The 230,686-nt window shown below is 27.7% G+C and carries 225 protein-coding genes, 1 tRNA gene, 4 pseudogenes, 2 riboswitches and 2 other annotated features (1 of these 234 cut by a window edge); of the genes and pseudogenes, 193 read left to right on the top strand and 37 right to left on the bottom strand.

What is annotated here, in order from left to right:
* Position 1 precedes the first annotated feature (1 nt).
* The gene (locus CLSA_RS13500) at positions 2 to 661 is read left to right on the top strand and encodes a DUF6483 family protein (protein ID WP_022746914.1); all 660 of its coding nucleotides are present in this window, start codon (positions 2 to 4) and stop codon (positions 659 to 661) included.
* Positions 662 to 842: 181 nt separating this feature from the next.
* Here the strand turns inward: CLSA_RS13500 and CLSA_RS13495 are convergent, their stop codons facing one another.
* Both CLSA_RS13495 and CLSA_RS13490 read right to left on the bottom strand, forming a co-directional pair.
* The gene (locus tag CLSA_RS13495; RefSeq protein WP_022746913.1) at positions 843 to 1,292 is read right to left on the bottom strand and encodes a threonine/serine exporter family protein; all 450 of its coding nucleotides are present in this window, start codon (positions 1,290 to 1,292) and stop codon (positions 843 to 845) included.
* Between the two features lie 69 nt (positions 1,293 to 1,361).
* Positions 1,362 to 2,132, bottom strand: a complete 771-nt coding sequence (locus tag CLSA_RS13490) for a threonine/serine exporter family protein (protein ID WP_022746912.1) — start codon at positions 2,130 to 2,132, stop codon at positions 1,362 to 1,364.
* 459 nt (positions 2,133 to 2,591) lie between these two features.
* On the opposite strand from CLSA_RS13490, the gene glyA reads away from it, so the two are divergent.
* From glyA to CLSA_RS13465, 5 genes are all read left to right on the top strand, one after another.
* The gene (gene glyA / locus CLSA_RS13485; protein ID WP_022746911.1) at positions 2,592 to 3,827 is read left to right on the top strand and encodes a serine hydroxymethyltransferase; all 1,236 of its coding nucleotides are present in this window, start codon (positions 2,592 to 2,594) and stop codon (positions 3,825 to 3,827) included.
* A 196-nt stretch (positions 3,828 to 4,023) separates the two neighbouring features.
* On the top strand, positions 4,024 to 4,950 hold the full coding sequence (locus tag CLSA_RS13480) for a metallophosphoesterase (protein WP_022746910.1): 927 nt from the start codon (positions 4,024 to 4,026) through the stop codon (positions 4,948 to 4,950).
* A gap of 327 nt (positions 4,951 to 5,277) precedes the next feature.
* Positions 5,278 to 6,210, top strand: coding sequence for a dipeptidase (locus CLSA_RS13475; RefSeq protein ID WP_022746909.1), 933 nt, complete (start codon positions 5,278 to 5,280; stop codon positions 6,208 to 6,210).
* Between the two features lie 197 nt (positions 6,211 to 6,407).
* Complete coding sequence (gene ymfI, locus CLSA_RS13470; RefSeq protein WP_022746908.1) at positions 6,408 to 7,151, top strand: elongation factor P 5-aminopentanone reductase; 744 nt, start codon at positions 6,408 to 6,410, stop codon at positions 7,149 to 7,151.
* Between the two features lie 357 nt (positions 7,152 to 7,508).
* Positions 7,509 to 8,504 carry an asparaginase gene (locus CLSA_RS13465; protein ID WP_022746907.1) on the top strand — a complete coding sequence of 332 codons (996 nt, stop codon included), beginning with the start codon at positions 7,509 to 7,511 and terminating at the stop codon, positions 8,502 to 8,504.
* A gap of 63 nt (positions 8,505 to 8,567) precedes the next feature.
* On the opposite strand, the gene CLSA_RS13460 is transcribed toward CLSA_RS13465, so the two are convergent.
* Positions 8,568 to 10,076 (bottom strand): sensor histidine kinase, encoded by a 1,509-nt coding sequence (locus CLSA_RS13460; RefSeq protein WP_022746906.1) that lies wholly within the window; start codon positions 10,074 to 10,076, stop codon positions 8,568 to 8,570.
* Positions 10,076 to 10,747, bottom strand: a complete 672-nt coding sequence (locus CLSA_RS13455; protein WP_022746905.1) for a response regulator transcription factor — start codon at positions 10,745 to 10,747, stop codon at positions 10,076 to 10,078. Before CLSA_RS13455 ends, CLSA_RS13460 begins: the two co-directional genes overlap by 1 nt.
* Before the next feature lie 291 nt (positions 10,748 to 11,038).
* Here CLSA_RS13455 and CLSA_RS13450 point away from each other — a divergent pair, with 291 nt between their 5' ends.
* From CLSA_RS13450 to CLSA_RS13440, 3 genes are all read left to right on the top strand, one after another.
* Complete coding sequence (locus CLSA_RS13450; RefSeq protein ID WP_022746904.1) at positions 11,039 to 12,280, top strand: M16 family metallopeptidase; 1,242 nt, start codon at positions 11,039 to 11,041, stop codon at positions 12,278 to 12,280.
* A 55-nt stretch (positions 12,281 to 12,335) separates the two neighbouring features.
* A complete protein-coding gene (gene recX, locus CLSA_RS13445; RefSeq protein WP_022746903.1) occupies positions 12,336 to 12,974 on the top strand; it encodes a recombination regulator RecX in 639 nt (212 codons plus the stop codon).
* 367 nt (positions 12,975 to 13,341) lie between these two features.
* A complete protein-coding gene (locus tag CLSA_RS13440) occupies positions 13,342 to 14,061 on the top strand; it encodes a transglutaminase-like domain-containing protein (protein WP_041716276.1) in 720 nt (239 codons plus the stop codon).
* 34 nt (positions 14,062 to 14,095) lie between these two features.
* Here the strand turns inward: CLSA_RS13440 and CLSA_RS13435 are convergent, their stop codons facing one another.
* Positions 14,096 to 14,446: a tetratricopeptide repeat protein gene (locus CLSA_RS13435; RefSeq protein WP_022746901.1), complete on the bottom strand. Its 351-nt coding sequence runs from the start codon at positions 14,444 to 14,446 to the stop codon at positions 14,096 to 14,098.
* Between the two features lie 120 nt (positions 14,447 to 14,566).
* Between CLSA_RS13435 and CLSA_RS13430 the strand changes: the two genes are divergently transcribed.
* From CLSA_RS13430 to CLSA_RS13400, 9 genes are all read left to right on the top strand, one after another.
* Entirely contained in the window at positions 14,567 to 18,865 is a 4,299-nt protein-coding gene (locus CLSA_RS13430; RefSeq protein WP_022746900.1) for a 2-hydroxyacyl-CoA dehydratase, read from the top strand.
* Between the two features lie 255 nt (positions 18,866 to 19,120).
* Positions 19,121 to 20,161, top strand: a complete 1,041-nt coding sequence (locus CLSA_RS13425; protein ID WP_022746899.1) for a phosphodiester glycosidase family protein — start codon at positions 19,121 to 19,123, stop codon at positions 20,159 to 20,161.
* A gap of 61 nt (positions 20,162 to 20,222) precedes the next feature.
* On the top strand, positions 20,223 to 21,290 hold the full coding sequence (locus CLSA_RS13420) for a hypothetical protein (RefSeq protein WP_022746898.1): 1,068 nt from the start codon (positions 20,223 to 20,225) through the stop codon (positions 21,288 to 21,290).
* Positions 21,291 to 21,641: 351 nt separating this feature from the next.
* The gene (locus CLSA_RS13415) at positions 21,642 to 22,988 is read left to right on the top strand and encodes an MATE family efflux transporter (RefSeq protein ID WP_041716616.1); all 1,347 of its coding nucleotides are present in this window, start codon (positions 21,642 to 21,644) and stop codon (positions 22,986 to 22,988) included.
* Between the two features lie 122 nt (positions 22,989 to 23,110).
* On the top strand, positions 23,111 to 23,257 hold the full coding sequence (locus CLSA_RS23480; RefSeq protein WP_022746896.1) for a hypothetical protein: 147 nt from the start codon (positions 23,111 to 23,113) through the stop codon (positions 23,255 to 23,257).
* 226 nt (positions 23,258 to 23,483) lie between these two features.
* Positions 23,484 to 24,536: a phosphodiester glycosidase family protein gene (locus CLSA_RS13410; protein ID WP_022746895.1), complete on the top strand. Its 1,053-nt coding sequence runs from the start codon at positions 23,484 to 23,486 to the stop codon at positions 24,534 to 24,536.
* Between the two features lie 29 nt (positions 24,537 to 24,565).
* Complete coding sequence (locus CLSA_RS13405; protein WP_022746894.1) at positions 24,566 to 25,597, top strand: NHL repeat-containing protein; 1,032 nt, start codon at positions 24,566 to 24,568, stop codon at positions 25,595 to 25,597.
* 166 nt (positions 25,598 to 25,763) lie between these two features.
* Positions 25,764 to 25,901 carry a CPC_1213 family protein gene (locus tag CLSA_RS23475; protein ID WP_022746893.1) on the top strand — a complete coding sequence of 46 codons (138 nt, stop codon included), beginning with the start codon at positions 25,764 to 25,766 and terminating at the stop codon, positions 25,899 to 25,901.
* A gap of 325 nt (positions 25,902 to 26,226) precedes the next feature.
* Positions 26,227 to 26,679 (top strand): staygreen family protein, encoded by a 453-nt coding sequence (locus CLSA_RS13400; protein ID WP_022746892.1) that lies wholly within the window; start codon positions 26,227 to 26,229, stop codon positions 26,677 to 26,679.
* Between the two features lie 70 nt (positions 26,680 to 26,749).
* Here the strand turns inward: CLSA_RS13400 and CLSA_RS13395 are convergent, their stop codons facing one another.
* Complete coding sequence (locus CLSA_RS13395; protein WP_022746891.1) at positions 26,750 to 27,652, bottom strand: cation diffusion facilitator family transporter; 903 nt, start codon at positions 27,650 to 27,652, stop codon at positions 26,750 to 26,752.
* A 688-nt stretch (positions 27,653 to 28,340) separates the two neighbouring features.
* Between CLSA_RS13395 and CLSA_RS13390 the strand changes: the two genes are divergently transcribed.
* The 14 genes from CLSA_RS13390 (at position 28,341) to CLSA_RS13330 (ending at position 46,387) form a co-directional block, all read left to right on the top strand.
* Positions 28,341 to 28,766 (top strand): hypothetical protein, encoded by a 426-nt coding sequence (locus tag CLSA_RS13390; RefSeq protein WP_022746890.1) that lies wholly within the window; start codon positions 28,341 to 28,343, stop codon positions 28,764 to 28,766.
* A 168-nt stretch (positions 28,767 to 28,934) separates the two neighbouring features.
* Positions 28,935 to 29,897, top strand: a complete 963-nt coding sequence (gene uvsE, locus CLSA_RS13385) for a UV DNA damage repair endonuclease UvsE (RefSeq protein WP_022746889.1) — start codon at positions 28,935 to 28,937, stop codon at positions 29,895 to 29,897.
* Positions 29,898 to 30,114: 217 nt separating this feature from the next.
* Positions 30,115 to 30,696 carry a cell wall-binding protein gene (locus CLSA_RS13380; protein ID WP_022746888.1) on the top strand — a complete coding sequence of 194 codons (582 nt, stop codon included), beginning with the start codon at positions 30,115 to 30,117 and terminating at the stop codon, positions 30,694 to 30,696.
* Positions 30,697 to 31,231: 535 nt separating this feature from the next.
* Positions 31,232 to 32,782, top strand: a complete 1,551-nt coding sequence (locus tag CLSA_RS13375; RefSeq protein WP_022746887.1) for an acyl CoA:acetate/3-ketoacid CoA transferase — start codon at positions 31,232 to 31,234, stop codon at positions 32,780 to 32,782.
* A gap of 146 nt (positions 32,783 to 32,928) precedes the next feature.
* The gene (locus CLSA_RS13370) at positions 32,929 to 33,546 is read left to right on the top strand and encodes a class II aldolase/adducin family protein (RefSeq protein WP_022746886.1); all 618 of its coding nucleotides are present in this window, start codon (positions 32,929 to 32,931) and stop codon (positions 33,544 to 33,546) included.
* Between the two features lie 297 nt (positions 33,547 to 33,843).
* A complete protein-coding gene (locus tag CLSA_RS13365) occupies positions 33,844 to 34,746 on the top strand; it encodes a S66 family peptidase (protein ID WP_022746885.1) in 903 nt (300 codons plus the stop codon).
* A 146-nt stretch (positions 34,747 to 34,892) separates the two neighbouring features.
* Complete coding sequence (locus CLSA_RS13360; protein WP_022746884.1) at positions 34,893 to 36,056, top strand: SLC13 family permease; 1,164 nt, start codon at positions 34,893 to 34,895, stop codon at positions 36,054 to 36,056.
* Positions 36,057 to 36,282: 226 nt separating this feature from the next.
* A complete protein-coding gene (locus tag CLSA_RS24040; protein WP_236903248.1) occupies positions 36,283 to 37,041 on the top strand; it encodes a MalY/PatB family protein in 759 nt (252 codons plus the stop codon).
* 14 nt (positions 37,042 to 37,055) lie between these two features.
* Entirely contained in the window at positions 37,056 to 37,409 is a 354-nt protein-coding gene (locus tag CLSA_RS24035) for a beta C-S lyase family protein (RefSeq protein ID WP_236903245.1), read from the top strand.
* Between the two features lie 77 nt (positions 37,410 to 37,486).
* A complete protein-coding gene (locus tag CLSA_RS13350) occupies positions 37,487 to 38,002 on the top strand; it encodes a DUF1648 domain-containing protein (RefSeq protein WP_022746883.1) in 516 nt (171 codons plus the stop codon).
* 131 nt (positions 38,003 to 38,133) lie between these two features.
* Positions 38,134 to 38,430, top strand: a binding site (T-box leader).
* Between the two features lie 214 nt (positions 38,431 to 38,644).
* Positions 38,645 to 41,287, top strand: a complete 2,643-nt coding sequence (locus CLSA_RS13345) for a valine--tRNA ligase (RefSeq protein WP_022746882.1) — start codon at positions 38,645 to 38,647, stop codon at positions 41,285 to 41,287.
* Between the two features lie 507 nt (positions 41,288 to 41,794).
* Positions 41,795 to 42,646, top strand: coding sequence for a TerC/Alx family metal homeostasis membrane protein (locus CLSA_RS13340; protein WP_022746881.1), 852 nt, complete (start codon positions 41,795 to 41,797; stop codon positions 42,644 to 42,646).
* A 288-nt stretch (positions 42,647 to 42,934) separates the two neighbouring features.
* Positions 42,935 to 44,242 carry a bifunctional folylpolyglutamate synthase/dihydrofolate synthase gene (locus CLSA_RS13335; protein WP_022746880.1) on the top strand — a complete coding sequence of 436 codons (1,308 nt, stop codon included), beginning with the start codon at positions 42,935 to 42,937 and terminating at the stop codon, positions 44,240 to 44,242.
* A gap of 171 nt (positions 44,243 to 44,413) precedes the next feature.
* Positions 44,414 to 46,387, top strand: coding sequence for an HIRAN domain-containing protein (locus tag CLSA_RS13330; protein ID WP_022746879.1), 1,974 nt, complete (start codon positions 44,414 to 44,416; stop codon positions 46,385 to 46,387).
* A 306-nt stretch (positions 46,388 to 46,693) separates the two neighbouring features.
* Here the strand turns inward: CLSA_RS13330 and CLSA_RS13325 are convergent, their stop codons facing one another.
* Positions 46,694 to 46,942 carry a TIGR03905 family TSCPD domain-containing protein gene (locus CLSA_RS13325; protein ID WP_022746878.1) on the bottom strand — a complete coding sequence of 83 codons (249 nt, stop codon included), beginning with the start codon at positions 46,940 to 46,942 and terminating at the stop codon, positions 46,694 to 46,696.
* A 389-nt stretch (positions 46,943 to 47,331) separates the two neighbouring features.
* Here CLSA_RS13325 and CLSA_RS13320 point away from each other — a divergent pair, with 389 nt between their 5' ends.
* On the top strand, positions 47,332 to 48,216 hold the full coding sequence (locus tag CLSA_RS13320; RefSeq protein WP_022746877.1) for a YncE family protein: 885 nt from the start codon (positions 47,332 to 47,334) through the stop codon (positions 48,214 to 48,216).
* A 210-nt stretch (positions 48,217 to 48,426) separates the two neighbouring features.
* Here CLSA_RS13320 and CLSA_RS13315 read toward each other — a convergent pair whose 3' ends face one another.
* Positions 48,427 to 48,951, bottom strand: a complete 525-nt coding sequence (locus CLSA_RS13315) for a DUF4364 family protein (protein WP_022746876.1) — start codon at positions 48,949 to 48,951, stop codon at positions 48,427 to 48,429.
* Positions 48,952 to 49,162: 211 nt separating this feature from the next.
* Between CLSA_RS13315 and CLSA_RS13310 the strand changes: the two genes are divergently transcribed.
* The gene (locus CLSA_RS13310; RefSeq protein WP_022746875.1) at positions 49,163 to 49,924 is read left to right on the top strand and encodes a polysaccharide deacetylase family protein; all 762 of its coding nucleotides are present in this window, start codon (positions 49,163 to 49,165) and stop codon (positions 49,922 to 49,924) included.
* A gap of 126 nt (positions 49,925 to 50,050) precedes the next feature.
* Positions 50,051 to 50,701 (top strand): single-stranded DNA-binding protein, encoded by a 651-nt coding sequence (locus CLSA_RS13305; protein WP_022746874.1) that lies wholly within the window; start codon positions 50,051 to 50,053, stop codon positions 50,699 to 50,701.
* A gap of 356 nt (positions 50,702 to 51,057) precedes the next feature.
* Here CLSA_RS13305 and dapD read toward each other — a convergent pair whose 3' ends face one another.
* Positions 51,058 to 51,768: a 2,3,4,5-tetrahydropyridine-2,6-dicarboxylate N-acetyltransferase gene (gene dapD, locus CLSA_RS13300; RefSeq protein WP_022746873.1), complete on the bottom strand. Its 711-nt coding sequence runs from the start codon at positions 51,766 to 51,768 to the stop codon at positions 51,058 to 51,060.
* A 343-nt stretch (positions 51,769 to 52,111) separates the two neighbouring features.
* Here dapD and CLSA_RS13295 point away from each other — a divergent pair, with 343 nt between their 5' ends.
* The 3 genes from CLSA_RS13295 (at position 52,112) to CLSA_RS13285 (ending at position 54,400) form a co-directional block, all read left to right on the top strand.
* The gene (locus tag CLSA_RS13295) at positions 52,112 to 53,257 is read left to right on the top strand and encodes a pyridoxal phosphate-dependent aminotransferase (RefSeq protein WP_022746872.1); all 1,146 of its coding nucleotides are present in this window, start codon (positions 52,112 to 52,114) and stop codon (positions 53,255 to 53,257) included.
* Positions 53,258 to 53,289: 32 nt separating this feature from the next.
* Complete coding sequence (ppnP, locus tag CLSA_RS13290) at positions 53,290 to 53,607, top strand: pyrimidine/purine nucleoside phosphorylase (protein WP_022746871.1); 318 nt, start codon at positions 53,290 to 53,292, stop codon at positions 53,605 to 53,607.
* A gap of 220 nt (positions 53,608 to 53,827) precedes the next feature.
* Entirely contained in the window at positions 53,828 to 54,400 is a 573-nt protein-coding gene (locus CLSA_RS13285; protein WP_022746870.1) for a hypothetical protein, read from the top strand.
* A gap of 292 nt (positions 54,401 to 54,692) precedes the next feature.
* Here the strand turns inward: CLSA_RS13285 and dapB are convergent, their stop codons facing one another.
* From dapB to CLSA_RS13270, 3 genes are all read right to left on the bottom strand, one after another.
* A complete protein-coding gene (gene dapB / locus CLSA_RS13280; RefSeq protein ID WP_022746869.1) occupies positions 54,693 to 55,451 on the bottom strand; it encodes a 4-hydroxy-tetrahydrodipicolinate reductase in 759 nt (252 codons plus the stop codon).
* A gap of 9 nt (positions 55,452 to 55,460) precedes the next feature.
* Complete coding sequence (dapA, locus tag CLSA_RS13275; protein ID WP_022746868.1) at positions 55,461 to 56,339, bottom strand: 4-hydroxy-tetrahydrodipicolinate synthase; 879 nt, start codon at positions 56,337 to 56,339, stop codon at positions 55,461 to 55,463.
* A gap of 252 nt (positions 56,340 to 56,591) precedes the next feature.
* On the bottom strand, positions 56,592 to 57,584 hold the full coding sequence (locus CLSA_RS13270) for an aspartate-semialdehyde dehydrogenase (protein WP_022746867.1): 993 nt from the start codon (positions 57,582 to 57,584) through the stop codon (positions 56,592 to 56,594).
* A gap of 286 nt (positions 57,585 to 57,870) precedes the next feature.
* Here CLSA_RS13270 and CLSA_RS13265 point away from each other — a divergent pair, with 286 nt between their 5' ends.
* The 3 genes from CLSA_RS13265 to hslO all read left to right on the top strand — a co-directional run bounded on the left by CLSA_RS13265 (position 57,871) and on the right by hslO (position 59,903).
* Positions 57,871 to 58,146, top strand: coding sequence for an alpha/beta-type small acid-soluble spore protein (locus CLSA_RS13265; protein WP_022746866.1), 276 nt, complete (start codon positions 57,871 to 57,873; stop codon positions 58,144 to 58,146).
* Between the two features lie 116 nt (positions 58,147 to 58,262).
* Positions 58,263 to 59,000 (top strand): class I SAM-dependent DNA methyltransferase, encoded by a 738-nt coding sequence (locus tag CLSA_RS13260; protein ID WP_022746865.1) that lies wholly within the window; start codon positions 58,263 to 58,265, stop codon positions 58,998 to 59,000.
* Between the two features lie 24 nt (positions 59,001 to 59,024).
* Positions 59,025 to 59,903 carry an Hsp33 family molecular chaperone HslO gene (gene hslO / locus CLSA_RS13255; RefSeq protein ID WP_022746864.1) on the top strand — a complete coding sequence of 293 codons (879 nt, stop codon included), beginning with the start codon at positions 59,025 to 59,027 and terminating at the stop codon, positions 59,901 to 59,903.
* 56 nt (positions 59,904 to 59,959) lie between these two features.
* Here the strand turns inward: hslO and CLSA_RS13250 are convergent.
* A tRNA-Cys gene (locus CLSA_RS13250) sits at positions 59,960 to 60,034 on the bottom strand.
* Positions 60,035 to 60,463: 429 nt separating this feature from the next.
* Here CLSA_RS13250 and CLSA_RS13245 point away from each other — a divergent pair.
* Positions 60,464 to 61,732, top strand: coding sequence for an IS4 family transposase (locus CLSA_RS13245; protein ID WP_022744203.1), 1,269 nt, complete (start codon positions 60,464 to 60,466; stop codon positions 61,730 to 61,732).
* Between the two features lie 313 nt (positions 61,733 to 62,045).
* Here the strand turns inward: CLSA_RS13245 and CLSA_RS13240 are convergent, their stop codons facing one another.
* Entirely contained in the window at positions 62,046 to 62,750 is a 705-nt protein-coding gene (locus CLSA_RS13240) for a DUF6873 family GME fold protein (RefSeq protein ID WP_022746863.1), read from the bottom strand.
* 222 nt (positions 62,751 to 62,972) lie between these two features.
* Between CLSA_RS13240 and ytxC the strand changes: the two genes are divergently transcribed.
* The 29 genes and pseudogenes from ytxC (at position 62,973) to CLSA_RS13100 (ending at position 90,280) form a co-directional block, all read left to right on the top strand.
* A complete protein-coding gene (gene ytxC, locus CLSA_RS13235) occupies positions 62,973 to 63,884 on the top strand; it encodes a putative sporulation protein YtxC (protein ID WP_022746862.1) in 912 nt (303 codons plus the stop codon).
* Positions 63,885 to 64,042: 158 nt separating this feature from the next.
* The gene (infC, locus tag CLSA_RS13230) at positions 64,043 to 64,564 is read left to right on the top strand and encodes a translation initiation factor IF-3 (protein ID WP_022746861.1); all 522 of its coding nucleotides are present in this window, start codon (positions 64,043 to 64,045) and stop codon (positions 64,562 to 64,564) included.
* 20 nt (positions 64,565 to 64,584) lie between these two features.
* Complete coding sequence (gene rpmI / locus CLSA_RS13225; RefSeq protein ID WP_022746860.1) at positions 64,585 to 64,782, top strand: 50S ribosomal protein L35; 198 nt, start codon at positions 64,585 to 64,587, stop codon at positions 64,780 to 64,782.
* Positions 64,783 to 64,809: 27 nt separating this feature from the next.
* Entirely contained in the window at positions 64,810 to 65,169 is a 360-nt protein-coding gene (gene rplT / locus CLSA_RS13220; protein WP_022746859.1) for a 50S ribosomal protein L20, read from the top strand.
* A gap of 79 nt (positions 65,170 to 65,248) precedes the next feature.
* The gene (locus CLSA_RS13215) at positions 65,249 to 66,031 is read left to right on the top strand and encodes a TrmH family RNA methyltransferase (RefSeq protein ID WP_022746858.1); all 783 of its coding nucleotides are present in this window, start codon (positions 65,249 to 65,251) and stop codon (positions 66,029 to 66,031) included.
* A 143-nt stretch (positions 66,032 to 66,174) separates the two neighbouring features.
* Positions 66,175 to 66,399: a binding site (T-box leader), on the top strand.
* A 136-nt stretch (positions 66,400 to 66,535) separates the two neighbouring features.
* Entirely contained in the window at positions 66,536 to 67,555 is a 1,020-nt protein-coding gene (pheS, locus tag CLSA_RS13210; RefSeq protein WP_022746857.1) for a phenylalanine--tRNA ligase subunit alpha, read from the top strand.
* A 111-nt stretch (positions 67,556 to 67,666) separates the two neighbouring features.
* The gene (pheT, locus tag CLSA_RS13205) at positions 67,667 to 70,045 is read left to right on the top strand and encodes a phenylalanine--tRNA ligase subunit beta (protein ID WP_022746856.1); all 2,379 of its coding nucleotides are present in this window, start codon (positions 67,667 to 67,669) and stop codon (positions 70,043 to 70,045) included.
* 207 nt (positions 70,046 to 70,252) lie between these two features.
* On the top strand, positions 70,253 to 70,537 hold the full coding sequence (locus CLSA_RS13200; protein ID WP_041716275.1) for a hypothetical protein: 285 nt from the start codon (positions 70,253 to 70,255) through the stop codon (positions 70,535 to 70,537).
* Positions 70,538 to 70,692: 155 nt separating this feature from the next.
* Positions 70,693 to 70,954: pseudogene (locus CLSA_RS22565) on the top strand (division/cell wall cluster transcriptional repressor MraZ); the annotation flags it as partial.
* Between the two features lie 11 nt (positions 70,955 to 70,965).
* Positions 70,966 to 71,898 carry a 16S rRNA (cytosine(1402)-N(4))-methyltransferase RsmH gene (gene rsmH / locus CLSA_RS13195; RefSeq protein WP_022746854.1) on the top strand — a complete coding sequence of 311 codons (933 nt, stop codon included), beginning with the start codon at positions 70,966 to 70,968 and terminating at the stop codon, positions 71,896 to 71,898.
* A 38-nt stretch (positions 71,899 to 71,936) separates the two neighbouring features.
* The gene (locus tag CLSA_RS13190) at positions 71,937 to 72,449 is read left to right on the top strand and encodes an FtsB/FtsL family cell division protein (protein WP_022746853.1); all 513 of its coding nucleotides are present in this window, start codon (positions 71,937 to 71,939) and stop codon (positions 72,447 to 72,449) included.
* A gap of 138 nt (positions 72,450 to 72,587) precedes the next feature.
* Positions 72,588 to 74,843 (top strand): stage V sporulation protein D, encoded by a 2,256-nt coding sequence (locus CLSA_RS13185; RefSeq protein WP_041716274.1) that lies wholly within the window; start codon positions 72,588 to 72,590, stop codon positions 74,841 to 74,843.
* Positions 74,844 to 75,054: 211 nt separating this feature from the next.
* The gene (locus tag CLSA_RS13180; RefSeq protein ID WP_022746851.1) at positions 75,055 to 76,521 is read left to right on the top strand and encodes a UDP-N-acetylmuramoyl-L-alanyl-D-glutamate--2,6-diaminopimelate ligase; all 1,467 of its coding nucleotides are present in this window, start codon (positions 75,055 to 75,057) and stop codon (positions 76,519 to 76,521) included.
* A 70-nt stretch (positions 76,522 to 76,591) separates the two neighbouring features.
* On the top strand, positions 76,592 to 77,950 hold the full coding sequence (locus CLSA_RS13175) for a UDP-N-acetylmuramoyl-tripeptide--D-alanyl-D-alanine ligase (RefSeq protein WP_022746850.1): 1,359 nt from the start codon (positions 76,592 to 76,594) through the stop codon (positions 77,948 to 77,950).
* A 45-nt stretch (positions 77,951 to 77,995) separates the two neighbouring features.
* Positions 77,996 to 78,976 carry a phospho-N-acetylmuramoyl-pentapeptide-transferase gene (gene mraY, locus CLSA_RS13170; protein ID WP_022746849.1) on the top strand — a complete coding sequence of 327 codons (981 nt, stop codon included), beginning with the start codon at positions 77,996 to 77,998 and terminating at the stop codon, positions 78,974 to 78,976.
* 24 nt (positions 78,977 to 79,000) lie between these two features.
* Positions 79,001 to 80,137, top strand: a complete 1,137-nt coding sequence (spoVE, locus tag CLSA_RS13165; protein WP_022746848.1) for a stage V sporulation protein E — start codon at positions 79,001 to 79,003, stop codon at positions 80,135 to 80,137.
* Between the two features lie 408 nt (positions 80,138 to 80,545).
* Positions 80,546 to 81,298 (top strand): cell division protein FtsQ/DivIB, encoded by a 753-nt coding sequence (locus CLSA_RS13160; protein WP_022746847.1) that lies wholly within the window; start codon positions 80,546 to 80,548, stop codon positions 81,296 to 81,298.
* 16 nt (positions 81,299 to 81,314) lie between these two features.
* Positions 81,315 to 82,043 (top strand): DUF881 domain-containing protein, encoded by a 729-nt coding sequence (locus CLSA_RS13155; protein WP_041716613.1) that lies wholly within the window; start codon positions 81,315 to 81,317, stop codon positions 82,041 to 82,043.
* A gap of 12 nt (positions 82,044 to 82,055) precedes the next feature.
* Positions 82,056 to 82,445: a small basic family protein gene (locus CLSA_RS13150; protein ID WP_022746845.1), complete on the top strand. Its 390-nt coding sequence runs from the start codon at positions 82,056 to 82,058 to the stop codon at positions 82,443 to 82,445.
* A gap of 12 nt (positions 82,446 to 82,457) precedes the next feature.
* Positions 82,458 to 83,192 (top strand): DUF881 domain-containing protein, encoded by a 735-nt coding sequence (locus CLSA_RS13145; protein ID WP_022746844.1) that lies wholly within the window; start codon positions 82,458 to 82,460, stop codon positions 83,190 to 83,192.
* A gap of 96 nt (positions 83,193 to 83,288) precedes the next feature.
* Positions 83,289 to 83,969: a YggS family pyridoxal phosphate-dependent enzyme gene (locus CLSA_RS13140; protein WP_022746843.1), complete on the top strand. Its 681-nt coding sequence runs from the start codon at positions 83,289 to 83,291 to the stop codon at positions 83,967 to 83,969.
* Positions 83,962 to 84,417 carry a cell division protein SepF gene (locus tag CLSA_RS13135; RefSeq protein WP_041716272.1) on the top strand — a complete coding sequence of 152 codons (456 nt, stop codon included), beginning with the start codon at positions 83,962 to 83,964 and terminating at the stop codon, positions 84,415 to 84,417. The genes CLSA_RS13140 and CLSA_RS13135 overlap by 8 nt, the downstream gene beginning before the upstream one ends.
* A 9-nt stretch (positions 84,418 to 84,426) precedes the next feature.
* Entirely contained in the window at positions 84,427 to 84,693 is a 267-nt protein-coding gene (locus CLSA_RS13130; protein WP_022746841.1) for a YggT family protein, read from the top strand.
* A 2-nt stretch (positions 84,694 to 84,695) separates the two neighbouring features.
* Positions 84,696 to 85,460 carry a YlmH family RNA-binding protein gene (locus tag CLSA_RS13125; protein ID WP_022746840.1) on the top strand — a complete coding sequence of 255 codons (765 nt, stop codon included), beginning with the start codon at positions 84,696 to 84,698 and terminating at the stop codon, positions 85,458 to 85,460.
* Positions 85,461 to 85,473: 13 nt separating this feature from the next.
* Positions 85,474 to 86,100, top strand: a complete 627-nt coding sequence (locus tag CLSA_RS13120) for a DivIVA domain-containing protein (RefSeq protein ID WP_022746839.1) — start codon at positions 85,474 to 85,476, stop codon at positions 86,098 to 86,100.
* Between the two features lie 273 nt (positions 86,101 to 86,373).
* On the top strand, positions 86,374 to 87,291 hold the full coding sequence (locus tag CLSA_RS13115) for an RluA family pseudouridine synthase (RefSeq protein WP_022746838.1): 918 nt from the start codon (positions 86,374 to 86,376) through the stop codon (positions 87,289 to 87,291).
* Between the two features lie 85 nt (positions 87,292 to 87,376).
* The gene (pyrR, locus tag CLSA_RS13110) at positions 87,377 to 87,922 is read left to right on the top strand and encodes a bifunctional pyr operon transcriptional regulator/uracil phosphoribosyltransferase PyrR (protein ID WP_022746837.1); all 546 of its coding nucleotides are present in this window, start codon (positions 87,377 to 87,379) and stop codon (positions 87,920 to 87,922) included.
* Positions 87,923 to 87,953: 31 nt separating this feature from the next.
* Positions 87,954 to 89,117, top strand: coding sequence for a THUMP domain-containing class I SAM-dependent RNA methyltransferase (locus CLSA_RS13105; RefSeq protein WP_022746836.1), 1,164 nt, complete (start codon positions 87,954 to 87,956; stop codon positions 89,115 to 89,117).
* 326 nt (positions 89,118 to 89,443) lie between these two features.
* Positions 89,444 to 90,280: a MurR/RpiR family transcriptional regulator gene (locus CLSA_RS13100; protein WP_022746835.1), complete on the top strand. Its 837-nt coding sequence runs from the start codon at positions 89,444 to 89,446 to the stop codon at positions 90,278 to 90,280.
* Between the two features lie 161 nt (positions 90,281 to 90,441).
* Here CLSA_RS13100 and CLSA_RS13095 read toward each other — a convergent pair whose 3' ends face one another.
* Positions 90,442 to 92,181, bottom strand: a complete 1,740-nt coding sequence (locus tag CLSA_RS13095) for an Rqc2 family fibronectin-binding protein (protein ID WP_022746834.1) — start codon at positions 92,179 to 92,181, stop codon at positions 90,442 to 90,444.
* Between the two features lie 285 nt (positions 92,182 to 92,466).
* Here CLSA_RS13095 and dapF point away from each other — a divergent pair, with 285 nt between their 5' ends.
* The 48 genes and pseudogenes from dapF to CLSA_RS22120 all read left to right on the top strand — a co-directional run bounded on the left by dapF (position 92,467) and on the right by CLSA_RS22120 (position 133,559).
* On the top strand, positions 92,467 to 93,294 hold the full coding sequence (dapF, locus tag CLSA_RS13090) for a diaminopimelate epimerase (protein ID WP_022746833.1): 828 nt from the start codon (positions 92,467 to 92,469) through the stop codon (positions 93,292 to 93,294).
* 96 nt (positions 93,295 to 93,390) lie between these two features.
* Positions 93,391 to 94,323 (top strand): hypothetical protein, encoded by a 933-nt coding sequence (locus CLSA_RS13085; RefSeq protein WP_236903244.1) that lies wholly within the window; start codon positions 93,391 to 93,393, stop codon positions 94,321 to 94,323.
* Between the two features lie 133 nt (positions 94,324 to 94,456).
* Positions 94,457 to 95,353 (top strand): glycoside hydrolase family 5 protein, encoded by an 897-nt coding sequence (locus tag CLSA_RS13080; RefSeq protein ID WP_022746831.1) that lies wholly within the window; start codon positions 94,457 to 94,459, stop codon positions 95,351 to 95,353.
* A gap of 389 nt (positions 95,354 to 95,742) precedes the next feature.
* Positions 95,743 to 96,573 carry an ABC transporter substrate-binding protein gene (locus CLSA_RS13075; protein WP_022746830.1) on the top strand — a complete coding sequence of 277 codons (831 nt, stop codon included), beginning with the start codon at positions 95,743 to 95,745 and terminating at the stop codon, positions 96,571 to 96,573.
* 448 nt (positions 96,574 to 97,021) lie between these two features.
* Entirely contained in the window at positions 97,022 to 97,213 is a 192-nt protein-coding gene (locus tag CLSA_RS13070) for a hypothetical protein (protein ID WP_022746829.1), read from the top strand.
* 712 nt (positions 97,214 to 97,925) lie between these two features.
* Positions 97,926 to 99,236, top strand: coding sequence for a GspE/PulE family protein (locus CLSA_RS13065; protein WP_022746828.1), 1,311 nt, complete (start codon positions 97,926 to 97,928; stop codon positions 99,234 to 99,236).
* The gene (locus CLSA_RS13060; RefSeq protein ID WP_022746827.1) at positions 99,229 to 100,263 is read left to right on the top strand and encodes a type II secretion system F family protein; all 1,035 of its coding nucleotides are present in this window, start codon (positions 99,229 to 99,231) and stop codon (positions 100,261 to 100,263) included. Before CLSA_RS13065 ends, CLSA_RS13060 begins: the two co-directional genes overlap by 8 nt.
* Positions 100,264 to 100,710 (top strand): type II secretion system protein, encoded by a 447-nt coding sequence (locus CLSA_RS13055; RefSeq protein ID WP_022746826.1) that lies wholly within the window; start codon positions 100,264 to 100,266, stop codon positions 100,708 to 100,710. It begins immediately after the preceding gene.
* Positions 100,707 to 101,147, top strand: coding sequence for a hypothetical protein (locus tag CLSA_RS13050; protein ID WP_022746825.1), 441 nt, complete (start codon positions 100,707 to 100,709; stop codon positions 101,145 to 101,147). The genes CLSA_RS13055 and CLSA_RS13050 overlap by 4 nt, the downstream gene beginning before the upstream one ends.
* Positions 101,128 to 101,589, top strand: a complete 462-nt coding sequence (locus CLSA_RS13045; protein WP_041716271.1) for a competence type IV pilus minor pilin ComGF — start codon at positions 101,128 to 101,130, stop codon at positions 101,587 to 101,589. The genes CLSA_RS13050 and CLSA_RS13045 overlap by 20 nt, the downstream gene beginning before the upstream one ends.
* Entirely contained in the window at positions 101,580 to 102,020 is a 441-nt protein-coding gene (locus tag CLSA_RS13040; RefSeq protein WP_022746823.1) for a hypothetical protein, read from the top strand. The genes CLSA_RS13045 and CLSA_RS13040 overlap by 10 nt, the downstream gene beginning before the upstream one ends.
* A gap of 38 nt (positions 102,021 to 102,058) precedes the next feature.
* On the top strand, positions 102,059 to 102,697 hold the full coding sequence (locus CLSA_RS13035; RefSeq protein ID WP_022746822.1) for a hypothetical protein: 639 nt from the start codon (positions 102,059 to 102,061) through the stop codon (positions 102,695 to 102,697).
* Positions 102,675 to 103,091 carry a hypothetical protein gene (locus CLSA_RS13030; RefSeq protein WP_022746821.1) on the top strand — a complete coding sequence of 139 codons (417 nt, stop codon included), beginning with the start codon at positions 102,675 to 102,677 and terminating at the stop codon, positions 103,089 to 103,091. The genes CLSA_RS13035 and CLSA_RS13030 overlap by 23 nt, the downstream gene beginning before the upstream one ends.
* Positions 103,084 to 103,443, top strand: a complete 360-nt coding sequence (locus CLSA_RS13025) for a hypothetical protein (protein ID WP_022746820.1) — start codon at positions 103,084 to 103,086, stop codon at positions 103,441 to 103,443. Before CLSA_RS13030 ends, CLSA_RS13025 begins: the two co-directional genes overlap by 8 nt.
* A 174-nt stretch (positions 103,444 to 103,617) precedes the next feature.
* Positions 103,618 to 104,175, top strand: a complete 558-nt coding sequence (gene efp, locus CLSA_RS13020) for an elongation factor P (protein ID WP_022746819.1) — start codon at positions 103,618 to 103,620, stop codon at positions 104,173 to 104,175.
* A gap of 270 nt (positions 104,176 to 104,445) precedes the next feature.
* Positions 104,446 to 104,814: a CD1247 N-terminal domain-containing protein gene (locus CLSA_RS13015; protein ID WP_022746818.1), complete on the top strand. Its 369-nt coding sequence runs from the start codon at positions 104,446 to 104,448 to the stop codon at positions 104,812 to 104,814.
* A 311-nt stretch (positions 104,815 to 105,125) separates the two neighbouring features.
* Positions 105,126 to 106,046: a stage III sporulation protein AA gene (spoIIIAA, locus tag CLSA_RS13010; RefSeq protein WP_022746817.1), complete on the top strand. Its 921-nt coding sequence runs from the start codon at positions 105,126 to 105,128 to the stop codon at positions 106,044 to 106,046.
* Positions 106,034 to 106,552: a stage III sporulation protein SpoIIIAB gene (spoIIIAB, locus tag CLSA_RS13005; protein WP_022746816.1), complete on the top strand. Its 519-nt coding sequence runs from the start codon at positions 106,034 to 106,036 to the stop codon at positions 106,550 to 106,552. The genes spoIIIAA and spoIIIAB overlap by 13 nt, the downstream gene beginning before the upstream one ends.
* Before the next feature lie 90 nt (positions 106,553 to 106,642).
* Positions 106,643 to 106,840, top strand: coding sequence for a stage III sporulation protein AC (gene spoIIIAC, locus CLSA_RS13000; RefSeq protein ID WP_022746815.1), 198 nt, complete (start codon positions 106,643 to 106,645; stop codon positions 106,838 to 106,840).
* A gap of 8 nt (positions 106,841 to 106,848) precedes the next feature.
* Entirely contained in the window at positions 106,849 to 107,232 is a 384-nt protein-coding gene (gene spoIIIAD / locus CLSA_RS12995) for a stage III sporulation protein AD (RefSeq protein WP_022746814.1), read from the top strand.
* Positions 107,233 to 107,241: 9 nt separating this feature from the next.
* Complete coding sequence (gene spoIIIAE, locus CLSA_RS12990) at positions 107,242 to 108,531, top strand: stage III sporulation protein AE (RefSeq protein ID WP_022746813.1); 1,290 nt, start codon at positions 107,242 to 107,244, stop codon at positions 108,529 to 108,531.
* 6 nt (positions 108,532 to 108,537) lie between these two features.
* The gene (gene spoIIIAF, locus CLSA_RS12985) at positions 108,538 to 109,143 is read left to right on the top strand and encodes a stage III sporulation protein AF (RefSeq protein WP_022746812.1); all 606 of its coding nucleotides are present in this window, start codon (positions 108,538 to 108,540) and stop codon (positions 109,141 to 109,143) included.
* A gap of 16 nt (positions 109,144 to 109,159) precedes the next feature.
* The gene (spoIIIAG, locus tag CLSA_RS12980; protein ID WP_022746811.1) at positions 109,160 to 109,780 is read left to right on the top strand and encodes a stage III sporulation protein AG; all 621 of its coding nucleotides are present in this window, start codon (positions 109,160 to 109,162) and stop codon (positions 109,778 to 109,780) included.
* Positions 109,781 to 109,819: 39 nt separating this feature from the next.
* Complete coding sequence (locus CLSA_RS12975; protein WP_022746810.1) at positions 109,820 to 110,356, top strand: SpoIIIAH-like family protein; 537 nt, start codon at positions 109,820 to 109,822, stop codon at positions 110,354 to 110,356.
* Positions 110,357 to 110,456: 100 nt separating this feature from the next.
* Positions 110,457 to 110,837 (top strand): Asp23/Gls24 family envelope stress response protein, encoded by a 381-nt coding sequence (locus tag CLSA_RS12970; protein WP_022746809.1) that lies wholly within the window; start codon positions 110,457 to 110,459, stop codon positions 110,835 to 110,837.
* A 124-nt stretch (positions 110,838 to 110,961) separates the two neighbouring features.
* Positions 110,962 to 111,363: a transcription antitermination factor NusB gene (gene nusB, locus CLSA_RS12965; RefSeq protein WP_022746808.1), complete on the top strand. Its 402-nt coding sequence runs from the start codon at positions 110,962 to 110,964 to the stop codon at positions 111,361 to 111,363.
* Between the two features lie 167 nt (positions 111,364 to 111,530).
* Positions 111,531 to 112,379 (top strand): bifunctional methylenetetrahydrofolate dehydrogenase/methenyltetrahydrofolate cyclohydrolase, encoded by an 849-nt coding sequence (locus CLSA_RS12960; protein ID WP_022746807.1) that lies wholly within the window; start codon positions 111,531 to 111,533, stop codon positions 112,377 to 112,379.
* Entirely contained in the window at positions 112,369 to 113,577 is a 1,209-nt protein-coding gene (gene xseA / locus CLSA_RS12955; RefSeq protein ID WP_022746806.1) for an exodeoxyribonuclease VII large subunit, read from the top strand. The genes CLSA_RS12960 and xseA overlap by 11 nt, the downstream gene beginning before the upstream one ends.
* 138 nt (positions 113,578 to 113,715) lie before the next feature.
* Complete coding sequence (locus CLSA_RS12950) at positions 113,716 to 113,940, top strand: exodeoxyribonuclease VII small subunit (protein WP_022746805.1); 225 nt, start codon at positions 113,716 to 113,718, stop codon at positions 113,938 to 113,940.
* Complete coding sequence (locus CLSA_RS12945; RefSeq protein WP_022746804.1) at positions 113,927 to 114,796, top strand: polyprenyl synthetase family protein; 870 nt, start codon at positions 113,927 to 113,929, stop codon at positions 114,794 to 114,796. Before CLSA_RS12950 ends, CLSA_RS12945 begins: the two co-directional genes overlap by 14 nt.
* 17 nt (positions 114,797 to 114,813) lie before the next feature.
* Positions 114,814 to 116,670 (top strand): 1-deoxy-D-xylulose-5-phosphate synthase, encoded by a 1,857-nt coding sequence (gene dxs, locus CLSA_RS12940; RefSeq protein ID WP_022746803.1) that lies wholly within the window; start codon positions 114,814 to 114,816, stop codon positions 116,668 to 116,670.
* Between the two features lie 12 nt (positions 116,671 to 116,682).
* On the top strand, positions 116,683 to 117,492 hold the full coding sequence (locus CLSA_RS12935) for a TlyA family RNA methyltransferase (RefSeq protein WP_022746802.1): 810 nt from the start codon (positions 116,683 to 116,685) through the stop codon (positions 117,490 to 117,492).
* Positions 117,493 to 117,509: 17 nt separating this feature from the next.
* Positions 117,510 to 118,364: an NAD(+)/NADH kinase gene (locus tag CLSA_RS12930; RefSeq protein ID WP_022746801.1), complete on the top strand. Its 855-nt coding sequence runs from the start codon at positions 117,510 to 117,512 to the stop codon at positions 118,362 to 118,364.
* Complete coding sequence (locus CLSA_RS12925) at positions 118,361 to 118,813, top strand: arginine repressor (RefSeq protein WP_022746800.1); 453 nt, start codon at positions 118,361 to 118,363, stop codon at positions 118,811 to 118,813. The genes CLSA_RS12930 and CLSA_RS12925 overlap by 4 nt, the downstream gene beginning before the upstream one ends.
* Before the next feature lie 18 nt (positions 118,814 to 118,831).
* On the top strand, positions 118,832 to 120,520 hold the full coding sequence (recN, locus tag CLSA_RS12920) for a DNA repair protein RecN (protein WP_022746799.1): 1,689 nt from the start codon (positions 118,832 to 118,834) through the stop codon (positions 120,518 to 120,520).
* Positions 120,521 to 120,804: 284 nt separating this feature from the next.
* A complete protein-coding gene (spoIVB, locus tag CLSA_RS12915; protein WP_022746798.1) occupies positions 120,805 to 121,995 on the top strand; it encodes a SpoIVB peptidase in 1,191 nt (396 codons plus the stop codon).
* Between the two features lie 504 nt (positions 121,996 to 122,499).
* Complete coding sequence (spo0A, locus tag CLSA_RS12910) at positions 122,500 to 123,324, top strand: sporulation transcription factor Spo0A (RefSeq protein WP_022746797.1); 825 nt, start codon at positions 122,500 to 122,502, stop codon at positions 123,322 to 123,324.
* 147 nt (positions 123,325 to 123,471) lie between these two features.
* The gene (locus CLSA_RS12905) at positions 123,472 to 124,485 is read left to right on the top strand and encodes a tyrosine-type recombinase/integrase (protein WP_022746796.1); all 1,014 of its coding nucleotides are present in this window, start codon (positions 123,472 to 123,474) and stop codon (positions 124,483 to 124,485) included.
* Positions 124,486 to 124,666: 181 nt separating this feature from the next.
* Positions 124,667 to 124,966 (top strand): annotated as a pseudogene (locus CLSA_RS24030) (helix-turn-helix domain-containing protein); the annotation flags it as partial.
* Between the two features lie 479 nt (positions 124,967 to 125,445).
* Positions 125,446 to 127,773, top strand: a complete 2,328-nt coding sequence (locus CLSA_RS24025) for a YecA family protein (RefSeq protein WP_041716270.1) — start codon at positions 125,446 to 125,448, stop codon at positions 127,771 to 127,773.
* A gap of 75 nt (positions 127,774 to 127,848) precedes the next feature.
* Positions 127,849 to 128,475: a hypothetical protein gene (locus CLSA_RS12890; RefSeq protein WP_022746793.1), complete on the top strand. Its 627-nt coding sequence runs from the start codon at positions 127,849 to 127,851 to the stop codon at positions 128,473 to 128,475.
* 155 nt (positions 128,476 to 128,630) lie between these two features.
* Positions 128,631 to 129,071 (top strand): annotated as a pseudogene (locus CLSA_RS12885) (transposase zinc-binding domain-containing protein); the annotation flags it as partial.
* A gap of 109 nt (positions 129,072 to 129,180) precedes the next feature.
* Entirely contained in the window at positions 129,181 to 129,312 is a 132-nt protein-coding gene (locus CLSA_RS24345) for a hypothetical protein (RefSeq protein ID WP_022746791.1), read from the top strand.
* 84 nt (positions 129,313 to 129,396) lie between these two features.
* Positions 129,397 to 130,623 (top strand): IS256 family transposase, encoded by a 1,227-nt coding sequence (locus tag CLSA_RS12880; protein ID WP_022746790.1) that lies wholly within the window; start codon positions 129,397 to 129,399, stop codon positions 130,621 to 130,623.
* Positions 130,624 to 130,754: 131 nt separating this feature from the next.
* Positions 130,755 to 131,819: an IS4 family transposase gene (locus CLSA_RS12875; RefSeq protein ID WP_064530701.1), complete on the top strand. Its 1,065-nt coding sequence runs from the start codon at positions 130,755 to 130,757 to the stop codon at positions 131,817 to 131,819.
* A 22-nt stretch (positions 131,820 to 131,841) separates the two neighbouring features.
* Positions 131,842 to 132,422 (top strand): annotated as a pseudogene (locus CLSA_RS24595) (IS91 family transposase); the annotation flags it as partial.
* 15 nt (positions 132,423 to 132,437) lie between these two features.
* A complete protein-coding gene (locus CLSA_RS12865; RefSeq protein ID WP_022746787.1) occupies positions 132,438 to 132,632 on the top strand; it encodes a hypothetical protein in 195 nt (64 codons plus the stop codon).
* A gap of 183 nt (positions 132,633 to 132,815) precedes the next feature.
* Positions 132,816 to 133,559 (top strand): hypothetical protein, encoded by a 744-nt coding sequence (locus CLSA_RS22120; RefSeq protein WP_022746786.1) that lies wholly within the window; start codon positions 132,816 to 132,818, stop codon positions 133,557 to 133,559.
* Positions 133,560 to 133,874: 315 nt separating this feature from the next.
* On the opposite strand, the gene CLSA_RS12855 is transcribed toward CLSA_RS22120, so the two are convergent.
* Positions 133,875 to 134,063: a hypothetical protein gene (locus tag CLSA_RS12855; RefSeq protein WP_022746785.1), complete on the bottom strand. Its 189-nt coding sequence runs from the start codon at positions 134,061 to 134,063 to the stop codon at positions 133,875 to 133,877.
* 430 nt (positions 134,064 to 134,493) lie between these two features.
* Between CLSA_RS12855 and CLSA_RS12850 the strand changes: the two genes are divergently transcribed.
* The 3 genes from CLSA_RS12850 (at position 134,494) to CLSA_RS12840 (ending at position 136,273) form a co-directional block, all read left to right on the top strand.
* Positions 134,494 to 134,805 (top strand): hypothetical protein, encoded by a 312-nt coding sequence (locus CLSA_RS12850; protein WP_022746784.1) that lies wholly within the window; start codon positions 134,494 to 134,496, stop codon positions 134,803 to 134,805.
* A gap of 284 nt (positions 134,806 to 135,089) precedes the next feature.
* Positions 135,090 to 135,293, top strand: coding sequence for a hypothetical protein (locus CLSA_RS12845; protein WP_041716268.1), 204 nt, complete (start codon positions 135,090 to 135,092; stop codon positions 135,291 to 135,293).
* Between the two features lie 371 nt (positions 135,294 to 135,664).
* Positions 135,665 to 136,273, top strand: coding sequence for a thioester domain-containing protein (locus tag CLSA_RS12840; protein ID WP_022746782.1), 609 nt, complete (start codon positions 135,665 to 135,667; stop codon positions 136,271 to 136,273).
* 176 nt (positions 136,274 to 136,449) lie between these two features.
* Here CLSA_RS12840 and CLSA_RS23465 read toward each other — a convergent pair whose 3' ends face one another.
* Positions 136,450 to 136,593, bottom strand: coding sequence for a hypothetical protein (locus CLSA_RS23465; protein WP_169729029.1), 144 nt, complete (start codon positions 136,591 to 136,593; stop codon positions 136,450 to 136,452).
* A 250-nt stretch (positions 136,594 to 136,843) separates the two neighbouring features.
* On the opposite strand from CLSA_RS23465, the gene uraA reads away from it, so the two are divergent.
* From uraA to CLSA_RS12825, 3 genes are all read left to right on the top strand, one after another.
* Entirely contained in the window at positions 136,844 to 138,142 is a 1,299-nt protein-coding gene (gene uraA / locus CLSA_RS12835) for a uracil permease (RefSeq protein ID WP_022746780.1), read from the top strand.
* 604 nt (positions 138,143 to 138,746) lie between these two features.
* Positions 138,747 to 139,379 (top strand): stage II sporulation protein M, encoded by a 633-nt coding sequence (gene spoIIM / locus CLSA_RS12830; protein ID WP_022746779.1) that lies wholly within the window; start codon positions 138,747 to 138,749, stop codon positions 139,377 to 139,379.
* Positions 139,380 to 139,471: 92 nt separating this feature from the next.
* Positions 139,472 to 140,350, top strand: coding sequence for a tyrosine-type recombinase/integrase (locus CLSA_RS12825; RefSeq protein WP_022746778.1), 879 nt, complete (start codon positions 139,472 to 139,474; stop codon positions 140,348 to 140,350).
* A gap of 291 nt (positions 140,351 to 140,641) precedes the next feature.
* On the opposite strand, the gene CLSA_RS12820 is transcribed toward CLSA_RS12825, so the two are convergent.
* Positions 140,642 to 141,943: an MFS transporter gene (locus tag CLSA_RS12820; protein WP_022746777.1), complete on the bottom strand. Its 1,302-nt coding sequence runs from the start codon at positions 141,941 to 141,943 to the stop codon at positions 140,642 to 140,644.
* Between the two features lie 244 nt (positions 141,944 to 142,187).
* Between CLSA_RS12820 and CLSA_RS12815 the strand changes: the two genes are divergently transcribed.
* From CLSA_RS12815 to CLSA_RS12735, 17 genes are all read left to right on the top strand, one after another.
* A complete protein-coding gene (locus CLSA_RS12815; RefSeq protein WP_022746776.1) occupies positions 142,188 to 142,877 on the top strand; it encodes a Crp/Fnr family transcriptional regulator in 690 nt (229 codons plus the stop codon).
* A gap of 269 nt (positions 142,878 to 143,146) precedes the next feature.
* Positions 143,147 to 144,154, top strand: coding sequence for an anaerobic sulfite reductase subunit AsrA (gene asrA / locus CLSA_RS12810; RefSeq protein ID WP_022746775.1), 1,008 nt, complete (start codon positions 143,147 to 143,149; stop codon positions 144,152 to 144,154).
* Positions 144,155 to 144,946, top strand: a complete 792-nt coding sequence (gene asrB / locus CLSA_RS12805; RefSeq protein ID WP_022746774.1) for an anaerobic sulfite reductase subunit AsrB — start codon at positions 144,155 to 144,157, stop codon at positions 144,944 to 144,946. It begins immediately after the preceding gene.
* Positions 144,947 to 144,957: 11 nt separating this feature from the next.
* Positions 144,958 to 145,938, top strand: coding sequence for a sulfite reductase subunit C (gene asrC, locus CLSA_RS12800; protein ID WP_022746773.1), 981 nt, complete (start codon positions 144,958 to 144,960; stop codon positions 145,936 to 145,938).
* A gap of 143 nt (positions 145,939 to 146,081) precedes the next feature.
* On the top strand, positions 146,082 to 148,169 hold the full coding sequence (locus CLSA_RS12795) for a molybdopterin oxidoreductase family protein (protein ID WP_022746772.1): 2,088 nt from the start codon (positions 146,082 to 146,084) through the stop codon (positions 148,167 to 148,169).
* Positions 148,170 to 148,171: 2 nt separating this feature from the next.
* On the top strand, positions 148,172 to 148,588 hold the full coding sequence (locus tag CLSA_RS12790) for a 4Fe-4S dicluster domain-containing protein (protein ID WP_022746771.1): 417 nt from the start codon (positions 148,172 to 148,174) through the stop codon (positions 148,586 to 148,588).
* Between the two features lie 48 nt (positions 148,589 to 148,636).
* Positions 148,637 to 149,863 carry an NAD(P)/FAD-dependent oxidoreductase gene (locus CLSA_RS12785; RefSeq protein WP_022746770.1) on the top strand — a complete coding sequence of 409 codons (1,227 nt, stop codon included), beginning with the start codon at positions 148,637 to 148,639 and terminating at the stop codon, positions 149,861 to 149,863.
* Positions 149,864 to 149,881: 18 nt separating this feature from the next.
* The gene (locus CLSA_RS12780; protein ID WP_022746769.1) at positions 149,882 to 150,835 is read left to right on the top strand and encodes a TDT family transporter; all 954 of its coding nucleotides are present in this window, start codon (positions 149,882 to 149,884) and stop codon (positions 150,833 to 150,835) included.
* Between the two features lie 12 nt (positions 150,836 to 150,847).
* Positions 150,848 to 151,426, top strand: a complete 579-nt coding sequence (gene mobA, locus CLSA_RS12775; RefSeq protein ID WP_022746768.1) for a molybdenum cofactor guanylyltransferase — start codon at positions 150,848 to 150,850, stop codon at positions 151,424 to 151,426.
* Positions 151,425 to 151,585: riboswitch (molybdenum cofactor riboswitch) on the top strand. It overlaps the preceding gene by 2 nt.
* 297 nt (positions 151,586 to 151,882) lie before the next feature.
* The gene (locus tag CLSA_RS12770) at positions 151,883 to 152,908 is read left to right on the top strand and encodes a molybdopterin-binding protein (RefSeq protein ID WP_022746767.1); all 1,026 of its coding nucleotides are present in this window, start codon (positions 151,883 to 151,885) and stop codon (positions 152,906 to 152,908) included.
* Between the two features lie 3 nt (positions 152,909 to 152,911).
* Entirely contained in the window at positions 152,912 to 154,117 is a 1,206-nt protein-coding gene (locus tag CLSA_RS12765; protein ID WP_022746766.1) for a molybdopterin molybdotransferase MoeA, read from the top strand.
* Between the two features lie 181 nt (positions 154,118 to 154,298).
* Positions 154,299 to 154,781: a cyclic pyranopterin monophosphate synthase MoaC gene (moaC, locus tag CLSA_RS12760; RefSeq protein ID WP_022746765.1), complete on the top strand. Its 483-nt coding sequence runs from the start codon at positions 154,299 to 154,301 to the stop codon at positions 154,779 to 154,781.
* The gene (mobB, locus tag CLSA_RS12755; RefSeq protein WP_022746764.1) at positions 154,771 to 155,277 is read left to right on the top strand and encodes a molybdopterin-guanine dinucleotide biosynthesis protein B; all 507 of its coding nucleotides are present in this window, start codon (positions 154,771 to 154,773) and stop codon (positions 155,275 to 155,277) included. The genes moaC and mobB overlap by 11 nt, the downstream gene beginning before the upstream one ends.
* Positions 155,274 to 156,257: a GTP 3',8-cyclase MoaA gene (gene moaA / locus CLSA_RS12750; RefSeq protein WP_335618156.1), complete on the top strand. Its 984-nt coding sequence runs from the start codon at positions 155,274 to 155,276 to the stop codon at positions 156,255 to 156,257. The genes mobB and moaA overlap by 4 nt, the downstream gene beginning before the upstream one ends.
* Before the next feature lie 86 nt (positions 156,258 to 156,343).
* Positions 156,344 to 156,775, top strand: a complete 432-nt coding sequence (locus CLSA_RS12745; protein WP_022746762.1) for an MOSC domain-containing protein — start codon at positions 156,344 to 156,346, stop codon at positions 156,773 to 156,775.
* On the top strand, positions 156,763 to 157,254 hold the full coding sequence (locus tag CLSA_RS12740; RefSeq protein ID WP_022746761.1) for a MogA/MoaB family molybdenum cofactor biosynthesis protein: 492 nt from the start codon (positions 156,763 to 156,765) through the stop codon (positions 157,252 to 157,254). The genes CLSA_RS12745 and CLSA_RS12740 overlap by 13 nt, the downstream gene beginning before the upstream one ends.
* Before the next feature lie 111 nt (positions 157,255 to 157,365).
* A complete protein-coding gene (locus tag CLSA_RS12735) occupies positions 157,366 to 157,881 on the top strand; it encodes an HXXEE domain-containing protein (protein WP_022746760.1) in 516 nt (171 codons plus the stop codon).
* A 228-nt stretch (positions 157,882 to 158,109) separates the two neighbouring features.
* Here CLSA_RS12735 and CLSA_RS12730 read toward each other — a convergent pair whose 3' ends face one another.
* The 3 genes from CLSA_RS12730 to modA form a co-directional block, all read right to left on the bottom strand.
* A complete protein-coding gene (locus tag CLSA_RS12730) occupies positions 158,110 to 159,156 on the bottom strand; it encodes a sulfate/molybdate ABC transporter ATP-binding protein (RefSeq protein WP_022746759.1) in 1,047 nt (348 codons plus the stop codon).
* On the bottom strand, positions 159,156 to 159,833 hold the full coding sequence (gene modB / locus CLSA_RS12725) for a molybdate ABC transporter permease subunit (protein ID WP_022746758.1): 678 nt from the start codon (positions 159,831 to 159,833) through the stop codon (positions 159,156 to 159,158). Before modB ends, CLSA_RS12730 begins: the two co-directional genes overlap by 1 nt.
* Before the next feature lie 564 nt (positions 159,834 to 160,397).
* On the bottom strand, positions 160,398 to 161,201 hold the full coding sequence (gene modA / locus CLSA_RS12720) for a molybdate ABC transporter substrate-binding protein (RefSeq protein ID WP_022746757.1): 804 nt from the start codon (positions 161,199 to 161,201) through the stop codon (positions 160,398 to 160,400).
* 205 nt (positions 161,202 to 161,406) lie between these two features.
* Between modA and CLSA_RS12715 the strand changes: the two genes are divergently transcribed.
* The 4 genes from CLSA_RS12715 to scpB all read left to right on the top strand — a co-directional run bounded on the left by CLSA_RS12715 (position 161,407) and on the right by scpB (position 165,492).
* Complete coding sequence (locus CLSA_RS12715) at positions 161,407 to 162,372, top strand: substrate-binding domain-containing protein (RefSeq protein ID WP_041716267.1); 966 nt, start codon at positions 161,407 to 161,409, stop codon at positions 162,370 to 162,372.
* Between the two features lie 239 nt (positions 162,373 to 162,611).
* A complete protein-coding gene (locus CLSA_RS12710; RefSeq protein ID WP_022746755.1) occupies positions 162,612 to 163,805 on the top strand; it encodes a D-alanyl-D-alanine carboxypeptidase family protein in 1,194 nt (397 codons plus the stop codon).
* A 333-nt stretch (positions 163,806 to 164,138) separates the two neighbouring features.
* Entirely contained in the window at positions 164,139 to 164,885 is a 747-nt protein-coding gene (locus CLSA_RS12705) for a segregation/condensation protein A (RefSeq protein WP_022746754.1), read from the top strand.
* The gene (gene scpB, locus CLSA_RS12700) at positions 164,878 to 165,492 is read left to right on the top strand and encodes an SMC-Scp complex subunit ScpB (protein ID WP_022746753.1); all 615 of its coding nucleotides are present in this window, start codon (positions 164,878 to 164,880) and stop codon (positions 165,490 to 165,492) included. Before CLSA_RS12705 ends, scpB begins: the two co-directional genes overlap by 8 nt.
* Before the next feature lie 82 nt (positions 165,493 to 165,574).
* Here scpB and ytfJ read toward each other — a convergent pair whose 3' ends face one another.
* Both ytfJ and CLSA_RS12690 read right to left on the bottom strand, forming a co-directional pair.
* Positions 165,575 to 166,081: a GerW family sporulation protein gene (ytfJ, locus tag CLSA_RS12695; RefSeq protein ID WP_022746752.1), complete on the bottom strand. Its 507-nt coding sequence runs from the start codon at positions 166,079 to 166,081 to the stop codon at positions 165,575 to 165,577.
* Positions 166,082 to 166,090: 9 nt separating this feature from the next.
* The gene (locus CLSA_RS12690; protein WP_236903382.1) at positions 166,091 to 166,597 is read right to left on the bottom strand and encodes a DUF2953 domain-containing protein; all 507 of its coding nucleotides are present in this window, start codon (positions 166,595 to 166,597) and stop codon (positions 166,091 to 166,093) included.
* Between the two features lie 186 nt (positions 166,598 to 166,783).
* Here CLSA_RS12690 and CLSA_RS12685 point away from each other — a divergent pair, with 186 nt between their 5' ends.
* Entirely contained in the window at positions 166,784 to 167,626 is an 843-nt protein-coding gene (locus CLSA_RS12685; RefSeq protein WP_022746750.1) for a D-alanyl-D-alanine carboxypeptidase family protein, read from the top strand.
* Between the two features lie 204 nt (positions 167,627 to 167,830).
* On the opposite strand, the gene CLSA_RS12680 is transcribed toward CLSA_RS12685, so the two are convergent.
* Positions 167,831 to 169,108 (bottom strand): FAD-dependent oxidoreductase, encoded by a 1,278-nt coding sequence (locus CLSA_RS12680; RefSeq protein ID WP_022746749.1) that lies wholly within the window; start codon positions 169,106 to 169,108, stop codon positions 167,831 to 167,833.
* On the bottom strand, positions 169,105 to 170,094 hold the full coding sequence (locus tag CLSA_RS12675; RefSeq protein ID WP_022746748.1) for a sulfide/dihydroorotate dehydrogenase-like FAD/NAD-binding protein: 990 nt from the start codon (positions 170,092 to 170,094) through the stop codon (positions 169,105 to 169,107). Before CLSA_RS12675 ends, CLSA_RS12680 begins: the two co-directional genes overlap by 4 nt.
* A 201-nt stretch (positions 170,095 to 170,295) precedes the next feature.
* Between CLSA_RS12675 and CLSA_RS22115 the strand changes: the two genes are divergently transcribed.
* The 5 genes from CLSA_RS22115 (at position 170,296) to yjeM (ending at position 174,703) form a co-directional block, all read left to right on the top strand.
* Positions 170,296 to 170,955: a cell wall binding repeat-containing protein gene (locus tag CLSA_RS22115; protein WP_022746747.1), complete on the top strand. Its 660-nt coding sequence runs from the start codon at positions 170,296 to 170,298 to the stop codon at positions 170,953 to 170,955.
* Between the two features lie 379 nt (positions 170,956 to 171,334).
* On the top strand, positions 171,335 to 171,532 hold the full coding sequence (locus tag CLSA_RS12665; RefSeq protein WP_022746746.1) for a hypothetical protein: 198 nt from the start codon (positions 171,335 to 171,337) through the stop codon (positions 171,530 to 171,532).
* A 104-nt stretch (positions 171,533 to 171,636) separates the two neighbouring features.
* Positions 171,637 to 172,245 carry a hypothetical protein gene (locus CLSA_RS12660; RefSeq protein ID WP_022746745.1) on the top strand — a complete coding sequence of 203 codons (609 nt, stop codon included), beginning with the start codon at positions 171,637 to 171,639 and terminating at the stop codon, positions 172,243 to 172,245.
* A gap of 109 nt (positions 172,246 to 172,354) precedes the next feature.
* Positions 172,355 to 172,597 (top strand): hypothetical protein, encoded by a 243-nt coding sequence (locus CLSA_RS12655; protein ID WP_022746744.1) that lies wholly within the window; start codon positions 172,355 to 172,357, stop codon positions 172,595 to 172,597.
* Between the two features lie 618 nt (positions 172,598 to 173,215).
* A complete protein-coding gene (gene yjeM, locus CLSA_RS12650) occupies positions 173,216 to 174,703 on the top strand; it encodes a glutamate/gamma-aminobutyrate family transporter YjeM (RefSeq protein WP_022746743.1) in 1,488 nt (495 codons plus the stop codon).
* A gap of 149 nt (positions 174,704 to 174,852) precedes the next feature.
* Here yjeM and CLSA_RS12645 read toward each other — a convergent pair whose 3' ends face one another.
* Entirely contained in the window at positions 174,853 to 175,560 is a 708-nt protein-coding gene (locus CLSA_RS12645; protein ID WP_022746742.1) for a lysophospholipid acyltransferase family protein, read from the bottom strand.
* A gap of 179 nt (positions 175,561 to 175,739) precedes the next feature.
* Between CLSA_RS12645 and CLSA_RS12640 the strand changes: the two genes are divergently transcribed.
* The 7 genes from CLSA_RS12640 (at position 175,740) to CLSA_RS12610 (ending at position 182,868) form a co-directional block, all read left to right on the top strand.
* The gene (locus tag CLSA_RS12640; protein WP_022746741.1) at positions 175,740 to 176,006 is read left to right on the top strand and encodes a hypothetical protein; all 267 of its coding nucleotides are present in this window, start codon (positions 175,740 to 175,742) and stop codon (positions 176,004 to 176,006) included.
* Positions 176,007 to 176,425: 419 nt separating this feature from the next.
* Complete coding sequence (locus CLSA_RS12635) at positions 176,426 to 177,136, top strand: pseudouridine synthase (protein ID WP_022746740.1); 711 nt, start codon at positions 176,426 to 176,428, stop codon at positions 177,134 to 177,136.
* A gap of 168 nt (positions 177,137 to 177,304) precedes the next feature.
* Positions 177,305 to 178,201, top strand: coding sequence for a MurR/RpiR family transcriptional regulator (locus tag CLSA_RS12630; RefSeq protein ID WP_022746739.1), 897 nt, complete (start codon positions 177,305 to 177,307; stop codon positions 178,199 to 178,201).
* A 248-nt stretch (positions 178,202 to 178,449) separates the two neighbouring features.
* Complete coding sequence (locus CLSA_RS12625; protein ID WP_022746738.1) at positions 178,450 to 179,787, top strand: CCA tRNA nucleotidyltransferase; 1,338 nt, start codon at positions 178,450 to 178,452, stop codon at positions 179,785 to 179,787.
* Positions 179,788 to 179,848: 61 nt separating this feature from the next.
* The gene (locus CLSA_RS12620) at positions 179,849 to 180,127 is read left to right on the top strand and encodes a late competence development ComFB family protein (protein WP_022746737.1); all 279 of its coding nucleotides are present in this window, start codon (positions 179,849 to 179,851) and stop codon (positions 180,125 to 180,127) included.
* Positions 180,128 to 180,207: 80 nt separating this feature from the next.
* Positions 180,208 to 180,588 (top strand): lactoylglutathione lyase, encoded by a 381-nt coding sequence (gene gloA, locus CLSA_RS12615; RefSeq protein ID WP_022746736.1) that lies wholly within the window; start codon positions 180,208 to 180,210, stop codon positions 180,586 to 180,588.
* Between the two features lie 246 nt (positions 180,589 to 180,834).
* Entirely contained in the window at positions 180,835 to 182,868 is a 2,034-nt protein-coding gene (locus CLSA_RS12610) for a penicillin-binding transpeptidase domain-containing protein (RefSeq protein ID WP_022746735.1), read from the top strand.
* 110 nt (positions 182,869 to 182,978) lie between these two features.
* Here the strand turns inward: CLSA_RS12610 and CLSA_RS12605 are convergent, their stop codons facing one another.
* Together CLSA_RS12605 and CLSA_RS12600 are read right to left on the bottom strand one after the other, a co-directional pair.
* Complete coding sequence (locus CLSA_RS12605) at positions 182,979 to 183,161, bottom strand: hypothetical protein (RefSeq protein WP_022746734.1); 183 nt, start codon at positions 183,159 to 183,161, stop codon at positions 182,979 to 182,981.
* 167 nt (positions 183,162 to 183,328) lie between these two features.
* Positions 183,329 to 184,678: a [Fe-Fe] hydrogenase large subunit C-terminal domain-containing protein gene (locus tag CLSA_RS12600; RefSeq protein ID WP_022746733.1), complete on the bottom strand. Its 1,350-nt coding sequence runs from the start codon at positions 184,676 to 184,678 to the stop codon at positions 183,329 to 183,331.
* Positions 184,679 to 184,983: 305 nt separating this feature from the next.
* Here CLSA_RS12600 and CLSA_RS23130 point away from each other — a divergent pair, with 305 nt between their 5' ends.
* Positions 184,984 to 185,160: a hypothetical protein gene (locus CLSA_RS23130; RefSeq protein WP_022746732.1), complete on the top strand. Its 177-nt coding sequence runs from the start codon at positions 184,984 to 184,986 to the stop codon at positions 185,158 to 185,160.
* On the opposite strand, the gene CLSA_RS12595 is transcribed toward CLSA_RS23130, so the two are convergent.
* A complete protein-coding gene (locus CLSA_RS12595) occupies positions 185,157 to 185,432 on the bottom strand; it encodes a hypothetical protein (RefSeq protein ID WP_041716265.1) in 276 nt (91 codons plus the stop codon). The genes CLSA_RS23130 and CLSA_RS12595 overlap by 4 nt on opposite strands.
* 119 nt (positions 185,433 to 185,551) lie before the next feature.
* A complete protein-coding gene (locus CLSA_RS12590) occupies positions 185,552 to 185,761 on the bottom strand; it encodes a cold-shock protein (protein WP_022746730.1) in 210 nt (69 codons plus the stop codon).
* A gap of 177 nt (positions 185,762 to 185,938) precedes the next feature.
* Between CLSA_RS12590 and CLSA_RS12585 the strand changes: the two genes are divergently transcribed.
* The 4 genes from CLSA_RS12585 (at position 185,939) to CLSA_RS12570 (ending at position 188,555) form a co-directional block, all read left to right on the top strand.
* Positions 185,939 to 186,121: a hypothetical protein gene (locus tag CLSA_RS12585; protein ID WP_022746729.1), complete on the top strand. Its 183-nt coding sequence runs from the start codon at positions 185,939 to 185,941 to the stop codon at positions 186,119 to 186,121.
* A gap of 342 nt (positions 186,122 to 186,463) precedes the next feature.
* Positions 186,464 to 187,006 carry an NADAR family protein gene (locus CLSA_RS12580; protein WP_022746728.1) on the top strand — a complete coding sequence of 181 codons (543 nt, stop codon included), beginning with the start codon at positions 186,464 to 186,466 and terminating at the stop codon, positions 187,004 to 187,006.
* Positions 187,007 to 187,170: 164 nt separating this feature from the next.
* A complete protein-coding gene (locus tag CLSA_RS12575; protein ID WP_022746727.1) occupies positions 187,171 to 188,022 on the top strand; it encodes a DUF2971 domain-containing protein in 852 nt (283 codons plus the stop codon).
* A 113-nt stretch (positions 188,023 to 188,135) separates the two neighbouring features.
* Positions 188,136 to 188,555 carry a hypothetical protein gene (locus CLSA_RS12570; RefSeq protein ID WP_022746726.1) on the top strand — a complete coding sequence of 140 codons (420 nt, stop codon included), beginning with the start codon at positions 188,136 to 188,138 and terminating at the stop codon, positions 188,553 to 188,555.
* Between the two features lie 317 nt (positions 188,556 to 188,872).
* Here the strand turns inward: CLSA_RS12570 and CLSA_RS12565 are convergent, their stop codons facing one another.
* Positions 188,873 to 189,787 (bottom strand): LysR family transcriptional regulator, encoded by a 915-nt coding sequence (locus tag CLSA_RS12565; protein ID WP_022746725.1) that lies wholly within the window; start codon positions 189,785 to 189,787, stop codon positions 188,873 to 188,875.
* 175 nt (positions 189,788 to 189,962) lie between these two features.
* On the opposite strand from CLSA_RS12565, the gene CLSA_RS12560 reads away from it, so the two are divergent.
* The 8 genes from CLSA_RS12560 to CLSA_RS12530 all read left to right on the top strand — a co-directional run bounded on the left by CLSA_RS12560 (position 189,963) and on the right by CLSA_RS12530 (position 200,929).
* A complete protein-coding gene (locus CLSA_RS12560) occupies positions 189,963 to 190,877 on the top strand; it encodes a ketopantoate reductase family protein (RefSeq protein WP_022746724.1) in 915 nt (304 codons plus the stop codon).
* Positions 190,878 to 191,156: 279 nt separating this feature from the next.
* On the top strand, positions 191,157 to 193,631 hold the full coding sequence (locus CLSA_RS12555) for a LuxR C-terminal-related transcriptional regulator (RefSeq protein ID WP_022746723.1): 2,475 nt from the start codon (positions 191,157 to 191,159) through the stop codon (positions 193,629 to 193,631).
* A gap of 941 nt (positions 193,632 to 194,572) precedes the next feature.
* Entirely contained in the window at positions 194,573 to 194,941 is a 369-nt protein-coding gene (locus tag CLSA_RS12550; RefSeq protein ID WP_022746722.1) for a cell wall-binding repeat protein, read from the top strand.
* Positions 194,942 to 195,196: 255 nt separating this feature from the next.
* Positions 195,197 to 195,418: a FeoA family protein gene (locus CLSA_RS12545; RefSeq protein WP_022746721.1), complete on the top strand. Its 222-nt coding sequence runs from the start codon at positions 195,197 to 195,199 to the stop codon at positions 195,416 to 195,418.
* A gap of 117 nt (positions 195,419 to 195,535) precedes the next feature.
* Entirely contained in the window at positions 195,536 to 197,299 is a 1,764-nt protein-coding gene (gene feoB, locus CLSA_RS12540; RefSeq protein ID WP_022746720.1) for a ferrous iron transport protein B, read from the top strand.
* 274 nt (positions 197,300 to 197,573) lie between these two features.
* Positions 197,574 to 197,729, top strand: coding sequence for a FeoB-associated Cys-rich membrane protein (locus CLSA_RS22555; RefSeq protein ID WP_140395267.1), 156 nt, complete (start codon positions 197,574 to 197,576; stop codon positions 197,727 to 197,729).
* 384 nt (positions 197,730 to 198,113) lie between these two features.
* Positions 198,114 to 198,635, top strand: a complete 522-nt coding sequence (locus CLSA_RS12535) for a metal-dependent hydrolase (protein ID WP_022746719.1) — start codon at positions 198,114 to 198,116, stop codon at positions 198,633 to 198,635.
* A 104-nt stretch (positions 198,636 to 198,739) separates the two neighbouring features.
* The gene (locus CLSA_RS12530; RefSeq protein WP_022746718.1) at positions 198,740 to 200,929 is read left to right on the top strand and encodes a DNA topoisomerase III; all 2,190 of its coding nucleotides are present in this window, start codon (positions 198,740 to 198,742) and stop codon (positions 200,927 to 200,929) included.
* Between the two features lie 192 nt (positions 200,930 to 201,121).
* On the opposite strand, the gene CLSA_RS12525 is transcribed toward CLSA_RS12530, so the two are convergent.
* Complete coding sequence (locus tag CLSA_RS12525) at positions 201,122 to 201,616, bottom strand: hypothetical protein (RefSeq protein WP_022746717.1); 495 nt, start codon at positions 201,614 to 201,616, stop codon at positions 201,122 to 201,124.
* 353 nt (positions 201,617 to 201,969) lie between these two features.
* On the opposite strand from CLSA_RS12525, the gene CLSA_RS12520 reads away from it, so the two are divergent.
* From CLSA_RS12520 to CLSA_RS12495, 8 genes are all read left to right on the top strand, one after another.
* Positions 201,970 to 202,467: a hypothetical protein gene (locus tag CLSA_RS12520; protein WP_022746716.1), complete on the top strand. Its 498-nt coding sequence runs from the start codon at positions 201,970 to 201,972 to the stop codon at positions 202,465 to 202,467.
* A gap of 225 nt (positions 202,468 to 202,692) precedes the next feature.
* On the top strand, positions 202,693 to 202,917 hold the full coding sequence (locus CLSA_RS12515) for a hypothetical protein (RefSeq protein ID WP_022746715.1): 225 nt from the start codon (positions 202,693 to 202,695) through the stop codon (positions 202,915 to 202,917).
* A gap of 149 nt (positions 202,918 to 203,066) precedes the next feature.
* The gene (locus CLSA_RS23460; RefSeq protein ID WP_022746714.1) at positions 203,067 to 203,240 is read left to right on the top strand and encodes a hypothetical protein; all 174 of its coding nucleotides are present in this window, start codon (positions 203,067 to 203,069) and stop codon (positions 203,238 to 203,240) included.
* Positions 203,241 to 203,638: 398 nt separating this feature from the next.
* Positions 203,639 to 206,566 carry a helicase C-terminal domain-containing protein gene (locus CLSA_RS12510; RefSeq protein ID WP_022746713.1) on the top strand — a complete coding sequence of 976 codons (2,928 nt, stop codon included), beginning with the start codon at positions 203,639 to 203,641 and terminating at the stop codon, positions 206,564 to 206,566.
* Between the two features lie 177 nt (positions 206,567 to 206,743).
* Positions 206,744 to 206,908 carry a hypothetical protein gene (locus CLSA_RS23455; RefSeq protein ID WP_022746712.1) on the top strand — a complete coding sequence of 55 codons (165 nt, stop codon included), beginning with the start codon at positions 206,744 to 206,746 and terminating at the stop codon, positions 206,906 to 206,908.
* Between the two features lie 296 nt (positions 206,909 to 207,204).
* Positions 207,205 to 207,306, top strand: a riboswitch (purine riboswitch).
* Positions 207,307 to 207,416: 110 nt separating this feature from the next.
* Positions 207,417 to 207,989 (top strand): xanthine phosphoribosyltransferase, encoded by a 573-nt coding sequence (locus tag CLSA_RS12505; protein WP_022746711.1) that lies wholly within the window; start codon positions 207,417 to 207,419, stop codon positions 207,987 to 207,989.
* 381 nt (positions 207,990 to 208,370) lie between these two features.
* Entirely contained in the window at positions 208,371 to 208,868 is a 498-nt protein-coding gene (locus CLSA_RS12500) for a QueT transporter family protein (protein ID WP_022746710.1), read from the top strand.
* A gap of 417 nt (positions 208,869 to 209,285) precedes the next feature.
* Positions 209,286 to 209,891: an NUDIX hydrolase gene (locus CLSA_RS12495; RefSeq protein WP_041716264.1), complete on the top strand. Its 606-nt coding sequence runs from the start codon at positions 209,286 to 209,288 to the stop codon at positions 209,889 to 209,891.
* Between the two features lie 198 nt (positions 209,892 to 210,089).
* Here the strand turns inward: CLSA_RS12495 and CLSA_RS12490 are convergent, their stop codons facing one another.
* The gene (locus tag CLSA_RS12490; protein WP_022746708.1) at positions 210,090 to 211,382 is read right to left on the bottom strand and encodes an NCS2 family permease; all 1,293 of its coding nucleotides are present in this window, start codon (positions 211,380 to 211,382) and stop codon (positions 210,090 to 210,092) included.
* A gap of 414 nt (positions 211,383 to 211,796) precedes the next feature.
* Here CLSA_RS12490 and CLSA_RS12485 point away from each other — a divergent pair, with 414 nt between their 5' ends.
* Together CLSA_RS12485 and CLSA_RS12480 are read left to right on the top strand one after the other, a co-directional pair.
* The gene (locus tag CLSA_RS12485; RefSeq protein WP_022746707.1) at positions 211,797 to 213,116 is read left to right on the top strand and encodes an ATP-binding protein; all 1,320 of its coding nucleotides are present in this window, start codon (positions 211,797 to 211,799) and stop codon (positions 213,114 to 213,116) included.
* A 223-nt stretch (positions 213,117 to 213,339) separates the two neighbouring features.
* On the top strand, positions 213,340 to 213,978 hold the full coding sequence (locus CLSA_RS12480) for a pentapeptide repeat-containing protein (protein WP_022746706.1): 639 nt from the start codon (positions 213,340 to 213,342) through the stop codon (positions 213,976 to 213,978).
* A gap of 43 nt (positions 213,979 to 214,021) precedes the next feature.
* On the opposite strand, the gene CLSA_RS12475 is transcribed toward CLSA_RS12480, so the two are convergent.
* Positions 214,022 to 214,309 carry a hypothetical protein gene (locus CLSA_RS12475; RefSeq protein ID WP_022746705.1) on the bottom strand — a complete coding sequence of 96 codons (288 nt, stop codon included), beginning with the start codon at positions 214,307 to 214,309 and terminating at the stop codon, positions 214,022 to 214,024.
* Positions 214,310 to 214,521: 212 nt separating this feature from the next.
* Here CLSA_RS12475 and CLSA_RS12470 point away from each other — a divergent pair, with 212 nt between their 5' ends.
* Both CLSA_RS12470 and CLSA_RS24330 read left to right on the top strand, forming a co-directional pair.
* Positions 214,522 to 215,430, top strand: a complete 909-nt coding sequence (locus CLSA_RS12470) for a DUF5780 domain-containing protein (RefSeq protein WP_022746704.1) — start codon at positions 214,522 to 214,524, stop codon at positions 215,428 to 215,430.
* 348 nt (positions 215,431 to 215,778) lie between these two features.
* The gene (locus CLSA_RS24330) at positions 215,779 to 216,606 is read left to right on the top strand and encodes a methyl-accepting chemotaxis protein (protein ID WP_022746703.1); all 828 of its coding nucleotides are present in this window, start codon (positions 215,779 to 215,781) and stop codon (positions 216,604 to 216,606) included.
* A gap of 150 nt (positions 216,607 to 216,756) precedes the next feature.
* Here the strand turns inward: CLSA_RS24330 and CLSA_RS12460 are convergent, their stop codons facing one another.
* Entirely contained in the window at positions 216,757 to 218,370 is a 1,614-nt protein-coding gene (locus tag CLSA_RS12460; RefSeq protein ID WP_022746702.1) for a Na/Pi cotransporter family protein, read from the bottom strand.
* Between the two features lie 394 nt (positions 218,371 to 218,764).
* Between CLSA_RS12460 and CLSA_RS12455 the strand changes: the two genes are divergently transcribed.
* The 9 genes from CLSA_RS12455 (at position 218,765) to CLSA_RS12420 (ending at position 228,182) form a co-directional block, all read left to right on the top strand.
* On the top strand, positions 218,765 to 220,504 hold the full coding sequence (locus tag CLSA_RS12455) for a FapA family protein (RefSeq protein WP_022746701.1): 1,740 nt from the start codon (positions 218,765 to 218,767) through the stop codon (positions 220,502 to 220,504).
* A 195-nt stretch (positions 220,505 to 220,699) separates the two neighbouring features.
* A complete protein-coding gene (locus tag CLSA_RS12450) occupies positions 220,700 to 221,086 on the top strand; it encodes a hypothetical protein (protein ID WP_022746700.1) in 387 nt (128 codons plus the stop codon).
* Between the two features lie 60 nt (positions 221,087 to 221,146).
* Positions 221,147 to 222,904 (top strand): helicase-related protein, encoded by a 1,758-nt coding sequence (locus CLSA_RS12445; RefSeq protein ID WP_022746699.1) that lies wholly within the window; start codon positions 221,147 to 221,149, stop codon positions 222,902 to 222,904.
* 304 nt (positions 222,905 to 223,208) lie between these two features.
* Complete coding sequence (locus CLSA_RS12440; protein ID WP_022746698.1) at positions 223,209 to 224,300, top strand: ribose-phosphate pyrophosphokinase; 1,092 nt, start codon at positions 223,209 to 223,211, stop codon at positions 224,298 to 224,300.
* A 496-nt stretch (positions 224,301 to 224,796) separates the two neighbouring features.
* Positions 224,797 to 225,792, top strand: a complete 996-nt coding sequence (locus CLSA_RS12435) for a C40 family peptidase (protein ID WP_140395268.1) — start codon at positions 224,797 to 224,799, stop codon at positions 225,790 to 225,792.
* A 100-nt stretch (positions 225,793 to 225,892) separates the two neighbouring features.
* Positions 225,893 to 226,048: a hypothetical protein gene (locus tag CLSA_RS23125; protein ID WP_155738345.1), complete on the top strand. Its 156-nt coding sequence runs from the start codon at positions 225,893 to 225,895 to the stop codon at positions 226,046 to 226,048.
* A gap of 403 nt (positions 226,049 to 226,451) precedes the next feature.
* Complete coding sequence (locus CLSA_RS12430) at positions 226,452 to 226,658, top strand: hypothetical protein (protein ID WP_022746695.1); 207 nt, start codon at positions 226,452 to 226,454, stop codon at positions 226,656 to 226,658.
* Between the two features lie 161 nt (positions 226,659 to 226,819).
* Positions 226,820 to 227,065: a phage holin gene (locus CLSA_RS12425; protein ID WP_236903242.1), complete on the top strand. Its 246-nt coding sequence runs from the start codon at positions 226,820 to 226,822 to the stop codon at positions 227,063 to 227,065.
* A gap of 82 nt (positions 227,066 to 227,147) precedes the next feature.
* Positions 227,148 to 228,182 (top strand): GH25 family lysozyme, encoded by a 1,035-nt coding sequence (locus tag CLSA_RS12420; RefSeq protein WP_022746693.1) that lies wholly within the window; start codon positions 227,148 to 227,150, stop codon positions 228,180 to 228,182.
* Between the two features lie 99 nt (positions 228,183 to 228,281).
* On the opposite strand, the gene CLSA_RS12415 is transcribed toward CLSA_RS12420, so the two are convergent.
* Complete coding sequence (locus CLSA_RS12415; protein WP_022746692.1) at positions 228,282 to 230,153, bottom strand: sensor histidine kinase; 1,872 nt, start codon at positions 230,151 to 230,153, stop codon at positions 228,282 to 228,284.
* 216 nt (positions 230,154 to 230,369) lie between these two features.
* Positions 230,370 to 230,686, bottom strand: the 3' portion of a protein-coding gene (locus tag CLSA_RS12410; RefSeq protein ID WP_022746691.1) for a histidinol-phosphatase HisJ family protein. 472 nt of this gene lie beyond the right edge of the window; only the last 317 of its 789 coding nucleotides appear in the window; its start codon lies off the right edge, out of view; it ends in the stop codon at positions 230,370 to 230,372.

Below are 230,686 nucleotides of genomic sequence, written 5' to 3'. Positions count from 1 at the left end.
AATGTTAAAAAATGATTATATGAAAGAAGTAGAAAATACTTTACAATTAGTAAGAGATGATGTAGATAAAAATATAGCAAATGGAGATATAGATAAAGCTAAAGAAAGAGTTAATAAAGAACTTAAATCATTGATTGGACTTGACATTAAGACAATAGATGTTTTTTCATTTAAGAGTATAGAAGAGCTGCTTTGTAAAGACGTTCAATATAATAGTGAAAAATTTATTGCTTTTGCATGTCTTATGAATCTTGAAGGAATTATTGCTAGTAGAGAAAATAATGATAATGCAAAAGTTTCTTATTATGAGAAATCCTTAGAGGGATTTTATAAGGCATATATAGACGATGACGATATTAACGCTAAGTATCTAGAAGATGCTGTAGAGGCAGCTAATGAATTAAGTAATTATGAGCTTTCATTAGATTTAGATAGAAAAATATTAAGGCTTTATGAAATGGCAAATAAATTAGATAAAGCAGAAGATACTATATTTTATATGCTTAGAAAAACAAATAATGATGGAAGTATAATTTTAGAGGGAATGAAATTTTATAATAGACTTAAGCAAAGAGAAATTGATGAATTAAAAGAAGGAAATTTACCTATAGAAGAAGTTGAAGATGGAATTTTGGAACTTGAAAGAAGACTTGGACTATAATAAAATTTTATAAATAAGTAAGTAATATTATAAGTTGCGGAAATATGTATATATTTTTATATTCAACTTCAGTTAAAGATATTATTAAAGCTCAAAATGCCTAAATTCAATTTATTGAATTTAGGCATTTTTTCTTTACACAAATATAAGTTTTTTAAATATTAAGGAAAGTATAAAAAAATTATTTTTCAAATAATTTTTCTTTAACTTTTTTCAGATTTGTAACCTGTCTTGTTATTGTAGATACAAATATTACGCCAAGAGCTAAAGCACCAGCACTTGCTATTGTTGTCAGTCCAAGAGATACAGCACCATTTACATTTCCAGTTATAGTTTCATACATGGTATAATACATTCCTGCTCCAGGAACCAAAGGAATTAAAGCACAAACTACAATTGTAGTAACTGGAGTTTTTAAATATCTTGCACAAATTTCTGAATATGTACTAAATATTAAAGATGATATAAACATTGATAAAACAACACTAATACCATTTTGTATAAAAGTTAGATAACAAAACCAACTTAAGCCTCCGCCCAAAGCTGCAAAGATTAGATTTTTTCCTTTTATATTAAAAATAATTCCAAATCCCAAAGATGAGATTAACGCTACGAAAATTTGTTCAATCATTTATTATAACCCTCCAAAAATAGTTGTCTCTCTTTTTAGTTGCATAGTGTTAAAATTATTTTAAGACAATTATTTAATAATTTTGCCTAACAAGTTCATAAAGAAACTTAATACAGCACCAGTTCCAACTGCAATTGAAATAGCCACAAGTACAGCTTCAGCGGCCTTAATTATACCAGATAGAAAATCACCGGCAATAGTATCTCGAATTGCATTTGTTATTGCAAGTCCTGGTACTAATAACATTATGGAACCTATAATTGCCTTATCTAAGTTTGTACATAGATTCAATTTTACAAATAGTACAGCTAATAAAGCACATAGACCACCGCCTAATGAATTAATAAAAAATTCGTTTATATCTAGCTTTTGGCATATTGTAACTAATATTTTAATACAACCACCAATTAATGTAGCAGTAAAAAAATCCTTTAAATTTCCACCAAACATTATAGAAAAACAACCAGCAGTAATAGCAGAAGAAATTAAAGTAACTAAAGAAGAATATCTACTACTATTAGATATTTTAAGAAGTTCTAAATTAAAATCAGAAATTTCTATTGTTTTGCATTGAAGCTTTCGAGATAAATCATTGACTTTATCAATTTTATTTAAATTTACTCCTCTGTTGGTAATTCGTCGGACAAGTGTAGACACTTCATTATTATATGTAGCTGTAACGATTATTCCAGTAGGAATTACAAAACTATCAGCACTATCAGCACCAAAAGAAGTACATATTCTTACGATTGTTTCCTCAACTCTATAAGTTTCTGCACCACTTTCAAGCATGATTTTACCAGCAAGAGTGGAAACCTTTAGCAATTCATTTAAGTCCATAATTATTTTTTCCCTCACATTAATCTTTTTTATTCACATGAATTATAGCACAAATTATGTCGTAGTTATAGGGATGAAATTTAATAATATTAAGTAATTTGAATAAACAATTTTAAACTTAAAGTTAAGTGATAATTTACCGAAAGAAGCTGTATTCCTTTTCTCGATTGCTATATTAAGTTGATTATGGATTTTTAATAGCAAAAGTTACACCTATTCTCGCATACGTTTGCTGAATAAGTGATTCACATAAAATATACATCGTATTTTTAGTTTATTATTTTTTTCATGCGACTATATTATGAATATTTCATTAATTATTTATCTCATTTCTACGTTTATATATTAAAAGAAGATTAAAAAATAGTATTATTTATAATAAAATAACAAAAAATAGTTGATAAATATAGTAAGAAACACTATAATTTGAATATAAAATACAATTGGGGTGATAAAAGAATGAATTTTGAAAACATACAAAGAGAAGATAAAGAAATTTATGATTTAATCGAAGAAGAATTAAAAAGACAACAAAAGGGAATTGAATTAATAGCTTCAGAGAATATTGTTAGTCCAGCAGTTATGGAAGCTATGGGTTCATATTTAACTAATAAATATGCTGAAGGATATCCAGGTAAAAGATATTATGGAGGCTGTCATGTAGTTGATAAAATAGAACAAATTGCAATTGATAGAGCTAAACAATTATTTGGAGCAGAACATGCAAATGTTCAACCTCATTCAGGTTCACAAGCTAATATGGCTGTATACTTTACAGTATTAGAACCAGGAGATACTGTACTTGGTATGGATTTAAGCCATGGTGGGCATTTAACTCATGGTTCACCAGTTAACTTTTCAGGAAAATTATTCAACTTCGTTTCTTATGGAGTAGATAAAGAAACTGAAATGATTGATTATGAAAATGTAAGAAAAATCGCGTTAGAATGTAAACCAAAGCTTATAGTAGCAGGTGCTAGTGCATATGCAAGAACTATTGATTTTGCTAAATTTAGAGAAATAGCAGATGAAGTTAATGCATTACTTATGGTAGATATGGCTCATATTGCAGGATTAGTTGCTGCAGGTGTGCATCCATCACCAGTACCATACTGTGACTTTGTGACAACAACAACTCATAAGACTTTAAGAGGTCCAAGAGGTGGATTAATACTTTGTAAGGAGAAATATGCTAAGGATCTAAACAAAAACATATTCCCTGGAATACAAGGTGGTCCATTAGAACATATTATAGCGGCTAAAGCTGTATGTTTTAAAGAAGCTTTAGATCCAAGTTTTAAGACATATGCAACTAATGTAGTTGAAAATTGTAAAGAACTTGCAGCTCAATTGATTTCAAAAGGATTTAAAATTGTTTCAGGTGGAACAGACAATCATGTATTCTTAGTTGATTTAAATAATAAAGATATAACAGGAAAAGAAGCAGAACAATTATTAGACTCAGTTGGAATCACTGCAAATAAGAATACAGTACCAAATGAAACAAGAAGCCCATTTGTAACTTCTGGAATCAGAATAGGTACAGCAGCAATAACAACAAGAGGGTTTGTTAAAGAAGATATGGCTGAAATTGCAGCTATTATAGATGAAGCAATTTCAAATAGAGAAGGAGACTTGTCACAACTTAAAGTTAGAGTAGAAGCTTTATGTGATAAACATCCATTATATAAATAAATATAGATTATTAATATTTTATAAATTTATTTTTTGAAATATTAAATTTTAAGGGACATCAGATAAAGTTGTTTTTAAACAAATGAATCTGTTGTCCCTTAAATTTTATTTAAAATACTATATTGTTTTTTAAAGTTATCATTTAAAGAAATATTTTCATATAATAAGAGAAATAATTTAATTTGAAAGGTATTGTATGAGGATAAATTGCAAAAGGGGAAAAAGTTGTATTGATAAAATACAAAAAACAGGCCAAGTTATTGAATTTGATAATGACTCTAGACTAGTTTTTATTAGTGATGTTCATAGAGGTGATGGAGGATATGCGGATTCTTTAAGAGTAAATGAAAATATTTATAAAGCCGCACTTTGTTTTTATTACGAAAATGATTATACTTTAATTGAACTAGGTGATGGAGATGAGCTATGGAAAAATAAAAATTGTTTGGATATAGCATATACTTATAGCGAAGTTTTTAACATATTAAATAAGTTTGATCAAAATAACAGATTATATTTGATCTATGGGAATCATGATATAGTAAAATCTAATCCTGAATTTATAAAAAAACAACAAAAAATATTTAATAAGATTGGCTATAAATTTGGATACGAAATGTTGAATCTTTATCAAAATGTGAAGTTTTATGAAGGAGCTGTACTTAGATACACACCACTAAATAAGGATATATTGGCGTTTCATGGACATCAAGTTGATTTTATAAATTGTGAGTTATGGAGAGTTAGCAGATTTTTGGTTAGATATGTATGGAGATTCTTAGAAGGCATTGCAGGATTTAAGGCACCAACGAGCCCAGCAAATAATTATGATAAAGGAAGCAAAATTGACGATATTCTTCAGGAGATATCCCAAAAAGCAAAGAAAATGATTATTTGTGGACATACACATAATGATATATTTCCTGAAGTTGGGAAGGGGCTCTACTTTAATGATGGCTGTTGTGTATTTCCTTCAGCAATATCTTGCATTGAAATAACAAAAGGAGAAATATCATTAATTAAGTGGAAGGTAGAAGTAGATGATGAAAATAGTTTATATATTAAAAGAATAACTATGGGAGGACCTGAAAAAATAAATCAATATTTATATTATGCAAAATAAAAATATTAATAAGTATAGATATTCAAACTGTAATCTGGGATTATGTGGTGAAAATCTGAGATTCGATGCATTTGTGCTATACAGAGATATGAAATTTTCGCTGAAAGGTTGTACCCATTTCTGCATGTTTCTAATATAAAATTAGGACAAGCAAAAATGGTATAACCTTGCACTAAGAATTTTTACAGTTCAATTTCAAATGTGTGGTTCACAAAAATGTATGGAATTTCTAATATGGAAACACATTTTAATTATAAATCTAAATCTTAAATTGGATGTTTATATGTTGCAAGATGATTTATTAAAGCCTTTAGGAGGAAATTTGAAATGAAGTTTATTGATTTACATTGTGATACAGCAGGAAGAATTTTTTATGAAAAATTAAGTTTAAAAGAAAGTATATGCAGTGTTGATATTAAGAAATTAAAAAAAGGGCAAAGTTTAGCACAAGTGTTTGCAATATTTGTAGACCAAGAACTAAATGATAATCCATATGATGAATTTTTAAAAATATATAATAACTTTGTAAATGAAGTTTCTAAGAACTCAGATGATATTGAGATAGTTACAAATGTTAAAGAAATGGATGGGTGCAGAAACAACAATAAAATAGGGGCATTTTTATCTATAGAAGAAGGAGAAGTTATTAAAGGAAATATAGAATTACTAAAAGAAGTATATAGAATGGGAATTAGAATTCTAACAATAACGTGGAATTATAAAAACAAATTAGGATATCCCAATTACTTATTTAAATATCAAAATGAAGGATTAACAGATAAAGGTATAGAAGTGATTAATGAGTGCGAAAACTTAGGAATAATTCCAGATGCTTCACATTTATCAGATGGCGGATTTTATGATTTGATTAAAGTGTGTAAAAAGCCTTTTATAGCATCACATTCTAATGCTAGAGCTATAACAAATCATCCTAGAAATTTAAGTGATGAGATGATAAAGCTATTAGCTAATAAGGGCGGAGTAATGGGAATAAATTTTTGTTCGAAATTTTTAGGAAAAGCTCCTATATCATCTATAGAAGAAATTATTGAGCATATAAAACACATAAAACATGTTGGAGGAATTGATATTTTATCTTTAGGAAGTGACTTTGATGGTATAATTAATGATGTAGAAATAAATAATGCTTCAGAATTTAATAAGTTATATGAAGCACTTAAGAAAAGTAATTTTACAGAAGATGATATAGAAAAAATATTCTATAAAAATGTACAAAGGGTTTTTGAAGAAACTTTATAGGTATGTGCTAAATTGATTTTTTGACAAATGGAAATTACATTATCCCAATGTGGGACTATATTATTACCATAAGAAAAATATTTTGTATAAACCTTGTACATCGAGGCTCATTTAATATTTTTATGTGCCTAAAAAGAAAACATGAAAGGGGTGAAATTTTAGTGAGATGTATTTGACATTTTCACTAAAGAAAGCATATGGGCAAATTAGGTGGAAAAGTTGCATTAGTGACAGGTGCTTCAAGGGGGATTGGAAGAGCTATAGCAATAGAATTTGCTAAAGAAGGAGCTAGTGTAGTAATTAATTATTCAAAAGATGATGAAGGAGCAAAAGAAACTTTAGAAGAAATAAAAAGAATAAAAGGATATGGAATATTACTAAAAGAAGATATTGGTTCATTTCAAAAGTCAAAGTTAATGGTAGAAGAAATAATTAAGACTATGGGAAAAATTGATATTTTGGTTAACAATGCGGGAATAAGTAGTGTGGGGTTATTTATGGAAGCTGAAGAGGATGGGATTCAGAAGATAATCAATACTAATTTATTAGGAGCTATGTATCTAACAAAACATGCTCTTGAATATATGATTCCAAGAAAATGTGGTAATATAATAAATATATCTTCAATGTGGGGAGAAGTAGGTGCATCTTGTGAAGTGTTATATTCAACTACTAAAGGTGGAATAAATTCATTTACAAAATCTTTAGCAAAGGAACTTGCACCTTCAAATATAAGAGTAAATGCAATTGCACCAGGTGTAATAGATACAAAGATGAATTCATTTCTTAGAGATGAGGATAGAAAATCTTTAGAGGAAGAAATTCCAATGGGGAGATTTGGATTGTGCAGTGAAATAGGTAAAATAGCTACATTTTTATGTAGTGAAGATTCCTCATATATTACAGGACAAATTATACGAGCTGATGGTGGACTAATTTAATTTTAAACATAAAATATATAATATAAGATTAAAAAAATAAAATAATAATGAAAAAACTTAAAATTGTGAGAAATATAAAAATTAATTAAAATAATAATAGTTTTTTCTGATATAATTCATAGTATAGAAAAAATATAATAGAAATTTCAGAAATAATATTAAATGTTGATATGTAAATGAAATGTGCAATAAGCAATTTATCTAGGTTACATTAAAAAATAATAAATTAATATTTTATCAATTCTGATTTATGCTCAGTAAATAATTTTATTAAGTAATTTTGAAATGATTGGTAAAGTTTGTTTATTGTTTTATTTTATGTGACTAAATCTTAAGAAGAAGGGAACGATTAAGTTTATGAAAAACATTTTGTTATTAAGTACTGGGGGAACTATTGCATCTGCACCAACGGAGAATGGACTTGCACCAGCAATTCATAGTGATAATATTTTATCTTTGCTTGATAGTGTTTTGTATAACTATAAGGTTACTACAAAAGATATCCTTAGTCTTGATAGTTCTAATATTCAACCTGAAGAATGGAAAGTAATAGCTAAGAGCATATATGAAAATTGCAACAAGTATGATGGTATAGTAATTACGCATGGAACTGATACAATGGCATATACAGCCTCAATTTTATCTTTTATGCTACCTAATATACAAATTCCTGTTGTCATTACAGGATCTCAGTTACCATTATTAAACCCGTTAACAGATGGAATTGAAAATTTAAGATGTGCATTTGCTATGGCTGCAAGTGAAACACCTGGAATATTTTTAGCTTTTAACCGTAAGGTTATATTAGGAAGCCGTGCAGTTAAAGTTCGTACAACTGGATTTGATGCATTTGAAAGTGTAAATTCTCCGTATGCAGCAACAATTGATTCAAGCGGCTTGCATATTAACCATCAAGTTATAAAGAAAGTAACAGGTAAGTGCAAACTTGAAGATAAATTGTGCAAGGATATATTTTTAATAAAACTTACACCAGGATTAAATCCAGAGATTTTTGATATGCTTCTTAATATGAATTATAAGGGAATTGTAATAGAAGCTTTCGGTGCAGGAGGACTTCATTTTATAAGAAGAGATTTAATATCTAAGTTAGAAAAGATTGTTCAAAAGGGAATAACAGTTGTTGTTTGCAGTCAATGTTTATACGAACGAAGTGATTTTTCAATTTATGAAACAGGAAAATTAGCGTTGGAAAAGGGTGTATTACAAGGATATGACATGACTACAGAAGCAACGGTTACAAAACTTATGTGGGCACTTGGAAAAACAAATGATGTAGAAGAAATTAAGAAAATATTTCAAACAAGCTTTGTTGGAGAAGTTACAATACTTTAATATAGTAAGTTACAATAAAAAAATGGTATTACGAAATGTTTTTAGTTACGTAATACCATTTTTTTATTCATCTTCTTTATCTTCAAGTGCAACTATTTTTTCCAAATAGAAGTAGAATTCAACACCACCATTAATATTTTGAAGGTTAAATTCACTATTGTGTAATAGTAAAATATTTTTTACTATTGATAATCCAATACCAGTACTGTTTCGTTGAGTTCGTTCTCTTGATTTATCTAATCTATAAAATTTATCAAATAACTTACTGATTTCACCTTCAGGAATAGTTACACCCATATTTTGAACAGTTATTTTAAATTTTTCTAATCCTTCAGTAATATCTATATTTATATTATTACCTGGAGGAGTATACTTGATTGCATTAGTTATTAGATTTGTAAAAACCTGCTCCATTTGAAAGGGATCTGCATAAACGTAACTATATGGATTAGTTGAAGAGAAGTTAACATTAAATTTATGCTCTTCAAAATCAGGGGTATGTTTTTTTAGTATTTTGTTAATAAGTCTATTGATATTAAAACCTTCAAAATTTGGTTTTATGGATCCAGATTCTAATTTTGAAAGTTCTAACATATTAGTGACTAGAACACTCATTTTTTGAGCTTCATCAATAATTGTTTCTAAATACATTTTAGCATCTTCTCCTGATACAATTCCATCTCTAAGACCTTCAGCATATCCTTCAATTATTCCAATAGGAGTTTTGAGTTCGTGGCTTACATTTGCAGTGAAATCTTTTCTCATAGTCTCAAGTTGTCTTTCTTTCTCAATATCATCTTTAAGTTTTTTGTTTTTTTGCTGTAAATCTAATAATGCATTATGAAGATTATTAGATAAAAAGTTAAGTGATCTTGCTAGAATTCCGATTTCATCTTCTCGATCAGTAGCACAAACCACTGAAAAATCCATGTTTGACATTTTATTTGCAACATGAGTTAAACTTACAAGTGGTTTAGAAATTAAATTAGAATAAAATGACGCAAGAATTATAGAGATAATAATTAATCCTAAAAATAAATAAATTAAAAATTCATCTATAACTTGGGAAGCTTCTTCTATTGGCTGAACAGAAGATACACAAAAGATTAGGCTATCATTTTTATGATTTATGGACATAGGACTGACGACACCTATCTTTTTTAGCCCGCTACTTTCGTTGGTAAAAGTTGTATATTCGATTTTAGAATTATTAATAACATCCGTTATTAAGTCATCATTATTTATTAGTTCTGAACAAAAATTAAAACTGTCACTATCACCTTGAATTTTTCTAGATTGATATATAATATGTCTATTTAAAGAGGTAATAACAATTTGAGCATTATTATCATTTTCGAATTTTTGAAGCACTTGATATAAATCTATATCATTGTCAATATGTAAGGAATATAAATCACGAAATTTACCAACTTCATTAATCAAAGAATTAGTTTTCTTATATGAATAAAATCTTTCAAATAAAGTTGATTCTGCAAAGTAAGTTAAAAGCATTAAACCTATAATTAGAGATAAAGTTATACCAAATAATCTTTTTGATAAACTATGTTTCATTATTTACCTTCAAATTTGTATCCGCTTCCACGAACAGTAACAATGTAATTGGATTTATCTAATAACTTTTCTCTAAGTCTTTTGACATTTGTATCTACAGTACGAATATCACCATAATAATCAACACCCCATACATTATCTAAAATATTATCCCTGCTTAAAGCAATACCATCATTTGTGACTAAATAAATTAACAGTTCATACTCCTTTGGCGACAACGTTATTTCTTTGTCATTAATCTTAACTTCGTGTGAAAGTTTGTTTATAGTAAGTCCGTTAAAATCTTGATAACTAGAATCAACATCTTCTCTAGTTCTTTTTAATAATGCCTTTACTTTAGCAATTAAAACTTTTGGACTAAAAGGTTTGGTCACATAATCATCAGCGCCATAATCATAACCTTGAAGTTTATCTTCTTCCTCACCTTTAGCAGTTAATAAAATTACAGGAACGGTTGAAACTTCTCTTAATTTTTCTAACATAGTCAGACCATCCATGATAGGCATCATTATATCCAAGAGGACTAAGTCAATTTTTTGTGTACTAAATACAAATAAACCTTCTTCGCCATTTGAGGCTTCAAAAATATTAAAGTTTTCCTTAATTAAATAATCTCTAAGCAGGAATCTAATTCTAAGTTCATCTTCTACAATTAAAACAGATTTCTTCATTTTATATCATCTCCTTTTATACCTTTAATAAATATTAAGGTAGATTAATAACGTAATTAAGCATTTCAACATTATTTTAACATTTATTAGGTATAATCACTAGTCAAACATTGAAATAATTTTTAAGGTAATAAAAAAGTAATAATTCTAGTATTTCAAATTAGAAAGTTATAAAAAATAGATAAACCAATATGGTTTCTATAAAGTTGTGATATTAGGCACTATATTTTTAGTGTGATTTACAGTATTATAAAATAAGAGAAGAATAGATATATAATAGGAGAATAGTGAATGATAAAATTAAATTTTGATGTAGAAAGACATACACTAAAGAACGGCTTAGAAGTAATAACAATAAATAAAGACACACAAATTGCGTCTATAAATATAGGAATTAAAGTTGGAGCTTTATATGAAAAGTTAGATGAAAAGGGAATAAGTCATTTTATTGAACATATGTTGTTTAAAGGCACGGTTAGTAAAAGTGATGAAGAACTGAATAGGCAATTAGAAGAACTAGGTGGAGAGTATAATGCTTATACTGACTATGATGCTACAGTATATACAATAAGCTGCTTGATGGAGGAATTTCAAAATGGAGTAAATATTTTGGGAGATATGATAATAAATCCAGCATTTGATAAAGAAGAAATTGAAAAAGAGAGAGGGGTAATTTTATCTGAAATAAGAACTAGCAAAGATGATATTGAAGATTTTAGTTTTAAGAATGTAAATAAAATTGCATTTACAAAGAGTGGTCTAAAATATGAAGTGACTGGACTTGAAGAAAATGTTTCAAGATTTACAAGAAAAGAGATATTAAATTATTATAAAAAATATTATACTCCTCAAAATTCGTTAATAACTATGGTCTCATCTTTAAGTCATAAAGACGCTATAAAGTTAATTGAAGAAGCGTTTAATAAATGGAATGGACAAAAGCCAGTGGCAGTTGGAGTAATAAAGGAAAATAATAATGAAGTAACAAAAATTAGTTATAAGAAGGATATAGAACAAAGTACCATAGTTTATTTATACACATTTAATGAATTAGAAAAATGTGATGAACTTCCTCTAAGAATATTGAATCATAGACTTGGAGAAAGTTCGAATTCATTACTTTTTAGAGAAGTTCGAGAAAATCGAGGATTAGCTTATGATATTTATACTCATCTTGAAATAACAAACAACATAAAAACTCTATATATTTATACAGCAGTAGCCGAAGAAAATATAGAAGAAGCAAAAAAGGCTATTGATGAAACTCTTAATAATGTAATAAATGGTAAAATTCAAATTGGAGAAAGAGATCTTAATATAATGAAAAAAGTGCATAAGACAGCAGTAATTTCAACATTAGAAGATTCAGCAGAATTATGTAATTATATGTTACATCAGGCATTAGAAGATGAAGATATATTTGAATTTGTTAAAGATATGGATAGATTAAATAAGTTAGATACGATTAAGATTAATGGTGTAGGTAAAAAAGTTTTAAATAATCCAACAATTCATATATTAAAATCAAATTAATAATGCACATTAAATAAATAACAATTCAACTAAAATAGCAGGGGAAAAAGTAGAAATGGCAAAGATAACAAAAATAGAAATTCAAAAAAGAAACAAAGAAAGAATAAACTTATTTTTAGATGGAGAATATGCATTTTCTCTTTCTTTGGAGTTGATGTATAAAGAAGGACTTAAAGTAAATCAAGAAGTAGATATTAATATACTTAAAACTTTAGCTAAAAAGGAATCTTATATAAGATGTAAGGAGTCTGCACTTAAAATAATTGAGCGAAACTATAAAACAGAAAAGGAAGTAAGAGATAAATTAAAATTAAAGGGATATGAAGAAGATGATATTGATTCTAGTATAGAATTTCTTAAGAATTACAATTTTTTAAATGATTGCAACTATACAAAAGCATTTATAAAGGATAAGATAAATATTCAAGGAAGTCAGAAAATTAAATATAATTTAATTAAAAAGGGAATTTCTAAGGAAATAGTGCAGGAACAATTATCTTCAATAAACAAGGATGATGAAAAAATTACAGCATTAAATCTTGCAAAGAAGAAACTTAATATAATAAAGAAAAGTGAAAATGATGAGTATAAAATAAGTGGTAAACTATACAGATTTTTAATTTCAAAAGGTTATGGGTACGATATTGTAAAGGAAGTTGTAAAAGAAGTTATGGCATTAGATGACTTTGAGTAACAAAATAAGGTACATGAAAGAAAATAACAAGTCAATCAAAATAACCATAGCATTTTTGACTTGCTATTCTCTTTCATGTACCTAAAAAGGAAATATTGACTTACAACAAAATAAAAAATTTTGGTATAATAATAATATCAATGATAATATATGTATATATAAGTAGTAGTAAGATATCTACAAAAATTAATTGTTTTAGTCTTATATTATAGTTTAAGTACATAAAAATAATACATCAATATGCTGAATTTTTTAATACAATACCAGAATGTTAAATTATTGTGGTTTAAGATGTTTATTGTATACAAATACAGTTATTATATCTTTTGTGTGTTATTTTACTTATGTGCTTTGTGGGGGAAAAATTGTGAAAAAAAATAAATTTTTATTAGCTATTACTGCAATAATGTGTGGATGTTTACAAATATCTATAATAATTGCAGTCTTAGTGTGCCCATCAATAATAACTGATTTAATTTCGACTTTTTCTTTTTCTGATAATGGAATCATACAAGATTCTGCATCAAGCAATTCTAATTCGGACAAGAGTGGTAACAATAGATTTTTTAAGAATAGTAATTTACTAGGTTTTTCTAAAGAAGTTGTTATTTATAATGGAATTACAATTGATCAAGGTATAAAATCAAATGATCAGATTAATGATAAAGCTGTTCAATTAACTAAGACTGCTAAAAGTGATAGGGAACGTGCTAAAACATTATATACTTGGGTTGGAAGCAATATAAAATATGATGACAACAAAGCTGAGAAAGTTATATATGGAAAGAATAGTAATGATATGCCTGATGGGGGAGCCATATGTGCATTCAATAGCAAATGTGGAATATGTTTTGATAAAGCTTGTCTTTATGTTGCAATGTGCAGGTCTATAGGGCTTAAGGTAAGATTAATAGGCGGAGAAGCTTATGATGGAGAAAAATATGTGGGACATGCATGGAATCAGGTTTATTTAAGTGATGAAAATAGATGGATAAATGTGGATACTACTTTTTATGATGGTGGAAATTATTTTGATTCAAATTTATTTAAAAAGCATAATGTAGATGAAATTGTTGGTGAATGGTGAAATTATGAAAGGGAGGAACACTCCCTATGCATTATCAGTATTTTATTTTTGAAATAACAAGGTTGACAGCTTTTTCACAGTCATTATCGTTAGGATCAATTGCCCATGCTATATTAAAAAGACGTAAAGCTTTATCAAAACATTCTTTCATAACATAGCAATATGCTAAGTTAAAGAAATATTTACTTTCATGCTTAAGGGAAATGGCTTTATTAAGCATTACGATTGCTTCATCAAAGTTTTTTAATTTAATGAAACAAACACCAGAATTATAATATGAGCAGGCTTTGTTTAAATTTTTGGCAGCAGATTGTTTATAATAGTCAATTGCTTTTAAATAATCTTGCATATTATAAAATTTATTTCCTTCATTAAAATAATTCATTTTTATCCTCCAAAGAACAGATTGTAAATACGATATCAAATACTTTATAATTATAGACAATAATGTAGATTACTATACATAACAATACATTGAAATAACAGAGTAGGTGAATAAGAAAATATGATTAATTATAAAATTGGCGTAGATATAGGATCAACAACAGTTAAACTAGCAGTATTAAATAATGAAAATGTGTTGATTTATAGTAAATATGAAAGACATTTTTCAGATATAAGAAGTACAATAATAGATTTAGTTAAGGAATGCTATGAAACATTAGGTGATATTAATTGTACAATTAGTATCACTGGTTCTGGAGGACTTTCTGTATCAAAATGGCTTGATATTACTTTTGTGCAGGAAGTAATAGCATGTTCTGAAACTGTTGAGAGACTTATTCCACAAACTGATGTTGTAATAGAGCTTGGTGGAGAAGATGCTAAGATAACATATTTCAGAGGCGGCATAGAACAAAGAATGAATGGAAGCTGTGCTGGTGGAACAGGAGCTTTTATAGATCAAATGGCAATATTGTTAAATACAGATGCTGCTGGAATTAATGATTATGCTAAAGATTATAAGGTGTTATATCCTATAGCATCAAGATGTGGAGTTTTTGCAAAAACAGATGTGCAACCTCTTATAAATGAAGGTGCTAAAAAAGAAGACATAGCTGCATCTATATTTCAAGCTGTAGTTAATCAAACTATTGGAGGTCTTGCTTGTGGTAAACCAATTAGAGGCAATGTAGCATTTTTAGGAGGACCTTTATTTTTCTTATCAGAACTTAGAAATAGATTTATTGAAACTCTTAAATTGACAGGGAAACAAATTATTGTGCCTAAAAATTCACAACTTTTTGTAGCTATAGGAGCTGCATTCTTATCTGAAAAAGAAAAATTAACGTCTTTAAAGAAAATAGTTATTAAGGTTAACAGTATTACAAATATAAAAGATGATGAAGCGTTAAGACTACCTCCATTGTTTAAAGATGATGAAGATTATAAAAGATTTAAAGATAGACATAATAAATCTGTTGTTAGAAAAAGAGAGATTTCAAATTATAAAGGAAAAGCATATCTAGGTATAGATGCAGGATCAACAACAACTAAGGCAGCTTTGATTAGTGAAGATTCAGAACTTTTATATTCTTATTATGGAAGTAATGAAGGAAATCCACTAAATAAAGTTGCAGAAATAATGAAAGAATTGTATGAAATACTTCCAAAAGATGTTGAAATATTAAATTCTGCAGTAACAGGATATGGAGAAGCTTTGATTAAAGCAGGATTTCATATAGATATTGGTGAAATTGAAACTATTGCTCATTATAAAGCAGCTGATTATTTTTTACCAGGTGTAGATTTTATTCTAGATATTGGTGGACAAGATATGAAGTGCTTAAAAATAAAAAATGGAGCGATAGATAGCATACTTTTAAATGAAGCTTGTTCAGCAGGATGTGGTTCATTTATTGAAAGTTTTGCAAAAACTTTAAGTATGAGAGTTGAAGATTTTGCAAATGAAGCATTAACATCAAAGGCACCGGTAGATTTAGGATCAAGATGTACAGTATTCATGAACTCAAGAGTTAAACAAGCTCAAAAGGAAGGTGCTGAAGTATCTGATATTTCAGCAGGACTTTCATATTCAGTAATAAAGAATGCTTTATACAAAGTTATAAAACTAAGGGATGAAAAAGATATTGGTGAAAAGGTAATAGTACAAGGTGGTACATTCTATAATGAAGCCGTGCTTAGAAGTTTTGAAATGATTTCGGGAAGAGAAGCTGTAAGACCAGATATAGCAGGACTTATGGGGGCATTCGGATGTGCACTAATTGCTAAGGAAAGATATGTAGAAGGGGAAAAGACTAATCTTATTTCAAAAGATAAAATAGATAGTTTTAAAATGGAATCATCATTTAGAAGATGTGGTAAGTGTGGGAATAACTGTTTACTTACTATAAACAAATTTTCAACAGATGAGGAGTTTATTTCAGGTAATAGATGTGAAAGAGGACTTGGCATAGAGAAAACTAAAGAAGATAAATTACCTAACTTATACGATTATAAATATAAAAGAATTTTTAATTATAAGCCATTGAAAGAAAATGAAGCTAAAAGGGGAATAATTGGAATTCCAAGAGTATTAAATATGTATGAAAATTACCCATTTTGGTTTACTCTTTTAACTAAGTTAGGATTTAGCGTTAGAATATCAGGGCCTTCAAGTAAAAAGGTATATGAACTTGGAATAGAAACAATTCCTTCAGAATCGGCTTGTTATCCAGCAAAGTTAGCACATGGACATATAAAAAGTTTAATAGATAGAGGAATAAAAAATATATTTTATCCTTGTATTTCATATGAAAAGAAAGAGTTCAGTGATGCTCAAAATCATTATAATTGCCCAATGGTAACTTCTTATCCAGAAGCTATAAAAAACAATATGGATGAGCTAAAAGAAAATGATATTAATTTTATAGAACCATTTTTATCTTTAGATGATGAAAAAGAACTTGCAAAAAGAATAGTAGAAGAATTTAAGATCTTCAACGTTACACTTGATGAAGCTAAAAAAGCGGTTGAAGCAGCAAGTCAAGAAAGAGAAGATGTAAAAGAGGATATAAGAAAAAAAGGACAAGAAGTTATACAATATTTGAAAAAGAATAATAAGAAAGGTATAGTTCTTTGTGGAAGACCTTATCATATAGATCCAGAAATAAATCATGGTATTCCAGATATAATATCATCTTTTGATATGGCAGTTTTAACTGAAGATAGTGTATCACATCTAGGAACCTTAAAAGATAAGTTAAGGGTTGTAGATCAATGGATGTATCATTCAAGATTATATAGAGCAGCGGCTTTTGTTGCTGACGAACCTTGTGTTGATATTATTCAATTAAATTCTTTTGGATGCGGATTAGATGCAGTAACTACAGATCAAGTTTCTGAAATGATTTCATCAAAAGGTAAAATATATACAGTTCTCAAGATAGATGAAGGAAATAATTTAGGGGCGGCTAAAATAAGAATACGATCTTTGAAGGCTGCTATGGATGAAAGAGAAAGAAAGCAATATAAACCTGTAGAAGAAAAAATTCTATATAATAATCCAATATTTACGTCTGAAATGAGAAAAAAACATACAATTTTATGTCCTCAAATGTCACCAATTCACTTTGATTTAATTGAAACAGCAGTAAAAGCATCAGGCTACAATTTAGAAGTATTACCATCTAATGATACTAAGGCAATAGATGAGGGGTTAAAATATGTTAATAACGATGCTTGTTATCCATCAATAATAGTAGTTGGGCAGATAATTGAAGCGTTGAAAAGTGGAAAATATGATATTAATAATACCTCAGTAATAATTAGTCAAACAGGAGGTGGATGTAGAGCTACTAATTATATTGGTTTTTTAAAGATGGCTCTAAAGCATGCAGGGTTTGAACAAGTACCAGTTATATCTTTAAATGCTGTAGGTCTTGAAAAACAGCCTGGTTTTAAAATTACTCCTAAATTACTTCACAAAGCTATAATGTCTTTAGTTTATGGCGATTTATTTATGAGAATTTTATATAGGACAAGACCTTATGAAAAAATTAAAGGTTCAGCTAATGAACTTTACAATAAATGGAGAGAGATAGCTAAAGTTAATATAATAAATGGAAATAAAAGACAATTTAATAAAAATATTAAAGAAATAGTCAAAGAGTTTGATAGTCTTCCATTACTAAATGTAAAAAAACCTAAGGTTGGAGTTGTTGGAGAGATATTAGTTAAATTTCATCCAACAGCTAATAATGATATAGTTGGGATTTTAGAAAATGAAGGTGCTGAAGCTGTAATGCCAGATCTTTTGGATTTCTTCTTTTATTCAGCTATGGATGCAGAATTTAAAGCAAAATATCTTGCAGGTAGCAAAATGTCTAAGAATATATGCAATTTAGCAATTGCATATATGGAGACTTATAGAAAGATAATGAAAAAATCATTAGAAGCAAGTAATAGATTTTCCAAACCAAAGCATATACGAGAGTTAGCGAACATGGCATCACCAATACTTTCTCTAGGGAATCAAACAGGAGAAGGGTGGTTCTTAACAGCTGAAATGATAGAGCTTATAGAAAGTGGAACAACTAACATAGCATGTGTCCAACCATTTGCATGTTTGCCAAATCATGTTACTGGAAAAGGAATGATAAAGACCTTAAAGGAGAAATATCCAAATTCGAATATTGTAGCTATAGATTATGATCCTGGAGCATCAAATGTAAATCAATTAAATAGAATAAAGCTTATGCTCTCAGTAGCCTTTAAAAATCTAGAAAAGGAAACTTTAACTTATAAAGAGCACGAAGAAAGTACTCAAAATCAACAGTTTCATAATGAAGTAAGTTTAACTTAGTTTTAAGCTACTATAATGTGTAAGGCTGTATTTAAAATGAATTAAGAATTAAAATAAATTTTTAGAATGTTAATACCTCAGGAAAATTCCTGAGGTATTATTATAAAAATAAAAAATATTATTAATTTTTTTATTTTTATAAGTATTTATTTTGAAAAAATGGTGTAGTGATTATATAATAAAAATGTATTAATATTAATTTTTATGTAACAAATGAAAAATAACTTTACTATATAATAGAAAATGGAGGATTAGATGAGTACTAAAAGTGATAATCAATTAGGTAAAACAAAGAAGAAAACTTTTTTTAGACCATTAGTATTTTTTATAGGAACTATATACATACTTGCATTTCTTGCAATATCAACACCATTGTTAATATTTTTTGGTCCATATGAAAATACTAGAAAAGCATTTATTTCAACATTGCTTGCAACTAGACATTCATATTTATTAACAAATTATTTGTCACAAGATTCTATAAATAAACTACTAGGAATTAATCAAGAATCGGATAATAAGGAACAAAATATTAAAGAATCTGTTCATGAGGATATAGATAAAATAAATGTAAAATATACAAGTGGAACAGATATATCTAGATATGACATACATACTGATAGATATACGGGATATTTATTAGAAATCAAGAATCCGCTAAATGTTAAGGTCGCCATGACAAAATATCTTGGAAAGATAGGGCAAAAAACTAGTGAAATGGCAGAGGAACATAATGCGATTGCAGCGATTAATGGAGGTTCTTTTGTAGACCAATCTTCTGATGGAACATTATATGCAGGAACAGGAGCTGTACCAGGTGGATTTGTAATTTCAGGGGGGAAAGTTATATATCCTAAAAATAACATTGATAAAGATAAGGTTGAAAATGTAATTGCATTTACAAGAGGTGGACAACTTATAGTTGGTGACCATACTTTAAAAGAACTTCAAAAACTTGATGTTCAGGAAGCTATGTGTTTTAGAAGGCCTAACATTATAATTAATGGACAAAAGCAAGTAACTGATAAAATGGCAGATGGGCTTAATCCTAGGACTGCAGTAGGTCAAAAAGAAGATGGAACAGTAATCTTTTTGGTTATAGATGGTAGAAAAATTACTGCACCAGGAGCAAGTCTATATGATGTCCAACAAATCATGTACGAAAGAGGAGCAGTAAATGCAGGTGCACTTGATGGTGGTTATTCATCAACAATTTATTATAAAGGTGACGTAATAAATTCTCCTAATGCTTGGGATGGTGAAAGATCTGTTGCCACAGCATTTTATGTTGAATAAGGCACATTCAATATTTTCATGCGCCTAAAAGGCAATTATTGATTAGGAGAGGATTAGCATAATGAAAAATTTTATTAGAATAATAGTTTGGACGCTTGTAGCACTGACAATTCAACAATCGATATTCTTATATATAGAAAATGTATATTTAGATACGGATGTACAAATTAAAGCTGAAAAAGTTGAAGAGAAAGAGGATTCCAAAAGTGATAATGCAAATTGCATTAATCTAAAAGATGGAGTTGATAAGGTTTCTGTATCATCAGACGGTAGATTTGTCGCATACTTAGATAACGATAAGCTTAAAATATTAGATAGTAATAATAATACAGAAAATGAATTTAAAAGTGAAGATGAAGGACAAGTAGTTTTCTTTAAATGGTTAACTAATGAAAATAATATGATTGTAATTCAAAAGATTAAAAATAATGGACAATCATATTATCAGCCTGTATCTTATAATGCTAAAAAATGTGAAGCAAGACAGCTTGCTGATTATAATTTAAATGAATTAAGAATTCCAATTGAAGACGAAAATGACAAAATTGAAAATGTAGTATTTTCAACCGCATCAAGTACACTTTATATAAAGATAAAAAAAGATAATGGTTTGAATGATTTATATTATACAAATATAATGAATCAATTATCAAGAGTTAGACATAATAAAGAAATTGGTAATATAGTAGTTCCAACAACAAATACAAATCCAGTAATGGAAATGGGAAATTGTATTACCATTTTAAACAGTTCAGATAATATTAGCATACCTAATGCTGAAATTACCAAGATTTTAGGAACGGATATTAATGATAATGTATATTTTGGTTCTCAAGTTGATGGCAAAATTACAAAAATATATTATACTACGTTAGGCGATAAAAATCTTAAATGGAATTCAGTGAATCTTCAGAAACCAGTAAGTGAGGAAGATATAATGATAGATTATTCAGGTAAGGTTTATGTAAATGATAGTTCAAATAGTACTGTTACTGAAATAATGGGGAATTCAAGTATAAAATATGAAGGTGCTGTAATACAACCTTATTCAAAAGGAGTAATTACTAAAGTTGGAAGTAAATTAATAAAAAATGAGGTTGAAGATAAAAGAATATTAATTAATAAATAATTTACACTTATATGACAATTTACAGAAAGAAGTTATATTCTTTTTCTGGGTTGATATATAATTCGGCTGTGGATTTCTATTAGCAGAAGGTGCACATATTCTTGTATGTTCCTCAATCAAGTTGAGAACAAGCTAGAATAGAGTAACTACTTAGACTGAAGAAATACCTATAATCAAATTATAAACGTAACATTTGGAAAAAGAATATAGCTTTTATGATTGTTTTGTTGTAAAGTTTAACGTGAACAATAAATTTTTATATTAAAAATATATTAGACCAAGCATTTTATTACCTAATACTATATAATTAATTTTATGTGTGGGAATTAATGGAGAAGCGGGGACGATATGATGTTAATAAGAAAAAATGTTTTAAAGTTAGCTATACCTATAATGGTTGAGCAGACCTTTGTTATGTTACTTGGAGTATGTAATACAATGATGGCCGGACATATTTCAGAGGAAGCTGTGTCAGCCATTGGTATGGTAGACTCCATAAATAATTTGTTTATATCATTTTTTGCAGCATTATCAGTTGGTGCTACAGTGGTAGTGGCACAGCAAATAGGACAAGAAGAAGTAAAAAAAGCTAATGAAACAGCTAAACAAGCTATTGTATCAGGAATTATAGTATCAACTATAATAACATTATTTTTGTGGATTTTTCGTGTACCAGTAATTAATTTTTTATACGGATCAGCAGAGGAACTAGTTAAATCTAATGCAAAGTTTTATTTAGAATTCACCTTATTTACATATCCATTTATAGCTATAGAGCAAATTGCAAATGGAATATTAAGGGGGTGCGGTGATACAAAAACCCCAATGTATATTACAATGTTTATGAATGTAATAAATATAATTTTAGGATATATACTGATATATGGAATTGGTATATTGAATATACCTTCATTTGGTATAATGGGAGCATCGCTTGCTATAGCTATAGCAAGAGTGATTGGAACAATAATTATAAGTTTTGTGTTATTTAGAGGTAGCAAGATAATACAAATAAAAAGATTTATCCCATTTACGTTTAATATAAAAATACAAAAAGATATATTTAATATAGGGATTCCAGCTGGTATGGAGCAAGTTATCTTTAATGCTGGAAAATTAATTGTACAAGTATTTATAGTTACTATGGGAACTGCATCTATTGCGTCAAATGCTATAGGAATGTCAATTGCTCAAATTATTAATGTACCTGGAAATGCTCTTGGATTAGCAGCAACTACTTTAGTTGGACAGTATGTTGGAAGAAATGATATTAAAGGTGCTAAAAGTACATTAATATATTTAGTTAAGTTTGCAACTGTGTGTTTAGTATCAGTGGGATTATTATTTATTCCAATTGCAGGGTGGTTAGCGTCACTTTATACAAAAGATTCACAAGTGATAAATCTTACTTCTAAATTGATAATATCCAACAGCATAGCATTGACAGTGTGGCCAATTTCGTTTGTACTTTCTGCAGGACTTAAAGGAGCAGGTGATACTAGATATACTATGATGACGGCTTTTATAGGAATGTGGGTATTTAGAATAGCGGTAGGATACTTTGTTGGAATAGTATGTAAGGTGGGTGTACTTGGAGTATGGATTGGAATGTACTCTGATTGGGCAATTAGAGGCGTAATGTATTGTTTTAGGCTTAATGGTGAGAAGTGGATTGAGCACAGAATTTCGTCGGATTAAAAATAATTTGAAGAATTAAGTTTGCTGGTAAGATATATCTATTTGATTTTGTATCATATTTTTGATTTCTTAATGTGCATAAAATTATTTTAAGTGTACACCATATTATTGAGGTGATATACATGGATGATAATAAAAATAGATGGAAGGATAGGCCTAAGTCAAATGCCGAACTTAGGAAAATTGATCCTAAAGGAAATTCAGATTTAGGAATTATAAAGGGTAAGAAATTAGGTGCACCTCCACATAAAGAAAAGGATCATTTATAATAAATCACGTTAAAATAAATAACAAGTTCAATATGGACTTGTTATTTTTTTAAGTGTGCCTAGAGAAGCAATAACAGTTTAAATTATAACCGTTAGTGCTTTTTTTAATGTATAAAAGATGGAAAAATGTATAAATTATGTAAAAAGTAATTTTTTTGTGATTTACATATAGTTATTTTATTATATAATAAAGATGAATATCTTTAATTCAACGACGGAGGCATATATGAGTAGGGAGTTAAGAGTAAAGAAAAGAAAAAGAAATCGTAAAAAGAAAAAAATGAAGTTTAGACCAGGAATATTATTATTAGAAATATTATATATATTTGTTCTTTGTGGAGTTACAGCACCAATTATATTATTTTTTGGACCATATGAGAATACTAGAAAAGTTTTAGTATCAACTTTACTTGCAACTAGGCATTCGTATTTGCTGACAAATTTATTATCGCAAGACACTATAAATAAGATGTTAGGAGAAAATAATGATGTACCCACCAGTGCACAACAAACTTCACAAAATACTACTGAAGATTTGAGTAAAATACAAGTAAAATATAAAGTCGGTAATGATATAACAAAATATAAAATACATACAACAAGATATGATGGTTATGCTTTAGAAATAAAGAATCCTTTAAAAATTAAAGTAGCAATGACAAAGTATTTGGGGAAACTTGGGCAAAAAACGAGTGAAATGGCTATGGAGCATAATGCAGTTGCAGCAATAAATGGAGGATCATTTGTTGATAAATCTTCTGATGGAGTAGAATATGCAGGAACTGGTGGAGAGCCAGGTGGATTTGTTATATCTGGAGGGCAGCTTGTATATCCTAAATCAGGTTATAATGATAAAACTATAGAGAATGTTATTGCATTTACAAAAGGAGGAACACTTATAGTTGGAGATCATAGTCTTAGTGAGTTGAAAAAACTTGATGTCCAAGAAGCTATGTGTTTTAGAAAACCCAATATAATCATTAATGGTGTAAGACAGATAAAGGATAAAACAACAGAAGGATTTAATCCAAGAACTGCTGTTGGCCAAAAGGCAGATGGAACAGTAATATTTTTAGCTTTAGATGGACGTAAGGTACTTACTCCAGGAGCAAGTCTTTATGATGTTCAGGAAATTATGATGGAGAGAGGTGCTATTAATGCAGGTGCTTTAGATGGCGGATATTCTACAACAATGTATTATAAAGGTGATGTAATAAATTCTCCTAATGCTTGGGATGGTGAAAGATCTGTTGCTACAGCATTTTATGTGGAAGGGTAGAAAGTTTTCAGATAAGAAAGGGGAACGTAATGAAAAAATCAACTAGAATAATATGTTTGACGGTTATAGGTTTACTTATACAACAGGCGGTATTTTTATTTGTGGAAAAAGTATATATGGCTACAGATATAAATATTAATATTTTTAAGGAAGATGATAGTCAAGATTCGAAGAATGAAGCAAAAGAATTTAATCTTAAGGATAATGTAGATGAAGTTAAAGTATCATCAAATGGAAGATATGCTGCGTATTTAATAAATAATAAGCTAAAAGTGTTGGATAGTAGAGAAAATACAGCTAAGACTATTGATTCTGATGGAGAAATGGTGTTTTATAAATGGGTAACAAATTCAGATCGTATAATAGGTGTACAAAAAATTAAAGAAAACGGAAAATATTATTTTCAACCAGTAGCATTTGATGCAAAAAATGCTCAAAAGATAGATCTTGCAGATTTTGATTTGAAAGAATTGAAGATTCAATTATCAAATAACGATGATAAAATTGATAATGTGGTATTTTCGGTTGGAACTCATTCATTATATATAAAAGTTAAAAAAAATAATGGAAAATGTGATTTATATCGTGCAAACACTATGAACCAATTAGAAAAGGTAAGAAGTGATAAGGATATTGGAGATATTTTAGTTCCAACTACTGGTGCAAATGCAATAATGGAAATGGGTTCTAATGTAACCATATTAAATAGCACAGGGAATCTTGCAGTATCTAAATTTTCACAGCCAAAAGTTTTAGGAACTGATGTTAATGATAATGTATATTTTGGAGATGAAGTTAATGGTAAAATTGATAAAATAGCTTATGCTGTTGCTTCGGATAAATATAAGGAATGGAAAACAATTAGTATTAAAACCCCAGTAGAAAAAAGTAATATATCCGTAGATTTTTCAGGAAAGATTTATATTAATAATGAAGGAGAAAATAACGTTTTAGAACTTACTACAAACAAAACAATTAAGTATGAAGGAAAGTTTGTTCAATCATATTCTAATGGAGTTATATCTAGGGTGAAAAATAAATTAATTAAAAATCCATTGTAATAAGATATTTTAATTAATTAAATCATTTTGGTATTTATTAATTTAGGCACAATCAAAAAATAATAGACCAGTATACTTGTCTATTATTTTTTCATGTGTCTTAAATGAAAAAATATTAAGAATAAAAAAAATTAGAATTGTGAAACATAATATTGAGGTGATAGTAATGAGCAGTAATAAAATGAAAGAAAATAATACAAGAAAAAAGAAAAATGTTAATCACAATCCTCAAGCAGAAAGCGTAAAAGCAGTTTTTGGAGAGCCAAAAGCAAAGACATATGATCCAACCGATTTTAAAATTTAATTACATGAGAAAATAACAAATTGAAAATTAATGATTATTTTTCATTAGATAAGGAATCAGATTGGTCCTATAGTGGGCGTATTGGAATAATCTGTTGATGCAGCATAATGAAAAATAAGATTTGTACATCGACTTGTTATTTTTTTGAACGTGCCGTAATAATTTATAATATTAATGAACAATATGATAAAATAAAGCATCATTTTAAAATCTTGATGCTTTATTTTATTTTTTAAAATTTAAAAATATCTTTATTAGCTTGAAAAAGAACAAAAAATAATTCTTAAAAATATAATATAGAAAATGAATTTTTAGGAGTTGTTTTATGTCTGAATTTGATCAGAATAAAGTAAAGACTGAATACCGTGACAACGTGACTTATTTACAACCTGTCGAAGAACGGAAATATACAGTTACACATTCAGATTCAACAGGGGAGATTTTTGTAACTATTGGGACTAAATATGCTATTGATAAAATAGATTATTCCAATAGAGATGAAGTATTGTTGCAGTTGAATAGATTAAAAGATAATTATATTTTTTATGGAGAAGTGCTTATAGATGGAGAAGGTATTACAAAAAATTCAAGCATAAGAAATTATATATTTATAACAGAAATGCCAATGGCACTTAAAGCAATAAGATATGGAGATAGAAGATTTTTTGAATTACATGATCAGTTGGATAAAAGTTCTATTTATATTTATTTTAAATCAACTGATTCAAAATATAATAAATTGCGTTATTTTGGTAATATGGGAATGTATAAAAACTAATAAATAAAAGTTACTACAATTTAAAATAAGTGTAGTAACTTTTTTGCAGATTTAAATTAATTTTTTAATTTTATCTATATATACAATGAGTCTTGAATTCACAACAATCACATACTTTATCACAAGATTCTAAATGAATCATGACGTGGGTAAAGCTTAATGCATTTCCAATATCATTTTCTATTTCGTCACATATATCATGGGCATCTTTAATTAACTTATTTGCAGGAAATACTAAGTGCAATTCTATATATCTAATTCGTCCAGATTTTCTTGTTTTAAGATCATGATAGTTACAATAAACGGATGAGTATTTACTTATAACAGTGCTAATAATTTCAATTTCTTCATCAGATAGTTTAACATCCAAAAGAGGGTTAAATGCAGATTTTAATAATTCAAAAGATTCTTTTAATATAAATATAGCAACAACAATTGCTACTATTGGATCTAAGTAATTTAATCCTGTAAGCCATATAAGAAATAATCCAATTCCTACCCCTAAGGAAGTATATACATCAGCTTTTAAGTGAAGAGCGTCGGCTTCTAATGCTATTGAATCTTCTTCTTTAGCTACTTTATATAATTTTTTAGATACTACTAAATTTATAAGAGCGGATACAAACATAACTATAAAGCCAATTCCAGCAGATTCTATTTCACCAGGATTAAGTATTTTTTTTACTGCTTCAACAATTATCCAAACAGAAGCTGCAAATATAAGTAACGATTCTATTACACCAGAAATATTTTCTACTTTGCCATGTCCATAAGGATGTGTATCATCAGCAGGAATATCTGATATTTTTACAGAAAAAAATGCAATTATTGCAGCAAGCAAGTCCATTGTTGAATGAATAGCTTCTGATATTATACTGACTGATCCAGTAAAAATACCAACAATTAGCTTCATAAATATTAAAATTGTATTTGAAAGTAAAGATAATCTAGCGACTTTAGTTTTAGCATTCATTTAAAATATCACTCCATTTTTATTTATATTTTATCATTTGATAAAATAAATTACTACTATAATATATTAAAAACTAATAAAAAGCAAGGGATTAGTTGGATATAATCATTATCAATTGATAATGAATTATACTATTAAGTGAAGCATCATCAAAATTGTAATTTCACTTATCTAATATTTTTTAGGTTATAAGTACAACAATAACATAATACAACTACATACAGAATTATAGCAGTGAGCATGAACTTATGAAGTTGAAATATATATAGATTTAACAACTAAATATGCAATGTATATTTAGTTGAATTTTGTTAAAAATATAAAAACATGATGTTGGTGTATATTAACATAAACTGAATTAATTAATTATTGATTAAAACAGACTAGTATTGAGCTCATTATTTGATATATGTTTTTTTTATTATAAAGGTGACAAATAAATTATATACATGACTTTCATACTTATTATTAAAAAAGTAAATTAAAGCGATGTAATTAAATAGAAAGGTTTTAAAGTTTCGTTGTTTTTATATTATGAAATTTTAATGTTAGCTCAAATAGCATTACGTAGATCAGTATTTATAGATCAATACATTAATAAAGATATGAAAAAATAACAAAAATATATAATAAATAAGCAAAAAGATGATACAATATTTTTATAAAAGATAAAAGAGGTGGTAAAAAGATGAAATATGAATTAAATGTGTATGAGTTAGGTGAATTTTTAAAGAAAATAGAAAAAGAACATAATTTAAGCATATTGATTAAATCAACGTTAAGTGGGGGATGGATGACTATTACAGGAGAGGCATCAATTCAAAAAATTCCAAGTGAAGAATCACATTGTTGCAGTAAGAAAGATAATATTATAGACATATTAATTAAGGATGAAAATGAACAAGGGATTACAATTAAGCTTACAGGGGCTAAAGGTAAAAAGTTCACTATAGATATTTCAGCAGCAAGATATAGAGAATTATCTTCAAACAATTTAACTATTAATCAAATAAAAGTAAATGAAAATGAATGTAAACTAAGAATAGACGAAAATATCATATTCGCGATAAAAGCTAATGCTGAAAATATAGAAAAATTATTAATAAGTAATTAAGATAGAGGAGAACTCCCATATTGGGGGTTCTTTTTTTGTAAATAATGTATTGAATTTTATGAACTTGAGAAAAATAAATTAAGGCTCATGAAAGAAAATAACAAGTCCAAAATGTTATGATTATTTTTTGAACGTGTCTAACTAAAATTATATGGTAGGAGAAGCAAAATGAGAGTAAGATTGGGTTATGTAGCAATTTCTATGAAATTGGGCAAAACAGTAACAAGTTCTAGTACAGTTACTTTTGCTAATTATAATAAATTGTCTACAGATGAACAAAAATTAGAAAAATTAAAGAAGGTAGCATTATCTAATTTAAAAGATTTGGAAACAATACTTAAATATAATGCAGAAAATAACATACATTTTTACAGGATAACTTCTGCACTGGTTCCTTTGGTTACTCATCCTGAAGTAGGATATTGGGGACATAGAGAAATATTTAAAAAAGATTTTGAACATATCGGAAGACTAATAAGAAAATATAATATGAGAGTAGATACGCATCCAGATGAATTCAATGTTTTAAACAGTATAAATCCAAGAGTTGTTATAAATACAAAGGTAAATTTAATATGTCAAGCAGAATGGTTTGAAGATTTAAATTACCAAGAAGGGAAAATGGTGCTTCATGTAGGAGGTGCAACAGGAGGAAAAGAAGAAGGAATAAAGAGATTTATAAATAATTTTAATCAATATCCAGAAGAGATAACTTCAAGATTGATAATAGAAAATGATGATAAAACTTATACAGCAAAAGAAGTATTAAATTTATGTAAAATATTGAATATTCCAATGGTGTTAGATGTACATCATCATAATTGCAATAATAATGGAGAATCAATTCAGGATATGCTGCAAGAAATATTTAATACATGGAATAGAGAAGAATTGCCACCCAAAATACATTTTTCAACTCCACGAGATCATGAGAAGGATAGAAAGCATTCAGATTATATAAATGCGACTGATTTCATAGAGTTTATAGAAAAAACAAAAAAAATTGATAGAGATTTTGATGTGATGTTAGAATGTAAGAAAAAAGATGAAGCATTATATAGGCTAGTGGAAGATATAAAGAACATAAAACCACAGTATAAATGGATTGATCAAAGTAGTTTTGAGATTTAAGGTACGTAAAAAAATAATATGCAAAAGGATGCAAAATAGGCGAATGCATTGATATGTTATTTTTTGATTATTGTTACTTTATTACTAAAAATGCTGAAGAAATAATAAATTTAATCGATAATAAAGATAAGGTTATAGTATAGCTTTATAATTTAAGCTGAATTGTATAACCTATAACAAAGACAGTTTATTTATAACATTCTGGGGGATGAAGAAAATGAAGAGCAACAAAATAAAAGTATTAATGTTAGCTATTACAGCAATCATGGTTCAAAGTACTTGTGCATATGCAGCAAGTTCAAGTGAAACTGGTTATACTAAAGAAGAATTAAACAATTTAAAGCCAGGATATGAATCGAAAGATCAGGATAAAAGTAATTATAATGTTAATTCTTATACAAATAAGTTTATTAATCCTACTGCTACTAATGAAAGTGATAACAACGATACCAAAACAGAAGATACCAGTACTAATTGGGTAGACAGTATACCAGGCAAAAGTACAGATGATAAATCAAGTGGAAGTATTGTAAGCACTCAAATTAGTACAGGAAATGAAGGAGATTTTTGGGCAAAAACATCTGATGGAAAATGGATGCTAATTGAACAAGGAGTACCTGCATGGGGATGGAAAATGGTATATGGTAACTGGTATTACATGGATCAAAGTGGAATAATGCAAACTGGTTGGTTAAATTATAACTCTAAGTGGTATTATCTAAAAGAAAATGGAGCAATGGAGTATGATACTGTTGTTGATGGATATTATCTTGATAGTGATGGCGCAGCAGTTATATAAGCAATAGAACATAAGTGTGTTATAGAATATTACTGGAAAATATGCTTTCCAGTAATATTTTTTTTAAAAGTATTGTGAAAAATATAATCTATTAAATTAATATTTATAGGAATCGTAAGTTTTAATAATTCTAAAAGCATGATGTATTTTATAAAGCTAACATCATGCTTTTAGAATTATATTATTTAACAAAATATTTGATGTATATCATATTGATTAAATTTGAGTTATCTAAATCATATGGTGAATAATACTGAACATTTTTATCATTAATTAAAATTATACATATAAAGTGTTAAAAAATTAACCATTAAAGTGTTAAAAAATTAACCATGGTATAAAAATAAGTTTTTAAAAAATACCATAAATATATTATTTGTTAATAAAAAACATTATGGTTTGAGAACATTTTTTTTAGAAAATTCATATATATAGATAGTAGAAAAATAATCAGAATATTATAAAAATAATATTCATATAAATATATATAAGATTGATAAAAAAATAACAATTGTTAGATATGGGAGTGAAGTTTATGGTTAAGTTTATTAGTTCAATGGAAGCTGCAAATGTAGTAGGGGATAATTCTGTTATTGGAATATCTGGATTTGCGGGTTTAAGTGTACCTGAAGGATTAATTAAAAGCTTGGAAGAGAGATTCCTTAAGTACAATAAACCTCAAAATTTAACTTTAATGTTTGCAGCAGCACAAGGCGATGGTGATAGTAGAGGGTTAAACCATTTAGCACATGAAGGCTTAATAAAAAAAGTTATTGGAGGACATTTCAATTTAGCACCCAAACTTGGAAAATTGATGATAGATAATAAAATACAAGGATACAATTTACCACAGGGAGTTATGTGTAATTTGTTTAGAGATATAGCACGTAGAAAAATTGGAACAATAACTAGAGTTGGATTGAATACCTTTGTAGACCCTAGAATAGAAGGAGGAAAAATAAATTCTATAACTAGAGATGATATAGTAGAAGTAATAGACGTGTTAGGACAGGAGAATTTATTATATAGGGCTCAAGATATTGATGTAGCATTAATAAAAGGAACATATGCTGATGAAAATGGAAATATTACAATGGAGCATGAAGCAACTTTATCAGAAGCAACATGTATAGCACAAGCTGTTAAAAATTGTGGTGGAATTGTTATTGTACAAGTTGATAAGGTGGTTAATGCAGGAACACTAGATCCTAGAAATGTAAGAATACCAAAAATTTATGTTGACTATGTTGTTGAAATAGAAAATGAGGAAGATAAGGAACAAGTACTTGGATATTCCTATGATCCTTCTCTAAGTGGAGATAAGAGAATATATATAAATAATTCAGAGACATTAGAATTGAATGCTAGAAAAATAATTGGCAGAAGAGCTGCAATGGAACTTAAAAGTGATAGTGTAGTAAATCTTGGGATAGGAATGCCTGAAGCAATATCAAGTGTAGCTAATGAAGAAGGAATATGCGATTTTATGACTTTGACTGTTGAACCAGGACCAATAGGAGGAGTTCCACAGGGAGGAAAAAAATTTGGATCATCTATGAATCCGGAATGCATATTTGATCAACCAACACAATTTGATTTTTATGATGGTGGCGGTTTAGATATAGCATTTTTAGGACTTGCACAAGCTGATAAGAGTGGAAATATTAATGTAAGTAAATTTGGTTCAAGACTTGCTGGATGTGGAGGGTTTATTAATATTACACAAAATGCGAAGAAATTAGTTTTTTGTGGCACATTTACGGTTAAAGGATTTAAAGCAATAGGTGATAATGGAAAATTGAATATATTAAATGAAGGTACAAGCAAAAAATTTGTAGACAACGTTGAACAGATTACGTTTAGTGGTGACTATGCAAGAAAGCTTAAACAACCAGTTATGTATATTACAGAAAGAGCAGTATTTGAATTGAAAGAAGATGGATTGCATTTAACAGAAATTGCACCAGGAATGGATTTAGAAAATGATATTTTAAATAAAATGGAATTTAGGCCTATTATAGATAAAAAAATTAAGTTGATGGATGAGAGAATATTTAAGAATGAATTAATGAATTTAAAGAGGTAGAATTAAGTGTCAATCTAATCTATTTAATATAAATATATAGGGTTAAAGAGGAAAAATGTTACTGGCAACTTTGGACTTGTTATTTTTTTGCATGTACGTAAAATAAAGAAAATTTAGTTATGGAATAAGTTAAGGAGGAGTAAAATATGTTAGAAAATTTAAGGATTAAACTTGTTAAGATAGCTAAGGAAGCAGAAAAATATGGATTGTGTAAAGAAAAAACAGGTAGTTTTAGTATAAAAGATAAAACAACAGGTTATGTTCTTATAACACCTTCACAAGTAAATAGAAGTCAACTAAGACCAGAAAATATTTGCATTGTAGATTCAAATGGAAGTCCAATTGAAATACAGAGCGAAATGAGGCCAAGCCGTGAAATTTTAATGCATCTTGAAGTATATAAAGAAAAAAAAGATGTAAGAGCTATAATGTACACTCATTCATTATATGCAACTATATTTGCAGTAGCTAATAAGGGAATTCCACCAGTTGTTGCAGATGCTAGATATTATGGAGGATACATTTACGTAGCACCTTATGAAAAGGCTCAAACTATTGAATTAGCTAAAAGTGTTATAGAACCACTTCGTAAGAGCGATGCATGTTTACTTGAGAGACATGGTTTACTTGTAGTAAGTGATGATGTAGATAAAGTTTTATTAAAGGCCAGATATGTTGAAGATGTAGCTGAAATATATTATAAGGCATTATTACTAAATAAATTTAAGGAGCCAAATAGATTAGACAAAGACGAATTAAAATAAACGGATCATAAAGTTACAATATAAATGTAACGTGTGATGAAAATAGTGTTAGAAAGATATCTAGCACTATTTTTTATTTATTTATATTATGTGACTAAAAGCAGATGCGCTTTAGAAAAATCATATTAAAGTTATATTTAGAGAAAATAAAATAATATTCATAAAAGAAAAAGTTTCAGTAATATGTTGGTATATTAAAATTTTCTTAGAGTTTAATAAGATGGAATATTTTTGCGAAATAAAGTAATATAAAATTAGGTATACAAAAATTTATTTAAATGTTGAAGGGAGATCATTATGGAATTATTAAAACATGGTGATAGTGTAGGCATAGTAGCTTGTTCAAATGGATTAGATAAAAAAAGTAATATTATTATGAAAGAATTAGAAGAAACGCTTAGTATTTTAGGATTTCAAACTATCTTTAGCAATAATCTATATAGAACAAAATCTATATTTAATGGAAGTAATAAAGAAAAGGCAGAAATTTTAATGGATTTTTTTAACAATCCAGATATAAAAGCTATTTTTGATGTTTCAGGCGGAGATTTAGCTAATGGAATTTTAGATTATTTAGATTTTGAAATAATTAAGAAAAATCCTAAGCTATTTTTTGGATATAGTGATTTAACTGTGATTCTGAATGCTATATATGCAAAGACAGGAATGAAAACATGTCTATATCAAATAAGAAATATAGTTGATGAAAATAAAGATATACAGATTAATAATTTTAAAAATACCTTTATAAATATGAAGACAAACAAAGAATATAATGAAATTACTACTGTAGAAAATAAAAAATCTCTCTTAAATTTTGATTATGAGTGGATACAAGGAAATCATATGGAAGGGATTGTTATAGGCGGAAATTTAAGATGCTTATTAAAACTCGCAGGAACTAAATATATGCCGGATTTTGAAAATAAGATATTGTTTTTAGAAAGTATGGGAGGAGATGTACCTAAAATATCAACGTATTTAACTCAATATAAACAAATGGGTATATTAAAAAAAGTAAAAGGAATTATTCTTGGAAGTTATACGGAGATGGAGAAAGAAAATTATGAACCCAATATAATAGAGTTAGTAATGGAAGTTATCGATGATGATTGTATGCCAATAATAAAAACAAATGAAATTGGTCATGGAAAAGATTCAAAGTGCATAATTATAGGTAGTGATATAAGTATATTTTAAAATCGATTTTTTGTTTTTTAACATGCTAAATATTAATGATTTGTTAAGGTTAGGTTAAGAATATATTTTTAAAGTAAAATTTAAGTAAAATATGTTAAAATATATATTGAAGACAATTTATGTATAAAGAAAAGAAGGAATGTAATATGAATCAATTAATATCAGCACAAGCAAAATCATCGAATGTTATAAGTAAAGAATATTTATTTAGCATTTTGAAAAAAGAGTATTTGTTAATTATAGCAATTCTTCTTGCAAGTATAACATCTTGTGTTTCATTGCCAAGTGCAAGTTATATTAACTTTAAGATGCTTATAACATTATTCAATTTAATGGTAGTAGTAGCTGGACTTAGAGAGTTAAAAGTTTTAGATTTTATTGCTACTTCATTATTAAGCAAATGTAAAACATCAAGACATGTAAGTGCAACATTAATTTTTATTACTTTTTTTGCAGCTATGATAATGACTAATGATGTATCTTTACTTACATTCATACCTATCACTTTGATAATCGCTGAAAAAGTAAATATAAAAGTTATGAAGACAGTAATGTTTCAAACCTTAGCAGCTAATCTTGGAAGCAGCATAATGCCAATGGGAAATCCTCACAATATATATATTTATAATCTATATAATATTAATCCAATAGAATTTTTAAAAATAACTTTACCAATAGGTATTTTTGGAGTGATTTTTTTAACATTTCTTATTTTTAATCAAAAAAATGAAAAATTACAATTTAAATTAGAAAAAGTAGAAATAACTAATAAAAATCAATTGATATTTTATGCACTTTTAATGATGGTAACTTTATTATCAGTATTTCGTGTTATTGATTATCAAATTGCATTTATAATAACTGTACTAACAATCTTAATGATAAATAAGAAATTGTTTATGAAGGTAGATTATTCTCTTATAATAACATTTATTGGATTCTTTATATTTATCGGCAACATATCTCATATGACTGTAGTTGAAACATTTATGAAAAGTATACTAAGTGGGGGATTAACCACATATTTTGTTGGAATAATATCATGTCAATTTATAAGTAACGTTCCTACAACAATATTACTTTCTGGATTTACCAATCATTATAGTGAGTTATTAATTGCTACAAATATAGGAGGTCTTGGAACTTTAATTGCATCTATGGCAAATACAATTTCGTATAGATTATATGTTAATCAACATAAAACCGAAACATTTAAATATTTAAAAGTTTTTTCAATATATAATTTTATTGGATTAGCTATTTTTACAATAATAATGATAGTGTTTAATTTTATGAATATTTCTATATAAATTTAAATAGATTAATTTTACTGATAAATAGTGATAGATATAAATATATATCTAATGCTATTTTTTTATTGTAAACAGTGATTTTAATGATAAATAATTAATTAAAAAAGCCTACAGTTTTTTAAAAATCATTTATTAATTTGCAAAATATTATTAATAGAGGAGTGAATTTCATGAATTACGATTTCGAAACATTAGTTTCTAGAAAAAATATTGGAGCAATTTAATGGGGAAAGTTAATGCAAATGTTGACGATAGTATAGTACCATTTTCGGTTGCTGATATGGAATTTAAAAATCTACCACAGATTACAGAAGCACTTAAAACATACATAGATTCCACTATTTTTGGATACACTGAAGCTACACAAGAATATTATAATGCAGTATGTAATTGGATGAAAAAAAGACATGATTGGAATGTAGAAAAAGAATGGATTACAGAATTTTCAGGAGTTATTCCAGCATTACATATAATAATAAGAGCTCTTACAGAAGAGGAAGACAATGTGCTTCTTATGACACCAGTATATTATCCATTTTATACTGCTATTAAATTGAATAACAGAAAGATTATTAAAAGTGAATTAGTGCTTTGTAAGGATCATCATGAGATTGATTTTGAAGATTTTGAAAGAAAAGCTAAATTACAAAATACTAAATTATTTATTTTATTTAATTCACATAATCCTGTTGGTCGTGTTTGGAATAAGGAAGAACTAGAAAAGATGGGGAAAATATGTATAGACAATAACGTTATTGTTGTATCTGATGAAATTCACTTCGATTTAATAATGCCAGGATACAAACATAATGTATTTGCTAATATTTCCAAGGAATTTTCAGATCATTCAGTTACTTGTACAGCACCAAGTAAAACATTTAATTTAGCTGGAATACAGTTATCTAACATGATAGCTTCGAATAAAAAAATTAGGGATAGGATTCGAGTAGAGCGTAGAAAGTCTATTGGAAACTTGGATTAAATATTTTTGGATATATGGCTTGTGAAATTGCTTATAATGAATGTGAAGATTGGCTTGAGGAACTTATAAAAGTAATTAATTCGAATAAAAAACTAGTAAAAGAATTTATAAAGCCAAATATGCCAGAAGTTAATGTTATAAACCTTGAGGGGACTTATATTCAATGGCTGGATTTTAGAGGATTAGAAAAGGATCACAAGGCATTAGAAAAATTTATGATAACAGAAGCCATGTTATTCTTAGATGAAGGATATATTTTTGGCGATGAAGCTAAAGGATTTGAAAGAATTAATCTAGCTTGTCCAACTAAGGCGTTGCAAGAAGCGTTAATTAGATTACTACAGGCAGTAAATAAATGCTATAGGTAATGTAATGTAAAGATATAAGTTATACTTTTGGCTATGTATAACTTATTTTGTGAATTATTGAGAAAGGTAAGATTTTTATGAATGTTGGAAGAAGATCAAAGGTTAAACTTCCATTATCATGGAAGGACAAAGCTTTAATTATATTAGCAACACTTCCTATTATATTTATAATAGTGTATTTAAAAATAGTTTGGAGGGATATTCCTGAAATTGTGCCAACTCATTTTGGATTCTCAGGAGCACCAGATGCTTTTGGAAGTAAAACTTATTTATTTCGAATAATTGGATTTAGCACAGGGATGCATTTACTTATGTTTGTATTAACTAAGATGCCTATGTGTTATAATATTTCAGTTTCGGTTAAAGAAAAAAATTCAGAAGCTTTATATAAGGTTGTACGTCAGTTAATACTTTTAATTGATTTAGAAATGTCATTTATGATAAATATATTAACATGGGAAAGTATACAAGCTGCGCTAGGAAAAATGCAGGGAGTAAGTGGAGGAATGTTAATTGCAATTGTTGGTATTACATTTGCTACAGTGATATATGGAATTATAAGTATGATTAGAGTTCAAGGGCAAAGTAGATAAACAACTTATAAACTTAGCTTTATGCCATCGAAATAGATGCACGGCCTTTATTCCTACTTTGTGATATCTATACAAAAAACTATTATTGACAAAATTTATACTATAAGCTATTATTTTAAGTAAATTAATAAATAAAAGCAATGACAAAGAGGAGTAAAAATTTTTAGGCATTAAAGGATACTCATTCAGGAAATCTGAGGAGTACAGTTCTTTTAGGTAAATCATAGATTTAGAAAGAACCAATAAGAGAGAGGGGATAGCTGAAAACCCTTATGCAGGAAATTTTGAAGGTAGCTTTTGAGCTTCTTTAGTGAAATAGTAGTAGCTAAAGACGGTTTATCTGAATCGTTATTTAAATTAAGAGTCCATTAGAGCATATTATTGTTTGCGTGGAAATAAAGGTGGTACCGCGAGTCTTCGTCCTTTTGTGATGAAGGCTTTTTTTGCGTTGAGAATCCAAAAGTGATGATCCAAATCTTGTATTTGAATAGCAGAACTTTCTCTGTCAGTATCTTGCATTTGGTTATTTCAAGGCCAACAGAGAATGTATGTGAGTTGGACTTATTTTATAAAAGATATATAGCTAAGTTCAACGAAAAATTATTAATTTATTGAGTAAATTAAAAAAATGGAGGAATGAAAATGTCAGAAATTAAAAACATATCAACTACATATGATCCAAAAGAATTTGAAGATAGGATTTATAAAACTTGGGAAGAAAAAGGCTATTTTACACCAGTAATTGATAAAAATAAAAAGCCATATACAATAATAATGCCACCACCAAATATAACAGGTCAACTTCATTTAGGGCATGCATTTGACGATACTCTTCAAGATATGCTTATTAGATTTAAGAGAATGCAAGGATATTGTACATTGTGGTTACCTGGAGAAGACCATGCTTCTATTGCAACAGAAGTTAAAGTTGCAAACAAGCTAGCAGAGGAAGGTTATGATAAAAAAGAAATGGGAAGAGAAGCATTTCTTGAAAAAGTTTGGGAATGGAGTGACAAGTATAGAGCTACAATAAGAAATCAAGTTAAAAAACTTGGAGTATCAGCTGACTTTACAAGAGAAGCTTTTACAATGGATGAAAATCTTAGTGCTGCTGTAAAGCATGTGTTTGTTAAGCTTTATAATGAAGGATTAATTTATCAAGGAAACAGAATTACAAATTGGTGTACTCATTGTCAAACAGCATTATCTGATGCAGAAATAGAGTATGAAGAACAAGCAGGTCATTTTTGGCACATCAACTATCTATTAGCTGATGGTAGTGGATATCTTGAAATTGCGACAACAAGACCAGAAACACTACTTGGAGATAGTGGTGTAGCTGTTAATCCTAATGATGAAAGATATAAACATCTTATTGGTAAAACAGTAATACTTCCATTAGTGAATAGAGAAATACCAATAGTAGGAGATGACTATGTTGATTTAGAATTTGGAACTGGTGCAGTTAAAATGACTCCAGCCCATGATCCTAATGACTTTGAAGTAGGAAAGAGACATAACTTAGAAATTATTAGGGTTATGGATGATAAAGGAATTATTAATGAAAAAGGTGGAAAATATAAAGGTCTAGATAGATATGAAGCTAGAAAAGTTATAGTTAAGGATTTAGAAGAAGCAGGTCTTTTAGTTAAGATTAAAGAACATACTCATAATGTTGGTACTCATGATAGATGCGGAACTACTGTTGAACCGATTATATCTAAACAATGGTATGTTAAGATGGACTCTTTAGCAAAACCAGCAATTGAAGTAGTTAAGAATGGAAAAACTAAATTTGTTCCTGAAAGATTTGATAAGATATACTTTAACTGGATGGAAAACATTCAAGATTGGTGTATTTCAAGACAATTATGGTGGGGACATAGAATCCCAGTATACTACTGTCAAGACTGTGGTGAAATGATGGTACTTGAAGAAGCACCAACTACATGTAGTAAATGTGGAGGTTCTAATATTGAACAAGATAATGATGTACTTGATACATGGTTCTCTTCAGCATTATGGCCATTTTCAACACTTGGCTGGCCAAATAAAACAGAAGATTTAGAATATTTCTATCCAACAAGTACATTAGTTACTGGGCATGATATTATATTCTTCTGGGTTGCAAGAATGATATTCTCAGGGCTTCATTGTATGGGTAAAACTCCATTCGATACAGTTCTTATACATGGTCTTATAAGAGATTCTCAAGGAAGAAAGATGAGTAAATCATTAGGAAATGGTGTTGATCCATTAGAAGTAATTGACACTTATGGAGCTGATGCTTTAAGATTCATGATAGCTACTGGTAATGCTCCAGGAAATGATATGAGATATTATCCAGAAAGAGTTGAATCTTCAAGAAACTTTGCTAATAAGGTTTGGAATGCTTCAAGATTTGTTATGATGAACCTTGATAAGGAAATAATGAATAAATATAGAGATTGCAAAGAATATTCTCTAGCTGATAAATGGATATTATCAGAAATGAATACTTTAGTTAAAGAAGTTACAGAAAATATGGAAAAATTTGAACTTGGAATTGCTATGCAAAAAGTTTATGATTTCATGTGGACTGAATTCTGTGATTGGTATATAGAACTTGTTAAACCAGTATTCTATGGTGAAGATGAAAAAGCTAAGGGTGTAGTTTACAATGTATTAAATACTGTTTTAATAACAGGATTAAAATTATTACATCCAGCAATGCCATTTATAACAGAAGAAATATTTACACATTTAAGCGACGAGGAAACAATAACAACTTCAGCTTGGCCAGAGTTCGATGCAGCATTAGTAAATAAAGATGCTGAAAGTGATATGGCATATGTAATTGAAGCGATAAAAGGATTAAGAAATGTAAGAGCAGAAATGAATGTACCACCTTCAAGAAAAGCTAAAGTAATTTGTTATATTGCAGATGATGCTAAAAAAGCATTTAATGAAGGAACTCTATATATAGAAAAATTAGCTTCAGCTTCAGAGGTTGAATTTATATCTGATAAAAATAATGTTCCAGCAAATGCTGTTTCATTAGTAGTTAAGGGTGGAGAATTATTTATGCCATTACTTGACTTGGTAGATAAAGAAAAAGAATTAGAAAGATTAAATAAAGAACTTAAGAAATTAGAAGGCGAAATTGATAGAATAGATAAAAAATTAGGAAATCAAGGATTCGTGGCTAAAGCTCCAGCAGCAGTTGTAGATGCAGAAAAAGAAAAAAGAGTTAAATATGTAGAAATGCTTGATGCAGTTAAAGTAAGAATTGAAGCTTTAAACTAATAATAAATTACACTAAAAAATAACTAACTAAAACATAAGATAAATATTTTTATAGTAAGAAAAAAGTAGTTTCCTCTGTTTTTACGTTGTTAGAGTAAACTACAAATTTTAATGTTATGGAAATAGATTGTCATTAAGATTAGTTAGTTTTACATATTTGAAAATTATTGAACGATTAATACTAAGATATTGTAAATTACTTATATTTTACAATATCTTTTATTTTTAACCACGTGAAAGAAAATAATAAGTCAAAATGCCGTGCATATTGATTTGTTATTTTTGAATTTGCTTTATTAAAATATGATAAAATCCCTTTAGTAATTGATAATTTATAGTGGTAAGAATATTAAGTAATATATTAACATAGATTTAAATATAAATTAAATTATAATATTTTCTTAAAGAGAAACATAACAGAAAATAAGGCACATGGACTTATTATTTATTTGAATATGTTTAATAGAATGTGTAGTATAACTTATTATGAACTGGAGGATTTTGATTTTGAAAACAAAAAAATATTTATTCAATTTAATTTTTTGGATAACTTTATCAATATTATTTAATATTCTTATATTTTATACAAGAGGTGAAAATTCAGCAGTTGAATATTTTGGTGGTTACATAGTAGAAATGTCATTAAGTTTAGATAATATATTTTTATTTCTAATGATATTTTCAAGTTTTGGAATAAAAGAAGAGTATCAAGAAAGAGTTCTATTGTATGGGGTAATAGGGGCAATGGTATTACGCTTAATATTTATTTTACTCGGTGTGACAATAATAAATAAATTTCACTCGGTATTATCATTGTTTGGAATAATACTCTTATATAGTGGTATGCATATGTTTTCAAATAAGGATCAAAACGTGGAATTTGGAAATAATTTCGCAATAAGAATATTAGGAAAATTAATACCTATATCCAATGTTTTTGATGGACATAAATTCTTTATAAAAAGAAATAAAAAGATTTATGCAACACCACTTTTTGCTGTGCTTATAATAATAGAATGTTCAGATGTATTATTTGCAATAGACTCTATACCAGCTATTTTTTCCATAACTACAGATACATTTATTGTTTATACTTCTAATATATTTGCAATACTTGGATTAAGAAGCATGTATTATATATTAGAAAAAATGAATAATATGTTTAGATTTATGAAGTATGGAGTAGGTTGTATATTATTATTTACAGGTGCAAAACTTATATTACTTCTTTGGAGAATTGAAATATCCGTCACAAATTCAGTATTAATTATAATTATGATTTTACTTGCCAGCATTTTATTATCTTTAATATTTACGGATAATAAAAGAATGAGAAATAAATTTCCTCTACAGAAATAATAAATTGATTTAGATGTAATTAGCTATATAAAAGCAGTCTTTACTTTTATATAGCTTTTATGTTATGAATTTATTTGGAATTGAAGTATAATGGAGTAAGGCACATTCAAAAAAATAACAAGTCAATTTGAAGGCCTATTTTTCATCATACTACGTTGGCAAATTGAACTAATAGACCCACTATGACGGCAATTTGCCTCCTTGCCTGATGAAAAATATCCACAGCAAATTGGACTTGTTATCTATTTTCATGTGCCTAAAGAAAAAATGTAAAGAGGTAAATAGAAAATGAGTATGACATATGAAGAGGCGATGAATTATATATCAAGTGTGGGTAGATTTGGTTCTAATTATGGACTTGAAAGAACATTTAGACTTTTAGAACTTATTGGAAATCCACATGAAAAAATTAAATTAATACATATAGCAGGAACCAATGGTAAAGGATCTACTACTGCTATGATTACGAAGATATTAAGAGGATTTGGATATAAGGTTGGGATGTATACTTCTCCTTATTTGGAGGAATTTGAAGAAAGAATGCAGATAAATGGAATTAATATTCCAAAGGATATTTTGGTTAACTTATTAGAAAAAGTTAAAATAGCTATAAATAAAGTTATTGAGGAAGGGTATGAGCATCCAACAGAATTTGAAATTATAACAGCACTTATGTTTTTGTATTTCTATAATGAAAAGGTAGATTATGGGGTTATAGAAGTTGGTCTTGGAGGAAGATTAGATTCAACCAATGTATTAACGCCTGAAGTAAGTGTAATAACATCTATAAGTTTTGATCACATAAATATTTTAGGCAACACTTTAGAAGAAATTGCAAAAGAGAAAGCTGGAATAATTAAAGAAGGAGTTCCAGTTGTGTTATATCCCCAAGAAAAAGAAGTAGAGGAGATTATATTAAATATAGCAAAAGAAAAAAAATCAAAAGTTTATTTAGTTGACAAAAATAGTGGCAGACTAATGGATATAGATTATGAGAATGCATACCAAAAAGTACAAATTAAATGTAATAGAAATATATATAATGTTGATTTTCCTTTACTTGGAGAGCATCAAATATTAAATTTAAGTGTGGCTTTAAATACCATAGAAGTATTGAGTAATATAAATAATATAGATTTAGATAAAAAAATTATAGAAGAATCTCTTAGGGATGTTAAATGGATTGGAAGACTTGAAGTATTAGGCAAAAAGCCACTTATAGTAATTGATGGAGCACATAATATAGATGGAATAAGAGCTCTTAGAAAAAATGTAGAGAAGTATTTCAAATATGATAACATGTATCTTTTACTTGGAATTTTAGCGGATAAACAAGTTGAAGAAATGATCAAAGAAATAACTCCATTAGCAGAAAAAGTGTATGCATTAACTCCGCATAGTGAAAGAGCAGAATTAAGTGAAGATTTAAAAAATGAAATTTTAAAATATAATTCCAATACTATAGCATTGGAAAGTTATGAAGAAGCATTAAAAATCGCATTAAGTGAGTCAAAAGAAGAAGATTTGATTTTAGTAAGTGGATCATTATATATGATAGGAGATATGAGAAAAATTATAAATTCAATAATTAATTAATATTATAGAAAAGCTATGTATATAAATTTATATATAGCTTTTCTATAATATTAATTAATATGGTAAAATAGTGTTATTATGTTTTCTATCGATAAATAAATGTATCAGTAGAATTCATAAAAGAATATAAAAACGTAGGAGTTATAAGAAGAAGGGGGTAATGAAAGTTATATGGTTAATGAAATTAACGGAAATTTAATTTACAATAAAAAATCAATCTATCGTGATTTAAAAGAGTTTCATGATAGAAATCAGGGAGAACTTTATAGCTATCAGGACTTCCAAGTAGCTGGAATAAAGGAATTCAAAAGTATTACTAATAAGGTTAAAACGTTGCAAGAATATGAAAAAAATAGATTGGCGAGTGAGCTGATGAAGATATTTATTGACGTTAATAGCAGTGATGATATATCTAATATAGATGGATATGTTACATTAAATCCAGCAATTAATTACTATGAAAGTATATTTAGGCTTTTTAAAGTTTTAATAAGAAGCGACAAAGAAATAATGAAAAAGCTAAGTTGTATTATAACTAAAATACTATTGGAAAGTTGCTCGGATGAGACAATAAAACTTGGGTTAATACTTGCTCCGATTTGCAATGTTAAAAAATTAGAAGAAATTTTAGATGTATTTTCTATCCATAATGAATATATATTTTATGTAGTTATGGCTTATAAGTATATTGGTAAAACTAATAATTATATTTTTCAATTAAGTAAAAGATCAAAGGGATATGGAAAATTATTTTGTATAAGAGTGCTTCAACCAACAACAAATGAAATAAAAAAATGGATGATAGAAGAAGGTTCAGATAATGATGAAGCTGTAACAGAACTAATAGGTTATAGCATGCTTTCTCAAGACCTTTTAGATTATTTTGAGAAGACTAAATTTGATAAATCAGAAATTGAAAAAATATCAAAATCTTTTAGTATGCTCCTTTCAGATTATGGATTAGATGATATTAAAGATGGCTTGAAGGTGTGTTGTAAACTATTAAAAATTATTGATCAATGTCCTGGAGGAATATATTCATTATATTCAGTAATTTCTATATTATATTCAATAGAGACTATTATAGTTGAGTATGATATTGAAGATAAAGCTAGGAATTTATCAAAATATATGGATACTTACAACGATATAATTAAATATTGTAAAGAAATATGCAAGAAGAAAATATGGCATGACATAATAAAAAATGAAGTATGTAATATAGAGATTGAAAGCAGTGTTTTAATAAGTTCAGCAGAAAAGACTGGATATAAATTAAAAAAGAAGGAATTTGAAATAATTATAAATAGAGATTTTACTAATCCACTAATATATAAATATGCTTTTTCTATTGGGAATAAGGCGATAAAGAGATATGCATTTGATTTTGCTTTGAAAAAATTACCAATGGATAAAATACTGTGTGGACAAGATGAATTGACTATGGATAATTTAGAATATGATGATATAGAACATGTTTGTTTTTTTATAATAATAAAGTATTCTAAATATGAGGAGTTTAAAGAGAAATATAAGGAATTTAATTTAGAGGCACTAAGATCTCCATTAATTGAAACGAGAACTCAAGTGATACGTAATTTATTAAAGTTTAAAAAAGAATTTAATTCATTAGATGAAGAAATTATAAATGATGCCATTAATTCAGAGATGGTTGACAATATTAGAATTGGACTCAACTCACTAATAACTAAATTAGATAAAAAAGAAAAAAAATATGTTGATGTTAGCAAGTATACAAATTTAGGGATACATGTTAAAGATATATATTTAAACTCAATTCAAGTTACAGGAACTAATTACATTGATATGAGCGAAATATTTGATAAACTCTCAGAGAATGATACAGTTTTTCTGATAAAAGAATCAAACAATTTAAATGGTGAAAAGAGAATTCAAGTTGTAACAACTCAGGGGTATATAATTGGATATATACCTAAAGAAGATAATGTTGTATTAAATAATTTAATTAATAATGGAAAATATATTTATGGTAGTATAAAAGAAATAACAAATAACTATGAATATATAAAAATTGATTTATATTTAAGTTACAAGGATGTAATGGATGAGATTACTAGTACATTATCTTTACTATCAAGAACAAAGGAAGAATATCTACAATAGTGAATAACTTGTAATGATATTTTAGAAATTGATGTTTTGTTATATTTAAGCTTTAAACAATTATATTTATTAAAAAATATATCTAAAAATTACTGGAAGATAAGTTTTCCAGTAATTTTTTTGTTATGCACTACTATAACTTTAGAAATCAACTATACGGTTCCTAGTTGAGAATTTAATATATCACAGACAGAGAAATTGGATACATGTTTGTGTAATAGTTCTATGGGACAAATGTATCTGATTTCGGCTGGGATTTATATAAGCTCTATTCTTATTGCGGAACCCTATATTATTAATTTCTTGCTAATTTTGCTTTTTCCAAGCTAATAAAGCTTTAGATAATTGATCAGGACATGATGTTCCTTTACCCCTACAATCAATTCCTTTTAATCTTTCTATAACTTCGTCTACAGTAAGTCCTTTTACTAGACTTCCAATACCTGCAAGATTTCCAGCACAACCACCTACAAATTCTACAGATTTAATAGTGTTATCTACTATTTCTAAATTAATTGTAGATGAACACACACCAGATGTTTTGTATGAAAACATAAAATTCACGCTCCTTATTAATGTAAATATTAAGGCACAATTCCAAAATAATATACCAGTATGTTTGTATATTTTGCATCATACTATGTCAGCAATCTAAATTAATATACCTGCTATAAGGATAAACTGCTTCCTTGTTTGGTACAAAATATGTTTTGCGGCATTGGTCTATTATTTATTCTCATGTGCCTAAGAAAGTATTAGTTATAAACATAATTTTAAACCAATGTATGATTTAAGATTAAAGTTTTACGTATACTTGTCTATGTTCTTATTATAGTAGGAATTTGTCAACAAATAAAGATATTACAGAAAATAAGTTGTACCAATAATATATATTTGGAATATATTATAAGTACAAATATGATTATCCAAAAGGAGGGAATGGAATGAGTTACGTTGTTTTATGTAATACTGGTTCAGATAGTTTAAGTAAGATTAACACTGAAAGTTTAAAAGTGCAAGACCTATATTTATCTACTGGTGAAAATCCATTTGGTCCTCATGGATTATCATTATATGAAGATAAAATTTTAGTAGCTAATAATTATAATAATAGTATTTCAATAGTGAATATTTTTGATTTTAAAGAAGAAAAAAATTTATATATAGGAGCACATCCTAATGATATAAAAGCCTATAATGATTTAGCATATGTAGCATGTGGGGAATCTGATTCATTGATAGTATATGATTTGATTAATGAAAAAGTAAATTTTGAAATTCCTACCGGCAAATTTCCTCATAATATATCACTACTGAAACAAGAAAACCTTATTTTTGTAAGCAATATGAGTGATGATAGTATAACTGTAATTGATATTTTGAAAAATACTATAATAAAAAGAATTAAAGTAGAAAGTACACCTATAAAAATAATTATATCAAAAAGTAAGCAATACTTATATGTATGCATGAGTTATCTTGGTCATGATAAAAAAGGAAGTATAGGTATTATTTCATTAAAAAATTTAGAATTGATAAATAAGATAACTGTTGGTTTTTCACCAGTTGATGTATTTGAGGAAGGGAATCATATATATGTTTCAAATTTATGCGATGGAACTATAAGCATAGTTGATTTAAAACAATTTAGAGAGGAAAACATAATAATTGTCGGAGGAATGCCTAGAGGAATAGTTAAAGTTAAAGAAAACATGTTTGTAGGAGATTATTTAAATGGAATATTAAAAATAATAAATCTAAAAAATGGAAAAATAAAAGTCATACCAGTGGGCATAGAACCTAACGATATAACTTTTATCGAAAATTGAATTTATATAATTTTTGGTACATGTATTAAATAACAAATCAAATATTAAAAATATAAAGACATACTGTTCTGTCATTTTATGATGTGCCTTACAAAAATAGAGTATTAAAATCAATTATAATAAGAAAAATATTAACTAAAGTAGAATAAGTTAATATAAAAGAAGATACTAATCAATGCTTTAAAATAAAATTTGTGCCTTAAAAATATATTAGTTAATTAACACGTTAATTATGTTGGTATATATTTCAGAAGGATTCTCTTTCCATTTATTACAAATAGAATTAGCTTGATTTTTTGATGGAACTGTTAATTTCAATTCCATTAGTAATGCTTGATTTTCTATTGCTTTTAAATCAACTATAAAGCTATCATTTGTACCTATTGTATAATCAGCATGTATAGTTAATTCTTTTTTTATTGATTCTATTTTTTCTTTTATATATTCATCAACAATAGAAATTTTTGAAGGTGATAATCTGTCTTTAAATAAAGATAGAACAGTATCACCTTTTTCTGTTAATATTAATAATTTCTTATCATTAGCCTCACGATATTCAACGAATTTAGAATTTTCTAGCTCAGACAAATATTGTTGAAATGTAAAGTAATTGATGAAGTTATTTTCAAGAATTATTTCAGTAAGCTGAGTGTTCGATATTGGATTTTTTATTGATTTTAATACATATAACATTAATAACTTATTTTCTGCCAATTCAGATGAACTTTCGTACATAATTACCTCCATGACTAATGAAACTGTAATTTTATTATAGCATAAATTAGTAAAGAATGAATATAGTTAATAATAAAACAATGTAAACTTAGATATATGAAGGAAAATAGAAGTTCAAAATGTCATAATTATTTTTTATCAGGCAAGGAAGCAGGTTTGTCTAATAGCGAGCTATTAGAGAAAAGAATAAATTAATTAAGGAGGATAGATTGTGAGATGGAGAGTAGGTAGAATTGGAATAGATTTATTTTTGATTATTTGTTTAGTTTTTATATCAATTGGAATTAATAGAACCATTAAAGTAAGTGCAAGTGAACACGAAGAAGAGCCAATTTATTCGGTTGATACCCAAGATAAGGTTGTTAGTTTAAGTTTCGATGTAAATTGGGCTGAAAAAGATAACCTTGAAAGCATATTAACCATATTAAAGAAATATAATGTAAAAGGGACATTCTTCATAATGGGAGGATGGGTAAATTATAGTGAAGATAATGTAAATAAATTAAAATCAATAAAAGAAGGGGGACATGAAATCGGTAATCATAGTTATAAACATCCTAGCTTTACTAAAATAGGAGAAGAAAGAATGAAAGAAGAACTTAAAAAAACTGATGACATTATTGAAAAATACACAGGAGATAGGCCTAAATTATTTAGGTTTCCAAGTGGGGATTATAATAAGCAGGCATTTTTAAAAGTAAGAAACTTAGGATATATGGCTATACAGTGGAATGCTGACTCTGTAGACTGGAAAGAACTTGGAGCAGAAACTGAATATAAAAGAGTAATGAAAAATATAAAACCAGGTTCAATTATGCTTTTTCATAATAATGCAAAGTATACACCGGGCAATTTGGAGAGAATAATAAAAGAATTGCAATCTGATGGATATACGTTTAAAACAGTAGGAGAAATGATATATTCATCAAATTATAGTGTAGATAAAGAAGGGATACAACACAAAAATAATTAATATTTTTTAAAAAAATTAATAATTATTGGAAAAAAATTAGCTTTTGTATTATAATGGTAATATATGCTAGAGAGGGCATATATTATACGAAATAAAAATAATTTCCGATAGAGAGAGGGATTACAAATGGATAATTTAATGCTAAATAACAAAATTTACCTAGAAGGTAAGGTGACATCTAAATTAGAGTTTAGTCATGAAATGTATGGTGAAGGGTTTTATACATTTGATTTAGATGTAATGAGATTAAGTGATTCAGTAGATACATTAAACATTACTGTTTCAGAAAGATTGTTGAATGATGTAAAATTAGACATAGGAACAGAAGTGATCGTTGAAGGGCAGCTTAGATCTTATAATAAATTTATAGATGGATCTAATAAGCTTATACTTACCGTTTTTGCAAGAAACATTGAACCATGCATTGAAAAAAGCAAAAATCCAAATGAAATATTCTTAGACGGATATATATGCAAAGAACCTATTTATAGGACAACTCCTTTTGGACGTGAAATTGCTGATGTATTACTTGCTGTAAATAGAGCATATAATAAATCAGATTATATTCCAACTATTGCATGGGGTAGAAATTCAAGATTTTGTCAAACATTAAGTGTGGGTGATAATATTAGAGTATGGGGAAGACTTCAAAGTAGAGAGTATCAAAAAAAGGTATCTGAGAACGAAGTTGTGAAAAAGATTGCATATGAAGTTTCAATTTCCAAGATGGAAAGAGCACAAAAAGAAGAAAGCCAAGGCGAAGAAGGTGCCGTATAAAATTTTGATATTACCATTTTTAATCTAGTGAAGAAAAGAATTAAGAACTTCAGAAAAAGCTATAATTATCAATGGTCAATAATTAATTATAACTTAAAAATATGTTCAGGTACTATTTGAACGTTAAAATAGAGGGCTTCGTATTATGTGTTTGGGCGAAGTCTTTTATTTTATAGTCCTTGTAAATCGAAAGCAAGTATTTAAATTTATTTCTTTTGGTTTAGTATTATTAATAGAATAAGGTATGTTTACCTATTTGGTAAACATACCTTATTGTGTTATATGAACATACATAGTATATTTAAATTATTATTTTTTCATATTTATTATGTAAATTCAAGTTAAATTGATGAACTCTATTTTCTTAAATCATCTAAAAGTTGTGTTTTGTCCTTTGTTTTATCATCTACAGATTTAATGATTTTTGCTGGTGAACCTGCAACAACTACTCCGTCTGGAACATCTTCAGTAACTACAGAACCTGCAGCAACAACTGAACCTTTACCAATTTTAACACCTTCAAGAATTACAGAATTAGCTCCAATTAATGTGTTATCCCCAACCATACATGGTTCCTTGCTTGGTGGCTCTAAAACTCCAGCAACAACAGCGCCAGCACCTAAATGAACATTCTTACCTAATTGGCCTCTTGCACCAACAACAGCATTCATATCAACCATAGTTCCATCGCCAATTTCAGCTCCAATGTTAATTACAGCACCCATCATTATTACAGCATTTTTACCGATAGTAACTTTATCTCTTATTATAGCACCTGGTTCAATTCTAGCATCTACTTCAAGTAAATCTAGCATAGGAATAGCAGAATTTCTTCTATCGTTTTCTATTCTAAAATGTTTAATAAGATGTTTATTATCTAATATTATCTTTGTTATAAAATCAGATTCCCCCATTAGAATGTAAAATCCGTTAGTACCATACCATTCTACATCATTCATTTCAGCATTGCTTAAATCTCCGTTTACATAAACTTTTACTGGAGTTGATTTTTTTGATTCCTTAATAAATCTTGCGATTTCATAAGGATCTGTTAAATTATATGACATTATATCACCCTTTCTAAAAAACATTGAAAATCATTTTTATTATAATAAAAAATCAAGTAAAATAAAAGAAAAATAATTAAAAAATACAAATAGTTTGAATGAAGCTTTAGAATGATGTAAAATAAATTAATAAGTTTTTAATGAAGATGAATAAGAATTAGACGTTGAAGATGCAAGATACTTAATCAGTTTGATAAAGATTCGTTATAATTTGACTATGTACTAAAAAATCAATGGCATAGCGTAATTATTAATAAATGATTTTTTAGTATCTCTTAGATTATCTAAAGGTTAACAAATAATTTGTTAGAAATTATATATACTATAAGGGGGCAGAATAAATATGAATAGCAGAGTAGAAAAAATACAAATTTCAGGTATAAGAAGATTTTCAGAAAAAGTAAAAAAAGTTGATGGGGCGATTTCATTAACAATAGGACAGCCGGATTTTAATATTCCGACAGATATAGCTAAGGCTATGATTAAGGCTATAGAGGATGGAAAGACGACTTATACATCTAATGCTGGTATAGATGAGCTTAGAGAGGAAGTATGTATATATCTAAAAGGCTTTAATATAGACTATAATAAAGATGAAGTGTGCATAACAGTAGGTGGGAGCGAAGGGTTATATGCAGTTTTATTTGGTTTAATGAATGAAGGGGAGAAGATTTTAATACCAGGGCCAGCATACCCAGCGTATGAAAATATATCCATAATGATAGGGGCGGATGTTGTAAATTATTCGTTGAATGATGATTTTACATTAAATATAGAAGAAATTAAAGAAAAGTTAGATAAAGAAGATATAAAATATTTAGTATTATCTTTTCCTTCAAATCCTACAGGAGCAATTCTATCAAAAGTGCAGAGAGATGAATTAATTGAATTAATAAAGGAAAGAGATATTATAGTAATAACTGACGAAATGTATGCATCTATAATTTTTGATGAGTATTATTCTATAGCTCAATCAAAAGAGATAAAAGATAAAGTCATATATGTAAGTGGTTTCTCTAAAATATTTTCAATGACAGGACTTAGAGTTGGATATGTAGCGTGTGTAGAAAAATATATGAAAGAAATAATTAAAGTTCATCAATATGGTGTTTCTTGTGCTCCTTCAATAGCTCAATATGGTGCTCTTATAGGATTGAGAAAATCAATGAATGATGTTGAAAGTATGAGAAAGTCATTTGAAAGAAGAAAAAATTATTGTATTGATAGATTAAGAGCGCTTAATATTGAAGTTTCAGAGCCTAAGGGAGCATTTTATATATTTCCTTCAATTAAAAAATTCAATATGCCATCAGAAGAATTTTGTGAGAAACTTTTAAATGAAGGAAAATTAGCATGTGTACCAGGAACAGCTTTTGGGGATTTAGGAGAAGGATATATGAGAATATCTTATTGTTATTCAGATGATACTTTAAAAGAAGCATTTGATAGGTTAGAAAAATTCTTGAAATCAAATTTTCAAAATTGCTAATTGATATATGCTAAAAACAGGAGGGCGTAATCATGAAAGAATTTAAAAATGTGACAATAGTAAAAAAAGCAAATGTATATTTTGATGGAAAAGTTACTAGTAGGACAGTTATTTTTGAAAATGGTGAAAGAAAAACGTTAGGTATAATGTTACCAGGAAATTATGAATTTTCAACAGGCGATAAGGAAGCAATGGAAATTTTAGCTGGTTCATTAGAAGTAAGATTACCTGGTGAAGATAGGTTTGTTACATATAAAGAAGGAGAAACTTTTTTTGTACCAGCAAATTCTAAGTTCAGTTTAAAAGTAAATGAAGCATCAGATTATTGCTGTTCTTATATTAAAGAATAAAATAATTTTATTAAAAAAATAATAAATTATAAAGATAGATTACATAAAGCACAATAAAGAATAATAGACCAGTATGTTAGTATATTGGGTCTATTATTTTTTGATTGTGATTAATATCTCAATTGTTTTTGTATTATAAAATTTTGTTTTACAGTAACAGTTATGTTAATTAAAACATAATATATATTATTAAAACAAATGATAATTAGGAGGTCTATCTATGTTTAATTGTTATGATTTTGGTCAATTAAATAATCAAGTTGATCAATGTGGAAATAGGAACACATCACCTAATCAATTTGATCAATGCGGAAATAGGAACACATCATCCAGACGAGAAAGATGCAATAGATATCCAAACCTAGAATATGCAAGACTTGTTAATCTTAGTCCAGAGCAAACCAATATTCCAAATGGAGGTTCATTAGTATTTACAGATATACTCCTTAATTGTGGAGGTATAGTGACATTTACACCTAATACAGGAAATATAAAACTTGAAGAGGGCGGTGTATATTTTGTAATATATGAAAGCGAAGTTTATTCGACAGAAGCTACAACAGCTAATCATACTTTGGGCCTAATATTAGAATTAGATAATGATCCAGTACTTGGTTCAGGGACTACAGTTGTAGTAGGAGCTATGCAGAGGGCTGAATTGGTATCTCATGCCATAATAGTAGCACAAAGAGGAAATCCTAATTTATTAAGATTAATTAATCAGTCTGGAAGAAATGTAAATGCATTTGGTGCTAATATATCTATAATAAAAATAGCAGAATTAAGAAGATAGATAAACTTTAGGCAAGTGAAAATAAATAACAAGTTCTATTGTCGTGGGAATTTTTTATCAGACAAGAAGGTGAATTGCCCTCATAGAGTGTCTATTAGGGCAATTTGTTGACACAGAATGAGGGGAAATTGACTATCAAATTGATATGTTATTTTTTTGAATGTGACTTAAAAGGGGGTATCTCAAAATATAAGATTAGTACAATATGTTGATTATTTTATATTTTAAAATATCAATATATTGTATTTAAAATTTATTTTGAAATACCCCAATACTTAGAATTAAAATATCACTATTTTTCAATTCCTATAACATTATCCATATTGTATAAACCAGGATTTGTTACAGTAGCCATGTATTCGCAGGCTTTTAAAGCACCGATTGCAAAAACCTCTCTTGATATAGCTTTGTGAGTTAATTCTATTACTTCACCAGTTCCAGCAAAGATAACATCATGGTCTCCTACAATAGAACCACCTCTAACTGCATGTATACCGATTTCATTCTCTTCTCTCTTAGATGAGCCTTCTCTTCCATATACATATTTAGTTTCATCTTTTATAGAATCCTTTATAGTATCAGCAAGTAATATTGCAGTACCACTAGGTGCGTCCACTTTTTGGTTATGATGTTTTTCTATAATTTCAATATCATAATTACCATAAAGCAATGGAGTTACTTTCCTTAAAAGAGAATTTATTAAATTTATTCCAAGAGACATATTAGCAGATCTAAATAAAGGAAGAGTTTTACTTTTAGTGTCTATTAATGCTAATTGTTCATCAGAAAATCCAGTTGAACAAATTACTAGAGGTTTATTTGTTTTCTCTGTCAATTCTAAAAGACCAGAAAGAGCATCTGCTCTAGAAAAATCTAATAAAACATCATAATCAATATCTAAATCTTGAGGAGTTGCATAAACAGGATATGAATGTTGCCCTGAGAATCTGTCAATTCCACCAACAATTTCAACACCTTTAAAATTAGTTGCGCATTCTGTTATTATTTTACCCATTTTACCTGAGCAGCCATTTAATACTATTTTAATCATTTTATCACCTTACATTAATTTATTATCGTTTAAAACAGCTTGTAATATTTCTTTATCACTTAGCTCCATTTCGCAAAGAGGAAGTCTAAGTGGACCAACTTCAAGGCCCATAAGATTCATAGCTGTTTTAACAGGAATCGGATTTGTTTCAATAAATAAAGTATTTGCTAAAGACAGAGTATTTAATTGAATGTCTAAAGCCTCTTTAAAATTATTGTCTAAACATTTTTTAGCCATTTCATGAACCTTTTTAGGAATTATATTAGCTAAGACTGATATAACACCTTTTCCTCCAAGAGACATTATAGAAACTACTTGGTCATCATTACCAGAGTATATATCTATAGTGTCCTTACATAATGCTTTCATTTGAAGGACTTGGCTAATGTTTCCGCTAGCTTCTTTTATTGCTTTAACATTACTTAATTGTGCAATTTTAACTAAAGTCTTTGGAGCGATATTCACTCCGGTTCTACTAGGAACGTTATAAAGCACTATTGGTGTATTAACTTCATCATTTATTGCTTTAAAATGTTTTACTAAACCTTCTTGAGTAGTTTTGTTATAGTATGGAGTGATTACAAGTAATCCATCCACTCCAACACTTTCAGCATATTTACTCATTTCAATAGCTGCCATAGTATTGTTTGAACCAGTACCTGCAATTACTGGAATTCTTTTGTTGATTACATCAACTGTAAACTTAATTGTATCTTTTTTTTCTTTATCTGTCATTGTTGTGGCTTCACCTGTAGTACCACAAATTACAATAGCATCAGTACCTTCTTTAATGTGCCATTCTAATAAAGTTCTAAGCTTATCAAAGTTAACTCCATTTTCAGTAAAAGGAGTAACTATAGCTACACCAGAACCTTGGAATATTGACATTTTAATTCCTCCATTTCAAAATTGGTAGAACTTTGGATGCAAAAGAAAATAACAAGTCAAAGATGCAGAGTATATTTTGTATCAGGCAGGTTGGTGTATTTGCCTCATAGCGGACTATTAGATGAATATACCAGCGTGGTATATTCATCTAATAGATTAGCATTCTAACTTGTTATTATTTTGAACATCTCTTAGGCACTTTAAAAATAATTTGCCAACATTTATAGTTGACAAATTATCGTATTTCAATGCCTATTTGTTGTCTTTGATCATTAATTCTGCAATTTGAATAGCATTAAGAGCTGCTCCTTTTCTGATGTTATCACCAACAACCCATAGATTTAAACCATTGTCAACGCTAAAATCTCTTCTGATTCTTCCAACGTAAACATCATCTTTTCCTGAAACTTCAAGTGCAGTTGGATATTTTAATTCCTTAGTATCATCATATACAGTTACACCCTCAGTGTTTCTTAATAATTCAAATATATCTTCTATTTTAAATTCTGAATTAAGTTCAACATTAATGCTTTCACTATGGCTATTTAATACTGGAACTCTTGCAGTAGTAGCAGTTACTCTTAAATTTGGTTCGTGAAGTATTTTTCTAGTTTCTTTAATCATTTTTTCTTCTTCTTTAGTATAACCATCTTCTAAAAATACATCTATATGAGGTAAGACATTACCTGCTATAGGATAAGGGAATTTTTTAGGTGCTACCCCTTTAATTCCATCTTCTAAATCTTTAATACCTTGAACACCTGCTCCAGATACTGCTTGATAAGTAGAGTAAACGATTCTTTTAATTCCATATTTATCATTCAAAGCTTTCATAATAGGCATAGCTTGAATTGTTGAACAATTTGGATTAGCAATTATTCCTTTATGAAGTTTAATGTCATCTGGATTAACTTCAGGTACTACGAGTGGTACCTCTGGATCCATTCTCCAAGCGCTGCTATTATCAATTACAACAGCCCCATATCTAGCGAAAATAGGAGCAAATACTTTACTAGCATCTCCGCCTGCTGAAAATAGTGCATAATCTATTTTTTTATCCTTTATATTTTTTTCGCAAGTTTCCTCAACTACGTAATCCTTTCCTTTAAATGGTAAAGTTTTACCTTCTGATTTTTTTGATGCGAAAAGATATAAATTTTTTACTGGAAAATCTCTTTCCTCTAAGATTTGTAAAAACTTTCTTCCTACATTTCCAGTAGCCCCAACTATTGCAATATTATACACAATAATCCCTCCTAAAATTAATTATAAAATTTTTATACATACAATTACTATAGTTAAATATTTGATAAATATCAAGTCAATAAAGAAAATAAGTAAAAAAAACTTGTCAACTTAAAAAATATATATATAAATTACAACATATTTTAGGAATAATTGTATAAATAATTAATGATTTAATAAAATATGGTTCTCATATTTTCAAGAAATTTATTATTTAAGAATAGGAAAACAACTAGTAGGAAATAATAAGATAAAGAAAAAAATTAAAGAGGGATGATGAGTTAAAATGAGTAGTACACCATTAAAAAAAATTATAAAGTCAAAAATTAAGGCAAATAAAGAACTCACAGAAGCAGAAAAAATGAGGGAAAAGTTAAAATATGAAATTGCGGAAGAGTTAGGATTAAGTGATAAGGTAAATAATGAAGGGTGGGGAGGACTTTCAGCAGAAGAGACAGGAAGAATAGGTGGTCTTATGACTAAAAGAAAAAAGATTCTAAAAATGCCTTCAAATAACGAAATATTAGGAAGAACAGATGAAAATAAAGAAAGCACTGAATAATGCATATAGGTTGGAAATTGTTTCTATAATATACATTACACCGTTGACTAAGTTAAAATTTAAGATATAATATATTAGATGATTTAGTATATTAATTTAAGGACGTGATAAAATACATGGCATACGGTGAATTTGCAAATATATATGATGAATTAATATATGAGGATATTAATTATGATAAAGTTGCAAATAAGATTATAGAATTATGCAGACGAAATAATATAGATTTTGACGATTATTTAGATTTAGCATGTGGGACAGGTAATGTTGCAATAAATGTAGCTAAATTTTTTAAAAGTACATATGCAGTGGACTTGTCTGATGATATGTTAAATATAGCTTTTGATAAGTTTAAAAAAAATAAAATTAAGGCAAGAGTAATATGCCAAGATATGTGCGAATTAACTTTGAATCGAAAATTTAATCTTATAACTTCTGTTCTTGATTCAACTAATTATATAACAGAAGATGATGATTTAATTAGATATTTTGAAAAAGTGTATGAACATTTAAAAGATGAAGGGTTATTTATATTTGATATAAATTCATGTTATAAATTGTCTAATATTTTAGGAAATAATATCTACACATATAGTTCGGAAGATATTTTTTATACTTGGGAAAATTCTTTTGAAGATAATATATTAAGCATGTTTTTGACTTTTTTTGTAAAGCAAAAAAATGATTTATATGAACGATTTGAAGAAGAACATTTTGAAAGAGCATATGATGAAACATATATAGAACAAGCTTTAAAAACGTGCAGTTTTAATCTTATAGGAAAATTTTCAGGATATTCTGATGATAAAGTAAAAGAGGATAGTGAAAGAATACTTTATATTGTCAGCAAGTAATATTTATAATTAGGAGATGAAATTATGGAAGATAAAATTATTAAAGCTACAGCTAAAGATGGAATGGTTAGGATAATTGCGGGAATAACAACTAACTTAGTAAATGAGGGAACTAAAATACATGATTGTACACCAGTTGCAAGTGATGCTTTTGGAAGAATGCTAACAGCAGGAACTTTAATTGGAACAACTTTAAAGAGCAACAAAGAAGTAACTACTTTAAAAATAAATGGAAATGGAGAAATTAATGGTATAACTGTAACAGCTCATAGTGATGGGACAGTTAAAGGAGTTATAGGCAATCAATATATTGATAGACCTCTTAATGAAAAAGGAAAATTAGATGTAGGTGGCGCTGTTGGAACGAATGGAATGTTATACGTAATAAAAGATTTAGGATTAAAAGACCCTTACGTAGGTCAAGTTAAGATACAAACAGGAGAAATTGCGGAAGACTTTGCATATTATTTTACAGTATCAGAACAAACTCCATCAGCAGTATCGCTTGGAGTATTAGTAGATAGAGACTTATCAATAAAAGCAGCAGGTGGATTTATAGTACAGATGTTACCAGGAGCTGATGAGTTACTTGCAGATGTAATAACTTATAGATTGCAAGAAATACCACCAATAACTACTATGATAAACGAAGGAAAAACAATAGAGCAAATATTAGAGTATATATTCGAAGGAATGGACTTGAAAGTTTTGGATTCTATTAAGCCTGAATATAAATGTGATTGCTCAAGAGAAAGAGTGGAAAAAGCATTAATTTCAATTGGAAAAGATGATCTTCAAGAAATATATAATGATGGAAAAACAGAAGAAATAGTATGTAATTTCTGTAATAAAAAATATGAATTCACTAATGAAGACATTGGTCAAATACTAAAAAATAAATAATAAAATATAAATAAAAGTCAGCAGGCAAGGGAAATCCCAAGTCTGCTGACTTTTTTTGGAGGCACCACCCAGATTTGAACTGGGGAATAAAGGTTTTGCAGACCTCTGCCTTACCACTTGGCTATAGTGCCCTGAATATTTGATCTGTTGTTTATATAGTTTAGTATATGATTTCTTTTGAAAAAAAGTACTTAATTTTATTTAGACATATAAATAAACAAACTACGAATTATATTTAACTTTAAAATATATTTAATGCTAAAAAATGAAAATTATTTTACGTAGTATTATGTTGATAATTTCGTTGTAATCATTTCTTTGGTAGGAGTTGTTCCATTCTTGCTTATCACAAGTTTGTCTTGGGAGCATGCACCAATGGAACGACTTCTGTTGTTAAGTGAGAGTATAAATCTTATATTTACCTTCTTGAACTTACTCAGCGAACGTACAATGTCGTCAACTTAAAGAAATATATAAAATTAATAAAAAAAACACTTGACAATAATTAGAAAAAATGAAGCCTCGTTATAGATATTAAATTTATAGCGAGGTTTGATTTTATGAAAAATATTAAATTATTATCCCAAATTTTAAAGAAAACAAATAAATTAATTATTTCCAATGAGTTTAAAGAAGCGTATAGCTTAGGTAATTCATTTTCAAGAAAAAGAAAATTATCTTTTTCTAATGCAGTACATTTTATTTGCTCCGCATTACGAAAATCTATGGCTACAGAAATAAGTAATTTCATTGAAGAGCATACATATTTAGATTTTCCTTGTATATCAAAACAAGCATTTTCTAAAGCAAGACAAAATATTTCCCCTGAAGCATTTAAAGAATTATGCAGATTATTTGTTGATTCTTTTTATAGCTCAACAAACAATTTAAAAAAGTGGAATGGATTTAATGTTCTTGCTGTCGATGGAACCTCTTTGCAAGTTCCTGATACAATTGAATGTGGTGAATATTTTGGATTAAGTAAAAATCAAAATAAAGTACAAACTGCTATTGCGTCGGCGTCAGCCTTATATGATGTATTAAATGATATAATAATTGATGCGTCTGTAACTAAATTTAGAACTAGCGAAAGAGAAATGGCCAAACAACATATAAATACACTTAATAATGAAAAATTACTCAATAATAGCATTGTAATTTTTGATAGGGGCTATCCTTCTTATGATATGTTTGATTATTTAAACGATAGAAATTTATTTTTCTTAATGAGAATATCATCTTCATTTAAGATAATACAATCTATTTCTTCTGAAGATTGTATTTTTGAATATAAATCAAAAGGAGAATTGAAAAAAGTAAGAGTTATAAAAATAAAACTTTCTGCTGACACCACAGAAATATTAGTAACTAATATATTTGATGAAATTATTACTCCTAATCAATTTAAAGAATTGTATTTTCTTAGATGGGGAGTTGAATGCAAATATAAAGAACTTAAAAGTAGTATTGAAATAGAAGAATTTTCTGGAACTAAGCCAATTGCAATTGAACAAGATTTTTATGCATCTATTTATATATCTATGGTTGCAGCACTTATAAAGAAAGATGCCGACGCTGCAATAGCAAATAAAAATAAAGATAAAAATTTAAAATCAGAATATCAAGCAAATAGAAATTTTATATTATGTGACGTTTTGAAGAAGATAATAGTTATGATGGTAAAGCCTATTTCAGGAAAAAGAATATTAGAACATATATTAGAAAAAGCTAAAAAAATACGCTCACAAATACGTCCAAACCGTAATTGTGAGCGAAAAAACAAGCACCCAAGGAAAAAGCATCATTCTCAAAGGAAATCTTGCATATAAGTTTGTAAAAACTAAATATTTCCAAAATTCTACTTTTGCCAGTAGGTTTATTAATTATACCATTTTTTAAGAAATATAGCATACGCTATTCGAAATTTGTAGTAATTTTTTCATTACTATTTTACTAAGTTGACGACATTGAGCGAACGTATGTGAGCCGAGTTTTGTTTGCTATAGCAAAATTATCTAGCAACCAAGTAAAATAGTTTCCTTTCTTTCGGTAAGTTACCACATAACTCTAAATATACTCAAAGATTAATTTTATGGAAAAGTAACATAAAAATATAGAAATCATATGATATAGTGGGTGTGATTAAAGGATAAGTAAGCTACCTCTATCGATTAACTTGCCATTTCTTAGATAAACTGGAGCAACATCGTATTTAAATAGAAAATCTTTTATTTCATTTCCCCATTTATAATAATCTAGATTACCAAAGAAAGCCATTTCGTTATTAGAAATCATGCCGCCAACACCACCTATAAAACCATAGTTTAAACTTGGCAGCAATATATCTCCAGGTGGAAGCAAAAGAATATCAAAATTATAATTTTTTAAAATATTAAAAATTCCTTTATCACTTGTTATTAAAGCATTTTCTCTTATTGGTAGTATAGAACATTTTGTATATCCTTGAGGAACATTAATATGTACTTTTAAACTTTGAGATTTAAGGAGATTTTCATCAGTATACTTCAAGTTGTGAATAAAATGGTTATCTAATATTAATGAATTTAAAATAATGTCATAAGGATATGTATTGGACAATGATGATTTTGAAACAATATAATTTATGGAGTTTGCTTCAAGAATCTTTTTAAAACAATTTGGAATATCTTTTTGAATAATAATTTTATTTTTAGAATTATTTTTAAGAATATTTAGTTGAATATCAGGATGACCATCAATTGCTTCATAAACTTTAGGGCATTTTGGAACCAATATTGGATTCAATTTTAATTGTAAAAGAGCATCTAATTCTTCTGAGCTAATTCTATAATCAACAAAACAATGCATAATAATTTCTCCTTTAAAATATGAATTATAAAATTTTGATTTAGATCATAACTGGTATTTATTTTGAACCTAAAATTCTGGGATGTCAATTACACAGTTTTTAATTGAAAGTTTAGAAAAGTAAATTATTTTATTTTAAAATGGTTTTATTAAAATAAAATATAAAATCCGTATATCAATAAAATTTTCATACATACTAATATTAAGAAGGGAGTGAAATCCATGCTTATTTTAAAATTAGCTTATAATGATGATTTGACTTTTGCTCATGACTTACAAGAGCTAAGAGAATTACTAAAGAAAAAAAACATATTGATAGGATTAGTTGAAAGTATAGAAGGAAAAACTCATATAATTAAGATTATGTGTGAAGAAAATTGTTGTGATGAAAAAATAAAAGAGATTATTAACTTATATGTTAGTAATATTTTATATAGAATAGTTATTGATAATTATAGACAAAAAGAAATGCTTGAATTTTTAACTGATAATTATTTTTTCTTAAAACAAAGCGAAATATTAGAAGTAGAAGATGAAATAGTAAAAGTGTTAAAATGCGAAGAAATGGTTAAAAGTGAAGATTCAATATATTGTTTAAATAGAATAAATTCTATTATAGAAAAAATTAGAGAATGTATAAGTGAAAAACAAGAGCTTAATATTAATGGTTTTATAACTTTTAGAATGAGAAAACTTAGAGAAGATATAGAGAAAATTATAGATAAAGTAGTAGAAGGATATATGGTTGAAAAAGAATATAAAGAATTTGTAAGGCTTTTAAAATATTTTGTTGACATACAAGAGTGTAAAATAGAAAGAATTAATATAATAATAGAAGAAGGAAATAATTATATTGTAAAAGATGAAGAAGGAAAAGATTTGTACAAAGATTTTTTGAGAGATCTTACAGGTGAACAAAATAATTTAGAAATAAATATTGAGGATATATTGATAAGTGGACTTATAACAAGTGCACCTAAAAATATAGTGATTTATGATAAAGAAAATTGCAATAATAAAGAGTTTTTGGATACTATAGAAAATGTCTTTGGAAATAGGGTGACATATGTTTCTAAATATATTAAATGTGAATTAAATAAAAATGTGACTAAAAATGTTGACATATATCCATAATGATGATATACTAACTTTTGTTAAGAAGAAACAGCCGTTTCTCACCCTGCAGTGTTGAATACTACTAGTATGGGTTATGTGGATATCTATGCATTAAGTATTGATAATATGAGACGGCTTTAAGGCCGTCTTTTTATTATGTATAGAGTTTTTCGGAGGTGAAAAATATTAGTAAAGATTATTCTATTAATGAAGAAATAAGAGAAAAAGAACTTAGAGTAGTTGGAAAAGATGGAGAGCAACTAGGTGTTATTTCATCAAATGAAGCAAGAAGACTTGCAGAAGAAAGCGACTTAGATTTAGTTATGATTTCTCCTAATGCAAAACCACCAGTTTGTAAGATTATGGACTTTGGTAAGTATGTATATGAGCAATCTAAAAAAGAAAAAGAAGCTAAGAAAAAGCAAAAAATAGTAAGTATTAAAGAAGTAAGAGTTAGTCTAACTATTGAGGAACATGATATTGACATAAAAGCAAAAAATGCAAGAAAGTTCCTATTAGATGGAGATAAAGTTAAAATCACTGTTAGATTTAGAGGTAGAGAAATGGAATTAGGTCATATTGGCCAAAGAATTCTTGATAATTTTGCAGCTAAATTAGAAGATGTTTGCCTTATAGAAAAAAGAGCTAAAAGAGAAGGTAGAAACATGACAATGGTTTTAGGGCCTAAAAAGGCATAACTTGAGAGGAGGATTTTATCATGCCAAAAATGAAGAGTCATAGAGGTGCAGCAAAGAGATTTAGAAAGACAGGTACAGGAAAGCTTAAAAGATCTAAAGCGTTTAAGAGCCATATCTTAACTAAGAAGAGCTCAAAGACTAAGAGAAATCTTAGAAAAGCTGGATACGTATCAAAGACACAAGAAAAAGTAATGAAGAAATTATTACCATACCTATAATATAGAGTGGTACAGGAGGTTTAAGTAATGGCAAGAGTAAAGAGAGCAAAGAATTCTCGTAAAAATCATAAAAAAGTTTTAAAACTTGCAAAAGGATACTACGGTGGAAAAAGTAAGTTATTTAAAACAGCTAACGAATCAGTAATAAGAGCATTAAGAAATGCTTATGTTGGAAGAAAGAATAAGAAGAGAGATTACAGAAGTGTTTGGATCGCAAGAATTAACGCTGCTACAAGAATCAACAATCTTTCATATTCAAAATTCATGAATGGAATCAAATTAGCTGGAATCGACATCAACAGAAAGATGTTATCTGAAATAGCTATAAATGATCCTAAAGCATTTGCTGAATTAGTAGAAGTTGCTAAAAAATCAATAAACGCTTAATACATAAAATGCGGACTTGTCCGCATTTTATTTTTATAAAAAATTATAAATTAGTTAAGCAGGTTTGAGGTGTTGAACTTTGATTTATATTGAAAGTAAAGAAAATAACTTATTTAAGGAAACAAAAAAACTTAAAGAAAGAAAAAATAGAAATAAAAGCAATAAATATATAATTGAGGGCTTTAGATTAGTTAAAGAAGCGTTTAAAGCGAAGATTGAGATAGATTGTCTAATCATTACAAAAGATGCAGGTGAAAAACTTGAAGAATATTTATCGGATTATATAAACGAAGATATAAAGATATACGAAATGAGTGATGTTTTATTTAAAGAACTTATTTCAACAGAAAAACCTCAAGGAATAGTTGCTGTTATAAGCATGGATTTAAAACCGCTCAGAGAAGAAGGATGTTTTTATTTGCTTTGTGATAAACTTCAAGATCCGGGAAATTTAGGTACTGTAATAAGAACTGCACATGCAGCAGGAGTTCAGGGGATAATTTTAACTAAGGGAACTGTAGATATATATAATGAAAAGACAATTAGATCTACTATGGGGTCATTGTTTTATATTCCAATTCATTATGATGATGAAAATTTATCTTTGGTTAAAAATTTAAAGGAACAGGGTTTTAACTTAGTTGTGACTTCTCTTGATACTAATAAAGATTTTTTTGAAGAAGATTTAAGAGGAAAAGTTATTTTAACTGTTGGAAATGAAGGAAATGGTGTAAGTGATGAAGTTTTAGAACTTGCAGATACAAAAGTTAAAATACCAATGCCAGGTAATGCAGAATCATTAAATGTAGCGATAGCTACATCTGTTATAATATATGAAAAGGTTAGACAAGATAGATTGTAAGATACATTCAAAAAATAATAATTGCATTTTAGAATTGTTATTTCGTTTTATGTGGCTAATAATACTAAAATATGCTAAATATAAAAATAAACTATTGAATTTATTTTTATTTATTTGTATAATTAGGTTTGTTAAGTGAATAATTAAAAACTGTGAATGAGAGAGTACATATCATGTGGTTTCCAGGGAGAAAAGGTCATGGACTGTAAGCCTTTTTAAGCAAATTGATATCGAAGTTCACTCAGGAGTTCTAGCTGTGAAAATTTATAGTAGTAGCTAGCGGCATAAAGTCGTTAATATTAATTGAGTTGGGTAGCTTTTGATAAAGCTCCAATTAGGGTGGTAACGCGGATTTTTTCGTCCCTTTCATAGGGGCGTTTTTTTTATGCAAAAAACTGATTTATGAACAGAGTTACATATTGTTAAATTCTTTTAGGATTTAAATTGTTCATTTAAAAAGATAATTCAAATTCAGAAATGAGTTTGTTGAAAGGAGATCAAATTATGAAAGAGAAACTTAAAGAACTACAAGAACTTGCATTAAAGCAAATTGAAACTGCTATAAAAAGTAGTGAATTAGAAGATATCAGAGTTAAGTTCTTAGGAAAAAAAGGAGAACTTACTACAATATTAAGAGGTATGGGAGGACTATCTCCAGAAGAAAGACCTTTGGTCGGTAAGTTGGTAAATGAGACTAAAGCTATAGTTGAAGAAAAGTTAGATAGTGCTATAAAGAAAATTAAAGATAAAGAAAAGGCTGAAAAGCTTGCTGGTGAAACTATAGATATTTCGCTTCCAGGAAGAAAAAAAGTTATAGGTAAAAGACATCCTTTGGATTTAACATTACAAACTATGGAAGATATCTTTGTTTCAATGGGATTTACAATTGAAGAAGGTCCAGAAATAGAGCTTGATCATTATAATTTTGAAGCGTTAAACATTCCTAAGGATCATCCAGCAAGAAGTGAGCAAGATACACTATATATTAATGATAATATTTTATTAAGAACTCAAACTTCACCAATTCAAGTTAGAACTATGGAAAAGCAAGAACCACCAATAAAAATGATTTCGCCAGGAAAAGTTTATAGATCAGATTCTGTAGATGCGACACATTCACCTATATTTTATCAAATGGAAGGCTTAGTTATTGATAAAGGAGTTACTTTTGCGGATCTAAAAGGAACTTTGGAGTTATTCGCTAAGAAGATGTTTGGTGATAAGGTTCAAACTAAGTTTAGACCACATCATTTCCCATTTACAGAACCATCTGCTGAAATGGATGCAACTTGCTTTGTCTGCGGAGGAGAAGGATGTAGAGTATGTAAAGGTAGCGGATGGATAGAACTTTTAGGTTGTGGAATGGTTCATCCAAATGTCCTTAGAAATTGTGGAATTGATCCAGAAGTATATAGTGGATTTGCTTTTGGATTTGGTGTTGATAGAATGGTAATGTTAAAGTACGGTATAGATGATATAAGATTATTATATGAAAGTGATATGAGATTCTTGAATCAATTTTAATTTGTATTATTAAGGAAAATATTATTAAAAATTAGTGTCTAATAAAATGAGTTTACATGTATATGTTAGCTCAAGGTTAGCAACTAACGAGCAATTTAAGGAGGAGAAAATATGAAAGTACCATATAGTTGGTTACAAGATTATGTTGAAATAAATGTAAGTCCTAAGGAATTAGGAGATAAATTAACTTTAACTGGATCTCAGCTTGAAGAATTAATAATTCAAGGAGATACAATAGATAAGGTAGTTACAGGAAAAATTACAAAGATAGAAAAACATCCAGATGCAGATAAATTAAGTATATGTCAAGTTGATATTGGAAGTGAAACAATACAAATAGTTACTGCAGCAACAAATATGAAGGAACAAGATGTAGTGCCAGTTGCACTTCATGGATCAACATTAGCTGATGGAACTAAAATAAAAAAAGGAAAACTTAGAGGGATAGTATCAAATGGTATGTTCTGCTCAGAAGAAGAACTTGGAATTGCTGGAGATGAACCAGTACATGGGTTGATGATATTGCCTACTGATACTAAACTTGGAGTAGAAATTAAAGAACTTTTAAAATTAAACAAAGCTATTTTAGATTTTGAAATAACATCTAACAGACCAGATTGTTTAAGTATGATTGGTATGGCAAGAGAAACAGCAGCAGCATTTAGAACAACTTATAAAATGCCAAATTTAGAATATAAAACAGCTTGTTCTAAAAAGATAAATGATGAATTAAAAGTTGAAATAAAAGATGAACTTTGTAATAGGTATATGGCAAGAGGAGTTAAGAATGTTAAAGTTCAACCATCACCAGGTTGGATGCAAGAAAGACTTCTTGAAGCAGGAATAAGACCTATTAATAATATAGTTGATATTACAAACTTTGTTATGCTTGAAATTGGCCAGCCAATGCATGCATATGATAAGAGGGAAATTGCTACTAATATAATAGTAGTCGAAAGAGCTAAAAATAATGAAAAATTCACTACATTAGATGACGCGGAAAGAGAATTAGATGATTCTATGCTTTGTATTAAAGATAGTGACAAAATCATTGGATTAGCAGGAATAATGGGTGGATTAAATTCAGAAATAAAAGAAGACACAGCAGAAGTTATTTTTGAATGTGCAAATTTTGATGGAACTAATATCAGAGTGAATTCTAAAAAATTAAACTTAAGAAGTGAAGCTTCAAGCAGATTTGAAAAAGATATAGATCCAAACTTAACACAAACAGCAATTGACAGAGCTTGCAGTTTAATATGTGAATTAGGTGCTGGAGAAGTTATGGAAGGCACAATAGATATTTATAATAAGAAAAAGGAAGCTGCAACTGTTGTTGTTGATTCAAAGTGGATTAATAAATTTTTAGGAACACATATTTCTAAAGAAGAAATGAAAAGATGCTTAGATAGTGTTGATTTATTTACAGAAATAGATGGAGATAATTTAGTTGTAACAGCTTCAACTTTTAGAGTTGATATTGCAATAAGAGAAGATATAGCTGAAGAAGTAGCAAGAATATATGGTTATGATGTTATACCAACAACAATATTTAGTGTTTCAACTGGAAGAGAACCTAAATATAGAAAGAGACTTTTAGATGAAAGAGTTGTATTGCTTGCAACAGGTAGTGGTTTAAATCAATCTATCAGTTACTCGTTTGTGTCTCCAAAGGTATTTGATAAAATTAATTTACCAGAAGACAGTGAACTTAGAAATGTGGTTAAAATTAAAAATCCATTAGGTGAAGATTATAGTGTGATGAGAACATCAACATTACCTTCAATGATGGAATGCTTAGGAAGAAATTATTCTAGAAATAATACTTATGTTAGATTATTTGAAATGGGTAAAGTATATATCCCAAATGAAGATAGTACAAAACTTCCAACAGAAAAGAATATATTAACTATAGGTATGTATGGTGAATGTGATTACTTAGATATTAAAGGTGTAGTTGAAAATGTAGTAGAAGGTCTTGGAATATTTAATGCTAAATATGAAAGAGAAAGCGAAAATGTAAGTTACCATCCAGGTAAAACAGCTAAGATAACTATAGGTAAAACTGTAGCAGGTACTTTAGGAGAAGCTCATTTAGATGTATGCGAAAATTATGGAATTGATGTACCATGTTTTGTAGCTCAATTAGATTTAGATGTATTATATGAAAATGCAAATACAGATAAGAAATATAAGCCATTACCTAAATTCCCAGCAGTAACAAGAGATATTGCTTTATTAGTGGAAGACTTGGTTCTAGTTCAGGAAATTGAAGAAACAATTAAAAAAGCTGGTGGAAATTTAGTTGAGAAGATTGAGCTGTTTGATATATATAAAGGAAAGCAAATACCAGATGGTAAAAAGAGTATAGCTTATGCTATTTGTTATAGAGATGAAAATAAGACACTAACAGATAAAGAAGTTAATAAAGTACATGATAAAATACTAAGATCTCTAGAATATAAGCTAGGAGCCACATTAAGAGATTAGAATGTGAAATAATATAAAAATTAAATATTAATTGATTTATTATTTTTGAATATAAATTAATAGTAGAATTTGAAAGATGAGCAATTACTTTTTATAAGTAATATGCTCATCTTTTGGTTTAGAAATAGTTTTTAAATTTAAAGAATTTTTTTATTATATAAAAATATTATAGAATAAAGAAATAAATAAATTTAGGGGTGACTTGCTTTGGATTTGGTTATAGTAATATTGATTACAATGATAGTTATTTGGAAAAGTATATATACACTTTATTTAGTAAGAAAGTTTTTTAAAGAAAAAAATAGAAAACATATGTGGATAAATATAGGACTATTAAGTAACTATATTATATATTTTTATTTTTTATTTGAAGCTTCAGCAGGATCTATACAGTCTCCTCTTGAAGGTCCTTTATGGTTAATAATAATTTTTGTTGCATTAACTTTTATCAATGTTTTTTATGATTTTAAGACTAGTAGGTTTAGAGAATAGGTTAAAAATTAAATTAATTTATAAAAAAAGAATATTTTTCTTAAAAAATTAACTTTTTAAGGAGGAAAAATTAGTTTGTTATAGAATAGATATTTAGATAGAGTGGTAAAAATAGAATTTGAATATATGAAGTTCATAAAAGTAAGAGCTATCAAAAAACTTTGCCTTTGACAAACAAGAATGCTAGATCTTTTGTAACGTTCTTTTTTCTGGAGCTTGTAAATTGAATTAGACAAGCAATATAGAGAATTAATTCCACAAAATTTAAAGGAATACGCAGGAATAGAAAAGGACATAGTAAGTATTGGAGTATTATCTAGAGTAGAAATATGGAGCAAGGAAAAGTGGAGTAAATACAATGAATCAGATATTGATTTTGAGTCTATCACAGAAAAAATGAATGAGTTAGGAATATAAGGAGTTTTATTATGGAATTTAAGCATGTTTCGGTTTTATTAAATGAGTGCATAGAAGCACTAAATATAAAAGAAGATGGTATTTATGTTGATTGTACCTTGGGCGGAGCTGGTCATTCATCTCATATATTAAAGCATTTGTCAAAAGAAGGAATGCTCATTGGGATAGATCAAGATAAAGATGCACTAAAAGCTGCAAAGGAAAGATTAAAAGAGTTTGATAATGTAAAATATGTTCATAGTAATTTTTATAATATAGATAATATTTTAAATCAATTGGAAATTGAAAAAGTTGATGGAATCTTAATGGATCTTGGAGTTTCATCTTATCAACTAGATGAAGCTGAGAGAGGCTTTAGTTATATGCAAGATGCACCTTTAGATATGAGAATGAACAGAGATAATGATTTTTCAGCTTACAATATTGTAAATAATTACACTGAAGAAGATATATATAGGATAATAAAAGATTATGGTGAAGAGAGGTTTGCTAAAAGAATTGCTAATTTTATAGTTAATAGAAGGGCTGAAAAGCCTATAGAAACAACTTTTGAATTAGTTGATATAATTAAAGCAGCAATTCCAGCAAAGGCTAGAAGAGAAGGCCCGCATCCAGCAAAGAGAACTTTTCAAGCTATTAGAATAGAAGTAAATTCAGAACTTAAAATATTAAATAAGACTATAGAAGATGGTGTAAATAGACTAAATAAGGGTGGCAGAATGGCGATTATAACATTCCATTCTTTAGAGGATAGAATTGTAAAGCTTAAGTTTAGAGAACTAGATAATCCATGTATTTGTCCTAAGGAATTCCCAATATGTGCATGTGGGAAAAAGCCAATAGTTAAGCTTATATCAAGAAAAGGGATAGCACCAAGCAAGGAAGAAATAGAAGAAAATCCAAGAAGTAGAAGTGCCAAAGTTAGGGTAATTGAGAAATTATAATTTTTATTATGTTATAAATGAGCAGGGATGTGAATAAAATGGTAGGAAGAGAATATGATTATATTAAAGGTAATACAGCAATAAAACCAAAAAGAAAAAGTGGAATACGCAGGCCAGATGAAAAACAGAAACAAATACAAAGAAAAAAGATAAATAGGAAAAAGAGTATTCTTTCTAAACACAGAAGACAAAATGATAGAAAATATATGTTTACTGTAGTTGTAGCAATATTTACTCTTGGGTGCATAACGATTGCTGGGGATAGTAACGTATATAAAATGCAAAGTCAAACTAGTACAATAGAAAGTCAAATTAAACAAGCACAGGAAGAAAATGAAGCATTAAAAGTAACATTATTAAAATTTTCATCATTAAATAATATTGAGGATAAAGCTAAAGCAAAATTATCTATGCATATTCCTAGTAAAGAACAAACTGTAACAATTGACTTTTCAAAAGATTATTTTGAAAGTTTAGAACATGAAGAAACTACTAGTAATACAGGAGATAAAAGTTTGTTAACAAAATTAAAAAATTTAATAAAATTTTAAATGTACCAATAAGTGGTGAACTAACTTAATAATTTTAGGAAGTTCTTCTAAGGCTCATGTGGAGAACATGTTTTTGCAAAAAACTCCATCTGAGCCTAAGATATTTCGTGGAAAAGAAAGTAGATGGGGGAGGAAAAATTGAAAAAGAAAAATAATAAAGATAGAGCGAAAATGCGTAGAAGAATGAGTGCTATAGTATTCGCATTAACTTTTGTTTTTGCAATATTGACCATTAGGCTATCTTACATAATGATAGTAAAAAGGGCAGATTATGCTGCAAGAGCAGAAGAACAATGGACAAGTGAAGTAAAGATAGATGCTATAAGGGGAAGAATTCTAGATACGAACGGAAAAGAACTTGCTGTATCTGCAAATGTATATAGAGTAGATTTTGATTTGAATTCAATAAGAGCTTACTTCGATTTAACAAAATTATCAAAGGATGAAATTGAACATTTAAAAGGAATAGGGATTTCAATTTCAGCAGATCAAACAAAATTAAGTACTAGTGATATTGCTCCTTTAATTGCAAAAGCTTTAAATTTAGATGTAGCAGAAGTTCAAAAAAAGTTAGATACAAAACTTCCTAGTGGGGCAGCAGCAGGATCGGCAACTCTTGTTAGAAGAATAGAAAAAGAACAAGCAGATAAAGTAAAAGAGTTAAAAATACATGGAGTTATAGTTTCACCAGATACAAAAAGGTACTATCCTAATAATAATTTCTTAGCCCATGTTCTTGGAAGTACCAACATTGATGGTAAGGGTTTGACTGGCGTAGAATTACAGTATAATTCTTATTTAGCGGGTGTTCCTGGAATGAAGATTGCAGAACTTGATAAAAACAATAGAGATTTACCTTATACAATATCTCAATTTACATCTCCTGTAAATGGAAAAGATGTTACTCTTACTATTGATGAAAATATCCAAAATTTTGCTGAGAAAATAGCACAGCAGGCTTATGAAGATAATAAGGCTAAAGCAGTTTCGATATTAGTAATGGATCCAAAAACTGGAGAAGTTTTAGCTATGGTTAATAAACCGGATTTTGATCCTAATAATCCATATGATGGTGCTGATAAATTTGATGGAGCAAATCAAAGTGATAAATTACAAAAAATGTGGAGAAATAGATTGGTAAATGATACTTTTGAACCAGGGTCAATATTTAAAGTAATTACAGCGATTACTGGATTAGAAGAAAATGTTGTTAATAAGGATACACAGTTTGTGGACAATGGATCGATATCAGTTGGCGGAATTACCCCTAAGTGTTGGAAACCAGGTGGACATGGAGTGCAGAATTTCCCTGAAATTATTCAAAATTCATGTAATGTAGGATTTGTTGAATTAGGTCAAATGATTGGTAAAGAGAAACTTTGTACATCTATTGATAAATTTGGTTTTGGTAAATTAAGTGGAATTGACTTGCCTGGTGAAGCAAAGGGGATAGTTAAACCAGTTAATAAAGTTTCGGATGCAGATCTTGCAACAATAGCATTTGGACAAACCAATACAGTAAATTCAGTTCAATATATGGCTGCCTTTAATGCTGTTGCTAATGGAGGAACTTTAATTGAACCTCATGTTATGAAAGAAGTTACTCATACTGATGAAAATGATGTTAAAATAGTAGATGATACTTTTAAGCCTAAGACTTCCACAGTAGCGAGTGCAGAGAAAACTGCAGAACTTAGAAGTTATCTTGAAAGAGTTATTACAGGCGGATCAGGAACTGGAACATTTATAGAAGGTTATCATATTGGTGGTAAAACTGGTACAGCTCAAAAAGTTATTAATGGAAGATATGAAGATGGTAAGTATATTTCTTCTTTTGTTGGAATGGCGCCAGTTAGTGATCCTAAGGTAACTGTTATGGTAACTGTTGATGAACCTAGTAATGGTGCATATTATGCAGCTCAAGTAGCAGTACCATATGGAAAACCATTATTTACAGATATTTTTAATTATTTAAATAGTAAATTCTCAGATGAAAACTCAAATCAAATTACTAGAGATGTGGTAATTCCAGAAATTAGAGGAATGAAATTAGAAGATGCTAAGAAGGCATTGAAGGATGCAAAATTAGATTTTAATATAGATGGAGCAGGAGATACAGTTGTTTCTGTAAAACCATATCCAGGTTATTCAGTAAAAGAAGGTGCAAAAATAAATCTTTACACAACAGGGGATGCGACTTATAATAATAATGTTGTAATGCCAGATGTTAGAGGATATTCCAAGGATGATGCGACAAAGTTATTAACAAGTTTAGGTATAACACCTACATTTGATGGAACTGGAATGGTAATAGACCAGGATGTTGCAGAAGGTGAAGTGGTAACAAAAGGAACATCAGTCAAGTTGAGTTTGAAACAAGACTATAAAGACTAGAATATGAGGCACATTCAATATTTTTATGTGCCTAAAGTTAGATGTTCTAAAAAAGTTTTTAAAGCAATATCTAATTGAGTTATTTAGTCTAAGCAATGTAATTTCTAATTGTTTGATTAAAAATTTACAGTAACTTAGATAAAGGATAAAACAATAGCATGTGGGTAATGCTCACATGCTATATTTTTTATAAAGTTAGGAGAGATTTAATATGAATTTAAATACTATTTTAAATGGAGTAGATTATAAAGTTGTTCAAGGTGATATTAATGTAGAAATAAGCAAGATAAATTATGATAGTAGAAAAGTTCAAGATTCTGATATTTTTGTATGTATTAAGGGATATACAACAGATGGACATAAATATGTTAATAAGGCTATAGAAAATGGAGCTAAAGTAATTATTATACAAGATGATGTAAGTATTGATAATAAGGAAATTATAATTATAAAATGTGAGGATACAAGAAAAGCTTTAGCGATGATAGGTGCTAATTATTACGATAATCCTAGTAAAAAAATGAAAGTGATTGGAATAACAGGGACTAATGGAAAAACTACTACTGCATTTATGATAAAAGACATATTAGAATCTTATAATAAGAAAGTTGGATTAATTGGAACAATTGCAAATTACATTGGAAATGAGAAAATTCATACTGAAAGAACAACTCCTGAATCATTGGAATTACAAGAATTGTTTGCACATATGGTAGATAAGGGAGTAGAATATTGCGTCATGGAAGTATCATCTCATTCGTTAGCTTTAGATAGAGTTTATGGTGTTAAGTTTGAAGCTGGTATTTTTACTAATTTAACTAGAGATCATCTAGATTTTCATAAAACTTTTGAAAATTATTATAAGGCTAAATTTAAATTGTTTGAAAGATGTGGTATAAGAATTGTTAACATTGACGATAATTATGGAAAGCAAGTTATTGAAGATTTAAGTAAAATAAAAGCAAATAATGTATACTCTTTCTCATCAAGAGAAAATGCAGATTTTAAAGTATTTGATGAAGAAATGGGAAGTAAAGAGATTAAATTTAAGATTAATTTAGGAGAAGAGGAACAATTCGTTTTAAATATCCCAGGTGAATATAATATTTATAATGCTTTAGGTGCTATTGCAGTATGTTTTAAATTAGGTGTTCCTATAAAAAGTATAAAAGAGGGAATAGCAAATGTTGTAGTTCCAGGTAGATGTGAAAGAGTTGGAAAAGAATATAATTTACCTTATGAAATAATCATAGATTATGCACATACTCCAGATGGACTTGAAAATATATTAGAAACAGCAAAAGCTTTTACAAAAGGAAAGTTAATAGCTATATTTGGATGTGGTGGAGACAGAGATAAGGTAAAAAGACCACAAATGGGTAAAATTGGAGTAGATATTGCGGATACAGCAATAATAACTTCTGATAATCCAAGAAGTGAAGAGCCAATGGCTATTATAAAAGATATTGAAGCTGGAATTGATAAGGACAATTATATAGTTATAGAAAATAGAAAAGAAGCTATTAAAAAAGCTATTGATATTGCATCTAAAGATGATGTAATAGTTATTGCAGGTAAAGGGCATGAAACATATCAAATTTTAAAAGATAAAACTATACATTTTGACGAAAGAGAAGTAATTAAAGAAATACTCGATTCGATGGAAAATAGAGCATAGTTAAATGACTATAAATTAATGAGTTATTGATTGAAGATTATTTGTTGCAAATAAAAAAGGGGTGTGGAAGTTGGATTTAACGCTAAATGAAATAATTAAAGCAATAGAAGGAAAAATATTAATACAAAATAATGAAGGAAAGTTTAACAAGGTTTCAACAGATACAAGAAAGATAGAAAAAAATGACTTGTTTATTGCATTAAAAGGAGAAAATTTTAATGGAAATAATTATGTAGTATCAGCTATTGAAAAAGGTGCAGCTATAGTAATAATTGATGAGATTAAATTTAAAGAAGAAGAGTTAGGAAGCAAAGGAACAATTATCGTAGTTGATAATACTAAAAAAGCTTTAGGGGATTTAGCAAGATTCTATAGGCAAAAACTTGGCATAAAAGTTGTTGGAATAACTGGATCAACTGGAAAAACTTCAACTAAGGATTTAATTGCTGCATTTTTAAGTGGAAAGTATAAAGTATTCAAAACTAAAGGTAATTTTAACAATGAGATTGGATTACCTCTTATGATATTTGAACTTTCAAAGGATTATGATGTAGCAGTACTTGAAATGGGTACTAGCAATTTTGGAGAAATCAATAGACTTGCTCGAATTGCAATGCCAGATATAGGTGCAATAACTAATATTGGAGTAGCGCATATAGAATATTTAAAGACTAGAGAAAATATACTTAAAGAGAAGATGTGTATAGCAGACTTTTTCGAAAATAAAAATTCACTTGTTATAAATTGTGAGAATGACATGTTGAAAACAGTAAATGAATATAATAAAGCTAAATTGGAAAAAATAGGTTATGATGAAAGCTATGACCTTTATGCCAAAAATGTAAAATTAACATGTGAGAATACATCTTTTGATGTTATAACTAAAGATAATAAAAGTCACACATTTACTTTAAATATGATCGGAGAACATAATGTATTAAATGCATTATTGGGAATACAAATATCTATAGATTTAGGTCTTACATTTGAAGAAATGGAAAGAGGACTTGAAAATTTTCAAGCTACATCTATGAGACTTGAATTTATAAAAAAGAATGATTTTACAATTATAAATGATTCCTATAATGCAAATCCTGATTCAATGAAGGCAGCATTAGAAGTGTTAAAAAATTATTCTGGTTCACGAAAGATAGCAGTTCTTGGAACAATGGGAGAATTAGGAGAGCATGCTAATGAAGCACATAGAAGTATTGGTGAATTTGCAAAAGAAAAAGCTGATATTTTAGTGACCACAGGAGAATTTAAAGATTATTATAAAGAAGGTTTTAAGGAAGGAACTATAACGTTTGAAACAAAAGAAGAGCTTGTAGAAAATTTAACTAATATCATAAAACCAGGGGATACTATTTTAGTTAAAGCATCTAGAAGTGCAAAATTTGAAGAAATAATTAAAGGTATAGAAAAATAAAATAAAACGAAGGAGGTGACCTGCCTTAATATTAGGCAGCACTAGATGGGGGAAACAATAACAGCAATTTTTAGTTCAAGGGTGTTAACACCTTTAATAATGGGATTTATATTTTCAATAGTACTTGGACCAATATTTATACCTGTATTACACAAGTTAAAGTTTGGTCAAAATATTAGAAAAGAGGGTCCTAAAAGTCATCAAAAGAAAGCGGGAACTCCAACAATGGGAGGCCTTATATTCTTTATTTCAGTAGCAGCAACCATACTAGTTATGGGACATAGATTTATGGATAAAGAAATGATAATTCTATATTCGTTTATTGCATTTGGGTTTATTGGATTCTTAGATGATATGTTAAAAATAATACATAAAGATAATCTAGGATTAAAAGCGGGACAAAAAATGATTCTTTTAGTTTTGTTTTCTATAGCTCTAGCATGGTACGGATATAGATATATAGGTAGTGAAATTTTAATTCCTTTTGTGGGAAATAAATTTTCTATAAATTTAGGTATATTATATATACCATTTATAGTTGTTTATTATGCAGCAGTTACTAATGCGGTTAATTTAACAGATGGTATAGATGGTTTAGCTACTTCTGTTACAGTAATAGTTTTGACATTTTTTGCTATAGTTGGATTTAAAACAGGAAATGCTGAAGTAGCAGTTTTTTCAATTGCACTTGCAGGAGCATTACTTGGTTTTCTTAAATATAATGCTTTTCCAGCAAAAATATTTATGGGAGATACAGGTTCTTTAGCTCTTGGAGGAGCTATAGGAACTTTAGCATTAATGCTTAAAATGGAAGTGTTTGTAATAATTGTTGGTGGAATATATTTAATTGAAACTTTATCTGTTATAATTCAAGTTACTTCATTTAAATTGACAGGTAAAAGAGTATTTAAAATGTCACCTATACATCATCATTTTGAACAATGTGGATGGAGTGAAGTAAAAATAGTAACTGTATTTTCAAGTATCACAACAATTTTATGCATTATAGGTTTTATAGCTATTTAGTAATTAAGTTTGGAGGATTTATGTATGAAAGTTACTAGTCCAAAAAGAAAAAGAAAAATGGGTGAAGTAGATTATGGTATTTTCTATACTGTATTATTACTTTTAGCAATTGGGACGGTGATGGTATATTCTGCAAGTTCATATTATTCAATGTTCACATATAATGATAGTATGTATTTCTTAAAAAAACAATTGATTTGGGCACCTCTTGGAATAGTTACAATGTCATTTATGATGCATTATGATTATCATAAATTGAGAAAATATACACCTGCAATAATTATAATTTGTGTGCCTTTATTAATTGCAGTATTTTTTTTCTCAGGTGTAAATGGTGCACAAAGATGGATTACGCTTGGACCTTTAAGCTTTCAACCATCAGATCTCACAAAGTATGCTGTAGTATTATTTTTGGCAATGACTCTTGATATGAAAGGTGAAGGGGTAAAGGAATTTAAAACCGGAATATTGCCATTTTTGGGTGTGGCAGGTTTTTTCGCAGGGTTAGTATTGTTAGAAAAAAATTTAAGTATTGCTTCAGTTATAATGATTGTAACATTTATAATGTTATTTGCTTCGGGTGGAAGAGTTAAACATTTATTTGGAATTGTAGCTCCGGCAATGGTAGGGGCAGCACTATTTTTTACTATTTCAACTGCATATAGAAGAGCTAGAATGTTGAATTTTATTAATCCATGGAAAGATCCGGCTGGAAACGGATATCAATTAATACAATCATTTTATGCACTTGGAGCTGGTGGAATTACAGGATTAGGTCTTGGACAATCAAGACAGAAGACGTTATATATGCCAGAGCCGCATAATGATTTTATACTTTCAATAATAGGAGAAGAGTTAGGGCTTATAGGATGTGTGTGCATAATAATATTATTTGTAATATTTATTTGGAGAGGTATTAATGTAGCTATGAAAGCTAGAGATACTTATGGAACACTTTTGGCTATAGGAATAACTTCAGTAATAGCAGTACAATCTTTAATAAACATTGCAGTTGTAACAGGATCAATGCCTGTTACAGGAGTGCCATTACCATTTATTAGTTATGGTGGTACATCGCTCGTCATAAATATGACGGCAATGGGAATTCTTTTAAACATATCACGTCAAATTGAAGGAAAGCAACAAATTAAAAATTTATAAACACAATATTAAAAATTAAAATGGCATCGTGCTATGCTTTGATTTTATTTTAGGCACATGAAAGAAAATAACAAGTCCAAAATGTCATGATTATTTTTCATCAGGCAAGGAAGTAGATTTGTCTTATAGCGGGCTATTAGAGAAATCCTCTGATGAAGAATAGGCTTGGCGGATGGACCTGTTATTTTTTGATTTACCTTAGTATAAAACTAAAAACAAATCAAAGTGAAGTATGATGCCATTTTGATTTTTATAATAAATTTTTTAATATGACATAATAAATAGAATGTTTAAAAATTTAATGAAAAAATTTTATTAAAGTGGTATTATTATATATGGAATTTAAAGTAATATTATATTTAGAATATATTTTGTTAAAAAAATAGAATGCAAAGAGTAGGACGATATATGGTAAAATCAAGTAACAAACTTATTTTAAAAGCACGACGAAAAAAACGAATAAGAAGAGTAATATGGATATTTGTTATATTAATAATTGCTGGTATAGTTTTTGTAACTAAATCAAATTTTTTTGTTATTAAAAAAGTAGCTATTTTAGGAAATCCAATTATGAGTGGTGAAGACATAAAAAAGAAAACAGAAAATTTAATTGGACAAAATCTCTTTTTTATTAATAAAAGTAATATATTAAATGAAGCTAAGAAAAATCCTTATATTGATAGCGTTGAGATTAGCAAAGTATATCCAAAGCAGGTTAATATAAAAATTGCTGAAAAACAGGGAGTATATTGTACCGAAAAAGATGGACAGTATTATGTTTTTAGTAATAAAGGAGTATTGTTAGAAAAAACTAATAATATTGAAAATAGAAATTTAATTAACATAAAGGGAATAAATCTATCAGATGGGGAACTAGGACAAGAAATTGTAGATAATGATAGAATTCTAAGCTTTTTAGAAGTATTTAAAAAGATTGTAGATATAAATCCAACTAATTATAATATAGAATCAATTGATCTTAGTGATTTAATGAATATAAGAGTATATATTGGGGATATAGAAGGCAGAATAGGTAATGATGAAAATATACCCAATAAAATGAATAAGTTATTGCATATAATTGAAAGTCCAGAGATTGGGATTAAAAGCGGATATGTAGACGTGGGGTTTGATGGATCTCCTATATATTACAGTAAGTAGGAAAGGTAAGGTAAGAATGAAGATATCTAAATCGCAATTATTTGTAGCTGTTGTTTGTAGCCTATTAGGTTTTTTATTAGCTTATCAATTTAAAGTTTTATCAAATAAAAATATTCAAGGAAGCATCAGTAATTACGATAAAAATGATATAGTGTCTGAAATAGAGACACTTAAAAAAGAGAAGCAAGAACTTTCAAAAACAAATACTAATCTATCAGAAGAGCTAAAGAAAATGGAGGAATCTGCATCTAAAGATGGTGATTTGGACAAAGAGATAAAGAACCAACTAGATGATGCTAGAATGCATTTAGGAGTAGTTGCTGTTAGAGGACCAGGAATAACTCTTACAATATCTCCTAAGAGCTCAATATTTGGTTCAAATTTAAATGATAAAAGCAGAGATTTAGGTGAAGATGAAATAGTTCATATAGTAAATTTACTTTGGTATTCAGGAGCAGAAGCTATTTCAATAAATGACATACGCATAACTCCGCAAACAGGAATTAAAACTGCAGGGAATGGAATAGCAATAGGATCTGCTGGACGAATATATCCAAAGGAAAAAATAGTGATTAAAGCTATTGGTGAAAAGGGCAGACTTAATGTGGGATTATCATTTCCAGGTTCAATGGAATATCTTGCTCTTCCTAATTACAATAATGAAATAAAATCTGAAGATGATATATTTATAGGTAAAGCAACACAATCATTAAAAAGTGAATTTATTAAATCGGTTAAGGAATAGGGGAGAAACATAGTGATTGCATTAATAGGACTACTAATTGGGATAATACTTGGATTTGTGCTGGATGTGAATATATCAGATAAATTATCACCGTATATGTCAGTAGCAATACTTGCATGTTTAGATTCTGTGTTTGGAGCTATTAGAGCTAATCTTTCTAAAAGTTTTAAGGCGGATATATTTATATCAGGTTTTTTTGGGAATTCTTTACTAGCGGCAGGACTTGCTTATTTAGGAGATAAATTAGGGATACCAATATATATTGCAGCTGTAATAGTATTTGGAGGAAGAATTTTTGATAACTTTGCTATTGCAAGAAGATTGTTATTAGAAAGCTTTAGAGAAAAGAAAAATCAAAAGATAAAAAAAACTGAACATAAAGAGAATAGTGAACAGAGTTAAAGAGGTGATGTGATGAAAAATAGTAAAGACTTTTTCTTAGTTTTCATTGCAGCCATAATATTAGGCGCTTTAATTTCAATGAATTTTAATTTTAAAGGAATTCAATCATATGAACAGTTAAATACAACTCAGTATCAAAATGCAGTAGAAGAGAGAGCTATATTATATACAGATATAGCAAATTTAAAAGAGAACAATTCGGAAATAAGACAAAAATTTAATGATTATACTAAAAATGATACTCAAAAAGAAAAAATTGTTGAAGATATAAAAGCGCAAATTAGTGATTATGGAATGTTCACAGGAACAAAACAGGTCGAAGGACGAGGAATTATTCTTAAAATAAATGATGGAAAGACCAATGTAGAAGAAGAAGGTATAGATGAAGTTATGAGCAAGCTTTTGCATGATAGTGATATGGCTTTGGTTTTAAATGAACTTCGTAAGGCAGGAGCAGAAGCAATTAGTGTAAATAACCATAGGGTAGTGCCATGGTCTGGTGCTGTATGTGCATGGGCATTTATACAATTTGATGATGGCACTATGGAATCCGCACCATTCAATATTTATGCTATAGGAGATCCAGAAAAATTAAAGGCAGCCATTTTGGAGGATGGAAGTCATGTTAGAGAGTTGATGCTTAGAAAATTATATGTGGAAATCGATGAAAGTGATAAAATCACAATGCCTCCAACAACTGCAAATACAAATGTTAAATACATGAAAACAGCGGAAGCTAATAAATAAAATTAAATTTTAATTATTTTTGAAGGAAATTTAATTTTTTTAGAGAATATAAAATATTGAGATGTAAGAAAGGAATAGTTTTAAAGGTGTTAGGTAATGGGAATTAAACAAAATATAGAAGAGATAATAACCCAAATTCCAGAAGGAGTAAAACTTTTGGCTGTTTCTAAAACAAAGCCATTAAGTTATTTAGAAGAAGCATATGAAGCTGGAATGCGAGATTTTGGGGAAAATAAGGTTCAAGAACTTGTGAAAAAAAGTGAAAACTTTCATGAGGATGTAAGATGGCATCTTATTGGGCATCTTCAAACCAATAAAGTTAAATATCTAGTAGATAAAGTTTATTTAATACATTCTTTAGATAGTGTTAATTTATTAAATGAAATAGAGAAAGTATTTGGAAGAGTTAATAAAACTGCTAATGCATTAATTCAAATTAACATTGGAAGAGAAGAAAGCAAAACTGGAATTTTAGAAGAAAATTTATATGAATTTATAAATAAAATAGAGAAATGTGATCATGTTCTTGTAAAAGGGATAATGGTGATTATTCCACAGGGAGATGAAGAGAGTAATAGAAGATATTTTAAAAGAACAAAAGAAATATTTGAAGAACTAAAAACTAAAAAATTTAAGAATATTAGTATGGAGATTTTATCAATGGGAATGACACATGACTACATGACAGCAATTGATGAAGGATCTACATTAGTTAGAATAGGAACTGGTATATTTGGGGAAAGAAATTATAATGCAGGAGGAGAAAAAAATGAGTAATGTTTTATCAAAAGTTAAGTCTTTATTAGGATTTGAAGATTATGAGGATTATGAAGATTATGAAGATGAAGAGTATGAAGATGAAGTAAGAGAAGAAGAAGAGTCAATAGAACCTGTTATAACAAATAAGAAAAATAGCAAGGTTGTAAATATTCATACATCGTCAGCTACTAAAGTAACAATTACAAAACCAGTAGATTATGAAGAAGCAACTGAAATTTGTGAAGCTTTAAAAAACAGAAGAATTGTTTTGGTAAATACAACAGTTTTAGAATTGAAAATTGCTCAAAGATTATTAGACTTTATAAGTGGATCGTGTTATGCATTAGGAGGAGAATTACAACAAATTGAAAAGGGAGTATATCTTCTTTCGCCTTCAAATGTTGAAGTGACAAATGAGTTGAAAAATGAACTTAGTTCGAAGGCATTGTTTAATTGGTCAAAATAGGAGGTATAGATGGGAATAGGTATTGTTGTAAGAATTCTTGATACGTTATTTAATTTGTTGGATTTTGCTATATTAATTGAATGTATATCTTCGTGGATTCCACAAGTTAACAATAAATTTATAGATCTAATACATAGCTTTACTTATCCAATTTTAGAGCCATGTAGAAATTTACAAAATAAATTTATTCCTGGATTGCCAGTAGATTTTTCACCTATACTTGCTCTATTTATTATTAATGCAATTAGAAGACTCATAATAGGAAGTATTTTTTAATTATGAAGGAAAGAATAAACCAATATTTTGCAAGTGAAGATAGAGATGAAGCATTGAATTTATATGAAAGATATTTATTAGCAAGAGATAAAGATATACCGGTATTTGGAAAGAATTTTTATCCACCAAATATTTGGAAGTGGTTTCAAGAAAATTTATCAAGTAAATCGTTAAAAATTGAAGCAGATGGATTTTTTGAAGATGCTGAAAGAAGAATGATTTTATTTAATAATTTATATGATAATCCATTTCCTATGAAGTTGATAAAGATAGAAAATAATTCTAAGTTTTCAAATCTTATTCATAAAGATTTTTTAGGTGGAATATTGTCATTAGGTATAGAAAGAAACAAGATTGGTGATTTATTAGTAGATAACAATATATGTTATGTGCCAGTTCATGAGGAAATAGAAAGCTTTATAATATATAACTTAGATAAAATTGGTAAAGTAGCTTGTAAGGTAGAAGTGGTTGAAAACAATATACTTCTTCCTAAAGCAACTTTTAAAGAAGAAGTAATTTTGGTTTCTTCTTTAAGAATAGATGGAATAGTTTCCAAAATCGCAAATATATCAAGAGCAAAATCACAAAAAATGATTGAACAAGGGCTAGTATTAATAGATTATTGTAAAGTTAAAGATAAAAGTTATGAAATTAAATATCAAGAGAGAATTACTATAAGAGGAATAGGAAAGTTTATTTTAGAAAATCAGGTTGGAAATAGCAAGAGTGGAAAAATTAAAATTGCTATAAAAAAATATACATAGTTGAGGTGAAGACATGAAATTAACACCAATGGACATAAATAATAAAGAATTTAAAAGAGTACTAAGAGGTTATAATTCAGATGAAGTTGATGAATTTTTAGATGAAGTAGTCGATAGTTTTGAAGAATTATTCAAGGAGAATGCTAATTTAAAGGAAAAGCTTAATAATTTAAATGAAAAGATAGAGCATTATTCTAAAATTGAAAGCACTATACAAAATACTTTATTACTAGCACAAAATGCTGCAGAGCAAGCTAGAAATTCGGCTAAAAAAGAATCTGAATTAATGATAAAAAATGCAAATGAAACATCTCAAAAGATTCTTGATAAAGCTCATAATGATGTTATTGTAGTTAATGATGAATATGAAAAAGTTAAGCAAGAGTTTATTAAATTTAGAGCTAAGTATAGAAATTTTATGAATGCTCAATTAGAAACTTTTGATGATTTAGAAAAAGATTTCATTAAAAATTACAATGTTTCTGAACCGGTTGGGGATGAAGAAAATAAAGACGAGGATAACAGTATAGCTGAATATGCAGCAACAGAAGAAAAATTTGAAGCAGAACAAGGTATAGATTCAGCTATATTAAGTGATGAGTTAAATGAAATAAAAAGTTTCTTTGTTGAAGGAGAGTAGATATACATAAAAAAACCACTCATCGAGTGGTTTTTTATATATTTACCCTCCTTCAACACTTATGTAATTATTTGGTGAAAGCTCTCTGTTGTGAATTGATGTAGAAATATTTTCTTTTAAACATAAGTTATTTATGTGTTTATAGATATTTATTATTAATCAGTTTTGGAAAGTGGTATATTCTACAATATTTTCACTAAATAAGTTTACATTGTAAATTATATATTATTATATTATAATGTTGAGAGAATATATGAAGAAAGGGTTTAATTTATGAATAGAACTGTTTTTATAGTTGATGAAAAAGAGCAAGGAACAAGAATTGACAAATATTTAGCACAAGCTCTTGAGGAGAAATCTAGATCTTTTATTCAAGGTCTTATTGAAAAGGATAGCATATTAGTAAATAATAAAATTATTAAAAGTAATTATAAATTAAAACCTTTTGATAGAATTGAAGTAACATTACCAGAAGCAGAACTATTAAAAGTCGAGCCAGAAAATATAAAGTTAGATATTTTATATGAAGATAAAGATATTATAGTTGTTAATAAAGCTCAAGGAATGGTGGTTCATCCAGCACCAGGAAATTATAATGGAACGTTGGTTAATGCATTATTATTTCATTGTAAAGATTTATCTAGCATAAATGGAGTGATAAGGCCAGGAATAGTTCATAGAATTGATAAAGATACTTCAGGTGTTTTAGTAATTGCTAAAAATGATGATGCTCACAATAAGCTTTCTGAGCAGTTGAAAGATCACTCAATGAAGCGAGAATATTATGCGCTAATTGAAGGTAGACTTAAAAATGATAGTGGAAGAATTGATAAGCCTTTAGGAAGAAATAAAAAAGATAGATTAAAAATGGGAATAGTTGAAGATGGAAAGAGAGCAGTAACTCATTATGAAGTTATTGAGAGATATAATGGATATACATTGATAAAATGTATATTAGAAACAGGAAGAACACATCAAATAAGAGTTCATATGGCATCAATTGGATTTCCGCTAGTTGGTGATCCACTTTATGGTTTTAAAAGACAAAAATTTAAAGTTCAAGGACAGATGCTGCATGCAAAAACACTAGGATTTATTCATCCTGGTCAGAATAAGTATATTGAATTTACAACTGATTTACCAGAATATTTTAAAGATATAATAGATAAATTAAGAAATGAAACAATATAAAACGAATTCCATAATAAGAATAAAATTTATTTATTGTTATAAGAAGAGAAAATAAATAATATATAAATGTTATTGGAGGGAGAATATGATATTAAAAGCGGGACTGTTAGATGAAAAAGCTATAAATAGAACATTAATTAGAATTTCCCATGAAATAATAGAAAGAAATAAAGGTGTAGATGATATTGTTTTAATTGGAGTTAAGACAAGAGGTTATCCTTTAGCGCAAAGAATTGCTGAATACATAAAAAGTATTGAAGGAAGAGAAGTTCCAGTAGGACATGTAGATATAACTTTATATAGAGATGATTTATCTACTGCGCATGATACGCCAGAAGTGAAAAATTCAAATTTAGGTGTTGAAATAAACAATAAAAAGGTAGTTATAGTTGATGATGTTTTATATACGTGTAGAACAGTTAGAGCAGCAATAGATGCTATTATAGATGTAGATAGACCTACTGTAATACAATTGGCAGTGCTTATTGATAGAGGACATAAAGAACTTCCAATAAGAGCAGATTATGTAGGAAAAAATATTCCAACATCAAAAAGTGAAGTTATTGCTGTTAAATTAAAGGAAATAGATGATGAAGATTCAGTTAAAATATATGACGCTAATGGAAAATAGCTAGAGGAGTTAATAAAGGGAGGAAAATAACATGATGTATGACTTAATTGCAACAAGTACATTTGGTATTGAAAGTATAACAGCTAAAGAACTTAAGGCATTGGGATATGAGGATTTAAAAATAGAAAATGGAAAAGTTTCTTTTGAAGGAGATGAGATGGACATAGCTATTGCTAATGTTCATTTGAGAACAGCTGATAGAGTTCTTATAAAAATGGCTGAATTTGAAGCAAGATCTTTTGAGGAATTGTTTCAAGGAACCAAAAAGGTAGATTGGAGCAAGATAATTCCCGTGGATGGAGTTATGCATGTTGTTGGAAAGTCTGTTAAATCAACTCTTCATAGTGTTCCAGATTGTCAATCTATAGTTAAAAAAGCCATTGTAAATAGTATGAGCGAAAGCTATGGAATAGAGCAATTTAGTGAAAGTGGTCCTGTTTATAAAATTGAAGTTGCAATATTAAAAGATGTTGTTACTTTAACAATTGATACAACAGGTCCAGGATTACACAAAAGAGGCTACAGAGAGCTTGCTGGAATTGCACCATTAAAAGAAACATTAGCAGCATCAATGCTCTTGATATCAAGATGGAAAGACGAGTTTGAATTAATAGATCCGTTTTGTGGTTCTGGAACTATATTAATTGAAGCTGCTATGATAGCTCAAAATATTGCACCAGGAGTAAATAGGAGCTTTGTTTCTGAATCATGGCCTTCAATGAGTGGAAATGTATTTAATATAGTTAAAGAAGGTGCGAGAAAGTCGCAAAAACAAAAGGATTTAAAGATAATAGGATATGACATAGATTATAGGACTCTTAAGGTAGCTATGGAGAATGCTGAAAAAGCAGGCGTAGATAAATACATACAATTTCAAAAGAGAGACTTTATGGAATTCTCTACTTCTAGGAAATATGGATTCATAGTTTCAAATCCTCCATATGGAGAAAGAATTGGTGAAAAGAAAATTTTAGATGAACTTTATAAGCATATGGGAAGAGTAAAGAAAAAGTTGGATACTTGGGACTTCAATATATTGACTTCATTTGAGCCGTTTGAAAAAACTTTTGGAATAAAGTCAACTAAAAATAGAAAGCTGTATAATGGTAAAATTAAATGTTATTATTATCAATATTTTGACAATGATAAAATAAAGAATTTTGGTAATACATTGATACAGGAATTGATAGGTTAATACATTTTAGTTATATTTTATTTGTCTTTGTAAATTCGTTATGTAATATTTAACAATATATGAACTAGGTTGAATATATTCCTGAAAATGCATTTACAAATTATGATTTACATGATAAAATATAATTAAATAAATTTTAAAGCAAAGATGCTGAAGAACTATTAAAAGTTTTTCGGCGTCTTTTTTTATTTCTAAATATATTTAGAATTTTGAATTATAAGTTAATGAGAAATAATTTATATTATAAAGTTAGCGGTTAGAGTCTAGAAGCATTTTTATTATTGTAATATAGCGTTAAAATTATGGATAAGTAAGGGAGTGGAGTAATGGCACAAGTATATAAAAAAATAGCAGAGAAGATGCCTAATATGAGTAAAGCACAAGAAAAAATAGCAAAATACATACTATCACATCCTAATAGTATACCTTTTTTGACCGTTGAAAAATTGGCTAATTTATCTGGGGTTAGTATTGCAACAGTTACAAGATTTGTGATTTTTTTAGGTTATAAGGGATATCCTGACTTTCTAAAAGATACACAAGAATCAATGCAGCAACAAGTAAATAAGGTTGAAAGAAGAAAGCAAAATGTATGTGATAAAGAGAAAGATATTTATGGGATATTTGAGGATGATTTAATTAATATTAAATCAACAATGGAGGACTTAAACTTATATGAGTTAGATAAAGCTGTTAATTTATTGATGAATGCAAAAAAAATATATATAGTTGCACGAGGAAGTTCTTCAGCGTTAGCAATCTTTTTTAAATATTATTTGGATTTAATGTTTAATAATATTAGTTTGATTGAGAGTATTGAACAAATTCCAAAACAAATTAGTGAATTCAGTGGAGAAGATGTGGTCATCGGAATTAGTTTTGAAAGGTATGCTAGAAGTACTGTAGAAATATATGCACATCTAAAGAAAAGAGGTGCAAGTACTATAGCGATTACTGATAATATGTTATCTCCTTTAATACCATATTCAGATACAACTTTAACAGCTATAAGCAAGGGAACATCTTTAATAAAATCATTTGTAGCACCACTTAGTTTAATTAATTCTTTAATAATGTCACTTGAAGAAGAGAAGAAAGATTTATTTAAGAATAATGTTCAATTATTAGAAGAAGCATGGAAAAAGTTTGATTTGCTTATTTAAGTACATGTATTGGGTATTAGATAATATTTAATAGAATTTCTTAAATAACCATAAATTTATGGAGATTATCTATAATATTATGCAAATATAATATTATAGATAATCTTATTTAATTGAATTTGTTGATTAATAAATATCACTGTATACATTGATGGTGTTTACTATTTATTTTGCTCAAATAATTCAGAAAAATCATTTGGGTTTATCATTAAGGTTTTATTTGTGTGATAAATTACCATTCCAGGTTTAGAGCCATTAGGTTTCTTTAATTCTTTTACTTTGGTATAGTCAACGGGTAATTTTAAAGAATTTTTACCTTTACTATAGAAACCAGCAATTATAGCGGCTTCTTCAAGAGTTTTATCTGGCACATCGAAGGAACAGACGATAACATGTGAACCAGGAATATCCTTAGCATGCAGCCATAGATAATTTTTATTCGCAAACTTTAAACTTAAGTGATCATTTTGTAAGTTATTTTTTCCAACATAAATATCAATTCCATCACTAGAAACAAAATGATGAGGCTTAGAAGTTTTTGCTTTCTTTACATTTTTGCCTTGTTTTTTGTAACGTATGTATCCTGTCTCAATTAATTCTTTTTTTATTTCATCAATTTCATCATAACTTTCAACGTTAATGATATTAGTTAATACAGAATTTAGGTAATTTATTTCATCAACATTTTTTTCAAGTTGAACTTTAGCATATTCTTGAGATGTTTTAAGCTTATTATATTTTTTGTAATAACGTTGAACATTTTCAGATGGTGTTTTGTTTTTATCTAATTTAATTTTCATGTATTCTTCTTCGTTTTCGTTGTAGAAATTTAGCAACGAACATTCACTATCACCCTTTTTTATAGTATAGATATAAGAAGTTAAAAGATCTCCTTTTATTTTTAATTCATCTTTTTCTTCGCATTCTTTTAATGTTTCATAAAGAATTTTTGCTTTTTTATTGCATCTTTCAATATTTGTATGAATAAGTTTTTGCAAATCTGTAGATTTATTTTGAAGTCTATCTTGTTTATCTTTCTTAGAATAAAAGTCATCCATTAAAGTATTAGGGTCTTCATAAGGTATAGCTACAAAGTTTTCTTTTAGAGAAGATAATTTTAATGAATAAAAGTCTTTTAAAATACCTAATTTATTTGTATATATATTGTAAGATAAGTTTTCAGATAACTTGCTAATAAATTTCTTAAAACTTTCATAAATTTCTTCTACAGTAGGTGAACTGTTACATTCAATAGTGTTATAATATAAATCATTGGATAAGAGATTGCTTATTCCAGTAAAGCAGTTAAAATAGAATTTTTCATCGAAAATAATAGAATGATTATTTACAAAAGAATTTAATTCTTCGTAAGTTACTGAAATAGGATTTAATTTTGTTGTGGCAGGAGGATAAACATAATTAACTCCTGGATAGAGTACTCTATAGCTATTTATATCAGGGGTAATATGCTTTATTGATTCCATAACTTTATTGTCTCTATTTCTAACTAAAGTAATATTAGAATGACGCCCCATAATTTCAACAATAAGAGAGTAAACACTATCAAAACCTAATTCGTCTCTATTTTCGATTTCTATTATTAAAATTCTATCATTATCTTTTTGAATGAGTTTTGTAATTCTTCCTCCTAGGATATATTTTCTAAGTACCATTAAGTACATAGGTGCTTTAATTGGGTTAGACTTAACTGTATTGGTTAAATGGATTCTTGCAAATCTAGGAGATGCAGAAATCAAAAGTTTTAAATTTTTTCTTTCTTTTCTTAAAGTTAAAATAATTTCATCTTTTTCAGGTTGATTTATTTTATCTATTTTTGAATCTAATAGCGATTCTTTTAAATTATTTATTAAACTATATAAGTAGATACCATCTAATGCCATATTATGTCATCCTTTCTTAGTAAACTAAGAATAGTATAACATTATAAATGCATGATTATCAATTAGGCACATGAAAGAAAATAACAAGTCCAAAATGCCAGGATTATTTTTGATTAGGCAAGGAAGTATATTTGTATTATATTTGAAATGTGTCTTAATAGTATGTTAGATATCATAAGCATAAGAGAGAATTTTAAAATATATTAAATTATATATAGACAGATACTGACAATTAATATATATTAGAAATATTGGCAATAAACATTATAGCAAGGAGGAAATCAAATGAATTTTTATAAAATGCAGGGAGCAGGAAATGATTTTGTATTTATTGAGGATTTTAACAATGAAATAGAGGATGAATGTAGATTGGCTGAAAAGCTTTGTGATAGACATTTTGGTATTGGAGCTGATGGGTTAGTCATAGTTAGAAAATCAGAAGTTGCACAGGCTAAGATGGTTATAATAAATGCAGATGGCTCAAGAGCTAATATGTGTGGAAATGCTATAAGATGTTTTGGAAAATATGTTTATGAACACAATATAGCTAACAGCACTAAATTTTCTGTTGAAACTGGAGATGGCGTTAAGGAAATTGAAATAATATTAGAAGATGCAAATGTAAAATACGTAAAAGTATATATGGGGAATCCATCTTATGATGGACACGATATACCTTTAAATAATTTAGACAGTCTTATTGATACTGATATTATTGTAGATAATAAAACTTATAGAGTTACTACAGTACTAATGGGTGTGCCTCATACTGTTATTTTTGGAAATGATAGGGATTATGATGCTATAGGAGAAGGTTCAAAGATAGAAAAGTTTCATCTATTTAAAGAAGGAAGTAATATAAATTTTGTTAAAGTAATAGATAAAACTCATATAAGAGTTGATACGTGGGAAAGAGGAGCAGGAGCAACACTTGCTTGTGGAACTGGGTGTTCTGCATCAGTAGTTGTAGCAAAAAGATTAGGACTTGTAGATAAGGATAAAGAAATATATGTTAAGGCACCAGGTGGAGAACTTATTATAGACGTTCAAGGAAATGATGTATATATGAAAGGCCCAGCAGAAGTGACTTTTGAGGGAACAACAAATTTGTAAAAAGAGGGATTAGCAATGATGTCATTTAAAAGATGGTATCTGAGTATTTTAGCTTTCATTGTATTTCCTCTGCTTATATTGGGGTGTTCATCTTCTGTGAAAGACGAGAAAGTGCCTAATGCAGCAGAGGATATCAAGCTAAATTCGGGAGCTGTACTAAAAAGTGAAGACGGAAATTATAAAGTTTATAACTATGATAATGGTCAATATAACTTGGCAAACACAGATAATGTTATATTAGCTTATGATAAAAATAGTTCAAGTTACATATGCATTCAAAATGAAAAACCTTTTGTGATCCATAATGGACAAAGATTTTGTATAAAGGATGAAGGATATAGTGAGCTTAAGTTATCGCCAGAAGGAGGTTATATTTCTTATTTCGTAGATGATAATGGTTTGAAGCTGAAAATATTCAAAACAAGTGATAATAATCAAGTTGAGATTAAATCTGAAGTTTCAATATCAGGAACACTATACGATTGGTATGATTCTGACACTTTGGTTTATTATGGTGTCAGTAATGATGGAATAAATGGCTTATTTACTTATAACATAAAAGAAGGACAGGAAAAATTATTATATAAAGTAAAAGAAGGATATTTAGCATATTTAAAGGGAACAAATGATAATGTTTTATTTTTACAGCTGACATTAGATAATAATAGGCAATTAATGATGATAGATAAAAAAACTAAAGATACAAAGATGTTAACAGATAAAATACAAGAGCTTTCCGATATAATTGTAAATAAAGATAAGATATATTTTACTGGAAAAGCTTTAAATAATGTGAACTCATTATATGAAATTAAAGATAATAAACCTAAAAGATTAGTATTTGATTTTCCTGCAAAAGTTGATACGAAAAAAGGATTAGCTATAGATAAAAATGGTAGTGTTCTGTTTGTTGGAGTGAGTGGTGAAGATTCAAGTGATGAAGAAATTTATGCTTATTCTCAGGATGGAAGCGTAAGTTCAATTTCAAAAAAATCTGTAGATTATGTATTTTTAAATTATAGGAATTAATTAGAAGGTGACCCCAAAAGTTATGGGGTCACTTTTTTGTGTTTTAGTTAAATCGGAAGGGTAACAATTTATATTGAATATTATTACATAGTTGTTATAATGTAACTGTAAATAATATTTGGAGGGGTTAAAAATGAAAAAAATAATTAATTTCAAAATTCTTTTATCTTCATTACTTTTATTTTTTTTAGGGTGTGTATTTCAAATCCAAGCTAATGCAGCTGAAGATTCGTCATGGATAAGAGGTGCGAATGTACCTGCTATTTGGTATGATAGCCAATCATATTCTGCTCTTGATAAAGTTGCAAGTGACAAGTTTAATACTGTACGTCTTGTTTGGGATACAAGTGGTTCAGCATCAAGATTAGATGAGTTTCTTACTAAATGTGATAATTTAGAGTTAAAACCAATAGTTGAACTTCATGATGCAACAGGAGGGACTAAAACAGATACACTAAATACTTGTGTGAATTATTGGGTTAGAAGTGATATTTTATCTGTAATGTACAATCATCCTAAGGCTTGGTTGAATATTGCTAATGAATGGGGACCAGCTAATAGCACAGTCTGGAGAGATGGTTATAAGAACGCTGTAAGTAGAATACGTACAGCTGGTTATACTGGAACTATTGTGATTGATGCAGGTGGTTGGGGACAAGACAGTAACGATATATTGAAATATGCTAAAGATATATATAACTGTAATACCAATAAGAATGTTATCTTCAGTATACATATGTATGGTTCATGGAATAATAATTCTAGCATAGATTCATTTTTAAGAAGTTGCAAAAGCAAAGGAATTCCTATTATAGTTGGTGAATTTGGTTATAATTATAATAACGGCAGTAACAATCTTGGATGTAAGGTGGATGTTGCACATTTAATAAACTATTGTAAACAAAATAAAATAGGATTTATTGCTTGGTCTTGGAGCGGCAATGATTCAGATAATGCTTGGTTAGACATGACTGATAATTGGGGTACTTATACTTGGTGGGGAAAATATGTAACAGATAATATGTGGTAATACAAACTGTATCTATTATAGTTTAAAAGTAATATTATAATGGTAGGTTAGGTAGAAATACTTAGTGTACTTTTACTTTGTGGTGGAATGTCACTTAATCATTGGTCATTCTTTGCAAGTTCTATCATATTATCTCTTATATTTACTGATTTTGTTACTGAATATATAAAATTATAATAAATATTAAATTATTAGATACCGTATTATTCAAAATTGAATTTGCGGTATTTTTTATATTTTAAGTACTTCATAATAATATTAAAACATGTGCACCTACTGTATATTTGATGTAGCAATCAATAAAAATTTTAAAAATGCGAATAAGTTATATTTAGATTCCAAACACTAACTATAAAAGATGATTGACGTTTTTAAGGAGATTTTTATTTATGAAAAAAATATTCACTTTAATTGTTATTATAGGTCTTATTGTAATAATCGGATGTGATTCGGGTAGTAGTAAAATTACAACAACAAATATTGTCCAAGGAGAGGATAGGTTACAAACAATAAGAGAAAAAGGAGTATTAACTCTTGCTTCCGCAAATGACAAACCTTTTGTCTATATAGATCCTCAAACAAATAAGCTAAGTGGAATTGATGCTGATATAATAGCTGAAATTGCAAAGCGACTTGGAATTACTAGAATTGAAGAAAAGGAAATATCATTTGTAGATCTATTAAAACAATTAAATGCTGATGATAGTATAGATGTAGCAGCAGATGGTATATATATAACTCCTGAGCGTGAAGAAATAGTATCATTTACTCAACCAATATATAAGGAATCAGAAGTTGTTATTGTCCCAAAAGTTTCAAAAATTAATTTTAAGGATGATTTGAAAAATGCAGTAGTTGGAGCTGAAAGAGGTACAAAATTTGCAGATTTGATACAAGATTGGAAGAAAAATAACTTAGTAAAAGAAGTGATGTTTTTCGAAGACACTACTAAATTATTGGATGCTATAAATAAGGGGGAGATTGATGCAGGCGTATCGGGTTCTGCTTTGGTAAAATATCCTTTAAAAAATGAAAAATTTTATTTAAAGACATTACAAGGATATAATCCTGAAATACATGCAGCTGCAGGAATAGCAGTTAAAAAGAGCGATATTACACTATTAAATGCTCTAAATGAAAAAATTAATGAGATGAAAGCAGATGGTACATTGTATGCTATTCTTGTAGACAATGGATTAGATAGAAATGATATGATTTGAAACTAAGGGTACAAGTATATATTTAACATATCTTCAGATCAACTTTAATTTTGAGATGAAGATATATTATTGATGGCATGTGTGCCATGTAGATAATACCGACTTGATAATTGAATGTAGTTTATAAGATTAAATAGTGTAGTATTTACTGAGAGATAAATTATAATTTGTAGAGTTAAATTAATATCAAAAGATGTAAACTTTAATTTTAGTTATAAGGAACTATAAGAAATAATTAATATAATATCAAAATCAAAAAAATGTTTATTTATCTTTACCTAATAAAGAAATCAGGATAAATTTTTAGTTATCTTGATTTCTTTTATTTTGAGCTAGTGCAATTTTTGCAACTAATATTAAATTTGGTAAGTTCTTTGGTTGAATAAATTGATGTGATCATAAAATGTAGAAAAGCTGGACCTTTGAATTTAGATTAGGATGTGAGAAAATGTTTTATTTATTTTTAGATTTACTAAAATCACAAACTACTGAAGATGAATTTGAAAAAATTCTAAAAGATACAGATGATGATATTAAATTTAATAGAGTTAGTTTCGAAAAGACAACTACTTTAAAAGAATATATTAGAATTTGTGCTATTTGCACCAAATTATATTCAAGGACGGTTAAAAAAATATGAATGACATATTAAATTCATATTCTATTAATAATAAGAGCTGGGTAAGAGTTTATAAAATAGGAAATACAATTGAGTGGTATTAAAAGTTAAAATATTGCAATACATAATCTGGGATAGATGAAATTCAAAATTAAATAAAAAACATTGAATAATAGTTTGTATTTTGGGTTAAGATTAAACTATATTTTATTTTCCTTAAAATGGAAAATGAAATATATAAGATGCAAAGAAAGTTATCAAAATTAGATTGATATATCTACATTATAGATAAGTATAATACTTCAATAGATGATTAGCTAATTATCATTTGGCAGAGCTCTATATGATGTGTAAATAAATGTTATGTAGAATATTTTGTACGTTAGGTATAGATAAACAATTTGAGAATTAGATTCATTTGAGGTTAATATCTTTACTAGAAATTAGAAATATTTTTGTGTAGTAGGCATTTGAAAATGAGCTGCTTAAAGTTCTTAATAGGTGGTTATTCCACTTTAGCTTGTCACACTCAATAGTTGGAACATGCTGAAGTGGAGGCAACCATCTATTTGGAACCCTCCAGCGAAATTTTTATAGCCCTACGTAACAAAAATATTTCTGATTTCGGTTGATTACCACATAATTCTAAATTATAAGTTGTTTATCTATAAGCATAGGAGGGGTTAATATAAAAGAATATGATATCAGAGATGTAGATTTAAAAATAGCGAAAATGATAACAAGAGAGATGTGTGAAACTTATAAAATTATACCAATAAGTGATAGGGAAACGGAAGTTATTGTTTTAGCGTGTGATATTAAGAATGGAGCAGATGAATATTTAGAATTTATATATAATAAAAAAATAAATTTGCAAAGTATTGAGGAGAAAAATTATGAAAAGTTAAAAGAAATAATATTTGGAATTGAAGATAGAAATTTAGAAAAAACTTTGATATTCAATGCGATAAAGAGTAAAGCAAGTGATATTCATTTTGAACCTCATAAAACTTATGTTGATATAAGATATAGGATTAATGGAAGTTTAATATTAGTCCATAAGATGGAAATAAGAGAATATGCAACTCTTGTATCAAAAATAAAGTTGAACTCAAACATGGATATAACAGAAAAACGTCGTCCTCAAGATGGAAAAATTATTGTTAATTATAATAATGCAAAATATGACCTAAGGGTATCGTCTATACCTCTTGTATATGGGGAAAAACTGGTCATAAGGATACTTTATTGTGATAATTTTAATTACAAACTTGAGGATTTAGGTTTTTCATATGATGAAATTGAGATTATAAGAAAAATAATATCAATGAATAATGGTCTTGTAATAGTGAATGGACCAACTGGAGCTGGAAAATCAACTACTTTATATACAATATTAAGAGAAATAGATTCAAGAGTTTTGAATATTACAACATTGGAAGATCCAGTAGAAGTTGTAATGGATAATGTAAATCAAATGAGTTTAAATAGAAAGCTAGATATAGATTTTTCAACAGGTCTTAGAAGTATTTTGAGGCAAGATCCCGATGTTATAATGCTTGGGGAAATTAGAGATGAAGAAACTGCAGCAATGGCTGTAAGAGCATCAATTACAGGACATAAAGTTTATAGTACTATACATTGTAAATCAGCAAGAGATGTGTATTTAAGACTTGAGAATATGGGAATTAAGCCTTATTTGATTGATGATGCATTAATAGGAATTATATCTCAAAGATTAGTAAAAATCTTATGTAGTAAATGTAAAGTGAAAGATAAGCAAAATTCATTTAATGGCATGACAGTATATAAAAAATGCGGATGCAAATCATGTAATTATTCAGGATATGAAGGTCGTAAAGTAGTAAGTTCAGTATATTTTTTACAAGATGAAAATAAGAAGAAAATTAAAGAGCTATATGAAGATAGCAGCTATTTGTCTAATAAAAATATGAAATGTGATTTAGAAAAGTTATTAGCTGGAGGGAAAATACAATATCAAGATTACTTGGAATTTATAGAGGGAGAGAGGTTGAGTGAATAAGGAAAAGGTAAATAAAAAGCAGTTATCGTTAATTGCAGGAAATTTAGCACAAATCTATAAGGATGGAATCCATCTTAATACAGCACTAGAACTAGTTAGAGATCTTGTTACTAACAAATCTTATAAAAATAGTCTATCTAAAGTTTTGTTTTCTATAAAAGAGGGGAAAAGTCTATCTGAATCATTTAGTCAATTCAAATACTTATATCCAAAAGATTTTACAGGCATAATTGCTATAGGAGAAAATACAGGAAAACTATATGAAGTATTAAATGGCTTAAGTATATATTATGATAAAGTCAATTTAATAAAGACAAAAATAAAAAATGCTACAAGATATCCCTGTTTCATATTAGCATCGTTAGGAATAATGTTTGTTTATTTGGTGAAAAAAGTATTGCCAGGTTTCTGTGATATTTATAAGTCTATGGGTATTCCGTTAAAGGGCGTATGTAAGTTATTATATGACTTAAATATAAATTTGAATACTAATTATAGTGTTATAGTTACAGCTTTTATTTCTTGGAGTTTGTTGCTAATAATATTTTTGCGATATTTATTAAAAAAAATTAATACTGAGAAACTTTTGAGAATACAAATAGTGCAAGAATTTTTTGAGTATATAATGATTTTGCTATTTTCAATAATTATATCTACAGGAATTAATATTTCAACAGCTCTTGAATACTGTGAGGAGAGTATTACTACATTTTATTTAAGGGAAAAAGTAAAGGATATAAATAAAAGTATTCTTCAAGGTTATACATTAACCCAATCACTTGAAAAGAGTGGAATATGCTCTAAATATACGTTAGCAATAGTGAGAATAAAAGAAGAAAGCGGAACTATAGAAGAGGGATTTAAAGAATTGTCGAATAGTTTGGAGCGTAAATTATATCAAAAAATTCAAAAGTATTTATCATACATTAATCCTATTTTCATAGTAATAATGGCTGTTTGCATAGCAATATTTTTGTTAGTATTTGTACTGCCATTATTTGATGCGCTTCAAAGTGGGATAAGATAAATGATGAAAAATGGGTTTACATTAATTGAAACAATAGTGAGCATATTTATATTAATCATATTATCGGGTATATGTTTAACATTGTATAAATTTAAAAATAATTTAGAAGTGGATATGAAAGATACAGCATATGTTTATGAAGTACAAAATTTATTATCTTATGGAAAAGCAGTTTGTAAGGAAAAAAATAATTATGGCAAAATCACTGTAAATGGAAAGATAAATGAAATTAAATTCGAAGAAGGATGGGATGGTATAGAAAAGAAAATAGTTTTACCAAGTGAATTAAAATTTATTAGTAACAATATTAATTTAGTTATAACGCCAGAAGGAAAAATTGAAAAGGGTAATACAATAATAATTTTAGATAAATTCAAAAAGAAACATTTCATAACAATAAGAGTTGGTGTGGATTCTATATCTACTGAAGACGTGGAGGATATATGAAGAAAGAAGGCAGCATATTAATTGAAGTGGTTGCTTCATTGATGATTGTAAGTTTAACATCAACATTTATTGTAAAGGCAAATATACAAAATTACCGTATACTTAAAGAAAGAATGTTGTCGGAAGAGGTTGATAGAACTGTATATAATATCATTAATGAATTTAAATATAATGTTGACAAAAATGAGATAAATAATTTATTAGAAAATAATGAAGTTGGATTTCAATACTATGATGATTTTTCTAAAGATTTAATTAATAAAAATATTTCGGATTTTCGAAGAGGTGATGATATTAAAATAATGAAGGTAGGAGAAGATGAAAAAAAGTTAAAGTTGAAAATTGAAGCGAATATTAAAGAGGACAATAATGAAATAAATGTAGAAGAAGACTTCACTAAAAGTTGGTGGATGGATGATGCAGAAGAGGTATGTTAAACAATCAAGAAAAGTTGGATTTACAATCATTGAATCATTAGTATATATTTTTGTAACTACAATTGTACTAGTGGAAGGTATAAATATATTTACATTAATGTATAAGTCTTATATAGAATCAGCGAAGCTTACAACTGAATATAATGATCTTCAAAATTTTTATATAAACTTAGATAATATGATAGGAGAAGATGATTTAAAGGACATATTACTTGAAGATGATTATATTTTATTCTCTTATGGTGAAAAGAAGGGGAATCTACAAAAAATCATAAGATTTAATGATGGTAAGATTGTTTTAGTATATATGAGAAATGGAGTTGTAGAAACTATTAACATTATGCTTGAGAATATAGATAAAATTAGTTTTAAGCAAAAAGAAAAATTGATTTATTTAATTGTAAAGGAGAAGGATGGAAAGGAATTTATTAGATGTATCTGAAAAAGAAAGGAAACATATTAATAAGCACCATGATAATATTATCACTTATGCTTATGATTGGAAACTTTTTATTTCATATGATGAAAAATAATAGAGAATTAGAAGTGTTATATAAACTTGATTCCGATATTTATGATATGAATAGCAATGAAGAAAATATATTAAGTGAATTTATGAAACGACTTAATGAAAATATAGATAGCGTTGATGATGAGAAAAAAGAATATTTTAATGAAGATTTTACAGAGAATATAAATGGAAATATTCTTGAATATGAAAAGGAAGATAAAAAACTTTATTTAGTAACTACTAAAGGTGACAATACAAGTAGAAAACGGGAAATAAAATATAAGATTAAGAACGGTAAGATAATTTTGATTCCAACCTATAAATTTGAAGAAATTGAGAATAAAAGTATAGAGAATAGTTAATAATAAAAATATATGTCAACTTGAATAGGAGCTTAAGAATGAGAAAATCAATAACAATTCTTAAAAGGAATTCTTTTATACATAAAAATAAAGAATATGAGTTTGATAGAATTGATGAAATTATAAATTCATTAAAAAAAGATAGAAAAATCATAATATTAGAGGAAGAACTTTATGCAAAACATTTTGATTTTAAAGAAAAGAATAGATTTAAGATAAATCATTTTGTTGACGAAAAAATAAAAAATGAATTTCCGCAAAATGGTGATATAGTTTATGATTATGACAAAAAAGGAAATGTTATATCAATATATTCAATGAAGGGAGGAGAAAGGATAAATAAGATAAGTGAGGGTGCTAAAAATATTGATGTGATACCTATTCAATTTATTATAAAAGAAGTTATGATTAAAACATTTAACAATAAAATTCTTAATTGTAATATACTAACTAATTTTAATGGATGCTATTATTATATATCGTTTAAGAATGGATTATATTATTGCGGGTTTGTTGAAAAAAGTAAAGAGATGATTTTTAATAAAATTGTTGAAAATCATGATATTGCGAAAATATATATTGATAATATAAGTCAATATGAATTTTTAGAGCAAAAATATCAAATAATAAAAATGAATATGGGAGATTTGATTAATGATAGGATATATGAAAAATAAAGGGTTTATACCAGAAAAATTTTATAATAAAATGCAGGAAAAGAAAACAAAGAATGAAAATGAAATATTTATATTGTTTTTTATGATAAACCTACTAATTATTCCATTTACTATTAAGAGTGTGATGGAATTTAAAGAAAAACCAGTAGAAAGTCAAGTAAATGTATCATATATTAAAAATAATCAAGTCGATTTAAGTAATATTAACACATGGATAAACAATGCAATTAGAGATGATATAGAGGAGGTAAATATAGATAGTAATAATGGTGAAATCATAGTTGATGGTTTAGAAAAAGCTGGTGAATTGGATTCAGAAGAACAGATTAATATTAAAGATGTAACTAGAACTGAAGAAGGAAAATATAAACTAGAGGTAAATTTGAATGAATAAGAAATATAAGCATGTGGCGATAACGGTTATGATTGCATTAAGTTTTGTGCAAATATTTTGTATTAATAAACTTGAAGAAGAGAAAAAAAGTAAACAATGCATGACTCCAGAGAATATAAAAACACATGCAACTTTAGCAGAAATAACTGAAGAACTGAATTGCTTAAAAGGAAAGGAGATTTTATCAGCAAATAAAGTTAATGAAGATTGGCATGTTAAAGTTAAGATAAAAGGTGATAAGGAAGAATTGTTAAAAGAATTATCAAAATTACCTGAATGTGAAATTATCGATTTTAATATTAATAAAAATAAAGATGAAAATTCAATTGTTTTAGAATTAATTGACAAATAAAAGGTTAGAATTAAATTAATTTATAAAATTTTACTGGAAAGTAACCAGAAATAATTGCAATTATTATTCTATTTTGATAAAATATCATTGTTATGTCAACGATCGAGTATTAAGCTTAGCGTTTGAGTGTTAATTTTACATTGTAATTATTTTATAAATTTGGAGGGATATTTTATGATATCAGCAGGAGACTTAAGAAAAGGAACTACTTTTGAGTTCGATGGACAAGTATTTACAGTAACAGATTTTTTACATGTTAAACCAGGTAAAGGAGCTGCATTCGTAAGAACTAAACTTAGAAACGTAATCTCAGGAGGAGTTGTAGATAGAACATTTAACCCAACTGAAAAATTACAAGAAGCTGTAATTGAAAGAAAAGAAATGCAATATCTTTATTCAGATGGAGAATTATATTACTTCATGGATCAAGAAACATTTGAACAAATTCCTTTAAACCATGAAAAGGTTGAAGAAGCAATAAAATTCTTAAAGGAAAATATGTTTGCAACTATTAAATTCTTCAAGGGTGAAGCATTCTCAGTTGAAGCTCCAAACTTCGTTGAATTACAAATCACACATTCAGAACCAGGAGTTAAAGGAAATACAACTACTAATGCATTAAAACCAGCAACAGTTGAAACAGGTGCAATAGTAAGCGTTCCTATGTTCGTTAATGAAGGTGATGTTATAAGAATAGATACTAGAACTGGCGAATACATGGAAAGAGTTTAATCCATAAGTTAAGTTGTTAAGCATATAAGCTTAACAACTTTATTTATATTTAAGGCATAACAAAACAGAAAGTTAAGCATATGAAAGAAAATAACAAGTTCAAAATACTATGAATATTTTTCGTTAGGCAAGGAAATGGATTTGTCTCATGGCTGGCTATTAGAGGAATACGCTAACACAGCATGATGAAAAATAGGCTTGGGAGATAAGTTTGTTGGTTTTTGAAATGTGCTTTGACATTTTAGAAATGCGAAGAGGAAGTGGGAATTTATGAAAAAGCTTAGAAGTGAGATTGAAGGTTTAAAAAACAATTTATCTAAAATACAAAATGACGAATACAAAGAGTGTTTTGATAAAGTATTTTCTATTTTAACAATTATGAGTGATAAAATTGAAGAGTTAACAGTAAATCAAGAAGCTATTGAAGAAAATATGAAATTCATGGATGATGATTTGACAGATATTCAAGACGAATTATTTGAAGAAGTATCTATTGACGAATTAAATGATATGGAAGATGAATACACAGAAGTAAATTGTGTTCACTGTAATAAACCAATCTTCATTGAGCAATCAGCACTAAGCAGCAATGATGAAATTCCATGTCCTTATTGCCATAAAAATATTAAGAGTAAATAATTATATTGTATGTATGTTAAAAAATAATTAAGCTTAAATTATATTTGTACCTTGATTTTAATGAAAAATTAAAATTTTAACATATGTATTATGAATGAACTAAAAAAATATTAAATGGAACGAGTGACATATATTTTAAGAATAATAATTAGACAGATAATTTATTATCTGTTTTTTGTAAAAAGGGCATCTTAAATTAATTTTTAAGATGTCCTTTTTAATTTACATATTTTTATTATTAATGTGTAATATTTTAGCTTAAGATTAAATATTAATTAAATAAGAGAACAGTAGAGGAGGCAGTGAGAAGGTTGATAGGTGAGGATGAGATAATAGGTATGTTTCCGATTAAAATAAGAAATTTACTCGAGGACAAGTTTAATAAAGAAGGGATATATGAAGTAAGAATTAAGATAGGCAAACCAATTTTAGTTTATTCTAAGGATGGAGAAAACATTGTAAACTATTTTCCAACAAGAGAAGATTTAAAAAGCATGATGCAAAAAATCTCTAACTACTCACTATATGCATATGAAGAAGATATTCGCCAAGGATTTATAACTATAAAAGGTGGACATAGAATTGGGATTGCCGGAGAATGTGTTATGGAGAAAGGGGAAGTTAAAACCATACGAAATATTTCATCTGTAAACATAAGAATTTCCCGAGAAGTTATAGGATGTTCAAATAAAATTATGAAATATATAATTTCTCAGAATAGAGTATACAACACTATAATAATATCGCCACCTAGATGTGGAAAGACAACAATTTTGAGAGATATAGCAAGAAATATATCCAACGGGATAAATTCTGTGGGATTTAAGGGAAGAAAAGTAGTTGTTGTAGATGAAAGAAGTGAAATTGGTGCTTGTCATTTTGGAATACCACAAAATGATTTGGGAATAAGAACTGACATCTTAGATAATTGTTTGAAAAGAGAAGGACTAATTATGGCAATACGAAGTCTTTCGCCAGAAATCATAATTTGCGATGAAATAGGAACTAAAGGTGATATTGAATCTCTTATGATGGCATTTAATTCTGGAGTAAATATAATTACGACAATACATGGGTTTACAATTGAAGATTTATACAAGCGCCGAGTATTTTCAGATTTATTAGATAATCAAATTCTTGAGAGAGCAATAATTTTAAGTAATAGAAATGGTGTAGGAACAATTGAAAGTGTTTATTCACTAAAAGGTGGTGATATGACATGCTTAAATTGATTTTTATGATTATGATATTTACTACAAGTTCATATATTGGTTTTATGTATGGAGAAACTTTTAGAAAACGTATGAATGAACTTAAAGAAATTTTAAAGGCGTTACTAATACTTGAAAATGATATTATATACGGGACTACTCCTTTACCTGAGGCTTTAGAAAATCTTTGCTTTAAAGTAGAAGAGCCTATAAAAAAAATTACTAAAGCTATTGAGGAGAGATTAATTAAAGGAAATGTAGAAAGTGTTTATGAAGGTGCTAGAGAGGAATTTAAGGTTTTAGAAAATGAATTTTATTTGGATGATAGTGATAAGAAAATAATTAGTGATTTCTTTAAGTCTCTTGGTGAATCAGGAGTTTATGGACAAGAAAAAATATTCACATTGGCAATTGAGGGAATTAAACTTAATTTAAAGGATGCTGAGGAAATTGCAAAAAAAAATATAAAACTTTATAGATATCTAGGGGTATGTTTTGGAGCAATGATTACTATTTTTTTAATATAGCACATAAAAAGAACAATATGAAAATATTTATAAGTATAAAGTACAAATGAACAATGTAGTAATATTTTAGTTTGGATGGGGGAGAAGAAAATGCATGATATAAATATTCTTTTCAAGATTGGCGGAGCAGGAATACTGCTTGTAGTGTTAGATAAAGTATTAACAAGTAGTGGAAAAGGTGAGATAGCAGCAATCACAAATATAGCTGGAGTTGTAATAATTTTACTTATGATAATTTCTATTATAGGTGATTTATTCAATACAGTTAAGACTATGTTTGTTATGTAGGTGATTACATGTTAATAATAAAAATCGTAGGGCTGGCTTTTGTAGCTTTGTTTATAATGCTTCTATTAAAAAACGCTAAAAACGAACTTAATCCATTACTTGCATTAACAGCTGGAGCATTAATATTTCTAATTATGATAGAACCTCTTAAAGAAATAATTGATTTTCTTCAGACAATTTCAGATAAGGCAAATCTTGATACGGTTTATATTGGAATTGTACTTAAAATTTTAGCTATAGCTTATATAGCATCATTCTCAAGTGCATTGTGTAAAGATGCTAATGCAGATAGCTTAGCTACACAAATAGATTTTTCGGGAAAAATAATGATATTAGTTCTTGCAATTCCAATACTTATGGCTGTATTAAATTCTATATTACAGATAATGTAGGTGTATATTATGAAGATAATAAAGAGATTTACAATAGTTATAATATTAAATTTAATAATTACCATGATTATTTCTATAGTTCCAATGGAAAGGTCTTTTTTAAAAAAATGTGTATATGCAGCTGAAACTGCTGATTATAAAAATAATATAACAATGAATAATGAAACGACTCAGAATCAAGAACAGAGTAAAGGAAATTTGGATAGCAAGGTTAGTATAGACGATTTGGGTGGTAGTGCAAAAGAACAAATCGATTCTTTATATAAGTATATAAACAATATGAAAACAGATGTAGAACTTATGCAGAATTTAAATCCAGTAGATTATATAAAGACATATATTGCAAATGGGAAGGGGAACCTTTCATTTGATGTAATAGGAAAAGCGGTTTTAAGCCTTGTGTTTAAAGAGGTTAAGAGTGTTTTGAAACTTATAATTTCTGTAGTTACAATAGCAATAATATGTTCACTACTCAAAAATCTTCAGGATGCATTTTCGGGAGAAAATATATCCCAGGTAGCATTTTATGCATGCTATGCGCTAATCATAGTTGTGTTAGCTAAAAGCTTCATAATTTCAATTTCAGTAGCAAAAGAGGTAATATCAAATATTTCAGATTTTATGAGTGCGCTTCTTCCAATACTTGTTACTATGATTGGACTTACCGGTGGAGTTGCTCAAGCAACTACTTTAGATCCTATTGTTCTTGCATGTGTTGTATTTATACCAAAGGTATATTCAAACATTATAATTCCAATGATATTAATGGGGTTTATGTTAGAATTTGCAAATAATCTTTCTACAGAACATAAGATAACAAATTTATGTGGATTGTTAAAGCAATGTACTCTTTGGTTTCAAGGTATTATAATAACAATCTTTATAGCACTTTTAACTATAAGAGGCATTACATCCAAAACAATTGATGCAGTAACACTAAAAACGGCAAAGTTTGCAATAGATAATTTTATACCTATAGTTGGAAAAACTTTTTCGGATGCTATTGCATCAGTTGCAGGATATTCTCTTATAATAAAAAATGCAATAAGCTCTATGGGACTAGTTGTAATAGTTTTGTTACTTTTATACCCAATTGTAAAGCTTGTGCTTATGACGTTTATTTACAAATTATCAGCAGCGCTGGTGGAACCAATAAGTGATTCAAGAATTACAAAATGTTTGGAATCTGCTGCTAGTTCAATGATATTAATTACATCATGCGTTTTATGCGTGAGTTTAATGTTCTTTATATTAATTGCAATAATGGCAGCTTCGGGAAGCTATGTAGTTGGAGGGTAGAAAGCTATGTTTATAGAAACTTTAAAGGGCATTGTAACAACTCTTGTGACTATTCTTATATTCATAAGTGCAGTAGAGCTTATATCTCCAAATAATAAAATGAAAAAATATATTAAATTTGTATTAGGTTTAATTTTAATAAGTGCGATATTAAATCCGATTTTACAATTTATATCTAAAGGACAAAAAAATATATCGCAAGGCATTGAAAAATATGAAACTGTATTTTCAGAAAAGCAAAATAAAATTAATTCAGATAATTCTAATTCTATTGATAGTAAAGAAGATAAAAATGATGCCAGAAAGAAAGCATTTATAAAAAATTTCGATGAGAATTGTGATAATTTACTCAAAAATAAATATAAAGATATGAATTTTAAAAGTGATGTTGATTGTGATATTGATTTTACAAATATAAATTTTAATATAAAAAAACTTAGAATAGGTGTAGAAAACAATAAGATAAGTAAGATAAAAAAGGTAGAGATTAATGGAAAAGGACAAGAGAGTACAGAAGATGATAATAAAGAATATGAAGACATAATTAATTTTGTGTCAGATGAATTGAGCGTTTCAAAAGATAAAATAGAAGTTTATAAAATGAAGGAATAGGAGGAAAAAGAGAGATATGTGGAAAGATAAGTTAAAAAATGAACTGACAAAAATATTAAAGGACAAAAAGCTAAACAATTTAATAGCAATATGTGCTGTATTAGCATTTGCTTTAATAGCTATGAATGTACTACTACCAGTTAGTAAGAAAGATGCAACTAGTAAGATTTCGTCATCTACAAACACTCAAAATAAAGAAAATACAAATGATACTTCAGCAAGTAAAACAACTAGTGAAAAAGATTATGAAGAAAGTCAGAAAACAGATTTGAAGAATATATTAAAAAAGATGGACGGTGTTGGAGATGTTGAGGTAATGATATCATTTGAAAATGGAGAACAAAAGGTACCAGCTTATGACAAGAATACGCAACAATCAACTACTGAAGAAACAGATACATCAGGTGGTAAAAGAGTAACTAATCAAAATACTGATGGATCAAAAGTTGTAATGTCATCATCTGATGGCAATAATGAACCAGTCATACTCACAACATATAAGCCTAAGATAACAGGAGTTGTAATAGTTGCAGAAGGAGCAGAAAACAGTAAAACAAAATATGAAATTGAGCAAGCAATTTCCAAACTATATAACTTAAGTTTAGATAAGGTTAATGTATATAGCATGAAGAAGTAGCATATAATTTTAAAGAAAAGGGATGGGAGGTTATTTATTATGACAAAGAAACAATGTGGGATTATTTTTACACTATTAGCATTAATATTATGTGTAGGAATGCTAGCTGCAAAACTTAATAACGGAGGGTTAAACGATCCAACGGATTTAAGTCAAGTTTTATCTACTGAAAATTCAAATCAAGATTCAAATCAAAATTTAACTGATTCTGATAAAGAAGCAATGAATCAACAAAATTCTTTTTATGATTCAAGAAGTTCAAGGGAGCAGCAAGATTCAGCAACAATTCAGACTTTGAATTCTATAATATCTGATAAAAATACATCTAAAGATCAAAAGGATGAAGCGACTAAGGAATTGACTAAAAAAGCTATGGTTAAAGATAATGAAGGAAGAATAGAATTAGACGTAAAAAATAAGGGATATGAAGATGCTTTATGCATGATAGAAGATAAAAAGGTAACAGTTGTAGTTAAATCGCAATCACCACTTCAAGAAAGTGATAGCGTGGCTATACAAGAAATAGTTCAAAATGTATCTAATATAAAAGATGTTATAATAGAAACTCAAAAATAACATAAAAACCATAATATATTTGTAATGTTAAATTATATTTGATATAATGAACATAAGATTAACATGTTTTGTTACTACAAAACCTAGGAGGTTGAATAGCATGGAAGATTTTAATAGAGAAGAAAACATTGGAGTTGTTAAAATTTCTGATGAAGTAGTGAGTGTTATTGCAGGAATTGCAGCTCAAGAAATTGAAGGTATTTTAGATTATCAGAGTGGAGTTGCAAGTAATTTAACAAATATATTTAAAGGAAAAAAGGGCAATGCCAAAGTAAGTAAAGTTACATTAGAAGAAGATAAAGCGATTATAGATATGAGTATAGCAGTGGAATATGGAAGAAAGATTATGGATTTAGCAGCTCAAGTACAAGACAATGTTAAGAAAACTGTTGAAGCTATGACTGGATTGTATGTAGAAGCCGTAAACATTTATATTCAAAGTATCTACTTACCAAAACAGGAAGAAAATGAATCTAAATAGTTTGATTTTCACCCTCTGAAGCTTTCAGAGGGTGTTTCCATGTAAAATAGGGTTTAAAACAAAACAAAAGTGTGTATAATGATAAATGTACATAATAAGTATGATGCATATTTAGGAGGATTACATGAACAGAAAATTATCAAGGGAAAAAACTATGGAGTTATTATTTGCAATGACTTTAAGTAAAGATACAGTTGATGAGACGGTAGAAACATTTATTGAAAACTATGAAAGTAACATAAGTGAAATAGATTTGACTTATGTTAAACAAGCATTGATTGGAGTAGAAACACATAAAAAAGAAATTGATGAAGCAATATCATCTAATCTACATAATTGGAAAATTGATAGAATATCAAAAGTAAATTTAAGCATATTAAGACTTGCAACATATGAATTATTATATGATGATAATGTTCCAACTGGAGTTGCAATTAATGAAGCACTAGAGATTACAAGAAGATATTCAGATGAAAAGAGTGTATCATTTATTAATGGTGTATTAGATAAAATTAATAAAAAATAGAAATTTATTATAACTTGTAGTTTGTTTAATAAGCATGGATTATAAGTTATAAGTTAGACTCAATTAAGGTTAATATATTATAACATTTAATTGAGTCTAAGATTATATTAATTATTTAATGGATACAATATATTTATGAATACTAAAACTGAAGGTGGGGATATATAATGGGGCAAATAATAAATGGTAAGGAAGTTGCATTAAAAGTAAAAGAAGATATTAAGAATTTTGTAAGTTCAAGAAAAGAGGAAAAATTAAAAATTCCTAAAATTGCATCTATATTAGTTGGAAATGACGGTGGTTCTATTTACTACATGAATAGTCAAGAAAAAGTTGCAACATCTCTTGGAGTTGGATTTTTAAAGGTAACTTTACCAGAAGAAAGTACTGATGATGAAGTTATATCAGAAATTCATAAATTAAATAAAGATGAAAATATTCAAGGGATTATTCTTCAATTACCACTTCCTAAAAATTTGAATGAAAAGAAAATAATTAAAGAGATATCTATTTATAAGGATATTGATTGTCTTACATTTGAAAGTCAAGGAAAATTGTATATGGGTGAACCAGGATTTTTACCTTGTACTCCAAATTCAGTAGTTACTTTAATTAAAAGCTTGAATTTAGATATTACAGGAAAAAATGTAGTGGTGCTTGGAAGAAGCAACATAGTTGGTAAACCAGTTGCACAACTTTTATTAAATGAAAATGCAACAGTTACTATATGTCATTCAAAAACACAAAATTTAAAAGAAGTTTGTAAGAAAGCTGATATATTAGTAGTGGCTATTGGAAAACCAAAGTTTATAGATGAATCTTATGTGAATGAAAATGCTATAGTAATAGATGTTGGAACATCATCTTTTGAAGGGAAAATAACTGGAGATGTTGATTTTGATAAAGTTATAGATAAATGCAAATTCTTAACACCAGTTCCAGGTGGAGTTGGTGCGTTAACAACTACTCTTTTAATAAAAAATGCATGTGAGGCTTTAAAGGAAGATGAATATTAAAACTTTAACTGTTTCAGAGGTAACGAATTACATAAAAAGAATGTTAGACAATGATTTCATTTTAAATAATCTCTCTGTAAAAGGGGAGATTTCTAATTTAAAATATCATAGTAGTGGGCATATATATTTTTCACTTAAAGATGATAATGGAAAAGTAAATTGTGTAATGTTTAAAGGAAATGCTCTCTTTTTAGATTTTGTATTAGAAGAAGGTATGGAAGTCATTGTTAAAGGCAGAGCGTCTATATATCCTGCCACAGGAAGCTTTCAGCTTTATTGCGACGAAATAAAAAAAGAAGGACAGGGAGAATTATTTGTTAAATTCGAAAAACTTAAACAAAAATTATCAAAGATGGGTTATTTCGATGAGGGTCATAAAAAAATATTGCCTAAATATCCACAAAGAATAGGTGTTGTAACATCACCAACTGGAGCTGCTATTAGAGATATTATTAATGTTTCAACGAGAAGGAGCAGTTTAGTTGATATTGTGTTGTATCCAGCTAAAGTTCAAGGTATTGATGCGTATAAAGAAGTAATTGAAGGAATAAAATATTTTAATAATAATAAGTCTGTTGACATAATAATAGTTGGCAGGGGCGGTGGTTCCATAGAGGAATTATGGAACTTTAATGAAGAAGAGTTAGCAAAAGCTATTTACATTTCTAAAATACCTATAATATCTGCTGTAGGACATGAAATAGATTATACCATTTCAGATTTTGTAGCTGATGTTAGAGCTGCAACTCCGTCTCAGGGAGCTGAGATAGCAGTTCCTTTAAGTAAAGATATTGAAGAAAAAGTTTGTGATATATCTAAAGCATTAGAAATTAATATAGATAATAAATTAAAATCATGTAAGAATGAATTAAGCAATGCAGAAAGAATATTAAAAATTCATTCGCCAATAACTAGAATAGCAAATTCGTATCTAGAAATAGATAATTTAAAAAATAGATTAAACTTTTTAATGAAAATAAAAGTTGAAAAAGAAAAGAAGCAACTAGAAAATTTAAATAATTTACTTTTAGCATATAATCCTGTTAAGGTTATTTCAAAAGGATATGCTATAATACAAGATGATGAAAAAAATCTAATTACGTCAAAAGAACAGATGGAAAACCCAATTAATTTAGAAATTAGTGTTAAGGATGGAAAAGCGGAAGGAAAATTTATACCATTAAAGCACATAAAATAAAGTAACAAGTCAAATGTTAAATGCATATTGTGCATTAATTAAGTAGGCATACTAAGTGGATGAATTAACCATATTAAAACATATATATTATGATTTGTTGTTTTCTTGAATGTGCCTATAAAATAAGGAGTTTAAGGTATGGCTAAAAAGGAAAATTATGAAGAGATGTTAACTAAGCTTCAAGATATTTTAAATAATTTAGAAAGCGATGAATTAAACCTTGAAGATTCAATGAAATCATATGAGGAAGGAGTTAAGCTAGTAAATAAAATATATAAAACTCTTAACTCATATGAAGGAAAAATTTCTATAATAAAACAAGAAAAAGAAGTGGAGTTTAGTGAAAGTGATGGAGATAAATAATATAAGAAAAGATATTAATGAATATCTAGAAAATTATTTTAAGGAAAAAGGAACTTATAATAAAGTTATATATGATTCATCAAGTTATAGCTTAAATATAGGTGGAAAGAGAATTCGTCCTATATTATTTGCGTTATCTTATTTTATATACAGAGAAGAATATAAATCTATTATGCCAATGGCTTGTGCTATGGAAATGATTCATACATATTCTTTGATTCATGATGATCTTCCATGTATGGATGATGATGATTTAAGACGTGGTAAGCCAACCAATCACAAGGTTTATGGAGAAAACATAGCAGTGCTTGCAGGTGATAATCTGTTAAATGAAGCAATGATACTTATGATGAATTATTCCTTGAAAAATGGTGGAAATTCCTTAAGAGCAGCTTATGAAATAGCAAAAGCTGCAGGGGCAGAAGGAATGATAGGTGGTCAAGTAGTTGATATTATTTCAGAAGGAAAGGAAATTTCAAAAGAAGAATTGGAATATATGCATTCAAAGAAAACTGGAGCTTTAATAAAAGCATCCATCTTAGGCGGAGCAATATTAGCAGGTGCACCAGAAAGAGACTTAGAATATTTAGAGAAATACGGCGAAAAGCTAGGATTGGTTTTTCAAATTAAAGATGATATATTAGATGTTGTAGGCGATATAAAAGCATTAGGAAAGAATGTGCATGCAGATGAAGAACACAATAAGACTAATTTTATAACAGTATATGGTTTAGAAAAATGTCAAGAATTATGTTCAAAGTTAACAGAAGAATGTGTAACAATATTGAGAACATTAACTGTAGATGCAGAATGTTTGGTTGAATTGACTTACAGTCTTTTAAATAGAGAAAATTAATAGAGGGAATGGTTATTATGAAATTATTAGATAGTTTAAATTTCCCAGAAGATTTAAAAAAATTAGATAAAAGAGAAAATATAATCTTAAGTCAGGAACTTAGAGAATTTTTAATTAATAGTGTTTCCCAAACAGGTGGACATTTAGGATCTAATTTAGGGGTAGTAGAACTTACTTTAAGTCTTTTTCAAGCATTTGATTTTGACAAAGATAAAATAGTATGGGACGTAGGACATCAAAGTTATGTATATAAGATTTTAACTGGACGAAAAGATGGATTTAAGAAGCTTAGACAACTTAATGGAATGAGTGGATTCCCAAAGCTAAATGAAAGTACATATGACTATTTTGGTACAGGTCACAGTAGCACTTCAATATCAGCAGCTCTTGGAATAGCAAGAGCAAGAGATTTGAATAAAGAAGATTACAAAGTAATTGCAGTAATTGGTGATGGTGCATTAACAGGTGGAATGGCACTTGAAGCTTTAAATGATGTAGGATTTAGAAAAACAAATCTTATAGTTATATTAAATGATAATCAAATGTCAATTTCAACTAATGTAGGTGGTCTTTCAAGATATTTAAACAAATTAAGAATTGCACCAAGATATAATAGGTTAAAAACAGAAATAAATGCATCTTTAGAACAATCTGGAATAGGAAAAAATATTGCTGGAAAAATATCTAAAGTTAAAGATAGTATAAAACAATTAGTAGTACCATCTATGTTTTTTGAAAATATTGGAGTTAAGTATATAGGACCTATTGATGGGCATGATATAGATGCAATGACAGAAGTATTAAAAATGGCAAAAGAAGTTGAAGGACCAGTTATAATACATACTTTAACCCAAAAGGGAAAAGGATATGCATTAGCAGAAAAAAGTTCAACTAAATATCATAGTGTTGGTCCGTTTAATTTAGAAAGCGGAGAATTAAATGTATCACCTAAAAATAGTTATTCAAAAGCTTTTGGAGAGGCACTTATAAAGCTTAGTGAAAAAGATGAAAAAATTGTAGCAATAACAGCAGCTATGCCAGAAGGAACGGGACTTAAATGTTTTGCAGAAAGATTTAAAGAGAGATTTTTTGATGTTGGAATAGCAGAACAGCATGCAGTCACGTTAGCTGCAGGGATGGCTAGTAATGGATTAAAACCTGTTTTTGCAGTGTATTCTACATTTTTACAAAGAGCTTTTGATCAAGTTATACATGATGTATGTATTCAAAACTTACCAGTAGTATTTGCAATAGATAGGGCAGGTATTGTTGGAGATGATGGTGAAACACATCAAGGAATTAATGATATTTCATATTTATCAATGATACCTAATATACATATAGTCGCCCCTAAATGCCTTGAAGAGGTAGAAATTATACTTGAATGGGCATTAAACAAAAATGCACCAGTTGCTATTAGATATCCAAGGGGAGGAAATGTAATAGATTCTCTTGTTCCTATTAAGAAAGTTGAAGAAGGAAAATGGGAAGAGATAAATTCAGGAGTTAAAGTTTGTATAATTGCAACAGGAAAAATGGTGCAAAATGCAATGATGGCTAAAGATATATTATATGAAAAGGGATTAAATCCAAGTATAGTAAATGCAACTTTTATCAAGCCAATTGATAAGAATTTCTTGCAAAATCTTAAAGATAAAGGATATAATATTTTAACAATAGAAGATAATGTGTTACATGGTGGATTGGGTTCATCAATTAAAGATTGTTTAATCAAGATGGATTATAAAGGTACGATAAGATCTTTAGGATATGATGATGAATTTATACCTCAAGGAAATGTGGATGCCTTGTATAAGGCATATAAATTAGATTGTGAGAGTATAAGTAAGGCTGTAATTGAGCTTTATAGTTAAAAGGAGATACAAATGGCAGAAAAAAAAGAAAGACTTGATTTAATTTTAGTTGAAAAAGGCATAATTACTTCTAGAGAAAGAGCAAAAGCATGTATCATGGAAGGGAAAGTTTATGTTAATGGTCAAAAGGTTGATAAAGCTGGAGAAAAAGTTAGCTATGATGCTGACATTGAATATAGAGGAGCTACTTTAAAGTATGTAAGTAGAGGCGGATTAAAGCTTGAAAAGGCAATGAATTCTTATGATATCTCTTTAGAGGGAAAAGTATGTATGGATATAGGAGCATCAACTGGTGGATTTACAGACTGTATGCTTCAAAATGGAGCATCTAAAGTGTTCTCAGTGGATGTTGGATATGGACAATTTGCATGGAAATTGAGAACTGATGAAAGAGTAGTATGCATGGAAAGAACAAACATAAGGTATGTTACTCCAGAAGATATAGGGGAACTATTAGATTTTGCATCAATAGATGTATCTTTCATATCTCTAAAAAAGATTATGCCAGCAACTTTAAATTTACTTAAAGATGATGGAGAAGTAGTAGCTCTTATAAAACCACAATTTGAAGCTGGTAGAGAAAAAGTAGGGAAAAAAGGTGTTGTAAGAGAAAAGGAAACTCATAAAGAAGTTGTTCATGATATAGTGAATTTTTTATTAGAACAGGATTTGAATGTTTTAGGAGTAGGATATTCTCCAATTAAGGGACCTGAAGGAAATAGAGAATATTTAGTCTATTTTTCAAAGGATAAAAATAAAGAAAGTGATTTTAAAAACGAAGATATTGATGTAGTTGTTGAAGCATCACACGTAGAAATTTAACTTCTTTTGGAGGGGCTATGAATAATATTGGAATTGCAATTAATCCGTCAAAGGACAGAGATAATAAAATCTTAAATATGGTTATACAAAAATTAAGAAAAAAATTTGATTTTAAAGATATTTCTATTTTTAATTCTTATGATATAGAAAAACAAGATTTGAGTCATATTGATCTGCTTATTGTTTTAGGTGGAGATGGTACACTTTTAGGAATTGCGAGAGCTTTGAAAGAAGAATGTGATGTTGTGCTTCTTGGCATAAATATAGGAAATTTAGGCTTTTTATCTAGTGTAGAGATATCAGAAATTGATTATGCACTTGAAAAACTAGAAAAAAAGCAATATGAGATTGTTGATAGAATGATGCTAAAATGTTCCGTAAAATCTAGTGGAGAAAATGAAGAGCTTAAGGCGCTGAATGATGTGGTTTTAGCAAGAGGTACATTATCTAGAATGGTAAAATTTAAAATATTTGTAGATGGTAAAATTTATTCGACATTTAAAGGTGATGGACTTATTATAGCAACTCCTACAGGATCAACAGCATACTCATTTTCAGCAGGAGGACCATTTATATATCCAGATTTAGAAATAATAACAATAACACCTATATGTCCACATACTAAGAGTATGCAGACAATTGTGCTAAAAGGAGATAGTGTTATAGAGATATATACAGAAAATGAAGAAGAAAAAATATATCTAACTGTAGATGGACAGAAAGCTGTTGAAGTAAATCAAAAAACTTCAGTTAAGGTAAGTAAAAGTGAGAAGAATATAAAACTGCTTTTATTTGATGATTATGATTATTTTAAGGTTTTAAGGACTAAGATTTTAAACAATTCTAAAGAATGTGATGGTGAGGAATTTTGAAGTCAAAAAGACATACAAAAATATTAGAAATAATAAGTTCAAGAGAAATTGAGACCCAAGAAGAATTAGCAGATATACTCAAGCAAGAAGGCTTTGATGTAACTCAAGCAACTGTCTCACGTGATATAAAAAATTTAAAATTAATAAAAATGCAATCTTCAAGTGGAAAATCAAAATATGTAGTATCTACAGGAGAACAAAAAAATATAATTGATAGATTGAGCAATATATTAGCTAATACTGTATTGTCAGTTGAAAATGTCGATAAAATGGTTGTTATAAAGACTATAACAGGATCTGCACCAATTACAGCAGAAGCCATTGACAATTTAGAAAGTGCAGATATTGCAGGGACAGTAGCTGGCGATAATACTATTTTTATTTTAGTTAGAACACTTGAGAGTGCTGAAGATTTAGTTGCTAAAATAAGAAAAAGAATGTCATCATAATTATAAGGATGGGATGAAATGCTAATTCAATTAAATATTAAAAATTTTGCGTTAATAGAAGAAATAACAATAAACTTTAATGAAGGATTTAATATACTTTCTGGAGAAACTGGAGCAGGAAAATCCATCATGATTGATGCTATTGATTTTGTTTTAGGTGGAAAATTTTCTAAAAGCTTGATAAGAACTGGAGAAGATAGGACATATGTAGAAGCATTATTTACAATTGAAGGTTCAAAGATTAAAGATGTATTAGAAGAGCTTGATATTGAGTATGATGATGTATTAATAATTACTAGAGAGAGTCATCAAAGTGGAAAAAATTTAATTAAAATTAACGGAAAAAGTTTAATAACATCTCAACTTAGAAAAGTAAGATCAAAACTTTTAGATATACATGGACAGCACCAAAATCAAGAGCTATTGCAAAGAAGTAGTCATATATTATATCTGGATGGATTTATTGACAATGAGATAATAAATCCATTAGATACATATGCTAAGTTTAGGGAAGAATTGATATCTGTTAGAGAAGATATCAATAGAATTTCAGGTAATCAAGATAGAGAAAAATTGCTTGATTATTTAAAATTTCAAATTGAAGATATTGAAAAAGCTAAACTTAAAGAAAATGAAGAAGAAAACTTAAAGGAAGAATATAATGTTTTAGCAAATGCTGAAAAGATTAATTTATCCTTAGCAACATCTTATGGAATTTTAAATGGTAATGAAGAATTTGGTGTCATCGATTCACTGTCTAAAGTAATTCAAGAACTATCAAATGTAGAAAATCATTTTGAAAAAATAAAAAAGAATAAAAATGCTATCGAAGAGGCATTTTATATAATAGAAGAAGCAAGTCGTGAATTACGCGATATGGCTGAAGAAATTGTATTTGATAATGATGCTTTAGAAAAGGTAAATTCAAGGATTTATGAAATTAATCAATATAAGAAAAAGTATGCACCAACTATTCCTGAAATATTAGAATATCATGAAAAAATTAAAATAGAGTATAATGAAATAATTAATTCGGAAAAGATAATTGAAGAGCTTAAAGAAAAAGAAAAAGTAATTTTATCAAAAATGGAACAGGCTGCTTTAGTGATTCATGAATTAAGAGTAAGCAAAAGTAAGTTTTTAGAACAAAAAATTTTAAATGAGCTTGCATTTGTAGGTCTTGAAAAATCGAGAATGGAAATAAGTGTTGAGCGTCAAGAGACTTTTAATGAAAGAGGATTCGATGAGGTATGTTTCTTAATTTCTACAAATCCTGGAGAGCCATTGATGCCATTGGAAAAAGTATTATCCGGTGGTGAATTATCTAGAATTATGTTAGCTTTAAAGTGTGTATTTGCAGAAAAAGATGAAATACCTACTTTAATTTTTGATGAAATAGATACTGGAATAAGTGGTGCGGTAGCTCAAAGAGTTGGAGAGAAAATGTATCAATTATCAGGTACACATCAAATCTTATGTATAACACATTTACCACAGATTGCAATATTATCAGATCATCATTATTTTGTAATGAAAAAAGTTGTAGACAATAAAACTTTTACGCAGATAAAAGTTTTAATAAAAGAAGAAAAAGAATATGAAATTAGTAAAATGCTTGCTGGAGATGAAGTAACAGAAGCTACAAGAAATAATGTAAAAGAAATGATAAAATTAAGTGAATTAAAAAAGGCAGAAATTAAAAAATAAATACATATACTAATACAATTTGGTAAAAATAAAATCATGAGCATTCGTGATTTTATTTTTTTTTTTATATAAAAATGAAGTATATTTACAAAAATAAAATGAGGAATATATACTACAACATCATTAAACGCTAAAAAAATTTATATAGGGAATGAAAGAAATAAAATAGTGCATTATTAAAATTTAGTATAGGGTAAATTTTTTGTCTTTAATAACAATGTTCCTATAGGATAAGATACTTTCAAGTGGGAAAATTAAAATCATGAAGTAAAGGAGGAGAGAATATGAAGAAAAAAATTTTTTGTGCTATTAGTCTAATTATAACTCCAATCCTGATTCTGATTTTAATGACTACAATAAATATAAAAAGACTACCAGATAAGATTTATACTAAGGATGAAAGAACTGTACCATCTATAGCACCCATAGGGAATACTATTGACAAGATAAGTAATAGTAAAGATCAATATGAGATAAAATTTCTGGGAATGATTCCTTTGAAATCCGTACAAGTTCAGAATGTAAAAGATTTGGAAGTGTATCCTGGTGGAAATCCAATTGGCGTTAGAGTTAGTAGCGAAGGAGTATTAGTTGTTGGATACTCTGATATAGAGATAAATAGTAAAAAAGAAGAAAGTCCTGGGAAATTAGGTGGACTTGAAATCGGTGATATAATACTTAAAGTAAATGGCGAAAACATGGAAAATGTTACTGATTTATTAAAAACAATAAAAGAATGTCAACAAGAGGATGTAAAAGTAGATATTCTTAGACGTGGAGAAAAATTAACTAAAGTAATTCATTTAAGGAAAGAAAATGATAAAGATTATAAAATAGGATTATGGATTAGAGATTCTACAGCAGGTGTAGGAACAATGACATTTGTTGATGAGAAAACTAAAAAATTTGGTGCATTAGGCCATCCTATTACAGATTGTGATACAAATGAACCCTTCTTAATCAAAAAAGGAGATGTATTAGATTCTACTATAATAAGCGTTAAAAAAGGAGAAAAGGGCGATCCAGGCGAATTAAAAGGAATTTTTATAAATGAAAATACACCTAAAGGAAATATTCAAAAGAATACACAAAGCGGTATTTTTGGAAATATAGATGATGTTAAAAGTATGAGAAAAGAAATAAAACCTCTTAAAGTAGGATTTAGAGATGAAATAACTACAGGAAAAGCAAAAATAATTACTACAATTGATGAAAGTGGACCACAAGAATTTGATATTGAAATTGAGAAACTTCTAAATCAAACTTCTGTTGGTTCTAAAAGTATGGTAATAAAGATTACAGATCCTAGATTGTTAGAGAAAACAGGAGGAATAGTTCAAGGTATGAGCGGAAGCCCAATTATACAAAACAATAAGATTATAGGTGCTGTAACTCATGTCTTAATAAATAAACCGGATACTGGATATGGAATATATATAGAATGGATGCTGCAAGATGCAGGAATAATTAAATAAAGAATAGAAGAATTGCTTCTTAAAATTAAGCAATTCTTCTATTCTTTATTTATTTAAAAACTATATTGAAATTCCAATGCTATTTTTTTATATTTTAAAAAAGTATTATATATATTGTAGAAAAAGAGTTATAATTATATAATAAATATATATTAACTTAATTCTTGATAAATAAGGAAAATTGAATATACAATTTATTCCATAAAAATACTTTTTAAGTATTTTTAAATAAAGTATTTACTTATTCCAAAAAAAAGTGTATAATTTACAAATAGTGGAAGATAAATACATTATAACAAATAAACTTATAAAATACTTTTACAAAAGAATATATCATACGAGATTATAGTTCAAGTATACATACCCTAATGATAAAAAGATTTTACATAAAAATCTAGATATCTTATAAAATATTAATTAATTATATGATTTCCGATATTATATGGTTATAGGGGTCAAAAGTAGATATACAATAATGCAAGAGTGGATAAAGGAGAGAAAAAAATGGAAGATTCAAAAATATCTGTATTAATTGCTGACGACAATAAGGAATTTTGCAGCATTTTAAATGATTATTTACTAAACCAAAGGGATATTGTTGTAACAGGGATTGCAAAGGATGGAAGAGAAGCTTTAGATTTAATAGTTGAGAGAAAACCTGATTTAGTTATTCTTGATATTATTATGCCACATTTAGATGGATTAGGAGTTCTTGAAAAATTAAATACAATGGACTTGGAGAAAGTTCCAAGAATAATTATTTTATCAGCAGTTGGTCAAGACAAAATTACACAACAAGCTATAACATTAGGAGCTGATTATTACACAGTTAAACCATTTGATATGGAAGTATTTACTAAGAGAATAAGAGAGATGTTTAACAGTGCTCCAACATCAGTACCACAAGCTAGTGTAAGAGTATCATATCCAACATCATCAATAATGTCTTCAACTGAAACTAGAACAAAGGCACCTATAGATTTAGAAACTGAAATTACAAGCATCATTCATGAAATCGGTGTACCTGCACATATTAAAGGATATATGTACTTAAGAGAAGCTATTACAATGGTAGTAAACGATATGGAATTATTATCAGCAGTAACAAAGGAATTATATCCATCAATAGCTAAAAAGTACAATACAACAGCTTCAAGAGTAGAAAGAGCAATAAGACATGCTATAGAAGTAGCTTGGGGAAGAGGTCAAATAGAAGCTATTAATAAGCTATTTGGATATACTATTCACAATGATAAGGGCAAGCCTACAAATAGTGAATTTATAGCTATTATAGCTGATAAATTAAGACTTAAGAACAAAGTTTCTTAATCGCAGTAATAGAGCCAAAGTTTGAATTTGATAAGCCAACAAACTACTCAAAAGTAGTCCTGGAATTATAATTTCAAGCCAATAAATATAAAGAATATAAGACCTCTAATATATTGAGTTTATTTCAATATAGTGGAGGTTATTTTTATGCCCAAAATTAGTAAAAATAAAAAATCAATTGATGATGTTATTGTAGATTATTTAGAATTTTGTTCTTATAAGAATCTAACAATAAAAACTATAAAATCATATCATCAAACTCTTATGTTATTTTCTCAATATTTAAAAGAAGAAAAAGAAATTGATGATATAAAGAAAATTACTAAAGAGATTGTAGAAGAATATATTCAATTTACAAAAGATAGGGGGAAATCTTCATTTACTTATACGGAAGAAGGCTCAAAGAAAGCTAATATTGATAAAAGAACTCATATAGGAAAAGAAGTATCTAATGGAACATTAAATAATTATTTGAGGAATATAAAAGCTTTTGCAAGTTATTTAGAAGAAAAAAATATTTCAAAAAATACAAGAATACATGAATGTAAATTTGTAAAAATAGAAAGAAAAGCAAAAGAACAATTAACTGATGAAGAATATAAGAAGTTAATAAAATGTTTAGATTGTAGTAAATTTCATGAATTTAGAGATTATACAGTTATTAATTTGATTTTTGATACTGGAATGCGTTTATCCGAAACATTACATTTGACTATTAATGATATTGATATTGTAAGAAGAATAATTTTGATACCTGCTGATATAACGAAAGGAAGAAAAGATAGAGTGGTTTTCTTTAGTATTAATATGACTAAATTATTACAAAGATGGCTCAAGTTTAAAGATACAATGCAAGAAAATGAATTATTATTTCCAACTCAAAGAACTAATGGAATAATATCGAATCCTAATTTTGAAAGGAATTTTAGGGGATATTTGAAAAAAACAAATATTAATAAAGCAATTACACCACATGGATTAAGAAATAATTTTGCAAGGAGATTTCTTTTAAATGGTGGAAATTTATTAATATTGTCTAAAATTTTAGGTCATTCAAGTGTAACAGTTACTGAAAAAGCATATTTAGATTTACAAGATGAAGATTTAAGAAAAAAATATCAAAAGTATTCACCACTTGAAAACATGAAAAATAAATATTAATTATTATATTTACTTAGTATAAATGATTGACTAGGGTAGTATTCAGTTTTTACCCAATAAAGAACTATATACAAAGAACTCATACAAAGCAATTTCATGTGCATAAAATTTTTTTGCTAGTTGACACTGAAAAATTAGCATCTTAGTATAAATATACAAAAACAAAGGAGGTGAAATCAAAATGATAAACAACAATTATTTTAAAATACCTAATGATGTTTTTTCTCTAAATTTAAAACCTAATCAATTTGTAGTATTAGCATATTTATTAAGACATACTAATAACAATTCAAAAGCTTTTCCGAGCTATCAAACTATTGCTGATAACTGCAATATAACAAGAGTGACAGTAATTAATGTTGTAAAACAATTAATTGAACAGGAGTTAATTATTAAAGAAATAAGAAAAATACCACCTAGCGAGGATAACAAAGTTTCAAATGAAACTAATGTATATAGCATTACAGAGAAAGTTTTTAAAAATTGTAAAGAAGAAAGCCTACTAAATGACAGTAATGGAGTAATTCCATTAAAGGGACAAACTCATATAAAGGATTTTAGTAATAGTAAAATTAATTCATCTAGATCAAAATTAAAATTTAACAATTTTGAACCAAGGGAATATGATTATGATGATTTAGAAAGGAAATTATTAGGGTGGGATTAGAAGAAAAAGATTATTATATAGAAAAGAAAGCATACCTAAATGGCATACTTCCTAACTAGCAATTAAAGTGTACCATTTTGGAAAGTAAAATACAATATTTATAAGTATTTGATTTAATATATAAAAGACATTGGTAGAATATTATGATGTTATCGATGTCTTTTTTATAAGTTTCAATTATATGTTATAATTAGAAAAGACATGATTGAAATGAGGTGATATTATTGTCTAAAAAAATAAATAATTATTAATCTTTGGCAGGGGGTCCTATTCAAGTTGAAAGAAATGGACGAATGATATCTATAAAAAACAATGCTACTGCAGAAGAATATAATAATTTTATAGATGGTCTAGCAAATGGGTATGAATCATATGTACAAGAAATTAATAATTTAATTAATGAAATAAAACAGTGTATTTCAAAATGTAATCCATTAGAATTATTAAAATATGCATATCATAATTTTTTTATGTCTATTTTAGGAATTACATCTGAAGTGCAACAAACGAAAGAACAAGTATATATGGGAAGAGAAATTGAATATATACAAAGTGTATTAGTATCAAGTGAAAGTTACTATGATTTTAGTGTACCTCCAAATGACGACTCTAAAACATTTTATTGTATTTCTGAAAAAATACAAAAACTATATACTTTAGTTGAACGATACTGTATCTTTCATACAGCAAAAATAAAAAAAGAAAAAAATATAGAGTTAGATTTAGAAAAAGAAAAGTTTTTGGTAGAAGCTCAATTAAGTGTATTTGTGCGTGGTGATAGGTATTCTGTATACGAAATACCAACTATAAGAACATTATTACAACCACATAATGATGAATTTATAAAACAATATAATATATCAGTTGATGATTTTGTTAAAGGATTAGAAAGCATAAAAAAGTCTTTAACTCATGGGGTAATGGATACAATGGGTATATTAAATTCGTTGCATGAAGATTTTAAAACATCGATGAGGGAAGAAACAGGAGATATTCGTGAAAAATATAATAACCATATAGAAGCAGATGAAAAATTATCAGAAAGAAAAGAGAAGTTTATTGAAAACTTTTGTGGCTATGGATTATTTGATTTAACTAAATTAACAAACTGGCCCAAGAAGTTACTTGAAGATTTATCTTTTTCACTAAATGAAAATAAAAGATTTTATGAAGATGATTTGTATGGAGGGTGGCCATTAGTTGAATTGCCAGTTTATGAGAGACCATTTATAAATGTTAATGATAGTTTTTATTGTTTTGATTATTATAATCTGTTTGACAATATATATAGAGTTATACAAAAGTTAATTAAAAGGGTAGACCCTTTGTATGCACAAAAATGGAATAAAAGACAGATGGAAATAACAGAAAGTATGGTTGGGGATTTATTTAAAAAAGTTCTACCAGGATGTACTCTATATGAATCAAATTATTATCCTAAAAATAAATCACTAAAAGATTGCGCAGAAAATGATTTAATAGTTATTTATGATGACAATATTATAATAGTAGAAGTTAAAGGCGGGTCTTACACATATAGGTCGCCAATACTTGATATAGAATCTCATATAAAATCATTGGAAACACTAGTTGGTGCAGCAGATAGTCAAGCAGAAAGAACATTAACATATCTTAAGTCTGCTGAAAATGTAAAACTATATGATAGTAAAAAAAAGGAAAAGTGTAATATATCAATAAATGACTTTGAAGAAGTAACCTTAATGTGTGTAACTTTAGATAATTTTAATGAATTTGCAGCCAAAATTGAGAAGTTAAACTTCATGAGCTTAAATAAAAATACAATAGCCTTATCTATAGATGATTTTAGGGTTTATACCGATTATTTTGATTCTCCATTGACTTTTTTACATTATTTAAAAGAGAGGAAATTAGTAACACGAAATAAAGCCTTAAATTTAAATGATGAATTAGATCATTTAGGAATGTATATAAAACATAATATATATTCAGATATGTATAGTAACGAAAATTATAACTATGTTAATATGTATGGTTATAGAGAAGAAATTGATAAGTATTTTAATTCATTGGACAATGAGAGTATTCACATAGATAAACCTGTCCAAAATATTCCAGGGGAGTTTCTTGAAATTATCAACTTCTTGGATAAATCTAAATTAGTTGGAAGAAGAAAGCTATCATCGTTTTTATTAAATTTTGCTGAAGATGCAAAGTTCCAATTGGTTGAGGGAATCAAGAGAATGTTAAAAAGGCAAAAGGAAATTAATAGAATGACACAATTAAGTTTAATGGGAGAAATTCCTATGAGTTTGTTTTGTCATCAGCCAAGTATTTCTGATATGCCAGAAGAAGAATGCAGGGAATATACGATGGCAACAATGTTAAAAGCGAAAGATAAATTTAGATTAGAATTACATTTATTTTATGATAATAATAATGTGTTAATTGATTTGAAATTTAAATTTCATCAATATGAGGATATACCAGACGAGCAAATAGGTCAATTAAAACAAGTGGGAGATAAGATTGTTTTATCAAGAATAGAAAACTTTAAAAAGGTTAAAGGTAAAAAAATAGGAAGAAATGACCCTTGTCCATGTGGAAGTGGTAAAAAATATAAAAAGTGTTGTGGTAAATAAAAATAATATTTTAATTAAATACTGAATTGATAATAGAGTATAAGTAACCAAAGTAATTTTGGAGGAGATAGGTATATGGCAAAGGTTTGGGAGATAGTACTTGCTATTTTAACCAGTATTGGTGGTATTGGAGGATTAATAATTATTATTGTCAAGTTCTCATCTAATATTATTGCTAAAAGATTAGAAGAAAAATATAAGTTGACTTTGAATGAAGAACTGGAAAAATATAAGTCTATATTAAATAATAAAACATATATAAGCAAAACTAAATTTGATACAGAGTTTTCTATATATAGAGAGTTGTCTAAAGCATATTCGGAAGCAGTTAAAGATATTAGTATTTTGATTCCTTCAGGTATGGCGAAATATCCAGTAGATGAGGAAAAAAGAAAAGAATATGAAAATAAACTATATAAAACAGCTTTTAGTTCTATTGTTAAAGCTCAAGATACATTGAGTGAAAATGTTCCATTTATTTCTTGTGAGATGTATGAACAATATAATGAAATATTAAAGCTTTGCCAAATACAAATAAATGTCTTTGAAGACAGATGGAATGTTTATTATTTAGCTTCACAAGAAGAAAAAGAAAGTTTTTCTATGAATGACTATAATCGTACAAGTGAAATTAATCAAAAGTTCAAAAAACTCAATGAAAATATAAGGGAGTATTTATCTACTCTTGATGTATTAGATTAAAGATAATATATGACTTATATGTTAATATTAAAAGATTACCTAGGTGTTTGTTAACCTAGGTGATTTTTTTAATGTCTAGGAAAGTATAAAAATTGCGACCGCTGAAAGCGCGGTGTAGACTTGCATTAGGAAAATATATGTGGTAAATTGATGAAATGATTAAGAGTAAATTAAGAAGAATATTAGAAGAAATTTGGAACGAATTTTATAAAAAATATAAAAATAGAATTAGACCTAGTGTTATTGCAGAAGTAAAAAAAGTTATGAAATGCAAGGATATAAGTAATGGCTACATTGAATTAAAATGTCATGATTGTGGTGAAATAAAGAAAGTTGGTTTTACGTGTAAAAGTAGATTTTGTACATCATGTGGTAAGATTTATGTTGATAATTGGGTAAATGGAATGCTAGGAAAACTAATAAATGTAAAGCATAGGCACATAGTATTCACAATTCCAGAGGAACTTAGAAATTATTTTGGAAGAGAAAGAGATAGATTGAAGTTACTTCCGCAATGCGCAGCTAAAGCTGTTACGAGCTGGATGTTTGATCAAAATAAAAAAGAAGAATTTAGCCCTGGAATTATATCAGTAATACCATAAGTGTTGATTAACCAAAAAATAGAAATAAAAATATATAAAAAATGAGAGCATTCTATAGTAAAATTAAAGTGCGAACCAAAATAATGCTAAGGAGAATGCCCTCATGAAAAATATTACCACTATATTTGATATATTTCAAACATTTTTAACTGATGAAGAAGTAAAAAAAGTAAGTGAAAGCTTAGGATATATAGATATCGCAAGAAAATTCGGGGATGTAGCTAGATTTGTGTAAAACAAATCTACTACATTCTTTTTTTGTATTGTTTGATGGTAGATTTGGAATAATATACTTGAAAATAATAAGGGAGGATTCCAAATGAAAGTACCAGATATTAATTATCAAGAAGAAATTAAAAAGTGTAAAAGCATGGATGATGTTGTAGGTAAGAATGGATTGATGCAAAAGCTATTAAAAGATGTTATGCAACAATTGCTTGAAGCGGAAATGGATGAACATTTAGGCAGAGAGAAGTATGAAAGAGCCGATAACGAAAGTGAAAAGAATTATCGAAATGGTTATTCTAAAAAAGATGTTAGAAGTAGTTACGGGAAGGTACCTTTAGATATTCCACGAGACAGAAAATCAGAGTTTGAGCCAAGAGCAATTCGAAAGTATGAAACAGAATGTAGTGAACTGGATAAAAAAATAATTGGTTTGTATGCACGTGGAATGTCTACAAGAGATATTCAATCCGAACTCGAAGAGCTCTATGGTATAGATGTCTCTCCATCAATGATATCGAAAATAACAGATAAAGTGATGGACGCAGCAGCAGAATGGCAAAACAGAATGTTAGACCCAGTATATCCTATAGTATATATGGATGCGGTTCATTTTAAGGTAAGAGATGAACATAGAATTGTTTCTAAAGCAGCATATATTTGTATGGGAGTTGATATGAATGGCTATAAAGATATTTTAGGAATTTGGATAGGCGAAGCTGAAGGTGCAAAATTTTGGTTAAGTGTATGCAATGATTTAAATAATCGTGGCGTTAAAGACATCTTAATTGCATGTATGGATGGATTAAGAGGCTTACCAGACGCAATTAGAGCTGTTTTTCCAAAGGTATGTATTCAAAATTGTATAATACATCAAATAAGAAATTCGATAAAATATGTCTCTTATAAAAACAGAAAAGAATTTATGAAAGATTTGAAGCTTGTTTATAAAGCAGATACAGAGGAAATTGCGCTAGCGCAGCTCGATGAGTTGAAGAAAAAATGGGATAATCTTTATGATTCTGTAGTGGATTCATGGTATGAAAACTGGGATAAATTATCTACATATTTTTCTTATACTAAAGAAATTAGAAAGATGATTTATACTACCAATACACTTGAAGGTTTTAATAGGCAACTAAGAAAATTCACTAAGATTAGAACTGTATTTCCAACTGATGATTCATTACGAAAGTCATTGTATTTAGCAACAGATCAAGTTATGAAAAAATGGACTTCACCACTTCCAAACTGGGGTGTTACACTTTTAAAATTTGAAATAATGTTTAAAGAAAGAATCAACGAAGCGTTAGCTGTATAGTTTGTCCATTTTATGAAATTATGCATATATTATCTTTTTTGGCACAAACTAAAAATATAATAATATCCAGTTTTAGTATTTCAAAAGAAAGATAAAAATATAACTGGAAATAAAATTTCCAGTTATATAACATATCAAATATTCAATTTACACAAGTTATTCTACATTCTCGAAAATTCACGTTATATGATCTAGTTAAATTTTTTATAGCAGCAGCTACTAATGAATATAAAAGTTATAGACATGGCGTTGAAAATATGGAAGCTGATGGACTAACTCTTGTAGATTATTCAACTATTTCTAAAAAAGCAACTGATGTAAATTATGAAATTTCGAAAACTTTATTTGAAATTATTATATCTAAATGTAATCGTCAAATGCGAAGAATTTTAAATTTACCAAAACAACTGGTAGCTATTGATTCAACTACCGTGACCGTAGGTGAGAATCGTCTTAAATGGGCAAAATTTAAAGGTGAAAAATCAGGAATAAAACTTCATGTAGCTCTAAATATTAGTAACTGTACACCTCAAAAAGTTGTTGAAACTATTGCGAAAAAGCATGATGGACCTATAGGTGAAGAGTTAGTAGACGTAAATTCTATTTTAGTTGAAGATAGAGCCTATGGAAAGCATCAAAGATTTGATATGTTCAAAGAAATAGATCAATCTTTTGTTATAAGAATAAAAAATAATATAATACTCTCACAATCAAGAAAATTAAAAAGTTTTGTAGAAGAAAATTCTTCTGTAGTTCAAGATATGACTTGCTATTTAGGTACAAAAACTAAAAAAACTCAAAATAGATTTAGAGTAGTTGAATTTACTGATTATCATGGTAAATCAGTAAAAGTTTGTACTGACCTAATGGATGTTACTCCAGAAAAAATCGCGAATATATATAAAGAACGTTGGAAAATTGAGACTTTTTTTAAATTTATAAAACAAAATTTAAATGTAAAGAGATTGTTTGGAACAACTGAAAATGCTGTATATAATCAACTTTTTATATCACTAATAACATATGTTTTGCTTAATTTTACTTACGTTGAAACGAATAAAAATTTAAAATACGTGAAATTATCATTAGTTCAATTTATAAGAAAACTTATTAACAATACGCATAAGGTTGAAGTCTATGTATCTATTAACTTATTTTTGAACAACATGAAAAATAAGTTAATAGATTGGAGTTAAAAATTGATTAATCAACACTTATGCAGTAATACATACTTTTGGCCGAGATTTGAAATGGAATCCTCATGTACATATGATGGTTACAGAAGGCGGAAAGGGAAAAGTAACGATATGGAGAAGTTTTAAATATTTTTCATATGAAGCATTAAGAAAGAGGTGGCAAAAAATATTATTAGATGAAATAATAAAAAGAGAAGGAAATAAGGATAGTTTTAGACGATTAAAGAACAAGATATATAAAATAATAAAGATGGTTTCTATGTTCATGCTAAAAATGAAATAAAATCAGCAAAGATAGCAGCAAAATATATTAGTAGATATGTTGGGCGTCCTGCGATAGCAGAATCAAGAATAATTGCATATGACAGTAAAAGTGTAACATTTAAATATAAAAGACATGAAGATAATAAAGAAGTAATAGAAAAAGTACCAGTCTTTGAGTTTATAAAAAAAGTTATATACAAATACCAGATAAGAACTTTAAAATGGCTAGATACTTTGGTTTATATTCAAGAAGGAAAAGAAAAGCTAGAAAATATTCTGGAAATATATGAAATTGCAAAAGGCGTTCTATATGGTAAAATAAAGCCGACAACAACATAGTTGGAGGGATATTAAGTGGAAGATATAATATCATATAAATGCTTAAAATGTGGAATAACAGAAAATATACCTAGGGAGGTTGTAGAATACTTTTATGAGATGGATCAAAGTAACATAGATAAACGGCCTTGTTTCGCGTGGGAAAAATGTGGTGGCGTTATGAGAACTAAAGAATACAATGGGTTATATGGAAAAAATTACAATATATAATAAGGAAAACCATAGAGAAATACAAGTCTCTATGTTTTTTTGTTTAAGCTCCGAGTAATTTCTCCGAAGGAGCGTGCCGCAGGCACTTTGTTCTTTAGAGTGCAAATTTATCTAATTAAGATATTTAACCAAAGTATGAAGTTATGTATAATTATATAAAGGTAAGTTTAGGGAGGAATAATTATGAAAAAAATAAAATTAACAAAAGTAATAGCTAGCACATTAATGGTAGCTTCAATATTAGCATTGAATCCAATAAGGGCAAATGCAGAATGGCGGAAGGATTCAAAAGGCTGGTGGTATGCTGTTGGAAATTCATATTATAAAAATCAATGGAAGCAAATTGGAGGGGATTGGTACTATTTTGGTTATAATGGATATTTAGTACAAAATAGAATTGAAGATGGTTATTATTTAAATTCCGATGGTGCTTGGGCAACTGGTTCAGAAGAAATACAAGCCTACGCAAAGATATTAACGAATCCTAGGCTGCTAAAGGACAAATATGGTTTATCTATTCCTAATTCACTTATAAAAAGCAACACATCTTATAGTGCTGATATTGTAGATATAAATAAAGATGGAATTTATGAGGCGTTAGTTGGTAGTGAAACGAGCCATGCTGATGCGAAAACATCGGTTTTTACATATAAAAATGGTAATATACAATTTGCAGGAGATTTAGGAAATGACGTATACTATTCTGAAAAACAAAATGTTCTTTTAGGAAGCGTAATGTTTCAGGGGAATCAAAATGGTGGCGTTTATAAGCTAGAAGATGGTAAACTTATTAAAGTGCATTCATTTGAACTTATAAATAATCTCTTCAAAGAAAGTTATGTTATAGATGGAGAATCTGTAACTAAAGAACAGTCAAATAAATTTTTTGAACAGTATGGAGAAAATAACATGTATATAAGGAAATAAATATAGATTAGTTATTCAATAGTTAAAGATTATCTAAAGGTATAGTTTTGTCCTAACATTTCTAATGATAAATATGGTTTATTACACCTCCTACACATTATACAAAATACAACTAAGTTTAATATTATTCTTTGTAGTTACAGGAATGATAATTATAAATATGACTTAATATAATTTGATTTCATAACTTAACATTTATGATGTTAAAATATACAAAGAGAAGGCTTTATAATTTTTATTATTAAAAACTATAAAGCCTTCTTTTTATATATTGTTTTATTATCCATATTTATCTATCTCCAAATAGTATGAAATTTATGCGATTTTTTTCATGTTTACTTCTTTATTAATGCTCTTATTAATATTTTTTGAATCCATATTTTTAAGAACATTCCTTAAATGTGCAAATTCAGATGGTCTAATATTTGGATTTGCTAATGAATTATATATCATAGCTTTCTTTAAGTTTTCAGTACTAAATATTTCTTTAATAAATTTTATCATAATTGTTTCCTCCTTGAAATTTAATTTTCTATATTATTATAATATTCTTTTTTGGTGAAAATTTCAAAGGTTGGAAGTGACTGAAATCGTTGCAAGGTATGAATAAATAGTTAATAATATATGAATAAAATGTAAAAAATAATTGAAAACAATTGCATATTTTTATGAAAACGTATATAATTTTATGCTAATTTTCAAGAGTATACTTTTCTAATTGCTAAGGTTTATAACCGATAAGTATTAATAGCAGTAAAATCATAACGCAGTTTCAATACTTGTAATGATGTCAAAAGTTAGTATTATAATATTAGAAAAAATTATATTGGATTTTATAATATTAGATGTAATTAAATAATACTTCATTTATTAGAATGTTAGAAGGAATATACCAATTTTTGTATAATTAGTTATATGTAAGGTGGTGGTATATATGGATAGTAATAGAAACGAGATATCGAAATTATTAAAGGAAAGAACAGAATTATTATTTAGATTGAATGTAGAATATGGTAAGGGAAAAGGAGAAACGCAAGAGGCAAAAGATATATTATATAAAAAGAATAGCATAAGTAAAAAAATTAAAAAACTTGGTGGATACTTTAATGATATCTCGGAAGAATTATTTAATGAAGTAAAGAAAGATTTTTTAGATAAAACATTGGAGAAAATTGATAGAGATATAGCCGAACAAATATCTTACAATCAATTAGGTATACCAAGTAACTTAACTAGTGCAAAATAATGATAGTAGAAAGGACTCTAGAAATAGAGTTCTTTCATTATGCTAAAAATTAGTGTTTATAAATCATATACATTCATATATTAAAAAATGATATATGGATAGAGCTTAATATTTATTTAGAATTGAATTTGTTAGAAGTAATTTTAAGTAATAAAAAAATAGTGTCAGATTTTAAAAACAATTTACGAATTAATAATTAGGACACACTTAACAAAGTAAAAAGTAATAAAATTCAAATACTATTATAATTATTTAGGTTAAGCAATAACAAAGGAGAAAAGAAAATGGGAAATACATATGAAAGGGATATCATTAAGGCAATACTTGAGAGTAATCAGGAGACCATTATGGTATTTAAAAGTAAATTAATGAATTCACAAATTAATTCAATTAATATGATGGCAGGAGAATACAATAAAAAAATAATTTTTGGATCAATTAAGGAAATCTTATTTAATAAAAACAAAAAGATACTAGTGATTGAATAAGTTACAAACTATATTGATTGTATATAGAAAATAAATTTAATATATATGTTTCTATTATGTATATTTTATTTAATATTACACATAATAACTTTGAAAGAGGTGATTCTCATGGATAATGATTTTAATAATAATATTTTAGGATTACTCCGAAAATGATTTTAAAGTCCCCATAAGTACACTTGTTTCTGAATAAACCAGGGTTTAAAAATTAAACCCTGGTTTTATTTGTTTACAAGTAATGAATTTAACAATAAAATAGTTAGTTAAAAAATATTATTCCAATTAAATTTATAGCTTGGTAATTTATGAATATATATGATGATTCAAGCACAAACTATATTTAAATTAATATAAATGTAGGAGTGATTAGCGTGAATTTAAAAAAATTTATAAAGGTATTATGTTGCTTTATTATTTTCAATTTGCTAGGAAGTACTATTTTGGGTGCTGGTATGCCTGATACTGTTAAAATAATTACAGAGAAAGGAACTTTAAATAAAGTTCAATATGATGGCTACGATATTCAAGCAGAAAGAATAAGGATAGATGGAAGCAATGATATTGTGTATTGCTTAGAAATAAATAATAAATATCCATCAGGGCAAAGTTTTTCATTAAATGAAAAGCCAACTGATAAAGTTTCTAATGTTATTGCAGCTGGATATCCTAATAGATCCATTGCAGAATTAAATTTAGATAACGAAAATGATGCATATTTTGCAACTCAAGTTGCTATATGGGTTGCACATGAAGGCTATGATATCAATAAAATAAAAGGTGATAATTCTAAAATAGTTGAAGCAATAAAAAGTATATATAATGAGGGAATAAATAAAAAGTATGATAATAAAATACAAACGCAAGTTTATAAAACAAATGATGAATCAATTCAAGAAGTAATAGTTATATCATATGATGATTTAACAGCTGAAGAAAAAGCAGAGTCAGAACAAATGGAGTATCCTCCACAAGAAGGTTAATTTAAGAAGTTAAATTAGTTGAATATATTTGAAAAGTAAAAATTCACTCTAATTTTTAATGTTAAATTAGAGTGAACTATATTTTTATTAAATTTCAATACTAGTTAAGACTGATATTAAAAAATCAAAAGAACATATTTGTATTTTTATTGGAAAACATGTTTTTTGAATGTGCCTCAATGTTTTTGATTTATAGTAATATCCCTTCCTCTAGATACAACTTGATTCGGTGTATCTTCTTTTTCTATATATGATTTAACCTTGGATTGTGACATATTGCCTGTTTTTAAAATTAGCTTATCTTTTTTGCTTTTTGACAAATTAATCATCTCCTTTTTTATATTATTAGCGTTCTAATAATAGTTATACATATAATTTGCACATGGAAATATGTAACTTGAATTAAGGCATTAGCTTAAATTTAAGTTTTATTATTTACAATAAAATATTGATTAGTTGAAAAAAATAAAAAAAATACTATAAAATTATTGACGAACTATACGTATTTATGGTATCTTTTGAAAAGCATACTTTTAATTTAGTTCAGAGAAACTAAGAAGGGAGATCGGTATGATAAATAGTGATAAAATATTAGATAATGAAAATCAGTTTGTAGACGTTACAGAAAAGATTCCTTTAATGAGGGCAATTCCATTAAGTATTCAACATTTGTTTGCAATGTTTGGATCATCAGTTCTAGTTCCACTTATTTTTAAAGTTGACCCAACTACAGTTCTATTTTTTAATGGTATAGGTACATTATTATATGCGTTTATTACTCAAAAGAAGATTCCAGCATATTTAGGTTCAAGTTTTGCTTTTATAGCACCAGTATTATCATTATATAGTCAAGGATATGATTTCCAAACAATACAAGGTGGTTTTGTATTTGTAGGAATAGCTTTTACAGCAATAGCAATCATTGTAGGTTACACTGGAATGGGATGGGTGAATAAATTATTTCCACCAGCAGCAATGGGATCAATAATAACAATAATAGGCTTAGAGTTAGCTAGTAATGCTGCTGATATGGCCGGCTTTCCAGTAGGAGGAAGTAATACACAAACATTAAATGTAACATGGGTAATTGTCTCTATGGTAACTTTAATTACAGTGATTTTATGTAATGTGTTACTAAAAGGATTTTTGAAAGTTATACCAATACTTATAGGTATAGTAGTAGGATATATTACATCATATTTTATGGGATTAGTAGATTTTAGTACAGTAAATAATGCAAGCTTTTTTGTAGTACCAAATATAAAATTAGCTCATTTTGATATGAATGCAATACTTACAATACTGCCAGCTGCATTTGTAGTAATTGCTGAACATGTTGGACATTTAAAAGTTACTAGCAGCATTGTAGGAAAAGATTTAGCAACTGATCCAGGGTTACATAGATCTCTACTTGGAGACGGATTATCAACTATTATCTCTGGAATGTTTGGTTCAGTTCCTACAACAACTTATGGTGAGAATATAGGAGTTTTAGCATTAACAAAGGTGTATAGTGTATATGTAATTAGTGGTGCAGGATTAGTATCAATAATTTTAGGATTTTCAGGAAAAATATCAGCACTTATTAGTACAATCCCTACACCAGTTATAGGAGGAGTAAGTATTCTATTGTTTGGAACAATAGCAACTTCTGGTTTAAGAACTTTTATTGAAGAAAAGGTTGATTTTTCTAAGTCAAGAAATTTAATTCTTGCTTCAATAATATTTGTAGTAGGAATGAGTGGTATAAAATTAACTTTAGGAAATTTAGAGCTAAAAGGAATGGGATTAGCTACTATAGTGGCAATTGTGTTAAGCTTAAGTTTTATGATATTTGATAAATTAGGAATAATGAACGAAGAGGAATAAGAAAAAATACTCTACCTAAGCAGGTAGAGTATTTTTTATCTCTTAATATATAGTATGAAATTAAATTATACAACTATTAGTAGAATAAAAAAGGATGGTTTACTAGGGTGTAATAAACCATTCTCAAAATAGGTAAATAATATTTTGTAATAGGGATAAATAATTATGCTTTAACTACTTTACGAATATTATTATAAAATTAAAATGTGTCAAGATTATGACAATTTTGAAAACTAATATATAGAAATTATTTAATATTAAAGCATTTACATTGGTTTTAAAGTTAATCATTAACAATATGAGACTATATAATGAAAAATTATATTATGTAATAATAAAAGTTAGATATTTATCAATTTTTATATATTAAACTTTTCATAGTCCATATATATATTTAAGTAGAAATTTAGATATATATGTGGTATTTTTGCTTTTATAGATAAAAAAAATAGAAATGAAAAACTATTAAATTATAAATTTAAAGTTTATAATTTAACCAATAAATAATTTATTTACTAATATTACATAGTTATAGACAGGTTTATGAATAAAATGTAAATATTAAACATAGTATAAATTAGAGTAACGGAAGGAGGAATAAGAGATGAATTTTGCTATTGATAAATTGAATACTACATTTAAGGATAAGAAAGCCTATTTTTTTATTGTATTAATAATGTTTTGTTTAGGAATATCCTTTGGACTTTATACAGTCAAGTACATGGGGGTCGCAGATAAAAGTGATTTGATGAACTACTTCTTAAGTTTTACTAGTTCTATAGGAAATGAACCTGTTAATTATGGAAGCTTATTGTTTGAGGTTATTAAGAAAAACATGCTTCTAATTGTACCTATATTTATATTGGGATTAACTTTTTTTGGAGCGCCTATAATATTAATATTAGATTTAATAAAGGGTTTCACTTTAGGATATACGTTTTCTTTTATGGTGACTACTTTTGAAGGCAAGGGAATAGGACTAGCATTAGTATCTATCATTCCTCAAAATTTAATATACATTCCATGTTTCATAGGACTAAGTGTTATTTGCTTAGCTATGTCAACAGACAGGTTCAAAGAAAGGTTTTTTAAACGCGGGCAAAGCAAAGATTCCTGTTTGAATGGTGCATTGAATAAGTTAATTATAATTATAATATTATTTATAGCAGGTATACTAGTTGAAACTTATATATCACCAGGTCTTATAAAATTTGTGGCTAAGAGATTCTATTTATAAGTAAAATAAATACGTAAGAAACTTGAAATAAAAAAGGAAAAAAGGCAAATTTGTCGAATATAAATTATAATCAATGGGTATAGGAGAGAACGATGATAAATAGTATAAATAATTATAAAAATTATTTGCTAGAGAGTGGTAAAAGTGAAAATACTATATATGCATATGTAACTGATGTAAGTTTATATTTAAGATTTTTAAATAGAAAAAAGATTGATATATACAAGAGTGATAAACTAACAGTTATGTCATATATACAAAATCTCTTGAATCAAGGCAAATCAGAAAGATCAATTAATAGAATAGTAATAAGCCTTAGGAATTTTTACTCATATTTAAAGAATGAGGGCTTAATTAATGAAGTACCTAAAATTGAATATAAAAGCTCTAAAAACAATAGAAAATTACCACAAATTTTAACCATTGAGGAAGTAGATAAAATTATTAGAATAGTTGAAAAGGATTGCCCAAAGGGAATACGTGATAATGCACTATTGGAATTAATGTATGCAACAGGAATGAAGGTTTCTGAACTCATAGCCTTAAATGTTGAAGATGTTAATCTTGATTTGAATTTTGTAAGATGCACTGATAATAAACATTACGAAAGATTAATACCTATAGGTAGAAGTGCTTGTAAAGCATTAACAGAATATTTAAGTATAAGATATAAAATTGCGGATTGTGGTGTATCTAATCTTTTTGTAAACTTAAATGGTAATAAGCTAACAAGACAGGGAATTTGGAGAATAGTTAAAGAGTATGCTAGAAAAGCTGGTATTGATAAAGATGTAAATTTAAATACATTTAGACATTCTTTTGCAGTCCACTTACTTCAAAATGGTGCAAACGTGAGAGCAGTTCAAAAGTTACTTGGAAATCAAGTTTTAACATATATGGACACATATTATGAGATAATAAATAATGATAAAATTAGTTATATCTATATGCACACACATCCAAGAGCTTAAGATGAATAATTTGATAAAAAGATAAAAAGATAGAAATGCTAGTCATCTCTATCTTTTTACTGATTAGAAATAGTTTTAGCGCAGGAAGAAGTTATAGGTATGTTGAAATTGTTTATTATAAATAGAATGTTCTTCTCTTCAATAGTATTAATTTATTAACATGGTATGAAATGTATACATTATTTTGTAATTATTTTTTTATAATGAGTAAAAAATAAAGCTGAGATTTCTATTTTTTTAGATTCTCAGCTTTATAAAAATAATTATTGTTATTTATGTTAGTAATTTATTTTAAGCTGGTATGTTTTGTTTATTTGCCTTATTGATTAATGCTAATATAATAAGTGCAATTACAGCTAAAACTATAAATACTAAAAATCCCATTGAATAACCAGCCAAATTACTACCTGATTGATCTATAAAAGATGCCATTAATGGTGGTATCACAAAACCACCAAGTGCACCTATTCCTCCTATCCAGCCTGATGCACCTCCAATAGCATGAGGTACTGCCTTAGGCACTATCTTAAATACAGCTGCATTAGTAGCACCCATACCAATAGCCAGAATTAATATTCCAACAATTGAGAATGCAACAGATGAACTTAGAGTCATGCATACTGCTCCAATAAGCATTATGAAAAGTGAAAAACGTGCAGTTGATTCTCCACCTTTTTTATCTGCTATTTTTCCAGCATAAATTCTAGTTACGGAAGTTATAATTGAATAAAGAGCAGTCAACAAACCAGCAGATTTTATAGATAATTTAAATAAGCTAGTCCAATATGTAGGAAACCAACTTGTAAGTGCCATAAAACCTCCAAAAGTTGCAAAATATATTAAAACTAATGCCCAAGTCTTCCATGATTTAGCTGACATTCCTAAGCTTTCACTTATTTTGTTATTAGGAAATAATTCTTGTCCATAATCTTGTGATGCTATTTTTTTAGCTTCTTCTTTCTTTAATCCCTTTTCAATAAGTTGAAAATACCATGCATTTTGACCAATAAAAGAATATATTATTGTACCAACGATTAGAAAAATTAACCATGCTAAATATGAACCTGATAAGCCCCAAAGTGGAAGTGCTATATTAGGAATTATAACCATGAATATTCCAGGAGCTATATTACCAACTCCTCCATAAAGACCTAAAGCAACTCCTTGCTTGTTTTGAGGGAACCAGTATGATGTTTGGCTAACGCCGACAGAAAATGTAGCTATACCACAGCCGGATAATAGTGCAAGAATAAATAATATCCAATAATATTGACTTAAGTTTTCTTTAAAAAATGCCATTACGATATATAGTCCAAGCATTCCGATTATAGATAATATAAGTAAGACTATAAAAGGTTTTCTTCCACCAGTAGTATCAACCCAAGCAGCAAACGGTATCCTTAGTAGTGAACCAGATAGCGATGGTGCTGATACTAGTAAAGCAAGTAAAATTGGATTTATACCTGCAAAATTTTGTTTAAATACAGTAACTGTAGATCCATAAAGTGCAACAGCTGCAAATCCAATAAAAAAACCAACTGTAGCACCTGTAAGACCTTGTTTAGAGTTACCCCTTAGTTCCAAGTTATTCATATTATTCCTCCATTATATATGTGTATAATTATTTTCTCCATTCTAGCATATTTGAAGATATAGTACCGTGATATAAATCACGCATACATATTTTTAGATATGTTTATTTAAGGAGAAATTTACAAAAGAAAAAACTAATAATTTTAGGTGAAAATCGTTTTATATTATTTTGTTAAATTTCTCACAGAAGTATGATACAATATAAATTAATATTATTTTTGAATATGTTTAATAAGGAGTACATATGCAGTATAATGAAGAAGAACTTAGAAAATTGAAGGTTTTTTCTGATATATCAGAGAAGTCTATTTCTTTAATTGATAAATACGGAAAAATAAAAAAATATGTAGCAGGAGATATAATATTTTCAGATAAGGAAACGGTAAATATAATTTATATAGTTGTTAGTGGAACTGTATCATTATATAAAATTAATGAAAATGGACAAAAAAAAGTGATTTTTATTTTAGATAAAGGAAAAATAATCAATGAGGTAATAATTCAGGGATTACCATCCTCTGTTAATTGCGAAGTGTTTGAGGATGCAGAAATATTATCAATAAATAAATACAAATTGTTAAAGATAATGGAGGGTGATTTTCAACTTACAAAAGTAGTTATAGAATCATTAGCAAGTAAGGTTAGGCGTATGTATAGACAATTAAAAAATACACCCTCTTCTATAAAGATTGAAAAGAAGCTTGCAGCCAAAATATATAAGTTAGGAAAAGATTATGGAATTAACAGCAATGAAGGAATAATTGTTGATATGAACATAAGTATTACTTATCTTGCAGATTTACTTGGTAGTCAAAGAGAAACAATTTCAAGAGCTGTTAAAGTGTTACAAAACGCTGATTTAATTCATTATAAAGACAAAAAAATATTTATACCTAATTTGCAAAAACTTTCTGATTATTTCAAAACATCGTGATATATATCACGGTGTTTATTTTTTATTTTGTTTATTCTATTAGTATAGGCTAATTATAATAGCTAAAAGAATGTGCTATATCATCAAGTGAAACTTAATTTGGGTGGAGGAGATCACCATCTGAATCTTAGTTGAGCTTATACCCTCAAGGGGTACCTAGTCTAGGAGTGCACAGCAGTTATTTCTACTTTGTATAAGTTGAAACACTACGGATGTTAGCTATAGGATAAAAAGTGAAAAAATTAACAAAGAAAAAAAGGAGTGTTAAAATGGGATATAAAATAATTACCCAAGATGTAAATTCTCTTTTAAGTAAACTTTCTAAAGAATACTTAATTTATGCACCAAAAGTTTTTGAAGGAGATGGATGTTTTTCAGATACTGACACAGTAAGATATGGTGAAATATCAACAATAGAGGAAATCGTTTTTGATAGAAAATCTGATTATTCATTTAAGGAAATATTGTTACCTATAACACAAACTTTATTCTATTTTACAGAGGATGAAGTAAAAGTAGCAGATGCACCTAAAAAGGGAGCTATTGTATTTTTAAGAAGTTGTGATTTACATGCTTTAAAACGTATGGATCAAATTTATTTAAATAATGGTCCAGAAGATTTTTATTATAAAAGACTTAGAGAAAATACAAAATTCATTTTGATGGGTTGTAGTGAAACATTTGATAATTGTTTCTGCGTTAATATGAAAACTAATACGATAGATGAATATGATGCTTATATAAAAGTTAGTGAAGATTTTACATTAATAGATTGTAAATGGGACAAGTTAGATGACCTTATAAAAGAGGAGAAGTTTAAAGAAGAAGGAGTATCGGCAGATTTTGTTACAGAAAACAAAGTTAATGTAAATATATCAGATAATCTATCAACAAAAATTGTTGATTCAAAAATATGGGATGAGTATACAAGCCGTTGTATAGGTTGTGGACGTTGTAATTTTGTTTGCCCAACTTGTACATGCTTTACCATGCAAGACATATTTTATAAAGATAATGGAAAAGCTGGTGAACGTCGTAGAATTTGGGCTTCATGTCAAATTGATGGATATACAGATATGGCAGGTGGAATTACATTTAGAAAACCACAAGGTCAACGTATGAGATTTAAAGTTATGCATAAAGTTTATGATTACAAAAAGCGTTTTGGATATCATATGTGTGTAGGTTGTGGACGTTGTGATGATGTTTGTCCTGAATATATATCTTTCTCTAATTGTATAAACAAACTTGAAAATGCTATGAAAGAGGTGGAATAAATGAAGAATGAATATATCCCATTTTTATCAGAAATAAAAGAAGTTATTAAACATACTGAAATAGAGTATACATTCAGAATGACTTATGAAGGAGAAGTTAAACCTGGTCAATTCTTTGAAGTTTCACTTCCTAAGTTTGGAGAAGCTCCTATTTCAGTAAGTGGTATTGGTCAAGGAACTGTAGATTTAACAATACGTAAAGTTGGAAAGGTTACTAATGAAATATTCACAAATTATGTTGGAGATAAGTTATTTTTAAGAGGGCCTTATGGTAATGGGTTTGATGTAAAAGATTATGAAGGTAAAGAAGTGACAGTAGTTGCAGGAGGAACAGGACTTTCACCAGTTAGAGGTGTGGTAGACTATTTTGCAAATAACACTGATAAGTGTGAAACTTTCAATTTAATTTGTGGATTTAAATCACCTAATGATGTATTGTTTAAAGCTGATTTAAAAGAGTGGGAAAAAAATATAAACCTAATCTTAACAGTTGACAAAGCAGAAGAAGGTTATGAAGGTAAAACTGGATTAGTTACTACTTTTATTCCAAATTTGGAGATAAAAGATGTTAAAAATACAGCTTTTGTAGTTGTTGGACCTCCTATTATGATGAAATTTACAGTGGCAGAAATTTTAAAGAGGGGAGTTCCAGAAGAAAATATATGGATATCTCAAGAAAGAAAAATGTGCTGTGGTCTTGGTAAATGTGGACATTGTAAGATGGATGATACGTACATATGTTTAGATGGTCCAGTATTTAACTACACTAAGGGAAAACAATTAATAGATTAGGAGGTATAGTAATGGATATAAATACAAAGAAACTTAAAAAAAATGCCTTTAGAGTTTCTAAGGTTAGAGGTATTGGTGCTTCAAGAATTAGAGTACCAGGTGGATACTTGAAGTCTGAAATTTTAGGAATGGTGCAGGAAATAGCAGAAAAGTATGGTAATGGGATTGTTCATTTAACTTCAAGACAAGGATTTGAAATTGAAGGCATAAAATATGAAGACATGGAAGCAGTAAATGTTATGCTTAAACCTATTATTGAAGGATTAGAAATAAACCAAGTAGATAGTGAAAATGGATACCAAGCCTCTGGTACTAGAAATGTTTCAGCATGTATTGGTAACAATGTTTGTCCTTTTGCAAATTACAATACTGCAGAATTTGCAAAGAGAATAGATAAAGCCATTTTTCCTAATGATTTACATGTTAAAGTTGCTCTTACTGGATGTTCTAATGATTGTGCAAAAGCAAGAATGCAGGATTTTGGAATAATAGGTATGACAGAACCACAATATGAAGCAGATCGTTGTATAAGTTGTGGAGCCTGCGTTAAAGCTTGTAAAAAATTATCTGTAGGAGCCTTATCATTTGATAACTACAAAGTTGTAAGAAATACAGAAAAATGTATAGGTTGTGGAGTTTGTGTTACTAAATGTCCAACAAGAGCTTGGACTAGAAGCAAAGAGAAATATTATAAGCTAGCTATAATGGGGAGAACAGGAAAGAAAAATCCAAGACTTGCACAAGATTTCTTAATTTGGGCGGATGAAGAAAGCATTACAAAAATAATTTTAAACACATATAAATTTGCTGATAAATATATATCACCAGATGCTCCAGCTAGAAAAGAACATATAGGATATATAATTGACAGAGTTGGTTTTGAAGAATATAAGAAATGGGCATTAGATGGTGTTGAGTTAGGACCAAAGGTAATAAAGAAAGATTGTGTATATTGGAGTGGAATACACTTTAATTCAAACGACAATATATAATTATTAAATAATAAAAACATCATAATGTTCATAAAAAGTGATGAAATAAACTATAAGTTATTAGGAAATAAGGAATAAGTTAAAATTAATTCCTTATTTCTTTGAAATACTTAAAAACTAATTTGTGAAAAGAGGAATAATTTATGAAGAAAGTTCAATCCACTTGCAATTATTGTGCTTTAGATTGTAATTTAGACTTTTATGTTGAAGGCAATAAAATAATTAAAGTTGTACCAACAAAGGGTTATCCGGTTAATAATGGATTTTCATGCATTAAAGGACTCTCGTTAGATAAACAGCAGACAATAGTAAGAGAGTCAACATTGCCTAGATTTAAACAAGAAGATGGTTCAGTTAAAAGAATTCCATGGGATGATGCATACAAAATTGTTGCAGACAAATTTATAGAACTTCAACAAAAGTATGGAACTGAAAGTATTGCAGGTTTAAGCACTGGACAGTTAACAATGGAAGAGTTTTCTATATTTGGGCATGTGATGAGAAATCATTTAAAGACTAATGTTGATGGTAATACTAGACTGTGCATGGCAACAGCAGTAGTTGCACATAAGCAGAGCTTTGGATTTGATGCGCCACCTTACACGCTAAAGGACATAGAACTTTCTGATACAATTATATTAATTGGTGCTAATCCAGTTCTGGCACATCCTATATTATGGGATAGAATCAGAAGTAATAAAAATAAAAAATTAATAGTTATAGATCCAAGAAAATCAGAAACAGCTCAAAATGCTGATTATTGGTATGACCTTAAAGGAAAAACAGATTTAATATTACTTTATGCTATAGCTAATAAGATTATAGAAAATGGATATTTAGATAATGAATACATAAATAATTATACAGAAGGATTTGAAGACTTTAAGGAATTTGTTAAACAATACACTGTAGGAAAAGCAGCAAAAGCAACAGGTCTTAGTGAAGTTTCAATTTTAGAACTTGTAGAATTAATTCACAGTGGTAAAAGAGTTTCTTTCTGGTGGACAATGGGAGTTAATCAAGGATATGAAGCTGTTAGAACTGCGCAAGCTATTATTAATTTAGCATTAATGACTGGTAACATTGGTAAACCAGGTACAGGGGCTAATTCTCTAACTGGGCAATGTAATGCGATGGGATCTCGTGCATATAGTAATACGTCTGTACTTTATGGTGGTGGAGATTTTGATAATGCAGCTAGACGTGAAAGAGTATCAGAAGTTCTTGGAGTAGATGAATCTGTACTTGCAACTAAGCCAACTTTAACTTATAACGGAATTATTGAAAAAATAATCTCTGGAGAAATAAAAGGATTATGGGTTATATGTACAAATCCACGTCATTCATGGACAAATAATAAAACGTTCAAAGAAGCCATGAAAAAATTAGAGTTTTTTGTAGTTCAAGATATTTATGGTGATACTGATAGTTCAGAAGATTGTGATATGTATCTTCCAGTTGTTTCGGGTATTAAGAAAGAAGGTACTTATATTAATACAGAAAGACGTATTTCAGCTATGCGTCCAGCACTTGAAAAGTCTGAAGATGAACGAAGTGATTATGAAGTTATTTATGGTATTGGAAAAGCACTAGGAATGGGAAATCTTCTTGATAAGTGGAAAACACCAAGAGATGCATTTAACTTGATGAAGGAATGCTCTAGAAATATGCCTTGTGATATGACTGGAGTTACTTATGATGGATTAGTAAATTCTAAGGGAATACAATGGCCATTTAGAGAAGGGGAAGTTCTTGAGGATGATCAAAGACGTTTATTTGAAGATAATAAATACTATACTCCTTCAAAAAAAGCTAAGTTTATATTTGAAGAGGTACGTGAAAATCCATTACCAAATACAAAGGAATTTCCTTATACATTAAATACAGGAAGAGGAAGCGTTGGGCAATGGCATACACAAACTCGTACAAGGGAAGTAGCATTTGTTGAAGATGTTAGCATTAAAGATGCATATATCTACATTAATACTAAGCTTGCAGAGGAAATAGGTGTTCAGGAGAATGAAAATATTAAGGTTTCTTCTATAAATGGTAATTCTTCAGACTTTATAGCTAAGCTTACAGATAACATTAGATATGATGAACTTTACGTACCAATGCATTATTTAGAATGCAACAATTTAACACCATCTTTATATGATCCGTATTCTAAGGAGCCTTCATATAAGACTACTCCAATTAATATTAGTAAAATTGAAGTAGGAGGCAAATAATTATGAAAAGAATAAAAATTGATAGAAATAAATGTATTGGATGTTTAACTTGTGTTACAGCTTGTATTGTTAGTCATGAAAGCTGTGATTCGAGAAATCGTGTAACAATCGATAGTAAAACAAAGGCAGCACCAATTTTTTGTCGTCATTGCGATAAACCAGAATGTGTATATACATGCATGACAGGAGCTATGTCTGAAAATAAAGAAACTGGTTATGTTGAATATAATAAAGAACGTTGTGCAAGCTGTTACATGTGTATAATGGCATGTCCATACGGAGTGCTAAAAAGTGATAGAATTGAGCATAAAGAAATCATGAAATGTAATATGTGCACTCATCGCAGCGAAAATAATGAACCAAATCCTATGTGTGTAGAAAAGTGTCCAATGGGTGCAATAACTTTAGAGGAGGCATAAAGATTAATAATCTTTACGTACTAACAAGGAATACAGGGGGATAATCTTATGAAATATGTTGTATTAGGTGCTTCGGCATCAGGAATTAATGGAGTAAGGCAGCTTAGAAGCTTAGATAAAGATGCTGAAATTACATTAATATCAAAAGATGATAAAATTTATTCTAGATGTATACTTCATCACTACATGGAAGGAATTCGCGACATAAAAAAACTTAAATTTGTTGAGGATGATTTTATAAATAAAAATAATATAAAGTGGCTTAAAGGCGTTGAAGCTACTAAAGTTGATGTGAGAACAAAGAAAGTTATAGTTTCTAATGGAGAAGAAATTGAGTTTGATAAGCTGCTTATAGCAACAGGATCTAATACATTCTTTCCACCTATACCAAATTTAAAAGAAGCACCAAATGCTATTGGTTTCCGTAATTTTGATGATTGTGAAAAAATAATGGAAATGTCAAAAACTTGTGATAATATTGTAGTTATGGGAGCAGGACTTGTAGGGATAGATGTTATTTCAGGATTAACTCATACAGGTAAAAGTGTAGCTCTTGTTGAGATGAAGGACCATATGCTTTCAATTCAGCTTGATAAAAAAGCAGCTTCAGCTTATGAGAAAGGTTTTGAAAGCAAAGGTGTTAAGCAATATTATGAAAAGGGAATTAAAGAACTGATTGTTGATGAAACTGGTAAAATAACAGAAATATTATTAAGCAGTGGAGAAAAAATTCCTTGTGATTTATTAATAGTTGCAGCTGGTGTTCGTGCTAATGTAAGTTTTTTAGAAGGTTCAGGAATTGAAACGGATAAGTTTGGACTTATTATTGATGAAGGTGGACAAACAAATTGTGATTATATCTATGGTGCTGGTGATGTTACAGGAAGAAATCCTATTTGGCCAACAGCTGTTAAAGAAGGAATTATTGCTGCAAATAATATGTGTGGAGTAAAAAGTGAAATGACAGACTTTTTTGCAAGTAAATCAACAATGAACTTTTTAGAAATTCCTACAATGTCTCTTGGAATTAATGAACCTTTAGATGAAACTTATATGGTTGAAATAGAAAGTGATGATAATGGAAATTATAAAAAGATAATACATAAGGATGGTAAGATTTACGGAGCTATTCTTCAAGGAGATTTATCTTATGCTGGAGTTTTAACTCAACTTATTAGAGCACAAATAGATATATCAAAGGTTAAGAAATCAATATTTAAAATTGATTACTCAGACTTTTTTAATATTCAAGAAAATTTTGAATTTACGTATTAGAAGAAGAGGCACTTACATATGAAGAAAAAATCGCTTTTTCAACGATTAGAGAATTTACCAGTTCCAATTCTTCAAACCATGGTAGGTCTTGCAACACTTTCTAACATATATTTAACTTTAGGATATACTTTCATAAGACATATTACTATGTGGATGGTAACTATTATTTTAATAACTTACATAGTAAAAATTATTTTTTATTTTGATACATTTAAGAAAGAATATTCTAATACTATATATGCTAGTATTTATTCAGGATTTACAATGCTTACAATGATTTTAGGAAGTTATTATTTTGACTTTAATCCTTTGCTTGGAAAAGGCATGTGGTTTATAGGGATTTGCATACATGCAATACACATTTTGGTTTTCACATATAGAAATGTAATTAAAGGTGTAAATAAAGATACTTTTGTTCCTAGCTGGTTTGTAACTTATAATGGTATAATGGTGTCAACAGCTATTGGTGGAGTTATGAATGAACCAATAATTGGAAAGATAATTGTATACTATGGTATTTGTATATTTGTATTTATAATTCCATTTATGATATACAGATTAATAACCACACCAGTTAAGGATGGAATGTATCATACTAAAGCAATTTTAATTGCACCATCAAGCTTATGTGTAGTTGGTTATTTAAACTACATTAAGGAACCAAATTTAATTTTATTATATGGATTATATACAGCTGTAATATTAGCAGTGATATTTGTACTTTATAAGATACCAAAGTTTTTTTCTTACTCATTTACACCAGCATTTGCAGGACTTACATTCCCAATGGCTATAGGAATAGTTGCATCAACTAAAATGTCAGCATTCTTAACTACAGAAGGCTATCCAGTTGTTGGAGGTATAGTAAAGGAAATATGCGGTATACAAATTTATATAACTACAGCTATTTTTGGATTTATACTTTATAATTTCTTAAAGATGTTATTTGGTAATTGCAGTTGTAAAAAATAAAAGGATGATTTTATGGAAATTAGTGCATTAGTCCTAGTTGGTGGGAAAAGCAGAAGAATGAATGGAAATAATAAAGCTTTTCTTAAATTTGAGAATAAGAGCTTTATTGAAAAGATAACTGATCAATTAACAGAATTTCATAATATTTATATATCGGTAGATGATAAAGAGAAATATAAAAATTTAAACTTTATTTTATTAAAAGATATATGTAAGGATATTGGTCCAATCGGTGGAATATATTCAGCATTAAAAGCAATTGATGAAAAATATATTTTTGTAACTGCGTGTGATATGCCTAAGATTACAAAAGAATTTGTACAATTTATGTGTAATTCTATTATAGAAGATGCTCAATGTGTAGTAACCCAAGATGAAGACGGAAGAATTTATCCATTGGGAGGAATCTATTCTAAAGATATAATTTATATAATCGAAGATATGATAAAGCAAAAAGACTACAAGCTTTTAAACTTAATAAAGAGAGCTAAATCTAAAATTATTTGTTTGTCTGATACTAAGTTTAATAAGGACATTTTAGATAATATAAATAATTTAGAAGAATATAACAAGCTAGAAATAAAAAAATAAATTAAATAATCTCCGTGCAAAAATATCTAAGGAATAAGGCATATGCTTAAATCTATGATATTGCGCCAAAGTGAAAAATTATATGATTAATCACTTTCAGGGTTACTTGGGAAACCATTTGACCTTCCGTATTTGAAAAGGAGAGTTATTTACTTAGGCACAATCAAAAAGCCAATCTACCTAATTATTTAAGAAAAAATATTTATGACAGATTGGATTTGTTATTTTTTTATGTGTCTTTAAAGGATTACTTTATCCTTCAGTAAATAATGAGTGAATTTAGAGCATATTACTTTTGAGTATATAGCTGTATTGTTCGCGCCTTTTTATATGGTGGAATAATACAGTTTTTTTATAGATTAGAATTAATGATAAATCAAAATTTTTAAGTGATTGAAAAATAACAATAACTATTTTTGTTTGAAAAAATTTTATTTTAAAGATAGGAGCATAATTATGAAAAAAATAGCTACAGTTGATGCAGTAGGACATGTAATATGTCATGATATTACTAGAATTGTAAAAGATGTAGTAAAAGATAGAGCTTTTAAAAAGGGACATATAGTTAGAGAAGAAGATATTCCTGTATTATTATCAATTGGAAAAGAGCACCTTTATGTTTGGGAGAAAGAAGAAGGAATGCTCCATGAAAATGAGGCGGCAGAGATTTTATATGATATCTGTAAAAATGAAAATCTTAAGCCCTCAGAAGTTAAAGAAGGTAAAGTTGAAGTAATTGCAGATATAGATGGTTTATTTAGAGTTGATGTTGATAGATTAGATAAGATTAATGAAATGGAAGAAATTATGATAGCTACAAGGCACACTAATTATCCAGTTAAAAAAGGTGATAAACTTGCAGGAACAAGAGTTATACCACTTGTTGTTGAAGAAGAAAAATTAAAGAAAGCGCAAGAAATTGCAGGCAATAATCCGCTTATGGAATTATTACCATATAAGAATATGAAAGCTGGAATAGTTACTACAGGAAGTGAAGTTTATAAAGGAATAATTAAAGATACATTTACACCAGTTGTTATAAACAAACTTAATGAATATAACATTAGTGTTTGTGGCCATAAAATAGTAAATGATGAGAGTGACATGATTGTAAATGCTATCACTGAATTAAAGAATGATGGTGCAGATCTTATTATTTGCACAGGAGGAATGAGTGTTGATCCAGATGATTTGACTCCTAGTTCAATTAGAAAGAGTGGGGCGAAAATTATATCATATGGTGCACCAGTTTTACCAGGAGCTATGTTCTTATTAGGATATTTTGAAGATGAAACACCTATTATGGGATTACCAGGTTGTGTTATGTATGCAAAAGCAACTATATTTGATTTAGTATTACCAAGAGTAGCAGCTGGAGTTAAGATTACAAAGAAGGATATTTCAAAGATGGGTCATGGAGGGTTATGCTTAGGTTGCACCCCTTGTAAATATCCAAACTGTGGATTTGGAAAAGGGGTATAGATTGTGCTTAATGTAGAATTAGAAGAAGCTATTGAGCTAATGACTCAAAGTATAGAAGAAACTACAGATTTTGATGAAATTGAGTTAATAGATGCTTGTGGAAGAATAAGTGGAGAAGATATTTATGCGCCTATGAATAATCCTCCATTTGATCGTTCACCTCTTGATGGATATGCACTTATAGCAGATGATACGAAGGGAGCAAGCAAAGAAAACATTAAAACATTAACTGTTGTAGATGTTATATATGCAGGTGGAGATAGTAAAAGAACTATTAAAAAAGGTGAAGCAATAAGGATTATGACAGGTGCTAAAATGCCTAAAGGTGCTAATTGTGTAATAAGGCAGGAACAAACCAATTATGGAGAAGATAAAGTTGAGATTTATAAAGAACTTTCTGAGTATGATAATTATTGTTTCGCGGGTGAAGATATAAAAGAGGAAGATTTATTAATAAAAAAAGGTGAACTAATTACTTATGTTCATATTGGTATCCTTTCAAGTATGGGAATTACAAAGATTAAAGTAAAATCTAAACCTAGAATTGCTTTACTTGTTACTGGAGATGAGGTTGGAATTCCAGGAGAATCATTAAAAGAAGGTAAAATATATGATAGCAATTTACACTTGTTATATTCTAGATTAAATGAGTTTGGATTAAAGCCAATTATTTATGAAATAATTGGAGATTCTGGTGAAAAGGTTAGTAAAAGGATTTGTGAAATTGTTGACAACGTAGATCTTATAATTACCACAGGCGGAGTATCGGTGGGACAAAAAGACATTTTGCATGATGCATTGCCTTTAATAGGAGCTAAAAGATTGTTTTGGAAAGTTAATTTAAAGCCTGGAACTCCAGCAATGTATTCGTTATATAAGAATAAGCCAATATTATCTTTATCGGGTAATCCTTTTGCAGCACTAACAACATTTGAACTTCTAGCAAGACCTATATTGGGTAAAATAACACAAAATAAAAATTTGTATACTAAAAAAGTCATAGGAATTATGGAAGATGAATTTAATAAACCAAGTGTTAGAAGAAGATTTATAAGAGCTTATTTTAATGATGGAAAAGTTAGATTTGTTGAAAATAAACATTCTTCAGGAATGCTTGCATCTATGGTTGGATGTAATTGTTTAATAGATGTGAGTGAGGGAACACTAAAATTAAATAAAGGTGATAAAGTAGAAGTTATTTTATTGTAAAGAAACTGTACATATTAGATATGTTCAAAAATAGCAATTCTATTTATCTTTTTGTCCAATGAAAAATATCTATGGCAAATTAGGCCTTGTTATTTATTTTTATATGTCTTATTTAGGTGTTTATTTAAAACATAAAAGTATATTTTAAAATGAAAAAGTGAATTTTAAGGATGTGTAATATATGGAAAATAAGTTTAATCATTTTGATTGCAATGGAAATGCCGTTATGGTTGATGTTTCGGAAAAAAACATAACATCAAGAACAGCGATTGCAAGTGGAAAAATTTTTGTGAATGAAAATGTCATGGAAGCAATTTTAAATCAAACTGTTAAAAAAGGAGATGTACTTGGAGTAGCTAGAGTTGCTGGAATAATGGGAGTAAAAAGAACCTCAGAGTTAATTCCAATGTGTCATCCATTAATGATTAGTAAATGCAGCGTAGACTTTAAAATAAATGAAGAAGAAAATTATATAGAGGCTATTTGTACTGTTAAAGTAGAAGGTAAGACAGGTGTGGAAATGGAAGCTTTAACAGGAGTTAATGTAACACTTCTAACGATTTATGATATGTGTAAGGCAATAGATAAAACTATGGAGATTTCTGAAGTTCATTTGACAAGGAAAACAGGTGGAAAAAGTGGAGAATTCATAAATGAAAAATAATAAAAAGCCTATGTTAATTGCAGTAAGCGGTATTAAAAATTCAGGAAAGACAACTCTTATAACAAAATTAATACCAAGATTGATAGATTTAGGCTATAAAGTTGCTACGATTAAACATGATGGACATGATTTTCAAAGTGATATAGAGGGAACGGATTCATATAAACACAAAGAAGCAGGAGCATATGGAAGTGCTATTTTTTCAAAAACTAAATTTATGATAGTAAAGGAACAAAATCAAATTTCTGAAAATGAATTATTTAATTATTTTCCAGAGGCAGATATTATTTTACTGGAGGGGTTTAAATATTCTGATTATCCTAAAATAGAAGTTGTAAGAAAAGGGATATCAAAAGATTATATCGGTAAAAAGGAAAGTTTGATTGCAATAGTTACTGATTTAGAATGTAAGTTTGAGGGTATAAAAACTATTAATATAAATAATATTGGGGAAATTATAGAAGTATTACTTAATGAGTGTAAGGAGGTGCAATGATGATTGACATTTATAATAGGAAGATTGATTACATAAGAATTTCAGTTACTGATAGATGTAATTTAAGATGTATTTATTGTATGCCAGAAGATGGAATAAAGAGCGTAAACCACAGTGAAATATTATCATATGAAGAAATTATTCATTTATGTGAAGCTTTTGCAAAGATTGGAATTAGTAAAATAAAAATAACAGGGGGAGAACCGTTAGTAAGAAGCGATTTAGCATATCTTATTGAGAAAATAAAAAATATAAATGGAATTAATAATGTTACTTTAACTACAAATGGAATATTGTTAGAAGAACAAATTGATTCTTTAGTTAAAGCAGGATTAGATGCAGTTAATGTGAGCATTGATGCATTAGATGAAAGTACATATAAATATATTACTCGTATTGGAAATGTAAGTAGTGTAATAAGAGGAATAAATAAAGCTTTAGAATACAAGAATCTCACTGTAAAAATAAATTGTGTACCTATAGACGGGACAAATGGTAAGCAAATATTAGATATAACGAAGATGGCAAAAAATAAAAAATTAAATGTTAGATTTATTGAGCTTATGCCTATTGGACTTGGAAAAAAAATGAATGGCTTAGGTGAAGATGAAATAAAAGAAATTATTGAAGAAGAATTTGGAGAGCTTACTCCATTTAATAAATCATTAGGCAATGGTCCAAGCCATTATTATAGTTTAGAAGATTTTGAAGGAAAAATAGGATTTATTAGTGCGGTTAGCCATAAGTTTTGTGATAAATGCAATAGAGTTCGTCTCACTTCAAGAGGATTTTTAAAAACTTGCTTACAATATGATAAAGGTATAAATTTGAAAAAAATGATAAGTGACGGAGAAAATCAAGAGGAATTAATAGATGCTATTAAAACCACAATTTATAATAAACCACGAAAGAATAGATTTTTAGAAATCAATTCTCATGAAGATTTTGAAAAACATATAATGTCAGAAATAGGTGGCTGATAAATTTTAATACGGTTAATAATATTTTTGACTATGTCTATTTGAATTTTAAAGATGTAATTTACATAAAGTTAGGAGAATGTATAATGGGTAAAATTATTGCTATTTGTATAAGTGAAAAGAGAGGAACAGCAAAGAAAAATATAGGTGAGTGTAATATTATTGAGGGATTTGGATTAGAAAATGATGCTCATGGCGGAAATTGGCATAGACAAGTAAGTCTACTATCTTATAATAGAGTACTTGATTTTAATGCTAAAGGCGGAGATGTGGAAGATGGAGCTTTTGGAGAAAATATCTTAGTTGAAGGAATTGATTTTAAAACTTTACCTATAGGAACAATATTTAAATGTAATGATGTTGTTTTAGAGCTCACTCAAGTTGGTAAAGAGTGTCATGCGCATTGTGAAATATATAAGAGAGTTGGAGATTGTATTATGCCTAGAGAAGGAGTCTTTGCAAGAGTAATACATGGTGGAAAAATTAAAGTAGGAGATGATCTAGTATGTTCAAAGTAGCTATAATCACTTCAAGTGACAGTGGATATGCAGGTATTAGAGAAGATAAAAGTGGTCCGGTTATAAAAAAAATAGTTGAAGAAAATGAATTTGAAGTTGTACATACAATATTATTGCCAGATGAGCAAAATATGCTTAGTGCTGAAATGAAACGAGTTTGTGATAATCATATTGCAGACCTTATTTTAACAACAGGAGGTACAGGTTTTTCACCAAGAGATTGTATGCCAGAAGCAACTATGGAAATAGGAGAAAGAAGTGTTCCAGGTATACCAGAAGCTATGAGAGCATATAGTTTGCAATTTACTAAAAGAGCTATGCTAAGCCGTGCTGTAGCAACAATACGTAAAAACACATTAATAATTAATTTACCTGGAAGTCCAAAGGCAGTGACAGAATGTCTAGAATATATTATAACTGAACTTAAACATGGTTTAGAAATATTGACAGGACAAGCCACTAACTGTGCAAGGAAATAATTAATTTTTTAGTTTTAGTTTAATTATTTGTAACGCAATATAATTATGGTGTTATATGTATATAATACCATAATTATTTTTGTATAATAGTAGATTAAGAGGTGATTATAAATGAATAACATCCAGGTAATTCTATGGCTTTTTCCTATCATTTTCATTTTTCATGATTTTGAAGAAATAATTTTTATAGAATATTGGATAAGTAAAAATAGGCATTATTTATATGAAAGATTTCCAATGTTATCGAAAAGGTTATTGCCTCATTTTGATAATATTACAACATCATCTTTTGCTTTTGGAGTAGCGGAAGAGTTTATTTTGATTAGTATAATTACAATTTTCTCTTATGTAATGAATATGTATAGTTTATGGATGGGATTGCTTATTGCATTTACTTTACACTTAATAATACATTGCGTTCAAACATTAATAGTAAAAAAATATATTCCTGCCATTGTTACAAGCATTATTTGTTTGCCTATTTGCATTTATATTATCAACTACATGATGAAATTATTTACCATAAATACAGTTATTTTATATTCTATTTTAGGTTTTATAATTATGGTGGTCAATTTAGTTATCATACATAAATTTATGGCATCATTTAGTAAATGGCTATCTTAATATTAAATTTGAATTAGAGAGAATTGTATTAAAATCATATAGGAGAATGTGGTCAAACCATTCCATCATGCTCCTAAATGCAAGCTTGTGACAAGTAAGAATGAAACAACTTTTACTGAAGAAATAGCTATAACAATATTCTAAATTCAATGCTGTGTGAAACAGTACCATTATTTTCGATAAGTTACTACATAAATCTAAATCTTGATTTGGATATCTATGTATAATCTAAAAATAAAATAAATGATCTGATGAAAATTTTAGATATACTGTATCATTTAGCGAAAAGCTCATATTCTTTTTCTCTGTTTTAAACTCGACTAAGTTAGAATTAGGGTTAATACTATTTTTTAAATAAATAGTAAACTCAAATGGATTTTCTACAATATTATCAACTATGTAAGGAAATGTGTTAATCGCATTGTTATATGTACATACCTCTATATTGTGAGCTCTTATACAAATGTATTCAATGTTTTCAGGGACTTCGTTATTTATAGTGTATTCATGTCCCCAATTTTCAGCATAAATGGTATTATTACTAGTTTTTCTAGCTTTTGAGATGTTCTTGCAGCCAGTTAAAGTTGCTTCAGAAAGTGTCTTAGGGTAGTTAAATAAATCTTTTTTATCTCTTTTTTCTAGAGATACTCCATTTTCATAAACAATTATATCATCACAAACTCTATAGGCTTCATTTATATCATGGGTAACAAAGATTACATTACCACTATAATTTTTTACTATATCCATTAGCTCTTTTTCTAGATTATTTCTTAAATGCTGATCTAAAGCAGAAAATGGCTCATCTAAAAGTAAAATATCAGGAGAGGTTATAAGTGCTCTAGCTAAAGCAACCCTTTGCTGCTGGCCACCTGATAATTGCCAAGGATAATGTTTTTCAAGTCCTTCTAAGTGAAATCTCTCAATGTATTCTTTAGTTAGAGATTTACGTTTTTTGCTGCTAATATTAGAAACCCCGGCTTCAATATTATCAATTATATTCATATTAGGGAAAAGAGCATAATTTTGAAAAAGATAACCAACTTTTCTATTTTGACAGTTTAAGTTAATCTTATTTTCAGAATCATAAAAAACTTTATCATTAACAATTATTTCTCCTTTAGATGGCGAAACTAATCCTGATATGCATTTAAGACTTATACTTTTTCCAGAACCAGATGCACCTAAAAAACCTAATACACCTTTTTTATGTTCAAAATTGATCTTTAAATCAAATGAGGGAAGATGCTTTTCTATGTTTACATACAGCGACATTATTTAGCTCTCCTTCCAAGCAGTTTTAAGTGGGATTCAGAAAAATAGTTCATTATTAAAATTAAAAATAATGATAAAGTAACAATTATAATAACCCAAAGTATAGCTTTTTGCATATCTCCACCTTCAGCAGCAAAGAATATTGCAAGAGGCATAGTTTGAGTTTTTCCTGGAATATTTCCAGCTAACATAAGTGTTGCACCAAATTCTCCCATAGCTCTTGCAAAAGATAATACTAATCCGCCTATAATTCCAGGCATAGCTAAAGGAATAGCAATTTTATAAAAAACTTTAAATTCGCTTAAACCAAGTGTTCTAGCAGCAAATAAAATATTAGTATCTATTTGTTCAAAAGCAGAACGAGTAGTTCTATACATCATAGGAAATGAAACTACTATGGCTGCTATTACTGTAGCAGTCCAAGTGAAGATTAATGATGTATTAAAAAGTTCTAATATCCTTCCAACTGGGCCATTTTTACCACAGATAAGCAATAAAAAGAATCCTACAACAGTTGGAGGAAGAATTAGAGGTAAAGTAAATAGACCATCTATTATTCCTTTACATTTTCCTTTGTAATTTGCCATCCAATAAGAAATTGCAATGCCTAAAAAAAATGTTATTATTGTTGCTAATACAGCTGTTTTTATAGAAATCCATAAAGGCGTAAAATCCATATATAATCCTCCTTTTAAATTAGACTTATGTTATAGCTAACCGAAATAGAGGTCATGCATTTGTTTCGGTTACTGAAAATTTTGATAGATGCTTCTAAGATTGCAAGTTGTACCCACAATGCTTGCTTCCCAGATACGCTGTGAGCAAGCATATGTGGGTACAACTTGCAATCTAAGAAGCATAGTTATCAAAATTTTCTGAGGTAACACTACACAAAAGCATGACCTCTATTTCTAGTTTTGGATATATATTCAAACCATAAGTGTGATTCATAAATTGGATATCTAGAGAGATAAATAATTTATTAACTAGATTTATGCTTTGAAATATATTATATACTAGAAAGTAAGTGGATTCTTTTGCGTAGAATTGCGTTTAGAATATTGTTATAGGTATTTGTTCAGTAATAGTTGTTCCATTCTTGCTTGTCACAAGCTTGTCTCGGGAGCATGCTGGAATGGAACAACTATTACTGTTAGAAATCCATAGCAATATTCTATAGCAATCGAGCAAAAGAATCCACTTACTTTCGGTAAGTTACCACATAAGTTTAAGATTTTTTGTTATGCTAATCCATAACCATATTTTTCAAAGATTTTCTTACATGTATCAGTAAATAAGAAATCTTCAAAGGCTTTTGCATCTTCAGAATTTTTGCTAGACTTTATTACCCCAATTGGATAAGTTATAGGAGAATGCTTGTCTTCAGGAACTGTTTCGATTATTTTACAAGAATTACTACTTAAAGCATCACTTTTATAAACAAATCCTACTTCAGTATTTCCAGATGTTGACCAAGCAAGAACCTCTTTTACATCCTTAGCAAAAACAAGTTTTGACGATACAGAATCTTTAATACCAAGTTTAGTAAAAACTTCATCCGCATATTGTCCAGCCGGTACACTTTTAGGTTCTCCAACTGCAATCTTTTTAACTTTGTCACTTGTTAAGTCAGAAAGATTTGTTAAAGTTGTATCTTTTGGACCAACTAAGACTAAATCATTTTTAACTAAATCTTTTTTAGTATTTTCAAGGATTAATGATTTTTTATCTAATGCTTCCATTTGACTTTGACCAGCAGAAATAAATACATCACAAGGAGCACCTTGTTCTATTTGTTGTTGAAGAGATCCAGAAGCTCCATAATTAACAGTTAAAGTAACATTAGGTTTAGTCTTTTTGAATTCAGCTTGTATATCTGTCATTGCTTCTTTTAAACTGGCAGCAGCAGAAATATTTAATTGTATAGAATTTTCAGTAGTAGTATCGTTAGATTTGGTTGATGAAGTATTTGGGGCACCACAACCTATAAGTAATGATGTTATCATTAAAGTTAATATGGTAATAGCACCTATTTTCTTTTTCATAAGTAAAACCTCGCATTCATTATTTAAAATTAATATAGTTCTGTTTTGTTATGTTTTATCATGTTTGGTTTGCTTTTATAATACTAGCATTAATTATAATAAAATTCAATATATTAACTTATTTTGTTATTAGTTTGATATTATTGCTAGAAATTTTATCTTTTAAATGTTAGAATTATATATTATTGAAGAAGGAGGGAATTCTATGGATTCAGAGAAATCCCTAACAGCAGTGGATGTTGCTGAATTACTTAAAATAACTAAAAATACTGTGTACGAATTAGTTAAGCGTGGGGAGTTGCCTGGCTATAAAGTAGGAAAAAAATTAAGAATAGATAGAGATGATGTTGAAAATTATATAAATAATCAAAAGATTTCTAAAAGCAATAGAAATAAAAACATTATTTTAAATAGTGAATTAACTAAGCAAACATATACTAATAATGTTTTAAATTTAGAAAATCCAAATGATATTATAATATCTGGGCAAGATGTAATATTAGATGTTTTGGCAGAACATATTAGAGAAAAAGTTAATGATATGAGAGTGCTTAGATCAAATACAGGAAGTTATGCAAGCCTTTATGATTTGTATAACGATAAAATTTCTGTTTCATCGGTACATTTATGGGATGGTGATACTGATGAATACAATACTGCTTTTGTCAGAAAAATGCTTCCTGGAGTATCTTGTTTTATTATAAATTTAGCATATAGGAATGTTGGGTTTTATGTAACAAAAGGAAATCCTTATAAGATCAATAAATGGAAGGACCTAACTAAATCAAATATCTCTATGATTAATAGAGAAAAAGGTTCTGGAATTAGAATTTTGTTAGATGAAAAGTTGAGATTAAACAATATAAGTAAGGAACAAGTTAATGGATATGATATAGAAAAACAATCTCATTTTGCAGTGGCTAGAAGTATAGCTAGAGGCGAAGGAAATGTTGGAATTGGAAATGAAAATATAGCAAATACAGTTGATGGAATTGATTTTATTCCACTTCAAGAAGAAAGATACGATTTAGTAATTAGAGAATCTGATTTAAAATATCCAATATATAAATTGATACTAAGCACAGTTCGAAGTGAGGAATTTAAAAAGGAAGTCGAAAGTTTAGGAGGATATGATTTAAAAGATATTGGTAAAATACTTGCGAAAACATAAATTATGTTTCAATATACAAAATTAATATAATGTTTTTAATATATAAAGATGTAGATAATTTGCTACATCTTTTTTGCATTTATTAAGAGTGTATTTATATTGTGTAAAAGAAATTATTATATGGTTCATAAATCAAAAAATAATAAAAATTTCCTGTAGAATTTTTAGAAGAAATTAGAGTTACTTGTGATATTATTTTCTTCACATGGTAACACTAATTTTGAAGGGAGGAAGTAAAAATGAAAAATAACATTAAAAGAATCATATCTTTTACTTTGATATTTATTTTTACAATATTGCTTTTACCAATTAGTAATTTAGTAAATGCTGCAACTTTAAAAGATGAAGAAAAATCTGATGGAACTCAAATAGAAGCTAAATCGGCTTTATTAATGGAACCTACAACTGGAAAGATACTTTATGAAAAAAATGCAGATGAAAAATTTGCTCCAGCATCTGTAACAAAAATAATGACTATGTTGCTTACTATGGAAGCTGTAGATAATGGGAAAATTAGCTTAGATGATAAAGTAACATGCAGTGAAAATGCTAAAAAGATGGGTGGAAGCACAATGCTTTTAGAAACTGGTGAAATAAGAACCGTAGAGGAACTTCTAAAAGGTGTTGCAATAGCGTCAGGAAATGATGCGGCTGTTGCACTTGCAGAATATCTCGGAGGAACAGAACCAGACTTTGTTGCTATGATGAACAAAAGAGCACAAGAGATTGGTATGAAGAATACAACATTTAAAAATTGTAATGGGTTACCAGCAGATGGTCACTTATCAACTGCAAATGATATAGCAAAAATGTCTATGGAATTATTAAAACATCCTAAAGTATTAAAATATACAGGAACATACATGGATTCTATATCAGAGGGAAGAAAATCACCAATAGAACTAGTAAATCATAATAAATTAGTTAGGTTTTTTGATGGTTGCGATGGACTAAAAACAGGATTTACAAATGAGGCTAAATATTGTATAAGTGCAACAGCAACAAGAAATGGTGTAAGAATGTTATCTGTAATTATGGGAGCACCAACCTATAAAATAAGAAATCGTGATGCAGGAGTATTGCTCAATTATGGTTTTTCAAAATATGAGGGTAAAAAGATTGTGGCTAAAGATGAAGAATTGCAAAAAGTATGTATGGATGAACAAACAGATAAATTCTTTATAGCTATGGCAAAGGATGATTTGACTGTAGTAGTACCAAAAGGAGCAAGTAATAATTTAGTAAAGAAAATAATTCTAGATGAAACTAAGAAAGAATACAAAGCTGGAGAAGTTATTGGTAAATGTGAAGTTTATTTAAATGATGAAAAAGTAGGAGAAGTAGAAGTATATTCTGATAGAAATATAAAGAAGGGTAACTTCTTAGATAACATAAAATATAACATTAAAAATTTATTTAAAAAGGGTGTATAATGTTATAAATTTAATTTAGATTATAAAAGAATGAATAACCTTTATAGTAGAATGTTTAGTTATACTATATAAGGTTATTTTTCTTGTTTTGAACAATATAAATTGTTATTATATATTGTGAAGTAATTATGACTAAACTTTAGACACATTCAAAAAATAGCAAGTTCATTTGCCAGCCTATTTTTCATCGTCCTGCATCGGCAAATTGACCTAATAGTCCGCTGTGGGGAGAATTTCCATCCTTGCCTAATGAAAAATATCAATGGTACTTTGGAATTGTTATTTATTTTCATGTGCCTTAGCTTTGGAAACCTATGATGGAGGAGGTATTATATGGAACTTCCGAAAATTAAAATTAATGACTTTGAAGGTCCTTTTGATTTATTATTACATTTAATAAAGAAAAATCAAATGAGTATATATAATGTAAAAATATATGAGATAACTAATCAATATCTAAATTATCTTAATACTATGAAAGAGATGGATTTAGAAATTACATCTGAATTTATTGTAGTTGCAGCTACATTAATAGAAATAAAATCTAAGTATCTATTACCTAAGCCAAAAAAAGAAGAGGAAAACGAAGAGGATGAAGAAAAGAACCTTCTTGAAAAGCTTATAGTTTATAAGAAAATAAAAGGTGTATCACAATTTTTTAAGGATAGATATATTAGTGCAGGAGAAGTATATGGAAAAAAACCAGAAATAATAGAAGAAAGGAAACAAAGTAATGCCAAAGAGGATTTATTCAAAAATACAAGTCTTTTAGAATTATATAATATATATAACAATCTGCTAGAGATTTATAATAATAAACAGAATAGAAATAATGTTATACAAAAGAAAATTTATGTTGATAAATATAAAATAGAAGACAAGCAGCAGATAATCCTAGAGAGATTAAAAAAAGGAGATGTTAATGATTTTGAAGATCTTGCAAGAGATTGCGAATGCAAATTAGAGCGAATTGTAACCTTTTTAGCATTACTTGAAATGATTAAACAAAGGATGGTTAAGGTTTATCAAAGCGATAGTTTTATGAAGATAATAATTGAGAGGAGAGAAGAAGATGTCTAATAGTAAAGCAATTCAAATTCCTTTTATAGATGATATGAGAAAAAATTCTTTAAAATCAGCTATAGAATCTTTATTATTTGCCAGTGGTGAACCTTTAAGTTTAAATGATTTAGCAAATCATCTTGAAGAAAAATCTAAACTTATCGAAATTCTTATTCAAGAGATGATGGAGGAATATGATAAACCAATTAGGGGAATAAAGATAATATGCATAAAAGGAGGCTATCAACTAGTTACTAAATCAGAAAATGCAGATTATATTCAAAAACTTTTGAAGAAAAATAAAAGACAATCTTTATCTCAAGCATCAATAGAAAGTTTGGCTATAATAGCATACAAACAACCAATAACTAGAATTGATATAGACGAAATAAGAGGTGTAAAATCTGAGAGTGCTATTCAAAGGTTAGTAGAAAAAGAATTGATAAAAGAAGTTGGTAGATTAGAAGTTCCAGGAAGACCAATTTTATATGGGACTACGGAGGAATTTTTAAGACAATTTGAATTAAGAGATTTAGAAGAACTTCCTTCATTGGACTTATTTGGGCACGAGGATATTCAAGAAGAAATAGATATAAATGAAAATAATTCGAGTCAATTAGAGTAAGGTAGATTGAAAAAATAGAAATAGGTGTACTGAATTTTCAGTACACCTATTTCATTTACAAAATTAAAAAATTAGGAGCTATTTAAATATTATGATTATCACAACAGTTATTATTTTGAGCATAACTGTCAACATTAGTATTATTTCCATTATCAGAATTTTTATTCTTATCATCACAATTTTTATTATCTTTGCTGCTATTTTTATTCTTACAGCTTAAATCTTTAACTAGACTTTTTATCATATCTAAAATTTGAGGAACAGTATCAACAATTCTATCATAAGTAGTATCGGCATCAACAGGTAACATTCTAACGCTATCTTCTTTAACTACTAAAAATGCAACTGGTCTTACAGATGCACCAGCGCCGGAGCCACCGCCAAATGGAAAGATTGAATTATCAGCATTTGGCTTTGAATATTCACTACCGCCAGATGCAAAACCAAATGATAATCTTGAAACTGGTATTATGTAAGTTCCATCTTTTGTTTCAACAGCATCTCCAATTACTGTATTTACATCAATCATGTTTCTAAGATTCTCTATGGTGTTTTTCATTAAATTTTCAACTGGTTGTTCATTTGCCATAATTATCCCCTATTTTAAAGGGGGCACCTCCCTTGTTTTTATTATAAATTTAAACAAAATGAATAATACATATATAATATTTGCAATTGAAAAGAAAAATATACTTGAAGTTTCAAATTTTAGTAAAGGATTATCTTCAAATATAGGATTTATATCATATTTGAATTTAGTGCTTTTAAATGGAATATTAATGATAATGTAAATTAAAGGTATTAATTGATATAATATACCATAAAAAAATCCTGTTTTAGCAGCATCGCTAAGAGAATAATCTAATTTAAAACTTATTCTTAAAAAAGGTTTAAACTTCGAGTTATATAGTTTTTTTATCAAAGATTTATAATTTATATTTTTAAAATTATATTTAGAAAATATTGTTTTTGCTTTTTTATCATAAGGCGTTTTTTCTTTTACAATTTCTTTTTTATTTTTGTTAGAGAAAATAGTAAAGTTGTATAATTTAATATAATAGTTGTTTGTAGTATAATAAGCAGTAATTTTTAATGGAATAGGCATAAAAAATATTAGGAAAATTATAAAGATAATGAGAAATAATTTCATAAAATCCCTCCAAAATTTGTATACTACATAAGTATTTACTATTTATAAAAAAAATAAACCTAAAAAATCACTAAACTAGGTTTAAAAAATGATTTTAAAGAGAAACTAGAATCAAATAGTAAATATAGAGGGTGATTAATTATGAGGAAGAGTATAAAAAGTATTACTATAATATTACTGAGTTTTATATTTGCTCAAATTTTATGTATAAATGTAAGTGCTGATACAAAATTTAGAGTAAATGCGAGATGTGCAATTGCTATGGATAAAGAAAGTGGTACAGTATTATTTGAACAAAATGCATATGAGTTAGTGCCAATGGCTAGTACAACCAAAATACTTACAGCTCTTATTGCTATTGAACAAGGTGATTTAGATAGAAAACTAACTATAAGTAAGAAAGCAGCTAGTATTAGAGGGTCTACTGTTGGATATAAAGCAGATGAAGAAATTACTTTAAGAGAATTAATTTATGGACTTATGTTTAGGTCAGGAAATGATGCAGCTATAGCAATAGCTGAAGGATTAGGAGGTTCAGTAGAAGGTTTTTCAGAAATAATGAACCATTATGCTAGAGGAATTGGAATATTAGATTCACATTTTGAATCACCTCATGGTTTAGATAGCAGTGAACATTATTCTTCTGCTTATGATTTAGCAATACTTACATCAAAAGGAATGGACTATGATTTGTTTAGAGAAGTTGTAGGTTCGAAGGAAATTTCTAAAGATAAATATAATTTTACTAGAGATTATAATAATATAAACAAAATTCTTTGGAAGATTCCAGGTGCAAATGGAGTAAAGACAGGTACTACTGGCCAAGCAGGAAAGTGTTTGGTTTCATCAGTTAATAAAAATGGAAAAGATATAATAATTGTAGTATTGAATTGTCCTGATAGATGGAACGTAACTGATAAAATATATAAACATGTATCAGAAACAGTTGCTTTTGAAAATCAAAATGTTAAAGAATTAATATAATATTAAAATGAGACTATGTTATCTTAGTTAAAATAACATAGTCTCGTTTTTTTAATATATAAAAAATTGTATAATGAGTATTTTCTATAAGTTGTAATATTTAAATTTTTTAGCTAAAATTTTATCATAAAACAGTAGTATTTTAATTATTTATTAAAATATATAGTATATTTTTGGCTAATGCTATTGTTGATGCATCTGAAGTTAACATAGTTTTTGATTGAAAATATTAGTAAGATTAATCTTATCAATTCTTGATTGAATTTCAGCTATATCAGTAGTATAAAGACCTAATTTCTGCATTCTCTTGAAATAGCTAGCTCCTGCGAAAGTATACCTGTCTTTTCTACCTTCCCTTGTTGCTGCTTTTTCATTGGCATATGATATTAAATCACCAATAGCAATAGAAGAAGGAAGGATTAATAGTGGCATACCCATAACTAATTTTACAGCATTGTGACCAGCTAAAGTTCCTGTGCAGATTGCTTCGGTATGTCCAACAAATAATCCACTTTTTTCTCCGGCACAGAATAAATTATCTACACCAGTAACTTTTAAATCATTTGTTCTAGGAGCAACGGATAAATATCTTATTGAATTACCCTTACTGCCTGCATAAGGATCAACATATTTGGCATTTTCTAAACCTTTAATTTTTCTGAGTTTATGCAAAGGATAATAAGTAGTCATAAGTTTAGCATGACCTGTATCTAAAAGTATTATATTTTCTGCAAATTCCTTTAATGCATATTGCTGGCAAACTTTTGTACTTAATTTACCATAATTAACATCTTCTTCTGGAACTTTTAATATTACAACGCCTTTAGAATCAAGTTCATTTCTTATTTCTTCTGATAAGCTTTCTTTAGCTAATTTACATGAACCTGAGAAGGCACCAAGTATATCATCGCCTCTCTCACCTTGAAGATCAGCAACACCACATCTTTGGCTTATACTAATTCTTGGACCAAAAGCAGGGCACCTTAAGACACACATAGAACAACCATTTCCATATCGTAAACAATTTCCCATAGGTCCAGTTGTACCAGTAGTTTCAATAAAAACATCGCCATCTATATAAGTTCCATCGCTAAGATATACTCCATTAATTTTTTTATTATCTAAATTAATATCAGTAACACGGCTTTCCATTAAAAGATTAATATTAAATGAAGTTAAGTATTTACGAACTTCACCTTCAATCATATTAACATTGTATAAAGTAGCATGCTTGTGACCTGGAAAATCTATATTGGTGTGAGTAGAAACTTTATCAGTAATTTGTATCAAGTCTCCACAGCCAAGAGCAATAAGTTCTTCTGATGCTGTGAATCTTCCATTGTTTCTCATTATACCGCCAACGTTACCAAGACCAAGTAAAAGATCAGTCTTTTCTATTATAGTAACATCCGCACCAGCTTTTTTGGCACTTAAAGCTGCGGCACAACCAGCCCAGCCGCCACCAATAATAACAACTTTCATATAAATCTTCTCCCTTCAAATATACTTCTTGGATCAGCTTGCTCTTTACAGAATCGCCTTACTTTGTGCCCAGCAAATCTTGCAGTGCAAGCTCCGCAAATTCCTTCGCCACAACACATTTTGAAATTATTACAACAAGAAAGCATAACATCATTTCTATCAATGTCATTTAAATAATTTATAATATTATAAGTTAATATATCAGCACCAGCTACATGAATGTAATTTACACCATCATTAAGGGCATCTTTTATTACAACTTTAGCATAATCGGATAAGTTTCCTTTATCCAATAATATTTTTTCTGTATATTTTGTTGAGTAATCATTCAAAAGTTCTTTTGCAATATTAGTTTCAAATGGACTTTTATCTATAACAATATTAATCTCGTTATTTTGATAAATCAATTTTCTTATTACAGGCATCATAGGAGCTAGCCCAATGCCTCTAGCAAGAATTAGACATTTATTATTATTTTGAGCTAATATATTTTTGAGTCCAAATACACCATTCCAATATGGTCCTCTAATTGATATGTTTTCGTTTGCGTTTATATTTTTTAATTTAGTGGTTTTTATTCCTCTGATTTCCACAGCAACTGTAATGATATCATTATCTATATCTGAGTTCATAATTGAAATTGGAACATCAAAATACTTATTTTCATCTGTCTTTATAAAAATGTAACTTCCAGGTTTGACTAAATCTAAAGCCAATTTATGTGGGGCTTTGAATTTAATAATAACTATATTATCATCATATTTAATTACATTTTCTACATTACAGTCATAAGTCTTACGTCCTTCTTTTGCCTTATAACCATTATTGTTAAGTTCTTGATATATACAAACCCCCTTCCAGTTTAAGCAATCGCAAAAACATTCACCTTGGCATTGAGAACAAATCAAACATTGCCCAGATTCTGCCAGTTTGCAAGGGCAGTATTCAGTTCCAGCATCTATACAATCAACAGTTTCCTTTATCATTGTATCTCCTTTAGATAAAATTGCTCCTCATAATAGATTATTTAAAAAGTTATAAATTGCTACTATTATATTTACAAAAGATAATATCTTTTTTATTGGCCTTAACATTTTGTGATTGTTTTTATATATATAATATCTTTCATATAAGTAATCAAATTGTTCTTAAAAAAATAAAATATTATATAAAGGGGATGAAATAATATGAAGAATAAATTGTTAAAGGCGGTTATAGCAATAATGTTTACAGGTTTAAGTACATTGGTGTTACCAGTGGGGGTAAATGCAGAGTGGAAACAAAATAGTACAGGCTGGTGGTATGAAGATGGCAATTCATATGCTACAGGGTGGAAATCAATTGGTGGAAATTGGTACTATTTCTATTCTAATGGGTATATGGCTAGTAATACAGCAATTGATGGTTACTATTTAAATTCTAGTGGAGCTTGGGTTCCTAATGCATATGTTGGTACTAGCAAAGGAAAAACATTGTTTTATATAAACAGAGGATATGAAAAGAATAATAAAAAATATATAGAGGGATATTTTGATAGGTTTGTTACTGATTTAGATGAAGCTAGGGATTATGAAAGAAGAACTGGAGATCAAGTAATTGTCCATGATGATACTGGAGATTATATACCAGATGATGGTTTTGATATGCCTATTAGTAATACTACAGTATTAGAAGTTGCGGATAATGTGAATATTAGTGAAATTGATTTTAATAGTAAAGGACAAGTTCTGATTGTTAATAAAGATTTTAACAGTATAATTGTTGGTAAATATAAGGATAGGCCAATTTTTGAAATAACTATTAAAGATGGCATGGTAACAGAATTGCATCAAGAGTATAGACCTTAAAGTTAAAAAAACGCTAGGCTTTGTTATTTTAACTATTATGAGTATTAAAATGTTTTTAAATAATAGAATTTTAAAGCAAATAAGCTCTTAACCATGTATATTCTGAAGAATATATATTCTTCAGAATATGTTTGAAAAATGTAGGGTGATGTGGTTTAACAGTTAAGATAGGAAAAAAAGAGCTAATTTAAATTAAGCGCTAGTATAGTTATTGACTAGTATTAATGCTAAAGGAAAGTATATATTTATGGATAAAGTTTTTTATACTTACTAATTTATAATACTTGAATATTAAATGCATATTGTGTTAATAATTCTTAGATAAATGAAATTTAAGTAATATAGCAAAATATTTGTATAAAAAAGTAGGCGAACAATTATGAAAAATTTATATGAAGGTAAAAAAGTAAAAATAAAATCAATTGATAATATAGATAGGTTAAGAGCCATTCAAATAGGAGATGAAGGTGAAATAGAAAGTTTCGAATATGGAATGGTTAATATAGTATTAAAAACAGGATTGGCAAGAGGCGGTTTATATTGCATAAGTGAGGAACAACTAGAAATAATTGAATGATATTTTATAGGAACTATGGGGATATCCTAGTTCTTATTTCGTATATACAAGTTATCTTTGGGCATTATATTAATAAACAATAGGATGTGCTTGGAGGAATACAAATGATTAAATTTAAAAGATCAATATTATTTATGATAGCTTTAATTATTTCCATGATGTTATTAGGATGTGGAAATATTAATCTTAAAAGTTTTACTGTAATAAATGAAAATGGATATGGAACGGTAAAATTACAAATATTATATGACAATTTTATAAGTTCAAAATTAGGAAATGATATAATTGATCATAAGTGGGCCAAAGAAAATGGTTATAGTTTCAATAGATATTTAAAAAATAATATAAATGTTGAGGAAATTACATATAATTTTAAATCTATTGAGGATTTGCAACAAAAAATAAATTCTAGCGGATTAGCTACAATGACTTATTTAAAAAGATCAGGAATTGGAGAAACTACATATAATATTAATCTAAAAGTAAATAAGCAATCTATTGATAAGTTAATTAAAGATAAAACTAACAATGATGAAATAATATATAATTATATAAAAAATATTAAATTTATTAATGAAGTTAAAGTTCCAGGTGAGGTAATAAAATCTAATGCCGCTGGGAATATAGATGAAAACATAAAAGAATGGACTTATAAATTAAGTCAGATAGATGGAGACACTAATTTATTGATTTCTTATAAAACGAAAAGTTGAATAATTCTAATTTTATTTTACATTTATAATCAATACATAATATAACCAAATTATGGTATAATATGTAAAATGAGAAAAACGAAATTTATACTCAAAGGAGTTGCATAACGTGTTATATCTATATTCAATATCAATAGTATTAAGCTGCATATCTTTAATATTTTTATTTATTAGAGTATTAGTAAATAAGAATAATATAAAATCAATGGGTGGAAAATATAGTTGGAAAGTGTTTATGACTTTAATTATAATTGGACTAATACCTATATTAAACATAGTACTTGCAATTTCAATTGCATATGTTTCAATATTAATGAAAAATGAAAATTTTATAAAACTAATCAATGAATAGAGTTATAAAAAAATTGATTTTATACATGTTCAGCTAATGTCAAGGAAACTATATTATAATATAAATAACTGCTTTACAATTATAACTTTGAGAGAGTAACAAATAGTAGAAATATTATTTGCTACTCTCTTTATTTTTACATTGATTTAATATAAACAAATTAATGAGTTGAGTTATAAATTATATATTGTTTAAAATATATAATGAATTTTGAGTAAATAACAAAGAAAATGATAATTAATTATCAATGTATATAAATGGTATGTTTGATTTAGAAAAAAATTAATAGTAATATTTAGAAGTATATATTCGTGTGAGTAAATAAGTTAAAGAGAATAATTTTAAGAGTTATTTCTTTAGATTAAGTTACATTTATTTAAAAAATTATAATGCACGATTGGGGAAAAAATAAAGTTGTGATTATAAAATTCTAGCAATAAGGATTAAGCTTAAATTAGACTAACATAAGAAGAAGTAATTTACACCTTGCAATTAAGGCATGTTGGACTTGCTATTTTCTTTCATATGCCTAAAACAAATCATAAATGTGATAATTAGATAAGACTCAAACTTCATTTTAACACATGAAAAATTTAAAAAGTAAGGAGTAAAACAAATATGGAAAACACTGAAAAACAGAAAAAGCTGACACTATTGACATTAATTCTTATGATTTTCACATCAGTATTTGGGTTCGCTAATATGCCAAGATCATATTACCTTATGGGATATGGGGCAATTCCTTGGTTTATACTAGGAGCTATAACATTTTTTATACCTTATGCTTTTATGATGGCGGAATATGGCGCAGCCTTCAAAGATGAAAAGGGAGGTATATATTCTTGGATGGAGAAATCAGTAGGGCCTAAATTTGCATTTGTGGGAATATTTATGTGGTATGCATCTTATATAATTTGGATGACTAACATATGTTCAACTATTTGGATTCCATTATCAAATACAATTTTTGGAGTTGATATAACATCAACTTGGAGTCTGCTCGGATTAAGTTCTACAAAAACTATTGGAATATTAGGATCTATTTGGGTAACGGTAGTATTTTTAATCTCAAAAAAAGGGATGAGCAAAATTACTAAATTTACATCAATAGGTGGAATTGCATGTGCATTATTGAATGTAGTATTAATAGTTGGAGCATGTATAGTACTTATTTTAAATAAAGGACAACTTGCAGAGCAAATTACATCAACAATGTCATTTGTTAATTCACCAAATCCAGCATATTCTAGTACTAGTTCCATGCTTTCATTCTTGGTTTTTGCAATTTTTGCATTTGGAGGTATTGAAGCAGTTGGGGGACTTGTTGATCAAACTGAAAATGCTGAAAAGACATTTCCGAAAGGAATAACAATTGCAGCAGTAGTTATATCTATTGGTTATTCACTTGGAATTTTCTGTGTAGGTGTATTTACAAAGTGGAGCAGTGTATTAGTAGGAGATAATGTAAACATGGCTAATGTAGCTTATGTTGTTATGAATAATTTAGGATTTACACTAGGAAATTCACTTGGTTTGAGTAATTCAATATGCATTCAAATGGGTAATTGGGTTGCTAGATTCGTAGGTTTATCAATGTTTTTATCCTTAACAGGTGCATTTTTTACGTTGTCATATGCACCACTTAAGCAATTAATAGAAGGAACACCAGCTAAGTTATGGCCAGGAAAAATGGCTGAAATAGATGAAAGTGGAATGCCAATAAATGCTATGATTATTCAAACAATAATAGTTGTAGTTATGGTATTACTTATATCAATGGGTGGAAAAAATGCTAAAGCATTTTTTGAAATGTTAATTTTAATGACAAATGTTGCTATGACATTACCATATCTATTTTTATCAACAGCCTTTATTTCATTTAAGAAGAAAGATAGTATATTAAAACCATTTGTAGTTTTTAAAAATAAGAACATAGCAGTAATTGTGGCTGTTATAGTTACTGCTACGGTTGGATTTGCTAATATATTTACAATTATAGAACCGTCACTTAAAGGTGATTATACATCAACGATTGTAATGATTGCAGGACCTGTAGTATTTACAATTTTAGCATTAATAATTCATTATATTGGATCAAAAAAATAGTATATAACATAAATTTCTATAAATAATAAACAAGCTGTTACAAAACTGACTATGTTAGTTTTGTAACAGCTAATTTTTTTGTTCAAAATAAGATAATTTTAATTAAATTCTAATTATCAAAGTATATTAACTTTATATATTATTTATAGTTAAGACATATTCAAATTGGATATTATAGTATTTCTAATATTGTTCATTAATAATTTTTCATCTTCTTTTGAGAGAGAATTTGTATATATTGGCTTTCCGTAAACTACTTTTATCTTATTTGGTTTAAATTTTTTATTATCTTCAAATGATCTGGAAGCTCTATCTATGCTCACAGGAACTATAGGTACTTGAGATTTTGTAGCAAGTTTTAAACTGCCTCTTTTAAATTCACCAACCTTTCCTTCCTTATTTCGAGTTCCCTCTGGAAATATTCCAAGACAATAACCATTCTTTAAGTTTTCAACTCCATCATTTATTGATTTAATAGCGCTTTTTGGGTTTTCTCTGTCGATTGGTACACTACCACTTCTTTTTATCCAATAACCTATAAATGGTGTTTTTAAAAGTTCTTTTTTTGCTATAAATCCCATTTTTTTATTTGATGAATAAAGTATTATTGGAATGTCTAGTATACTAGAATGATTTCCTATAAATACACATGGTTCATTAGGAATATTCTCTTTACCAGTTACGTCTAAATCTATGCCTATTATATTTAGCGTAAATTCACTCCATAGATAGGCAACTTTTTGCACATACTTAGAAGCCAAGTCTTGACCTTTAATTTTTTTAAGATAATTATATTTTAGACCTTTCATTCTCATAAATATCATATAAATTACATAGATAATAATTTTAAAAAACATTGTGTCTCCTCCTTTTAGTCAATACTATATTATCATATTATATTTTATTTTGCATAATTAGTGTAGATTATAGTCTTTATGTAAATAAAATATTAGTTATATTTATTTTTTAATCATAAAGAACAAAAAATGCAAAATTTGAATAAGATATATTAACAAAAGAATAGGAGTTGATAAACATGTCAAAATGTTCAAGTGATTGCTGCTGTTGTAATAGATGTTGCTGTCAACCTTCTTGTTGCTGTAACAATAATTTTTCTTGTTGTAATAGAGGCTGTGGCGGATTTGGAGGCTGCGGCAATGGATTTGGCGGTGGCTTTGGAGGATGCGGTGGTTTCGGCGGAGGCTGCGGCGGATTTGGAGGCTGTGGAGGAAGCTGGCTTTGGATCTTATTAATATTATTCCTCGGTGGAGGATGTGGAGGCTGTGGTGGATTCTTCTTGTAAGATTGCTACGCTTAATGAGACAAAGTAATTATAAAATAATCTCATTATGAGATAATAGAGACGCTTATGAAAGCGTCTCTATTATTTTCAGTATTATAGTATTTTAGTGTTAAAAATTTAATAGATATCTACTTGGAATTTTTATAAACATATAACATATGGTTGTAATTAAGTGATAACAATAATTATATAGTACCATAAGAAAAAAGGTTAAAATAATACTAAATAAGATATACCATTAGCATAATAAACATAATTATATGCATTAATTGATATTATGATAAGATATTTTTAAATATTTAAACAATTATTGGTACATGAATTGTTGTATTATAGCATTGAAAAAGATATAATCTAAAATGTCAAAAGATGAAAAATGTATCATAAATTATAGGTACAAAATATGGAGTGAATAAATTATGGAAGAAAGATTACAAAAATATATGGCCAGTTGTGGTATCGCTTCAAGGAGAAAATGTGAAGAGATAATATCTGAAGGCAAAGTCAAGGTTAATGGTGTTTTAGTGAAAGAATTGGGAATTAAAGTGGATCCTTTAAAGGATAAAGTTGAATATGAAGGTACAATAATAACCAAGGAACAAAAAAAAGTATATATAATGCTTAATAAGCCAGAAGGATATATAAGCTCTGTAAAAGATGAAAAGGGTAGAGCTACTATTTTAGATATAGTTAAGGTAGAAGAAAGAATATATCCAATTGGAAGGCTTGATTATGATAGTTCGGGTCTTTTATTATTAACTAATGATGGAGAAATATATAATAAAATAATTCATCCTAGAGTAGAACTTATTAAAAAATATATAGTTGTAATCAAGGGAGAATTTACGCAAAAAGATATTAAAAAGTTTGAAAGCGGAATAGATATAGGTGGTTATGTAACAGCACCAGCACACATTAAAGTTATAAGTTTTGATAAAGATATATCGACACTAGAAGTTGGCATACATGAAGGTAAAAACAGACAAATAAGAAAAATGTGTGCTGTATTAAATCATGAAGTATTATCTTTAAAGCGAATATCAATAGGAAATATAAAACTTGGATATTTAAAACGCGGAGAATGGCGAGAATTAAATAAAGAAGAAATAAGTTATTTAAATGATTTATAATATTGTAGTTACAAAGCTAATAAACATATTACAATGAATTTTTTTCGAAAAAAACTTGCAAACTTTTAATAGTTGAAGCTAAAAATGAGTTATTTATTGAATATTTCAAGTTAAGATGATAGAATTAGAGTAGAATTATTCAATATAGTAGTAACAGGAAGGCAAAAGATGGATGAATTAAAGAATGAAAATAATAAAGATTTAATGAGATTGATTCAGGGGAAATTTATAAGATTAAGCAAAGGTCAAAAATTGATAGCTGAATATATATTAAAAAATTATGATAAGGCAGCATTCATGACAGCAGCAAAGCTTGGTATATCGGTTGGAGTATCAGAATCTACAGTTGTAAGATTTGCAAATGAATTGGGATTTTCAGGTTATCCAAAGCTTCAAAAGGCATTACAAGAGCTTATAAAAAATAAGCTTACTACAGTTCAAAGACTGGAACTTAGAAATGATTATTTTTCAGATGGGGACGCTTTAAAAGGTGTTCTTAAGGCGGATATGGAAAATATTAGAGCGACATTAGAAAAAATAAATCAAAATACTTTTGAGGATGTTGTTAAATGTATATTTGAAGCAAAGAGAATATACATAATAGGTCTTAGAAGTTCAACAGCACTTGCAGAATTTTTAGGGTTTTACTTAAATATAATTCTTCAAAATGTTAAAGTTGTAAGTTATGGTATATCTGATGTTTTTGAACAAATGATTAATGTTGGCGAAGGTGATTTAGTTATAGGAATCGGATTTCCAAGGTATGCAGCTAAAACAATTGATGCACTTGAATTTTCACAAGATAGATCTGCAAAGGTAGTTGCACTTACAGATAGTTTATTATCGCCATTAGCATCTAAAGCAGATTATACATTAATTGCACAAAGTAATATGGCATCTTTTGTAGATTCATTAGTTGCACCTTTATCAGTAATAAATGCATTAATTATTGCTGTTGGAATGAGAGAAAAAGAAAATATATCTGACATATTTGGCGATTTAGAACAAATATGGAAGAATTATAACGTATATTCAATTAATAATAGAAATGTAGCGGATGATTAAAAATATAGTGATATATTTAAGTGATAGAAAGGTTTTAAAGATACTTGTAAATAAGTTGTCTTTAGAGCCTTTTTGTAAGTAATGAACAATATAGTATAATTAAAATAAATCAATTTGAATTTTTAATTATTGACATCTAGTATTATGTTATTATGTGAACAATAATTAAATGTGAATATAATAATAATTTTTTATATTAAAAAGACATTTAATATCTATTATTTAAGATATTAAAAGGAGACGAGGAAATGAATGTTAAATTGAATATGCCCGAAGACGTTAAATATATTTTAAATAAATTAAACAGCAGTGGATATGAAGCATATATAGTTGGAGGATGCGTTCGGGATAGCCTTTTAAAGAAGAACCCTAAAGATTGGGATATAACAACTAAAGCTAGACCGGAACAGGTTATAGGACTATTTGAAAAGGTTATTTTGACTGGAATTAAACATGGAACAGTTACAGTTGTTATAAATAAAGAAGGCTACGAAGTTACAACATATAGAACTGATGGACAGTATGAAGATAATAGACATCCAAAGGAAGTGAAATTTGTAACTAGTTTAAAAGAAGACTTATCAAGAAGAGATTTTACAATTAATGCAATGGCTTATAATGAAGAAAATGGCTTGATTGATTATTTTGAAGGAATAGAAGATTTAAGTAAAAAAATAATAAAAACTGTAGGTAATCCGAATAAAAGATTTAATGAAGATGCATTAAGGATGCTAAGGGCAATCAGGTTTTCAGCTCAATTGGATTTTGAAATTGAAGAAAGTACAATTGATGCAATAAAACATCTTAGAAATAATATAGAAAATATATCTAAAGAACGGATAAGAGAAGAATTTAATAAAATATTAATTTATAAACCTAATAATATAAACCTTTTAAAAGAATGTGGATTATTAGAATATATTATACCTGAAATGATAAAAACGTATAATTTTAATCAAAATAATACTTGTCATATATATAACTTATATGAGCATTCAATTGCAGCTACAGAAATGATAGAGCCTATACTTCATTTAAGATTGACTATGCTGTTGCATGATTTAGGGAAAATAGAAACTAAGACTACTGATGGAAATGGAGTTTCACATTATTATTGTCATTCTAAGGTATCTAAAAAAATATCTGAAAAGATACTTAAAAATTTAAAATATGATAATGATACTATAAATAAAGTGAAGTCATTAATTGAATATCATGATGATACATTAAAAACTAATGTATCAATAAAATGGATGTTAAATAAAATAGGTGAGAGCTTATTTTTAGATTTAATAAAAGTACAAAGAGCTGACATAAAAGCTGAGAATGAAACTTATGCTAAAGATAAATTAATGGAACTTGATTTAATAGAAAACAAATTAAATCATATATTAGAAAAAGATGAATGTTTTAATTTAAAAAAATTAAAGATTAATGGACAGAATTTGATGGATATAGGTTTTAGTAAGGGAAAAGAAATAGGAGATACATTGAATTATCTATTAAAATTAGTTATAGAAAATCCAGAATTAAATCGAAAGGAAACATTACTAGAAATAGTTAAAGTAAGAAATAAAAACAACTAATTTTTTATTAGAAACAATAGTAGCATAAGCATTTATAAATTAAAATAAAGGAGAAAATAATATGAATGGTGTAATTAATTACATGGAAGTATTAGTGGAAGAGCACATGGAAATATTATTGAAAGAGAGCAATAGTTGTACGTGTGATAGATGTAAGAGCGACATTTTTGCCCTTGCATTAAATAATTTAAAACCTTATTATGTGGTTACACAAAGAGGAAGAGTAATGACAAAGCTACAAATGACTGAACAACAATTTGATACAGATATAACTATTGAAGTCACACGAGCAATTGAACAAGTTAAAAACAATCCTGCTCATAATGTAACCATACTATAATATTAGGAAGATACTTTGTTTATCTTAGATTATATGGTATGCTAAAGTAAAGAAATATGAAAAATAAGGGGTACGAATATATGGAAGTACAAATGTTACATACATGCATAAGAGTTAAGAACTTAGAAAAATCTTTAAGATTTTATGAAGATGCACTAGGGCTTATTGAAACTAGGAGAAAGGATTTCCCAGAATATAAGTTTACACTTGTTTATTTATCAAATGAACTTGGAGGATATGAGATTGAACTTACTTACAATTATGATGTCGAGAAGCCTTATGAGCTAGGAAATGGATTTAGTCATACTGCAATTGGAGTAAAGAACTTAGAAGAAATGAGAAATAAACATATATCATTAGGATATGAAGTTACTGATTTGAAAGGATTACCAGGATCAAAGCCAGATTATTACTTTGTAACTGATCCAGATGGATATAAAATAGAGGTTATAAGAAGATAAGTATTATAAGTGATTTGTTATTCACCATATTTTAGTAGACATGGCAAACTTGCTATGCCTACTAAAATATGGTGATTTTTGTTATATAAAAATATTATGTGAATTAAAAAAATATATATGAAATACATAAAAAAGAGTTATAATTAAGAAAAGAAAACTGGTTAATATTGCTTATTATAAAATAAGTATCTAATTAGCAGATATATTATATTAAGTATCATAATAAGGTAAAAAGGAGGATTATTTTTGAAAAAAAATAAAAACATTTACATAATAATTGGTATTGGAGTAGTCATTATTCCTGTTATTCTATGCACTGTGGCATGGTTTATATATAGTAAAGCACATAAACCTGAATATATATTAGAACAATATATTCAATTACTTAATGAAAAAGAATATGAAAAAATGTATGATTTAGTTGATGCAGCGACAAAAGATAAAGTATCTGAAGAAGAATTCGTTGCAAGAAATAAAAATATATATGACGGAATTGAAGCGAAAGATATTCAAATACAAGTTAAAAATGTAGAAACAAGTGGAAATAAATCAACGATACAATATGATATACACATGAATACCATATGTGGAGAACTAGAATTTTTAAATACTGCAACAATGGAAAAGGAATCAAGAAAAGGATATACTTTAAAGTGGAATTCAAAAGATATATATCCAGATTTAACTGACTATGACAAGATTAGAATAAGTGCAACAAAGTCTAGAAGAGGGGATATTTTAGACAGAAGTGGAGAAAAACTCGCAACAGATTCTTATGCATCTAATATAGGAATTATACCGGGAAAATTAGGCGATAATAGAGATGAATCCGTTAAAAAGATTTCTTCAATCTTAGGAGTATCCATAGATTATATAAATAATCAATTAAATTCATCATATGTCAAACTAGACATGCTTATTCCTATTAAAACAATTCAATATGGAGATGATAGAGTTGCAAGTTTAGCACAAATACCTGGTATTATGATAACTCAACAGGATTCAAGAATCTATCCATTGGGCGAAAAAGCTGCACATTTGACAGGGTATGTGCAAACAATAAGTAAAGATGAATTAGAAGAAAATAAAGATAAAGAATATACTGAAAAATCTATAATAGGAAAAAGTGGAATTGAAAAAGCTTATGAAAATACCTTGAGAGGTATAGATGGTATAGAAATATATATACAAAACAGAGAAGGCGAGAAAAAAACTTCTATAATTAGCAAGCCAGTGAAAAATGGTACGGATTTAAAACTAACAATTGACAACAATATGCAAAACTTGTTATATGGACAACTTGGAAATGATAAAGGAACTTCAGTGGCAATGAATCCAAATACCGGAGAGGTTTTAGCACTTGTTAGTACTCCATCATATAATCCAAATGATTTTGTACTTGGAATGGATAATAACAAGTGGAATAGTTTAAATAATGATCCAAATCAACCACTATATAATAGATTTCAAGGAACATTTACACCTGGTTCAACGTTTAAGCCAATAACTGCTGCTATTGGGGTTGATAGTGGAAAAATTAATCCTAGTACTAATAAAAATATAACTGGACTTAGTTGGAGAAAAGATAGTAGTTGGGGTGATTATTATGTTACAAGAGTAAGTGATTATTCTGGAGAATCTAATCTGTTAAATGGTCTTGTTTATTCAGATAATATATATTTTGCTCAAGCAGCTTTAGATATAGGAAAAGATATTTTTAAAGATAAGTTAAATAATTTTGGATTTGGAGATAAAATTCCATTTGAATATCCTTTATATAATTCACAATTTGCTAAAGAGGGTGATTTTAAAACAGAAGTTCAGTTGGCAGATAGTGGATATGGACAAGGAGAAATATTATTAAATCCAGTTCATTTAGCTTCGATATATACATTGTTTCAAAATGATGGTACAATTTTAACTCCGTATCTTTTATATCAAGATACCCCACAGCCAAAACCATGGAAAGCTAATCTTATATCAAAAGAATCTGCTAATACAGTTTTACAAGATTTAGTTCAGGTAGTTCAAAATCCAAATGGGACAGGACACCAAGCGTATACTCCAGGTCTAACTATAGCGGGAAAAACTGGAACTGCGGAAATAAAATCAACTCAAAAGGATAAGAGTGGAACAGAGTTAGGTTGGTTTGTGGGTATGACTACGAATAAAGCACCCAATAATTTATTAGTAGTAATGATGGTAGAAGATGTTAAAGATAGAGGTAGTAGTCATTATGTAGTTCCTAAAGTAAAAACTGCATTGGAAACAGTTAAATAATGTTATAATCAATATAATAAAAAATAACCAGTAGACTGCTCTTCTGGTTATTTTTGCTTATTTGCATAGGTGTAACATAAAAAATTATTCAAGTAGTAAAAAAGAATAGTTTATTCTTTAAAGATTAAATCTACTTCTGATGATGTTACCCATTTTTCATATAGCCCATTATATGAAAAACCCATATCTAAGTTTCTAAAAGCATTGTAATCTGAAGATATGATTTTTAAATTTTCTTCATTTTTTTCTTCTACTAAAAGTTTATAGCCCTGAATTTTACAAAATGTTTGCATTTTAATTCCCCCAATTAATTTCATTTGATTTGGATTTAAATCAAGTCTGCTTATGCTTTTTATAAGTATATCATAAAAATTGGGTATATTAAATTTAAAAAATTTAAAATTATTAAAAACATTAAAGATAAAAGAATTATATTTAATTTATTAAAAAAGTAATTGATTTAAAATGTACGTTCTAGAATGCTAACTTTTTCTTCATCTTTAAAATCTTCTAAAGAAGTTATATTGATATTATTTAAAACATCATCAAGGACATCGCTATGAAGAGGAACTTTTATAGGTGAATCATATGCAGTATTATCAACGCAAATTTTTCCTTTATCAGTAGGAATAATTCTTTTTGGACCGCCAACACAGCCACCAGGACATCCCATACCTTCGATAAAATTAGCATCGATTTTTCCTTGCAATGCATTTTCTAACATCTCCTTGCAATCTTTAACGTCAGAAACTTGAGCTGATTTAAAATGTTTGAATTTTTCTGGATAAAGTTCTTCTATAACTTCCGATATTGCAATTGAGACACCACCACTACGAGCGTATAAACGACCGCCTCTTGATGCATATTCGATTGAAGGAATACCTTTCATTTTATTAGGTTCAATGTTTAAAGCTTTAAATATTTCATCAAGTTCTTGGAAAGTTAATACGAAATCTATAGCACCAGCTATGTCTTTTTCCTTAGCTTCTGCCTTTTTAGCAATACATGGCCCTACAAATACTACTTTGGCATCTTTATTAAGCTTTTTAATAATACGGCCAGCAGCAATCATAGGAGATACAGAAGGTGAAAGATCAGGAACAAGCTCAGTATAAACCTTTTTAAGCATTCCAACCCATATAGGACAGCAACAAGATGTTATCATTAAATCTTTAGGTCCATTTACATGCTTATCAAACTCAACAGCTTCTTTAATTGAGAGTATATCAGCAGCAAATGCTACTTCTATCATATCAGTGAAACCTAATTTAATAAATGCAGCTCTTAACATATCTAAAGTTACATCATCTCCAAATTGTCCGGCAATTGCAGGAGCAACAGCGGCAATTACTGTTTTACTATCATGTATTAAATTCATAACAGGAATAAATTCAACTTTATCTAAAATACGTCCATTAGGGCAAGAGTCTACACATAAACCACAATTAACACATAGATTAGAATCTATGTATGTATTTTTCTTTTTGCTATCGTAACTTATAGCATTAAATGGGCATGCTGCTTCGCACTTAAATTTTTCATTGCCATCTTTAGAACAATTAGCTGAGCAGTCTTCAAGTTTTTTTACTATTCTTTTATTGACTGCGTAATTTGTTATTGCTTTTTTTATGTTATATATATAGTTATTATCAAATTTAATATTAACACCACATAATGAAGTAATAATTTCAAAAGTTTCTTGTGGAGATTTTTCATGACAAACCATAATACTAGAAAGAGTTTCATCAAAATTACCTTCATAATATGATTTAACTAATTCATCAAATAAATCATTATATTTACTATTCATTAATTTACCTCCTTTAATTTTAACATATATATTAATATGTTATTTATACATATATTAAAAACATAAAATATTTATTTATATATTAGTATATATAATTTACCAATAATAATACTAAAATATTAAATTGATAGATTATAGTAGGTAAAATATAAAAATTAATTTTAGTAAATTGATAAATATGAAAAAGTAGTTTTATTGTTTTATTAATATTTATTTCTAACTCTCTTAAAAAATATATTTTAAATAATAAAAATATGTACATTTATGTAATGTTATTCATATATTAAGAGTGTGGTGATGGTAATATGAGAACAATGAATTTTGAGGATTTAAAGATAAATAAATTAGAAGTATCAACATCTATACCAACAGAAATTAAAGTTTCAGGGAGCACTACAATAGGTTCATTAGATATAAAACCAGTTGCAACTAATTTTGATGGCAATAGGGTAAAACTCACTGGAGATTTTAAAGATACTTAAATACAAGTAAGTTCATCTATAGATATTATTATGCTATTGGAGGTAAGGTACTTAGAAAATTCTAATGGAAATGTAAATGAGAGGGTATCGCCAGGAAATAATTCAGTTATATTTATATCTTTAGAAAATATTATTAATTTATCATCTATTTTAAAGGCATAGTTATATAAATTTTTATAACTATGCTCATTTTCTTGAATCATCCCCATATTAAATTCAATAACTAATACATTAGATCTATAAGAAGCTCTTTTCAGTAATGAAAAATTCATAAAATCACCTCCGACTGTTTTAATCATATTATATTCATCATTATCGGAGAGTGTTATTAAGAGTACTTACAATTTAATGTTATATTAAATGTAAAATTGTAGAATGTGTATTGATAAATTTATAAGCTTTGAATATTTGTAGCCATAGGACCTTTTTCATTTTCTTTAATATCAAAAGTAACATTTTCTCCTTCATTTAACTCTTTGTCAGGTCCTTTATCTTTTATTTGAGAGTGATGTGCAAACACATCATTTCCACCATTGCAGGATATGAATCCATATCCTTTTTCTTTATCATACCATTTAACTACTCCAGTTGTACTTGCCATTATTTATATCCTCCTTATATTAATTGATATAGTAATAGTATTTGCTAAAATACAATTTTAACACCTTGATAAATTAGGAAAACATAAATAATAGTCTTACTGATATTTAACTGATATCTATAGGAATATAATTTAAAATCCTGGAAATACTTTTAGTATTGAAAAGGAGGAAGGACAATGAATATAACTAATAAATATAAAAAAAATATAATGATTTCTAATAAATATTCAAGGGGAGAAGATTATATGGATACTATAGAGGGATATGATGATTTGGAAATTAAAGATGAACAGAAGCATAATGATTATGGAGAAAAAAGAGAATTTACAATGAGGATTTTTCCAGATCCAGATTGGTAAAGAATTCAGGAATATGAAAATAAATAACAAGTCAAAAGTTTGTCATGGATATTTTTTATCAGTCAAGGAGGTAAATTGCTGTTATAGCGGAACTATTATGTGAATTTACCGACGTGAGTAGTGAAACCAAATCTATGATTTGATATAGATTACTTTGTGAGTACTCAGTGAGTGTGTGCGAGTTGAGCTTCATTGGATTAAAAATAGACTGGCAAATCGACTTGTTATTTTATATATTGGAAAAAATGTTAAAATATGATATATTTTAAACAGTGATTAAGTTGAATAGAATATATAAGCAAAAATATTTTTAAATGGTTTGTTTTAGGAGGTGCTATAGACATGTATGGAGTTAAAGATGTACAAGCTAAGTTTAGAGCTGGTGAACAACTTGAATATATATTTTTTTGGGGACATCAAAAGACATTAAATGGAACTGTAACTAAAACATGTCTTAGTCAATGGTATCAAGAACCATTTGAAATGAATAATTTTACCTATCAATGTGCAGAACAATATATGATGGCTGAGAAAGCAAGAATATTTAAAGATGAAGAAGCACTTGATAAAATACTCAAAGCATATCATCCTAATCAGATGAAATTGATTGGTAAAAATATAAAAAATTTTGATTTGAAAATTTGGAATGAAGTAAAGTTTGATATAGTTAAAATTGCGAATTTGGGGAAGTTTTCTCAGAATTATAAACTAAAAAAATATCTGCGTTCAACAAAAAATAAAATTTTAGTACAAGCAAACCCTCATGATAAAGTTTGGGGAATTGGATTTTCAGAAAATGATTGTTTATCTCAAAATCCTTTGTATTGGAATGGAGAAAATCTGCTAGGATTTGTTTTAATGAATGTAAGAGAAATTTTGTTATAAATAATATAGATCAATTGAAACATTCAAATAAGAACGTTGAAGTATTTTACTATGTTTTTAAATAGTATTTAAAGTTATTGCATAATAATTATTGAAATTGTGTAATTTATAATGTTAGCATTTTAATAGCAATGCATGATTAGTATGAAATTAAGGTGATATATATGGATGAAAAAATAGATTTTTATAAAATTGATAACTTGTTAGAAGAACATAGTGTTGAAGAAGTTATACAATATAAAAACAAATTTATTCCTAAAAAGTTATATAAATATAATTTATTATTAGATGAAAAATACTTAGATTTTGAGTTGGAGAATAACAAAAGACTAAATTCATTAGAATGTAATACAATTTGGCTCTCGAATCATAAAGCTTTTAACGATCCATTTGAATTTGAAATGCTTGCAATAGATAAAGAAAGATTAAAAAATACTAATTGGGATATTAAGGATGTAGAGGAACAAATAGATATATTTAAAGAGAGAACTTTAGTTTCATGTTTTAGTTCAAAAGTAGATAATAATATGCCTATGTGGGCTCATTATGCTAATAATCATAAGGGATATTGTGTTGAGTATTTAGTAGAGGATCCAAATATGATTTTTCCAGTTTCATATGAAGGAAAGAGGACAAAAAGTGCAGTTATTTTAACTAATTTAGTCTCAGAAATATATAAATCATTTCAAAAAAAATTAACAGAACCAACTGAAAAATTTTATAAATATTTTTTATATTTATATTTTTCACTATGTTGTAAAAATAATTTTTGGGAATATGAAAATGAGTACCGATTATTATATTGTGATTTAGATAAACAAATAACAAGTGGTAAAAGGATAAATATAAATAGAGTAGGATTAAAAGTAGAATCTATATATGTGGGTCTAAAATGTGAAGAAGAATATGCTAAAAGAATAATAAAAATAGGAAACAAGATTAATTGTAATGTTTACAAGATGGAATTTGATAAGTATGGGGAAGATTTTGGACTTATACCTAGGAAAATAAGATAATATATTTATAATTTAAGGCTGAATTGTTTTAAACAACATAAGTTAATGGTATAATATATAAATCTTCATTAAGTATTTAATGATTAAATAAATATGTAGGGTGAGAAATCTAAATGAAATTTGAACAACTTGAAAAGAAAATAAATAAACTAGATAATGATATAGAATCATTAAGAAGAGCTAAGCACTATTTATCTAATAAAGATGAGATTAATGAAATAATTGAGATATTAAATCAAGAGAGACAGGTATATGCAGATGAAATATATATTGGGGATGGCATAGCATATATCGAATGTTTGGAAGTTATAAAAGGATTATTAAATAAAGAATTAGGAAAAGATGAACAAATAGAATTATTAGAAATCATAAAAGAAAATCATAAAAGAAAGTCACCTAACGTTAGTAAAAAGAGCTATGGACTTAATGCATGGCTTAAATTTCTTGATGTTGAATGTACATGGACAGAAATACCACATAAAGACTGGGCTATTTTGATTATAACAGGATTTAAGCCAAGAACTAATCAATAGCAAATTCATATACAATTAATGCATATAAAGCTGTAAAAATTTAATATTAAGGCACATGAAAGAAAATAATAGACCAAAGATGCGATACATATTTGGCGTCAGGCAAGGAAGGAAGTTTTAGTAATAGCGAGCCTATTGGCAAAACTTATTGACGCAGTATGACGCAAAATAGGTAAGCATACTGGTCTATTATTTTTTTTGATTGTGCCTTAATTAAAGAGGCTGCCTCAAAATAAATTTTAGATAAAATATATTGGTTGATTAAAGCACTAAACAATCAACATATTGTACTAATTTTATATTTTGAGGCAGCTATTTTATTGCATGTTAATAGCATGCTCATTTTTTAAAAAGTCAATTAGTGTTTTGGCAGCTATAGATAAGCTTGTGGAATTTTTATAAATGATTCCAATATATCTGGGAGGAATTTTTTTATCAAGAGGAATCTCAATAAGACTACCTTTTTCTAAATCAGTAAGTGAAAAATCCTCTATTATAGATGTGATTCCAAGTCCGGTCTTTGCACATTCGATTAAAAAATCCATATTGCTAGCTTCAATATAAGGTGTTATTTTTAAATTTTGTTTATTAAAATATTCATCAATATGTTCTCTAGTGGCATTAGGTTTTTCTAGAAGCATAAATGAACCACGAGAAAATATGTCATCGATTGATTTATAATTCAATTTTTTTAGATAAGTATTATTAGCTACAAAAATATCTTGCATTTGGCAAAGTTTAATAAATTGAAGATCAGCTTCATTTGGAATTTCATTTTTACATGATGCAATAATACCTAAATCTAATTTATCTTCTTTAATTAAATTGATTGTATCTAATGTAGGTTTATTTATAATATTAATTTTGAAATGTGAGTATTCTTTTGAAAAATTTCTAAATTTGGGTAAAAAATAGCTTTTTCCAACTGTAGTACTCACGCCTAAATTTATATTTCCAATCTCTTTGTTTTTTAACTTTTCTAAAATATTTTCTCCTAAATCGATCTGTTTAAAAGCTTTTTCTATATGAGTGAATAATATTTCTCCTTCAGGTGTTAAATTAACACCTTTTGAATTACGTGAAAAAAGAGTTAATTTAATTGAGTTTTCTAGTGTTTTTATAGATTTGCTTACAGCTGGCTGAGAAACAAAAAGCAGTTCTGATGCACGGGATATATTTTTACATTGAGCAACAACAAAAAATACCTTATAAAGATTCAAATCGAATGTCATGATATAACCTCCTGTTATAATATTTATAACTAATATATATTTCTATTATATATTGATGGGTAGTAAAATAAAATAAATCAAGAAAATAAAATTTGTTCTATTAATAAATTTTATATATTAATTTTATTTATTTTTTTGGATTGTGCCTTATTTACAGGAAAGGAAGGAATGTATTATGAAAATTGGTGTTATAGGTATTGGTGCTACAGGCGGATATATAAGTGCAATGCTTTGCAAAAGTAATGAAAATGTTTATGTTATTTCAAGTGGAAAAACAATGAATGCAATAAAAAACAACGGAATTATATTAAAAAATGAAACAAATGATAAGTTAGTGGTTTATCCAAAGCTTGTCACAGATGATGCAAGTGAAGCGGGAATTATGGATATTGTGTTTGTTTGTGTAAAAGAATATTCGCTCAAGAATGCAGCAAAAGCTATTTCGCCTATGGTTGATAATCATACACTTGTTATTCCTATCATTAATGGGGTTGACGGTGGAAGTAAATTATATTCTTACTTAGGAAAAGGAAAAGTAGCAGAAGCAGCTATGTACATTGTTTCTAAAGTAGAATCACCAGGGGTAATTAAATGTGCGAATAAAAATAGAAAAATTATTATAAGTGCAAGTAAAGAACGCAAAATTTATAAAAAGAGATTAGAAGAAATATATAATATTTTGACAAAAGCAGAAATTATATGTGAAGTGCGTAAAGATGCGGAAGTGATATCATGGGAAAAACATATGTTTAATTATGCATTTAATGTAACAGATTCATACTACACTTCATCATCAAATAAAATATTAGATGATGAAGAAAAATTTAATACTTTTTGTAATTTAGCTAAAGAATGTGAACGTGTTGGGAGGGCTAAGGGAATTAATCTTTCGAAAAATATTTATAATACTACTATAAATATTCTTATGAAACTATATTCTAAGAACACAGCACCTGTAAATAATCATATGAGTGTTGGTAAAAATTTTGAATTGCAAAGATTTTGCGAAGAAGTTTATAGAATGGGACAGGAAGTGGGAATTTTAACACCTTATAGCAAAGAGGCTTATAATAAATTGAAAATTTCGTGAATTATAGATAAATAACTTGATATTTGAACTTATGTGCTAACTAACCGAAAGAAGCTATATTCTTTTTCTCGGTTGCTAGATAATTGGGTAGTGGATTTCTACCAGTAGAAGTTGTCACCTTTCTAGTTAAGATATATTACAAATCTTAGATCAAGTTTGTTTAACTTTCATTCATTTGAATCTTCAGCAATTAAATATTAAATAATCAAGTTAAGAATATTTAATTTATAATTATAACAAAATAATATAATAGAGCAATATATTATTTTGGAGGTAGAAATGAAAATAGTTCACGATTTTTTTAAGAATATCAACAGTGAGTTTACCATTGATAGAAAGATGTTAAATGAGAAGATTGATAATGCAATAATTCTTAATAAAATAATTTTTGTTTTCGCACCTATTGGATGGGGAAAAACCATTGCTATTAGTTATTATGCTAATAAATTTTTAAAAAATGTAGTATGGTATAACTTTGATGAAGAAGATAACAATAGAAGTGTATTAAGACATTTAATAGAGCAAAGAAAAAATACTAAACTAAATATTAAAAGATATATTATTTTTGATAATTTTGATTTGATGAAGGATAATACAGTGTTAGAAGGAATATGTAATTTTATTGATACATGTTCCAAAAATTATAAGTTTATGATTATAAGCAGAAAAAAAATACCATCATGTTTTAGTAGATTTATAATTAGGAATGAAATAAATATAATTAATAAAGACGATTTGGCTTTTAATAATAAGGAAATAAAAGAATTCTATTTAAAAAATGAAATTAGCTTAAGGGACAGTGATATAAAAAAAATTTTTATACATACAGATGGATGGCCAATTTGTATAAATATAGGATTAATTAATCTCAAATTGAATAAAAATGAAACTATAGATGATATTTTTGAGAATAATGAATATATAGAAGATTTTTTAAATAGAAGTATTTGGAACAAATGCAGTGAAAATGCTAAACGAATTTTTCTAATTGCATCACTTTTCGAAGAGATAAGTTTAGAACAATGTATAGAAATTACTGGTGAAATAAGAAGTGAAGAATTTTTAAATTTACTTTTAAGTGCGAATAAAGATAAGTATTATAGTTTCAATCCAATAGTTCTACAATTTATAAGAAAAAAGTACGACCAAATAAGTTCTGAGGAGATAATTAAAAGTTATAAAAAAGGAGGAAAATGGTTCGAAAAAAATGAGCTATATCTTGATGCAGCTAATGCGTATTATAATGCTGGAGATATAGAAAATGAAGCCAAGAACTTGGAAAGATTCTGTAATATACCTAGTTCTGTTACAAGGTTTTCATTAGTAAAGCATTATATAATGAGATTGCCGAGTGAGATTATAAATAATAGTATAACTCTGTGTAGTGTTATGGCAATATTTGAAATTATATATTATAATCCAGATGCGGCAAAAATATGGTATGAGAAGCTGTTAAGTATGAAGAGAAATGCATTACAATATAAGAAAGAAAATGCTAATGATGAAATTGATGAAAAATATAAAAAAATAATAAAAAATATTAATGAAAAAAAAATATATATATGCATTGGATTGCCACAAATGAGCAATTATAATTTAGTTCATATGTTTTATTATATGCATAAAAGAAGAAATAGTAGTAGCGGCAAGATTATTAAGAATATTAGCATAACAGGAAATTTGCCAACCATTATAAGGGGCATTAGAGATTTCAGTGAAATATTAAACAATTATGATTTTGACAAAAAAAATAAGATGAATTTAATATTAGAAGACGTATTAGGAGAATACTCTATAGGGTTGGTTGATTTCGCATGTGCAGAAGTTGAGTATGAACAAAACAAATTAAACGATGCATTAATAAATTTTACAAGAGAAATCATAAAGTATAATGATAGCGCACATATTGACATACTATACATAGGATATATATTACTTGAAAAAACTATGTGTGCAAGTGGCTATATAAAGGATGCTAATATGGTTTTGATTAGTTTAGAAAAAATGGTGAAAGATAGAAATGCGTTGTATCTTATGAATAATATCAAAGCTGCATATACTAGAAAGCATCTTTTAAATGGTGATGTGGATAAAGCAAAAGAGTGGTTAAAAAATTACTTAAATAAAGCGGAAAAAAAATTTAATCTTTTAGGTATGTATGAATATTTTACTAAAGCCAGGATTTATATTGCAACTAAGCAATATGGTAAAGCAATTTGCTATTTAGAAATACTATATACGCTAAATAAAAGTTATAATAATAAAATTAATATAGCTGAATGTTGTATTCTTCAAGCTATTGCATTAAATAGAGATGATCATAAAGAAGAAGCTTTTAAAAAAATTGATGAAGCTATAAATATATGTGAACCGTATAAATATATAAGGATTTTTGCTGATGAAGGAGAAGCTTCATATGAAATTTTAAATCAGTATTATAAAAATGCAAAATTACATAGTAACTTAAGCGAGGAATATCTTAAGGAATTATTGAATGAATCAAGAAAATTTAGTGAAATGTATCCAGAATATCTTAAGAAAGATACAGAAATAAGAAATGTTAAACTTACAAAATCAGAGATAGCAGTTTTAAAACTAATTAATAAAGGTATGAGTAATTCTGAAATAAGTGATTATTTAAACATTACAAAAGATACGGTAAAATTTCATATAAAAAATATATATAGTAAGTTGGGTGTAAGAAATAGACTAAAAGCTGTTCAATATGCAAAAAAAGTTGGAATGTTCGAATAGAAGAATATACATAGTAAGAAAAGATAAAGCTTTTAATGAAGTTAAAGGATGATATTACTGAAATTATCTCTTCGTTAAAGCAAAAAAAATTACAATATGTAAAAAGGCTCCCCTTTTGGGTAGTTATAAAAAAATATATAGTTTAGTATAATACCAAAGGGGTAAGGTATTATAGTTGAAATATAAAATAGGGTTTTCAATTGTGGTTACTGGGTAAAGATGAGAAAAATATGTAGTATTTAAGTTAATTTTATATTTAGACTCTTTAGAATATTTAAGAGTAATTATGACTGCTTTTAAAAAGAAAGAATAACACAATAAATTTATATCAACATTTTGATATAATAGGGGTTTATTTATTGTGTTAAAGATTCGTTTTAATGTGGTCTTTTTTTATTTTTTAGAGATTTATAAGACGTGGGAATATAATATTCTTTTATGCGTTTTAGGAAAGTTATGAAAATTTTACAACAACTTAATAAGCGTATAAACTACCCTTTGGGGTGGTTACATAAAATACTATGATTGCTATAATAAAAGCGTATAAAGAATGTAGATATAGTTAAATAAAAGTAAAATTTTAATGTCGATTTGCAATTTGAAAATATAATTAATGTCTAAATATATTGATTTTGGATTAAGTTTTAAATAAAGTTATGTAAGATATAAATGTTGTGGAAAGTATAGAAAAGACGTTATAGGGTCAAGTGGAGAAGAAATATCACTTAATTTTAAACGAGCAGAGTTAGGCACATGAAAGAAAATAACAAGTCCAAAATGCCATGATTATTTTGCATTAGGCAAGGAAGTGGATTTGTCTCATAGCGGGCTATTAGAGGAATCCGCTAACGTAGCATGATGCAAAATAGGCTTGGCAGATGGACTCGTTATTTTTTTGAATGTGCCTTAAGAAAAATATCAAATGTTATGGAGGATATAAGATGATTACTGGGTGGAAAAGTATTAATAAAAAATGGTATTTCTTTGATGACGAAGGAAATAAAAAAAGTGGATGGATTCAAGACGGAACAACATGGTACTATTTAGATGATTCTGGCGTAATGAAGAGCGGTTTGATTAAAGATGGTGAGGCTTCCTATTTTACTAATGTAAATGGTGCAATACAAACTGGTTGGATAAAATATGGAGAAAATTTATATTACGCAAATCTAAATGGAGTAGTACAAACTGGATTAGTAAACATTAATGGACAACCATATACTTTTTCAGAAAGTGGACAGCTTATGAGTGAAAGTACTTTACCAATAGAAGAAGCATTTATTTCAAATCTTAATACAAATTTAAATTAGGTACATGAAAATAAATAACAAGTCAAATTTGCCATAGAAAATAGACTGGCAAATGGACTTGTTATTTATTTGATTGTGCCTTAATAAAGAATACTAAAACAAGTGGAATGATTAAAACTTCCATTTGTTTTTTTATTTTATAAAGAAATTTCACTTATTTATTTATAAAAAAATAGTTTTATATATTGACTAGATGATGATAATAATGATATTCTTAATTATATGATAAACAATTTCAATTGGGAGGCGTTTTTTATGAGTCTTTGTAATTTAAATCCAGGTGAAAAAGGAATAATTGCATCAATTAATGGAAACGAGAAGTTAACTAAAAGATTACTTGCTTTAGGATGTATTGAAGGTACAGAAGTACAATTTAAAAGATGCGCACCTTTAGGAGATCCTATAATAATAAATTTTAGAGGATTTGACTTAGCTATAAGAAAAAAGGATGCTAAATCAATATTATTATCAGTATAATAAAAATTAAAGTATAAACAAATAAAACATCGAAACTTAATGATAAACACAATTGTTTTGTATTGTATAAAAATATAAATTAGTTGATTATTATTAATACAGAGAGGATTAACACTTATGATAAATGTAGCTTTGCTTGGTAATCCCAATGTGGGAAAAACAACGTTGTATAATGCATTAACAGGATCTAATCAGTATGTAGGTAATTGGCCAGGCGTTACTGTAGATAAAAAAGAAGGATTCTTTGGCGACATAAAAGTAGTAGATTTGCCAGGTATATATGCAATGGACACTTTTTCTAATGAAGAAAAGGTATCTAAACAATTTTTAGAAGAAGGCGATGTTGATGTAATCTTAAATATTGTAGATGCATCAAATCTGAATAGAAATTTATATCTTACAACACAACTTAAGCAATTTAATAAACCTATTATATTAGCATTAAATATGATTGATATTTGTGAGAATAAAGGTATTATAATTGATTATAAAAAATTAAGTAAAGATCTAGATGTAGAAGTTATTCCTATTATTGCAGGAAAAAATATAGGTATTGATAAAATTAAAGAGAGATTACAGAAAGAAAATTTTAATGTTTCTGGGGATTGTGATAAATTTAATTTTTCTTCCGAAAAGGATGCGTATAAATTTATTGAAAGTACCTTGAGAGATAGTCTTAAAGAAAAAGAAAACAATAACGAATCTTTTACTGAAAAATTAGATAAATATGTATTACATCCAGTATTTGCATATCCAATATTTATTGCATTAATGTCATTAATGTTTCAATTAACATTTTCATGGGTAGGACAACCATTGTCTGATGTATTAGATGGGTTATTAAATGATATTATAATTCCTCGAGGACACGATCTACTTTCAAATACTGCTCCATGGTTTCAATCACTTATTTTAGATGGAATAATTTCAGGAGTCGGTGGAATAATAGTGCTATTGCCTATAATCTTAGTATTATTTATATGTATAACGCTTCTAGAAGATAGTGGTTATATGGCTAGAGTTGCTTTCATGATGGATAAATTAATGAGAAAAATGGGGCTTTCAGGAAAGGCGTTTATTCCAATGATAATAGGATTTGGGTGTACAGTACCTGCTATAATGACAGCTAGAACTTTAGAAAGCGAAAAGGATAGAAAACTTACAGCAATACTTGTACCATTTATGTCGTGTAATGCTAGATTACCAGTTTATACAGTTTTTGCAGCAGTGTTTTTTGAAACTCATAGAGGATTAATCGTAGCTTCATTATACTTAATGGGAGTAATAGTAGCATTTTTACTTGGAATATTATTTAAAAATACATATTTTAAAAAAGATGAGGAACCGTTTATAATAGAAATTCCAGAATATAAAATGCCAAAGGTTTCTTCGGTATATAAACAAACAATGGATAAAGCTGGACAGTTTTTAAAAAAAGCCGGAACTATAATATTTGCCATGAGTGTATTAGTATGGTTTTTATCAAATTTTAATATTAATGGGATGGTAAGCGAAGTTAATGAAAGTTTGTTAGCTTCAATAGGAAGTGTTATAGCACCAATATTTAAACCTGTAGGTTTTGGAAATTGGCAATCAGCTGTATCTTTAATTTCAGGATTGTTGGCTAAGGAATCAGTCTTAGCATCAATGCAAGTAATTTTTGCAGGAGATTTAAGCGTTATATTGCCACAACATTTTACTTCTTTATCAGCTTATGCATTCTTAGTATTCATATTATTATATACGCCTTGTATATCTGCACTTGGAGCTATGAAAAAAGAATATGGAATAAAGTTAACATTATTTTCAGTAGTGTTTCAATTGATAGTTGCATGGGTTGCTTCATTCTTAGTATACAATTTGGGAAGTTTAATATTTTAGGCACATGAAAGAAAATAACAAGTCCAAAATGTCATGATTATTTTTCATGTGGCAAGGAAGTGGATTTGTCTTATAGCGATCTATTAGAGGAATCTGCTAACGTGAGCAGATAAGTGAAAGTCCAAATCTATGATTTGATGATGGTCGCTTACTCAGAGAGCACTCAGTGAGCGTATGCGAATCGAGCTTCCTCTGATGAAAAATAGGCTTGCAGATGGCTTATTATTTTTTGAATGTGCCTTGAGAATAGTATCTTAGGTAGGTGAAGAAATTAATGATAGAGATAATTATAACTGTTATAATATGTTTGATAGCTTTTTATATAATAGTAAAGTCTGTAAGAAATTCCTCAAAGGGAAAATGTAGTTGCGGTTGCAAAGGATGCAAATTAGAAAATAAATGTGAATCAAAAGATAAAAAACAAAATTGATTAAGGAATATGAAAGAAATGGTGCTCTGTTGTTTTGGTTACTAGAGAAAATGTAACACTCAACAAAAGAGCATCATTTCTTTTTGGGTTAAAATATATTTTAAAATATAATTAAGGTTAGTAGTTTGCGATTTGCGAGCTGTAAAATTTTGATTAACAATATCTTTTGGGTATTGAATCATAAACCACATATTTCGTAGAAATTTAAGTTTAAATATTATATAAATGTAGATAGAAGGTAAAAATGTAGTATAATACATAAAAGAGATACATAAGAAAAAATCTAATAATGACACTAGTACTAAACAAAAATAATTGTTAATAAGTCAAACAATTAAAGTTTAGTAAAAGTAAAAATAAGTGTTAAAAATAGGAGTACTTAAAATGAATTATAAGACACATGTGAATGGTGGAATATTATTAGGATTGTATATGATATGTCGAGTACCAAAGCAATCTGTATTAACGAGTGGATTATTACTAGGAGGAGCAATTGTAGGAAGTTTATTTCCTGATATAGATCATAAAAATAGTTATATTGGACAAAAAGCTAAATCAGTTTCTAAAGCAATAAACAAGTTTGCAGGGCATAGAAAATTATTTCATGCACCACTTATATATTTATTTTTATATTCTATTGGTATAGGAATGATTAAAGAGAAGCTAGGATTGGTAGCAATTAATGGAGTATTTATAGGAATATTTTCTCATTTAATCTTAGATAGCTTTACTATTGGAGGATTACCTTGGTTTTATCCTTTTAGCAAGAAAAAGGTATCATTAGCGAAGATAAAGACTAATGGTAAATTCGAAGATATATTGTGTGGAATTTTAACTTGTATAAATATTGTTATAATTCTTGATTTACTTCATATAACATCAATATTTACATTTACTCAGATATAGATTAAAACATGAATTTTAAATTGATAAACATTATATGATATAATAAGTCGATAAGATGTGCCTTAATTAATAGAAAAGGCATTTAAGAGAGGAAGATAAGAAAAATGAGTAAAACTCTTGTATTAGCAGAAAAACCAAGTGTTGGGAGAGATTTAGCTAAAGTTTTAAAATGTAACCAAAATAAAGGCGCATATATAGAAGGACCTAATTATATAGTAACATGGGCACTAGGTCATTTAGTTACGTTACTAGACCCAGAAGGTTATGGGGATAAATATAAAAAATGGAGTATGGATACTTTACCTATGCTTCCTAAAAAAATGAAACTTACTGTAATTAAAAAAACTGGTAAGCAATTTAACGAAGTAAAAAAACAAATGTTGAGAGATGACATAAAGGATTTAGTTATAGCAACAGATGCAGGAAGAGAAGGAGAATTGGTAGCAAGATGGATAATTGAAAAAGTTGGCTTTAAAAAGCCGATAAAGAGACTTTGGATATCTTCACAAACTGATAAAGCTATATTGGATGGATTTAAAAATCTAAAGCCAGGATCTTCTTATGATAATTTGTATAAAGCAGCAGTTGGAAGAGCAGAAGCTGACTGGATTGTTGGTCTTAATGTAACAAGAGCCTTAACTTGTAAGTATAATGCTCAGTTATCAGCAGGTAGAGTTCAATCTCCAACTTTAGCTATGATAGTTCAGAGAGAGGAAGATATTAAGAATTTCAAACCTAAGAATTATCATACAATAATAGCTAATAGCAATAACTTTTCTATGGAATGGATTAACAAAGATAATACAAATAGATTATTTAATGAAGAAATAGCTAAGAAAATAGTAGGAGAATGTAGGGGCAGGGATGCAGAAGTTGTTGATATTAAAGAAAGTAATAAAAAACAATATGCTCCAGCATTATATGATCTAACAGAACTTCAAAGGGATTGTAATAGAATTTTTGGATATTCAGCAAAACAAACATTATCTATAATGCAAAGATTATATGAAAATTATAAAATTTTGACATATCCAAGAACAGATTCAAGATATATAACTAAGGATGTAGTACCTACCTTAAAAGATAGATTGAAGGCTATTTGTGTTTCAAATTATGCAAAACCAGCTACTGAAATATTAAAAGGTAATATTCATGCAAGTAAAAGTTTTGTGGATGACTCGAAGGTTTCAGATCACCATGCTATTATTCCAACGGAACAAAGAGTAAGTCTTGGAAGTTTAAGTTCAGAAGAAAGAAATGTATATGATTTAGTAATAAAGAGATTCTTAAGTGTTTTACTACCTCCATTTGAATATGTTCAAACAGGAATCACTATTAAAATAGGAGATGAAACTTTTAGAGCTAAAGGTAAGGTTATAAAAGATAAAGGATGGAAGATGGTTTATGATAGAGTAGATGATCTTGAAGAAACTAATGAAGAGGGAATATTAAAGGAACAAGTTTTACCTAAATTAGTTAAGGGTGATAAACTAAAAATAAATAATGTTGAAATAAAAAAACATCAAACTAAACCACCAGCTAGATTTAATGAAGGAACATTGTTGTCTGCTATGGAAAATCCACAAAAATATATTAACGTGGACAAAGAATCTGCTAAAACACTTGGAGAAACAGGTGGGCTTGGAACTGTTGCAACAAGAGCAGATATAATAGAAAAATTATTTAATTCTTTTGTTATAGAAAAAAAAGGAAAAGAATTAATTCCAACATCTAAAGGAAAGCAACTTATAGAACTTGTACCTAAAGATTTAAAATCGCCGCTTCTTACTGCAAGATGGGAAAAAGAACTTGATTATATAAGCAAAGGAAAAGAAGATGCACATGATTTTATAGGTAGAATGAGGAATTATGCAACAGCATTAGTTCAGGATGTAAAATTTAGTACTGATAAATATACTCATGATAATTTGACAGGTAAAAAATGTCCACAGTGTGGTAAGTATATGTTAGAAGTTAAAGGCAAGAATGGCGTTATGAATGTATGCCAAGATAGAGAATGTGGATATAGGGAAAGTATATCAAGGGTTACAAATGCCAGATGTCCAGAATGTAAGAAAAAATTAGAACTTAGAGGACATGGAGAAGGTGCAATTTATGTTTGTCCAGGAACTAATTGTAACTTTAGAGAGAAGGCGTCTCAATTTAAAAAGAGATTTGATAAAAATGGAAAAGTAGATAAGAGAGAAGTTAATAATTACATGAAGAAAATGAAAAAAGAAGCAGAAGAATTTAATGAAAATCCATTTGCAGCACTTTTGAAAGACTTTAAGTAAATTTAGGTACAATCAAATAAATGACATAAAAATAAGGAGCATGCAACAAATTTAGATGCATGCTCCTTATTTCCGTTCTTATTGCTTATTAAATTAAATATACTTTTTATTATTAGCAAAATATTCGGAAATATATATATTAAAGTATATTTTATAAAGAAAGAACAGTTAATTATATATAGTTCTTTAAATTTAACATTCGTCACAGTCACAGTCACAGTCACAGTCACAATCACAGTCACAATCATTACGGCAATCACGATGTTTATGTCTATGCTTAGGTTTACGATTAGTATCTTGAGCAGGTGATACATTGCCGCAATTTTTACAATTTGCACAATTCTCTACTGCGTTATCTACTAGTTTATCTAATAAGCAAGATAAATTGCAAATTAATTGATTATTTGTATTCATTAAATAATTAGTAGTACATTGGTTACTCCACGAATATAGTATTATTAATAAAATAACTAGAGATTGATATTGTTTAGTTATACACTTTAATTCGCAAAGTGCATCTACTTGACCAGCTTGTACACCATTATTGAAGGCTGTGTCGCAGTTGCTACTGCTACTACTGTTGCTAGTATTACCGTCAAGACCTAAAGTACTACTTAGGTCATTAAAGTCGGCATTTAAATTGTTAAAGTTGTTATTAAGTTCATTAAGATTTTCAAATTCGTCCATTATTTAATCACCTTGTGTTTTTATTGCATAATCCATTGTATGATTATTGCTTTCAGGTGTTTACAAAAATATAAAAAAATTTTAATATATATTTAAATTAAGTAGTAAACTTATGTGATAGCTAATTTAAACAGATATCGTGCATTTGTTTTGGTTACTAAAAAATTTAGTTTTATATAAAAATTAAATTACTATTATTCAGTTTAATGTAAATTATTTTTTGAAATACATATAATATAAAAAACATAACATATACAATCTAATAGCAAGTAGATACAATTGTTAATCTTGTGAATAGTTTATATTATAAAAATAGAATGTATTTACATAGAAATATATGGAGATAGTATATAATGGAAAATAAAAAGATAATAAAATTATCTAATATACCAAGCTCTAAAAAAATAAAAAAACTAGAATATAAAATATACACGCCAGATATGGTTAAAAGATATAAAAATACTTTTAAAATAATATTAAAGATAACTAATAATAGAAATAAAACCTTATTTATTATGTACAAAAAGGTGAAAGAGTGGTATGAACAAGAAGATGATGTCGATTTAAATATAGAAAAGATTCATATTAACACAAAGCTTGGATCATATACTAGCGGTGGATGTGGAATAGGTGCATCATTGTTTGCAGGTCTTTTAGCCAGTGGAGTATTTTCTTATATAGATAATTATGTAAGTAAACTCGGAACAACCTCATTGGTAGTTTATGTTATATCAACATTGTTTTTTGGATTTAAAATTCTGTCTAATGAGGATGATAAGGTAGAAATGTATAATATGTTTTTACAAGTATTAAATACCCTAGAAGAAGACAAGGCACATTCAAAAAAATAGCAAGTCCATCTGCAGTATATTTTCCATTATTTTACATTGACAAAATACCAGAATAAATCCGCTATTATGGCGCTTTGTCTCCTTGTTTGATGAAAAATATTCATGTCAGATTTGGACTTGCTATTTTATTTCATGTGCCTAAAAATGAGAAATAAGGATAATTAAAATAGGGATAAAAGAAGACTATAGTGCACAATATATTTTTGTAGAAAGGAAGTGTATATTATGAATAACCAAAGTAAAAATTATGATAATGCAAAAAATACATGTGGATGCTCTTGTGGTGAAAAGGATATAAAAGATTCTAGTTCATCTAGTCAACAAGAAAATTTAAAAAATGAAGGAAATAATCAATGGGAATCAGTACCTAAAACTTATGACAAAGATGAGTCTTGCCATAAGAATGAAAAAACTGCAACAAATAATCAATGGTGCTCTTGTTCAAAATAAAATATTTAAATTTATTTTATCTTAAATATAAGGAAATATTGATAAGTGAAAATAAAATTTTAACTAAATACTCTATTAAAAATTTAAAAATATTTTAGTTTTCTATGGTACTTTAATTAAAATATTATTTGAAAGTGGGTGCTGTTATTATGAATAAACAAATTAAAAACAATTTTGATGAACCTAATATGCACGATGGATATTACGATTATCAAGGCGGATATATTTCATATGACCCAGCACTATTAACAGAGTATTATACTGTTAAGGGCTTTGAAGGTAAGGTTAGAAAGAAACAGGATAGTGAAAGCCGTTGGTGTTAAACTTATTAAATTTAACAACAAAATTTCTATTTAAAATATAATACAATAAAACCAAATCCTAAGTTGTTTATTTATATAGATAAACAACTTAGGATTTATACTTATGTGGTGATTAACCAAAATCAGAAATGGACACAAGCTCACATTTAGAATCTTCCAGCGAAAATTTCATAAGTCCTATGGAACAAATATGTATATGATTTCGGTAAGTTACCACATAAGTTGAAAATAATCAATAGTAGTATAAAATACTATGATATAATTGAGTGAATAGGGAAAAATTAATATTATAAATATATATTTAAATTTATAATTAAACTATCAGAAGTATAAAATAAGACATATGCAATAGTATAAGTGATATTTTTATTATTGTATGTATCAAATCAGGAGAAAACATGTTAGAACAATTAACTAGTATTTTAGATAATGTAATATATTTAGATATTGAAACTACGGGAATTGATGAAAAAAGTTCTGAAATTATCGAAATAGGTGCTATAAAGATAAAAAATGGAATTATAACTACATATAAAACTCTAATAAGACCTAGAGGCAGAGTACCTATCGAAATCTATAATCTTTGTACCGGATTAACGGAAAAAGAATTATTAGGAGCTAGAAGTTTAAATTTAATAAAATCAGAAGTTTTGGAGTTTTTAGAAGATATTCCGTTGATTTGCCACAATGGAAATTTCGAAAGAAGATTTTTAGAATACAATATTCCAGAAATAAAGAATAAAATATTAGATTCAATGGAACTTGCAGCAATTTTGGAGCCTTGGAAAAAGGAATTTAATTTAGATTCATTAGTTAAAGAAATCACAAGTTTAAATAAGAACGAATTACATAGAGCATTGGATGATTGTATTGATACTCTAAAGGTTGTTAATTCTCTTCTTTGTAGACAATGGGCAAGAGAAGAACAAAATAAAAAGAAAAAAACGTTATATTTTGTATTAAATAATGATTATAATTATCTAAAAAAATGGGAATGGACTAAATATTTATTAAAGCCACCATTTTTTATTGATGAAGATTATACATATGTTAATTATGAAGAATACTCAAAGGATCAGGTCAAGCTAAAAAAAGTTGAGATAGATTATTCATTGTATGAAGAATTGTTAAAACATGAAGATATTTGGAATAATGGTGGAGACTTTGGATATCAATACAGAAAAGATCAAAAAGAATTTTCGAAAAAAATAAGAGAAAATTTTGAAAAACAGGAGAGAATTTTTATTGAGGCGCCAACAGGTAGTGGCAAAACATTTGCATATGTTCTCATAGCAGCGATAGAGACATATTTAAATAAACAAAAAAATAGAAAAGATGATTCCAGTTTTATTATATCTACAAATACAAAGGAGCTTCAAAATCAACTTATTGAAAGAGATATTCCTACTATACTTAAAAAGTTGAGATTAGATGATAAGCTCAATTATGGAGCTATGAAAGGAAAAGGTAATTATCTTTGTATAGATAGATTGAATAAATGTGAAAGTTTAGAATTTGATGAAAAAGGCAATTTAGCTTTACTTTTTCTTAGAAGACTTTGCGAGGATGGTAAATATGGGGATATAGAAAATATCAGTTATTGGGCACAAAAACATTTTGAGCTGGATAAATATTTGAAAGATGTTAACTGTGATAGCGAACAATGTAAATTAGAAAAATGTATTAAGCCTTGTTATTTAAGAACAAGATATAATGATTTACGTAATGAAAATATAACTGTAATTAATCATTCTCTTTTATCTTGCTGGCCGTATTGTGAAAAGAAGAAAATAAATCATATTATAATTGATGAGGGACATAATCTTATGGAAAAGTGCTATGATTTTTTTGCAGAGGAATTTTCTTCTTTTGAATTTTTAGAATTATTGGATATGATAGAAAAAGGACATCCAAGTATTTTAGCTATGCTATTAAATTTAAATGCAAGTTTTGGTTTTAGAGAAACTATAGAAAAGGATAAGTTAAACTATTTAGTGAATGATATTGTAGTCAATATTAATATATTAATCAATGATTTTAGAAGCATGAGGCTTGTAAGTGGTGAATATAATTTTACTACTGAATTTTTTATTCCAAGAGAAGATTTGCAAGGAATAACAAAAGTTTTAGGTTCTGAAATATCGGTATTAAAAGAAAGTATATATCCATTATATAAGCTTATAAATGATTACATTTCTAATATTACTCAAGATGATGAAATAAATGGCGATACTGATTATAAAAATATATCAGACTATGTAGCAAAGCTTAAATCAGCATTTGATATTTTAGATAAGTTTTTAGAAAAATCTACATATTATGCTAAAATATTAGAAGTTGATTCAGAGTACAAGACATTCGTTTTGAAGAATATACCACTTAATGTAGGGGAATTGGTTAATGAACATATGCTAAAGGAAGTTAAAAGTACGACATTTATATCTGCAACATTAAGAATAGAAAATTCATTTAATAGAATGAAAAGACATTTAGGCCAAAATAATGCCAAAGAATTTTTGATTCCATCAACTTTTGATTTGAAAAATAGAACTAAAATATTTGCTTTAAATAATGTTGGAAGATATGACGAATCAGGATTTATTAAAAAAATATCAAAATTTATATTTAATACAGCACAAAAATTAAATGGTCATATTTTAGTTTTATTTAATAATAATGCAAGAAGATTAGCTGTAAATGAAGAGTTGGAAATTCTGACAAGAGGTACTAAAATTGAAGTTCATACAAATAAAAAGTCTATTGGAGCACTTAACGATAAAAATAGAATCGTGATAATTCTGGGGAGTAAGGGATTTTTTGAAGGAATAGATGTTCCAGGGGATGCTTTAAATTGTGTAATGCTTGATAAGCTTCCTAATTACAGTCCAGAATTTCCTATTTTAAGAGCAATTACTACATATCAAAAAAAGGGTTATCAAGATGTTAATTATCCTCAACTTTGTATAAAAGTAAAACAAATTTATGGAAGATTAATTAGAAGTACTTTTGATTATGGGTATTTTATAATTTTAGATCCAGGTCAGAATTCATATACAATAAGAAACTTAGAAAGAGATCTTGGTGGTCCTAATATTGAATTTGCACCAACTAATAAAATACTTTCAGAAATAGAGTTTAACTATAATAATTGGAAGAGAAACAATATAAATATAATTTTGAACAATCTGAAAAAAAACAATAAGAATATTGAGCAAAATTTTAATAATGAAGCTAAAAAGCATAAAATGTTTTGGGAATTATACAAAATAGAAAATGAACAATATTATTTTAAAAATATGAATTTTAAGTTAAAAGGTAAAATATAATTATGGTATATTTACGAAAAAAACAATTACCATATAAAGGAAAATGTGATATAATAATAAATGTGTTCAAATTTTAATTAGTATAAATTGGATTATACAGTGAATAAATAATGGATAATAGCATATAATATGTAATTATACAATAAAAAATTTAATATAAAGGAGAAGTGTTAAGGTATGGAAGAAAATATAACACAATTATTACAAGAATATAAAAGTACAAAGGAATGTTTAGAATGCGGATTAAAGTGGTTACCACATAATGATTATGCTAAATCTAAAATAGAAGTTATAGATATGGTAATACATGATTTAGAACAATTACAAAGTAAAGTGAATTAATTATTGTTAACAATAGTTAATTAAAATATTTAAACATAATTTTTATAGCAAGATGATAAACTAATGATACTATCGTTGTAATAAAAGGTTATTTATATAAGGTGCTTTAAAATAAGATAATTATTATTTTAAGGCACTTTTTATTAATGTCTACAAAAGTATAAAAAATGCATTTGTGAAATCCAGTGATATAAATGCTTATGAAAGTATTAAGCTGTGAAAAATTAATGACAAATAGTGAATACAAGCAATAGTATTTAATGTTTTTTACAAAACAGACAAACTATGATATAATAACCACAAATAATACACAAACTCGTATATTTCCAAATGTATGGTTGGAAAGTTTCTACCTGCTATCCGTATATTAGCAGACTATGAGGTAACTTTTATGATGATTTCTCACATATAAAGGAATTCACCTCTATATTTGCTTTGAAAAATTTATAATTTAAAGATGCAGTAGTTACATATTAGATATAAATAATTTTAATGGGGTGGAAAATTAATGGAAAGATTACATAAAATAATTCTAGAAGAAGGAAATGCTTTATCATCAAATGTGTTAAAAGTTGATTCGTTTTTAAATCATCAAGTTGATCCTGAGTTGATGTATGAAATGGGAACATATTTTAAAAATTATTTTAAGGATAAAGGTATTACCAAGATATTTACTATTGAAAGTTCTGGGATTGCACCATCTGTTATGACAGCAATGCAAATGGGATTAAAAATGGTTACATTAAAGAAACAAGGATCAAAGATTTTAAGTGGGGATGTATATCAAACAACAGTACATTCATTTACTAAAGATATGAATTATGAGTTGACATTATCTAAAAAATTTATTGATAGCGAAGATAAAATATTAATTATCGATGATTTTTTAGCTAATGGAGAAGCTGCATTAGGTGCGGCAAGATTAGTAGAAGAAGCAGGAGCCAGCGTAGCTGGAATAGGGATTGTTATTGAAAAGTCATTTCAACCTGGTCCACAAATTTTAAAAGAAAAGGGATATGATGTATATTCTTTAGCTAGAATTAAAAAATTAGGTGAGAACTTAATTGAATTCGAAAAATAATTCATGTGTAGAATATAGTGAATATGCTTATTTAACAAAAATAAGTATATTTACATGTTTTAAATTGTAATTTAAAAGCATATATGGTATAATGCACATTGGATTTTTATTAATAATAAGTCAGTTCGAAAGCCTCCTGACTATAAATAAAACTACGGTTAAATAAGTGAAATATTAGGCATTTACAGATGATCATGTGAATATCTTTTATTTTGTTGTAATTATTTATCGTAGGATTTTCCTGCGATTTTTTTATTTTTAATAGTATTTAATTTATAAATATTATATTAATTTTAAATTAACCGAAATAGTGTTTTATAATGTTAGAGGAATTTCACTGATTTAAATTTAATTTACTTTAAGTAAGTGGAGGAATTATAAATGAATAATGAAAAAACAGTGGAAAGATTAGTTAGAACAGCTATAATAGCAGCTATATATGCAGTTATAACACTATGTTTAGCACCAATAAGTTATGGTGCAGTACAATTTAGAGTATCTGAAATAATGGTTTTATTAGCATTTTTTGATCCATTCTATATTGGAGGGCTTACTCTTGGATGTTTTATTGCAAATTTATTGGGACCTAATGGGATAGCAGACGTGATTTTTGGTACTATTGCAACCTTTATTAGTGTTTATGCTATTTCATTTACATCAAAATATATAAAGAACAATAATATAGCATTGATAATAGCATCACTTTGGCCAACTATATTTAATGGATTAATAATTGGATGGGAACTTAATTATCTTTATCAATTACCAATTATATTATCAATGTTAGAAGTAGCAGCAGGAGAAATTGTGGTTGTAACAATTGTTGGTGTTCCTGTAATAAAATTACTTAAAAATAAATACAAGAGATTGCTTGTATAACATTAAAGTTAATGCACATAATAAAGAAGGCGGTTTTTTGAAAACTGCCTTCTTTATTATAATTTACATGTAATATGCATAAAATTATTTTTAATCATATATTTTTAATAAAAATAACTTTGATGAAAATCTATAATTATAAATATATAAGTTCTAAAAGATTTTATTTATAAATTGTAAGTCTAAGCAAAGGAAGTATAGAGCAATGTTTATTATTTATTAATTTTAATAATTAGAACTTATATATAATATAAATGGTTTGGATTTTAATTGTAAATATTCATTTAAGATTAACTATATATGTAAAATTTATCTAAATATAGTCATAATTTAGATGAATTAAAAATTAAATTGAAGTATAATTGTATTATAAGTTAATAATCATATATTTAAATATACTGAGAGGATGAAATGGTTATGAAACAAAATAAAATTAAAAAATTAAAAACTTTATCAGAAACCAAGTTTTTAAAGTTTTATGAAGCAGAATATGAAAATAAGTTAGGTAATATGAAAACGTGGACTATTGCATCAAGAAAAAATGAAGATGTTTTAAATGACAGATTTTTTAAGGGGAAAGAAGATTGTGATGATGCTGTAGTTGTTGTTGCTTTACATAAGCCATCTAACAAGCTTGTAATAATAAAGCAGTTTAGAATTCCAATAAACAGTTATGTGTATGAACTTACAGCTGGATTAATAGATCCAGGTGAAGATGCTAAAATGACTATAGAAAGAGAACTTATGGAAGAAACAGGGTTAAAGGTAGTAGAAGTAATCAAAGTAATAAATAAATTATATCTTTCACCAGGAATGACAGATGAATCTGTGATGATGGCTTATTGTACATGTGAAGGGGAGATAAACGATAAAAATCTTGAAGATGATGAATGCATAGAAGCAATGCTTATATCACAAGAAGAATCAAGAAAGTTATTAGAAAGAAATGAAAAAATGGATGCTAAGTGTTTTACTATACTTCAAAGTTATGCATTACTTGGAGAAAAGTTATTTACTGAGTAGCTTTTTGTTAGAGCATTTATTGAATAATCTTGTATATGTTAAACAAAAATAATATATTTTAAAATGATAAAAAACCATACTAAAACTTAGCTGTTTAATATGGTTTTTTTATGTTAAATACTATATATATTTATTAAAATATAACTCAAAATTGATTTGAATAAATTTAAAAAATGATATATTCAAATAAAATATTAACTAATGTATAAAGCTTTGAGCTATAAAATAACCTAAGAATATTAATGAACAAATATACATTTGAAGTGATACTTCTTTACCCTTTTTTACGCATATTTTGCATATAGGATAAAGTACGAATCCAAATGCTATCCCATCTATTATACTATAGGTTAATGGTATTGAAACTATAGTAATAAAACTTGGAAATAATTCGCTCATATCATTAAAATCTAGATTTTTTAAGTTTTGTGCCATTAAACATCCAAGTATGATAAGGATTGGTGCTAACGCTATATTAGGAATAAGACTTATGAATGGAATAAAAAATAATGCTATTAAAAAGATTACTCCACATATTATAGAGGTAAGTCCTGTTCTTCCACCGTCTGCTATTCCAGCAGTTCCTTCCACTGTAGTGACTGAAGGACTACTTCCAAGAAGTGCACACGCTATAGTAGAAAGCGAAATTCCTAAAAGTGCTTTAGAAGTTTTTTGAGGACAATTTAACATTCCGGAAACTTGTCCATGAAGTGTTCCTATATTTTCAAAAATTAATATTAAAGTCAATGAAAATGTAGCTATCCAAAATTTAATATTCAATATAGCATTGAAATTTAAACTAAAGAATATGTTTTTGTAACTTCCAAAGTCTGGCATTGAGTAGTGTAAATTATTTATATTTACAATTCCAAATATTATAGCCAAAATAGTACCAATTATTATTGAAATTAGAAAATTACCACGTATATTTTTTAAGAATAATATTAAAGTAATGATCATAATAACAATGAATAATAAAACTTCAGTACTTGCTATATTCCCAAGTTTAACTAATGTTGAAGAATCAGAGATTACAATACCAGATTTTTGAAGTCCAAGAAAAGTAATAAATAATCCTATGCCAACAGTTATAGCATCCTTCATACTATGTGGTATAGCTTCCATTAGGGCTTTTGAAAGCGGAGTTAAAGCAACAATTGTAAAAATCACTCCTGCAATAAAGACTGAAGCTAGAGCCTGATAAAAAGAAAGACCTAAAGTTTGTACTATAGTATAGGTGAATAATGTATTAATCCCCATACCTGGCATTACAATTAAAGGAGTATTACTTATTAATCCAACCAATAAACAACCGATTATTGATGAGAATACAGTAGCTATAATTAATGATTCCATAGGAACATTACAATCACTTAAGATACTAGAGTTTACAATTATTATATAAACTGCTGCAAAAAATGATGTTAATGCTGCTAGAGCTTCACTCCTAACTGTAACATTATGTTCTTTTAATTTTAAAAAATTTTTCATCCTTTCAACCTGACTTTCAAATCTCCCTCGCCCACCCACGTAAAAACGCAAGTCATATTATAACATTAAGAGTAAAATCATACAACTATAAATTCTGCATTGTAAAAAATAAATAAAAGCGAAAACTTATACATGAGTCAGATTATTATAGAATTATGTATTTGAAAATAATATTAAAAGTTTGGAATTAAAAATCTAAAGTGCTATAATATTTAGTAATATTTGTTTGGATATGGCATACTTAAAATATGATAATTCAGCATGTTAATATATTTTTAATTAAATGTAAATTAATATTACCAATAGTATTTGGTGTTAAGATAAAAATATACGTTACATATCTGAAAAGTTATTTTTTAGGTACCTTATATGTTTAACAAAGCAATATGCAATATTTTCGGGGGGGCAAAACATATGTGTAAAAATTTTGAACAAATTAAAAAAGCAAATATAATGATAAACTCATTATGTGTTTTTACGCAATTAAAAAATGATTGTGTAATAAAGAAATATAAGGATTTACTAGAGTGCTTAAGTAAAAATGAAATATCTGTAGGGGAAGGTGTGAGTCTTTATAATGATTTTGTTTATGAGTTATTGAATAAATCGATGAATACATCATTAAAGAAATATATTATGGATAAAGTTTTTTTAGACTCTAATCCGTTTACTTGTATTATTGATCATAATGATTTGGCAAATAAGAATGTTATAGACCAGGTAGGTTATGAGCTAAAAGTATTACAATATATATGTAACATAGAAACTGATACATTTAAACAAGTAATTTTAGATAAAACAAGAGTAATGAATTATGAAGAAGATATAGTAAAAAATCTTATAGAGTTAGAAGATAATTTTAATAATTGTGATCCAGAAAAGGCCATAGACAGATTAAAGATTAAAATCATAATGTCTGAAGATTGGGGTGAGTGCTTGAATGATATTATAGATTTTTATGTTCAGTATGGAACTGGAGAATTTGGTGAATATAGAGCTTTTGTGTGGGAACATGAAGATAATGATACATATCTAAGGGGAGTGCAATCACCAGATCCAGTGAGATTAAAAGATCTTGTAGGTTATGAGGATCAAAAGGAAACGATAATAGATAATACTCTTCAATTTTTAAGTGGACATCCAGCAAATAATCTTTTGTTATATGGATCTAGAGGAACAGGAAAATCTTCAACTGTTAAGGCTATTATAAATGAATATTATCATAAAGGCTTGAGACTTATTGAAGTTGATAAGGAGAGACTAGTAGATTTTACTAAGATAATTAGAGTGCTTAAAGATAAAAATTTGAAATTTATAATATTTGTAGATGATTTAGTTTTTGAAGAGGGAGAAGCAAGTTATTCTGCATTAAAGACAATTTTAGAAGGTGGAGTAGAAAATAGATCGAGTAATATATTAATTTATGCAACCACAAATAGAAGACATTTAGTAAAAGAAACTTTTAGCGAAAGGGAAAATGACGATGTTCATGCACAGGATGCTATAGAAGAAAAATTGTCATTAGCAGATAGATTTGGAATTACAGTATCGTTCTATTCTCCAGATCAAAAAGAATATTTAAAAATTATTGACGGCATAGTTGATGCTCGTGGACTTGAAGTAGATAAAGAATATCTTCATGCAGAAGCCTTAAAGTGGGTTAGATGGCATAATGCACGTTCTCCGAGAACAGCAAAACAATTTATAAACTGGTTAGAAGGAAACATAAAATAATTATAAATCTAATTTTTAAATTGGACCTGTTGTTTATTTTTATGTGACTAGCTATCAGTATATTAGATTGACTTTTGTTGATACTAACTATAATATTGTAAAGAAGCTAGAATATTTTAATAATAATAAAAGAATTTGATTATTATTAAATCTGGCTTGATAATATGATAGGAAATAGTAAGTGAATATAGCTTATCATAAAACATATTATATGGAGGTAATAATGGCTATTAATAGAAGTGCACCAGAAAATTTTCATTATGACAATGCACAAAAAACTAATAAGAACTTTATTTACAAAAATCTTAAAAGAAGTAAATGCTATAACTGCGATTTTTCAAATTCACATTTTGATTATGCAAGTTTAAGAGGTGCACATTTTAAAAAGTGTAATTTTTTTAGATGTAGCTTTAAGGGTGCAGAATTTATCGGCTCGAATCTAAAAGGTTGTAAATTTAGAGAAGCTAAATTTGAAAATACTATTTTTGAAGGAGCAAGCTTAGATGGTACAGATTTTAGTGAAGCAAGCTTTATTAATACTATCTTTGTAGGTTGTGATTTAACTAAAGCAAAAACTTTTAATTTACAAAATAAAGGTATACGAATATTTGAAAAAATGCCAGAACTAGAGATTGATGATGAATTAAAAAAAGTTATGTTAAATGCTATGGAAAATGAGTTTATTAAAAAATCAAGAGTATTTGATACTAAGGACGGAGAAATAAATACATTATCTTTGATGATTTTATGCGAAAAATTTAATAGAGAAGCATTGATTGAAGGACTTCACTATATTAAGTTTGAAGTGGATAGGGAGTTCCATACTCTTAGTTATATTATTAGACTTATTGAAAATATGTAAATATACAATAAAAAGGCTGTACTTTTTGAGTACGCCTTTTTTATTACTTTTTATTGCGTAAGTAATTTTTATGAATTGCATTAAGAAAAAAATTTGTTATTTCATTATTTTTATCATTATCATGTGAAGAATTATATTTCTTTAATTCTATTACAGGAATTACGGTTGTATTATTCTTTATATTTGAAAATGAATTAGAGATTGAAGAAGGATTTTTTAATTCTTTTTGCTTAAGTGGTATAATTGTTGAATCTGTATTTAAAATATTGTCACCATTTTTTATAATAGAGTGCCTCTTTTTATTTTTATACTTTATATACATAAAATCCATTTTTTAACCCCCTTGTAATATTAACTGAAAGTTTATAATATAAACGTAGACCTATCTAGATCAATATTGAATTACTTAATGTTTTTATATTTAATTATATGGCCAATATTTAGTAAATATTACTGGTTGGTATTATTACTTCTTGGATGGTTACAGCTTAATTCATTAATGTTATAATTTATAATAAGATAACAGACTAGGAGGAACAAACTTTGAAGAATTCAAAGAAGTTAATTCTTATTATTTTTTTAGTGACTACGTTGACGACAGGATTAGTAGGTTGTAAAACAAATCTTGAAAAAATACAGGATAATTTAAATAAAGATGATTATAGTGATGCATTCAATCAAATTAGAAGAGTTAGCACGGATGAAGACAAATCAAAATTAATGGACATGCTCAATAATAAAGTTAATGATATTAAAGAGCAATTTATGAATGGGCAGATAGATGGTACATTAGCAATATCTAATTTACAAAAATTCAAAAATATAAAGGGGATGGAGGATACAATAAGCAATTATATAAAGGAAATTAATGCTTTAATGGATTCTCAAAAAGGATTTGCCGATGGACAAAGAGGTGAAAAAGAGAAAGATTACGCAACTGCTCTTGAAGGGTATAGCAATGTTATATCATCAGATAGTGAACATTATGAAATAGCTCAAGCTAAGTTTAAAGAACTTAGCAATACTGTAGAAGCTGAATCTCTAGCGACTATTGAGAAAACAAAAATACATGTAAATAATACTTCAAATAAAAATTTATATCCAGACCAAATGCAAGTTATTATGAATAATAAATCGCAAAAAATTATAACAAAATTTACTGTTGGAATTTTAGGATATGATGAAAATGGTAATCCTATTGAGATAAAGAATACACAAAATGATTATACAGGTTATGAATTTATAGGTGCTGGCGAAAATATTAGTATTATGCCAGGAGAGGCTTGGGGAGAACAATATGGATGGAATCTTGCAAGTGATAACAAGATAAAAACAATATTAGCATGTGTAAAGACTTTAGAATTTAAGGATGGCTCAAAATGGGAAAATCCTTTATATAATATATGGCTACAGGAACATAAAGAAAAAAATAACAAGTCCAAAATGTCATAATCATTTTTTGAATGTGCCTTATCATAAGTAATGAATTTTAATAAGATAATACGCTAGAAGGGAAGAATTGCTTTCTTAATTGGTCGTATTATTTTTTATTTTATAATGCTAAATATCAATTTAGATAGTAACTTTTTTGTTTGGTTTTATCTAAATAGAAAAATATATAAACTTTAATTTTTAGGCATTATAACCAATAAAAAATGTAAATGAAAGTAGTAAATTCAAAATATTGTTTTTTAATTTGGGCGAAAATGCAATATAATTAGAATCGTGTCAAAAAAACATAAATGGAAGTACTTGACAATGTGCTTTTGATATTGTATATGCAGAAAAGGTGGAATAAAAATGTTAAGAGAAAATTTGAAAAACAATCAGTTAAGTGGTATTTATGATGCAATTCAATATATAGATACTTTTTTTGATAAGGATATAGAAATAATGCTAACAGATAGAGAAAAGGTATTGTACTATAAAGGAAGTAAAGAGATAGATTTTAAGATAAAAAAAGGAGACCCAATTGGGGAATTTGTTAGAGATGCTATGAATAAAGGTGAAACTGTAATTGAAGAGATTCCTAAAGAATTTTTAGGTGTAGCATTTAAGTCATACATGATTCCAATAAAAGAAGAGGGTAAAGTAATAGGTTCAATAGCAATTGGGAAAAGTCTTTCAAAGAAAAATTCTGTAACTGGTATTACAGAAAATTTAATAAAAGCAGTTTCACAAATATCATCAGGAATAAATGATATTTCAGCAAGTTTTCAAGAATTAGCGAGCATGAATACAGAAATACTTATGAAAACTAATGCTGCTAATGAAATGACCTCTCATACTGATGAGATAGTTGGATTCATAAAAGGAATTTCATCTCAAACAAACCTTTTAGGATTAAATGCAGCTATTGAGGCAGCAAGAGCTGGTGAACAAGGAAAGGGATTTAATGTAGTTGCAAAAGAGATAAGAAAATTATCTAATGAATCCAGCCAATCTATAGGTAAAATTGAAACTGTTATAAAAGATATATCAAGTTCAATAAAGATTATAAATGAAAAAGTATCGAATGTAGATAATGTATCAGAAAAGCAATTAACAGCATTAGAGAAAATAGTAGAATCTATTGAAAATTTAAATTCTACTGCTAAATTACTAGGTCAATTATCAGAAGAGTTATAAGAGCTAATAATAGAAGTTTAGGATAACCTATTGTAATTTTAAATTATATAATTTTAAATAAACTAAATGCATATGTGTGAAACTTTTTTAAGTTTATGAAACACATATGCATTTAGTTTTATATGATTTTAACGAAGGGGAGTTTTGGCTTTAATTTAGATGAATATCCGCAACACTTTCTGCGATATTAGTTGAATGATCTCCAATTCTTTCAAAGGCAGTTATTAGGTCTAAAAAAATAGCACCTGCAAAAGCATTACATTTTCCATCATATAATCTTTGAATATGTTTTTCTCTATAACTTTTTTGATAAGAATTAATTTTTGCTTCAACTTGCGTAATAGTCTTAGCGATAGAAGCATCTTTAGATATATAAGAGTTTATTGAAATATTTAAAGCCTCAATAACTAAATTATATATTTTATATAATTCATTTATGGCATCACCACTGTATTTAAGCTTTCTAGTATTTTTTTCAACAGCTAAATCAACTATGTTTTTAGCGTGATCCCCAATTCTTTCAATATCAATTATTATATGAAATGTTGATGCTACTAATACTTTTTCTTTATCCGATAAATCACATTTTGCTAGTTTTACTAAGTATGTAGTTATGCTTTCATCAAGCAAATTAATTATTTTTTCATTTTCATATACTTTGTTTATTAATAATTCATCACCTGATACAAATGCTTTCATTGATAATTCAACATTATGCTTAGCTTTGTTAGCCATTCTGATAGTTTCCTTTATAGCTTGACCAACTGCTATAACGGGTGCTTCTAATACTCTATCATCAATATATTTAGGGCCAGCTTTTTCAATTTGGTCCTCTCCAGGAATTATTTTATTGGCCAATTTTATTATATAGTTACTAAAAGGCAATAATAAAATAGCATTAACTAGATTAAAAATAGTATGAGCATTGGCTATTTGTCGAGTGACATCCAAACTTGTATTTTGCACTAAATCATCTAAAGTATTTAAAAAAGGTATAAAGATTATTGTTCCTGCAAAATTAAAAATTAAATGTAAGATTGCAGCTTTATGTGCAGTTTTATTAGTTCCGATGGAAGCAAGTGATGTAGTTATACATGTTCCTATATTACAACCTAAAAGTATTGATATTGCAAGATTAATACTTATTGATCCAGTTGTAGATAAAGCCATTAACATGCCAGTGGTCGCTAATGAACTTTGGAGTAAAGCCGTAATTGAAAGCCCTAATATTATTCCTATAAACCAATTATTATCAATAGCTACTAATAACTCATTAAAAATAACAGAGGATGATATAGGTTGCATTGATAGGCTCATAATACCCATTCCCATAAATAATAATCCAAAACCAAGAATTATATTTCCAATTTCTTTTCTTTGTTTAGCTTTAGAAAACATAACTAAGATTGTTCCTATGAAAATAAAAATAGGAGCTATCTGATCAAATTTAAATGATATTAATTGTACTGTTACTGTAGTACCTATATTAGCACCCATAATAATCTCAAGTGCCTGAGATAAACTCATAAGTCCAGCATTGACAAATCCTACAACCATTACTGTAGTGGTACTGCTATTTTGAATTATTGCTGTAACAAGCGCTCCAACAGTTAGTCCCATTAATCGATTGCTTGCTAATTTTTCAAGAATAATTTTAAGATTTTCTCCGGCTACGTTTTCCAATCCATCGCCCATTAATTTCATGCCGTAAAGAAATAAACCTAACCCACCCATTAATTCAATAGTAATTTTTATAGTGTCCACAATTTTTCCCCTTTTGTATAATATATTTTATAGTCTATTTTAACGTATTTTTTCTGTAATGTTAACATTTGTGATAAAGATTTAACTTAAATATAATATATTGTTTCTATTTAGATGATTTTAGCAGTAATTTGATACTGAATAAACGTTTACTAATAATATTAAAGTTTCATGTGTAATTAATAAACCAAAGTTGACATAAAATTCTATAGTAATTTATAATACAAAATAAGAGCATTGTATAAATGAATACAATAATTATTATAGAAATTTGGGGAATAGAGATATTAATGTTTTTAGTATCTCTATAAATATTTTAATATTAAATTATTATATAAGTAACAATCAAGAAGCTAATATGATTTTTAAGATTAGTAAGTAAGGGGAATTTAATATGGAATTAGCTACAGGAGCAAAAGTTATTAATGGAAAAATAATAGTAACTGATGGGGATAATCAAGAATTAATTACAATAAAAGCTTTAAATCATATAAATTTATTCATTAATAATAAACCTTGTGAAATTAATCAGGCATATGAGATTAATTCGCTAGACACGATAACGTATACTTGCAATAAAATACCTTCGAAAAGGGAAATTAATGTTATAATTTCAGAAGATAAAATGAGAGCAAACATGACTGTAGTATATACACCAGAAATTCAATATAAGTTAAAGGATAGAGAGTGTTTTTTAAATCTAGCTTTAGCGACTGAAATAGAGTATCAAAAACAACCAGAACCTTTTTCAACTTTAGAATTGCGTCAAATATTAAAAGAAAATGGGGTGAAATTTGGAATTAAAGAAAAAGCATTAGAAAAACTACGGGAAGGTTGTGTAGAAGAAATTCTTGTTGCAGAAGGCGAAATTCCCGTAAAAGATAAACAAAGTGAATTAAAATTATTTTTCACCCCTACACAAATGTTTTTCCCAGATTGTGATTCTGATGAAAAAATTGATTATAAAAACTTATTTAGAATTTCAAATGTTAGTAAGGGAGATAAAATAGCAGAAATAATTCCTGAAGTTATAGGCACTGATGGAATAGACGTATGTGGAAATATAGTAGAAAGAGAATATGTTAGAAAAATACCAATTAATATTAAAAGCGGGTGTATTGTAGAAGAAAATAATATAACAGCAACAATCAATGGAAAGGCTCATGTTCTTAATAGAAATATTAGTGTAAATCCTGTCCATACAGTAGAAAGCGTAAATATGGAGAGTTGTAATATTAATTTTTATGGAGATATTGAAGTATACAATAGTGTTGATGATAATATGTCTGTTAGTGCAGGTGGCTCTTTAGATGTAAGTGAAAATATTAACACATCTAACGTAGTTACTGGTGGGGAAATAAATATATTAGGAAATGCACTTAATTCTAAAATTTTAGCAGGGCAATATGATATGGCAAAAAAGGAGTATTGTGATATCCTAATTAAATATAAAAATATTATAAATAGATTAATATATGTCTCTGAAACTACTAATTTGAAGAAGAAAAATTTAGTGTTTGGAGAATTTATAAAAAACACTGCGGAAGAAATGCAGATAAATCTTGCAAAAATATCGTTGGATGTAATCTCGAGGGGGATAAAAAATAAAATCAAAGATGATAGAATGGCAAGATTTATTAAGGATAATTTATTAGGTTATAATATTTTAAATTTAAAATCTAGTGAAGATTTAGTTAAATTCAGAAATATGTTAGAAAATGATATAGATTATTATGATAAAAATATAATAATTCCACTAGATATACGAATAAGTTATTGTCAAGATTGTGATATAAAATCTACAGGCAATGTTATAATATGCGGTCAAGGACAGTATACTTCTAAGATAACAGCAATGCAGGATATATTATTTACCAAATCTAATTCTGTTGCAAGAGGTGGAAAATTATCTGCAGGAAGAAATATTAGTTTGGGTATAGTTGGAAGTAAAGCTTGCGTACCTACAGTGTTAGAGGTTCCTAAAAGTGGTAAGATAAGTGCAATGCTAGCTTATCAAAATACAATATTTTGTTTTGGGAAATCTAAGATGATTTTAGATGAAGTTATGGAAAATATACATGTATTATATAATGAAGAGAAAAGAAGAATTGAAGTCAGAAAGTCTGGACTATAATATTAATTATATAAAAATATTGATGAAAATTTAAGAAATATTGTATAATGTTAGTAGGAGCATTAGAGTATACTTGAGTTTTGATTATATTTGTAAAAAATCTATTTGTAAGAAAAGAATATTATTAATAAAAGTATTAATGGTGCAATTAACACACAAAATATATTGAAAAATTAAAATACAGGAGAAAATATTATGATGAATTTTACTGGGTGTACATTGTTAATTAAGGATGATTTTGGGAACATATTGGTATTGAAAAAGAAAGTTAAAAAGGGACAAAAAGAAATATGGTCGTTACTTACTCAAAAAATAAAAGGAAAAGAAAGTTATGAAAAATGCATAAATAAATCTGTAAATAAGATTTTAAAAACAATTGTCTTTGATCTAAAGCAATTTAATGAATATGCTATAGATTCAGAAAACAATGAAGGAATTAAGGTATATTTAGGAGACTTAAAGGGAAAATTTGTATTAGATAAAAGTTATGATGAAGCTAAATGGATAAACAAAAATGATTTAGATGGTTATGAATTTGATGAAATAGATAAGAAAATTATTGTAGATTATTATAATTTATAAATAAAATATAACTTTTTGAATTAAACAGCGTTATCGTTTTTATTTAAAGGAGGGTAATAAATGAAGAAGAATGCAGCACAAAGGGAATTTAAAAAATTTAAAAGTCAAATAAATCAAATAGAAGAAATAGTAGAACATTCAAAGCCAGGAGCCCTTTTAGAGCATGAAAGTGCCATAAGAAAAAAAATGATAAAGCTTAAAGAATTAAAAAATGAAGGACTAAGAGAGTTTAATGATGTATGTGAGAGATATGAAGAATTATTAGAATATACGTCAAAGAGAATTCTTAATGAGTATAATAAAAAGAATAATACAGAATTTGATTTTTATGATGTTGTAAGAGGTAATTATAATAGTTTTTTGAATCAAGGAATAATGACATTACTTACAAAGCATGTCATACCTAAATTAATTGCTAATGAGTTTGAAAAGAACTTTCCAGAAAATCCGAAAGATGAGTATATTGCTGCAAGGCGAATGAAAAGAAAGTTTTATATTCATTTAGGAGATACCAATACCGGAAAAACTTATAATGCAATTCAACGTCTTAAAACTGCAAGAAATGGAGTATATTTATCTCCACTTAGAATTTTAGCTTTAGAAAATTTTGAGAAATTAAATAATGAAGGAATAGTATGTAATTTATCAACAGGTGAAGAGGAAGTAATTAAGCCAGGTGCTACTCATACGTCATGTACTATAGAAAAGGTTAATCTTAAAGAGCATTATGATATAGCTGTTATTGATGAAATACAAATGATAAGTGATACGTTTAGAGGAATGGCATGGAGTAAGTCTGTACTTGGTCTTCAATGTAATGAAATTCATATATGTGGAGCTCTTAATTCAAAATATATATTAGAAAAGATGATTAGTGATTGTAATGATGAATATGAAATTAAAGAATATAAGAGAGCAATTCCTCTAGAAGTCGAAGATAAAAATTTTTCGTATAACGATGTACAAGATGGAGATGCAATCGTAGTATTTTCAAAGAAAAGAGTTTTAGAAATAGCCCAAGAATATTCAAATAGAGGAATTAAAACAAGTATAATATATGGAGATTTACCACCAGAAGTTAGAAAAATGCAATATGAACAATTTGTAAAAAAAGAGACAAAAGTTCTTGTGACTACAGATGCTATAGGAATGGGAGTAAATTTACCTATTAGAAGAATTATATTCATGAGTATACGAAAATTTGATGGTGAAGAAGTTAGAGAGTTAACTTCACAAGAGATAAAACAAGTAGGCGGTCGTGCAGGTAGACAAGGAATATATGAAGTTGGATATATTGCAGGAGTAGGTGGAAGTGCAGAGTTTATTAAATCAAAGCTAGAAGCAAAAGACCAAGTTATAAGAGAAGCAGTAATTGGTCCATCAGAAGCTATACTTAACATAAAAAGTTTACCTTTAAATGAGAAACTTGCTCTTTGGAGTACACGAGAAGAGAAATTAGACTATTATACTAAAATGGATGTAAGTGAGTATATTTTGATATTAGATAAAATAAAAAAATATAAACTTAGTGAAGAAGATCAATGGGATTTGCTAAAAGTTCCTTTTGATGTAAGCCGAGATGAACTTATGCAAACATTCTTAGATTATGTTGATGAATTATTTATAAATAAACAAGAAGAGTTATTTATTCCACAATGTTTTAATGGCAATTTAGATGATTTGGAAATTTATTATCAGAAAATAAATATGTATTATTCATTTTCTAAGATATTTAATTTGAAGTTTAATGTAGAATGGGTTTATGAAGAAAGATTAAAAGTGAGCGAAGCTATAAATGAAATTCTTAAAAGGATTTAATTTAATGCATATGAAAGAAAATAACAAGTCAAAAATGTCATGATTTTTTCATCAGGTAAGAAATCAAATTTGTCTCATAGTAAGTCTATTAGAGGAATCTGGTAAAATAAAAATGATGAAAAATAAGCTCGGCATATGGACTTGTTATTTTTTGAATGTGCCTAAAATAATATTATCAGACAATTCCAAAAATATAATAATATATTTATAAATTTTAAATTATAGTATATACTAGTAAGTAGTTTAGTATATCTATATTAAATTAACTACGTAATCTTTTAATTAACCATGAGGGGGAAGACCGATGAACGAATTAAATCATGATCTTGGAATAATAGCATTAGAAAGCTGCGCAACTTTAGGAAATGCAATTGACAAGTATATCCAAGAACAAAGAAATACTACAGAATCATTTTTAATACCACTAGACGAAATAAGATTCGCAAATGGTGAAGGAAAAGTAAAAATTTCTGAAACTGTAAGAGGAAGAGACATATATATATTATGCGATGTTGGTAATTATAGCTGCACATATACTATGTTTGGATTCGAGCATCACAAGGGACCGGATGAACATTTTCAAGATATAAAGAGAACAGTAGCTGCCATAAGAGGTAAAGCTGCAAGAATAACAGTAATCATGCCACTTCTATATGAATCAAGACAACACAGACGTAAAGGTAGAGAATCTTTGGACTGTGCTTTAGCGCTTCAAGAGCTTGAAAGATTAGGTGTAGATGAAATTATCACATTTGATGTTCATGATCCTAACATCCAAAATGCAATCCCATTATTATCTTTTGAAAACATATATCCAACTTATGATATAGTAAAGGCACTTGTGTGTAATGAAAAATCATTAGAATTAGATAAAGAAAAGTTACTTGTAATAAGTCCAGATACTGGAGCTATGGATAGAGCAATTTACTATTCAAGTGCTTTAGGAGTTGATGTTGGATTATTCTATAAGAGAAGAGATCATTCAACAATAGTTAATGGTAAAAATCCTATAGTACAACATGAATATATGGGAAGAGACGTAGAAGGAAAAGATGTTTTAATTGTTGATGATATGATAGCATCAGGAGAATCTGTTCTTGATATAGCAAAAGAATTGAAAAATAGAAATGCTAGAAATGTATATGTAGCAGCAACATTTACATTCTTTACAGAAGGTCTTGATAAGTTTAATAAATTCTATGAAGATGGAATAATATCAAGAATATATTCTACTAATCTAACATACATATCACAAGAATTAAATGATGCAAAATGGTTTGAAGCTGTTGATATGTCGGAATTCTCAGCAAGAATAATCAATAGATTAAATCATGGTAAATCTATTGCTAAATATTTAGATGCTACAAGAATAATACATACTTTATTAAACAAATAATATACATTTAATAATTATTTAATAGTGTTTTTAAAAATAATATATACTATATATAAGTATATATTTGAATTATAAAAACCTGCTTTAAATTTAATAAAAAATTTAAAGCAGGTTTTTTATAATTTAGTGAATTTTATATTTAATGAAGCTAAATTATATTAACTTGCTTTAATTTTTATTTAGCACTAATGTATGTAAATACAACTAAAAATTAAATCTTAATAAAATTGTAAAAAATAAAAGATAATATTGTATTATAATGTATTTAGTGGTACAAATAAATTAAGCTAGCACTACTAACAAAAGAAGTTATTTAAAGATAACTTAATGCATATAATCAATTTTATATAATATACATAGTTAAAGTGAATAAGGTAAAAATCAAGAGTTAACAATATAAGATAATATGAATCATAGTAAATATAAAAATAAAATGATGCGTGTATGAAGTTGATAATGAAGAATATGCAATAAGCGACTAAAGGAGAATATTATGATGAAGAAAAAATATATAACTACAATAGTAGCGACTTTGCTGTTTTTGACAAGTGTAACTAGTGCATTGCCAGCATATGCAGAGCCTAGCGAACCAACGTTAGAACAAGTTGAACAAAATATACAAGAATGTGATAGTAAAATTGAAGATAATATGACTAAGCTTAATGATTATAAAGATCAAATTGAGAAAAAAGAAAAAGAGATAAAGGATAATGAAGATAAGTTAGCTTTAGCACAACAAGATATAGAAGATAAGGACAAGCAACTGTCAGATAGATTGAAATTAATTCAAACTAATGGAGGAATTGCAGCAACGCCAATGAAATATATTGATGCAGTATTTTCATCAGAAGATGTTTTACAAGCTACACAAAAGGTTTATTTAATTTCTAAGATATGTGAAAGTGATAATAATCTTGTAAATCAAGCAAAAAAGTCTAAAGAAAATCTTGAAAATATTAAAGTTAATATAGAAAAAGAAAATGATGAACTTCAAAAAAGTAAAGATGAGGTTGAAAAAGAGATTAAAGATTTAGAGGATCAAAAGCAAGATCTTTTAAAATATGTACAAGATCATAGTGAATTATTAAATACAGAAACAAGCGATACAGTTCCAGTAACATTACCTTCTGATATTTCAGATAAGGCTAAGACGATAATATTGGAATCAGAAAAATATTTAGGAGTTCCTTATCTATGGGGCGGTACAAGCCCACAGGGATTTGACTGTTCTGGACTTATGCAGTATGTATTTAATTCTCAAGGAATAAGTATACCAAGAACATCTCAGGAGCAACAAAGTTTTGCGACAACTGTAACGATAGCTGAAATTAAACCGGGAGATTTAGTATTTAATAATCCTACTGATGCTACGCATGTAGGAATGTATATTGGAAATGATATGTATATTCAAGCACCTCATACAGGAGATGTAGTTAAAATTTCTAAGCTTTCAACTTCAAATATGAAATATTTTGGAAGGGTTTTAAATTAGGAATTTATAGAGTTGAAATGACTCTTAAAATAGATAATTGATAAAAAATACTGTTCGCATTATTTGAATAAAATTTTAAATGATGAGGATGGTATTTTTTATGAAAAAATGTAAATTTATCACTGCTGAGAATTCAGAATTAACTCTTGAAAATAAAAAAATGACTTATTGTGGTGTAATAAGTCATTTGAAAATGGTACAAAAATATGGACAATATTATATATTTGTTGCAATTACATATTCTCATAATTCTTAAATTAAATAAATACTTTTTCTTCTAAACGTACAAAATCATGCATAAACAGAATATTTTTAAAAGTGATATCAGAGTCTATAGTTATTAAGTATGATGGGAAGTAAGAATGTTACATGAACATGATTATTTTTCTATATTCTTTTTTGATATAATAAATAAAAATTATTAAGTGATATTGAATATTTTATAATAATATGTTAATATTGATTTAGACATAATACCCAGTATAACCTAGTAAAATATTATTTCTTGGGTTACAAAGATTTATACCCCTTCCCCAAAATACAACCAAGAAAAATATAATAAACATCTTAATTGATAAGGTAATAAGGAAAAACTTTATTACCTTATTATATGTGTTTTATAAAATAATATTATATGTAAATGGAGTGGCTAATTAAACATGGATAAATATACTTTTGAATTATTAAGAGATATAGATTTGCAAATTGAACAAAATAAAGTTAATGAATGGAATATAGTAAAAAACATTTTTACTAATGCTATTAAGAAAAAAGGTTTGAGTGTAGATCAAGTCAATGAAATAAATAAGAAAATATTAAAAGAAATTGAAAAAGGTAATAATATAGATAAGGGTAGTAGAGAGTAGAAATACTGTTTACTGCCCTTATTTTTTCTTTTTTACAGTACATATGTTACTCAAGATGTTTTGCAAAGATTAGTTAAAATATAAATATTACTATAATTTTTATAGTAGCCATTAAGGATACTTTTGCATAATATGTAGTACAAAAGAAAAGAAGGTGAACCATGGAGATGTTAAATATTGATTTAAAAGCAAGATTGAAAAATAAAGCATTTTGGGTTTCAATGGTTAGTGCTATAGCATTATTAGTTCAACAATTAGGTTTACAACTTCCTAGTGATTATTCAGCAGTCGTAAATGCTATTTTAACAATTTTAACAATGTCTGGAATAATAGTAGATACAAGTACACCAGGAATAAGTGATCAAACTACTACATCAACAAATTCTACAGAAAATAAAACTAAATAATTTTAAGATTGTTAGTTTGATAAATAGTAATTAAGTAGCCATTTTGGCTACTTTTTAATAATATAAGAAAGGAAGGAATCAGATGTCATATATAAAGGGAATAGATATATCAAATAATAATGGAAGTATAGATTTTAGTAGAGTTGCAGATGATGGAGTGAAATATGTTTATGTGAAAGCAACTGAAGGTGCTACTTTTAAAGATAGCGCAATGAAAACTTTCTATAATCAATGTAAAGCAAATAATTTAAAAGTAGGAGCATATCATTTTTTAGTTGGAAGCAGTACACCAGAAGCACAGGCACAAAATTTTTATGGAAAAATAAAAGATTATGATTGGGATTTGATTCCTATGATGGATGTAGAAACTAATTTTTCAGGTTTATCAAATTATGTTAGAAGATTTATATCAACATTTAAACAATTAAGTCCACTAGAATTGGGGATTTATAGCTATACTAGCTTTATAGATTATTTAACAGATGCAGAAGAAACAATAAAAGATATGCCTTTCTGGGAAGCAAATTATAATGATGATCCTTGGAATTTACATTCCAATTTCTTTACAAATAGAGTAGGACATCAATATACTGAAAATGGTTCTATTAGTGGAATAAGTGAAGGATGTGATGTTAATTTATTTACCGAAGGTGTATTATTAGATAATGCTATTATAGCAGGACAATGGATTATACAGAATGGAAAGTGGTGGTACAAGCATATAAATGGAAGTTATACTAAAAATGGATGGGAAAAGATTGATGGTTTATGGTATCTATTCGATAATGAAGGATGGATGCTTTATGATTGGAAAAAGGAAGGAAATAATTGGTACTATTTAGGACGCTCAGATGATGGTTCAATGAAATCAGGATGGTTATTACAAGATAATAAATGGTATTATCTCGGAGATTTAAATGATGGATCTATCAAAACAGGGTGGCAAAAAATTAATGATAAATGGTATTACTTTGACTCTAATGGAGTTATGCAAACTGGATGGATAAGTGACAATGGTAAAGATTATTGCTTATATTCAAATGGTTCTATGATTCACGATTGTGAGATGTATGGGTACAGATTTGATAGCAATGGAGTTGCAACTAAATTAAGCTAAGTTTTTAGGGTATAGGAGCTAATCATATACCCTTTTATGTTTTTAAATATTAAGCTAATGTTTAAAAACATAAAAGGGTATATAATTGATTACTTGTAATTAATCATATATATCAGAAAATTCTATATTAATCATTTCTATGCTTGTTTGCGTGTTTAAATTTTCATCTAATATAGTTTTTTCATTGGAAGGTAAAACACTAATTGGGAATTCCATTATAAATTCACTACCTTCACCATAAGTACTAATAAGTTTAATATTACCCTTATGAAGTTCAACAAGAGATTTTACAAGTGATAAACCTATACCACTTCCTTCTCGATTTCTTGAAAGTGATTTATCCACTTGAATAAATCTTTTAAAAATATATTCCTGCTTATCAAGGGGAATACCAGTTCCGTTATCTTTTACAGATACTATTATACTGGAACCTTTATCATGAATATTTATTAGTATATTTCCACCAGATGGGGTAAACTTAATTGCGTTGGAAAGAAGATTAAGTATAATTCTTTCAATCTTATCGGCATCGCAAGCCATTATTTTTTCTTCAACATCTGTATCAAATATAATCTCTAAACCTTTGTTTTTGGCATAATCAGTTACTGATAAAGTTATATCTTCTATAATTTCTATAATATTTTCATTTTTTAAATTAAGTTTATAATATTGAGTTTCTATTTTTGTGAGATCAATTAAATTATTAACTAGTCTTAACAATCTGTAGCAGTTCTGTTTCATAATATGATAATATTTTGTTACTTTTTCTTTAGTATTATCATTAAAGTGATTTACTCCCATTAAATTCAGTAATTGAAGAGTGCTAAGCATTACATTTAATGGAGTTCTAAATTCATGAGATAAATTTGCAAAAAATTCAGTTTTGAGTTTATCATATTCTGCAGCTCTGTCCAATAATTTGCTTTGCTCTATAATTTTATTTTTTAGATTCTCGGATTTTTTATGTTCAGAAATATCCCTGATTACACTTAATATGCATAAGTTTCCTTTATATTCAATAGGCTCAGAATATATATTAACTGTTATGACATTACCGTTATATTGTATTAGTTTTTCTTCAATTAAAGGTACCGAGGTTCTAGTAGTAATCACTTTTTTAAATCTATTAGCTATAATATTGCTATAGTCATCATGTATAATACCAATATCAAATACATTTTTACCAATTATATTTTTAAAATTTTTAAGATGAAGCATTTTCTCGACGCCTCTATTGATAAACAGTATGTCGTAGTTTTGATCCATAATAAATACACATTCGTAAATACTATCCAAAATATATAAAAGTTGTTCTTTTTTATTTTCGATAAAATTTTTTGTTGTTTCTAGTTTTGTATATTTTTCGTCGATGGAAACTTCAGGTTTAAGCATTCTTTCTGCTCTTTCACATTCTAATTTCCATTCTAAGAGTATTTTTTCTATAAACATATTAAAGTAATCTAATCCTATAAAAAATGAATCATAAGGTATATGTGTATAAGAGGACAATTGGACAAGTTTATTTAGATTTTCTTTACTTATCCCAGTATCTAAAAGTCTAATTTTTTTTCTTGTTTTGAGAAAACTAAGATTATAATCGTTCACTTCTAAGTTAGAAAGCATACCTGATGTTATAATACATAGGTTTTCATTTATAAAATTAGAAATTATATCCTTATTAATAAACATATCGAAACAATGTTCAAATATATGTATTTTACAATTTTCATTATCAGTAACAATATTCTTTATGTTAGAACAACAACTCCCACCTATAATAATTGTTTTACTACATTTTTTTTGGCATCTTTCAATTGTTTCTGTTAAAGAGTTATTTTGATTAGATTTGCTCAAATTACATTTAGAAGAGAAAGGAAAAACCTCTATATTATTTATATTATTTCTTTTTATTATGCAGTTAATTTCTTCAATAAAATTTCCACAGATAACTATGCCTAAGTTATTTTCCATATTAAATCACCCAATCTAAAAAGTATTACAATGTCCATATTTATCCAATATATCTATATTATAATACTTTTTTGGATAATTTTCCATGCAATATTTGTATAAATTAATTGCTGTGCGCAAAATATGTTATAAGTTACATTGAAACAATTCATCATACAATAAGTACATGATTAAAAAATACCTAGACATTATTATTAGATGCCTAAGTATTTTAGCTTATAAAAGTATGCCATTCATTTTTCTCTTATCAAAAGTGAATACATATTTAAATCCTATATCTTTTAGTAAATCATAAACATAGCTAATTCCATCACCAACTCTATCACAGGAATGGGCATCAGAACCGACTGTTAAAATTTCACCATTCAAATCTTTATACATTTGTAGTATTTCTAACTTTGGAAATAGTAGGTTATTAGATAAGCCAGAAGTGTTTATTTCTATTCCCTTGCCTCTAGAAATTATTGTCTTTAAAATAGCATATATGTAATCTTTATAGTCATCTAAGTTATATATTCCTCCAGATTTAAAAG

It is taken from the genome of Clostridium saccharobutylicum DSM 13864 (assembly GCF_000473995.1).
Taxonomy (GTDB): domain Bacteria; phylum Bacillota; class Clostridia; order Clostridiales; family Clostridiaceae; genus Clostridium; species Clostridium saccharobutylicum.
Note: the sequence above shows the minus strand (reverse complement) of the source record. Positions and strands in the feature narration are given on the sequence as shown.

Bases quoted from the DNA above. Each gene is read 5' to 3' on its own strand.
- CLSA_RS13295 (WP_022746872.1), top strand. From the start codon at position 52,112: ATGAATAGCAGAGTAGAAAAAATACAAATTTCAGGTATAAGAAGATTT.
- CLSA_RS12710 (WP_022746755.1), top strand. From the start codon at position 162,612: ATGAAAAATAACATTAAAAGAATCATATCTTTTACTTTGATATTTATT.
- CLSA_RS12640 (WP_022746741.1), top strand. From the start codon at position 175,740: ATGTCAAAATGTTCAAGTGATTGCTGCTGTTGTAATAGATGTTGCTGT.
- CLSA_RS13375 (WP_022746887.1), top strand. From the start codon at position 31,232: ATGGTTAAGTTTATTAGTTCAATGGAAGCTGCAAATGTAGTAGGGGAT.
- CLSA_RS12420 (WP_022746693.1), top strand. From the start codon at position 227,148: ATGTCATATATAAAGGGAATAGATATATCAAATAATAATGGAAGTATA.
- CLSA_RS12595 (WP_041716265.1), bottom strand. From the start codon at position 185,432: ATGAATTTTTCATTACTGAAAAGAGCTTCTTATAGATCTAATGTATTA.
- CLSA_RS12825 (WP_022746778.1), top strand. From the start codon at position 139,472: ATGATAAATAGTATAAATAATTATAAAAATTATTTGCTAGAGAGTGGT.
- CLSA_RS13180 (WP_022746851.1), top strand. From the start codon at position 75,055: ATGAATTTAAATACTATTTTAAATGGAGTAGATTATAAAGTTGTTCAA.
- spoIIIAG (WP_022746811.1), top strand. From the start codon at position 109,160: ATGTGGAAAGATAAGTTAAAAAATGAACTGACAAAAATATTAAAGGAC.
- pyrR (WP_022746837.1), top strand. From the start codon at position 87,377: ATGATATTAAAAGCGGGACTGTTAGATGAAAAAGCTATAAATAGAACA.
- CLSA_RS12645 (WP_022746742.1), bottom strand. From the start codon at position 175,560: ATGTTTTTTAAAATTATTATCTATGTAATTTATATGATATTTATGAGA.
- CLSA_RS12455 (WP_022746701.1), top strand. From the start codon at position 218,765: ATGGAATTAGCTACAGGAGCAAAAGTTATTAATGGAAAAATAATAGTA.
- CLSA_RS13045 (WP_041716271.1), top strand. From the start codon at position 101,128: ATGCAGAAGAGGTATGTTAAACAATCAAGAAAAGTTGGATTTACAATC.
- uvsE (WP_022746889.1), top strand. From the start codon at position 28,935: ATGAGAGTAAGATTGGGTTATGTAGCAATTTCTATGAAATTGGGCAAA.
- CLSA_RS12440 (WP_022746698.1), top strand. From the start codon at position 223,209: ATGAACGAATTAAATCATGATCTTGGAATAATAGCATTAGAAAGCTGC.
- spoIIIAB (WP_022746816.1), top strand. From the start codon at position 106,034: ATGCTTAAATTGATTTTTATGATTATGATATTTACTACAAGTTCATAT.
- CLSA_RS12735 (WP_022746760.1), top strand. From the start codon at position 157,366: ATGAATAACATCCAGGTAATTCTATGGCTTTTTCCTATCATTTTCATT.
- gloA (WP_022746736.1), top strand. From the start codon at position 180,208: ATGGAAGTACAAATGTTACATACATGCATAAGAGTTAAGAACTTAGAA.
- CLSA_RS13335 (WP_022746880.1), top strand. From the start codon at position 42,935: ATGAGTATGACATATGAAGAGGCGATGAATTATATATCAAGTGTGGGT.
- CLSA_RS12705 (WP_022746754.1), top strand. From the start codon at position 164,139: ATGGAACTTCCGAAAATTAAAATTAATGACTTTGAAGGTCCTTTTGAT.
- CLSA_RS12715 (WP_041716267.1), top strand. From the start codon at position 161,407: ATGGATTCAGAGAAATCCCTAACAGCAGTGGATGTTGCTGAATTACTT.
- ymfI (WP_022746908.1), top strand. From the start codon at position 6,408: ATGGGCAAATTAGGTGGAAAAGTTGCATTAGTGACAGGTGCTTCAAGG.
- CLSA_RS13425 (WP_022746899.1), top strand. From the start codon at position 19,121: ATGAGTACTAAAAGTGATAATCAATTAGGTAAAACAAAGAAGAAAACT.
- CLSA_RS13380 (WP_022746888.1), top strand. From the start codon at position 30,115: ATGAAGAGCAACAAAATAAAAGTATTAATGTTAGCTATTACAGCAATC.
- CLSA_RS22120 (WP_022746786.1), top strand. From the start codon at position 132,816: ATGAAAAAAATAAAATTAACAAAAGTAATAGCTAGCACATTAATGGTA.
- ytfJ (WP_022746752.1), bottom strand. From the start codon at position 166,081: ATGGCAAATGAACAACCAGTTGAAAATTTAATGAAAAACACCATAGAG.
- CLSA_RS13130 (WP_022746841.1), top strand. From the start codon at position 84,427: ATGGGAATAGGTATTGTTGTAAGAATTCTTGATACGTTATTTAATTTG.
- hslO (WP_022746864.1), top strand. From the start codon at position 59,025: ATGGAAGATAAAATTATTAAAGCTACAGCTAAAGATGGAATGGTTAGG.
- CLSA_RS12515 (WP_022746715.1), top strand. From the start codon at position 202,693: ATGAATAACCAAAGTAAAAATTATGATAATGCAAAAAATACATGTGGA.
- CLSA_RS24330 (WP_022746703.1), top strand. From the start codon at position 215,779: ATGTTAAGAGAAAATTTGAAAAACAATCAGTTAAGTGGTATTTATGAT.
- rplT (WP_022746859.1), top strand. From the start codon at position 64,810: ATGGCAAGAGTAAAGAGAGCAAAGAATTCTCGTAAAAATCATAAAAAA.
- CLSA_RS12945 (WP_022746804.1), top strand. From the start codon at position 113,927: ATGGAGATAAATAATATAAGAAAAGATATTAATGAATATCTAGAAAAT.
- CLSA_RS12585 (WP_022746729.1), top strand. From the start codon at position 185,939: ATGAATATAACTAATAAATATAAAAAAAATATAATGATTTCTAATAAA.
- CLSA_RS12480 (WP_022746706.1), top strand. From the start codon at position 213,340: ATGGCTATTAATAGAAGTGCACCAGAAAATTTTCATTATGACAATGCA.
- CLSA_RS12425 (WP_236903242.1), top strand. From the start codon at position 226,820: ATGGAGATGTTAAATATTGATTTAAAAGCAAGATTGAAAAATAAAGCA.
- CLSA_RS13125 (WP_022746840.1), top strand. From the start codon at position 84,696: ATGAAGGAAAGAATAAACCAATATTTTGCAAGTGAAGATAGAGATGAA.
- CLSA_RS13050 (WP_022746825.1), top strand. From the start codon at position 100,707: ATGAAGAAAGAAGGCAGCATATTAATTGAAGTGGTTGCTTCATTGATG.
- nusB (WP_022746808.1), top strand. From the start codon at position 110,962: ATGAACAGAAAATTATCAAGGGAAAAAACTATGGAGTTATTATTTGCA.
- CLSA_RS13345 (WP_022746882.1), top strand. From the start codon at position 38,645: ATGTCAGAAATTAAAAACATATCAACTACATATGATCCAAAAGAATTT.
- CLSA_RS13365 (WP_022746885.1), top strand. From the start codon at position 33,844: ATGGAATTATTAAAACATGGTGATAGTGTAGGCATAGTAGCTTGTTCA.
- asrC (WP_022746773.1), top strand. From the start codon at position 144,958: ATGGATATAAATACAAAGAAACTTAAAAAAAATGCCTTTAGAGTTTCT.
- feoB (WP_022746720.1), top strand. From the start codon at position 195,536: ATGATAAATGTAGCTTTGCTTGGTAATCCCAATGTGGGAAAAACAACG.
- moaC (WP_022746765.1), top strand. From the start codon at position 154,299: ATGGAAAATAAGTTTAATCATTTTGATTGCAATGGAAATGCCGTTATG.
- CLSA_RS13430 (WP_022746900.1), top strand. From the start codon at position 14,567: ATGATTAATTATAAAATTGGCGTAGATATAGGATCAACAACAGTTAAA.
- CLSA_RS12555 (WP_022746723.1), top strand. From the start codon at position 191,157: ATGAAAATAGTTCACGATTTTTTTAAGAATATCAACAGTGAGTTTACC.
- CLSA_RS12795 (WP_022746772.1), top strand. From the start codon at position 146,082: ATGAAGAAAGTTCAATCCACTTGCAATTATTGTGCTTTAGATTGTAAT.
- CLSA_RS12635 (WP_022746740.1), top strand. From the start codon at position 176,426: ATGGAAGAAAGATTACAAAAATATATGGCCAGTTGTGGTATCGCTTCA.
- CLSA_RS12935 (WP_022746802.1), top strand. From the start codon at position 116,683: ATGGCAGAAAAAAAAGAAAGACTTGATTTAATTTTAGTTGAAAAAGGC.
- CLSA_RS13500 (WP_022746914.1), top strand. From the start codon at position 2: ATGTTAAAAAATGATTATATGAAAGAAGTAGAAAATACTTTACAATTA.
- CLSA_RS12605 (WP_022746734.1), bottom strand. From the start codon at position 183,161: ATGCAAACATTTTGTAAAATTCAGGGCTATAAACTTTTAGTAGAAGAA.
- CLSA_RS13415 (WP_041716616.1), top strand. From the start codon at position 21,642: ATGTTAATAAGAAAAAATGTTTTAAAGTTAGCTATACCTATAATGGTT.
- modA (WP_022746757.1), bottom strand. From the start codon at position 161,201: ATGAAAAAGAAAATAGGTGCTATTACCATATTAACTTTAATGATAACA.
- CLSA_RS12490 (WP_022746708.1), bottom strand. From the start codon at position 211,382: ATGAAAAATTTTTTAAAATTAAAAGAACATAATGTTACAGTTAGGAGT.
- CLSA_RS12770 (WP_022746767.1), top strand. From the start codon at position 151,883: ATGAAAAAAATAGCTACAGTTGATGCAGTAGGACATGTAATATGTCAT.
- CLSA_RS23455 (WP_022746712.1), top strand. From the start codon at position 206,744: ATGGAAGAAAATATAACACAATTATTACAAGAATATAAAAGTACAAAG.
- CLSA_RS13320 (WP_022746877.1), top strand. From the start codon at position 47,332: ATGAGTTACGTTGTTTTATGTAATACTGGTTCAGATAGTTTAAGTAAG.
- CLSA_RS12620 (WP_022746737.1), top strand. From the start codon at position 179,849: ATGAATGGTGTAATTAATTACATGGAAGTATTAGTGGAAGAGCACATG.
- CLSA_RS13140 (WP_022746843.1), top strand. From the start codon at position 83,289: ATGGGAATTAAACAAAATATAGAAGAGATAATAACCCAAATTCCAGAA.
- CLSA_RS12845 (WP_041716268.1), top strand. From the start codon at position 135,090: ATGGGAAATACATATGAAAGGGATATCATTAAGGCAATACTTGAGAGT.
- CLSA_RS12780 (WP_022746769.1), top strand. From the start codon at position 149,882: ATGAAGAAAAAATCGCTTTTTCAACGATTAGAGAATTTACCAGTTCCA.
- CLSA_RS12550 (WP_022746722.1), top strand. From the start codon at position 194,573: ATGATTACTGGGTGGAAAAGTATTAATAAAAAATGGTATTTCTTTGAT.
- CLSA_RS13065 (WP_022746828.1), top strand. From the start codon at position 97,926: ATGATAACAAGAGAGATGTGTGAAACTTATAAAATTATACCAATAAGT.
- CLSA_RS12505 (WP_022746711.1), top strand. From the start codon at position 207,417: ATGGAAAGATTACATAAAATAATTCTAGAAGAAGGAAATGCTTTATCA.
- CLSA_RS13305 (WP_022746874.1), top strand. From the start codon at position 50,051: ATGGATAATTTAATGCTAAATAACAAAATTTACCTAGAAGGTAAGGTG.
- CLSA_RS12950 (WP_022746805.1), top strand. From the start codon at position 113,716: ATGGCTAAAAAGGAAAATTATGAAGAGATGTTAACTAAGCTTCAAGAT.
- CLSA_RS23125 (WP_155738345.1), top strand. From the start codon at position 225,893: ATGAAAAAATGTAAATTTATCACTGCTGAGAATTCAGAATTAACTCTT.
- CLSA_RS13055 (WP_022746826.1), top strand. From the start codon at position 100,264: ATGATGAAAAATGGGTTTACATTAATTGAAACAATAGTGAGCATATTT.
- CLSA_RS13315 (WP_022746876.1), bottom strand. From the start codon at position 48,951: ATGTACGAAAGTTCATCTGAATTGGCAGAAAATAAGTTATTAATGTTA.
- CLSA_RS12745 (WP_022746762.1), top strand. From the start codon at position 156,344: ATGGGTAAAATTATTGCTATTTGTATAAGTGAAAAGAGAGGAACAGCA.
- spoIIIAC (WP_022746815.1), top strand. From the start codon at position 106,643: ATGCATGATATAAATATTCTTTTCAAGATTGGCGGAGCAGGAATACTG.
- CLSA_RS13405 (WP_022746894.1), top strand. From the start codon at position 24,566: ATGAAAAAATCAACTAGAATAATATGTTTGACGGTTATAGGTTTACTT.
- CLSA_RS12930 (WP_022746801.1), top strand. From the start codon at position 117,510: ATGAATAATATTGGAATTGCAATTAATCCGTCAAAGGACAGAGATAAT.
- CLSA_RS12475 (WP_022746705.1), bottom strand. From the start codon at position 214,309: ATGGATTTTATGTATATAAAGTATAAAAATAAAAAGAGGCACTCTATT.
- CLSA_RS23460 (WP_022746714.1), top strand. From the start codon at position 203,067: ATGAATAAACAAATTAAAAACAATTTTGATGAACCTAATATGCACGAT.
- CLSA_RS12415 (WP_022746692.1), bottom strand. From the start codon at position 230,153: ATGGAAAATAACTTAGGCATAGTTATCTGTGGAAATTTTATTGAAGAA.
- CLSA_RS13265 (WP_022746866.1), top strand. From the start codon at position 57,871: ATGAGTAGTACACCATTAAAAAAAATTATAAAGTCAAAAATTAAGGCA.
- CLSA_RS12625 (WP_022746738.1), top strand. From the start codon at position 178,450: ATGAATGTTAAATTGAATATGCCCGAAGACGTTAAATATATTTTAAAT.
- CLSA_RS12880 (WP_022746790.1), top strand. From the start codon at position 129,397: ATGAAAGTACCAGATATTAATTATCAAGAAGAAATTAAAAAGTGTAAA.
- scpB (WP_022746753.1), top strand. From the start codon at position 164,878: ATGTCTAATAGTAAAGCAATTCAAATTCCTTTTATAGATGATATGAGA.
- CLSA_RS13095 (WP_022746834.1), bottom strand. From the start codon at position 92,181: ATGGCATTAGATGGTATCTACTTATATAGTTTAATAAATAATTTAAAA.
- CLSA_RS13450 (WP_022746904.1), top strand. From the start codon at position 11,039: ATGATAAAATTAAATTTTGATGTAGAAAGACATACACTAAAGAACGGC.
- CLSA_RS12510 (WP_022746713.1), top strand. From the start codon at position 203,639: ATGTTAGAACAATTAACTAGTATTTTAGATAATGTAATATATTTAGAT.
- CLSA_RS12660 (WP_022746745.1), top strand. From the start codon at position 171,637: ATGATTAAATTTAAAAGATCAATATTATTTATGATAGCTTTAATTATT.
- spo0A (WP_022746797.1), top strand. From the start codon at position 122,500: ATGGAAGATTCAAAAATATCTGTATTAATTGCTGACGACAATAAGGAA.
- xseA (WP_022746806.1), top strand. From the start codon at position 112,369: ATGAATATTAAAACTTTAACTGTTTCAGAGGTAACGAATTACATAAAA.
- yjeM (WP_022746743.1), top strand. From the start codon at position 173,216: ATGGAAAACACTGAAAAACAGAAAAAGCTGACACTATTGACATTAATT.
- CLSA_RS12890 (WP_022746793.1), top strand. From the start codon at position 127,849: ATGGCAAAGGTTTGGGAGATAGTACTTGCTATTTTAACCAGTATTGGT.
- mraY (WP_022746849.1), top strand. From the start codon at position 77,996: ATGGGGGAAACAATAACAGCAATTTTTAGTTCAAGGGTGTTAACACCT.
- dapA (WP_022746868.1), bottom strand. From the start codon at position 56,339: ATGTCAATATTCCAAGGTTCTGGTGTAGCTATAGTTACTCCTTTTACT.
- CLSA_RS22555 (WP_140395267.1), top strand. From the start codon at position 197,574: ATGATAGAGATAATTATAACTGTTATAATATGTTTGATAGCTTTTTAT.
- CLSA_RS12570 (WP_022746726.1), top strand. From the start codon at position 188,136: ATGAAATTTGAACAACTTGAAAAGAAAATAAATAAACTAGATAATGAT.
- spoIIIAD (WP_022746814.1), top strand. From the start codon at position 106,849: ATGTTAATAATAAAAATCGTAGGGCTGGCTTTTGTAGCTTTGTTTATA.
- recX (WP_022746903.1), top strand. From the start codon at position 12,336: ATGGCAAAGATAACAAAAATAGAAATTCAAAAAAGAAACAAAGAAAGA.
- CLSA_RS13435 (WP_022746901.1), bottom strand. From the start codon at position 14,446: ATGAATTATTTTAATGAAGGAAATAAATTTTATAATATGCAAGATTAT.
- CLSA_RS13025 (WP_022746820.1), top strand. From the start codon at position 103,084: ATGAATAAGAAATATAAGCATGTGGCGATAACGGTTATGATTGCATTA.
- CLSA_RS12600 (WP_022746733.1), bottom strand. From the start codon at position 184,678: ATGAATAGTAAATATAATGATTTATTTGATGAATTAGTTAAATCATAT.
- CLSA_RS13015 (WP_022746818.1), top strand. From the start codon at position 104,446: ATGAAAAAGCTTAGAAGTGAGATTGAAGGTTTAAAAAACAATTTATCT.
- CLSA_RS13395 (WP_022746891.1), bottom strand. From the start codon at position 27,652: ATGAATGCTAAAACTAAAGTCGCTAGATTATCTTTACTTTCAAATACA.
- CLSA_RS13350 (WP_022746883.1), top strand. From the start codon at position 37,487: ATGAATGTTGGAAGAAGATCAAAGGTTAAACTTCCATTATCATGGAAG.
- CLSA_RS23475 (WP_022746893.1), top strand. From the start codon at position 25,764: ATGAGCAGTAATAAAATGAAAGAAAATAATACAAGAAAAAAGAAAAAT.
- CLSA_RS12975 (WP_022746810.1), top strand. From the start codon at position 109,820: ATGACAAAGAAACAATGTGGGATTATTTTTACACTATTAGCATTAATA.
- CLSA_RS24040 (WP_236903248.1), top strand. From the start codon at position 36,283: ATGGGGAAAGTTAATGCAAATGTTGACGATAGTATAGTACCATTTTCG.
- CLSA_RS12680 (WP_022746749.1), bottom strand. From the start codon at position 169,108: ATGAAAGTTGTTATTATTGGTGGCGGCTGGGCTGGTTGTGCCGCAGCT.
- efp (WP_022746819.1), top strand. From the start codon at position 103,618: ATGATATCAGCAGGAGACTTAAGAAAAGGAACTACTTTTGAGTTCGAT.
- CLSA_RS12485 (WP_022746707.1), top strand. From the start codon at position 211,797: ATGTGTAAAAATTTTGAACAAATTAAAAAAGCAAATATAATGATAAAC.
- spoIIIAF (WP_022746812.1), top strand. From the start codon at position 108,538: ATGTTTATAGAAACTTTAAAGGGCATTGTAACAACTCTTGTGACTATT.
- pheT (WP_022746856.1), top strand. From the start codon at position 67,667: ATGAAAGTACCATATAGTTGGTTACAAGATTATGTTGAAATAAATGTA.
- dapF (WP_022746833.1), top strand. From the start codon at position 92,467: ATGAATTTTTATAAAATGCAGGGAGCAGGAAATGATTTTGTATTTATT.
- CLSA_RS12820 (WP_022746777.1), bottom strand. From the start codon at position 141,943: ATGAATAACTTGGAACTAAGGGGTAACTCTAAACAAGGTCTTACAGGT.
- CLSA_RS12535 (WP_022746719.1), top strand. From the start codon at position 198,114: ATGAATTATAAGACACATGTGAATGGTGGAATATTATTAGGATTGTAT.
- CLSA_RS13495 (WP_022746913.1), bottom strand. From the start codon at position 1,292: ATGATTGAACAAATTTTCGTAGCGTTAATCTCATCTTTGGGATTTGGA.
- CLSA_RS13410 (WP_022746895.1), top strand. From the start codon at position 23,484: ATGAGTAGGGAGTTAAGAGTAAAGAAAAGAAAAAGAAATCGTAAAAAG.
- CLSA_RS13260 (WP_022746865.1), top strand. From the start codon at position 58,263: ATGGCATACGGTGAATTTGCAAATATATATGATGAATTAATATATGAG.
- CLSA_RS12675 (WP_022746748.1), bottom strand. From the start codon at position 170,094: ATGATAAAGGAAACTGTTGATTGTATAGATGCTGGAACTGAATACTGC.
- CLSA_RS13040 (WP_022746823.1), top strand. From the start codon at position 101,580: ATGTATCTGAAAAAGAAAGGAAACATATTAATAAGCACCATGATAATA.
- asrA (WP_022746775.1), top strand. From the start codon at position 143,147: ATGGGATATAAAATAATTACCCAAGATGTAAATTCTCTTTTAAGTAAA.
- spoIIIAE (WP_022746813.1), top strand. From the start codon at position 107,242: ATGAAGATAATAAAGAGATTTACAATAGTTATAATATTAAATTTAATA.
- CLSA_RS12520 (WP_022746716.1), top strand. From the start codon at position 201,970: ATGGAAAATAAAAAGATAATAAAATTATCTAATATACCAAGCTCTAAA.
- CLSA_RS12450 (WP_022746700.1), top strand. From the start codon at position 220,700: ATGATGAATTTTACTGGGTGTACATTGTTAATTAAGGATGATTTTGGG.
- CLSA_RS13240 (WP_022746863.1), bottom strand. From the start codon at position 62,750: ATGCATTGTTTTGTTGATTATAGAATTAGCTCAGAAGAATTAGATGCT.
- CLSA_RS13080 (WP_022746831.1), top strand. From the start codon at position 94,457: ATGAAAAAAATAATTAATTTCAAAATTCTTTTATCTTCATTACTTTTA.
- CLSA_RS13400 (WP_022746892.1), top strand. From the start codon at position 26,227: ATGTCTGAATTTGATCAGAATAAAGTAAAGACTGAATACCGTGACAAC.
- CLSA_RS12850 (WP_022746784.1), top strand. From the start codon at position 134,494: ATGGATAGTAATAGAAACGAGATATCGAAATTATTAAAGGAAAGAACA.
- CLSA_RS13480 (WP_022746910.1), top strand. From the start codon at position 4,024: ATGAGGATAAATTGCAAAAGGGGAAAAAGTTGTATTGATAAAATACAA.
- CLSA_RS12580 (WP_022746728.1), top strand. From the start codon at position 186,464: ATGTATGGAGTTAAAGATGTACAAGCTAAGTTTAGAGCTGGTGAACAA.
- pheS (WP_022746857.1), top strand. From the start codon at position 66,536: ATGAAAGAGAAACTTAAAGAACTACAAGAACTTGCATTAAAGCAAATT.
- CLSA_RS12730 (WP_022746759.1), bottom strand. From the start codon at position 159,156: ATGTCGCTGTATGTAAACATAGAAAAGCATCTTCCCTCATTTGATTTA.
- CLSA_RS13135 (WP_041716272.1), top strand. From the start codon at position 83,962: ATGAGTAATGTTTTATCAAAAGTTAAGTCTTTATTAGGATTTGAAGAT.
- dapD (WP_022746873.1), bottom strand. From the start codon at position 51,768: ATGTCATATAATTTAACAGATCCTTATGAAATCGCAAGATTTATTAAG.
- CLSA_RS12545 (WP_022746721.1), top strand. From the start codon at position 195,197: ATGAGTCTTTGTAATTTAAATCCAGGTGAAAAAGGAATAATTGCATCA.
- CLSA_RS13245 (WP_022744203.1), top strand. From the start codon at position 60,464: ATGAAAAATATTAAATTATTATCCCAAATTTTAAAGAAAACAAATAAA.
- CLSA_RS12590 (WP_022746730.1), bottom strand. From the start codon at position 185,761: ATGGCAAGTACAACTGGAGTAGTTAAATGGTATGATAAAGAAAAAGGA.
- CLSA_RS13190 (WP_022746853.1), top strand. From the start codon at position 71,937: ATGGTAGGAAGAGAATATGATTATATTAAAGGTAATACAGCAATAAAA.
- CLSA_RS12905 (WP_022746796.1), top strand. From the start codon at position 123,472: ATGCCCAAAATTAGTAAAAATAAAAAATCAATTGATGATGTTATTGTA.
- modB (WP_022746758.1), bottom strand. From the start codon at position 159,833: ATGGATTTTACGCCTTTATGGATTTCTATAAAAACAGCTGTATTAGCA.
- CLSA_RS23130 (WP_022746732.1), top strand. From the start codon at position 184,984: ATGAGAACAATGAATTTTGAGGATTTAAAGATAAATAAATTAGAAGTA.
- CLSA_RS12665 (WP_022746746.1), top strand. From the start codon at position 171,335: ATGAAAAATTTATATGAAGGTAAAAAAGTAAAAATAAAATCAATTGAT.
- CLSA_RS13100 (WP_022746835.1), top strand. From the start codon at position 89,444: ATGGCACAAGTATATAAAAAAATAGCAGAGAAGATGCCTAATATGAGT.
- CLSA_RS12970 (WP_022746809.1), top strand. From the start codon at position 110,457: ATGGAAGATTTTAATAGAGAAGAAAACATTGGAGTTGTTAAAATTTCT.
- ppnP (WP_022746871.1), top strand. From the start codon at position 53,290: ATGAAAGAATTTAAAAATGTGACAATAGTAAAAAAAGCAAATGTATAT.
- CLSA_RS13030 (WP_022746821.1), top strand. From the start codon at position 102,675: ATGATAGGATATATGAAAAATAAAGGGTTTATACCAGAAAAATTTTAT.
- CLSA_RS24035 (WP_236903245.1), top strand. From the start codon at position 37,056: ATGGCTTGTGAAATTGCTTATAATGAATGTGAAGATTGGCTTGAGGAA.
- CLSA_RS12500 (WP_022746710.1), top strand. From the start codon at position 208,371: ATGAATAATGAAAAAACAGTGGAAAGATTAGTTAGAACAGCTATAATA.
- spoIIM (WP_022746779.1), top strand. From the start codon at position 138,747: ATGAATTTTGCTATTGATAAATTGAATACTACATTTAAGGATAAGAAA.
- moaA (WP_335618156.1), top strand. From the start codon at position 155,274: ATGATGATTGACATTTATAATAGGAAGATTGATTACATAAGAATTTCA.
- CLSA_RS12785 (WP_022746770.1), top strand. From the start codon at position 148,637: ATGAAATATGTTGTATTAGGTGCTTCGGCATCAGGAATTAATGGAGTA.
- dxs (WP_022746803.1), top strand. From the start codon at position 114,814: ATGAAATTATTAGATAGTTTAAATTTCCCAGAAGATTTAAAAAAATTA.
- CLSA_RS13370 (WP_022746886.1), top strand. From the start codon at position 32,929: ATGTTAGAAAATTTAAGGATTAAACTTGTTAAGATAGCTAAGGAAGCA.
- CLSA_RS12575 (WP_022746727.1), top strand. From the start codon at position 187,171: ATGGATGAAAAAATAGATTTTTATAAAATTGATAACTTGTTAGAAGAA.
- CLSA_RS12435 (WP_140395268.1), top strand. From the start codon at position 224,797: ATGAAGAAAAAATATATAACTACAATAGTAGCGACTTTGCTGTTTTTG.
- CLSA_RS13155 (WP_041716613.1), top strand. From the start codon at position 81,315: ATGAAGATATCTAAATCGCAATTATTTGTAGCTGTTGTTTGTAGCCTA.
- glyA (WP_022746911.1), top strand. From the start codon at position 2,592: ATGAATTTTGAAAACATACAAAGAGAAGATAAAGAAATTTATGATTTA.
- CLSA_RS12430 (WP_022746695.1), top strand. From the start codon at position 226,452: ATGGATAAATATACTTTTGAATTATTAAGAGATATAGATTTGCAAATT.
- CLSA_RS13420 (WP_022746898.1), top strand. From the start codon at position 20,223: ATGAAAAATTTTATTAGAATAATAGTTTGGACGCTTGTAGCACTGACA.
- CLSA_RS23480 (WP_022746896.1), top strand. From the start codon at position 23,111: ATGGATGATAATAAAAATAGATGGAAGGATAGGCCTAAGTCAAATGCC.
- CLSA_RS12445 (WP_022746699.1), top strand. From the start codon at position 221,147: ATGAAGAAGAATGCAGCACAAAGGGAATTTAAAAAATTTAAAAGTCAA.
- CLSA_RS24345 (WP_022746791.1), top strand. From the start codon at position 129,181: ATGAAAAATATTACCACTATATTTGATATATTTCAAACATTTTTAACT.
- CLSA_RS13460 (WP_022746906.1), bottom strand. From the start codon at position 10,076: ATGAAACATAGTTTATCAAAAAGATTATTTGGTATAACTTTATCTCTA.
- CLSA_RS13120 (WP_022746839.1), top strand. From the start codon at position 85,474: ATGAAATTAACACCAATGGACATAAATAATAAAGAATTTAAAAGAGTA.
- CLSA_RS12495 (WP_041716264.1), top strand. From the start codon at position 209,286: ATGAAACAAAATAAAATTAAAAAATTAAAAACTTTATCAGAAACCAAG.
- CLSA_RS12560 (WP_022746724.1), top strand. From the start codon at position 189,963: ATGAAAATTGGTGTTATAGGTATTGGTGCTACAGGCGGATATATAAGT.
- recN (WP_022746799.1), top strand. From the start codon at position 118,832: ATGCTAATTCAATTAAATATTAAAAATTTTGCGTTAATAGAAGAAATA.
- ytxC (WP_022746862.1), top strand. From the start codon at position 62,973: ATGCTTATTTTAAAATTAGCTTATAATGATGATTTGACTTTTGCTCAT.
- CLSA_RS13075 (WP_022746830.1), top strand. From the start codon at position 95,743: ATGAAAAAAATATTCACTTTAATTGTTATTATAGGTCTTATTGTAATA.
- CLSA_RS12565 (WP_022746725.1), bottom strand. From the start codon at position 189,787: ATGACATTCGATTTGAATCTTTATAAGGTATTTTTTGTTGTTGCTCAA.
- CLSA_RS12740 (WP_022746761.1), top strand. From the start codon at position 156,763: ATGTTCAAAGTAGCTATAATCACTTCAAGTGACAGTGGATATGCAGGT.
- CLSA_RS13145 (WP_022746844.1), top strand. From the start codon at position 82,458: ATGAAAAATAGTAAAGACTTTTTCTTAGTTTTCATTGCAGCCATAATA.
- CLSA_RS13330 (WP_022746879.1), top strand. From the start codon at position 44,414: ATGGTTAATGAAATTAACGGAAATTTAATTTACAATAAAAAATCAATC.
- CLSA_RS12630 (WP_022746739.1), top strand. From the start codon at position 177,305: ATGGATGAATTAAAGAATGAAAATAATAAAGATTTAATGAGATTGATT.
- spoVE (WP_022746848.1), top strand. From the start codon at position 79,001: ATGAAAGTTACTAGTCCAAAAAGAAAAAGAAAAATGGGTGAAGTAGAT.
- uraA (WP_022746780.1), top strand. From the start codon at position 136,844: ATGATAAATAGTGATAAAATATTAGATAATGAAAATCAGTTTGTAGAC.
- spoIVB (WP_022746798.1), top strand. From the start codon at position 120,805: ATGAAGAAAAAAATTTTTTGTGCTATTAGTCTAATTATAACTCCAATC.
- CLSA_RS12790 (WP_022746771.1), top strand. From the start codon at position 148,172: ATGAAAAGAATAAAAATTGATAGAAATAAATGTATTGGATGTTTAACT.
- CLSA_RS24025 (WP_041716270.1), top strand. From the start codon at position 125,446: ATGATATCTATAAAAAACAATGCTACTGCAGAAGAATATAATAATTTT.
- CLSA_RS13475 (WP_022746909.1), top strand. From the start codon at position 5,278: ATGAAGTTTATTGATTTACATTGTGATACAGCAGGAAGAATTTTTTAT.
- CLSA_RS12690 (WP_236903382.1), bottom strand. From the start codon at position 166,597: ATGCCTATTCCATTAAAAATTACTGCTTATTATACTACAAACAACTAT.
- rpmI (WP_022746860.1), top strand. From the start codon at position 64,585: ATGCCAAAAATGAAGAGTCATAGAGGTGCAGCAAAGAGATTTAGAAAG.
- CLSA_RS13160 (WP_022746847.1), top strand. From the start codon at position 80,546: ATGGTAAAATCAAGTAACAAACTTATTTTAAAAGCACGACGAAAAAAA.
- mobB (WP_022746764.1), top strand. From the start codon at position 154,771: ATGAAAAATAATAAAAAGCCTATGTTAATTGCAGTAAGCGGTATTAAA.
- CLSA_RS12530 (WP_022746718.1), top strand. From the start codon at position 198,740: ATGAGTAAAACTCTTGTATTAGCAGAAAAACCAAGTGTTGGGAGAGAT.
- CLSA_RS13105 (WP_022746836.1), top strand. From the start codon at position 87,954: ATGATGTATGACTTAATTGCAACAAGTACATTTGGTATTGAAAGTATA.
- CLSA_RS13070 (WP_022746829.1), top strand. From the start codon at position 97,022: ATGTTTTATTTATTTTTAGATTTACTAAAATCACAAACTACTGAAGAT.
- CLSA_RS13455 (WP_022746905.1), bottom strand. From the start codon at position 10,747: ATGAAGAAATCTGTTTTAATTGTAGAAGATGAACTTAGAATTAGATTC.
- CLSA_RS13285 (WP_022746870.1), top strand. From the start codon at position 53,828: ATGTTTAATTGTTATGATTTTGGTCAATTAAATAATCAAGTTGATCAA.
- CLSA_RS13035 (WP_022746822.1), top strand. From the start codon at position 102,059: ATGAGAAAATCAATAACAATTCTTAAAAGGAATTCTTTTATACATAAA.
- rsmH (WP_022746854.1), top strand. From the start codon at position 70,966: ATGGAATTTAAGCATGTTTCGGTTTTATTAAATGAGTGCATAGAAGCA.
- CLSA_RS13390 (WP_022746890.1), top strand. From the start codon at position 28,341: ATGAAATATGAATTAAATGTGTATGAGTTAGGTGAATTTTTAAAGAAA.
- CLSA_RS22115 (WP_022746747.1), top strand. From the start codon at position 170,296: ATGAAGAATAAATTGTTAAAGGCGGTTATAGCAATAATGTTTACAGGT.
- CLSA_RS12685 (WP_022746750.1), top strand. From the start codon at position 166,784: ATGAGGAAGAGTATAAAAAGTATTACTATAATATTACTGAGTTTTATA.
- CLSA_RS13325 (WP_022746878.1), bottom strand. From the start codon at position 46,942: ATGTTTTCATACAAAACATCTGGTGTGTGTTCATCTACAATTAATTTA.
- CLSA_RS13360 (WP_022746884.1), top strand. From the start codon at position 34,893: ATGAATCAATTAATATCAGCACAAGCAAAATCATCGAATGTTATAAGT.
- CLSA_RS13115 (WP_022746838.1), top strand. From the start codon at position 86,374: ATGAATAGAACTGTTTTTATAGTTGATGAAAAAGAGCAAGGAACAAGA.
- mobA (WP_022746768.1), top strand. From the start codon at position 150,848: ATGGAAATTAGTGCATTAGTCCTAGTTGGTGGGAAAAGCAGAAGAATG.
- CLSA_RS12960 (WP_022746807.1), top strand. From the start codon at position 111,531: ATGGGGCAAATAATAAATGGTAAGGAAGTTGCATTAAAAGTAAAAGAA.
- CLSA_RS13490 (WP_022746912.1), bottom strand. From the start codon at position 2,132: ATGGACTTAAATGAATTGCTAAAGGTTTCCACTCTTGCTGGTAAAATC.
- dapB (WP_022746869.1), bottom strand. From the start codon at position 55,451: ATGATTAAAATAGTATTAAATGGCTGCTCAGGTAAAATGGGTAAAATA.
- CLSA_RS13465 (WP_022746907.1), top strand. From the start codon at position 7,509: ATGAAAAACATTTTGTTATTAAGTACTGGGGGAACTATTGCATCTGCA.
- asrB (WP_022746774.1), top strand. From the start codon at position 144,155: ATGAAGAATGAATATATCCCATTTTTATCAGAAATAAAAGAAGTTATT.
- CLSA_RS12815 (WP_022746776.1), top strand. From the start codon at position 142,188: ATGCAGTATAATGAAGAAGAACTTAGAAAATTGAAGGTTTTTTCTGAT.
- CLSA_RS12525 (WP_022746717.1), bottom strand. From the start codon at position 201,616: ATGGACGAATTTGAAAATCTTAATGAACTTAATAACAACTTTAACAAT.
- CLSA_RS12855 (WP_022746785.1), bottom strand. From the start codon at position 134,063: ATGATAAAATTTATTAAAGAAATATTTAGTACTGAAAACTTAAAGAAA.